This window comes from Ruegeria sp. CE12, assembly GCF_056537525.1.
Genome location: NZ_JBQFRS010000002.1, coordinates 227,438 through 456,516, shown reverse-complemented (window position 1 = coordinate 456,516; position 229,079 = coordinate 227,438). Strand labels below are relative to the sequence as shown.

Below are 229,079 nucleotides of genomic sequence, written 5' to 3'. Positions count from 1 at the left end.
CTGTCCCTGTCTCGCTTTCCAGCCGAAGATCGCCGCGAAAATGGAGCAACAGCTGTTGTCGGCGTGAACTGGGCGCGCAATACGCCGAACGGCTGGCAAGCGCTTGCAACCGTCGGTCAGGTGTTCCGCGCCGATGCCGATCCGGATTTCACCCTGACCTCGGGCCTGCAGGGCACCACATCCGACCTGCTGCTGGCCGGGCAGTTGAAAACCGCCAAAGGCCTTACTCTCGCGGCACGTGGCCTGCTGGATGATGACTTCAGCTTTGCCAAAGCCGAGTTCCGGGGCGTTTGGGCCAAAGACGACAACGCGCTGACGGGCAGCTATGTCTGGCAGGAACCCGACCCTGCAGAAAACAGTGACAAAATATCCGAGATTTGGCTAACGGGACGTTACAGAATCGATCAGAACTGGCTGACACAGGCACTGGCGCGATATGATCTGGCCGAATCTGAGCCAATCCGCTACGGGCTTGGAGTTACCTACGAAAATGAGTGCGTGCAGGTTAACATGACCGTCAGTCGGCGCTATACGTCCACATCAAGTATTGAGCCTTCGACAGAATTCGGCTTTACCGTTGCACTAACTGGATACGCCGTCGAAGGCGGGGGCAAGAAGTACAAAAGAAAATGCAGCTGATATCAGGTTTCTCCAAGTTTCTTCGTACCGGTTGGCAAAGACCGGCTTTGCCCGCACTCGCTGCGGCGCTTATCGCCTTTTCTTCGCCGCAGGCCATCGGGCAAAGCCTGTTCTCACCCGCGATCCGGATCAATCAGGATATCGTGACGTGGTATGAATTGCAGCAACGCCAGCAATTTCTCGAAGCGCTCGGCCTGCCGGGAAGTTCTGAAGATGAAGTGCGTGAGGCCCTGATCGATGCTCGCCTGCGCAAGCAGGCGATGCGGGATGCCGGAATTCAGGCGACACCAGAAGATGTACAGCTTGGTATCGACCAGTTTGCCGCTCGTGGTCAGCTTTCGACTGAAGATTTCTTGCGGCTGCTCAATGATGCCGGTGTAGATCCTGAAACAGTACGGGATTTTGTTGAAGATCAGCTTTCGTGGCGTGACTACGTCAGCACGAGGTTTATCTCTCAGGCGCGCCCCACAGAGGATGAAATTAACCGGGCAATGGGCCAGGGCGGCGGTGGCGGCCTCGAAGTTCTGTTGTCCGAGATTATCATTCCCGTAACACCCCAGACGCTCGCTCAGGCTGACGCGCTGGCGCAGGAAATTTCTCAGGTAGACGGTTATGACGCGTTTTCCTCCGCTGCCACACAATATTCGGCGGCAGCGACCCGCGAAAACGGAGGTCGACTGGATTGGCTGTCGCTCAATAATCTTCCGCCCGCGCTGCAGCCCGTCATCTTGGGCCTGCAGAACGGAGATATAACCGAGCCGTTGAGTCTTCCCAACGCCATAGCCCTGTTCCAGATGCGCGGCATTCGCGAGGTTTCGACAGGCGCACCACGCTATTCCAAGATCGACTATGCGATCTACTATATTCCAGGCGGTCGTAGCCCAGAGGCCCAGAAAACTGCGGCGGAGCTGAAGGAAAACATCGACACTTGTAACGACCTCTATGGTATCGCCAAAGATCAACCGCCAGAGGTTCTTGAGCGCGTGTCCGCCAGCCCCTCCGAAATCCCGCGCGACGTGGCGCTGGAACTTGCCAAGCTGGACCCCAACGAGATTTCAACAACGCTCACCCGCAACAACGGGCAGACGCTGATGTTCCTGATGCTGTGCACTCGCACCCGCGATCTGGGCGAAGATACGTCTCGTCAGGATGTTGCTAACGCTTTGACCCAGCAGCGCCTGCAGGCTTTTGCCGACAGCTTCATCGAACAAATGCGGGCAGACGCAACCATTATCGAGCAATGACCCGCCCGATCGCGCTTAGCTGTGGTGATCCGGCCGGTATCGGCCCCGAAATCGCAGCCAAGGCGTGGCAACAACTGCGCGGCACCTGCCCGTTCGTCTATATCGGCGACGCCGCGCATCTGCCAAACGACACTCCGGTTGCACGAATAAATGACCCGTCCGAAGCGGCCGGGGTCTGTGCGATGGCCCTACCAGTGCTTCAACTGGATTTCCCCGCGCCGAATGTGCCAGGCCATCCCGAGCCAAACAATGCTCCCTCTGTAATCGATGCAATTGAACGCGGTGTTTCTCTAGTACAATCGGGTGCGGCATCAGCGCTCTGCACGGCTCCGATCCACAAAAAGGCGCTGATTGACGGAGCGGGATTCGATTATCCCGGACATACAGAATTTCTGGCCGCTCTTGCCGGTAAAGATCGTGTCGTGATGATGCTGGCCAGCGATCAGCTGCGCGTGGTCCCAGCCACGATCCACATCGCACTCTCGCAAGTCCCCAGCGTCCTGACCCCAGAGCTGCTGCGCGAAACGATCGCAATCACTGCACAAGGTCTGCAGAACCAGTTTGGTATTCAAAATCCGCGCATCGCGATTGCGGGGCTGAACCCCCATGCCGGAGAAGGTGGCAAAATGGGTCGTGAGGAGCTGGACTGGATTGCCCCGCTGATCTCTGATCTCAATCCCGACGGCTACACGGTTACGGGCCCGCATCCGGCCGATACCATGTTCCACTCCGCCGCGCGCAGGCGGTACGATGCAGCCATCGCCATGTATCACGATCAGGCCCTGATCCCGATCAAGACACTGGATTTCGACCGCGGCGTGAATGTAACGCTGGGTTTGCCCTTCATCCGGACTTCACCCGATCATGGCACCGCGCTGGACATCGCCGGACAAGGCATCGCCAACCCGACCAGCCTGATTGAGGCCCTCAAACTCGCGCAGCAGATGGCGCAAGGGTCTTGAACCTGTACAACGCAGGCCATATCCCGGACCGAAGTGAAAAATTTCTGGCGCATGACACCCTATCCGCGCCACGGTGAACGGATCATGAGCGCTATCGACACCCTCCCCCCACTGCGCGAAGTCATCGCGACCCACCAGCTATCGGCCCGCAAATCGCTGGGGCAGAACTTTCTGCTGGACCTGAACCTGACCGCCAAGATTGCACGGCAGGCCGGTGATCTGACCGAATGCGATGTGCTCGAGATCGGACCCGGACCGGGTGGCCTGACCCGTGGTCTGCTGTCCGAGGGCGCGCGCAAAGTCGTTGCTTTGGAAAAAGACACCCGCTGTATCGCAGCGTTGAACGACATTGCCGAGGCCTATCCCGGCCGGCTTGAAGTCATTAACGGGGACGCGCTTGAAATCGACCCGCTGACGCATCTGACACCGCCGATCCGGATTGCGGCCAACCTGCCCTACAATGTCGGGACCGAACTTCTGGTCCGCTGGCTGACGCCACCGGAATGGCCGCCATTCTGGCAAAGCCTGACCCTGATGTTCCAGCGCGAAGTCGCCGAGCGCATTGTGGCCCAACCCGGCAGCAAAGCTTATGGCCGCCTTGCCATCCTCGCCCAATGGAGGGCCGAAGCACGTATCGCCATGTCTTTGCCCCCCGGAGCCTTCACCCCACCACCCAAAGTGTCCAGCGCCGTGGTCCACCTGACTGCCCTGCCCGAGCCGCGCTATCCGGCAGATGCAGCCACCCTCTCACGCGTCGTGGCAGCAGCCTTCAACCAGCGCCGCAAGATGCTTCGCGCCTCTCTGAAAGGTGTCGCACCCGATATCGAGGATCGCTTGCTGGCTGCCGGCATCAAACCAACGGAACGTGCGGAACAGGTTCCGCTAGAAGCGTTTTGTGCGCTGGCTCGTTCTGTCGCAGACACTCAAAAACCGTAGTTAAAGATCAATTTGCTGAACCTTAGCTCAATGTAGCTTCAATAGACTATAAGCATCAAAAATCCATATCGAGGGAAACAATTGAAACTACTTGCTCTGATCTCTACTGGTTTCCTACTTGGCATGACAGTCCCGGCCATCGCACTCGAGCTTGAATACGTGTGTAATTTTGAACCCGAGAGATCAGGTTTTATTCCACAAAGAATATCTTTCACATTCGACGAGAACTTTGAAAGCGTGGTTGTTTCAGACGACATTGTACGAAGCGTTCGCAAAGCGCCGATAAAGGTATTGGTAACATCTCGACACGGCCGGAAATATCAAGCGCGTTGGAGATTAGACTTACCAGTTTCAATCAACGAACATACGAGCAAACGAAAATGGGAAGCCAAATATCGAGCAACCTATGACGCTAGAATAGATTTAGAAGCTCTATCCGCGAAAATGAAAGTAAGTCTACGCAGCGGTCAATTCAGAACCCAAAATAGCGGAGTGTGCCACTCTAAAAAATAGCGTTCTCACACACACATCTTTTCAAATCAGCACAAACAGTACACCTCAATGCAAAAAACCCCGGCAATTTGACCGGGGTTTTTCAATTTCCTTGATCGCTTAGGTTACTCAGCCGCCTCTGGCGCGTCTCCGTTATCCGCTGCAGCCTGTTCAGGCTCGGCGGGTGCAGCCTTGGGCTTGCGTGCACGTGGACGGCGTGGTGGCTTTTCTTTCTTGGCAGGTGCCTCTTCGACTGGTTCAGCACCCTGGCTTTCCGGTGTCTCGACCAGACCAGATTCAGGTGCGGCAGGCTCGGACCCGAAATCCATCACGTCAGGTTGCGGCGCTTCGGCCGGATCTGCCTGACGTGCAGCTTCGCGTTCCTGACGCTCGGCGCGCTCACGGTCGCGTTCGGCCTGGCGCTCACGGTTCTGGCGTTCCTGCTCTTCACGGCGCGCTTCGATTTCGCGCTGCGCCTCGCTCAGCATACGCAGGTAATGTTCCGCGTGCTGCTGAAAGTTCTCGGCCGCGACGCGGTCATTCGACAGCTGGGCGTCACGCGCCAGCTGATTATATTTATCAATGATCTGCTGCGGGGTGCCGCGCACTTTGCCCTCTGGACCCGAGCTGTCAAAAACCCGGTTTACGACATTACCACCAGAAGGGCGATTGCGGTTGTTCTTGGCCCGCGAGCGGGATTTGGAAGATCTCATCTTACTTTACGTCAGCCTTGTCATTCACTGTCGATCAACCCGTACGTTGCACTGCTCTAAGGCCTTTTACCGTGACGTGCTGTCGACTTTTTGGGCTTGGCGTCAGGGGCGCGCTGAAACAGCGTCAACCTCGCCGACTACCCTGAGTAAGCATGTCCTGATCATGCAGACAAGAGGGTAATATGCATTTTCGCAGCTTTTTTACCTGAACCGGCGTTTTTTGGCCTCATTCACCCCATTCAACCCGGCATTCTGGCGCCAACAACACGGTCCCGGCCATCCAGATCCGGAACCACGCGGATATCGATCAGACCCGACGCGTCAAACAATGCCGCGACAGCCGCCGCCTGTGTCGGACCGATTTCGACCAGAATACGCCCACCCGGCATCAGAAAATCAGGGGCTGCAGCAGCAATACGCCGATAAGCGCCCAGCCCGTCCCCCTCATCCGTCAAAGCCATCCTCGGCTCGTGTTCCCGCACTTCTGGGGACAGCTGTGTCATCTCATCCAGCGAAATGTATGGCGGATTCGAGACGATCAGATCGAACTGCCCTTCTTCTATCCCCTCAAACCAATCGGACTGTATGATCTCGACCCGGCCCTGCACCTGATGCAGCACCGCATTGGCGCTGGCCTGAAGGCAGGCAGATTCGCTCAGATCAACGCCAATTCCGGATGCGCTTGTCCGCTCGGCCAGCAAAGTCACCAACACACAGCCTGACCCGACACCAAGGTCCAGAATGTGATCGAACGGTTCACTCAGCGCGGCCTCGATCAAGGCTTCGGTCTCGGGGCGTGGATCCAGAACATCCCGGCTCACCCGAAAGCGGCGGCCATAAAATTCGCGCTCTCCCAACAGGTGGGAAACCGGCACACGGATGGCACGCAGCGAGATCAGCTGATCATATCGCTCGGCTATCTCAGGCGACAATTCTTCGGGTGCGATCAACGTGACGCGACTGGCTTCGATACGTGCTGCATGGGCAAGCAGAACCCGCGCATCCCGGGCGGGATCTTCAACACCGGCAGCCCGCAGTCGCGCTGTTGCAGCAACCATGGCCTGTGCGGCCGTCTGCGCCCCGTTCATTGTGACATCTCAGCCAGTAGACGCGCCTGATCGTCTGCCGTCAGCGCATCGATCACCTCGTCCAGATCGCCCTGCATCACCTGATCCAGCTTATAAAGCGTCAGGTTAATGCGGTGATCGGTCATGCGGCCCTGCGGGAAGTTATAGGTTCTGATCCGCTCAGACCGGTCCCCAGATCCCACCTGGCTGGCGCGATCCGCCGAGCGTTCGCTGTCGATCCGCTGCCGCTCCATATCGTAGAGACGAGTCTTCAGCACCTGCATCGCGATCTCGCGGTTGCGGTGCTGGGACTTTTCGGAACTCGTGACTACGATCCCGCTGGGAATGTGGGTAATCCGTACAGCCGAATCTGTGGTGTTCACGTGCTGCCCACCCGCGCCGGAACTGCGCATCGTGTCGATACGAATATCGTTGGGTTCGATATGAATATCCACATCCTCGGCCTCGGGCAGAACCGCCACGGTAGCCGCCGAGGTATGGATACGCCCGCCGCTCTCGGTTTCGGGCACCCGCTGAACCCGGTGCACACCGGATTCGTATTTCATCCGAGCAAAGACATTGTCGCCCTTGATATGGGCAACCACCTCTTTGATCCCGCCCAGATCCGAGGATTGTTCCTCGATGATCTCGAACTGCCATCCCCGCGCCTCGGAATAGCGTTGATACATCCGCAGCAGATCACCCGCAAACAATGCGGCCTCATCACCTCCGGTTCCGGGCCGGATTTCCAACATTGCCGGACGCGCATCGGCTTTGTCTCTGGGCAACAACGCCAGTTGCAACGCATGCTCTGCCTCGGGAATGCGAGCCTGCAGCTCGGGGATTTCCTCCTCAGCCAGCTCTTTCATGTCCGGATCGGCCAGCATTACCTCGGCTTCGGCCAGATCGGCCACCAGTTGGCGCCATGTCTCGATCTGCTCAACCACAGGCTTTAAGTCCGAGTATTCCTTGGCAAGCGCCGCAATATCTCCGCCCGAGGCGCCATCAGCCATGGCAGCTTCGAGGTATTGGAATCGCTGGGTTATCTGTTCAAGGCGTTCTTCGGGGATCATCCCGGCGGTGTCTATCATCCGCGGGCTTTGGTCAAGGGCCTGCCTTGTGCTAAGCTCACATGCATGAAACGGATTATTCTTGCGCTTACCCTGTGCACGACCCCTGTCATGGCTGATGTAATTGGCCCCGGCGGCAAGGTTCAGGATTGCTATTGCACCGACAAAGCCGGAACCCGAGTCGAGCTGGGAGAGATGATCTGCCTGCAGGTCGATGGCCGCATGTTCATGGCCCAATGCCAGATGTCACTGAACGTTCCCATGTGGCGCGAGGTTCAGGAGGGGTGTTTGTCATCAGGGTTGGAGCAAACCCAGCCCCAACTCAGCAATTCTGCAACTATTCAAAGCTCGGGTTAATCACCTACAGATCTTCCCACTTGCTTAGCTTGTGCTTTCTGCGCGTCGTCCGGATATTGTGCTCCGCGCAAAGCGCCATGCTGACACCAAAGAGCAGAGAGCAAATAGCCAATCGTGGGACCATGCAAAGCGGAGGTGAGAGAAATACATATAAACCCAGCCCCCAAAGGCCTCCCATCACCAGTGGATCCCACGTCAATCGCGATACCTTGGTCCGATAGAGTTCCGGTTTCGGCCTGCATCCGGCACGTCTGAAAAAGCGAACATATGGGGTGGATTTTCCGGGCTCTTGCAGTCCCGCATCTTCCAATTCAGCGGTTGCCCTCTGAAACTTGGCTTCATAATCACTCATACCACCAATATGGGAATTAAGTTTTTATTTTCAACCTATTGAAGCTGCCCTAGCCAGCTTTCAACCCGCGCTTTATTCACTCCGAAATCCTTGCGCCCGAAACGCAGCCTTGCGTGGATACGCAGCGCGTCACCATCCTGCTGCGCGGTGGTATAATCCGGAAATCCCATCAACCGACTTCGGGTGATATAAGTCACCATTCCCTCGTCGACCGACCCGGCCAAAACACTGGTACGAGGGGACTGACGCGCAACCACATCCAGCCGTGCAAGCCCGTCCGGGCCGGTTTCAACGACCCGCACTACCGCGCCCATCATGTCCCTGCTGGTTTCGCCCACAGGTGCCACATGCCAACGGGAGGGATCGGAAGGGGCAAGACGGATGTAACCGGCCAGCAAAAGCCCCGCGCATACCAATACCCAAACTACAGTCATCTTCATCCCGCACCTGTTTCAACCGAACCTAGCCGGAACGCATCGGTGAACAAGATGTTCAACCAGCCCTTACCGCGACGTCACGCCTGGAAGAATGCACAGCATTTCGAACAACAAGTTCGCAGCCGTAAGCGCAGTATTGCCCGATGGATCATAGGGTGGAGAGACCTCGACCAGATCACAACCAACGACATTCATCCCCTGCAGTGCGTGGATCAGTTGCAGTGCCTGCGGTGTTGTCAGCCCGCCGATTTCAGGCGTGCCGGTCCCAGGCGCATAAGCCGGGTCCAGACTGTCGATATCATAGGTGATATAGACCGGATGTCCGTCGATCGTCTTGCGGATCAGAGACCCGATCTGGGTCAGGTTCTGCTGCCAGATATCCCACGCCGGATATTGACGGAATCCCCACCCCTGCGCTTCGGTGAAATCGCTGGCGGCATAGCCAGATCCCCGAATACCGATCTGAAAGGTCTTGTCCGGAACGATCAGATTTTCCTCATAGGCGCGGCGGAATACGGTGCCATGGGTCTCGCGCTCACCAAACATCTCGTCATTGACGTCGGCATGGGCATCAACATGCACCAGGGCAACCGGACCATGTTTGTCTGCTATTGCACGCAGAATTGGCAGGGTGATCGAATGATCGCCCCCCATCGCAACGGGAATGACATCCTGTGCCAGAATACCGTCATAGCTTTCCTTGATAATCTTCAGACTATCCGACAGCGAGAACGTGTTGATCGCCAGATCCCCGATATCGGCAATCTGCAGGTTATCGAATGGGGCAGCAAAGGTGGCCATGTTATACGGCCGGATCATCGCGCTTTCGCTACGGATCTGTTTTGGACCAAACCGCGTACCCGATCGCCAAGATGTGCCAATATCCATCGGGATCCCAAGAACAGCGACGTCCAGCCCATCCAGAGAGGACGCCTGCGGTAGCCGCATAAACGTATTCGGCCCCGAGAACCGCGCCAGATCATTGCCGCCAATCGGCTGGTTGAATTGGGTCATGTACTTTCTCCGATCCGGTTCTTCACCAAGCACTTACCGGGATTATGCCTAACCAAAGGTTAAGGCTTTACCAGCTTGTTCCACCCCAGCAGGCAGATGATCTGCGTTGCCACATGTGCCCCGGCAATCGCAGTGGCACCAGACGTGTCGAATGGAGGCGATACCTCAACCACATCCCCGCCCTTGATGTTGATCCCCGCGATATCCCGCAGGATGATCTGCGCCTGAATCGAGCTGAGGCCACCCCAAACAGGTGTCCCGGTTCCCGGTGCAAAGGCCGGATCCAACCCATCGATGTCGAAGCTCAGGTAAACCGGACTGTCGCCCAGAATCCCCTTGATCTTCTGGGCTACGGCGGCCGGTCCGGATTCATAAACCTCGCGTGCGTCGATGATGTTGACTCCCAATGTGTCCTCGTTGGTGGTGCGTATCCCCACCTGAACTGATCGCTTGGGGTCCACGATCCCGGACTTCACCGCCTTGTAGAACATGGTTCCATGATCCACTCGGGACATGTCGTCATCGGCCCATGTGTCCGTATGCGCATCAAACTGTAGCAGAGACATGGGCCCGTATTTTTCGGCATAGGCCTTCAGGATCGGAAAGCTGATGTAGTGATCTCCGCCCAGCGTCACCGAGGCGACATTCGCCTCCAGAATCGTGCGGATGTGATCGGTCAGAGTATCCGGAAAGGCTGGAATATTGGCATAGTCATATGCCATGTCCCCGTAGTCGATGATTGCCAGTTCGCTGAGCGCATCAAACGGCCAGCCATAGGGTGCGTCGGGTGACTGCAACGCGCTGGCCTCGCGAATGGCACGTGGTCCCAACCGGGTACCGGGACGGTTGGTTACCGCCTGATCGAACGGCACGCCGGTCACCGCGATGTCTGCGCCTTTCAGTTCCTTCGTATAAAGCCGACGCAGAAACGAGGTCGCGCCACCAAATGTGTTCTCAAAGGACAGGCCTTTGAGATCCGGGTTGGTGAACGCCTCGTCCACCTGAGTCTTTGCATCTTCCAATGCCATTTCGGGTTATCTTCCTCCCAAGGTTCCCGATGGGCTGGCGACGCGCGCTAACGTCAAGCCACAGGCAGCGCCTTTTCCACGATCTTCGCGAAAAAGGATGCACCCACCGGCGCGATTTCGTCGTTGAAGTTGTATTTTGGATGGTGCAGCCCCGCACCGTCCCCCTGCCCCAGAAACAGATAAGCTCCGGGCCGTTCCTGCAGCATGTATGAAAAATCCTCGGCCCCCATCTCGCGACCGGTGTTTTCGGTGACCCGCTCGGCCCCCGAAACCTCGCGCGCCACGTCAGCGGCAAAAGCGGCCTTTTCCGGGTCGTTGATCGTGGCGGGATAACTCACATCATATTCAAGCCGCGCCTCAACCCCGTACGACGTGGCCTGTCCCTGCACGATCTGCTCCATGCGTTCCATAACCATCTTCTGCACCGCCGGGTCGAAGGTCCGTACCGTGCCGTTGATATAGGCGGTGTCCGGGATCACGTTGTTCACCGTGCCGGTATGGATTTGCGTCACCGACACAACCAGATCGTCCAGAGCGTAGTGATTACGGCTGACGATGGTCTGAATCGCCTGCGCAATGCCACAGGCCGCCATGACCGGATCGCGCGTTTCATGCGGCATGGCCCCGTGTCCACCGACACCCTGAATGTGAACCTCGAACGTATCGACAGCAGCCATGATCGGACCCGGCGTTGTATAGAACGAGCCTTCCGCAAAGCCGGGCGCGTTATGCAGCGCGTAAACCTGCGCGATGTCGAACCGGTCCATAATTCCTTCTTGAACCATAACCCCGGCGCCGCCGCCCTCTTCCTCGGCAGGCTGAAAAATCAACGCAACCCGGCCGCGAAAGTTCCGGGTTTCGGCCAGATAACGTGCAGCCCCCAGCAACATCGTTGTGTGCCCGTCGTGGCCGCAGGCGTGCATCTTGCCTGGATTCTTCGAGGCATAGTCAACGCCGGTTTCTTCGGGAATCGGCAACGCGTCCATATCCGCCCGCAGGCCAATCGTCGGTCCTTCGCCCTGACCGTTGATTATCGCGACGATACCGGTCTTGGCGATCCCCTCATGCAGCTCATCCACGCCAAACTCGCGCAGACGCTCAGCAACAAATGCCGCTGTTTCGTAGCATTCGAATTCCAGCTCAGGGATTGTATGCAGGTGCTGGCGCCATGTGGCCATGTCGGTGGCAAAATCGGCAATTCGGTTGACGACGGGCATCTGGGGTGGACTCCTGATCCAAGCTGCGAGATGGATGCATCTGACACCGGAATAAGGGGCTTCGCAATGGCTGAAAATCCGCTGATCCATAACTCGGACGCAGGTATCGAACGTTTGTTGGAAATCATGCGTCGTCTGCGTGACCCGGAAACCGGTTGTCCGTGGGATATCGAGCAGGATTTCGGCACTATCGCGCCCTATACGATTGAAGAAGCCTATGAGGTCGCCGACGCCATCGAACGGCAGGCCTGGGATGAACTGAAGGGCGAATTGGGCGACCTTTTGTTCCAGTCCGTGTTCCACGCCCAAATGGCCGAAGAAGCCGGTCATTTCGCGTTTCAGGATGTGGTGCGGACCATGTCCGACAAGATGGTGGCCCGCCATCCGCATGTCTTTGGCGATGAATCCCGCGACAAATCGGCTGAACAGCAGACGAAGGACTGGGAAACGATCAAAGCCGCCGAACGCGCAGGCAAGGAACAGCAAGGTGCACTGGACGGTGTAGCTGCCAACCTGCCGGCCCTCCTGCGGGCGCACAAATTGCAAAAGCGTGCGGCTCGCGTGGGGTTTGACTGGCCCGATGCCAGCCACGTGCTGGCCAAAATCACCGAAGAAGCCGCCGAGCTGGAAGAGGCGCGCGAAAGTATGGACGCAGACGCGCTTGAGGATGAATTCGGCGATCTGCTCTTTGTGATGGTAAATCTGGGTCGTCATTTGGGTATCGAGCCCGAGGCCGCTCTGCGACGCACCAACGCCAAGTTCACCCGCCGGTTCGAGCAAGTCGAGGCACGGCTGGCTGATCGGGGTAAAACCCCGACGGACAGCACCCTCGAGGAAATGGATGCTCTTTGGGACGAGGTCAAAACCGAAGAACATCGCGCCAACGGCAAACTCCCGCCAGCAATGGCAAACACGGCCCGTGGAAGCGCGTAAATTTGCTAGACAACAGCGGCGACACTTGCCAGTGTCCGTCCTTCAATATCCCGGAGGCCACCCATGACTGCGCGCAAGATCATCATCGATACAGACCCCGGACAGGATGACGCCGTCGCGATCCTGCTGGCGCTGGCCAGTCCCGAAGAGATCGAGGTTCTGGGCATTACCGCAGTCGCAGGTAACGTGCCGCTGGATCTGACCGCCAAAAACGCGCGGATCGTTTGCGAATTGGCGGGCCATACCGATGTGCCGGTTTATGCCGGATGTGATCGACCGCTGAACCGCCCTCTGGTAACCGCTGAACATGTACACGGCAAAACTGGCCTCGACGGCCCTGATCTGCCCGACCCACAAATGGAACTGACCGAAGGCCATGCTGTCGATTTCATCATCGACAGCCTACGCACGCATGAGCCGGGTACCGTCACCCTCTGTCCGCTGGGCCCTCTGACCAACATCGCAGCCGCCTTTCAGAAAGCGCCTGACATCGTTGAACGCGTGCAGGAAATCATTCTGATGGGTGGCGCTTATTTCGAGGTTGGCAACATCACCCCCACGGCTGAATTCAACATTCACGTTGACCCGCAAGCCGCTGACATTGTGTTTAAATCTGGCGTTCCAATTGTTGTTATGCCTCTGGACGTGACGCACAAGGCGCTGGTTACAAAGCCCCGCAACGACGCCTTCCGTGCACTGGGAAGCAAGGTTGGTATTGCTGTTGCCGAGATGACCGATTTCTTCGAACGTTTCGACAAGGAAAAATATGGCAGCGCGGGTGCCCCACTTCATGATCCTTGCGTTACAGCCTATCTGATCAAGCCCGAGCTGTTTAAAGGTCGGCACGTGAACGTCGAAATTGAAACCCAGTCCGAACTGACTATGGGCATGACCGTCGCCGACTGGTGGGGCGTTACAGATCGCAAACCCAACGCCCTGTTTATCGGCGATGTGGATGCGGACGGGTTCTTTGACCTGCTCACCGAACGGCTGGCGCGGCTATGACTGCCGCACTGCGCCTCGCCCGCCCGGACGATCTTGACCGTCTGATGACCCTCGTCTCTGCCTTTCACGCCGAGGAAGGCATCGAACAGGATGCCGATCAACTGCGCGAAGCGCTGCTCCCCCTGCTCGAAGGCATCCCTCATGGCTGCATCTATCTCATCGGGCCGGGCCGCGCGCCACTGGGCTATATCATCCTGACATTCGGCTGGTCCGTCGAATTCGGCGGAATGGACGGTTTTGTGGATGAGATTTACATCCGCCCTGCAGTCCGAGGCCGTGGAATTGCCACAGAGGTTCTGCTTGAACTTCCCAAGGCGCTGGCTGGTGCAGGGCTGACCGCCCTGCATCTGGAAGTCGACCGCACGAACGAGTCAGCACAAAAGCTCTATCTTCGGACAGGCTTCAAGCTGCGCGACCGCTATGCGCTCATGAGCAAGAAGCTCTAGCGAGACTCCCCGCGGAAGATCACATTTGGATTGTACATTTCCTGAACCGGGTCATCCGACGACACCTTTTGACCGGTGATCGGATAGGTTCCCGGGCCTGCACAGGCAGCCATCAGTCCCAGAGAGAGGGCGGAAATTACCAGAAGGAATTTGGATACAGGCATCGTGTTCTCCTTTCTGCAATGCAAGCAACATAGGTCACGATGCGCCTGTCTCGTTAGGTACAGGTTCACACATAAGGATATTTATGTCGGCGAATATTTGCCTATAGCCCTACTTTTGGTACCCAGCAGGTCAAAATTTCAAAATGATATCTTAACCCTTAGTGTCCGACCCAGATTGATCCGGGCATAGTGACATTTCAAAGAACAGAAGATGGCCTTCGACAATCTCTGGCAGATCTGAATACGCGTCACGCAACTGAAAGCCTAAAGACAGGTACAATTGAGTCGCCGCCTCAAGAGGTTTTCCCGTGTCCATCCGAATGTATTCGAATCCATCGCTCCGACACTGTTCAATAAGACTTAGCATGATCGCACAGCCCGCGCCGGTGCCGCGTGCCTGCTCGTTGACATACACTCGCTTGATTTCTGCCACCCTGGGTTCAAGCGTGTGAAACATCCCGCACCCTATCGGCTGTCCATTTAACAACGCCAACCTCATCCCACCAGAGGGCGGCATGTGATCGGTTTCGATCGCCTCCAACACGCGGGTATACTTTTCCTGTGGATAGACAGCCTGCACGATTTGCACCGATCTTTCGTCCAGCGTCAGCAGAAAATCTCGATACTCCCAACACAAACGCCGAACCGCGTCTAGCTGGTCCGGCGTTTCTGGATTGATAATACTCAGCAAAATACGATCCCCGGGAAGTACCCAGGTATCAAGATAGCATCACAGTAGTTATTTGCGAAGGATCGACGCGCCTGCGTACTCGGCAACTTCGCCCAGCGATTCCTCGATCCGGATCAGCTGATTATACTTGGCCAACCGGTCCGATCGCGCAAGCGAGCCGGTTTTGATCTGACCGCAGTTGGTTGCAACCGCCAGATCAGCAATGGTTGCGTCCTCGGTCTCGCCCGAGCGGTGCGACATAACGTTGGTGTAACGTGCGCGGTGCGCCATATCGACGGCGCGCAGCGTTTCGGTCAGCGATCCGATCTGGTTCACCTTAACCAGCATCGAGTTCGCGCAGCCACGCTCGATCCCTTCGGCCAGACGTGCAGGGTTGGTCACGAACAGGTCGTCACCCACCAGTTGGACCTTGTCGCCGATGGCATCGGTCAGGGCTTTCCAGCCGTCCCAGTCATCTTCGGACATACCGTCTTCGATCGAGATGATCGGGTAGTCTTTGACCAGAGCCGCCAGATACTCAGCGTTTTCCTCAGAGGTCAGTGAGATGTTCTCGCCCGACAGGACGTATTTGCCGTCCTTGTAGTATTCGGTTGCTGCGCAATCCAGCGCCAGGTGGATTTCCTTGCCTGGCTTGTAACCTGCCTTTTCAATGGACTGCAGGATGAAATCCAGTGCTTCGCGGGTGGATGCGATGTTAGGGGCAAAACCGCCCTCGTCGCCAACACCGGTGGCAAGACCAGCCGCCGACAGCTCACGTTTCAACGTGTGAAAGACCTCAGAACCCATGCGCACGGCTTCGCGGATATTCGCGGCAGACGTCGGCATGATCATGAATTCCTGAATGTCGATTGGGTTATCAGCGTGTTCACCACCGTTGATGATATTCATCATCGGAACAGGCAGAACACGGGCCGAAGTGCCACCGACATAACGATACAGAGGCTGTGTGGTGAAATCCGCAGCAGCCTTGGCTGTCGCCAGCGAGACACCCAGAATGGCGTTGGCGCCCAGACGGCCCTTGTTCTCGGTCCCGTCCAGTTCGATCATCGCCTGATCGATGGCGACCTGCTCGGTCGCGTCAAAACCAACCAGTTCCTCCGCGATCTCGCCGTTCACTGCTGCCACGGCCTCTAGCACGCCCTTGCCCATATAACGGGACTTGTCACCATCGCGTTTTTCGACGGCTTCATAGGCACCGGTCGACGCGCCCGAAGGTACAGCGGCACGGCCCATGGTGCCGTCTTCCAGAATAACGTCCACCTCAACAGTGGGGTTACCCCGGCTGTCCAGGATTTCGCGTGCGTGGATGTCGATGATGGTGCTCATGATACCGGTCCCTAAAGATGACTTTGGTTGCATGCCTCATAACAGCACCGGGCAAAAAGTAAACCGGCTCCGTTATCGCTAACACGCCTATTTTCCGGCCTTTAGGGCTAACATTTTCCTGTTTGCGCCAACGTGCGACGATCCGTCAGGCTGCGACCGCCATTTCGCGCGCCAGCCTGCGTTCACGGATAAAGGTGTACATGCCCGACCCGATGATCAGCGATGCACCTGCGATCGTCATCGCATCGGGGCGTTCCCCAAACATCAGCATCCCGGCGGCGATCGAAAAGACCAAACGGGTATAGCGAAACGGCGTCAGGGCCGAGGCCTCTCCGATGCGCATGGCTGTTACAATGCCGTAATAGCCCAGAACTCCAAAGCCGATGGCACCCAGATAAGGACCAACCTGTACCGCCTGCAACGGCACGACCGGCTGTGCTGAAAACGCCATCAACGCAACCCCTGCCAGCGCGACAGCGATATAGGCCTGCAAAGCGACAACGGATGAAGGTACACGAACATCCAGTTTACGTGTCAGCAAGTCTCGCGCGGCGATAGCAATCACGGTGGCTACGACGAACAGCGACTCGGGCTCAAAACCCTCAAGCCCGGGACGAATGATCATCAGGACACCGACAAAGCCGATACCAATCGCGCTCCAGCGCCGCCATCCGACATGTTCACCCAGAAACAGCGCCGCGCCCATGGTTACGGCCAGCGGCATCGCCTGAAATACTGCAGCAACCGTGGACAACTCGACCAGCGATAGCGCGGTAACAAAGGTCAAAGCACCAACCGCTTCGGCCCCGGCTCGGGCCAATGGCAACGGTTGCCACGCCACGGGATCAAAGATGCGTTTACGGGTCGCCAGAGACATCAGTACAAAAACCAGCCCACAGAACAGACCCAACACGATCATGATCTGCCCCGTCGATACACTGATCGACAGATGCTTGATGAACATATCCTCAAGTGAGAAGGCCGCCATCGATCCGATGATAAGCAAAATGCCGTTTACGTTATTCATGCGCGTGTCCGTAGGGATGGGCTGACAAAAATCTGCGCCCTTACGTCAGCAAAAGCGTAACTTTTGCGACGTAGCAAGCCATATTACGACAGGTTTGATGAATTGCCGTGAGGCGACCAATCGCGTTTCGTGATGGATCAGTCCTGCTCCAGCGGGACGCCGTACAGCTCCAGCCGGTGACCTTTCAGCTTATACCCAAGCTTTGCGGCGATCTTTTCCTGCAATGCCTCGATATCGGGATCGACGAATTCGATCACCTCTCCGGACTGCATGTCGATCAGGTGGTCGTGATGGTCCCGTTCGGCGTCTTCGTATCGCGCGCGCCCGTCACCGAACTCCAGCCGCTCAAGAATGCCGGCTTCTTCAAACAGCTTCACGGTCCGATAGACCGTTGCAATCGAGATACCCGAATCTATCGCCGAGGCGCGGGCGTAAAGCTCCTCGACATCAGGATGATCCTCGCTTTGCTGAAGGACCTGGGCAATGGTCCGGCGCTGACCGGTCATGCGCAGCCCTTTGGCTTCGCAACGTGCGATGATCGTGTCCGACATGATACCCCTCAGACTTGTTCGGGTTTCTGTCTTAGTACGTCTGGCGCGCTTGCGCCACAGGGGAAATGCGCTTTACGGCAGGGCAATTCACGCAACCCGCTGAAGGTCTGCCCAGATCGGCAGATGGTCCGAGGCGATATGCGCAGGCCGCTCGCCGTGCACACCATGCGCCATGGCGCGCAGCCCATCACCCAATGCAATACGATCCAGTGCCCCCAACGGCTGCGCCGCGGGAAAGCTGGGCATTGGCGGCAGGAACCGCATATCCGGGGCCAGATTATCGAGCACGGGCTGCCGAGACCATTCGTTGAAATCCCCGGCCCAAACTGTTGGCATCTGATTCAGATCCGAGTCACATCTGCGAATATGGGTAATCTGCTGACGCCGCGACGCAGGCAACAGACCAAGGTGCATCCCCATCACACGCAACGGTCCGATGGGCGTATCAAACTCAACCCGCACGGCCCCGCGCGGCTCAAGCCCTGGCAGTTCATGATGACCGGTCTGCTGGACCGAGATCCCCTCCCCCCGCCAGATCACGGCATTCCCGTGCCAACCCAGGCTTCCAGCCCCGCCAAGATCAACAATCTGCCAACCTGCCTCATCCAGCATGAAATGCGGCAGCGCGGCTGGCCGTGGCGGCAGTCTCTTGTCAGCCTCCTGCAACACCACGATGTCGGCCTTCAACCGATCCAGCACCTGCATGATGCGTTGAGGCTGACGGCGGAAATCCAGCCCGACGCATTTTTGTATGTTGTAGCTGGCCAGCCGTAAGGTCGATGCTCGGGTCATGATGTCCTGAAATATCGTTCAGCCCTAAGATTGCCCTGCCTTCGACGCAGTGCAACCCCGAGTTTCAAAACATCCGCGCAAGTGTTGGCCCCACTTGCCTAAATGGCTATTGATGAAGCGTCTGAGACCACATCGGGATCGCATAAAATGGCAACACAGAACACAAGCAACACCAAACGTCTGGAAGGTCGTTCTCTGGTGATCGCAATGTGGGGCAATCTGTTCATGGCCGCAGCAGGGATCGTTGCTGGTGTGCTGTCCAATTCGAACGCGATCATGATGGACGGCCTGTTCTCGCTGATCGGGTTCGGATCGGCCTTTCTGGGGCGTCGGATCAGCCAGCGTGTCGATGCAGGTCCCGACAAACTGCGTCCCTTTGGCTATGCTGCGGACGAGGCGATCTTTTCGACCTTCAGGTCTCTGTCACTGCTGGGGCTTGTGCTGTTCGCGATCACGAATGCCGCCAAGAACATCTACAGCTATTTCAATGGCATGATGCCCGAGCCGCTGAACTTCGCACCGATGTTCGTCTATTTCGTTGTTATCGGACTAACCTGTTTGTTCCTCTGGGCATTCCATCATTTCACATGGCGCAAGACCGGTAAGGTCAGCTCGATCCTCAGGCTTGAATCCAAAGCGGCGCTGTTCGATGGGCTGATCACGGCCGCCGCCGGCATCGGGTTGGGAGCCATTTATATGTTCCGAGACGGACCACTGGCCCCGATCGCACCAATTGGCGACTCGATCATCGTACTGTTGCTCTGCCTGTTGGCCATAGGTTCCTATGTGCGCGACTTTCGCGGTGGTCTGGGAGAGCTGGCAAATGTCGTCGCCAGCCCCGAGCATCTGGCCACGGCCCGTCGTGCGCTGCGCGCAACGCTAACCGAAGACGGCGGCACCCTGCAGGACATGTCAGTCACCAAACAGGGCCGCTCTTTCCTCGTAACCGTTTATTACGATCCCGGCCGCCCCGTAACCGCCGAGCAGATCGACGACCTGAATCTTCGCCTGATCAGCGATGCGCGCAAGGCGATTGATGGATCGGATGTGTTTCTGATGATCACAAAACACCCACGACGCTGGCCAGATTCCATCAATCCTTATCAGACAAGCCAGTAAACTGGTTCAGGTCCCGCAGAACGTCGCATGTACCACTTCGCTCTCTGTTGGTGGGCGGGTCAAGTCTGCATTCTTCGGCTGATCGAGATATGGCGTTGCCAGTACCGAACCCAGCCTGTGGAAGGGCTCATAGTCGCCTTTCACAGCAGCCTGGATCATCTGTTCGACCCGGTGGTTGCGCGGGATAAAGGCGGGATTGGCTGCTTTCATGACCCTCTGCGGTGTCTCTTCACGCTGCAGTCGCACGCGCCAACCCTCGGCCCAATCGTCAAAGGCTGTAGGGTCGGTGAATTGATCCCGTGCCTTGTCGCTGCCCAGCGCACGGAAGGTGTTAGTGAAATCCGCATGGTTCTGCGCCATCCGGGTGAGGAGATCAGACAGCAAGTCCAGATCGCCCTCGTCCTCTGTTGCCAAACCGATCTTGGCACGGAATCTCATCATCCAGTTTTCCTGCAACTGTGCTGGCATCGCATGAACGATCTCGGTCGCTTCCTCAACAGTGGCTTCTTTGTCTTCCATCTGCTGGATCAGCGCCGTAGCCAGTTGTGCGACATTCCACACCGCGATTTCAGGCTGACTGGAATAGGCATAGCGCCCCATGCGGTCGATCGAGCTATAGACCGTGTTGGGATGATATGTGTCCATGAACGCGCAGGGACCATAGTCAATGGTCTCACCAGCGATCGAGCAATTGTCGGTATTCATAACCCCATGGATGAAACCCACGCTCATCCATTGCGCAATAAGGCTTGCCTGCGCATCCCTTACTGCGCGCAGCAATCCCATGGGCCCTTCCGCCTCGGGATAATGGCGGGCAATGGCGTATTCAGTAAGCCGCCGCAGACTGTCCAGCTGCCCTCGCGCGGCAAACACCTGAAATGTACCCACGCGCAGATGGCTCTGCGCCACGCGGGTCAGCACTGCACCGGGCATTGGTCCCTCACGCAGGACAACCTCGCCGGTTTCAACAGCCGCCAGCGCACGGGTGGTCGGGATGCCCAGCGCGTGCATCGCCTCGGACACGACGTATTCGCGCAACACAGGCCCCAGCCAGGCGCGTCCATCTCCTTGTCTGGAGTAAGGGGTACGGCCTGACCCCTTCAGCTGTATGTCCCGCCGGATACCATCGGTGCCTACCGTCTCTCCCAGCAATACGGCACGCCCATCCCCCAGCTGAGGGTTATAGTGCCCGAACTGATGCCCGGAATAGAGCTGCGCCAAAGGCTCTGCCCCATCAGGCACAGAGTTTCCTGCAAAGGCCTCGGCCATTTCTTTCACGTCTCCGGCCGAGATCCCCAGTATTCTGGCGAGATCTTCATTGAAGGCGATCAGATGCGGCGCACGTACAGGCTCGGGGGCCTGTCGGGAATAAAAGGTGTCCGGCAGCCGGGCGTAACTGTTGTCGAAGGGGATCGTCAGGGTCATGTCGCAAACATATGGCCTGTGCTGACGATTGCCATAGCGGATCGTCCTGTCCCGTGCATAATCGCGCGAAAATACAAGAGGATCCCAATGACAGCGCAAGACATCATCGACCACCTCGGCCTGCAACAACATCCCGAGGGTGGCTGGTTCAAGGAAACATGGAGAGCCGACAATGAAGGCCGTGCCACCGGCACATGTATTTATTTCCTGCTGCGGGAGGGAGAAAGCAGCCACTGGCACCGTGTCGATGCGACTGAGATCTGGCTGTATCACTCTGGCGCACCGCTGATCTTGTCTCTCAGTGAAACCGATCAGGGGCCGGCCACCGAACATCTGTTGTCTCCGGACCTGTCTCAGGGTGCCCCCCAATTGATTGTCCCCAAAGGACATTGGCAAGCCGCCCGCACCACCGGCGACTACACGCTGGTCAGCTGCACGGTGTCCCCCGGGTTCGAATTCGATGGTTTCGAACTGGCAGAGCCCGATTTCGACATCCCGCGCGGTTAGACCCTAGCGCCCGCGACAAGGGCTTGATCCATTTCACTGGACATCTAATGTCACGTTATGGATCACCGCGCCCTGATAGCCTCGCTGCCACCGGAAGCCAAAGACCAGCTGCAACAACGCTCGGATATAGCCGGGCTGAAGCATCTGGTGCTTTACTTCACTGCAATAGCGGTGATCAGCACTGGAATTCTGATGCAGGTCCCCCTTTGGCCTCTGCTCATCCTGCCGCAAGGCATCCTGTTGGTGTTTCTGTTCACGCTCAGCCACGAATGCACTCACAAGACGCCGTTTAAGTCGGGCTGGCTGAATGAGGCAGTCGGGCACCTTATCTCAGTTCCGATCGCCCTGCCCTTTGTGTGGTTCCGGTATTTCCACCTCGCGCACCACAAATGGACAAACGATCCAGAGCGCGACCCCGAGCTTGGTGGAAAACCGCGCCCCGACAGCTGGGGCTGTCTGTTGATCTACCTGAGCGGCTGGTTCTACTGGAGCGGAATGGCAAAAGTGTTGGTGATGAACGCACTGGGTCGTATCGACGCCCCCTATCTGCCAGCACGCCAGCATGGCGCGATGAAGACTGAAGCCCGCATTCTCCTCGGCATTTATGCGCTTGCCGCCCTGAGCCTGTTCTTTTCACCAGCACTTTTCTGGGTCTGGCTGTTGCCCGTTCTCGTCGCGCAACCGGTATTGCGCATCTATCTGTTGGCTGAACACGGGCTCTGCCCGCCAGTGGCAAATATGCTCGAAAACTCCCGAACTACTTTTACCAACCGGATCGTCCGTTTTCTGGCCTGGAACATGCCCTACCATGCCGAGCATCATTCCTTTCCGAACGTCCCGTTCCATCAGCTTCCGGTGTTCCATGAATGGACACAGAAACACCTGAAGTCGACATCAGACGGATATACTGAATTTTCTGCAGACTATGCGCGATCGATCACGCGTTAAGCACTGCTGACTGCTCCTCGCATCGGGGCAGAAACAACACCGCCCCCCACCAGCGCCTGCACACCCGTCGTTCCCGGGCAAGAGGTCGGCATCCCGCGCGCAACCCGGACGGCGAGATAGGCAAAGGCCTGCGCCTCCAGCATGTCACCATCCAGCCCGACGGCCTCAACAGGCTCAACCGGGCAATCCAACGAGACACGCAGCATCTCCATCAGAACCGGATTGTGTCGTCCGCCGCCCGTGACCAAAACCCGTGCGGGCGGTTTCGGGCAGTGTTCCATTCCCTGTGCAACGCCAGCCGCACACATCCCGGTCAGCGTCGCAACTGCATCCGCATCGCTGAGTTCCTTCACCAGACCAATCATTTCGGCAAAGTCATTGCGGTCCAGCGATTTCGGCGGCATCCGGGCAAAGAACGGTTCAGCCAGAAACAACTCCAGCGCTCCGGTCTCGACCGTGCCTCCGCGGGCAACAGCGCCATCCCGATCCATCGGTTTGCCCAAGCGTGCCTGCATCAGATCATCTACCGGCGCATTTGCAGGCCCGGTATCAAAGGCCAATAATGCCCCCGGCATTTCCGGACCATCAAAGGACGGGTCCACATAAGTCAGATTCCCGACACCACCCAGATTCAGAAAGCAGATTGGTGTGTCGGCACCGATCCATTTGGCACAGGCGAAGTGAAAAAACGGCGCCAGGGGTGCACCCTCGCCCCCCATGGCAACGTCATCACTACGGAAATCCCAAACCACCGGCAAACCCAGCGCCTGCGACAATCCGATGCCGTCACCTACCTGCAGCGTCCCCCGACCACGCGGCTCATGTGCCAGCGTCTGACCATGAAAGCCAATCAGGTCCACATCTTCGAATTCGGACAGAACATCTGCGTGAGCATGGGTGACCAATTCACTGGCCTTTTCCACCTCTGCCCCGTGCCACTGCCCAAGCGCGCCACGCAGCATTGTACGCTCCTCATCAGAATACGCCCGATACCGCGACTCTCCGAAGCCAAAGATGGACTGCCCGTCTGTTTCGACCACAGCGGCATCCACACCGTCCAGCGAGGTGCCTGACATCGCACCCAGAGCCTTGATCGCCCCAACCCGTTTGATGGCTTGCTTCACCACGTTCTCTCCTGCTTGGCTGCGTATGGCTCTTGCAATACGGCGTGTTCACCCTGCCCGCGATTGCAAATGCAAGGCAAGGCGCATGAATACCGGGGAATGTGTTTTTTGTGCGGAGAGGCCCAAGTCCAACACCTGAAAATGGGCCTGCGCTTCGGCACACCAAACTCGAAAACCCCGTGATCGTTGCAACAAGTTAATAAATCGGCAAGCATTCTGCTCACACAGATCGTTCAACTAAGTCATAGCTGGCCCGGAGCAGACGGTATCGTGCGGGCTTGGATCAAACGGTAGATGGCCCATTGATAAATGGCACAGACGCAAACGCCTAAGGTAAGCCCCCCGGCAGAGGGCAGAAACTATCAGCTGATCTTCTGGTCTGGTGCGCTGGCCACGATCGGTGGGCAACTGGTCAATCCGACACTCGTTCTGCCCTTTCTCTACCTTGCGCTGGGGGCGCCAACCTTCTTTGCCGGGCTCTTGCTTCCCTTTGTCACCGGGTCGCGATTGATCGCCGAAATCTTCATGTCGCCCTTCATCAACCGCGCCACCCGCGCAAAGCTGGCCGTCTATGTTCCCAACATCCTGACTGGCGCGGTACTGGCGATGGTCGCCCTTTTCGCGACCGATCTGCCCAATGTCATGATCGTTCTTTTGTTCCTGACAACAGCAGTGGTCATGGGGTTATGCCAGGGTATCACCAGCCTGGGCACCAGTCAGATCTATGGGATCTCGATCCCCGACGCCAAGCGCAACCGCATGGTGTTCGCCCAGGCCACCATCTCGGGAATTCTGGCCATCATTGTGGTCTGGATTACCAAAGATCTTTTGGTATCAGACCAACCGATGCAACGTCACATCGTCGTCATGTGGTGCGGCGTGACAGCAATGTTTGCTGCAGGCATCAGCTTTGCCGGCGTACGCATATTCGAGGAAGAGAGACTTCACCCTGCCCCCAAGGTGAAAAAACCGAAGCCGATGGCCGAGCTTGTCACCGGCTTCAAAACAGGCATGGCCTACAGATGGTATCGCAAATTCCTGTTCGCGCGCTTGCTGTTTGTCTCGGTTGAACTCGCCATGCCCTTCTACACGATCCACGCAGCAACTTTCCACGTGGGCACGAAACACTCGCTCAGCTATTTTGTAATCGGTGCCAGCGCGGGCGTTGTGATCGGATCGATTGTCTGGGGTTGGCTTAGTGGGCGTATCTCGGTCAAACCCGTGATGTGGCTGGGTTGTCTGATTTCTGCACTTTCGGCCATCATCGCACTGGGATTCACCTTCACCGGCTACGCCCAAAACGTCTGGCTGTATGCGCTGGTCATCATGCTTTTGTCGCTGGGCGGCAACGGTGTGATCTATGGCCGCTACCTCTACATCATCGAAAAGACCAACGAAAAGGAACGCCCCTATCTTGTTGCTCTGGGAGATGTCAGTGCCGGGGTTGTCGGCATGGTATTCGCCGCGATCCTTGGTGCGGTGGCGCATTTTCACGACCCGGTCACACCGCTCATTGTCCTTGCGGCTCTCAACCTGATCGCAATGTTTTATGCCTTTGGTCTACCGCCTACCAAAACTGCGGGTGCAACAACGCAGCAATAAGGTCATTTTTCATGGAAAAGGTGCCTTTTCCTTACCCACAGCGCCGCCTATACAGTGCCCCGCAACATTAACCCGAGGCACGACATGACCTACCACCCCAAATCGGATTTCATCGCCACGATGATCGAGCGCGGCTTTCTCGCCGACTGCACCGATTATCAGGGCCTTGATGAGGCACTGATCAGCGGGGTGCAAACAGCCTATATCGGGTATGACGCCACGGCGCAGTCACTGCACGTGGGTCACCTGATGAACATCATGGTCCTGCGCTGGTTGCAGAAGACCGGCCACAAACCGATCACCCTGATGGGCGGTGGCACCACTAAGGTGGGAGACCCCTCGTTCCGCTCTGATGAACGCCCACTGCTGGGCCCTGAACAGATCGACGCCAATATTGCAGGCATGAAGCAGGTCTTCGCCAAGTACCTGTCCTATGACGACAGTGAAACCGGCGCTCTGATGCTGAATAATGCCGAATGGCTGGACAGCTTGAACTACCTGGATTTTCTGCGCGACATCGGGCGGCATTTCTCGGTCAACCGGATGCTGAGCTTTGAATCCGTGAAATCGCGGCTGGATCGTGAACAATCGCTGAGCTTTCTCGAGTTCAACTACATGATCCTGCAGGCCTATGACTTCCTCGAGCTGAACCGCCGCTATGGCTGCGTTCTGCAGATGGGCGGTTCAGACCAGTGGGGCAATATCGTCAACGGCATCGACCTGACCCGCCGGGTGCTGGATCACGAGATCTATGGCCTGACCACGCCCCTTCTGACCACCAGCGACGGCCGCAAGATGGGCAAATCGCAGGGCGGCGCGGTATGGCTGAACGGCGATATGCTGTCGGCCTACGAGTTCTGGCAGTTCTGGCGCAACACCACCGATGCGGATGTGGGCCGGTTCCTGAAGATCTTCACCGAACTGCCTGTCGAAGAATGCGACCGGATGGGCGCTCTGGCCGGGTCCGAGATCAACGAGGCCAAAATCCGCCTCGCAAACGAAGTCACCACCCTGCTGCACGGAGCCGAAGCCGCTGCGACTGCCGAAGCGACAGCGCGCGAAGTATTTGAAAAAGGTGGTGTCGGAGGCGATCTGCCCACACTGACCCTCAGCGCGGATGAACTGGGTGACGGCATGTCGATCGTGCAGATCATCGTGAAGTCCGGTCTGGCCAAATCCGGCAAGGAGGCCAAGCGCCTGATCGCCGAAAACGGCGCCAAGCTGGACGACGCGCCCCTGACCGATACCGGTCTAATGATTGATGCCGACGCGCTGTCCTCACCCATCAAGCTAAGCGCGGGTAAAAAGCGCCACGCATTGGTTCAGTTGGGGTAAACAGCCCCAGTCAGAGCGTCGAAATAGACGGCCACCCATCGGGGTGGCCGTTTTCAATTGAGGGCTCGACCCATTTGGATGCGTTGAATGCTCAGTTTGCAAACACAGCGGCCATTCGTTGCGTATTCCGCACTGCGCCAGACGAAGGCTGGCGATGCGAAGAAATCGGACTTTGCAGAATATCGTGGATTGAACACAGCCGCCGACCAACACCGGCAGATTGCTTTTACAGATCTTCGAGGTTGTAGATGGCGAAATCACTGAAGTAGCGCGACAACACCCCAAGCGCTGAAAAAAGGCTGCTTCCGATCCTGGAGCAAACTAGTCATGCCCGTCTCGGGTTAATGGTGGCAGGGTCGCCAAAACCAAACCCTAAACATAATAGAATCAGATACATGCGAAAATACATTAACCCCCAAGCGTGTTTTTGTAGATAACACCATCCTTCATAATAATTAGAAAGTTTGTCTCCGGGTCGACCAGCAAGTTGATGTCCTCAACTGGGTCACCGTCCACCAATATCAAATCCGCGTATGCTCCCGCTTCAATCACACCTAGTGGTCCCTGCTGGTAGGGATTTCGCGGTCCCGACATCTCCAATAGCTTTGCAGTGTTGAAAGTGGCCTGTTGCAATACTTCTGCACCTGACCACCAGCGGCCTCGGCGTTCGAACTCAAGGTTCTGCATCGCCATAAGCTCAGGGGCTCCAAACAAGTCAACACCGAACGCAATCGGAAGGTCGTACTTTTTGATCAACGCAACATAGTTTTCGACATTGTCGCGCAGTGGCGCGCCCTTCTCGATGGTCGCGGGATCGCCTGCGGCCAACATATTCTCGTCCGGCGTGAAGATTAGAAACTGCGGATTGAGTATGGCCCCGGCATCGCGAATGGCACGGATGGTCTCTTCCTCAAAAATCATGTTGCCATGATCGATGCTCTTTACCCCGCCCTTGAGCGCCCGGATGACAGACTCATCAGTGTAGGCATGAACTATGACATAGGTGTTCCAGTCCTCAGCGGCCTCAACCGCAGCGCGGATTTCTTCGGGGCTGTAGTGGGTTGTGTCCAATGGATCATAGGGAGTGGAGTTGCCTCCACCCAGGCTGATTTTGATCTGAGTGGCCCCGAGGCGCAGCACCTCTCGGGTGGCTGCCCGCACCTCAGATACGCCGTCAGCGATGAACGACCATTCGCGCTCAAAGGCAGTTCGCTCAGTGCGCTGACGGTGATGGGTGTCATTGTACAGACGAAAGTCAAAGTGACCGGATGTCTGGCCGATCCAGTGACCTGAACTAAAGATTCGTGGCCCGGGAACGATACCTTCGTCAATCGCCTTCGCGATACCGTAGGACGGGCCACCCGCGTCCCGCAATGTCGTGAAGCCCCGCATCAACATGCGTTCCGCTTCTCGCGTGACCAGGGCGCCCGTGTATGACCAGTGAAGGTTATACGCCAAGGCCAAGGGAGAGGTCGGCAGCATGATGTGGTTGTGGCCGTCTATCAGACCGGGGATCAAAGTCCGCCCTTGGCCGTCTATGACAACAGCACCATTCGGCTCGATTGGATCGGTCGACACCTTGGCAATCAAATTGCCCTCGACAAGGACATTGGCGTTCTCAATGACCGCCGCGTTTACACTGTCAAAAACGTCTACATCGACAAACAGCGTTCGCGGCAGTTCGTCTTGCGCCGCCACTCCGAAAGCCAAAAGGAACGACAGTGTAGCGGATAGAATTGCGCGTACTACAACGACGGTCATTGCTTAAACCCATTCGAATATGTGCGATCACGATCCAGAATTGCGTGCAAGGTAGTCTAAGTCAACGCAACCACGCGTTTCAGAGCGTCAGTTCGCGGCCACGCAGTCGACTTCTAAAGCGGAAACTACTTGGGACAGGGCTCAATCTCCGCAAGCTGCTTAACCCACTTGTCGAAATAACCCATTGAGAAAGTTGGCAACAACCTCACCGGCATGTTTGGATAACCAACAGATCAGCCTAGAAAAACACATTCGTTTTGTGTGATACTTCAGTCAAAGTCAAAGTGGGCGATGCATCTGGATGACATCTTTCCTGCTGACGAGCCAAAACGGAACTGGAGATTGCAGTGAGTGGTGATGAAAGCAAGCCCATCCCAGCGCATGTGGAACTAGACCCTGATCATGAAGATGCCATCGTTCGATGGTGTAACCGCATGATCCGCCACGGGGTCAGAGCTTTGTCCGTTCTCATGCTCGGCATCATTCTACTAGCCATCATTGATGCCGGTTTCACAACATTTCTGAAGTTGATGGAACCGCCTGTATATATCCTAGAGGTCAGTGACCTTCTCGCGGTTTTCAGTGCTGTGTTGGTCGTACTCATTGCGATAGAGATTTATACAAATATCACTCTCTATCTGACCGCCGACGTCATCCACATCAAGCTAGTTGTCGCGACAGCCTTGATGGCGGTAGCTCGAAAGATCATCACGCTCGATGACAAAAATTTGGAACCTCAGTACTTTCTTGGTTACGCAGCAATCGGCCTTGCATTGGGCATAACGTATTGGCTTATCGCTAGAAAACCGTAAGTCGAAACTTCCAGTGTCCACAATTCTGGGCACCGTCGTCTTTCACATAGCGACATTGAATCTTCAGTCCGCGCGCTCGGCAACTTGCTGTGTGAGCAAGACAATAGTGGATGTTGAAGTCTCACTAAGGGCTGAGAACAGGCATTCCATGACTTCCCCCTTCACCAGATGACTGGACAGCAACAGGCTCTTCCGATTATTTGAACACATGTTCATATTACGGGAAGAGGAGCCCGCCATGCAATTGTCCACCACTGCCGCCATTATCACAGGCGGCGCGTCGGGTTTGGGAGAAGCCACCGCCCGTTACTTTGCCGAAAATGGTGCGCAGGTCACGATCCTGGACCGTGATGCCGAGCGTGGCGCGCAGGTTGCGGCTGAGATTGGTGGGCATTTTGCACAGACGGACGTAACCGACGAGGCGTCCGTTGCTGCAGCCATCGCTCTGGCAGTCGAAAAAATGGGCAAGATTACTGCGGCAGTAAACTGCGCCGGCATCGCCTATGGCATCAAAACCGTTGGCAAGGATGGCCCCCACCCTTTGGACGCTTTCCAGCGCACAATCGACATCAATCTTGTCGGTACGTTCAACGTATCCCGCCTTGCCTCGGCCGAAATGGCCAAGAACGACCCGGAGTCAGACGGCGCGCGCGGTGTGATCATCAACACGGCGTCGATTGCAGCCTTTGACGGCCAAAAGGGTCAGGCCGCTTATGCCGCGTCCAAAGGCGGTGTAGTCGGTATGACCCTGCCCATGTCGCGTGACCTTGCCTCCAGCGGTATCAGGGTGATGACCATTGCGCCGGGTATCTTCATGACCCCGATGCTGGCCGGTCTGCCGGAAGAGGTGCAGCAGCAACTGGCGGCTGATGTGCCCAATCCGCCTCGTCTGGGTGATCCGCGCGAATACGGGCGGCTGGCAGGGTTCATTGTCGAGATGGGATATCTGAACGGCGAGGTCATCCGCATCGACGGCGCGCTGCGGATGCGCTAGGTCTGCCTCATGAGCGAGCGGCAGAAAATGCAGTCCGGCCATTGGTACAATTGCATGGACCCCGAATTAGAAGACCTGCGCATGCAGGCCCGACGCGCGGTCCATGCCCATAATCACACCGTACCGGATTTGCGCGGTCCGCTTGCACCTGAGTTAAAGTCCCTGTTTGCCGAAACTGGTGAAGGCTGTTTGCTCGAAGCCCCGTTTCACTGCGCCTACGGCCTGAACATTCACTTGGGTGAGCGGGTGTATTTCAACGCTGGGTGCACCATTCTCGACACCGCGCCTGTTCGGATCGGCAGTGACACAATGTTCGGCCCCGGCGTCCAGATCTACTGTGCCCAACATGCGCAGGATCCGATTGAACGCGCACAAGGTCTTGAGATCGCCCTACCCGTAACCATCGGTCAAAGTGTCTGGATCGGCGGAGGTGCGATCATTCTTCCCGGAGTGACGATTGGCGACAATACCACGATCGGTGCAGGCAGTGTTGTGACCAAAGACATCGCCGACGGCGTCACCGTCGTCGGCAATCCGGCGCGCCCGATCACCTGAACGCTCTCATTTGGCTTGAGCCGAGGATTGTACAAACCGGATAAGGTGGCGTTCGGACCTTGTACAAATCCTAAGATCCTGCCTCGGCTTTTTCTTCCAGCAACAGCCATTCTTCCTCTGCAGCAGACAGTTTTTCCTGCCGTTCGACCAGCGCATCTGTGGCCTTCTGGAACTTGATCGGTTCCCGCGAAAACAACTCGGGGTCCGACATCAGCTCTTCCAGTTTGGCGATCTCTGCTTCAAGCCTTGAAATCTCGGACGGCAGTTTTTCCAATCGGTGCTTTTCGGAAAAGGACAACCCGGATTTCGGCTTTGCCTCCTGCTTGACCTTAGGCTTGTTGATCTTTGTTTTTTCTTCCTTTTTGGCAGTAACATCGCCACGTTGGGCGATATAGTCTGACCATCCACCTGCATAAACGGTGGCCTGACCGTTTCCTTCCATCGCAATCGTTGTCGTCGCGACTCGGTCCAGGAAATCCCGGTCGTGGCTCACCAGCAGAACTGTCCCGTCAAAATCGTCCAGCAATTCCTGCAGCAGGTCCAGTGTTTCAACGTCCAGATCGTTTGTCGGTTCGTCCAGCACCAGCAGATTCGATGATTTCGCCATCAGTTTGGCAAGCAGCAATCGCGCTTTTTCCCCACCAGACAAGGACTTAACAGCCGCTCTTGCCTGCTGATCATCGAACAGGAATTCCTTGAGATACCCCACAACGTGCTTGGGCTGACCGCGAACCATCACCTGATCGGCCTTACCTGACACCCGCATTTCGGGGTCTCCGGTCAGACTGTCCCAAAGGCTCATCTCGGGATCCAGTTGAGCGCGGGTCTGATCAAAGACAGCGACTTCAAGATTGGTACCCAATGTCACCGTCCCTTCATCAGGATCGGTCTGGCCCAGCAGCATTTTCAGCAGCGTAGTTTTTCCAACTCCGTTCGGACCGACAAAGGCCACGCGATCACCGCGTTGCACCAACAAATCAAAGTTTCGGACAACCGGCTTGCCATCAAATGACTTGGATAACCCTTTGGCTTCGATGACCTTTTTACCGGATTTCGGGCCAGATTCCAAAGACATCGCTGCCGAACCCTGCCGCTTGATCTGCGATGCGCGCTCTGCGCGCAAGGCCTGAAGGGCACGAACACGGCCTTGATTACGTTTGCGGCGAGCGCTGATACCTTCGACCGCCCAACGCGCTTCGGATTTTATCAGGCGATTCAGCTTGTGCCGCTTCTGATCTTCTTCTTCCCAGATCTTATCGCGCCATGCTTCGAACGACTCAAATCCCTGTTCCTGACGACGCACTTCACCGCGATCGACCCACAAAGTCGCCCGGGTCAATGCCCGCAGAAACGCCCGGTCGTGAGAAATCAGCACAAAGGCCGCACGTGTCGCGCCAAGTTCCCGCTCCAACCACGCAATCGCCTCGATATCCAGATGGTTGGTGGGCTCGTCCAGCAGCATCAGGTCAGGTGCTTCGGCCATCAGCTTAGCCAGCGCCGCGCGCCGGCGTTCACCACCCGAGGCGGTCTCAACAGCGCGGGACGGATCAAATTTCAGGCCCTCACCCGCGCGTTCGACCTTATAAAGTTCACCTGGCTCCAACCCGCTTGAAGCGTAGTCACCCAGTGTGGCGAACCCCTCCATCCCCGGGTCCTGCTCCATGTATCCAACGGATTTCCCCGGAGGAATCACGATATCGCCCTGATCCGGCTCGACCAGACCGGCCATCACTTTCATCAGGGTGGACTTGCCTGATCCGTTTCGCCCGACCAGCGCAACACGGTCACCGGGTTGGACCACCAGATCGACATCCGAAAATACCGGATCACCCCCGAAAGTCAGGGAAATGCCGGACATCTGCAACAAAGGAATTCTCGCCATGCCAGCCAGCTAAACCGGCATGATCAGGGCGTCAACGCCCCTGCCCGACCTTTTTCGGATTACACCGCCATTGCACGCAGCAACCTTTTGCGTGCCGGGGGAATGGCCCCAATCTCGAGCCCGGTAAACACATGCAGCGTATTCATGTGCCGATCCACGACCGCATGGTCGCTGACCCACCCACCCATCAGCAAGTAGGTACGCAACAAGGGCGGCATACGCAGCATCGCCTTTTTCGCATCGGGTCGGCGACGAAGCCGGGAAGCAAAACGAAATACATCCGGTGCTTTCACGCGAGGCAACCATCGCTTTGGTGCAAGATGCCGATGTTTGAGCATAGCGAAAGCATCAAGGTACTCCTCGGTCTCAGTCCCGGCAAAAGACGAGCAGCCGAACAGCATCTTGACCCCGTTTCGGTCCACAAAGGCCGTCATCGCACCCCACGCAACACGCAGGATATCCGGATCGGACCAATCTGGGTGAATGCAGAATCGGCCCATCTCGACCATGCGACCGCTGAATTCCCCTAATGCTGATAAATCATAGTATTGGGATGAGTAGCTTCGACCAATCTCGCTCCCATTTTCCATCGTCAACATGCGAAAACAGCAGACCAGTTGACCACCGCACCGCATATCCTCAATCAGAACATGGGCACAGATGTTGTCAAAGTCGTCCCAATCGGTCTGCTCGGTGGCAAAGGCCAGCGTTCGCAACGCTTGCGCAGCCGTCACGTCCGGCGCCGACTGCGCCAACCGGGCACGATAGCGCCCTTTGTTCAGCAACACTGCACTGGCCATGGTCGCATCCTCCGCGGTTGCATACCCTTAGGTCTTCGCCGCCCTCCTATCACAAATTTTGTGACTGTCCCGTGAAGGAACAAGAGCCAGGAGTGAATTAGTTGTTAGCCCCCGGGATGTTTGCCGGATTAAAGTTACCGATGTTGCCCAGCAGCTGACGCAGGAAGCCTTTGTCCTGAACGCTGGAATCGGTCACGCGGCGGTCGAGAACGATGACATACCCGTCTTCGAGACCAAATCGCTCAATGTTGCTGACAACACCACGCTGATCAAAGCTCACGGCGACCAGTTCTCTCGAGATGACCTTTGGTCGCTTGGGGCCAAAATGGCGAACCTCAGAAGACACATAGTAGAAGCCGGAATCACGCAATACGCCGGCGGCACTTGGCGCGCCAATCGCTTCGAGAACAGTATCCCGGGTATCCACCCCCACCTTCACTTCAGCCAGTTCGTGAGGGGTCGGAACGTAGCCGTGATGCTTAATGACAGGGGAGCAGGCCAAGAGCCCGGACAAAACAACGCCGCATGCTAGCGCTTTGGACGCTGGTTTCAGCTTGTTCATTACCTTCGACATCTTCACCCTCTTGCCTTGGCACCTTGCGGCTTCTATCCGATTACAGAAACCGGTGCTACGGTTCAACACAGGAAAGAGTCAGAATGACGAACCAATCATCCTTACGGGTAGCTGATCTGCCTCAGAACACGCCCACCCCGTTCGAATTGCGCCCCAGTTCGCCTGAATTGGATGCGATCAAGCAGGAACTGGGCCTGTTGGGGCTACGCAAGGTCAGCTTTGTAGGTTCAGTTCAAGCGCAGGGAAAGCGCGATTGGCTTCTGACCGCAAAACTGGGTGCCACGGTTATCCAGCCCTGTGTCATCACGCTGGATCCTGTAACGACTCGTATCGATGTACCTGTACGACGGTTGTTTCTGGCGGAATGGTCCGAACCCGACGAACCCGAATTTGAAATGCCAGAGGATGATGAAACCGAAGCACTCGGCCCGGAAATCGACCCGGCGCAGGTCATGATCGAGGCCTTATCGCTGGCCCTGCCCCAGTATCCGCGCAAAGATGGTGCGCATCTGGGTGAGGCAAACTATACCGAACCCGGAAAACAAGCGATTACGGACGAAGATGTTAAACCCTTTGCCGGATTGGCGGGTTTGCGTGATGCCCTGAAAAAAGACGAGTGACACAAGATTGATTTCCTGTCATAGCAGGCGGTCAGAAAAATCGCTTGAACATGTCGAGAATCGCAGTATTTTCGCGCGCTCATCGGAATTTGGGTTGGACAACGTGGGGCATGTACCCTAAACGCGCGTCGAACCACGAGAAAACGAAGTATGAAACCCGGTCGGCGGCGAATCTGCTGACCCTTTAGTAGACAAAGGTTGAGACCATGGCCGTCCAACAGAACAAAGTTTCCAAGTCGCGTCGCAACAACCGCCGCGCACACGACGCTCTGGTTGCTGCAAACCCGAACGAATGCCCGAACTGCGGCGAGCTGAAGCGTCCGCACCACGTTTGCGCATCCTGCGGCCACTATGACGATCGCGAAGTCGTCGCGCAGGCCGATGAAATCGACCTGGACGAAGACGCGGCCTAAGCCTGATTAAACGCAGGTTCTGGCATGACGGCGCAGCCCACGCAAACCGGACGGATCGTTATCTCGGTTGATGCAATGGGCGGGGATTCAGGTCCCGCGGTTGTAGTGGCTGGAATTGCGAAATCGGCAAAGAAGAATCCCGAAATCGGGTTTCTTCTCCATGGCCCCGAAGATGTGCTGCGCAAGCTTGTAGCCAAACGGCGTGTCCTTGAAGGACGCGTCGTTTTTCGTGATTGCCCGGATGTAGTCACGATGGAAGACAAGCCCAGTCAGGTTGTCCGAAACGGCAAACAAACCTCGATGTGGTCCGCTTTGGAGGCAGTCCGTCAGGGTGAAGCGCATGGTGCGGTGTCTTGCGGGAACACCGGTGCACTGATGGCATTGTCGATGATGCGCCTGCGCAGACTGCCTGGTGTCAACCGGCCCGCAATCGCCATTCTGTGGCCATCGCGCAACCCTCAGGGATTCAACGTGATGCTGGACGTGGGCGCGGATGTACGGGCCGACGCTAAGGATTTGCTGCAATACGCGCTGATGGGCGCGTCTTACGCGCGCAATGGTATGGCACTGAACCGGCCCCGCATCGGCTTGCTGAACGTTGGCACCGAAGAGCACAAGGGCCGCGCCGAGCTCAAAGAAGCACACTCCATGATCGCCGATTTCGCCGACCGGGCGAATTTCGATTTCGTGGGCTTTGTCGAGGGCAGTGACATCCCCGGCGACAAGGCAGATGTGATTGTAACAGATGGATTTACCGGAAATGTCGCCATCAAGACAGGCGAAGGTACTGCCAGCCTGATCGGCGAACTGCTGCGTGAAGCGTTTAAATACACCCCCCTTTCACGACTGGCTTCGGTTCTTGCGATCACATCGCTTCAGCGTTTGAAAAAGCGCATTGATCCGCGCCGCGTGAACGGCGGGGTCTTTCTGGGCCTGAATGGTACAGTCATCAAATCACATGGCGGCGCTGATTCGACCGGCGTGTCTGCGGCTGTGAAACTGGCCTTTACGCTGGCCCAATCCGGGTTTTCCGAAAAATTGGCGGCACGGGTTGCATCAACAGCCGAGCTTGCACAAGATGCCGCGCATGCTGCGCCGCAGACGAAAAAATAACAAAGAAGGCAGTAACCCAAAATGGCAGGCCGTTCAGTTGTTGTAGGTGTTGGGCATTATTTGCCAGAGCGCGTCGTTCCAAATGCTGAGTTTGAACAGACGCTGGACACATCGGATGAATGGATTCGCACTCGTTCAGGGATCGAGCGCCGGCACTTTGCGGCAGATGACGAAACCACCTCGGATCTTGCGACCAAAGCTGCCGAAGCAGCCCTGAAGGATGCCGGACTCGAGGCGAGTGATATCGACGCGATCGTTTTGGCAACCTCTACCGCTGATCTGACCTTCCCTTCTGCGGCAACCATGGTTCAGGCCCGGTTGGGCATGACAAACGGGTTCGCCTTTGATGTTCAGGCAGTTTGCGCCGGTTTCGTTTTTGCGCTGAGCAACGCCAATGCCTTGATCCTGTCCGGGCAGGCCAAGCGCGTTCTGGTCATCGGAGCAGAGACCTTTTCACGAATCATGGATTGGAGCGACCGCTCAACCTGTGTGCTGTTCGGCGATGGCGCGGGTGCGCTGGTGCTTGAAGCACAGGACGGTAACGGATCATCGGATGATCGCGGAATTCTCTCTACAGATCTGAACTCGGATGGACGCTACAAAGATCTGCTTTACGTAGATGGCGGCGTGTCGACGCAATCGACCGGTCATCTGCGGATGCAGGGCAATCAGGTTTTCCGGCATGCTGTTGAGAAACTTGCAAAAACTGCCGAGACTGCGTTGGGTCGCGCCGGGCTAACCAGTGGCGACGTTGACTGGATCGTTCCACATCAGGCCAACATCCGCATTATCCAGGGCACAGCCAAGAAAATGGGGCTGCCGATGGAGAATGTCGTGGTGACTGTTCAGGATCACGGCAACACATCTGCTGCATCGATTCCCCTTGCCCTTTCGGTGGGCAAGGAACGCGGACAGATCAAGCCTGGTGATCTGATCGTGACCGAAGCTATTGGCGGCGGTTTGGCCTGGGGTGCGGTGGTTCTGCGCTGGTAACTGGCACAAACCGGCTTACACAGCCGCCTGCAATTCATTGATATTGACAGCGAATTTCCCCTAACCATATGCTTTAATATAAACAGGGGAAAATAGCATGGGCGATAAAACACTGACTCGCATGGATCTGAGCGAGGCCGTCTTTCGTGAAGTTGGCCTTTCACGCAACGAAAGCGCGCAACTGGTCGAAAGCGTTCTGAACCACATGTCCGACGCCTTGGTGCGTGGCGAGCAAGTCAAGATTTCGTCTTTTGGCACGTTCAGTGTCCGGGACAAAACCGCCCGGATCGGCCGCAACCCCAAAACCGGTGAAGAGGTTCCGATTCAGCCGCGCCGCGTGCTGACCTTCCGTCCTTCGCATCTGATGAAGGATCGTGTTGCTGCCGGGAATCGTAAGTAAATCTGAGGTCGCGCAGGTATGAGCAAGTCTCCCGACGCATTTCGCACAATCAGTGAAGTTGCGGATTGGCTCGGTGTTCAGGCACATGTCCTGCGTTTCTGGGAAAGCCGGTTTAGTCAGGTAAAACCAGTCAAACGTGCAGGCGGGCGCCGTTACTATCGCCCGAATGACATGCGGCTGCTTGGCGGCATCAAAAAACTGCTGCACGAGGATGGGATTACGATAAAGGGCGTTCAGCGTATTCTGCGCGAGCAAGGCGTTGGCTATGTGTCATCGCTGTCGCAGAGCCTTGATGAAAACTCGGCACCTGCACCTGCAGATGAGACCGTCGTCCCCTTTGCCCCCAAGCCTACACCTCCAAACGCGCAAATCGACATGGACTTGCAGGTAGGGTCTGACCAAAAGGTCAATGGTGCTGGCTCAAAAGGTGAAGCTGACGAGAAACCTACTGAGGCACCGTCAGAACTGGGTGAGGTCAGCACAGCGCCTTTGTTTGGTGGTATCGCTTCACAAGCATGGCAGACAACGGATTTCGACGATGAGGTTTTGCGCAAGATAGAACCGATTGCCAAGGACTTGCGAGCTTGGCTAAACCGGGTCGAAGATCGATCGGCAGGATAAACAAAAAGGCGATGATTTCCTCTTGCCCCTGCCGGGAAAGTCTTTATGAACACCTCAACGTCGGGCTATGGCGCAGCCTGGTAGCGCGTCCGTCTGGGGGACGGAAGGTCGCAGGTTCGAGTCCTGCTAGCCCGACCAAATCACACCGACGTTTATGGCACAAAGGCCAGATCCCGCTCTGGCACAAGGGGGGATCGAGATGACAGGTGTTTGCCCAAACCAGCAAATCGAGGCGATGATTACGCGCGGTGAACTCACCGCCAGCCCTGATATTCTGCCTGCACAGATTCAACCCGCGAGCCTTGATTTACGTTTAGGGACAGTGGCTTACCGTGTTCGAGCCTCTTTTCTTGCCGGTGAAGGCCGAACCGTTTCCGATCGTCTGTCCGAGTTTGAAATGCACCGGATAGATATCAGCGAGGGCGCTGTTCTTGAGAAGGGCTGCGTCTATCTTGTGCCACTCATGGAATCTTTGGCACTGCCAGCGGACACCAGCGCCGTTGCCAATGCCAAAAGCTCAACCGGACGTCTTGATCTTTTGACCCGCACGATCACCGATGGCGGCACCGAGTTTGACCGTGTTCCGGCTGGCTACTCCGGCCCGCTTTATGCCGAGATTTGCCCCCGCTCATTCTCGGTTCTGGTGCGCCCCGGAATGCGCTTGAACCAGATCCGTTTTCGGAAGGGACAAGCGGTTCTGACTGACGCTGAACTGACAAGCCTGCACGCAGAATCGCCACTGGTAGATGGTCCTGCCGTGATTCAGGATGGTCTTGGTTTCTCAGTCGATCTGAAACTGCCCGAAACAGATTTGGTCGGCTATCGCGCCAAACCACATACCGGTGTGATCGATCTGGACCGCATCGGTGGCTACGACCCGCAGGACTATTGGGAAGAAGTGCGGACGCGTGATGGCCGGATCATTCTTGACCCGGGTGCATTCTACATTCTGGTAAGCCGCGAGGCCGTTCATATCCCTCCGATGTATGCGGCCGAAATGGCACCCTACCTCGCCATGGTGGGCGAATTTCGTGTGCACTATGCTGGGTTCTTTGACCCCGGATTCGGTCATGCTGCTGCAGGCGGGGCTGGTTCTCGGGGCGTGCTGGAAGTTCGCTGCCACGAAGCGCCATTTGTGCTGGAACACGGTCAGGTCGTGGGGCGATTGGTTTATGAACGCATGGCCGAGATGCCAACCCAACTGTACGGGGCAGGAATTGCCTCGAACTATCAGGGACAGGGCCTGAAACTATCCAAGCACTTCAAGGCAGTCAGCTAATCAGAACTTCATGAACCGGCGCATTTGGCGTGTCATTCGCTGCGCCTGCTTCAAGGTTTGTTTCTGCTGGTTGGAGCTTTGTTGCATTCTACGCGCGGTTTCAGGATCGCGCGGCGGAGCGGATTTCTCACCCGGTTTGCGCGACATTCGATCGGCCAGATCAAATCCCTTGTCCACCCCACGGCTGACAAGGCGGCGCATTACCTGCCGCACAATCATATCTATGATCCGGTTCGCGTTCATGGCTTCCTCCGCTTTCTGCGTAAGAACATATGCTCTTGTGGCGACGACAAAAGGGCGAGTTGATCACTCTTCCTCGAAGAGTTCCGTCTGATCCTCTTCGCTCTCATCATCATCACGCCCTTCACCCAGCGGCATGGCACCCGGAGGCGGTCGATTTTCCAGCAAACCAGCGGCACGCAGTTCCTTGAGACCCGGCAAGTCGCGTGCATTCTCCAAACCAAAATGATCCAGAAACTCGGGTGTTACCACGAAGGTGACAGGACGACCCGGTGTCATACGCCGTCGGCCCAGCCTGATCCATTCCATCTCAAGCAATTGATCGATAGTCCCGCGCGAAACCGACACGCCCCGGATTTCTTCGATCTCAGCCCGCGTGCACGGTTGGTGATAGGCAACGATGGCCAGAGTTTCGATGGCCGCGCGGCTCAGCTTGCGGGTTTCAACGGTTTCCTTCTGCATGAGGAACCCCAGATCGGGTGCGGTACGGATGGCCCAGGCCTCACCAACTTTTACAACCCGAACACCCCGCCCTTCATACCGTTTCTGAAGCATTTCGATCGCTTGAGCAGCATTGCTGCCATGGGGCATGCGTGCCTCAAGATCCGCAACGGTCACCGGTTCCGGGCTCGCGAACAGAACAGCCTCGACCATACGTTCCTGCTCGGCCAAAGGGGGCGCTTCGAACAGGGTGCCTGTGCCATCATCTTTAGGAGCGTCAGTCACGTTTATCGGTCCTCTTACGCAAATGGATGGGGGCAAAGGTGTCGCTTTGCTTGATCTCCATATGTCCTTCTTTAACCAGTTCCAGCGAAGCCGCAAATGTCGCTGCCGTGGCCGACCGCCTGCGCACTGGATCAGCGTCCCATCCGTCTGGAAGATAGGTTTCCATATCGGTCCATGTTCCAGCGAACCCAATCAGCGGACGCATACGCTCCAGCGCCTGCTCCATTGTAAAGACCGCGTCGCGATCCATGACAAAGGGCCGAAACTCGTCACGCGTGCGGATACGCGCGTAACCCTGCATCAGGTCCAGCAAGGTTGCCGAGTATGTCACGGTACGGATGCGAGTGATATCTTCGCCCTGCCCGCGTTTGAAGAAATCGCGCCCAAGCTGGTCGCGCGCCATCAGACGCGCGGCGGCATCCCGCATGGCTTGCAACCGTTCCAACTGAAAGGCCAGATGTGCGGCCAGTTCCTCACCGGTCGGCCCCTCTTCGTCAGGATCGGGTGGCAGTAGAAGGCGGGATTTCAGAAAGGCCAGCCATGCGGCCATAACCAGATAGTCTGCCGCAAGTTCGATCCGTAGCGCACGCGCCTTCTCAACAAAGGCGAGATATTGCTGCGCCAAAGCCAGAACTGAGATTTTCCGAAGATCAACCTTCTGCGTCCGCGACAGGGTCAGCAGAACATCCAGCGGGCCTTCGAACCCGTCCACATCAACGATAAGAGCCTCGGCCGCAAGGCGATCAGCAACCGAGATTGGGTCTTCGCTGAAAAGGTTATCCGTCATACACCTGCCCGTTCATCAAACGGGATAGTTCCGCCTCAGCAGCCTCGATGTCAAGTTCTGCCGGGGTTTTACGCATCGCAAGCGCATGTTCCGCCCGACGTTGAGCATCGTCTGACATTTCACCGACCGCTTCCAGCACTTCAGCACGGTCCGCAAATGAGCCATTGCAATGCAGGGTAATATCACAGCCTGCCTGAAGCGCCTTGAGCGACAACTCAGCCGCAGATCCGCTTAGCGCTTTCATCGAGATATCGTCAGTCATGATCAGCCCGTCAAAGCCGATATTCTGACGGATGACCTTAATCATCTTTGCCGAGATCGTAGCAGGCTGCGCGTCGATCTTCTCAAAAACCAGATGCGCGGTCATTCCCATGGGCAAATCGTTCAGTGCACGGAATGGGGCAAAATCACTCTGCTCCAGTTCTTCGAGCGACAGGTCGACATGGGGTAAATCAAAATGAGTGTCCAGTGTGGAACGACCATGTCCCGGCATATGCTTCATGACGGGCAGAACGCCACCATCCAGATGACCCTGCGCTACTGCACGCCCAATCCGTGCAACGTGGTTGGCATCATGACCGTAGCAACGGTTCTTCAGAAAGGCATGCGTCCCTTCCCGGGCTATGTCGAGCATTGGTGCACAATTGCTGTCGATGCCATAGGAGCAGAGCTCATGGGCAATCAGACGGTAACGCAGGTACATGGCCCGCTCTGCTGCCTCACCCGCCCGTTCGGCGTGATCAAGCGGCGGCAACCATTCACGAGCCAAAGGTGCGCGCAGACGCTGAACGCGCCCGCCCTCCTGATCAACCGTAATCGGGCAATCCCGGCCTACAGCTTCTCGAAAGTCATCGCAAAGGGCACGGACCTGATCGGCTGTGTCTATGTTTCTGGCAAACAAAATGAACCCAAACGGGTTCATTTTACGAAACAGTGCTTTTTCTTCGGGTGTCAGACGCAATCCTTCGGCGTCAGTGATTGCGGCTCCGAACTTCACCGGACAGCGACCGGGATACAGTCTGCGCCTTGCGCAACCAGAGCAGCGCAGAATTGACGCGAGTCGCTCAGGTCCTCAAAACCCAACACCCGCAGACGATAGAAAGTGCGCCCACCACTTGATGTTTTTTGTATAACACGCTGTTTTCCAACCATATACTCTGAGAAACGCCCGTTCACCCGATCCCATTCGGCCTGCGCAACTTCGACGCTTTCATAAGCGCCCAGCTGCGCCAGACGAGTTCCTTTGCTCAGCGAATCCGGGCTCACATCCAATCCAACCGCAGCTTTGACAGCAGCGTTGATGGCATCCTCGGTATTGCTGTCTGCGCTAATCCCACTGGGCGTCGCCCGCGCCGGACGCGTGGGTGGACGCAGAGAGCGTCGCACACCCGGCAGCGCGGCAATGGCGGGGTCAGGCAATTGTGCCGCAAGATCTGCGGGATCAATCGCTGGCTCTTCTTCAGGTGTGGACAGCGATGCAAGCTGGATCCCCGGCTCCTGGGCCTGCGCGGGGTTGGCAGCCTCGCCTGCCAATTCCGCAACCAGTGCATCAACAGCGCCCTGACGCAACTCGGCGGCTTCCTGATTGGTAATTTCTTCCTCGACCACATGTACCGCTGGTGTCGGCTGCAGAGTGCCCATAGGAGCATCTTCGTCAGTCAGAGACACCGGACGAGGTGCAAGGATCAGGCGATCTGCCGGAGGTGCTGCCGAACCTTCAGCAGCAACTGTGTTGACGGCAAGCCCTTGGTGATCAGCTGGGGTGCCGCCAGGATTTTCAGGTTGAATACGCATCGGGCCTTCGGCTGCGCGCACGACAGGCACTCCGCTGACATCGCGCATGACAAGCTTGTAACCCCAGACACCAACGCCTGCGACCAGTGCCAGAGAGGCGACCGCACCAAGGACATTGACCATGCGGCCCAGCCCGCCTGCGCCACGCGGAGCTTCGTCATAACCCTGCATTTCGTCGGAATAGTCATACGCATCCTCAGGATGCGGCTGATTCGTGTAATGCATGTGCTCGGGGCCTGTTTGCCCCGAGTAATCGTAACTCGCCATTTCCGCCTCACCGCCCGAATGCGCCTGAAAACATGGCGCGCGGGTCATTTCTTGTCTGCCTCGATCCGGCGGTTTGGGCGGTATTGGTTACCGCATCTCCTGCGCCGGAGTGACGCCAAGAATACCCAAGCCCGCTGAAATCACAACAGAAACGGCCCGGGCCAATGCGATTTTTGATTGGCTTGTGGCAACATCGCCATCCTGGATGAAACGCAGAGAAAGCTCTTCATTGCCCTTATTCCAGAGCGCGTGGAAGTCACCAGCCAGCTCATACAAGTAGAAAGCGACCCGATGCGGTTCATTGGTACGGGCGGCGATCTCGACCAAGCGGGGCCATTCCGCCAGCTTTTTGGCAACCGTCAGTTCCGAGGCATGGTCGATCTTACCTAGATCAGCGCCTTTTAAGGTCGCATCGTCTGCGGCAATCTCGGCCTCGGCGGCGCGGCGCAGCACGCTCATGACACGGGCATGGGCGTATTGCACGTAGAACACCGGGTTCTCGCGGCTTTGCTCCAGAACCTTGTCGAAATCAAAGTCCAGCGGCGCGTCGTTCTTGCGGGTCAGCATCACGAACCGGGTGACATCCGGACCAACCTGATCGACCACATCTCGCAGGGTGACAAAGTTCCCTGCCCGCTTGGACATCTTGAATGGCTCGCCGTTTTTCCACAGCTTCACCAGCTGTGTCAGCTTGATGTCCAGCGGCACTTTGCCATCGGACAGCGCCGACACGGCCGCCTTCATCCGTTTGACATAGCCGCCATGATCCGCGCCGAACACATCGATCAGCGCGTCAAATCCGCGGGTCACCTTGTCATAGTGATAGGCGATATCCGGGGCGAAATAGGTCCAGCTGCCGTCTGACTTCTTGACTGGACGGTCGACGTCATCGCCATGCTCGGTGGACTTGAACAGGGTCTGCTCGCGCGGCTCCCAATCCTCGGGCTTTTTGCCCTTCGGTGGTTCCAGCACGCCTTCGTAGATCAGGCCCTTGTCGGTCAGCGACTGCAGCGCAGCTTCGATCTTGCCGGTGCCGTAGAGCGATTTCTCCGAGAAGAACACGTCCATCTCAACACCCAGCGCCTTCAGGTCAGCCCGGATCAGGTCCATCATAGCATCGGTCGAGAACTCGCGCAGATCTTCCAGCCATTCGCTTTCCGGCTTGTCGATTAGGCTGTCGCCATACTTCTCTTTCAGCGCCTCACCGATCGGGATCAGATAGTCACCCGGGTATAGCCCCTCGGCGATCTCTGGGCTCAGACCATTCGCCTCCCGGTACCGCTCGTACGCCGACCGCGCCAGCACATCCACCTGCGCACCACCGTCGTTGATGTAATACTCACGGGTCACATCGTGGCCGGAATATGCGAGCAGGCTCGCCAGAGCATCCCCGAAAACAGCGCCCCGCGTATGACCAACATGCAGCGGACCGGTGGGGTTCGCAGACACGTATTCCACGTTAACCTTCTGGCCATGACCCATGGTCGAGCGGCCATAATCGGTGCCCTGCTCCAACACAGCCGACAGAACACCCTGCCACACCGACGGCGCCAACCGCAGGTTCAGGAAGCCCGGACCGGCCACTTCGGCGCTGGTGATCCGGTCATCCGCCGCCAGCTTTCCGGCAAGCGCGTCGGCGATATCACGCGGCTTCATCTTGGCTGGTTTCGCCAACACCATCGCAGCGTTTGTCGCCATGTCGCCATGTGCGGCATCGCGCGGCGGTTCAACGGCCACGTTGTCAAAGCTCAACCCCTCGGGCAGAGCGCCTTCGGACTGCATCTGTGCCAGCGCGTCCAGTACGAGGCCGCGGATCTCGGAAAACAGGTTCATTTCGGATGTCCTTTTACTTGCCCGGCGGTTTACCACGCAGCACGGTAAGGTCAATGGAAGCGATCAGTTGGGACTTGGTTTACCGACAAAGCCCGCTACTGTCAGCGTAAATTCAGGAAACGGAGACCGATCCATGCGCTTAGCCCTACTCTTTGCCGTTCTATTATCGACTTCCATGCCGGCCTGGGCCGAGATGCCCGCTCCGCAAGGGCACGTGTTGTTGACGCTGGGTGGTGCGATCACAGAGACCAACTTGCCCGCGCGTGGTGAAGATGATGGTGGGTTGCTCGGGTATCTCGAGGTTCAGCACGATGGGGCGGCAGGTTTTGATGCAGCCATGTTGGACGGAATGGATCAGACCGAAATCACCATTTCCTACGGCCCTGAAGGAAACAAACGTGATATAGCCTTTTCCGGGCCGCGCTTGTCGGACGTCATGATCATGGCCGGTGCAGAAGGCAAAGCAGCAACTCCGGTTGCCATGGACGGGTATCAGTCCCAAATCCCGTGGGACAGTATCGCTGCGCACCAACCAATCGTTGCGACGCACGCTGACGGCGTCCCCATGGGCATTGGTGGCTATGGCCCTACCATGATCGTCTTTCCACCTACGGACGATGCTGATCTGGCGCAGGAGCAATCCGGGCAACAGGTCTGGGCGATCGCCTATATCGGAATTGAGTGATCAGTTGCCGGTAAGCCTTGCATGATCCTGCAACGCAAATCGGTCTGTCATCCCTGCGATGTAGTCTGAGACAATGCGCGCAAGTGCCGTCTCGGTCCTAGCTGCTTCGATATCATCGTGCCAACGTTGAGGCATCTGCTTGGGATCATTCAGATATATCGGGAACAGGTCCTCAACGACTTTGCTGACCTCTTCCCGCACCTGCATGACTGTTGGTGCTCGGTACATGCGCGCGAACAAGAACGCCCTGATTTCTTTGAGTTGTGACCAAAGCCCGTCGGAAAACTGGATCACCGGGTAACCCAGGTGCCGTATATCTTCCACCGTCTTTGCGCCCGACTGGGATATCAGCTCCCGGGAGGTTTCGATCACGTCGGAAACCATCACCCCAAAAACGCGCCGCAGCGCTTCGTGCCGGCGGCGATAGCGGTCTAAGCCGGGATATTTCTGATCAACTTCAGCATAACAATCGCCGACAATCGGTAACTGCTGAATCTCTTCGTCAGTGAACAACCCCGCCCGTAATCCATCCAGCAGATCGTGGTTGTTATAGGCAATGTCGTCAGACAGCGCTGCCACCTGTGCCTCGGCACTGGCGTGAGTGTGCAGTTCCAGATCAAAACCTTCGTTGCATTCTGCCAGTGCCCACGGCAACTCCCCCGTGACCGGTCCGTTGTGCTTAGCAATCCCTTCGAGACATTCCCACGTCAGGTTGCACCCGTCGAATTCCGCATAGTGACGCTCGAGTTTCGTAACGATCCGAATGGCTTGGGCGTTGTGATCAAACCCGCCATAGGGTTCCATCAACGCATGCAAAGCATCCTCGCCGGTATGACCGAACGGCGTATGGCCAAGATCATGGGCAAGTGCGACCGCCTCGGTCAGCTCGCCATTCAGACCCAAAGCCCCGGCAATCGTGCGCGCAACCTGAGCGACTTCAATCGAATGCGTTAGCCGGGTGCGATAACTGTCACCCTCATGCTCAACAAACACCTGCGTCTTGTGCTTGAGCCGCCGAAACGCGCTGGCGTGTATGATCCGGTCTCGGTCACGCTGAAAGCATGACCGGAAACTGCTCTCCTCCTCTGGCACAAGCCGCCCTCTTGCGCGGCCTGGGTCTGAGGCAAAACCCGCTATGTCCAAAGGTCTTGTCCTTGTCGCCTGTCCTTGCAATTTCTATATTGTAAGGCGTAAAGGAAATAAACCTTTGGAGTTTGGCATGAATCTGCCCCCCACAGTCACTGAACGCGCTTTTGAGCGTCTCGCCGAAATCGGCGCAGCAGATCAGGGTCAGGCCCTGCGCGTCGCTGTGGAAGGCGGCGGATGTTCCGGTTTTCAATACGAAATCGCGCTGGACGAGCCCAAAGAGGATGACCTTGTGCTGGAAGGCAAGGGTGAAAAAGTAATCGTCGACTCGATTTCGCTACCGTTTCTGGAAAACGCGGTGATCGATTTCACACAGGAACTGATCGGTGCGCGGTTTGTGATCGAAAACCCGAACGCAACCTCATCCTGCGGCTGCGGCACTTCATTTTCAATGTGACCTTGCCCTGCCCGCGCGGTTGAGGGATAGATCAACCGGCAGCCAGCCGGAGGATCGCGCATGAAAATCGCCACGTTCAACATCAACGGCATCAAAGCGCGGGCCGAAGCCCTGCCCCGATGGCTGGATGATGCGCAGCCCGATGTCGTTCTCCTGCAAGAGATCAAATCGATCGACGAGAATTTCCCCCGCGAGCTGTTCGAGGAACGCGGCTATAACGTCGAAACCCATGGACAAAAAAGCTTCAACGGTGTGGCGATCCTGTCCAAGCTGCCACTTGAGGACGTGACCCGCGGCCTGCCCGGCGATGATGAAGATGAACAAGCGCGCTGGATCGAGGCGACTGTCATCGGCAAAAAAGCGCTTCGCATCTGCGGCCTTTACCTTCCGAACGGAAATCCCGTGCCTGGCCCCAAATACGAGTATAAGCTGGCTTGGATGGAGCGTCTTTATGATCGGGCGCGCGACCTGTTGTCGACGGAAGAACCCGCTCTGATGGCTGGTGACTACAACATCATTCCCCAGGCCGAGGATGCCAAACGCCCGGATGCGTGGCGCGAGGATGCACTGTTCCGTCCGGAAAGCCGCGCGGCGTTTCGCAAGATATTAAATTTGGGTTTCACCGAGGCGTTTCGCGCCGTGTCTCAAGGGCCCGAACACTATTCATTCTGGGACTATCAGGCCGGGGCTTGGAACAGGAACGATGGTATTCGGATCGACCATTTCCTGCTGACGCCGCAGGCTGCTGATCTGATGCGCGATTGCAAGATCGACGCCGAAGTGCGCGGGCACGAAAAACCGTCGGACCACGTTCCCGTCTGGGTCGATCTCGATCTGTAACCGCTTACGCCGTAGGGTCGTAATCGTATATCCAGTCGTAACGCCGCCCCATCCTTGGACCCAAAGCTGTCAGAGCCATTTGGGCAGCGATCCTCATGGGACCACGCAGATGGAAATTGCGCGCGTTTGATGAAGCTGCATCGACAACCCTGCGCGCACGTGGGGCACGCTTGGTTTCATAAGCCTCCAAAGAGCTGGTGACGTCGCCCTGATCGAAGGACTTCGCCAGTATCCACGCATCTTCCAGCGCAAGACAAGCACCCTGCGCCATAAATGGCAGCGTTGGATGCGCCGCATCACCCAAAAGGGCAATTCGTCCGTTCTGCCATTTGCGGGCGACGGGACGCAGGAAAAGAGCCCATAGATGCGTTTCTTGCACCTCTTGCAGGACCTCGTGCACCTTGCCGCCGAAATCGGCAAAGCGGGCGCGGAGATCGTCGGGATCACCCTTGAGGCGCCAGCCCTCCTCCTGCCAGTCAGAACGCTCCTCGATTGCAACGATGTTCATGAGGCTTTGGTTGCGCAATGGATAGGTTACAACGTGACGGCCCGGCCCCATCGTCAGATGCGCCTTTGGGGCTGTCAGATTACGATCCCAGGGAATTGTTGCACGCCAGGCAACCTGATGCGTGAAACCAAGTAGCTCTTCGCCGTTCAAAGCAGCGCGAATACTGCTTCGCCCTCCGTCGGCAGCTACTATGCAATCGGCACCAATTTCTTCGCCATTACCCAAAACTACGCCCACATCATCTGGGGCATCATGGATTTGCTCCACCTTGGCGTTCAGCTGGATGTTCACTCCAGTGGCGACAGCCGCGCGGTGCAGCAAGTCGATCAGGTCGGCTCGGTGATAGTAATACGTCGGTCCGGCTGCTGGCGCGGGAATGCGACTTATGAACCGTCCACCGCGGTAATCCCTCAGCACTGTGCCATAGGATTTCTGGCCAGCTTCCGGCACGTCACCAACCACGCCAAGTGCACGTAAGACGCGCGTGCCATTGGCACTGATCTGTAGACCGGCACCTACCTCAGCTATTTCTGCGGCTTGTTCGAGTACAAGAACCTCAGCACCACGTTGACGCAAAGCGATGGCTGCGGCCAACCCGCCAATACCAGCGCCAATAACGCAAAACTTGAGACCCTCGATATTCATGTCCCGGGCTTAGCGCAAAAAAAACGCCGGAGCTACAGGCCCCGGCGTTCATGTGTTGTTATATTCCAGCGATCAATCGTCGCGGTGGACTTTTTCGCGGCGCTCGTGACGCTCCTGCGCCTCAAGCGTCATAGTTGCAATTGGACGTGCATCCAGACGTTTGAGTGAAATCGGATCACCCGTCATTTCACAATATCCGTATTCGCCTTCGTCGATCCGGCGCAGGGCCGAGTCGATCTTGGCCACCAGCTTGCGCTGACGATCCCGGGTGCGCAGCTCTAGCGCACGATCGGTTTCCTCACTCGCGCGGTCGGCGACATCGGGAATATTTCGGGTATTGTCCTGCAGGCCTTCGATAGTATCGCGGCTGCCCGCCAAAAGTTCGTTCTTCCAATCCAGCAGCTTGCGGCGGAAATACTCAAGCTGAAGGTCATTCATGAAAGGTTCATCTTCGGCCGGACGATAATCCTCCGGCAGAAAAACTTCCTGCTTCATATTGGCTCCCTCGGTATGGCCAGAAACGTCGGTCGCGGTAGTTTCACCTGACATTTGGCACCCCCTTCTGCGGAGCGTTTATCCGACAGGGCACAGAATGTCACTACACAAACTTCTGCACAGTTTACCGTCACGCTCACCAGTCTAAATATGAGACTTTAAACAACAAAACCTTGTTTTTCTGTGAAAATTGCCGGGCTATTCCAAGGCATTTTTCAACCACCGGCTTACCCGAATGCGTGCGAATCAAGCAAAACGGATTGAAGTCGCAGAGAAATTCATCGTGACGCGACGTAGCGGCCATGCTTGTAAAAATATCCTCCTCTCTGTAACCCGGGCAACACAATCTATGCCCGCACCGCGCGCAAACTGATCATGAGGGCCCAATGACCGCACGTTTCCAAGGCACAGCCGAGTATGTCGCCACCGACGACCTGACGATAGCAGTAAACGCTGCCGTCACACTCGAGCGTCCTCTGCTGGTCAAGGGCGAGCCGGGAACCGGCAAGACCGAGTTGGCGAAACAGGTCGCCGGTGCGCTGGGTCTGAAGATGATCGAGTGGAACGTGAAATCCACCACCCGTGCGCAGCAGGGCCTGTATGAATATGACGCCGTAAGCCGCTTACGCGACAGTCAATTGGGCGAAGAGCGCGTTCATGACGTGTCGAACTATATTCGCAAAGGTAAGCTTTGGCAGGCATTCGATGCGGACGAAAAGGTTGTTCTGCTGATCGACGAGATCGACAAGGCCGATATCGAATTTCCCAACGATCTGCTGCAGGAACTCGACAAGATGGAGTTCCATGTCTACGAGACAGGCGAAACGATCCGCGCCAAGAACCGCCCGATCGTGATCATTACGTCGAACAACGAAAAAGAACTGCCTGACGCGTTTCTGCGCCGCTGTTTCTTCCACTATATCCGTTTCCCGGATGAGGCCACGATGCGCCGGATCGTTGAGGTACATCATCCTGGCATCAAAGACTCTCTGCTGACCACTGCCCTTACCCAGTTCTACGAAATTCGCGAGACGCAGGGGCTGAAGAAAAAACCATCGACCTCCGAAGTGCTGGACTGGCTAAAGCTTCTTCTTGCCGAGGATCTGACTGCCGAAGACCTCAAGCGCGGAGGAGCGGACGCGCTGCCCAAACTTCATGGTGCGTTGCTGAAGAATGAACAGGATGTGCACCTGTTTGAACGGCTCGCCTTTATGGCGCGCAGCAAGCGCTGATCAGCCGGGACATGAACATCCGGTGATCACGGCTTGCCATATGGCAGGTTGGCTGCCAGCATCGGCCAAACATGCACGCGGCCCCTCACTGGGTCGCGCTTTCATGCCAAACACAGGATAGCCATTTGACCCAAGCTCCGATCATCAGACCCCTGAAAGCCGCTGACCGTCCGGAATGGTCGGTTTTGTGGCGCGACTACTTGGCGTTTTACGAAACCGAAGTAGCGGATGAAATCTATGAGACGACTTTTGAACGGTTACTAGGAGATGATCCGCATGATTTCTCATGCTTCGTCGCTGAGGTTGATGGACGACTTGTTGGCCTGACCCATTTTCTGTTTCATCGCCATGCTTGGAAGGTTGAAAGCGTCTGCTACCTGCAAGATTTGTTTGCTAGTCCCGAAGCACGTGGAACCGGTATCGGCCGGGCGTTGATCGAAGCAGTGTATGCTGAGGCCGACAACAAAGGTGCACCCAGCGTGTATTGGCTGACGCAGGATTTCAATCATACTGCGCGTAAGCTCTATGACCGAATAGGCAAGCTTACCCCATTCATCAGGTACCAGCGCCCGTGAAGCTTTGGAGCTTTGTTCTAGTTGGCGCCATCATGGCTGGATGCACTACGGTTGAATCGATTGAACTTCCGAGTGAGGTCAAAACCGTAGAAATCGTACTGCCACCGGCAAAGTCGTTTAGCAGGTCCCAGCCTCTGCCGCCTGTGCGATCGAACAAAAACATGGCCGAAGATTTTCTGGATCTTCACTTCGAGCTCGAAAGCGGCGCCGAGCTTCCTGTTTTTACACGTTTCGAGATGCCCGTCACCGTGCGGTTAACGGGGACGCCGCCGGCCACCATGCGAACTGATCTCACTCGCCTGTTGTCCCGTCTTCGCAGAGAGGCCGGGATCGACATCCAAGAGATCACTGATGGTCAGGCCAACATCACGATCGAAGCAGTCAGCCAAAAGCAGATCCAGCGTATACTACCGCAAGCAGCCTGTTTCGTGGTTCCAAACGCATCCAGTTTCGAAGAGTATCGCAGCGACCGTCGAAAACCGAAAAGCAACTGGTCCAAACTGCGCAGTCGCGAGCGGCTTGGAATCTTTATTCCCTATGACGTTAGTCCGCAGGAAATCCGGGATTGTCTGCATGAAGAGCTGGCGCAGGCTCTGGGTCCGCTAAACGACCTGTATCGTTTGCCGGATTCAGTCTTTAACGATGATAATTTCCACACCGTGCTGACTGGTTTCGACATGTTGATGCTGCGTGCGGCCTATTTGCCTGAACTGCAAAGCGGCATGACGCGCGAACAGGCTGCTGCGGTCATCCCTGGTGTTCTTAGTCGACTGAACCCGCGCGGCGACAACCTGCCCGCACAACAAATCTCGGAAACCCCACGGGAATGGATCAAGGCGATCCACAAATCCGTTGGGTCCCGTTCATCCTCTGCCAATCGGCTCCGATCCGCTCAAAGGGCAGCACAAATCGGGCAACAACAAGGGTGGACTGATCACCGCAGGGCATTTCCACATTATCTGATGGGGCGGATGGGGCAATTCGACAACCCAGAGGAAGCGCAGCGCCAATATGCAATCGCACAGCAATATCTGGCGAACACACCCGGCACCGAGTTACATCGTGCGTATATCACCACGCAAACCGCGGCTTATGCACTGGCACGTCGAAAAGGACCAAGCGTCCTGCCTGAAATCGACAATGCAATCGCAGTCATGACACGCGCCGAAAACGCATCCATGCTGGCCACGCTTATGTTGCTGAAATCCGAAGCTCTGAAACAGTCCGGAAGATACGAACAGGCACGCGCCGTCAGGCTGGACAGTCTGGGGTGGGCGCGATACGGCTTTGGCTCGGAAGTTGTGGTTCGCTCGCTGATGCAGGACATCGCATTGCGCAACCCGCAGAACATCGAAGACGGATGATACGCGCATGGTAGTGGTTCTGGGAATGGCTTTGTTGGGTGCGATTCTGGGTGCCCTGACGGCTCGGAAACGTAACGGCAGTGGCGCTGACATGGCGCAATACGCGGCCGGTTACGGCATCGCCTTTGCATTGGTTGGACTAATCCTGTCGCTGATCCTTGTCCGTCTGGTAGCGTAGATCCATGTTTCTACCCTTTTTCGAAAATCTCAGAAAAGCCGGCATTCCCGTTTCGTTGCGGGAATATCTGACTTTTCTTGAAGGTATGAAAAAGGGATTAGCGACCTACGACGTCGAGGCATTCTACTACCTCGCCCGCGTGTCGATGGTGAAGGATGAGCGCAATATCGACAAGTTCGACCGAGCCTTTGCCGCCAGCTTTGAAGGACTGGATGAGATTTCGTTTGAACAGGTGCTCGAAGCTGTCGACATCCCGGCCGACTGGCTGGCCAAGATGGCGGAAAAACATCTGTCGGACGAGGAGAAAGCCGAGATCGAAGCCTTGGGTGGTTTCGATAAGCTTATGGAAACGCTGCGTGAACGTCTGAGCGAGCAGCAGGGTCGCCATCAGGGCGGCAACAAATGGATCGGCACCGCAGGCACCTCTCCGTTTGGCGCATATGGCTACAACCCCGAAGGTGTTCGTATCGGGCAGAAAGAAAGCCGCCATCAACGTGCGGTGAAAGTCTGGGACAAGCGTGAGTTCAAGAACCTCGACGACACGGTTGAGCTTGGCACCCGCAACATTAAGGTCGCACTGAAACGCCTGCGCCGTTGGGCGCGTGAAGGCGCCGCCGAAGAGCTGGATTTGGATGGTACGATCCGAGCGACTGCTGAACACGGTTACCTAGACGTCAAAACCCGACCAGAACGCCACAATGCGGTGAAGGTTTTGCTGTTCCTCGATGTAGGCGGCTCGATGGACCCGCATATCAAGGTGGTCGAAGAGCTGTTCTCGGCCGCCCGGACCGAGTTCAAGCATCTGGAATACTACTACTTCCACAACTGCCTGTACGAAGGTGTCTGGCGTGACAACCGTCGTCGGTGGGACCAGCAAACCCCAACACACGAAGTCCTTCGTACCTATGGCGGAGACTACAAGTGCATCTTTGTCGGCGACGCATCGATGAGCCCTTACGAGATCGCCTATCCCGGTGGTGCAAACGAACACTGGAACCCGGAATCCGGGCAGGTCTGGCTACAACGTGCTCGCGAGCAATGGACTTCGAATCTTTGGATCAACCCGGTGCCTGAAAAATACTGGGAGTATACGCATTCGATTGGCATGATCCGCGAGATCTTTGAAGATCGCATGGTCCCCATGACCTTGGCCGGACTTGAACAGGGAATGCGGGAACTTACGCGCTAATTAACTTCTGCATACCCTTCAGGTCCAAACGTGTTGCAGCCCAGTTGCGCGATGCACTGTGACCGGGCTGCTTAGCACTGACAGGCGAAAGTCGCTTTGTTGAAAGCGTTACACCCGCTCTTTGAATTTTTTGGCAAGGCTAATCGCTGCTCGTCCAGCCGCTGTGCGTTTCATGGAATTGAGCGTTGAAGAAGTGGCCGCCATATGCGCCCGAATGTCCAGATCTTCAAACTCGACCTTCGGCAACATAGGATCGACTTTGTACCAGAGATTTCCGTAAAACTGGGTCCGCTGCGTCTTCAGATGATCATAATTCGCCTTCACTGCGTGCATAGTGTCCTCTGAGGGCGCAAAAAACACGATGCTGTTGTTGTTGCGCTGCTGCTTCTGGGTTTCGCACCAATCCCACGGCACCCAACACCGATCGACATCCTGATTGCCTTGCCAGAAGCTTGAAATAAACGCCCACTCTGGCTTGAATGTCATATAGTGCGTGTGGATATCGGCATTTTCGCTATCCGAGCCAGGATTGGCATTGAACATCCACGTTAGCGCTTTGCGCCGGGTGTCGGGATGAGGGCTGATTTCGTAGCCATGCAGGTATTTCTGTATTCCGGCATCCACCACAAGCTCTCCCTGAAGCTCGAACTTGTTGGCCAGCGCCTCTTTCATCTCGTCGGATTTCAGAAAGGCATCAAGTGCTTCCAGAATGCTGCCATTTGGGGGCGTGAGGCGCAGGACCATTCCAAATCCCTCGGTCGCCTTATGAACGCTCTTCTGAGACTCACCCTCGAGCCACTTCAGGTACTCGGCCTTCGAAGTGACACAACCCGGAAAAGAGATGGCTCTGTAACCAACGCTTTCCAGCTGGTCTAGAAGTTGCCCTGGCGTGTTTGCAGCGGTCGTATCGATCTCACGTGCGCCTACAACCGCCTCAAAATGTTCGTCGGACAAAAAACTCTCGATATGAAGATGCTTGAACGGCTTGCTCTCAAACTCCGCGTTGCGGATTTTTTCAATCAAGTAGTCAAACTCATGGCCCATGACGAATGCTCCCTCAAATTTTCAGTTGTTATATCTATCAGAAACCGACCTTGCCGCGCATGCTCATTTCTTGAACCTTGTCATCTTTTTGCTGATCCAAAATGGCGGAAATAGGGCATCAGATATCTAGTTTCTGGGGTGTGCTTTATAGATCAACGACCTGCGAACCAAGGCATCATCTGTTGCTTCAGGCGAAACGCACAATCTTTTACAAGGCAAAGTCAAAATAGTATTTGCCCCACCGATAACGCGGTCCCATATCTAGAACATGCTCCGTCTAACTCCCATTTTGCTGGCCATCGCTTATGCCTTTGTCATGTACCGGATTTCCGTCTGGCGCACGCATCGGGAGTTGGATGCAAAGTCTACTGAACTGGCTGATCCGGCACTTAAACGTATGACGGACAGGCTTGCGTCGGCATTGGATGTCGCGCGTGTGCCGGTTTATATCTATGAAATCGATCCGGTTAACGGCCTAGCCGCCCCGGATGGGCGCATATTCATAACGCGCGGATTCTATCGAAAGTTCCGCAATGGCGAAGTGTCCGCAGAAGAGATGGCAAGCGTAATCGCGCATGAACTCGGCCATGTGGCGCTTGGGCATGCGCGTCGCCGGATGATCGACTTTTCGGGTCAGAATGCGATGCGGGCTGCGCTGATGATGATCCTGAACAGGTTCATCCCGTTTATCGGCGCATGGATTGCCAATGCCCTGACCGCCCTGCTCGCCTCACGCCTGTCGCGTGCGGATGAGTACGAGGCAGACGAATATGCGGCTGCGTTGTTGACCAAAGCGGGTATCGGGATCGGTCCGCAAAAATCTCTGTTCCACAAGCTTGAGGATCTGACACAGCAGCGGGCCGGTGTGGTACCGGCCTGGCTGATGAGCCACCCCAAGACGGACGAGCGCATTGCGGCGCTTGAGGCACTGGAACACCGCTGGGGCTCGAATGGCTAAGGTCTTGCCCTAAGTCGCCAGAGCTTTGCCCAAGCGCGGCAGCCGGGCTTTCTTCATCAGCGCACGTAATGTCCACTGATCGCCTGACAGACGGTTGGCTTCAGCCAGGACTTCTGCGGAAACAGCTTCGATACCCTGAGGATCCCCAATCCAAAACTGATGCAGCAGTGCATCCGGATCAATCCGCTCAAGCCCCTCTTCCGCCAGTATATTTCTGGGAAAATCCTTGGCGTTCACGGTAACGATTGCATCCGCCGAGGCACTGACGGCCGTCGCCAAGACGTGAACATCTGCAATGTCCGGCAGCCAGAGCCGCTGCTCGATACCCGGAGCGGCTGGGCGTTCGGCATCGGACCATTTGGATTGTGCCAATGCGATCTCGGCGCGTGCCTGCGCTTCGCCCTGAGGTCCGAGCTTGCGGGCAGCTCGAGCCCATTCCTCGAGGATGCGCGCCGACCAGATCGGAGTGAAATGCCCTATGGCCGCGGCACCCAGCAACATCTCCCGCATCACGGTGGGGTAGATGACGCAAGTATCCAGAACTGCCTTCACAACCGGTAGAACACGGCTTTGAGATAACCGCTCTCGGCCAGTTGCGGCAGTTGCGGATGATCAGGCCCGGCAAATCCCGTGTGGATCATTTGTGCCTGCCGGCCTGCCCGGCCAATGCCACGCGAGGATGCATCACGGAACCGCCCTAAATCCGCCGCGTGAGAGCACGAGCAAAGACCCAGATAGCCACCCGGCTTGACCAGGGGCGCAGCGAGCCGTGCAATTCGTTCATAGGCACGCAGCCCGGCATCGAGCGCTTGTTTGGACGGTGCGAATGCAGGTGGATCACAGATGACAACGTCGAATTCAGCGCCTTCTTCGCCAAGTTTCGTCAAGACATCAAAGGCATCCCCCTGACGCGTTTCAAACCGGTCGACGAAACCCGAGGCATCGGCACCTTTTGTGGCAAGTTCCAACGCAGCGGCAGAGCCATCGACCGACAAAGCCTGTGCCGCACCGCCTGCCAGCATTGCCAGCCCGAACCCACCGACATGGCTGAACACATCGAGCACGCGTGCTCCCGGCTGGACCAATCTGGCTGCAAAGGCATGGTTTGGGCGCTGATCGTAGAACAGCCCTGTTTTCTGCCCGCCGGTAAGGTCTGCCATATAAGTCGCGCCATTCATCGGCACCGGCAAAGGGGCGTCAGGTGCGTCGCCCCGCAAGGTCAGATTGACATCGTCCAGACCTTCCAATCCACGGGTCCGACCTGATGCGTTCTTGAGTATGGTGCTGACGCCGGTCACCTTGATCAGAGCTTCTGTCAGCAGTTCAAGGTACAGCTCAGCCCAGGCCGCGTTCGGCTGAACAACACATGCGTCACCAAACCGGTCAATGATCACTCCCGGAAAGCCATCCGCCTCGGCATGGACCAGACGGTAGTAGGGCTTGTCGAACAGGCGTTCTCGCATCTCCAGCGCGCGTTGCAGTCGTGCCTCGAACCAATTGGCATTGAGCTCAGCAGCGGGATCGCGATCCAGAATGCGGCACATGATCTTTGATGCGGGATTGACCGCAACCAAAGCCATCGATTGACGCTTGTCATCTTCAAGAACCGCCAGCGCTCCGGCTTCGATCTTGCGGGTGCGCCGGTCGGTGACAATGTCATTGGCGTACACCCAAGGAAATCCGTGACGCACACCACGAGCGTTGGCTTTGGGTTTCAGACGGATTCGTGGGCGGTCGGAAGAGGAAGTCTGGGTCATGACGCCCTCATAGTCCCGAACATGCGCGTGTAAAAGCCCTTTAGCGCGGGCGCGAGCGCCAGCCGCCGCGCCGTTTAGGCGTTTGTGCGGCCTGCAACCCCTCGCTCAGCACCTGAGTCATCGGGTGTTCGGCATCCTGACCAGAATACACTGTGTGCAGGTCGGACAAAGCCTGCTGCTGGTCACGGTCATCAGGCAGGCTAAGCGCCCAGTCCAGAAAGATGCTTCGACACTCAGGCAAAGCGATGCCTTCGATGCGATAAGCCTCTCGGATAAGGCCCTTTGGATCATTCGGATCATCACTGCGTGCCATTTTCGTCCCCCTCAACCACGGCTCCGATCAATGCGGCAGCGGTGTCATAACTTTCCTGCAGCGCAGCCTGCAACTGTTCGACCTGTTCAAAGCCGGTAGCACGGCACAGAAAGGCCGTGCCGCCCTCGCCAATCTTGTCAGCTTCGATCACCTTGCCAGACAACAGCCGTGCCGCGCATTGTACGGACCAGCATAAATCGTAACAGTCTTTAAGCGTTTGCGCCTGCGCGACATCCAGTAATTCGGCAGCGACTGCGCCATCCAATCCCGAATGTACATCACGTTTGGTTGTCCCCGACAGCAAAGCTCCGGTTTCGGCAATCAGTTCGATATCCATCAGGCGGCCTGCGCCGTTTTTCGCATCCCAGATCCCGGCCGGAGACTTGGCCGCCGCAAGACGTCCACGCATCTCGGAAACTTCGCGCAGAATTTTGCCGTGGTCCCGTGGTCGTGACAAAAACTCCGAACGGAACGCTTCGATGTCTTCTGCCAACTCATCATCACCAGCCACCACATGCGCCCGCGTCAGGGCAAGATGCTCCCAAACCCAGGCTTCGTTCTGCTGGTAATTAGTGAAACTATGCCAACTGGTTGCCACCGGCCCCTGATTACCAGAGGGGCGCAAGCGCATGTCGACTTCATACAGCCGACCCTGCGCCATCGGAGCAGCAAGGGCCGTAATCAATGCTTGGGTAAAACGAGCATAGTAAGTGCGCGTGGCAAGCGGTCGGGGACCGTCTGACATATCCTGATCCTGCGGATCATATATCACAATCATGTCCAGATCGGATTGCGAGTTGATCCGCCCTGCCCCCAAAGACCCCATCCCCAGAACAGCAGCACCGCGCCCGGGTGCCGGGCCGTGTTTTCGCGCAAAATTCTCGATGACAAAGGGAAGTATGGCGGCGATCACCGCTTGCGCCAGCTCGGCATATTGCTGCCCTGCCTGTGCACCATCGATCAGTCCCCGCAAATGATGAACGCCAACCCGGAAATGCCATTCCTTGCACCAACGGCGAGCGAGATCGAGCTGAGATTCATAGTCGGCTTCGGCAGAAAGGAGCTGCGACAGCTCTGCCTGCAAATCGGCTTGTCCGGGCCAATCGGTAAAGAAGCTACCCCCGATTACAGCATCGAACACCGATGCATTGCGTGACAGATGGGTGGCCAGCGCGTGAGAGGTGCCCACAATGTCAATCAACAGATCAATCAGATGCGGATTAGCCTCGAACAGGGAAAACAGCTGAACACCTGCAGGCAACCCGGAAAGAAACCCGTCCAGTGCGACCAGTGCTTCCTCTGGCTGGGCGGTCTTTGCCAACCGCGACATCAGCTCGGGCTTCAGCCGTTCGAATATCCGTGCACCCCGTTGCGAGCGCAGGGCCGGATATGTGGGCCATCGTGCTAATACACCTTTGTCGAACTCGACAGGCTGTGCAGCCACAGGCGCGGCACCGGGCCCCGGAGCAAAAAAACCTTCGGTTAGTTCATGTACTTCGGTCAGGCGGCGGGTCAGGTCCGATGTCAGTTCTTCGCTGCTGAGCCCCATCAGACATGCCACCCGTTCTATGCCGTCTTCGGATTGTGGCACTTTGTGCGTCTGGGCATCGTGCACCATCTGGATGCGATGCTCGACTTCGCGATGGGCACGATAATGATCAGTCAGCTTGTCAGCCACATCCTGCGGCACCCATCCCTTGGACGACAGGGCTGCCAAACCTTCAACAGTTCCACGAACCCGCAAATCCGGATCGCGCCCGCCTGCAATCAACTGTCGGGTTTGCGTGAAAAACTCGATTTCGCGAATTCCACCTTGTCCCAGTTTCATGTCGTGCCCCGGAATGGACAGGGCACCACCAGTACCTTTGTTTTCCCGAATCCGCAGGCGCATATCATGGGCGTCCTGTATCGCGGCAAAATCCAGATGTCGCCGCCAGACAAACGGGCGCAGTGCTTCCAGAAACTTTGTTCCCGCCGACAGATCACCGGCACACGGTCGTGCCTTGATGTAAGCTGCACGCTCCCAAGTCCGACCAAGGCTCTCGTAATAGCGCTCAGCCGCTTCCATCGCCAGACAGACGGGCGTGACCGCTGGATCGGGCCGCAGCCTCAGATCGGTGCGAAAAACATAGCCGTCTGCTGTTTTGTCGCTAATCGTTGCACAGAAATTCCGCGTCGCGCGCACCATGCTCTGACGCGCCTCATAAAAGTCATCAGGATCAAATCGGGTCTCGTCGAATAACACGATCAGATCGATGTCAGAGCTGTAATTCAGCTCATACGCGCCCATCTTGCCCATCGCCAGGATCACCATCCCAGCAGCGGTTTCGAGGTCATCATCCGTCATACCCGGCAGCTTGCCGCGACGGATCAGGTTTGCGATCTCGGCCTTTGCCGCCACATCTGCAGCAAGTGCACCAAAATCAGTCAGCGCCGCGGTTACTTTTTCCAATGGCCATGCACCTGCCAGATCCGCAAGCGCTGTCAACAGCGCCATGCGACGCTTGGCCTGACGCAGACCCGGCTTAAGTTGGTCGGGGGGAAGATCACGCGCAGCCGTCATCACTTCGGCCAATGCCTGATCCGGGTGTTGTATGGCTTGCGGCAGCCACTCCCTCTCGCGCTCGATCAGCCCCTTGAGATATGGGCTGGACCCTGCTGTCCCCGCGATCAACTCGGATTGCTCGGGTGTCAAATCCGGAACAAGCGAACGCGCCTCCTCACCAAGTGACGGATCGAAGGGGCGCGGAACACGGTTGATGGCAAGAACATCTTTCATAGAGGCAAATTGCGCAGCCCTATCGCACGGCGTCAATGGGACAAACCTATCACTTGGCCTCTGTCGGAGTATCCTGACTGAAACTGTTGATCCAAACGCCGAGGCGACGCTCCCAAAGTGAAGAGATCAGCATCGCCTCCCACTCGGCCGCATCCGGCCTTTGATAATCTGCGCGGTAGGAAAGCAACACGATATCAGGTGACAGCACCCTTAGCTTGGTCTCGCTGAGTTCAAATCTGGCCATAGTCGGCGCATCAGCAAATTGACCCACATGATCGTCTCGGTTTGCAAACCCTGTCGGGTAAACCCCCAGAAAGTCCGGGCTTAGCAATGCACGGTCTGCCTCTGCATTCCCTTCAACCAACGCTGTCCACACCTTCTTCTCGAGTGTCAGGATCTCATCAAGCGTAGGAGCGGTCTTGTTTTCTGTATTTTCCATAGTCGGAATGTAGTTTGACATTTGTTTTTAAAGATACCCAGAAGAGCCCGGAGCGATCCGGATAAATGCGGATGAGCGGTTAAGAAAGGTGTTCACAAAAAGCTCCGGCAGAATAAGTTCATGTAACCCTAGTGCTTTTCAAACAGCGTTAAAACAAGGTTTCATCTGCAAATCTTGATTTCATTGACACACAAGCCTGCAAATGAACCAGCATCGCAAACGCGCCATACAATAAAGGCCATCCTTGCACTATGGCTCGAACATAAGACGTGAGGCAGCACGATCATAGGATACTTTGAAGGCTATTGAGTTACTCAAGAACTCGCCATGACACCCGATAACTTCAAAACGGTTTTTTCACCGGTGGGTATATTTGCCCGACATACCTTCAAAACTTCATTTGAATCGACCTCTGTTTAACCAGCTTAAACACTTAAACCGCCTCATTCCCCAGAATTGCAAACAAGCCTGTCAGGTCGGACAAGCAATTTAGGGGATGGGGACCTTGATACGACGGATCGAGAGCTGATCCAGACGACAATGATGTACAACAACGTCGCCCCGACATTTTAAGTACTTTATTTTGCCGTTTACTTGTTCCAATTACCCAATCCGCCTAACCTTCTCCTATGTGTGGAAAATTTGCAGCCGGCCATCTGACACAGCGACAAATGCTGGCGATTATGGAGGCCCTTCTTTATGGGAAAGTCTCCCCTGACCTTCCAGAGCGATTGCCATCAGGAGGTTTCAACATATCGCCAACCGACCAGGTCAGCATGATCCGCTGGGATGGTGATTGTGCGGAAATTACATCGGCGCGTTGGCAAATCAAGGATCCCCGCAGTCGGAAGCCCCTGATCAATTCAAAAATCGAAAACGTCAGTTTCTGGAAGGACTATTGGGACAACGGGCGCTGTCTCGTACCAGCCCTTGGCTACTATGAATGGCCAAAGGGCCAGGGTCACGATTGTCCCGTGTTTATCTCTGTTAAAAGCAACTCACCCACGATGTTCTTTGCGGGCTTCTACCGGACAGAAGATGGACGCCACAGTTGCAGCATAATGACCCGCAAGCCCAGCTCTCAGATCGCACATATCCATAATCGAATGCCAGTCATTCTGACGCCTGAAGAAATTGAAGACTGGCTAACAGGCGTCATCACTCCGCAGGACGCACAAGTGACACTTGGTACGAAATACGAAGGTCGATTTGAGCATCATACCGTAAAGCCAATCAAGCCGGGCGCAAACGGTGAAGAACTAATATCCCCCTACGCCCCCCCCATCCAAACCGGCTTCGACTTCTAGATTTCTCAAAACTGTCTTGCTGCAAACACTGGTGTCAGAGTTTGAGAGAACCTGTTTCGAGCTAAACGGAAAATTCGGCACATCCTGCCTTTTCGCCAGCCGATCAAACATCTTGCATTCGGCCAAATGTAAATCTTTTTCACATACACCCCTTGCAACCAGTCCAAGGCTTCCCATCTAGACAATGTGAAAGGAATTTACATCAACCTGGAGAACCCCAATGACCGCATTGTCCGAACACACCGTCCCAGAAAATCCGGGATGGCTTCACCGTTGTGAAGCCTGGCTAGACAGCAAGGGCAAAGGCGCCTGGATTGCCGCCATGGTCCTTGGCTTTATCTTCTTCTGGCCTATCGGCCTGGCCTTTCTTGCCTATATGATCTGGAGCAAACGTATGTTCAGCAAATCCTGCAGCCACCGCAAATCCTGGCAGAGCCACATGAGCGCCATGAAGCCGTCAGGCAACAGCGCGTTTGATGCCTATAAGGCCGACACTTTGGCACGGTTGGAGCGTGAACAGCAGGAGTTCGAATCCTTCCTGCGTCGTCTGCGCGAAGCTAAAGACAAAGCCGAATTCGACCAATTCATGGACGAACGCGCCCGCGACAACCAGAATGAGGCCGAGTCGGGCAATCCTGCCTGACCTGCCCAAGACAACTTTGCCCTGCCCCGCATTCCCGGGTCAGGGCCTTTGACACCCATCACCTGGACTTCATGAAATGAACCATTTGCCTGACCCTGATCGCCAACCAGAGTTTTATCAATCTGTGGCGATCAAACGCTTTATTGCCTGGTTGTTTGATATCGCCTTTATCTCACTACTTTGCACAGTCGCCATTGTGCTTACCTTTGGGCTCGGGTTCTTTATCCTCGCGCTGATCTATATGGTCGTCAGCTTTGTGTATCGCGTTGTGACAATCGCGAACGGGTCAGCCACGCTGGGCATGCGTTTCATGGGAATCGAGTTGCGCGATGCGTTTGGCGCGCGAATGGATACCGGTAAAGCTGTTGCACATACGGCCGGGTATTTTGTCAGCATGGCCTTCCCCGTTATCCAGATCATTTCAGTGATCATGATGCTGACCAGCGCCCGTTGTCAGGGCCTTACAGACGCCTTCCTTGGCACTGTGATGATCAATCAGCGCGCATAAGCCAGTCTTGAAGTGAATCACTTGGCGCGTCCCGGAACGGTTGCTATCATCCGTTCCGAGGAAACACGGGACCTTCATGCGACACACGCTGCCAATAGCGCCACAGTTCTATGTGACGGCTCCACAACCCTGCCCTTACCTTGAGGGCCGGATGGAGCGTAAGCTATTTACCGCCTTGCAGGGTGAAGGCGCAGATCAGCTGAACAATTCGCTGTCGCAACAAGGGTTTCGTCGGTCCCAGAATGTACTTTACCGCCCGTCCTGCACCGATTGTGCCGCCTGTTTATCGGCGCGCATCGACGTCTCGGCCTTCCGCCCAACCAAAAGCCAGAAACGCGCAGCCAAGCGCAATTCGTATCTGGAGCGGCGCGCCACATCGCCCTGGGCGACAGACGACCAATATGAACTGTTCCGACGTTATCTGGACGCCCGGCACGCCGATGGCGGCATGGCAGATATGGACGTGTTTGAGTTCGCTGCGATGATCGAAGAGACGCCGATCCGCAGCCGTGTTGTAGAATATGCAGATCCTGAAACCGGAAACCTGATTGCGGTCAGCCTGACCGATGTTCTGGATGACGGGCTGAGCATGGTCTACTCATTTTATGACCCGCAGCAGCCGCAAAGCTCGCTGGGTACCTACATGATCCTTGATCACATCGATATCGCGCGCGAGGCAGGCCTGCCCTACATCTATCTCGGCTACTGGGTGCCGGGGAGCCCGAAAATGGGCTACAAAGCCAAGTTCTCGGGCCTCGAAGCCTATGTGCAGGGTGAGTGGCAAAGCATCAAAGACCCGGATGAGTTTGCCGAAACGGCTCAGCATCCGCTGTCCTCCCCTCCGATTGCCGAGCAGGTTGCCAATATTCAACTTCCGGATCGGCATCCGACCAAAGGATAAATTACCATGCAGCAGAACCTTCATGCGGTCACCCTCGTGGTGCCGGATTACGATGACGCCATCGCATTTTACACCCAAACGCTGAGCTTTGAGCTTACACAGGACATCGATCTGGGTGGTGGCAAACGATGGGTTCGGGTGAGCCCAAAGGGATCAGGCGGGGCGTCGCTGCTGATCGCCAAGGCAGATGGAGAAGAACAGCAATCCGCCATCGGCAATCAAACCGGTGGCCGCGTCGGTTTCTTCCTCGAAACGGATGATTTTCAGCGGGATCACGCCGCCATGGTTGCAAATGGCGTTCACTTTGAGGAACAGCCCAGACACGAGCCATATGGCACTGTGGCAGTTTGGCGCGATCCATTTGGAAACCGTTGGGATCTGATCCAGTTCGCGTAACTGGCAACCACTTGTAAAAAAACACATATTCACGCCTTCACAGCAGGCGCCGATCATTAGCTTAAGTTGAAACCAGGCGCTTGTTTTTGGTGATCGCGCTCAGCGGAGAGTTGAAAACTGACGCTGGGTCACCAGATATCGCTGACCTCGTGCACTGTTGCACCGAGCGGGAATTCAGCGGCCACAGCCGTTTGACATCATTGAATTATCGATTGCAGCAACGGGTCCCCGGCCCGTCGCTTTGGTTTTATTTGGGGGAAAGCAAATGATGTACGCCATGCGTAAACTGCTTGCGGCAAACCTGACGACACAAATCCTGGTTGCCTTGGTTGTGGGAACCGTTCTTGGATTGATCCTGAACTATTGGGGCAATCCGTTTCTAGAGAACAATCTGGTAAATGGTTTGTTCGGCATGATCGGCCAGATGTTTCTGAATGCGCTTCAGATGCTGGTAGTGCCTCTGGTCGTCTTCTCTCTGCTTTGCGGCGTCATCGGTATCGGTGACATCAGGGTATTAGGGCGCGTAGGTGGGCTGACGTTCGTTACCTATCTGGCAACAACTGCGTTGGCCGTAACCACCGCATTGGTGTTTGCCAGCCTGATTGGTCCCGGCACCGGATTTTCCGGAATGCACCTTGCTGATCAGAATGTCGCTGTGGCGTCTCAACAAACCGCGTGGGACATACTTGCAAACATCATTCCCAAGAACCCGGTGCATGCACTGGCGAACGGTGAGATGCTGCAGATCATCTTTTATGTCGTCGTGGTCGGAGTTGCCGTCCTGATGATCGGCAGCAAAGCCAAAGCGTTTGTTCAAGGATGTGAATTCATGAACGAACTGGCGATGAAGATTGTCGAAATCGTCATGGCCTTTGCGCCGATCGGTGTCTTCTGCCTGATCGCCAGAACCTTTGCCCTTGAAGGATTCAGCCTGTTCGCACCGGTCATCGGTTATCTGACAACAATCAGCCTGACGCTGGTCTTCCACCTTTGTGTAACGCTGATGGTGCTGCTTTATGCATTTACAGGACTGAACCCACGCATGTTCATGCGCAAGATGCGCTCAGCTCAGGTCTTCGCGTTTTCAACCTCCAGCTCGAACGCAACGATCCCGGCCAGCATGCAATGCGTGACACAGCGCGTTGGTGTTGACTGTTCGGTCGCGTCTTTCGGTATTCCGCTGGGGGCAACGATCAACATGGATGGAACCGCCATCATGCATGGTGTCGCGACAGTGTTTCTGGCCAATGTCTACGGCATCGATTTAGGTCTGGGCGGATATCTGACGGTGATCTCTATCTCGGTTCTGGCGTCCATTGGTACGGCTGGGGTGCCGGGCGTCGGCATGGTCATGCTGGCCATGGTGTTGAACCAGCTTGGGATGCCACTTGAAGGGATCGCCATCATTCTGGCGGTTGACCGGATCGTAGACATGATGCGGACTGTCGTGAATGTCACCGGAGACGCGGTAGTTACCACGATCGTCGCGCAAAGGGTCGGTAAGATGGACCATTCTGTCTTCAACGACCCGAACGCAGGCACACTGGATGTCACCCATCTGGAGATCGATCACGGTGCAGAGCGTGAGTTCGCCAAACTAACCCACGCAAAAACCGACGTCTGAAACGAAAAACCGGAGGCCATTTGGCCTCCGGTTGTGTCTTGTTGCTATGCGATCTCTTAATTCGGGATCAGATCCGGAACGATCGTTACGATCGTTGGGAAGAACCAAAGGATCGCAATACCGACCACCTGAATGATCACGAACGGAATGATACCTCTGTAGATGTGGCCCGTCGTGACCTCTTTGGGTGCCACCCCGCGCAAGTAGAACAGGGCAAACCCGAACGGTGGCGTGAGGAACGATGTCTGCAGGTTCACTGCAACCATGATGGTGACCCACTTCGGATCGAACGACCCGCCATAGATCACCGGACCAACAATCGGGATCACGATGTAGATGATCTCGAGGAAGTCCAGCACAAAGCCCAGAATGAACAGCACCAGCATCACGATCAGGAAGACCGTGAACTCGTTGTCAAAGCTCTTCAGGAACTGCTGGATGTAATGCTCACCACCGAACGAAATCACCACAAGGTTCAGAAGCTGTGACCCGATCAGGATGGTGAACACCATCGATGTCACCTTGGCCGTCTCGCGTACCACGGGTGTTAGGACACCACTGGCAAACAGGATCCAGCAACCGAACAGCAAGCCGAACAGCGCATAGAGATAGGCAGCATAGGCAAGAACGAATGCCACCCAGGTCTCGAACGTAACGCCACCCTGATTGATGCGCAGATCAAAGTTCACACCCAACAGCAGACAGATGATGACTGCGAAGGTCGACCAGATGATCACTTTGCCGGAACGTCCCTCATCCTGCAGCTTGCGATAGGCGGCCAGCATGATCGCACCACCCGCACCCAGCGCAGCGGCCGGTGTCGGGTTGGTGATACCACCAAGGATCGAGCCCAAGACCGCGATGATCAGAACCAGTGGCGGGAAGACCACCCGGATCAGATCATTTGTGGCGCATCGCGCCGCAGCCTCTTTGCACCCGTACAGCGCAATCGCAAACGGTATCGCCAGTAACAGGAACGTCACACCCGAAGATGTTGTTGGCGCGACAAGCAAGGTATCGACAAGCAAGACAAGCAACAGGCCAATAGCACCAAGGATCAAAGGCTGCATCGGGCGCGAGGGTGCGATACCCCGACCCAGAACCAGCGTCAGAGCCAGCAGTACAACTGTCACGGCCACGCCAGTACCAATCGGAGCAGCTGCCGCGATCTTGGCCTCACGTTCAGCCGCGATCTCCTCTTCGCTCAGACGCTGAGCCTGTGACACACCGCCTGCCTCGTCAATCGCTTCCTGCTCGGCCACGGCCTGATCCCAGGCAGACTGACCATGCAGTTCGATCATCGAAGCCTGACACTCAGCCGAGACATTGGTGCGAAGCGACGCGCCCTGCCCGACATCGGAAAAGCCCGATACTGCGATGTTCTGACTACCGATCACACCGACACTGCCCAGCAGGAAGGCACCAGCAATCAGAGCAACCGGTGCACCCAGCAGCCAAGTCAGACCTTCGGCGCGGGTAATCGGTTCACCCGTGCCACCCGACATTGCAACCGCAGGCGCCTTGTCCGGGTTCAGCAGTGCATAGCCAAACGCATAAAGCGCATAGAGCAACGCGAGCATGATCCCTGGCAGCAGAGCCGCCTGGAACAATGTTCCAACCGAAACCACCGCAGGCTCACCCAGATAGGTCAGCGCGTCGGTACACCCTGCCTCAACCGCGCGGGTTTCCTGTGCGGTCGAATAGAGGTCACCGGCAAGCGTACCCAGCAGAACGATAACAATGGACGGTGGAATGATCTGACCCAACGTGCCCGATGCCGCGATGACACCCGTCGCCAGTTCAGGCGAGTAGTTGTTGCGCAGCATGGTCGGCAGCGCGAGCAAGCCCATGGTTACAACGGTGGCACCCACGATCCCGGTCGAGGCTGCAAGAAATGCACCCACGACCACGATTGACACGGCCAAACCACCCGGCAGCGGGCCAAAGACGCGCGCCATTGTAGTCAGCAGATCGTTTGCGATCTTCGAGCGCTCCAGCGTGATGCCCATCAGAACAAACATCAACACCGCCAGCAGGGTCTCAATCGACTGGCCCGCCAGAACACGTTCGTTCATACGGTTAACGATGAACGACACGTTGCGGTCCAGAGCGGTTTCCCAACCTGATGCAAAAACCGGCTCGGCGATCCTTGGCAAATCCGGGTATCGGAACACGGATATCGTGTCGGGTTTGATGCCCGAGTTCACAACATCCCTGTAGGCTTGCGAACCGGTATCGATCGCCTGATGGATCAACAATCCGGCGCTGTCCAACGCCGCGATGATCCCGAACGAGATAATCCCTGCCCCACCAATGGCAAAGGCCACCGGAAAGCCGGATAGGATGCCCCCGAAGAGGCAGAAAAATACGATAATGAGGCCTATCTCGACGCCATCAAGTCCGAATAACATTGTCTGGGTCTCCGTCCCTAATGTGCGCCTTCGTAGGCTTCTTCACCCTCGCCAAGGCTGTCCTTGTCGAGGTATTTTCCAACGCTTTCGGGTCCTTCTACGTATTCCAGATAGGATCGGTACAGGAATGCGATTGCGTGAAGGAAAACCATCGCCGCAAATGCAACCAGCAGGATCTTGAACAGGAAATAGCCGTTAAAGCCGTTGGGGCTGAAACCGATGGTTTCGACGTTCCAGCGCAAGGCGCGGGATTTCATCACCAACCGATCCAGTGTGTCGCTTGCCGAAGGCTTTGGCACGATCAGGTGCCGCCACATGAAGTACCAGCCGTACATCCAGGTCAGCACTGCCATTGGCATCATGAACAGTACCGAACCCAGCATATCCACCACACGCTTGGCCTTGTGGCTGATACCTGCATAGATCAGGTCAACACGAACATGCCCGCCCTGTACGAATGTGTAGGTACAGCAAAGGCAAACGACCATTGCGTTATAGAGCTTCAGTTCCTCAGCGTACCAGCTGATGTCCATCTGGACCGGAATGCCCAGCCCGAACGACATGTCGGGGCGCGCGAATACGCGCTGCATGAATACGATGACGATCTGCTGAATCACCATCAGCAAACCTGCCCAGGCAAAGAAACGCCCGGTCGTGTTCGCGAACGCCTCAAGGCCCCGCACCATGCCCCACATGAAGTTCCGGTAATAGAGGCCAATGGCCGTCAGAACCAGAAACAGTGTGAAGATCACGAAGAAAAACTCGACCGATCCGCCATAATAGACAAAGCGCATGATGGCTTCTTTGTCCGACCAGTTCAGCCAGAGCTGCGGATGCGTGATGGCGTATCCGAAATTATAGAATGCTTCGGCGATGTTCTGAACGAACCAGACCAGTCCGTTCCACAGGGCGCCGAAGAAGGAGATACCGTTATCGTCCTGCATGTTGTCCCCAGGTCGCATCAGTTGCAATGCTGATTATAGCGGTTTTGTCCAATCCGCGCATTTGCAATAGGAAAGGTTCCCCCGCACAGGCGGGGAAACCAATTGATCGTATTGAATGTGATTAGCCGCGTACGCGGTTACGCTGGGCCGTGTAGATGCCCGAAGACTGGTCCAGCCAGCCTGCCGACGACGCCGACGACGCCATGTGGCTGTCGTGGATTTTCTTGAACAGCTCATCGCCCATGTTCTCGTCCAGAACTTCCTGGCTGGCTGCGCCGAACGCATCCCAGACGCTGTCAGGGAATTCCATGACCTTGACGCCACCCGACTGCAGACGCTGCAGGGCCGCACCGTTGTTAGCCAGGAATTGAGCCAGGTTCCACTGGTGACATTCAGCCGCCGCGATCTCAATGATCTTCTGCTGAGCAGGTGTCAGGCTTTCGAAGACGTCGCGGTTGGTTGCCAGCGACAGACCTGCGTTCGGCTCGTGGAAACCAGCGGTGTAGTACACTTTGGTGATTTCCTGGAAGCCGGCTTTCTCGTCGGCCCACGGACCGATCCACTCGGTTCCGTCGATCGCGCCGGACGACAGCGCCTGATACACTTCCGAACCCGGGATGTTCTGAACAGATGCGCCCAGTTTACCCAGAGCTTTACCGCCCAGACCCGGCATACGGAACTTCAGACCGTTGAAGTCTTCCGGGCTGTTGATCTCTTTCGAGTACCAGCCACCTGCCTGCGCGCCGGTGTTACCTGCCAGGAACGATTTCAGACCAAAAATCTGGCCCAGCTCGTCATGCAGCTCCATGCCGCCGTCCTGGTAGTACCAGTTGACCATTTCCTGAGCGGTCATACCGAACGGAACAGCAGTAAAGAAGGCATAGCCCGGGTGCTGACCAACAAAGTAGTAGTCAGCCGCATGATACATGTCCGCCTGGCCCGATGATACGGCGTCGAATACTTCGAACGCGCCAACCAGCTCACCAGCTGCCTTGATGTCAACGGTCAGGCTGCCATCCGACATAGCATTGATGCTGTCGGCGCAACGCTGCGCGCTGTCAAATACCCCAGCCAGGCCACGGCCCCACGAGGTAACCATAGTCAGCGTGCGGTTACCCTGCGCGTATGCCGGTGCCGCCAGAGCGGTCGCCGCCGCGGCTGAGCCGCCCAGTGCTGACGTTTTCAGAAACTTACGACGATCCATATGAGTGATCCTCCCCTACATATTCAGTACCCGGACTCCTCCGGGCTTAATCGTTTCAGTGCGCGCCAGCCTAATGACGAGGATGTGAATGTGAATACCTAGTACTGCGTAGAGGACGGGCTTTTTTTCAGCTTTCCGGATAATTATTAGCCTCAATTTCAAGCCTGAACCCGAATTCTCAAGGCTTTACCGCACTAAAATGCCCATTCTTTTTGCAATTACCCCTCGGCTTGCGTATCGATTCGACCATGAGGGGATTCCGAAATCTGGTCTCACTGACCTACGCACAGAAGCTGTCACTGGTGGCCGCCCTACCGCTGGTCGTGGCTGTGGCGGCAATTGCACTGTTGGTGACATATGAATCTCGGGCCACAGCCGAGCGTGAGATTCAGGCCCTGGAGCGTCGTCTGATCGAGGCCAAGAAAGAAGAGTTGCGCAACTACGTTACTCAGGCACGCAACGGTTTCGCCTATATCTATGGTCGCGCCGCCCCAAATGATGAGATCGCGCAGAACCTCGTGAAACAAATCCTCTCGGCAATGATCTATGGCAAGGATGGTTTTTTCTTTGTCTATGACTATGAGGGAAATAATCTGGTCAGCCCGCGCCAGACCGAGTTCATCAACCGCAACTGGGAAGGCTTGACTGACAGCGATGGCACGCCCGTCGTAAACGAATTCATTCGTCTCGCCCGTCAGGGTGCCGGTTGGCACAGCTTCATGTGGCAAAAGCCCTCGACCGGGGAAGAGGCGCAGATGATTGCATATGTCGTGGGACTGCAGGACTGGCGCTGGGTGGTCGGGACAGGTGTCTTTATCGACGACATTGTGGCCACCGTTGCCAATGCCCGGGCCGAGGTTGAGGCGCGCGTACAGCGTACTTTCATGTATATTGGCGGGATTGTTTTGGCGGCGGTTCTGATCGTCTTTACCTCGGGTATGTTACTGAACATCCGCGAACGCCGCCTGGCGGATGCCAAACTCAAGGAACTGACCCAGCGTGTCTTCGATGCGCAGGAGGAAGAGCGTGGTCGCGTGGCCCGCGAGTTGCACGATGGGATCAGCCAGATACTGGTTGGTGTCCGTTATGCGCTGGATAACACTCGCCGCCGCTTGTCCCGCGGCGACGATGATGGCGCACGTGATCCGTTGGACAAAGGGATCGAGCATCTGGGCACCGCCATTACCGAGGTTCGCCGTATCAGCCGAGACCTGCGCCCTGGTGTTCTGGATGATCTGGGTCTTGGCCCCGCCCTCAAGGCGCTGACCGATGATTTCAGGGAACGCACCGGAATTGAAACTGAATTCACCACCGTTGTTTTCCGCAACCGTCTGGATCAGGACAGCAAGATCGCTCTTTACCGTATCGCGCAGGAGGCACTGACGAATATCGAACGCCATTCCGGCGCAACTCGTGTTACCATTGACCTGCGCGGCCACAAGAAAGGTGCAACCATGCGGATCACGGACAATGGCCGCGGATTGCGCACCGGACCAAACCGATCAGGCAGCGGCATTGGGCTTCGCAACATGCAGGAGCGCATCGAACAGCTTGACGGCTCCCTGCGCATTCTGTCATCACGCGGCGCGCAAAGTGGCACCGTGATCGAGGCCAGTTTGCCGCTTAGCCACTTGCTGCCACCGCAGGAAGACGCAACACCGAAACGAAAGGCCGGTTCATGAGTTCCAATACGATCCGTGTCCTGATCGTCGACGACCACCCCATGGTTGCCGAAGGCATTCAGTCAATCCTGGAAAGCTATGACGAAATCGAAGTCGTCGGTACGCTCAGTAACGGTCAGGAAGCAGTAGATCAGGCGAACCTCCTACAGCCGGATGTCATTTTAATGGATCTGAACATGCCCGGACTGGGTGGTCTGAGCGCGACCGAGCTCATCCTCGAACGGCTGCCGGACACCCGTGTTCTGATACTGTCCATGCATGACAGCCCGGAGTACATTTCTACGGCTCTGAGCCACGGTGCGAGAGGTTACATTCTGAAGGACGTTCAGACCGAGGAAATCAAACAGGCGATCGACGCCGTGATGCAGGGTGAGCGTTACCTTTGCACTGGCGCCAGTGGCTCACTTGAACCCAAAGGCGACAGCGCGCGCGAGGCCCTTACGGGGCGTGAACAAACCATTCTTTTGGAGCTTGCACAGGGTAAATCCAACAAAGAGGTCGCTCTGGCCCTGGATATTTCAGTGCGAACCGTTGAGACCCATCGCAAGAACATCAAACGCAAACTTGGCATTTCCTCGACCGCAGGCCTGACACGATACGCCATGGAACACGGCATGCTGCAGGGCACTGGTGTCGGCTTTTAGTTCGGCCTCAACGTGGCCGAATATCTTCGCCAAAGAATATAAGCGTGCCATCTTCGTCGAGCACGTGGAACTCGCGTTGCAGATAGGGTTGGTCAAACGGTGCGCGTACGCGACCTTCGGGCAGATCGTCCAACCCCGAACGTAGTTGTTCGTACAACTCATCGATCCCTTCTACATCAATGTAAAAGGAATGCTCAGCCCCAAGGGGTCGGCCATCCGCACGCGGCGGACACTCAAGCAAGCGAATGGCAACCGATCCCAAAGATAGGAAAGCATAGTTGTCCTGCGTGAAACCACAGTTGAAGCCCAATCGATCGCAGTAAAAGTCGATCTGCTTCTTCAAAGATGAGCACAAAACAAAAGGTGTGAGCTGCAATATCTGTGACACGCTGAATCTCCTGTTTGAAACAGCGCTATCTTACAGGTCAAAGCCGTTCAATCCAGCAACTGGTCTTTCCTCAGCCCCTCACGTTCATAATGATGAGGCAGCACTCGCCCATATAGTTGTCTGGTCCGCTCCACCCCGCCACACATGCCCTCTGCTTCAACGAATGAAAAAATGCCGACATATCGTCTGCGGTCACCTTTGACCGGCGCGACACGATGTAGAGAATATCGTCCCCTGAAAATCTGCAGATCACCGGGCTGCAGTTCTAACTGCCTGACACGTGCCATGTTCCCGTCAAGGATCGAGGCGACCGCATCAAAATTCTCGTCTTCAGTGCTGCGTAGATTGGGTGCATATTCAAACGCCCCACCCTCTTCGCCATTCTGAATCGCAAGTGTCACGGTGTAGTTGTTTGTGTCGAAGTGCCAGGGGAAGCCCTGCCCTTCCTCGACCACGTTGATAATCACATCAGCCAGCGGATCATCGTATCTAAAGAACCGATCCTCATCCTCTCCCAATGCTTCGCGAATGAAAGGCAGAAAGCCTTCAAACTCATAGATCCTGCGCAGCGGACCGGAATCTGGAAAATTGTCAGCGGGCACAAACGCGTTTGAACGGTCGTAAAAGCGGCGGATCGGATGGGCGATCCCAAAACGCGGATCGTCTTTGGTGAAATAGGCATTGGTGCGGTTGAAAGACCGGTGCGCTTTGGGCGCGACAGTGTCAGCCTCCTGCAACAACAGCTCGATACCGGTTTCATGAACAAAGCCGGGCAGAACCGCGCATCCGTCCTGATCCAACTCGCGCTTCAAATCTTCGATCATCCTGTCGTAGGCCGGTGAGTCCGGCCGATCGATCGGATACCGCCCAAGATCTACCAGATCGTGTAACATGTTCCGCCTCCCTTGTTTGGGCTCTCAGGTTCAGCGTGACGCAGACAGGGGCGCCGATCATGCCCGTTTCGGACATCGGCCTGACGCATTCTGACAAGTCAATTCAGTGCCATGAGCACCAAATGCACGATCAAATTCGCGGAAATTCCCGACATGCGTCAATCTGCGCAATAAAATGTCGCAAAATACCGCCCTCAAGATAGAAAATTGGTGCGATTGCCTGTTGACGCCCCTTCCCCCCGCTCATAATGTCCCCTGCAAGCAAAGAGGAGCCTCTGGCGATGAGAACGCTAGTCGTAATCGTAGGAACCACGCGCATGGGCCGGTAACGGTAAACCATAATCGAACCCATGCGCCTCCGAAAATCTCGGGGGCTTTTTTTTGTCAAACGCAAGACACATGTCGCGAACGGAGCAAAGCAGATGACACGTGAGATGACCGGCGCAAAGATGGTTGTTCAAGCCCTCAAGGATCAGGGCGTGGACACAGTATTCGGATACCCCGGCGGCGCCGTGCTACCGATCTATGATGAGATTTTTCTGCAGAACGACATTCGCCACATTCTGGTGCGGCACGAGCAAGGCGCTATCCACGCCGCCGAAGGTTATGCCCGCTCGACCGGAAAGCCCGGCGTTGCGCTTGTTACATCCGGCCCCGGTGCCACCAACGCGGTGACCGGCCTGACGGATGCGTTGCTGGATTCGATCCCGATCGTGGTTCTGACCGGCCAGGTGCCGACTTTTATGATCGGCTCTGATGCATTTCAGGAGGCTGACACAGTTGGCATTACCCGCCCCTGCACCAAGCACAACTGGCTGGTGAAGGATACGGATTCCCTGGCATCTACGCTGCATGAAGCATTTCATGTCGCAACCGCTGGCCGCCCCGGCCCGGTTCTGATCGACATCCCCAAGGATGTGCAGTTCGCCAGCGGTGAATACACGCCACCAAAACCGTCGACTTCGCATTATCAGCCAGCATTGAAAGGCGATCTGGAAGAGATCACCGAGCTTGTTGCCGCTATTGAAACCGCCAAAAAGCCAGTGTTTTACACGGGCGGTGGGGTTATCAACTCGGGTCCCGCCGCAAGCCAGTTGCTGCGCGAACTGGTGGATGCGACTGGGTTCCCAATTACATCGACCCTGATGGGGCTGGGTGCTTATCCTGCGTCGGGTGAAAACTGGTTGGGAATGCTGGGTATGCACGGCCTCTACGAGGCCAACATGGCGATGCATGACTGTGATCTGATGATCAATATCGGCGCGCGGTTCGATGACCGGATCACCGGACGCATCGATGCATTCTCGCCGAACTCGAAAAAGGCGCATATCGACATCGACCCGTCATCGATCAACAAGGTGATCCGGGTGGACATCCCGATTGTTGGCGACGTTGCCCATGTTCTGGAAGATATCCTGAAGGTTTGGAAAGCGCGCGGACGCAAGACAGACGCTGCAAATGTCAAACAGTGGCAAAGTCAGATCGCAGACTGGCGCAAGATCAACTGCCTCGCCTATTCGGAGAACAAAAAGTCGATCAAGCCGCAATACGCGCTGCAAAGGCTTGAGGAACTGACGAAAAAGCATGATCGCTACATCACGACCGAAGTTGGTCAGCACCAGATGTGGGCAGCGCAATACCTGGGCTTTGAAGATCCGAACCGTTGGATGACGTCGGGCGGCCTCGGCACCATGGGGTATGGCTTCCCTGCCTCCATCGGCGTTCAGATGGCTCATCCTGAAGCGCTGGTCATCAACGTGGCCGGTGAAGCATCTTGGCTGATGAACATGCAGGAGATGGGCACCGCAGTACAATACCGTCTGCCGGTGAAACAGTTCATCTTGAACAACGAACGTCTGGGCATGGTGCGTCAGTGGCAGGAACTGCTGCACGGCGAGCGGTATTCGCATTCCTGGTCCGAGGCCCTGCCTGATTTCGTCAAACTCGCCGAAGCGTTCGGTGCCAAAGGTATCATGGTCAGCGACCCCGCCGATCTGGATGACGCGATCATGGAGATGATCAACTATGACGGTCCGGTGATCTTTGACTGTCTGGTTGAAAAGCACGAAAACTGCTTCCCCATGATCCCGTCGGGCAAGGCGCATAACGAAATGCTGCTGGGCGAAGCCGAGACGCAGGGCGTGATCGACTCCAAAGGTTCGGTTCTGGTTTAACAACATTCGTCGGAATTTACCGGGCGTTCGGCGTCCGGCTTTCGCAAGATGATGAAAGGGACGTAAATGTCTGCCCTACATATCAAAAAAGGCTCTACTCGCCATTCCGCCTACAACCTACGGCCCACCTTTTCGGACGTGCAAGAACGCCACACGATCGCCGTTCTCGTTGAAAACGAACCCGGCGTCTTGGCGCGGGTGATCGGTCTGTTCTCGGGCCGAGGTTACAACATCGAAAGCCTGACTGTGGCCGAGGTGGATCATACAGGCCATCTCAGCCGTATCACGATTGTCACCACGGGTACGCCGCAGGTGATCGAGCAGATCAAGGCGCAGCTGGGACGTATCGTTCCGGTTCATGATGTGCATGACCTGACTGTCGAAGGCCCCTCGGTTGAGCGCGAGCTTGCCATCATAAAAGTAGTGGGTGAAGGAGACAAAAGGGTCGAAGCACTACGTCTGGCCGATATCTTTCGCGCCAACGTAGTGGACAGTACGCTCAACTCTTTCATCTTTGAAATCACCGGCGCGCCGGACAAGATCGACGCTTTTGCCGATCTGATGCGCCCGCTAGGTCTGGCCGAAGTTGCCAGAACTGGCGTTGCCGCGCTTTTGCGCGGAGACTAAACGACCAACTGCCCCGGTCTGAAATCTGCAATTTGGACCGGGGTTGGCCTGCTTATAAACAGCAGGCACCCGGACAGGCGAAACTGCACCGGTCTCTATCAGTCATAATTGACTGAGCGCATGAAAAAGATCATGCAAAATAACATAAAGCCTATTGCCTTTACTGCCCGGCACGTTAGCTTCGGGCGCGCAATGCGTCGTTTGGCGTGTTCGCTGGGGTCATCTTTACGATTTTTGACTGAAATGCGGCCTTCGGGACCGCATCGGTCCTGTTTTCCCTTAAATGGCGGTAAAAACCTGAGACATACATGATCAAAGACACCCGAAGCCCAGAAGAATTGCGCAAAATGTTCGGCGCAAATCTGAGGCGGCTTGCAAACAGATACCCTTCTGTCTCGGAACTCTGCCGCCAGCTCGGGATAAACCGTACGCAGTTCAATCGATATCTGGCTGGTGAGAGCTTTCCGCGTCCGGATGTACTGGACCGGATCTGTCGGTTCTTTAACGTCGATGCCCGCATCCTGCTCAAACCTCTGGACGAAATATCGACACCCCGGGGATACTCCGCCGGAGCAGCTTTGGCACAGTTTCTGGGTTCCGGACCTACCGCCTTGACAGAAGCAGAGTTTCCGAACGGGTTTTATCACGCTGTTGAAACCGCCCAGTCTGAATCCGAAGCCGCGATCCACAGCCTGTATTACGCGTACCGCGTTCAACAGTGCACTCTTTTGCGCAGCTATCTATCCCGAGCAAAAGGCCCCGCCCTACTGCCCGGAGATCGTGAAATACGTGGCTTCGTCGCCTGTGCAGGCCCCAAGCTCTACGCTCTGGCCTCTCGCTATGGCGCCGCTGACTGCCGCATGTTCCTGCTGTCAAAGTCATCCGATGAACCAGAGGATCGATGGTTGGGTTTTGTTGCCGATCTATCTGAAACAGCCGTAGAATTGGCGGCTGCCCGGAATGTTGAATTTCGCCACTTGGGTCGAGATTTCCCTGCCGCATTGGCAGTCGCCAGAATGGCGTCCAACCCCGGTTGATTAAGAAAAGTCTTAAAATGCTCAGCGTTTGATTTTCTCAATAAACACTCATGAGTGTCGTTGTGAGAAAAGCTGAGGTCGCAGAAATATTAGCGACCGAGCTCCCTTCGTGCATAGGCTGGCAGAGTATTGAGGAGACCCACATGGCCAGCACACCCACCGATTTGTCGGCAGTTCGCAAGCCCATAGCAAACGCTCTTGGATTGCCGAACGGCCACTACACCGACCCTGCGTTGCACGCAGAAGAGAGTCAGGCCCTGCTACAGGAGGGCTGGTCAGGCCTGGCCGTAACAGCAGACGTCCCCGAACCGGGAGATGCAGTACCCTTGGAATTTATGGGTATTCCATTGCTGCTGCTTCGCGATCGTTCTGGTGTTGTCCGCGTTTTCCAGAACATATGCCGGCACCGTGGCATGATACTGGTCGAGGAGCCTCGTAAAATCGAAGGGGCCATCCGCTGCCCCTATCACAGCTGGTGTTACTCGACCGAGGGTCGGCTGGTCGCAACGCCGCATGTCGGCGGGCCCGGGCAGAATGCGCATGAAAATGTAAAACGCTCTGAACTGGGCCTTATCGAGGTGCGCAGTCACATCTGGCGCGAGATTGTCTGGATCAATGTCTCTGGTACAGCGCCCGAATTCGAAGACGCCAACGCCAAGCTGATCGAACGTTGGTCTGAGTTCGAGAAACCCTTGTATCACGGGGGTGCAGACAGCGCGTTCCGGCTGGACGTGAATTGCAACTGGAAGCTGGCGGTCGAGAACTATTGCGAAAGCTATCACTTGCCTTGGATTCACCCGGGCCTGAACAGCTACTCCCGACTGGAAGATCACTACAATATCGAAGAGACCGGCCTGTATTCGGGCCAGGGCACGCTCGTTTACCGACAATTGAAGGGCGACAATGGAGATGTGTTTGCCGATTTCGAGGGGTTGAGCGACAAATGGGACAAGGCAGCGGAATACATCGCGGTCTTTCCCAACGTGCTGTTGGGCGTTCACAGAGATCATGCCTTTGCGATTATCCTAAGGCCTGAGGCACAGGACAAGACCTCGGAGCATATACATCTGTTCTACGCCACGCCCGATACTGACAAAGACCTTCGTGCGCGAAACACCGAACAGTGGAAAGTCGTGTTCGAAGAAGATGTATTTGTAGTCGAGGGTATGCAGCGCGGCCGTGCGGCACCGGGTTTCGATGGCGGTCATTTCTCGCCCGCCATGGATGGTCCGACGCATCTGTTTCATGACTGGGTCGCGTTGCGGCTTGAGGCGCACCGGACCGATCTGGCAGCGGAATGACCAATCTGAACACACGCCTGCTGCAAGCCCACGCAGCAGGCGACACTAAGTCGATCTCAGCACTTTACGAAGAAGCAGCCGACGCAGCGACCGACGATGATGCTGCCGGTTTCTTCCTGACCCATGCCTATGTGCATGCTTTGGAAGCAGGTTTGCCAAGCGTCGAGCAACTGCGGGATCGGTTGATCAAAATGGGTCGAGACGTGCCGCAAGGCTAGGCACGGCCCAACCGCACTATTTAAGAAACTCGCCTCTGGTAGGGCCTAGCGCCGCGCGGCTGGCGACCGCGCAGCGAGGTAGCGCCTGTTCTCAGGTCGTTACTCCAGCTTCCGCGTCAGGCACATCACGGCTGCCTTCTGTGATCTGACGATAAAGATGCCAACTGGCGTGACCTAACAATGGCAGCACGATCAACAGCCCTAAAAACCACGGCACCATGGCCACAAATGTCAGGATCGCAATAAAGACACCCCAGCCGAACATGATCCTCTTATTGGTGCTGACATAGGCATAGCTTGAGATCATGGCAGTCACGAAATCCAGCTCGCGATCCAGCAACATGGGGATCGACAGCACCGTCAGCATGTAAAGAAGTATCGCAAACACCGCACCGACGGCCGAGCCGACGGCCAGCATCGTCAGACCATTTGGCGTCAGAAAAACCTCAAGCGAAGATGATACATTGGTCATCGTGGCAAGCCCCATGAAAAGCGCAAAGATCATGTGGCCAAGAAAGAACCAGAACAGGAACATCACCACGATAATCGCGCAGATCGACGGAAGCTGACGGCGGCTCTGCTGGATGACCACGCCGAAAATCGCTCCGAAGCTCAATGGTTCGCCCTGTTCCAAGCGGTGTGAAACTTCGTAAAGCCCGACAGCTGCGAAAGGACCGATCAGCGGAAAGCCGATAGCTGCCAGAACCAGCCAATACGTTGTCCCGGTCTGGAGAGTTACCCACGTCATCAGCCAGCCCGCCAGGACATAAAACCCTGCAAAAAGAAGGCCAAAGACAGGTGCCCGCCGAAAATCCTGCCATGCGCATCTCAGCGACTCGCGTAGCATTTCGGTCGTGACAGGTTTCATCTTGGGAACACCAAAGGGCCTATCCATGATCTGTCTCTCCTCTGCTCTTATTCTTGCATCACATTGCTGGTCGCTTCTGCGGCCATTCAGTCGCCTGATGGTAAGCTGCACCAATCGAAATCAGCTTTGCATCTGCGTTCTTCGGGCCAAATAACTGCAGGCCCATTGGCAAACCTGCAGAACCAAACCCGGCGGGAATAGACAGGCACGGCAGCCCCAACAGGCTGACCGGCGTTACCACCTGCATCCATCGATGGTAGGTGTCCATCGAAACGCCGCCAATCTCAGTCGGGTACGGCTGTTCGATCTCAAACGGCCAAACCTGCGCAGCGGGCAGAACCAGCGCATCATAATCTGCAAACAAGTCAACAGAGCGACGGAACCAGTCAGTTCGGAGCACGCTTGCACGATGAATATCCATTGCGCTGAACGACAGTCCCCGATTAAGTTCCCATTGCGCCGTATCCTTCAGAGCGGCCTTTTGAGCGATTAGTGGTTCCAACCCGGTGGCAACGCTCCATGATCTCAGTGTAATCCAGCTCTCCCAGATCTTATCCGCGTCGAATGGAGGGGGCACGACCTCAACCGCAGCTCCGAGTTCTTCGAAGACGTTAAGAGCGTCCGCACCAAGATCGAGAATACCCTGCTCCGTGGGAAATGCCCCACCCCAGTCACCGAGCCAACCAATTCGCATCCCTCTGAGATCAGCGACCTGAACGGGTGAAACGGGATCGCTTTGCCCAGCTAGCGGATGTCGCGCGTCGGGACCGGAAATAACATCAAGCAGAATGCCTATATCTTCCGGACTACGCGCCATGGGACCGAGGGTAGACAACTGATGCAGATACCCGTCCCCTACCGGTTCCGACGGGACGCGGCCCCATGTTGGGCGGAACCCGTAAACGTTGTTCCAAGCTGCCGGGTTGCGAAGGCTACCCATCATGTCAGACCCATCCGCCAGCGCGACCATGCCTGTAGCCAGTGCCACAGCAGCACCCCCGGATGAACCTCCGCAGGTGCGCGAAGGGTTATAAGGATTGCTGGTCGCACCGTAGACCGGGTTGAAGGTGTGTGAGCCCAAGCCAAACTCTGGCGTGTTGGTCTTGCCAATCAGGATTGCCCCTGCATCGCGCAACCGCTTGGCGATCAGATCATCGGATTTGGGAACGTGGTCCTTGTAGATCGGTGATCCTTGCGTCGAAGGAATACCCGCCACATTCACCAGATCCTTGATTGCAATGGGTAAGCCGTGCAGGGCACCGCGGTTCGGCCCATCATCCGCCGCCTGCGCTTCGGACATCAAATCATCCTCATCCCGCAATGCGACGATGGCGTTGACCTGACCGTTGACCTGCGCGATCCGGTCCAGAGTGCTGCGCATCAATTCTGTAGCTGACAGGCGACGATCAGACAGATCGCTCAGAAGGTCCTTGGCAGATGCCTTGGTCAGATCCATGGGTAGGTGTCCTTTGGCTGCTCGCGGGCAGCCTAGCGACGCGCTTGGATCATTTAAAGCCACTGTTTAGATGTATCTTTTCCTGTTCGACAGAGACCGCTATCGAATCTTGAGATCGAACCTGAGATTGCTTTCCCGGCCAAGCAGGTTCTTCAGACAAAAATAGATCGCGACAACACTGATCAACAGCCACAGCCCGCCCCACATCATTGTGGTTCCACCAAACTGTTCTGCCAGCATATAGGCATCAGACCGAACCCCCGGACGACGGATCGTGTCATCGAAAATGTCGTATGGTACGTAAATCATGCTGGTGAGCCCGATGATCCGCAGAACCATATCACAGGCCTTACGTTCAAGAAATCGGGCCATTGCCAGCATCGCCAGCCCGACACCTGCACAGAACGCCATTGGAAACGGATCGCGGATGTAAAGCAGCGTCACCAACAGCATCACACCACCAAACAAACCCAACACGAACCGGTCTGCATGAGAACGCAAAGCAACTGTCAACAACAACATCCCCAGCAGCAAAGACCCAAGATAACCTGCCGTCAGGATGAGGAACGGGTTGCCACCTCGGATTAGGGCATAGCCACCCTGATGGATCGACAATGAAATACGCTCAATGGAACCGCCTGTCAGGATGCCTGCAATGCCATGGGATAGCTCATGCAGAAACACCACCAGAATTTTGAGCGGCAGAATAACAAACGTGTTCCAAAACACGAACACCAGCACCGTGATCAGGATCAGCTGCCAGTGCCCTTTAAGAAGCGTCATGAACATGCTGCCCCGACGCCTCTCGTCAATCTTCGCCCTGCGCCTCGGATCGGCTTTTGCCCGCAACGTTCAGAGCCAGCGTAGCTGCCATGAACCCGTCAAGATCGCCGTCCAGAACGCCCTTGGTGTCGGACGTTTCGAAATTTGTCCGCAGGTCTTTGACCATTTGATAGGGCTGCAGAACGTATGACCGAATTTGGTTGCCCCATCCTGCGTCACCTTTGGCCTCGTGCGCCGCATTGATTTCAGCGTTCCGGCGATCAAGTTCCTGCTGATAAAGGCGGGATTTCAGGGCTTTCATCGCAATATCGCGGTTCTGGTGCTGCGATTTTTCCGAGCTTGTAACCACGATACCCGTGGGAATGTGCGTGATCCGCACGGCCGAGTCGGTTGTGTTAACGTGCTGACCACCAGCGCCCGACGAACGATACGTATCAACCCGGATATCAGCCGGGTTCACTTCGATTTCGATATTGTCATCGACCACGGGATAGACCCAGACCGAGCTGAAGGATGTGTGCCGTTTCGCCGCCGAGTCAAAGGGAGAAATACGCACGAGGCGATGCACGCCGCTTTCCGATTTCAGCCAGCCATATGCGTTATGTCCTGAGATCTTGTACGCCGCAGACTTAATACCGGCCTCTTCCCCCGCGGTCTCTGACTGCAGCTCGACCGTGTATCCCTTTTTCTCAGCCCACCGCACGTACATGCGCGCCAGCATCGAGGCCCAGTCGCAGCTTTCGGTTCCACCCGCGCCCGAGTTGATCTCGAGGAAGGTATCATTTCCGTCGGCCTCACCGTCCAGCAGTGCTTCGAGCTCTTTCTTGGCAGCTTTTGCCCCAAGTTTCTTGATCGCTTCCTCGGCGTCCTGGACGACCTCCTCGTCCTCTTCCATCTCACCGAGTTCAATAAGTTCGATATTGTCGTTCAAATCGGTTTTGATCGTCTCGTATGTCTCGATCGCATCGACCAGCATCTGACGCTCGCGCATCAGTTTTTGCGCGTTCTCGGGGTTGTCCCAAAGGTTGGGGTCCTCAACACGCGCGTTGAATTCTTCCAACCGGTGCGGCGCGGTCTCATAGTCCATACGCTGCTCCAGCAGCTCCAGCGACTTTTGGATTTCCGCCACGATGTTCTGGGTTTCGGCGCGCATGGTCTGGTCCCAACTTGCTCAATCAGGCCTGCGTGATAGCAAGAGGTGCGTGCCACCACAAGACAAGTGAGATGCGAATGAAGGATACACCGGACAAGTTGTTGGACCGATGGGGCCTGACCATCCTTTCAATGGTGGCAGATACCGGCCATGCGCGAATCTGGAAGGTTGAAACGGCTGACGCGGTTGCGGCGCTCAAGGTGTATCGCCGGTCAGATCGCGGCAACGAAGGCCCGGGGTCGCGGCTTTTGTCTGCTTGGCAGGATCGCGGTGCGGTTCGAATACTTGAAGAGGCGAACAACGCAGTTCTGATGGAGTGGTTGGATGGTCCGTCACTGGGGGATGTGGCGCGCGACGGTGACCCAGAAACTGCTGTGAATTTATTGGCTGAAGCTGCATCAGATCTGCATTGCTCGCCCCCGGTGGAGATTTCCGGTCTCAGAACACTAAACGATGTTTTCGCCCCTCTATTTCGCTGTGAATTTACAGACACTTGTGACCCTAACCTAACGAGCGACATGCAGCAGTCTGCAGCATTGGCCAGAGAACTACTGGATAGTCAGCAGACACTGGTTCCGCTGCATGGCGATCTGCACACCGACAATGTCATACTGACCAAGGCTGGTCCAAAGGTGATCGATGCCAAGGGTTATCTCGGCGATCCCGCGTTCGAGCTTGCCAACGCCTTGCGACATCCCAAAGGGATGCCGGATCTTGTGCGAGATTCCGTACAGATCGCGAAATGCCTACAGCTATATTCAGAGGCGATGGCGATTACGCCCGAACGCCTTGCCAAATGGGCAGCCGCAAAATGTGCATTGTCAATCTACTGGCGTTCGCACCAACAGGTTTCGGAAGACATAGAAGCAGACCTGTTACGCCTGTTCTTGCAAGCGGCGGCTTAGTAAAGCCCGCCCCCCTGCAGATCACCCTGGCTTGCGTTTGGTCCTACTGTGATGGTGTTACCCGTCGACGTGGTTACCTGACGACCCGAGCTGGCTTCTTCGAACAGAGGCAAGTCGGATCCCATGGCAAAACCACCGTCATAGATACGATCGATAAAGCCATCGACGCCGTCACGGAAATACTCGGCAACGACGTAATCGCCTGAGGCGTTATCCGGCAGGCGTGCGCCGCTGAACCGGTCGATCTTGATGAAATGCCCACCCGGAGGCACTTCGAACGGACCACCACCGTATTTCTCGACTGCTTTTTCCATAAAGCTCTGGAAAACCGGACCGCAGAGAGTACCACCATAGGCCCCCCGCCCCATTGGACGCGGACGGTCATAGCCAATGTAGCAGCCTGCAACGATGTTCGACGTAAAGCCAATGAACCATGCATCTTTGGATTCGTTGGTCGTACCGGTTTTGCCAGCTGTCGGCACCGGCAGATTCACAACGCGGGATGCCGTTCCACGATCCACCACACCTTTCATCATGGACGTCAGCTGATAGGCCGTAACCGCATCCATGACCTGTTCACGGTCGGTGACGATGGTTGGTGACTCATCCGGTTCTAACCAGCTGGAGTTGCAATCCAGACATTGACGGTCGTCGTGGCGATAGATGGTTTTGCCGAACCGGTCCTGAATACGGTCAACCAGCGTGGGTTCTACGCGTTCACCACCATTGGCAAACATCGCATAAGCTGCAACCATTTTGTAAAGCGTGGTTTCTTCGGCCCCCAATGAGTTGGCCAAAAATGCGCCCATCCGGTCATAGACACCAAACCGTTCGGCGTACCCGGCGACAACCGGCATCGTGACCTCTTGCGCGAGACGAATGGTCATCAGGTTCCGGGACATCTCGATCCCTGTACGCAGTGGTGTCGGGCCGTAGAACTTATTTGTCGAGTTCTTGGGACGCCACAGCCCCTGAGGGGTGTTCACCTCAATCGGGGCGTCCACAACGATAGTGGCCGGGCTGTAGCCACTGTCCAAAGCTGCGGCGTAGACGAAGGGCTTAAAGCTTGAACCCGGCTGTCGCTGCGCCTGTGTCGCGCGGTTGAAGACCGTGTCCTGATACGAAAAGCCGCCCTGCATCGACAATACGCGGCCCGAATTCACGTCCATCGCCATAAACGCGCCCTGCACTTCAGGCACCTGACGTGCAGACCACTGACCTTCCTCGCCAGCAACCACCAGAATGACGTCGCCGCGTTTGAAATTGGCTGCGAAATCGCCCTGCATCCATTTGATGTCTGAACGCGGAATAACACCGTTGGCAGGGCCATCTTCGATACCAACAGTCAATTGCTGGTCAGCGACATCCATAACAACAGCGGGATACCACTGCGTCGGCAGCACAACGTCGCGCGGAATCTCAAGAATCGCCAGGGCTTCGCGCCACTGCGCCTCATCACCCAGCTTTTCTTCTGCGATCACCTCACCCGTGCCGCGCCATTTGCCGCGGGAACGGTCATATTTCTGTAGGGCTTCCCGCAGCGCGCGGGCCGCTTCGACCTGCATTTCTTCATCCACCGAAGCGCGAACCGTAAAGCCGCCGGTAAAGAACTCTCCCTCACCAAAGTCCTCGCTCAGCTGGCGACGAATTTCATCGGTGAAGTAGTCGCGAGGTGGCAAAGCAGTACGGAAGCTTTCGAAATCCCCGTTCTGAACGGAACGCAACGGCATCTCCACTTCGGTCTCATACGTTGCCTGATCGATATAGCCGTTTTGTTGCATTTCACGCAGCACGTAGTTGCGGCGAGCCAGCAGACGCTCTTTCTGGCGGACAGGGTGATAATCCGAAGGCGCTTTGGGCATGGCGGCAAGCATTGCAGCCTCATGTGGCGCCAGTTCCTGCAGCGTCTTGTTGAAATAGGTCTGTGCAGCAGCGGTCACGCCGTAGGAGTTCTGACCAAGAAAGATCTCGTTCATGTAGAGTTCGAGGATCTGTTCCTTGTCGAGCGTATCCTCAAGCCGGGTGGCGAGGATAATTTCCTTGATCTTGCGTTCTGCGCGGCGGTCACCTGACAGCAGAAAGTTCTTCATCACCTGCTGCGTGATGGTCGAAGCACCGCGAACGTTTTCACCCTTGGACTTCACCGCCTCAACCCCGGCAGCAACGATACCGCGCGGATCATAGCCCTGGTGGGTGTAAAAGTTCTTGTCTTCGGCCGAGATGAACGCCTGCTTCACCAAGTCGGGAATTTCTTCGGACGGAGTGAACAGTCGGCGCTCCTGCGCGAATTCGTCGATCAGCTGGCCTTTGCCCGAGTAGATTCGGCTGATGGTCGGCGGCTTGTATTGTGCAAGGGATTCATGGCTGGGCAGATCGCGCCCATACATCCAGAAGACCGCACCAACAACCAGCGCGGCCATAAAAATACCCAAAGTCACGAGGCTGAAAATCGCCCCGAAAATCGAAAGAATGAACCGGATCACGTTGCTGCCTTTTATTCGCGGTGCCGTCTATATAGTGACGCTCAGCCCAAGGGTCAAAACACCTTGGCGCATTCTAGCCAGTTTGCGTCGTCAGGTCACTGTCCAATCAGTGACCGTTTGATCACGTCTTCTTGCCGCCACTTCTCAAGCCCTTTGTAAATGCCTTGCGCCATCGATGCGCGCCATTCAGGATTCCTGATGTTTTTCAAATCTCTGGGGCTGGACAGAAACCCAAGCTCTACCAGAACCGAAGGGATATCAGCTGCCTTTAGGACAGAGAACGAAGCGGTGCGGATCGGGCGACGATTCATCGGGCCGCCCTGCTGTGCCATCCCGTTGGCAATCGCCCGTGCCAGCGCGCCTGTGCGCGGTTTCGTTTCCTGCCGCGCCATGTCCAGCAACACGTCTGCGACCTGATCATCCGACCCACTGAGGTCGATGCCTGAAATCAGGTCGCCCCGATCATGGCGCTCTGCCAGTTTCAGGCTGGCAACGTCCGATGCATCTTCGGACAATGTATAGACTGCCGCGCCATGGGCCTGCCCTTCGGACAGCGAATCTGCATGCAGCGAGATAAACACATGCGCCCCCGCCCGATGCGCCAGCGCAATGCGTCGTTCCAACGAGACAAACTGATCATCAACACGGGTCATGACCACCTCGTACCCGCCAGCCCGCAGCAACAGCTCGCGCAGTTCACGCGCAAAGGTCAGCATCAGCGTTTTTTCATCGGTTCCGGACACTTCGGCACCCGGATCAAGTCCACCATGTCCGGGGTCCAACATGACGCGCAGAGGCTGATCACCCTTGCGAGGTTCAGCCTCTTCCGTGATCGCGGGCTCGGGCAAATCCCAGCCGGGGTTGCGTGGGGCACCAGCACCTTCCGCGAATGTATCAAAGTCGGTTCCACGCAGATTGAGCGTCAGCAGCGCTGCCCCCGTTGCTGCGTCAACGCGCATATCAGCCGTATCCACAGCCAGCGGCGCACCAAGTTCCATCACAAGGCGGGACCAACCAGGGACGTACGCCCCAAACTGTACACCGGTGATCCGGTTGCTTTTCAGAAACGCCTTGCGGTCAAGGCCAGTCCAGTCGACCTCCTGAAAATCCAGCACCATCCGGTACGGATCCTGCAACGTGAAAACGCGATATGGCACCCCCTGGGTCAGACCAATACGCAGACGAACACCCGAAGCGCCATTGTCCGTGATCTGGCTTTGATCGGGAATAACCCGGGCAAGCGCACTGAAATCCTGCGCAAGCGCATTGCCGGTCAGCGCCCATAACAGCGCGAGAACATAGAAAATCCTGCTCATGGCCTCAAGTTTTCCCGAGATCGTTCGGCGCAAAGCCTATAGCACCGACATGGTTTTGTGAACGCTTTTGGCGTCAAGCGTTACTCAGTGCAACGTTACCGCGTTCAGCCATGAAAACGCGCAGACGTTCCAGGCCTTCCTCGATATCGGCAGTTGAACGTGCGTAGGAGAAGCGCAGCGTTTCATGTCCACGCTCGGGATCGAAATCCAGACCCGGTGTCACTGCAACGCCTGCCATCTCCAAAATCTCGGCGGCAAAGGCGCGGCTGTCATTGGTCAGATCCGAGACATCCGCATAAACATAGAATGCCCCATCCGGCGGCGCGATATTGGTAAATCCGGCTTGGGGCAAACCCTTGAGCATCAATTCACGATTCCGGCGATAGACATCCAGATTGCCCTGCAGTTCTTCGTCGCAATCCATCGCGGCCAGTGCCGCGACCTGACTGGCGTGTGGGGCACAGATAAACATGTTCTGGGCAATACGTTCTACCACGCGCACCTGATCTTCGGGAACGACCATCCAACCGACACGCCATCCGGTCATCGAGAAGTACTTTGAGAACGAGTTGATCACATAACATTCGTCCGTCAGTTCCAACGCGGTGACCGCTTTGGCCTCGTATTCCAGACCGTGATAAATCTCGTCGCTGATAAACGATGCTCCCTGCCCTTGCGCCGCTTCGATCAGCGCACTCATCGCGGCATGGTCCAGCATAGTGCCAGTTGGATTGGCTGGCGAAGCGACCATGAGCCCTTGCAGATCGAGACCAGCAAAATCTGCTGGCACTGGCTGCAGCCGATTTTCAGGTGCGGTGGGCAGATCGACAGGCACCAGCCCCAGCGCTTTGAGAATCTGGCGATAAGACGGATAGCCGGGCGCGCCGATGCCTACGCAATCACCGCTATCGAACAACGCTGTAAATGCCAGCAGAAAGCCGCCAGAAGACCCCGGTGTGATAACAACACGCTCAGGGTTCAGATCGACATTGTACCAATCGCCATACATCCGGGCGATCCGCTGTCTCAATGCAGGCAGACCCAACGCTACTGTATAGCCCAGCGGTCCTTGCTCCATTTCCTTGGCCAGCGCCTGCACCGCCCCTTTGGGTGCGCCTGTTCCTGGCTGACCAACCTCCATATGAATGATGTGGCGCCCGTCCTCTTCTGCTTTTCGTGCAGCCTCCATCACGTCCATCACGATGAAGGGATCGACCCCGGACCGGGTTGAGTTTCTCATGCCCATCTCCCATGTTGCAGCCATGGCTTTTGAACGCGTATCCAGGCTGGCGTCAATCCCGGCTCTGATACTGGCTGTTGGCATGTGGATGGCAACGGCGGCTCAAAGCTATGCGCAAAGCCTGATACGCGATCCGGATATTGAACATGGCTTACGAGAACTCGCCTTTCCAATCCTTCGCGCGGCTGGGCTGAACACCAACCGGGTACAGGTCCTTGTCGTAAACGACAGTACTTTCAACGCCTTCGTCATCGACTACAACACGATCTATGTGAACTACGGCCTCATTCTGGCGGTTGACAGCCCCGAGATGCTGCAGGCCGTTATTGCCCACGAAGCCGCCCATATCGCCAACGGTCATCTGGCCCGGCGCGCCGAGAACCTTAGAGCAGCTCAGCGAAATGCCCAACTGGGTCTGGCACTCGCTCTGGTCGCTGCAGCTGCAGGTGGTGGCGAAGCCGCAGCGGGTATCGCAGCTGGAACCTCGTCCTCTGCATTACGCAGCTTTCTGGGCCATACACGGGCCGAAGAATCTTCAGCTGACCGAAGCGCTGCCAGCTATCTGCGATGGGCAGAGATTTCACCGATCGGCATGGTCGAGCTGCATCGGAAATTCGCGGGTCAGGAGTTGTTGAGTACGATAAATCAGGACCCGTACATGCGATCGCATCCGACCAGTCGCGAGCGTTTGCGTGCCGCCGAAGCCTTTTTGGAAGAGTTTTCTGATAGGGCCAAGTCCAACCCGAATGCCGACTACTGGTTTGCCCGTGTGAAAGGCAAACTATCAGCATTTCTGCGCAGCCCCGGATGGACATTGCGGCGCTCCAAAGAAGAAACAGCGCAAGATATCCGCCTGATGCGCGAAGCAGCTGCACATCACCAGAACCGAAATCTGGCGAGTGCACGTGCTGCGATTGATGGCGCCCTCGAGGTTCGTCCTGACGATCCGTTCTATTACGAGCTCAAAGGCCAGATCTTGCTGGAAAACCGTCGGGTTAAAGAAGCTGTTGACGCCTATGGTAAAGCAGTAGAGCTTGCGCCCAATGACCCGCTCATTCTGGCTGGCTATGGTCGCGCGCTGCTGAGCGATGGCCAGACGAAGAACGCCCTGCAAGCCCTTGAAAAGGCTCGTGCAAGAGACTATCGAAACGCGCGACTAATGCAGGATCTGGGTTCTGCCTATTCTAAGGTGGGCAATAACGGGATGGCATCGACCGTCACCGCAGAACGATATGCTTTGCAAGGTCGGTTGGCCGATGCAGGCATCCATGCAAAACGTGCTGTCGGGCAATTGCCCGTGGGCTCTCCGGGTTGGCAAAGGGCGCAAGATGTGTTGATTGCCTCGGAACGAGCAAAGAAAGAGAAAAGGAAACGGAAATGATCCTCAGACATGCTGCACCGGCCCTTCTGGGGCTTTCCCTGATCTCCAGCCCTGCGGCGGCGCTGGATCTCAACTCGATGAGCGATGCGGAGAAAGCTGCTTTTGGCGAACAGGTCCGCGAGTATCTGCTGGAAAACCCCAGCGTTATCGTCGAAGCGATCACCATTCTCGAACAACAGCAGGCTGCCGCCGAAGCCGTCGCCGACAAGGAACTGGTCGCAGCGAATGCGGATGAACTGTTCAATGATGGATATAGCTGGGTAGGCGGCAATCCTGATGGTGATATCACTCTCGTCGAGTTCATGGATTATCGCTGCGGCTATTGTCGCCGAGCGGTACCAGAAGTCTCGAGCCTGTTGTCAGAGGACGGCAACATCCGTCTGGTAATAAAGGAATTCCCGATCCTTGGCGAAGCGTCCCTGCTGTCCTCGCAGTTTGCCGTGGCCACCAAGAACGTTGCTGGCGATGATGCATACAAACAGGTGCACGATGCGTTGATGGAATTCGGTGGCGATGTTTCCGAGGTTACTCTGCGTCGTATTTCGGATGGTCTGGGGCTGGACAGCGATGCGATCATTGCCGCCATGGACAGTGACGAAGTAAACAACGAAATCGCTCAAACCCGCGCACTGGCGCAAAAGATGAAAATTTCAGGCACGCCCTCTTTTGTTCTCGGAACCGAAATGTTGCGCGGTTATCTGACTGCAGATCAGATGCAGCAAATCGCCGACGGCGTTCGCGCTGATCAAAGCTGATTGAGAGGGGGCGGACACCCCGCCCCTTATCCATCGCGAGAACTTACCAGGCCTGGATGGTGTATATGCAGCCAGCCCGCTGGATTGCACAAACAAATCTGTTGATCTTGAGAGGCAGATAGCGATGAACAGAAGAGAAATGTTGCTTGCCAGCGGAGCATTCGGCCTCATGACACGCCCAGGTATCCTCAGCGCAAACCCTGTCACCGGCTATTTCGTTCCGCCTGAGGAAGCCCCGCATCAGCGTACATTCATGCAGTGGCCGGCGAACCGCAGGGTGCACTCTGACAGGGTTTTCCGGAAAATGGCGCAGCAGACGATCGCTGATATCGCGAATGCGATATCCGATTTTGAACCCGTCACTCTGCTTGCTGCGAAGGAAGATCATTCATCGGCACGCAAAAAGCTCTCTGCCAGCGTTGAGCTTTGGGACATTCCTACCGACGACCTCTGGTGCCGCGATTCTGGACCGATTTTCGTAGTTAATGAAAACGGTGATCTCGCCATCACAAATATCCAGTTCAACGGCTGGGGCGAGAGGCAGATCAACACGAATGACTCGAAAGTCGCCCGACGTGTTTCCGAACACCTGGGCCTGCCCTTCCTCAAATCCGGTCTGATCGGTGAAGGGGGTGGCATTGAACAAGACGGCCACGGCCTGCTCATGGCGCATGAGAGCTCTTGGGTACACAACAACCGTAACCCGGGGATGTCGCGCAATGAAATTGAAGCGCTACTGCTGAAGGCATACGGGGCCGATCGCATGATCTGGTCCGAAGGCGTTTGGGACGAGGATATTACTGATTACCACATCGACAGTCTGGCGAGGTTTACCGGCCCTGGGCGTGTCCTGATCAACCTGCCGGATGATCCGGATCCTGCCGACCCGTTCCATATGGCGGCTCTGGACACTCATGATGTACTTGTGGCTGCCGGGCTACAAGTAGATGTCATCCCCGAACCTGTTGAGCGCCGCATCGATGATGAGGAATTTGTCGCATCCTATGCAAACTACTACGTTTGCAATGGCGCGGTAATCGTTGCCGAATTCGGTGATCGTGAAACCGACCAGATCGCGCAGGACGCGATTTCCCGGCACTACCCTGGCCGCGAAATCATCACACTTAACGTCGACACGTTGGGTGAGATGGGAGGTGGCATTCACTGCGCAACGCAACAGATGCCAGCAGTCACTTGATCTGCATCGCGGGTCGCGGGCGACGCCCTGAATAAGCTGTGCTTTACTCGGCTGCCTCTTTGGCAGCATCGAGTTCTGCCGCCTTTTTCTCGACCTCTTCAACGATGTGGTCGATCATCTGATCGTTCGACATCTTGTGGCTGGCCTTACCGGCCAGATAGACCATACCAGACCCTGCCCCACCGCCGGTGAAGCCAACATCGGTCATCAGCGCCTCACCCGGACCATTCACCACACAACCGATGATCGACAGGCTCATGGGTGTCTTGATGTGCTCAAGGCGCTTTTCCAGCTCTTCAACGGTTTTGATGACGTTAAAGCCCTGACGCGCGCAGGACGGGCAAGAGATGATGTTGACGCCGCGGTGACGCAGACCCAGAGATTTGAGAATCTCGAAACCCACCTTGACCTCTTCGACAGGATCGGCCGACAGGCTGACACGGATCGTGTCCCCGATGCCCATCCAAAGCAAGTTGCCTAGCCCGATGGCAGATTTGATCGTACCACTGACCAGTCCCCCTGCCTCGGTAATCCCCAGATGTATCGGTGCATCTGTCGCCTCAGCAATACCCTGATAAGCCGCCGCTGACAGGAATACGTCGCTGGCTTTCACACTGATCTTGAACTCATGGAAATCGTTGTCCTGAAGAATGCGGATGTGTTCCAGCCCGCTTTCGACCATCGCCTCAGGGCACGGTTCGCCATATTTTTCCAGCAGATGTTTTTCCAGACTGCCCGCGTTCACGCCGATGCGGATCGAGCAGTTGTGGTCTCGTGCAGCCTTGATGACTTCTTTCACACGCTTTTCGTCACCGATATTACCCGGGTTGATGCGAAGGCAGGCAGCGCCGGCTTCAGCAGCCTCGATACCACGACGATAGTGGAAATGAATATCAGCGACGATCGGAACGGGGCTTTCGCGCACGATCTCTTTTAGTGCTTTTGACGACGCCTCATCCGGCACCGAAATCCGCACGATATCCGCGCCTGCCTCAGCTGCTGCCTGAACCTGTGCGATGGTTCCGGCCACGTCTGTCGTCAGCGTGTTGGTCATGGTCTGAACAGCAATGGGCGCATCACCCCCAACCGGGACGTTCCCAACCATGATCTGGCGGGATTTGCGGCGATAGATATCGCGCCAGGGACGTACGTGATTGAGAGACATGAAAACCGGTCCGCGTCTGCCTAGGTTGCGCCTTAGATAGTTCGGCGACCGGGGTACCGCAATGGTTAGATCACTCGGCGGGCGCTTCTGTCGCCTGAGTTTGCAATTCGGCGACCAATTGCTTGAGCGCACTGTTCTGGTCTGCTTCGAGATCGGCCACGATGAACTGCTCGGACACCGAGTCTTTGGACAACACAACGCCCTTAGCTACTGTGCCGGGCGCGCCGACAGGCCCATAGTGTTTGCCATTTACTTGGAAATAAACCGAACCTGCAGCACCAGCGCGCAATTGAGGTGGCTCTTCTGTCAAAGGCACCTCAAAGGTGTTGCCATGCTCAACAGTTCCAAGAGTTCCCTCAAAAATCACACTACCATCTGCCGCTCGAACACGCATCCAAGCTGGATCAACAGCAACAATCCGCAGTGCAGTATCAAGTTTCTCTACAACCTGCGGCAACGCAGGGCGTTCGACCGTGTGAACATCGGCAATCTGCGTTTCAGGAATCTCTGGAGGTCTGAAGGTGCCTACCGTACGCGGATCAAGCGTCGATATCGGCGCATCACGGGCAACAAGAACGGGTACGTCCAACGCCTGCGGTCGATAGAGGCGGTCAAGCGCTTCTGCACTCGGGCTTTCCAACCCGGCTATCTCTGGCTCCTGCGAACGGCTTTGCGCTTCGTGCAACGGATCAAGATCCGACAGCACGACCGGGGCCTGTTCAACTGGCGCCACCTGTACCTGTTGAATCTTGTTCAGCACTGACCAACCGCCGTATCCAATCCCACCGATCAGCGCCAGAAGGACGAGAGACGACCCGATTGCGCGAGGCTCAATATGGCTGAAAACCGATTCATTGCCGGGCAGGTATGGTGTGTTGGGAGAGATGAACGGATCGCGCCCCATAGGACCGCGGTTTGGCAGATCGCCAGTTGCCTTTTTTACAACCGAAGCCTCTGCCGACATGCCATGCGCGACCTCAAATCCACTTTCCTGACAGAAGGCAGCAAAGGTATCATCCGGGTTCATCCCCAGATAGCGGGCGTAAGAACGAACATACCCGGCAATGAAGCCGGGTGTGTCAAATGCATCAGGATCAGCATTTTCGATGGCAGCGATGTAGTTGGCTTTGATCCGCAGTTCGCGCTGAACATCCAGTAGCGACTTGCCCATGGTTGCCCGCTCGCCGCGCATCATGTCACCAAGCCGTACTTCGAAGTCGTCGAAACCCTTTGGTCTGACGTCTACGTCTTCCTCGGAATCGCGCTGTGTCCTGCGCCCAATCATCCCTGCTGCCCCATTTTGCCTGCCGCGTGCTTAGCGCGAACAGCGAATCGTCCCCATAACGATTCGTCTGTTTGTTTGTTAGCGTAAGCTTAACACGCGGCAAACGTGTTGCACACTTTGGCGTGAGGTTAACCGGCAAGTTCGGCGCGATTTAGCGCACAATGTGACCAAAGTTCGTCCATCGCCTGGATCAAACGGTTCATCTCGCCGGGCCCGTGTACAGGTGACGGCGTAAAGCGCAGGCGTTCAGTCCCGCGAGGAACGGTCGGGAAATTGATCGGCTGAACGTAAATTCCATGATCATCCAGCAGCCTGTCACTGAGGATTTTGGTGTGTACCGGGTTGCCGACAATCACCGGAACGATGTGACTGCCGTGGTCAATCAACGGCAAGCCCATCCCTTTCAGACGCAGCTTGAGCACCTTGGCCTGCGTCTGATGCTGTTCCCGCAGTTCCGATGCACCTTTGAGATAGGCAACGGAGGCAGCAGCACCCGCAGCAACCGAGGGCGGAAGAGACGTGGTGAAGATGAAGCCCGGCGCGTAAGAGCGTACAGCGTCGCACATCTTTTCGCTGGCGGCGATATAGCCACCCATCACGCCGTATGCTTTAGCCAGCGTTCCGTTGATAATGTCGATACGATGCGCCAGCCGGTCACGCTCGGTTACACCACCGCCGCGCGGGCCATACATGCCGACCGCGTGCACTTCGTCGATATAGGTCAGCGCGCCGAATTCGTCTGCCAGATCGCAAATTTCTTCGATCGGACCAAAGTCACCATCCATCGAATAGACAGATTCAAAAGCGATCAGCTTGGGCACTGCAGGATCGTCGGCCTCAAGTAGTTCACGCAGATGCGCGACATCATTGTGGCGGAAGATTCGCTTATCGCCACCATTGCGACGCACACCTTCGATCATCGAGGCGTGGTTCAGCGCGTCGGAATAGATGATCAGGCCCGGGAACAGCTTAGGTAGCGTGCTCAGCGTCGCATCGTTTGCGATATAGGCACTGGTGAAAAGAAGCGCAGCCTCTTTACCATGCAGATCCGCGAGCTCAGCTTCCAACCTCTTGTGATAGACAGTTGTGCCAGAAATGTTGCGTGTGCCGCCCGACCCTGCACCCGCGGCATCAACGGCCTCGTGCATTGCGTTCAGGACGACGGGATGCTGCCCCATGCCCAGATAGTCGTTGCCGCACCATACGGTAATATTCTGCTGCGAACCGTCTGGACGGGTCCGAACGGCGTGAGGGAAATGGCCGTTGCGACGTTCGATATCGATGAAGGTCCGGTAACGTCCTTCTTCATGCAGCCTGGCAATCGCTGAATCGAGCTGAGCAGTGTAGTCCAACGGACCCTCCTTCGATGTCCGGATTGTTTTGACCACAACCGGACCACTTTGTTCGTCGTATCTCCTGGCCTAGACCATTAGTACGACTTTGCGTTCCTCTGTATCAACTACCTACTGCTGATCAGTGGGACCTAACTTTGATTTGCATCAATTATCCCTTAACACGCCCCCGGACAAGTAAAGTTACGGCTATAAGACGCGAGGAAACGACGCAGGTAGTTCTACGGCGCTTTCCTTATTTCCGACAGTATACCCCAATTCCCGCCGATACACACTGGACGACACCGCCAGCGCTGCTAGGCTCCGCGCAAATTCACATCCATTCAGGAGAAGCCTATGTCGCTTGACGCTGTTCTGAGCAGGATCGACACCGATCTGACCACTTCCATCGACCGGTTGATGGAGTTTCTGCGCATACCGTCCATCTCAACTGATCCAGCCTTCAAGGAGAACGTTGATCAGGCAGCAGACTGGCTGGTCGCAGATTTGCAAAGCATTGGCATTAAGGCGGAAAAGCGTGAAACCCCCGGCCACCCCATGGTGGTTGGGCACGTCGGTGATGATGGCGATGGGCCACATGTGCTGTTCTATGGCCACTACGACGTACAACCGGTTGATCCGCTAAATCTGTGGAACCGTGATCCGTTTGACCCTGCGTTGGAAGATACCGAACACGGGCAAGTCATTCGCGGCCGCGGCTCGTCGGATGACAAGGGCCAGTTGATGACCTTTGTCGAGGCTTGCCGCGCCTGGAGGGCAGTTCACGGTAAACTGCCCTGCCGGATCACATTCTTCTTTGAGGGAGAAGAAGAATCGGGCTCTCCGTCGCTGGTGCCGTTCCTCGAAGCCAACAAGGAAGAACTGCAAGCTGATCTGGCCCTCGTCTGCGATACTTCGATGGTCTCGCGCGGCGTTCCTTCGATCGCCTCGCAACTGCGCGGCATGCTGAAGGATGAGTTCACAATCATCGGCCCCCGTATCGACCTGCACTCCGGCCACTACGGTGGGCCGGGCCTGAACCCCCTTCGTGAGCTATCCAAGATTGTCGCTTCTTTCTATGACGACGAAACCGGACGCGTTGCGGTCGAAGGGTTCTACGAAGGTGTTCACGAAGTTCCAGCCGAGCAGCTGCGCCAATGGGAAGGTTGCGGATTTGACGAAGCTGAATACCTGAACTCGGTGGGGTATACCCAACCCCACGGCGAAAAAGGCTACTCCACACTTGAACAGCAATGGGCGCGCCCAACGCTGGAAGTGAACGGCCTTTGGGGTGGCTACAATGGTGCCGGATCCAAAACGGTGATCCCGTCAGAAGCGCACTGCAAGATCACCTGCCGACTGGTCGGTGACATGGACCCGGATGCCCTGCGCGATAAGATCCGCAAACACGTGGAAGAGCGGCTGTCCCCCGACGCGAAGGTTGTTTGGGACAATGACCTCGAAGGCTCCCCTGCTTCTGTCATGAACCTTGACCGCCCCGAATTCGAAGCCGCGCGCGGCGCACTGTCCGACGAGTGGGATCGCGAGGCTGTATTCACCGGCATGGGCGGCTCGATCCCCGTAGTCGGCTACTTCGATACGGTTCTGGGACTGGATTCGATGTTGGTCGGCTATGCCAACGACGATGACGCTATCCACTCACCGAACGAAAAGTATGACGTAAAGAGCTTCCACAAGGGTATCCGCTCGTGGGCGCGCATTCTGGATGCTTTGAATAAGTAAACAAAAAAGGCACCGCCGATGTGGCGGTGCCTTTTCCCTTGGGATCATCCCAAACTTACATGTGAATCACACGGCCGTAGGCGTCCAGCACACTTTCGTGCATCATCTCGGACAAGGTCGGGTGTGGGAAGACGGTGTTCATCAGGTCTTCTTCGGTGGTCTCAAGCTGGCGACCAACCACATAGCCCTGTATCAACTCTGTGACTTCTGCGCCAATCATGTGCGCGCCCAGCAATTCACCGGTTTTGGCATCAAATACGGTTTTGATCAGGCCCTCGGGCTCACCCAGAGCGATGGCCTTGCCGTTACCGATGAAGGGGAAACGGCCAACCTTGATCTCGTAGCCCAGTTCTTTGGCCTTAGCTTCCGAGTAACCGACCGAGGCGACCTGCGGCTGGCAATATGTGCAGCCTGCGATGCTTTCCGGTTTGACCGGGTGTGCGTGTTTGCCTGCAATCAATTCGGCAACCATGACCCCTTCGTGGCTGGCCTTGTGTGCCAGCCAAGGCCCACCAGCGATATCACCGATGGCATAAAGACCCTCGACACCGGTGCGACAGAACTCATCTGTCACAACGTGAGTGCGGTCGATTTTGACACCAAGCGCCTCGAGGCCGAGATTTTCGACATTACCAACGATTCCAACTGCAGAAATCACGGTGTCAAAGTCGTGTTTCTCGACCTTGCCATTGACCTCGATATGCGCTGTGACTTTGCCTTTGCCACGATCCAGCTGCTTGACCATTGCCTTTTCTTTGATGGTCATGCCCTGCTTGGTAAAAGACTTTTTGGCGAATGCGCTGATCTCGGCATCTTCGACGGGAAGGATGCGGTCCATCACCTCGACCACGGTCGTGTCAGCACCCAAGGTGTGGTAGAAGCTTGCAAACTCGATACCGATTGCACCTGAGCCGATGACCAACAATTTCTTGGGCATGCGCGGTGGCTGCAGAGCGTGCTTGTAGGTCCAGACCAGATCACCGTCAGCCTCAAGCCCGGGCAGTTCGCGGGCACGGGCGCCGGTTGCAAGAATGATGTTCTTTGCCGTCAGTTCTTCGGTACCCTTATCGGTTTTGACACTGACCTTGCCTTTGGCTGGGATTGTTGCCTCCCCCATCACAACAGTGACTTTGTTCTTTTTGAGCAGATGTCCAACGCCACTGGTCAACTGTTTGGCGACCCCACGCGAACGTTTGACCACAGCGTCGAGATCATAACCAATCTTGTCAGCACTCAGACCAAAATCCTTGGCACGCTCCATGAGGTGAAACACCTCTGCAGATCGCAGCAACGCCTTTGTTGGGATGCACCCCCAGTTGAGACAAATCCCACCCAGATGCTCGCGTTCGACCACGGCTGTCTTCAGTCCCAGCTGGGCCGCGCGGATAGCAGCAACATAGCCACCGGGCCCTGCCCCGATTACGATCAGATCAAAGGATTGTGCAGCCATGTGTACCTCTCGGCGCAGGTCGATTGAAAACTAGTTTACCGTTAAACTATTTTTTCAAACTCATCAATGTCCGTTCCCGCGACATATATGACGCGGGGTCAGCGTGTCTGAATTACACAGATTTGAGCCTATACCCGAGATGCACCAATAGCTAGAACAGAGGTGCCCGGACCACCGGGTATTTCATTCTCTTAGATTTCCGAAAGGCGTATCATGGCCAAAACGCTCAAAGATCTAGTGCTCGCCCTTTTGAACGCAACTTTGATCCTTGTGGCCTTGTGCCTGTTTCTGGGACTGAAACTTAGCCAATCGATCGAGAGTATCCGGGATGGGTTTGCTGAGAACCTGCAACTGGTGGCGCCTCTGCGGGAGCAGGCGCAGAGTATTCGGGGAGAGCTTGCAGCCGTGCGCAACGATTTGGCGGCTATTCGCGCACAGGATGGTACACTGGACAGTGTAGTCAGTCAGAAACTGAATGCCACATTGCAGCGGCTGAATGATCTGGAAACCAAACTGGAGACTACCCAGTCGCAGCTTGCGGGTTTAGCAGAAAAACCCGAAGAACTTATCGATCACGCCATTAGCACTTCGGCTGATGTCGTGACCGATCGAATTCTTGTTATTCGAGGCTGTGAGCCCGCGACCTAGGTCGCGGCCCCCTGCAACTCGCGAACAGTTGAGCCGTAACCACCGCTGCTGACATATGCCGCCTCGTGTTCGGTTGTCGGACGCTCCAGCGCCTCGTTCCGATATGGAAACCGACCGAACTTGCGGATCACTTCGCGGTGGGCTCGTGCATGCAATAGGTTGCCTGCGCCGTTTTCCGGCATCCGCTCACACATGAGCCGCACGCAGCGTTCCTGATCACACAGGTTTTCCGAGTGCATCATCGGCAGGTAAAAGAACTGCCGTGCCGGCTCGTCAATCTTCAGATCCCAGCCTTTGTCGACCGCACATTTCGCGGCTGTCAAAGCTGCCCTGTCAGACGAGAACGCCTTTCCACTACCCCGAAACATATTGCGCGGGAACTGGTCCATCAGAATGATGTACGCCAGTGAGCCGCTGGGATATGTCAGCCAGAGCGAGAACCTGCCCTCGCACGCCGCTTCCCATGTTTCGAGGAACCGTTCACGGATTTGCGCATCAAGCGTTTCATCCTGCAGATACCACCCCTCGGGGCCAACTTCATCTAACCAAAAACTCAATACTTCTTCAGGACCTACCATGCCCTTGACTCCGTAATTGCCCTCCCCAGGGACGTAAGGTCATTTAAGTCCGTTTTACAGAATTGTTACAGTAACATATTGCAACATTTGCGACACAAATCCGGCGCTCAGGCAGGTTCTTGCGCATCCGGTTCATCCTGCGCAGCTTCGATTGCAACCTCCTGCGCCACTTCAAGTGCAACTGGTGACGAAGTAGGCAGAATGGAAGCAATCGAACTGGTCTCATCAACAGGTACGTAGGCACGCTGTGTCATACGGTAGAGCGCATAAACCGCCATGATAAACATGAGGGTCGCAATAAACAGGAAGAAGCCTGCAGGTCCCACGATGCCTTCACCCATCAACCAACCCGTAATGAGCGGGCCTGCAATCGCACCAAGCCCGTTGATGAAGATCAGGCCGCCAGAGGCTGCGGACATATCGTCATACTCAAGATAGTCATTGGTATAGGCAATCAGCAGCGAATAGAGCGGGCTGGTCATGCCACCGATCAGGAATGCGCCTGCCAACAGGATCGTGAAAGTGGCACCGAAGAACATGCCGATCAAAGCTCCACAGCCCCCTACGACAGCGACAAGCAGGATCAGGATGCGTCGATCCATACGGTCGGAAATCCAGCCAATCGGATATTGCAGCAACACTGCGCCCACATAGAACGAGGCTACAAACGTCGAGATTTCGACAAGCGACAAACCAGCCTGAGCGCCGTAAACCGAGCTCATCCCGAACTGGGCCGAGAAAATGCCGCCCAACAGGAACATGCCAACGCAACCCAACGGAGATGTCTCCATCAGCTTGCGCAAGGTCATGGGTTTAGTCGTGTCAAATGCAGGGGTTGGTGAAATCGACAACAGAATTGGTGCAAAAGAAACCGAGACAAGGATCGATGCGATCACGAATGTCTCATAACCTGCGGGATCGCCTATCAACAAAAGTGCCTGCGCGCTGACGATACCCGTCATCTGAACGATCATGTACAGCGACAGCGCTTGCCCACGGTTTTCATTGCTTGCGGCATTGTTCAACCAGCTTTCAGCTGTCACATACACGCCGGAAAAGCAGAACCCGATCACAACGCGCCCAAGTGACCAGGCAATCGGGTCGGTCAGCATCGGATACATGATCATCACGGCAGAGATGAAAGACGCCAGTGCCGCAAACACGCGTACATGCCCTACGCGCCGGATCATCTCAGGCGCAAGGCGCGATCCGCCAAGGAAACCGACAAAGTAAGCCGACATCACGAATGACATCTGCAGAGTCGAGAAACCCTCGATCTCACCCCGCACACCCAGCAGCGTACCCTGAAGGCCGTTGCCGACCATCAGCAATCCCATACCAAGAAGAAGCGCCCAAGCGCTGGAAAGAACCTGAAGCATGCTGCCACCCGGAATTGCCGACGTGTTGTACGTCTTGAGATCAAAAAACCCTTTGGTCGCGCTTGTCTACGACATTCTAAAGGCGCGATCCGGAAAACACGGCTTTCAAGGCATCAAAAGCGACGCATCTCCATAAGAGAAGAAACGATATTTCCTAGCGATGGCATGCGTGTAGATGTCGTTGACCCGATCCTGCCCCATCAGCGCCGACACCAGCATCAGCAACGTCGATTTCGGCAGGTGGAAGTTGGTCATCAGCGCGTCTGTCACATGAAACTCGAAACCCGGATAGATAAAGATATCGGTTTCGCCTTCCCACGGCTGAATACTGCCGCTGCGGGCCGCGCTCTCGATCAGACGCAGTGCAGTCGTACCTACGGGAATAACCCGTCCACCGGCGGCTTTGGTCGCGCGTATTTCCTCGGCGGCCTGTTCGCTGACGCGCCCCCATTCGGCATGCATCTTGTGTGTGGTGACGTCCTCGACCTTGACCGGGAGGAACGTCCCTGCTCCTACATGCAAGGTAACATGTGTAAAAGTCACCCCGCGTTCGCCCAGCACATGCAACAGCGCCTCATCAAAATGTAGCGATGCGGTTGGGGCTGCGACCGCTCCGGAATTCTGCGCCCAAACAGTTTGATAGTCTGTCTTGTCCTGCTCATCCGCAGGTCGTTTGGCCGCGATGTAAGGCGGTAAAGGCATTGCGCCTGCTTGTTCAAGCGCTTCGTCGAAATCATCGCCTTGCAGATTGAAACGCAAACAGGCTTGTCCGTCCTCGACCCGTTCCAGCGTCGCACTCAGCCGTTCCGAGAAAACGATCTCTTCGCCAAGCTTCACTTTCTTAAGCGGTTTGATCAGTGCCGCCCATGTGCCATCAGATTGCGGATCAAGCAAAGTCGCCTCAATGGCTGCCGAGACAGGCCCTTGCGCGCTATTGCGATGGCGACGCCCATTCAGTCGCGCAGGAATCACCCGTGTATCGTTCAGGACAAGACGGTCACCCGGGCGCAGCCAATTGGGCAAATCCAAAACCTGCTGATCCGTGATCTCACCCCCATTTGCCACCAGCAGGCGCGCAGAGGAGCGCGGGCTGGCAGGCCGCGTCGCGATCAAGTCTTCGGGCAGGTCGAAATCAAAGTCACTCAGTTGCATGGCGGCGCATTACAGGGCTCTGACAGATTCGGCCACAGCCTGACTTACCGATCCTCACCGCGAGTTCCCTGAGTGGGTTGAGTTCCATCTGGACTCTGCGGCTGAGCGTTAGGCCCGTCAGAAACCGTGGGTCGTGGTCCGCGCATCAGATCGCGAAGAAACAGTGGGGCGAGTCCGGATAGTGGGTTTACCGAAACCTGAGGGGAGCCAATCGGCCCCGTTAATGTATAGTTGAATGCAAATATCCCTTCACCCTTTCGCGTCAGAACACTGCCAATCGCGTTGACCAGGTATATCGGTGATATCGCCCCGCGCAGGTTCAGCGTCTGCCTGACCGTATCCACAGTGCCATCAAAGGATAGGCCCATTGACGGGCCTACCGCACTGCCACTCAATATTTTCACTTCGGTCGGTGTAATCCGCATCTTGCTGTCGATGGACGAAAAATAGATGCCCTGCCCCGCCATCTCGGTCAGCAAGCCAACCAGGCTGATGGCATTAAGCAAAGCAGCCATCGCCGGGGCGTCCTTGATACGGGTATCGGTGATCTTTAGGTCGACATCATAGTTCCCGGCTTCGGCAATCGGATCCAATTGTACGCGCAGGTTACCTTCTCTTGCCTGCGTCAAAAGCCCGGCAGAACTCAGAACCGCACCTGCATCATTCGAGGTAAGGGTCACCGCACTTCGACCGCCACGAGGGGATACCTGACCGTTGATCGCTGCTTTTCCATTCACCCGCGCTGAGAATGGCCCCCGAAGACCACCTGTGGTTTCAAACGCACCCCGCATCCCTGTTAGGGCAACCTCTTCGGTGACCTGCAGCCGATCCAGTGCAACCTCAAGCTTTGGTCCCGGCCCAGAGCTGCCTCCGCCACCCGTTCCATTTCCAAAGGTCGCCTTTCCCAGATCCATGACGCCACCGAGAACACGAATATCCGGCAACGCGGCTCCTCGCCCAATCAGCTCTGCCGGTACGGCCAGCCATTCACCCAGCTCAAACGAACTGAACTGAACACGATCCAACTCATCACCATCCCGGAACGATATCGACGCGACCGTTCTGAGGCCAGCTGCATCAAGCCTGAGCGAATCCACACGCAACTGGTCACCCAATGTGGCCTCTGCCGTTAGGCTGCCACTACTGTTTGCCCCTTTCCGCCAGCCGAGCTCAGGGATGGCCAGCGCCACTCCGACCAAATCGGATTCCGCGGACAACTTTGGCGGCTCGCCCGCGCCAATCCCCAATCGGAGTGCTGCCGTACCCTGCCCGGTTAACATCCCCTTGGGCAGCCCTGCTCTGAGTTCATCCATTAACCGAGGTGATAACTCGATCTGTCCTGTCAGTTCGCTGCGCTGAGGCTCTTCGCCTCCGATCGGTTGTTGCCAACGAGCCTGAATCGGCACCACCCCAAAGAAGCCATTCCCCTGAATGCTGACCTGCGTCTGGTCTCCGCTCAATTGCAGAGTTTCTGCGCTGACGCTGACGTCGGGAACCAGCTTATCGCTCGCCAGGTCATCGAGACTTCCTGTGAAGTGAAATTCCGCTTCTTCAAATTTCAGCTTCTTTTTCAGCGGTAGAGACAGTGTGCCTACCAAGCCAACCCGGCCACTGGCCAAATCAACTGGCAAACCGGCTTTGGTCATCACTTCGAGAGGAGCCCGGTTCAACAACGAAAGCGCCGCTGTAACGCTACCGTTTGCAACAATCCGGGCGATACCGGGTGTCGTTTTCTTGATACTCACATCCGGGATGATGAAGGACGTGCCGGATGCATCAACTGATCCGCCCTCGTCTGCGATAACGACGCCCTTTTGAGCCGTCACCGTAAAGCGGTCATTAATCAGGCTTGCCTGACCCTGAGCATCCTCCACAGGAGGCAATGTCTTGGCAAACCGAACGCGAGCTTTATCGAAATCGAAATCCAGATAAATGTCGGGTTCAGATTGTGGTCGCAACCTGAGTGCAAAATCCATGTCAGATACTTCACCCTGATACAGATTTTCAGTCACCCAAATACGCGGTTTGGGTGCAAGCCGTGGCGGCCAATATTGCAAAACCTGTTCAGATGGCATCTGGTCAATATTCGCATTCAGATCCACGCTCCAGCCTTCGGTCAGACCGACCAAGTTTCCCGAAGCGCGCAATCGATGCGCACCATCCTCGATCGTGACCTGTCCCAACTGCACCCGAAACGGATTTAGCTTCATCTGAAAATCCAGATCAGCGCGTCTCAGTTCCAGGGTCTCAGTGAACAGATTTGCCGGATTCACACGAATACCGATCAGACGAAATTGTGCCGCCATGCTCTCTAGCAAGCCGCTATCAACGCCTTGCAGAAAAGCCTTGCCTTCAGCCTGCACAGACCCCCAGGCTGAATCGATCGAGACCTCGTTGAAATCCAGAACCTGACCGACCGGATCATAGGTGAAATACGTGCGCGCGGATTCAAAAGGCACAGGCTTAATTTCGGGGTTCGGTTGCACTGCACCAGCGCCCAGATTCAGGGTCGCAAAGACCGGACCCAAAGCCGCTTGCGCATCAATGCTGCCTCGTAATGCCCCGGAAATTGGCGTGTTGAGCACCTGCAACCATGCCAAAGCCGGGGTCTGCCCGGCAATATCTTCGGCAGGCAAGTCGGTGATTGATACGCCAAACCGGGCCGCGGGTGAGCCCAGTGTGCTCGTATAATTGGCTTCGATTGAACTGACATAGTCGCGCCCTGCCAGTACCGAGAAACCCGTTGCCAAACGTACTTCGTTGTCATTGCGGTTGGCTTGAATATGCCCACCATCCAGAAGCCACGACCGACCCAGTCGCAAATCCTTGTAATCAAGAGTGATTGCATCAAGTTCGACCGAAGTCAGGGCCGACAATGCCGGGGATTGGAATATCCTGTCCGAGCCTTCCAGTAGCTGTGCAAAATTCGGTGCCTCCTGCAAAGGCGTGCTTCCAGATCCGACGGTCAGCGACAGCGCGCCATCGGGACCGCGCGTCAATGCAATCAGCGCTCCGTTCAGGATGATGCGCTTGGGGCGCACCTGGCCGCGCAACAGCGGCCTCATCGCCAGACTTGCACGTACATCTGCGACCTGAGCGATTTGCTGTCCCGCCGCATCGCTCACGGTCACATCCGTGAGTCGCAATCGGGGTCGCCAGCCTTCGTGAATGATAAAGCTGACGTCACCGAACCTGATCTGCAAACCACCTAAGGCCCGCTCAAGACGCGCTTCGACGCGATCGCTGAGCCACTCAGGTGCATGCAGCCGCTGACCAACCACCATAAATCCCGTGAACAGCGCGAGAAACAACAACAGGACAACGCCGCGCAAAGTCCACAGACCAGCCCTGCGCCGACGGGATCGGCGGCGCGGCTGTTGTTCTGCCTGCGCAGCACCTTCCTGATCTTGCTGGATCAATTTGCTATCCACGCCTTTCAAACCGACTACGCCGCCCTATGATGTCGAGCATCAATTAAAAACCTTTGCCGGAGTTTCCAATGCCCGACGTTTCAGACACCGCCCCCGATTTCACTTTGCCCCGCGATGGCGGCGGAGAAGTGACCTTGTCGAATCTGCGCGGCGGTACCGTCGTTTTGTTTTTCTATCCCCGCGATGATACGCCGGGCTGCACCAAGGAATCCATCGGTTTCTCGGAACAACTTCAATCCTTTGCCGACGCGGGTGCTCAGGTTTTTGGCATCTCGCGTGACAGCGTCGCAAAGCATGACAAGTTCGTCGCCAAGCATAGCCTGACGACGCCCTTGCTGTCAGACGAGCGATCATCTGTTTGCGAAGATTACGGCGTCTGGGTGGAAAAGAAGATGTATGGCAGAACCTCCATGGGGATCGAACGTTCGACCTTCATCATCGATGCAGAGGGGAAGATCGCCCGCGTCTGGCGCAAGGTCAAAGTACCCGGCCATGTCGAGGAAGTGCTGGAAGCTGTTCAGGCGCTTTAACGGTCAAGTTCACAGTCCTCTCGACCCTTGGCTTGATCCGGTTTATCACCCGCCACGAACAGCGATTGGCGGAGGAAACCCGTGCCAAAAACACTGACTCAGATGGCGACCGAGGTTCTGACCACCGCGGACGGCAGGGCGAAAACCGCCCTGTCAAAGAAATATGCGGCTGCGTGGTTCGAATCCAGAAAAGGCGATTCTGAGCCGATCGAAGTCGGAACGGCAACTCCTCCGCTTAATCCGGCGCGGCCTGATCGTCCCGAGCTGTTGTCGCCCCGCGATGTTCCAAGACGCCGCCCCGGGAGTGAAGCGGGCAGGATCGCTCTGCTGCATGCAGTTGCACATATCGAGTTAAATGCTGTGGATTTGCACTGGGACATCATCGCCCGGTTCGGGCATGTGCCCATGCCTATCGGGTTTTATGACGACTGGGTGAAGTGCGCCGAAGAGGAATCGCGCCATTTTGAAATGGTGTGCGACTGTCTGGAACAAATGGGCAGCCACTATGGCGCCCTTCCCGCCCATGCCGGCATGTGGCGCGCAGCTGAAGACACCGCAGAAGACCTGATGGGTCGGCTGGCAGTTGTGCCGATGGTGCTTGAGGCGCGTGGGCTGGATGTAACCCCCGGCATGATCGACATATTCCGCAAAGCTGATGCAAAACAGGCGATTGAAGCGCTGGAAATCATCTATGCCGAAGAGGTTGGCCACGTAGCATATGGATCAAAGTGGTTCCATTTTTTGTGCGGTCGGGAAAACGCCGACCCGAAAGATGTGTTTCATCAGCTCGTACGTCGCTATTTTCACGGGGCGCTCAAACCGCCCTTTAATGAAGAGAAACGCGCCGAGGCCGGATTGCCTCCGGATTTCTACTGGCCACTGGCGGATGATATGCCACCACCTGGGGTTGTGAAGGACTGATATTCCTCCCTCAGATCGGCAATTTCCTGCCGATGCCGTGCGGTAATTCTCTGTCCGGGCGGACCTGATTGTTAACAAACTTGCCCAAACGCGACTTGGCCTTTATGCAATCGGCCCAAGGGACGGCTACCCACTCATGACCGGTCCCGAACAGGGGATGAGAGGTAAAGACGCGTGCGAACACGTCTGGCAATCAAACTACACTCACTGCTCGAGCGGCACTTTCCGGAACGCCGGGTATTTTTAAAGTCCGATAATGACACGCGGTTCATCCGTCTGAGTTCGGAAACTCAGATCGCAGCTGTTGCTGGCGTTGCCGTTATGGTGGGCTGGACCGCTGTCTCAACGGCAATATTGCTTATGGACAGTATCGGATCTGGGAATTTCCGCGATCAGGCCAAGCGCGACCAGGCGACCTATCAGGAACGTCTCAACATACTGTCCGCAGAACGCGACGCGCGCGCCGAAGAGGCACTGGCTGCGCATGATCGGTTCAACGCGGCACTGGAGCAAATCTCGGCAATGCAATCCGAGTTGCTCAAGTCGGAAAACCGGCGTCGCGAACTGGAAACCGGGATCGAAGTTATTCAAACCACCCTCCGCGCGACTATGAAGCAGCGTGAAGAGGCACGGGTTGAACTCGCCGAGCTCCAGCAGGAAACAGACAGCGACGAGATGTACATGGTGGCTTCGGCCAATCCTGCGCAGATGGCGTTCATGACAGATGCGCTGGCACGCACTGCACTTGAACGCGACGAGATCGCCGCGAACGCCCAGGATGCGTTGGAGCAGCGCGATGAGCTTGAGCTTGAAATCCGGCTGATGCAGGAGCGCAGCGACGAGATTTTCCGTCAGCTGGAAGAAGCTATGGTGATCTCGGTCGAGCCGCTGGATAAGATGTTCCGGCAGGCTGGCATGCCAACAGATCGCATCATCGAAGAGGTCCGGCGCGGATATAGCGGTATGGGCGGTCCGCTGACCCCTTTATCCTTCAGCACGCGCGGTGAAGAGGCAGAGCTTTCTGCCGACGAAGTGCGTGCGAATACTCTGCTACAGCAAATGGATCAGTTGAACCTGTACAGGATCGCTGCAGAAAAGGCCCCCTTTGCAAGTCCGGTGCGTGCGGCCGTGCGCTTTACCAGTGGCTTCGGCACCCGACGCGACCCTAAGACGGGGGGCCGCCGAATGCACAATGGCGCTGATTTCGCTGGTGCAACCGGCACCGACATCTTTGCGACAGCAGATGGCGTTGTAACCCATGCAGGCTGGCAATCCGGTTTCGGCAGGCTGGTTAAGATCAAGCACGCCTTCGGGATTGAGACTCTTTACGCTCATAACACCAAGATCCGTGTAAAGGTCGGTCAAAGGGTCTCGCGCGGCGATCATATTGCTGATATGGGTAGCACCGGACGGTCGACCGGCACGCACCTGCACTACGAAGTACGCGTGAATGGTAAACCTGTAAATCCAATGACTTACATCAAGGCTGCGAGAAATGTTTTCTAAGAGCAAAATGAACGAGCCCGCACCCAAGGCTTCTGAGGCGGCCAAACCCGCCGCTCCGGCAACTCCGGCAACCCCTGCCCCTGCTGAGACAAAGGCAAGCACTGCGCCCAAGCCAAAGCCACCGGCGTCGGTACTGTCTTCTGACCTGCATATCACAGGTAATATCAAGACCACCGGAGACATTCAGGTTGAAGGCACTGTCGAAGGCGACATCCGTGCGCACCTGTTGACCATCGGTGAAACCGCGACCATCAAGGGTGAAGTTACCGCTGATGACGTCGTAATCAACGGTCGTATCGTTGGCCGCGTGCGTGGATTGAAAGTACGCCTGACTTCGACAGCACGCGTCGAAGGCGACATCATCCACAAGACCATCGCCATCGAAAGCGGCGCACATTTCGAAGGTTCGGTTCAGCGTCAGGACGACCCCCTGAATCCGGGCCGCAGCGGCAAGTCGGGCGCAAACCCGGCAGCCGAAGTCAGCCAGTAATCCAGCTGACATCCCAATCGTTTCAAACACCGCAGAGAAATCTGCGGTGTTTTTTTGTTCGATACAGATGCATCGGAGCTTGCTCGAAAATTACTGCAGTTCCGATTTAGATGTGTAACCGTCAGAGGCAATCACTCCGAATCCGGAACAGAGTGTTGCAGGAGGCACAGTGGGCAAACTTCAAGCTGATGATCGGATCGAGGTCTCCCCCGAACAAGCCACTCTGACAGCAAAGGCGCTTTTCATAGCAGCTGGCACCACGCCCGAGGTTGCGGAAGAAGTGGCAAAGCACCTTGTGGAAGCTGATCGATGCGGGGTCGAATCCCATGGTATCGTACGTGTGCTGCAATACACCCGAGAGATGTTGGACGGTACGCTGAACACCGGTGCGAAACCTGAGATCAAGAAGAGCGATAGTGGCCGCCTTACCGTCGATGCGCGTGGCAGTATCGGCATCCCCGCAATGCGAATGGCGCACCAGCTGGCAGCAGAGACCGCGATCGACAGGGGCATTTCAACTGTTGCGGTTCTCGGTGCCGGACACACGGGACGGCTCGGAGCGTTTGGTGAAATAGCAGCCGGAAAAGGTTGCCTCTCCATCGCAATTGGCGGAGGCAATCGCAAACGCTGGCGTATGGTAGCCCCTTATGGAGGGCGCACAGCGCTGCTTCCAACCAACCCCTACTGCATCGCAATGCCAGGCGGAGAACAGGGCCCGGTTGTGATCGACATCGCAACCTCACAAGCTGCTGGCGGCTGGATTTATGCCGCACGTGCTGCGGGTGTAGAACTCCCTGACGGTTTGATCGTGAACCGCGATGGTGAACCAACGCGAAATCCCGAAGACTATTTTGATGGCGGAGCGATCCTACCCAAAGGTGGCCCGCTGGGATATGGCTTGGCGTTGATTGCGGAATTGATCGGCGAAGCGATGCTTGGCCCGGTACTGGAGGGTGAGATCAACTGGTTGGTACTGGCTCTCGATTGTCGTCGGTACAACACGTCCCCATCGATGCAGATCGCTGCCGAAGAGATACTATCTGAAATTCGCAGCTCGGCACCGGCAAAGGGGCACGACGTTGTTGAAGTGCCGGGGGAACGCGAACGAAACCTGTTTGCGGCTTCGCAAAACCAACCTTTACGGATACCGCGCAGGATATGGGATGCGATCGAAGATTTGGCCTGCGAACTAGGCGTGAATACGCACTAATAATCTAGTGACGTCGGCATAAAGTCTATCTGTCAATCAGCTCCGCCAAGACATGCAACCACCCGCAAATATGCTTGATGCAGGTTTCGTACAAAGGCTCAGAACACCGTTCTGAGCAACACAATTTACGCAATTGACGACAACGCGCAAAAACTCCCCATCAGGCACAGTTTCACAAAAAGTGTTTTTTGAATTAACCTTAACTCCATTGTTTTGTGGAGGACTTTCAATGTCATCAAAACTTCTGGCTGAATTTTTCGGCACTTTCTGGCTGGTTCTTGGCGGCTGCGGCAGTGCGGTTCTGGCGGCAGGTGTCGCTGATGTTGGTATCGGTTGGCTGGGCGTCGCGTTTGCCTTCGGCCTAACGGTTCTGACCATGGCTTTCGCCGTCGGACATATCTCGGGCGGACATTTCAACCCTGCTGTCAGTCTTGGTCTGATGATCGGTGGACGGTTTCCGGCGAAAGATCTTCTGCCTTACTGGATCGCTCAGGTCATCGGTGCAATCGCTGCTGCAGCAGTCTTGTATCTGATCGTCAGCGGCGCACCGGGTTTTGAGGGTGTCGGCAGCTTTGCGACAAACGGGTATGGCGAGGCCTCACCAGAGGGCTATTCGATGATGTCGGCTCTGGTGATCGAAATTGTCCTGACCGCATTTTTCATTCTGATCATTCTCGGTGCAACATCTGATCGGGCTCCCGCCGGTTTTGCTCCGATAGCCATCGGTCTGGCCCTGACACTGATACATCTAATCTCAATCCCGGTGACGAATACATCCGTAAATCCCGCACGTTCGACAGGTGTGGCGCTGTTTGCAGATGGCCCGGCTATGGCACAGCTTTGGCTGTTCTGGGTCGCTCCGTTGATCGGCGGCGCCGTTGGCGCGCTAATCTGGAAGGTGATGGCATCTGACGAGTAGCAAAGTCTCTGACCGATAAATCCACGAAGACGTTGCCGAATTGGCAGCGTCTTTTTTTTTGGAAATTCGGCAAACTCTGGTCCACCCAAACGGACAGCTTCTTTGACTTCACCAAGTCACACCCGAGACAAGAATTGGACCTTCGCGCTCTGGTGTGTTGAAATCCGGAATTAAGCCGCGAAAATCCATTCGCATGTGCAAGAGAGCAAGTTCATGAGTTCCCGCCCCGGCTTTAAACGCCCCGCATCGGCGATCCCGGCTACAACCGGTGTGATCGCCATTACCGCAATTCCAATCCTGCATTACCTATGGCCTGACATGCCAGGGGTATCGGATCGGGATCAGACAGTGCTGTTTGCCCTGTCGATATTTGGTTTGCTCGCCCTGTCCGAGATATTCATCGCAAAGATCCACCGCCAGCCGGGCAGCGGTCTGGTTTACAGGCCCAAGAACTTCTCAGATCCGCAGTACATTCTGGACTTTCAGATCAAGCTTGTCGGACTGGCCGCCAGTTTTGGACTTCTGGCGCTGTTTTATCTGACTGCGGATATCTATCGAAGGGATTGGTATCAGCCGTTCTTTTCCCTGCTCGCGGACTATTGGGGCCTGATCTTGGCTGTTGTCCTGCTGACAGTAACTGCGGTTCATTTTTCCATGCGGCATCCGCGTGACGGGCTTTGGCACCTGGGACGCGTGGTCCTGACCTTTGGTCGTCAGTCGACTGATGCCCCCGGGCTGAAGGTTCATCTACTGGGCCTCGGGATCAAAGGGTACTTTCTGCCGTTGATGTTCTGCTATCTCGTCTACGACTGGTCTTTCCTGCAGACCCGTTCCCTTTGGGATTCAACAAGTTTCGCTGAAGCCTATCGCTATCTCTACCGATTTGCCTTCTTTTTAGATCTGACGATCGTTGTGATCGGCTATGCCACGGCAACACGCCTGCTGATCTCTCAAATCCGCTGGACTGAGGCCACGGTAAGCGGATGGCTGGTCTGCATCATCTGCTACGCTCCGTTCTGGCAACTTTTATCGCGCAACTACTTCAACTATGTCGAAGAAGGGTTCGCCTGGGGCAATTGGCTGTGGGACTATCCGGTGCTCTATGTCTTATGGGGCAGTACGATCCTCTTCTTCCTGGCGATTTACTGCCTGACTGCCGCGCGTATGGGGATCAGGTTCTCAAATCTTACCTATCGCGGGCTGGCATGTGACTTTCCCTACAACATCAGCAAGCACCCGTCTTATATAAGCAAAAACATCACTTGGTGGCTTATTTCGATCCCTTTTATCGCGGTTGATTTCTGGACCGGTATCGCGAATTGCACTGCTCTGCTCGGGGTAAATGGGATCTACTATTTTCGGGCATGGCATGAAGAAAGATGCTTGTCGCGAGCCCCATCCTATCGCGCCTACAAGAGCCATATCAATGAACATGGAATGCTGGCGCGCGTAAGGCGCAGTCTATCCGGGCAGGCGCGTCAACGTCCCAAGCAAACAAGTTAAGGGTTCTTGAAACTCTGCGGGCTTACCCCTCTCAGGGATCAATCATCCACGTCCCGTTGGGCCAGAATGCATGGAAGGCAAAGGCGAACATCACGTCGTGGACAACATCGCGCCCGTTACCGTCCCGCACCCGGATTGACCCGACATCCCGCCCCTTTCCAATGCGGCTGGTATCCAGAGCCGAAGACTGCCCCGGCGCCCAACTGATTGTCACACCCGCCTCGCTCACTTCTCCTTCGCGACTGAGACGTGTCAACGGCCAGGCTCGATTGCCCACGCGCACCACCCGTTCCAACGGATCAATGCCATGCGGAGGCATTTCGCCGGAATAAAGGAATGGTCGGCGTGAAGTATCGTAACCACGATAAGGGTTGCGCCCGTAGTCGCGATTGAAGTCCGGCTCAGCCATGACAAGCCCGCTCGGGTTACGCTCTTGAAAATCTGCCCAGCTTTCCATCCAAGCAGGCAGCGCCTTGAGTTGAGTTCCTGTCAAGCGTCCGACAATCGCTTCACCGGTGGCTTGTTGCCACCAGCTCTGGGTTTCGCGGTCATACATGATCATGTCCGAGTTACGCAGTTTCCCACTGACCCCGAAACTAAGCACACCGCGGGGAGTACGACGATCGAACACGATGCCGGAATTGCAGAGCGGGCAATAGGTCACCGCGATCGGCTTTCCGCCAACCCGGTCATTCACGATCTCATGCCACATCAGGTATCGAATGGGATAAGCGCGTGGGCTTTGGCCTGACAGTTCGACAGTAATGACAGGTTCTGACGCTGCGAGACCTGATTTGCCCGATGCGCGCACAAATGCCGGATCACTTAGCGCCGGAATCCCATCCTTGGGTGGACCGCCCGATTGAACCTCAGACCAACTCCCGATGTTAGTCTTTCCAAAATTGGTATCAGGCCACTCGCCACGCCATTGATCCGGGTTTGCTTGCGCCGTGGCTGCAAACAGGATCATCAGTAAGAAGGTAAAGATGCGCATCTCGTTACCTCGCCATTTGTCTCATCTTAGACAGACGAAATAACGCAAACAGCCTGCAACACGTAGACGTGAGGGATTGTGCAGGAAATGAGATGAGAGAGAATACCGGCACCAGGGTTGGTGCCGGTCGATAGCGTCACTCGACGACGGTGACCTTTTTCATGACGTCTGGCTGGCCAACGACGGCACCGTTCTGGCCGGCGCCGCGCTTGATGGCATCAACCACGTCCATACCGCCGGTTACTTTCCCGACGACCGTATACTGGCCGTCGAGGAACGGACCAGGCTCAAACATGATGAAGAACTGCGAATTGGCGCTGTTGGGATCCTGAGCCCGCGCCATTCCGACGACACCGCGATCAAACGAAATATCCGAGAATTCAGCAGGCAGATCGGGACGCTCAGAACCTCCACGGCCTGCCGCGCTGACGTTGAAGTTGTCAGAGTTCATGTTGCCGTATTCGACATCACCTGTCTGCGCCATGAATCCGTCGATCACGCGGTGGAATACCACGCCGTCATACTTGCCTTCACCAGCCAGAGCAGTGATCTGCTCGACATGCTTCGGTGCGACGTCCTCGAGCAGATCGACGGTGATCGTCCCGTTGGCGCCCTCTCCTTCGACCTCAATTTCCAGGCCGGTGGCCAGCGCAGGGCTGGCCAGCAGGGCAAATGCAGCTGCCAGCTTATACATCGGCGGCCACCTTGACGCTGATCATGCGGTCAGGGCTCATTGGCGGCTCACCGCGAACAATCGCATCCACGTGCTCCATCCCGTCGATAACGCGGCCATAGACCGTGTACTGACCGTTCAGGAAGTGGTTGTCCTTGAAGTTGATAAAGAACTGCGAGTTGGCCGAGTCCGGATTCTGCGAGCGTGCCGCACCCAGTGTGCCACGATCATGAGGCAGCTTGGAGAACTCAGCCGGAACATTCGGCAGCGACGAACCACCGGTCCCCGCCATACGCAGGTTGAACCCGTCTTCCATGTCACCGTGCTGTACATCGCCGGTCTGCGCCATGAAGCCGTCGATCACACGGTGGAAGGCCACGTTGTCATATTCGCCAGCCCGGGCCAGTTCTTTCATCCGCGCGCTGTGCTGCGGTGCCACATCAGGCAGCAGCTCGATGACGACATTGCCGTCTTTGAGTTCGACGATGATTGTGTTTTCGGGATCCTTGATCTCGGCCATCTGGCCCTCCTGTCGATTGGTCTTGCGCAAATACCTATGCGCCGGGCGCGCGAATGCCAAGTCACGCATTGACCTGAGGGCAAAATGCAGGAAAAGAACCGCCTAATTCTGTTGCAATGGTCGAGGTATGCACAATGGGCTGGAAATCACTGGACGACATGGACCTGAACGGCAAGCGAGTATTGGTGCGCGTGGACATCAACGTACCTGTCGCCGACGGTCAGGTCACCGACGACACCCGCATCCAGCGGATTGTACCGACTGTGCAGGATATCCTGAAGGCAGGCGGCAAACCAATCCTGCTGGCCCATTTCGGACGCCCGGGTGGTGAACCCCGTCCAAACCTATCGCTCAAACAGCTGGTTCCGGCTTTGGAAGCGGCCTTTGGCACAACAGTTCGATTTGCAGATGACTGCGTCGGCTATGAGGCCGAAAAAGCAGCGGCTGCACTGGGCACAGGTGAAGTCCTTTTGCTCGAAAACACCCGATTTCATGCAGAAGAGACCAAAAACAGCATCGATCTTGCGAAGGGCATGGCCAAGATGGGCGATGTCTACTGCAATGACGCATTCTCCGCCGCGCACCGCGCGCATAGCTCGACCGAAGCATTGGCCCGTCTGCTACCTGCATGTGCCGGACGCCTGATGCAGCAGGAACTCAGCGCTTTGGAAAACGCGCTGGGGTCACCTAAGCGCCCAGTTACAGCTGTTGTTGGTGGTGCCAAGGTTTCAACCAAACTGGATCTTCTGGGCAACCTGATCGAGAAAGTGGATTATCTGGTGATCGGCGGGGGTATGGCGAACACCTTCCTGCTGGCGCAAGGCCTGAACGTCGGGAAATCTCTGGCCGAGCATGGTATGACCGAAACCGCGTCAGATATCATGGCCAAAGCTGAAAGCACCGGATGCAAGATCATCCTGCCGCGCGATATTGTTGTCGCTGAGAAATTTGAGGCCAATGCCCCGCATCAAACACTGCCAGTGGATCAGTGTCCTAACGAAGGCATGATCCTGGATGCCGGTCCTGAAAGCGTTGCGGCAATTGTCGATGTGTTCGAACAAAGTCAGACGCTGATCTGGAACGGCCCTTTGGGGGCCTTTGAAATCGAACCCTTCAATGCGGCAACAGATGCAGCAGCTTTGAAAGCCGCTGAACTAACCCGCGCAGGCAAGCTGATTTCGGTTGCCGGAGGTGGCGACACAGTGGCGGCACTCAACGCGTCTGGCGCGGCGAAAGACTTTTCTTACATCTCAACAGCGGGTGGGGCCTTCCTTGAATGGATGGAAGGAAAGACCTTGCCGGGTGTTGCTGCACTGGATCAGTGACTGGAAGATTAAGACGCCTCAACCGAGGCGCCTTTTTCATTTTCGACTCAGGTCGCAACTTTTTGTGCATTCGGGGATTCACAACCCGAATCACCTATGACATAGTGCCGGGAGATGCCCGAAAAGGGCACGTTATTGAGGCAGTATTCATACGGCGGTAAACAGAGTGTCCCGTTCCCATCGGCCCGGTTTGGGCGCAGTTGTCTTCTTTTCGGTGGCTTTCATGCTGGGTGTTTATTTCACCTTCGCTGCCGTGCAGGGCGACTATGGTCTTTTCCGCAGGGTTGAGATCGCAGCGGAACGGGACGCCCTGTCACGCGATTTAGCTGCCCTGAATTCCGAAATCACCGAAATGGAAAACCTGACGCGCCGTCTGTCCGATACCTATCTGGATCTGGATTTGCTGGATCAACAGGCACGCTCGGTCCTTGGCATGATCCGTGCGGATGAAATTGTGATCCGCTAAGTCCGCTCTGCCATTCAAGGTCTTCTGTTTCCCTTACTTGGACAGAACAATGGACCACGTAAAAATCCAAAAATGGGTCAGACCCGTCTGCCCGGGCGACAGAACGCGCTGGGAAAGCATGTTTGAAGCATACGCGCGTGTCGGACGGCAAGATCAGACTGCTGAAATGCGCGCACGTGTCTGGGATTGGGTCCAAAACCCCGACAGGCAGGTATTTTGCAACATCGCGGGTACCGATGAGGCCGGTTCTGTAGGCTTCATTCACTTTCGCGCATACGAAAGACCCCTACCCGCCACCATCGGTTGCTATATCGATGACATGTTCGTCTGCCCATCTGCCCGCGGTCTCGGTCTGGCTGAACTATTGATCGAAAGTGTCTGTGACTCGGCATCTCAAAATGGCTGGGACGTCGTGCGCTGGATGACGTCTGAAACCAATTATAGGGCCAGAGCACTTTATGATCGAATAGGCTTTAAAACAAAGTGGATCACCTATCAGGCTGGCGAGAACTCAACTGATCTGACAGGCGAAAAATCGCAACGATAAAGCCCTGGCAACGTCGCGTCACATTTCCCCTCGCCAGATCGCGCCAAATGCTTTATGAGATAGTTTAACGCTAAACTATCTTGCCGTAAGGGGGAGATCGCCACGATGGCCGCGCGAAAAACCACAAAGAAACCAAACGTTTCGGCGGATGAGCTGAAACTCTACTACCGTGAAATGTTGCTGATCCGTCGATTCGAAGAGAAAGCCGGTCAGCTTTATGGAATGGGTCTGATCGGGGGGTTCTGCCACCTTTACATCGGACAAGAGGCTGTTGTGGTAGGCCTCGAAGCTGCCGCCGAAGAAGGCGACAAGCGCATCACCTCTTACCGCGATCACGGCCATATGCTCGCCTGCGGAATGGATCCGGGTGGCGTTATGGCCGAGCTGACCGGGCGCGAGGGCGGCCTTTCAAAAGGTAAAGGCGGCTCAATGCACATGTTCTCGAAAGAGAAGCATTTCTACGGCGGCCATGGCATCGTCGGCGCGCAGGTGCCGTTGGGTGCGGGTCTCGCCTTTGCGGACAAATACAAAGGAAATGGCCGTGTCACCTTTACCTATTTTGGTGATGGCGCTGCAAACCAGGGCCAGGTTTATGAAACCTTCAACATGGCGGCGCTCTGGGATCTTCCGGTCGTTTTTGTGATCGAAAACAACCAATACGCTATGGGCACAGCTCAGGCGCGTTCGACCTCGACCAAAGACATCTATCACCGCGGCGAAGCCTTCGGTATCCCAGGTGAGATCGTGAACGGCATGGACGTGCTGGCGGTTAAGGAAGCCGGTGAAAAGGCCGTTGCACATTGCCGCGCGGGCAAAGGCCCGTACATTCTGGAAATCAAAACTTATCGCTACCGCGGCCACTCGATGTCCGACCCGGCCAAATACCGCACGCGCGAAGAGGTTCAGAAAGTCCGCGAGCAAAGCGACCCGATCGAACACGTGCGTGAGCTGCTGCTGTCCGGCAAGCACGCGACCGAGGATGACCTGAAGGCGATCGACAAAGAGATCAAAGAGATCGTGAACCAGGCCGCCGAATTCTCGAAAGAAAGCCCTGAGCCTTCGGTCGAAGAGCTCTGGACTGATATCTACGCCTGAGAGGACGAATAAGACATGGCAACCGAAATTCTCATGCCCGCCCTTTCGCCCACGATGGAAGAGGGCACATTGGCCAAGTGGCTGGTCAAGGAAGGCGACACCGTATCATCCGGCGACATTATGGCCGAGATCGAAACAGACAAAGCGACCATGGAATTCGAAGCTGTCGATGAAGGCATCGTTGGCAAGATCCTGATTGCGGAAGGCACCGAAGGGGTCAAAGTGAACACCCCCATCGCGGTTCTGATCGAAGATGGCGAAGACATCTCCGCTCTGCCTGCTGCTGCGCCCGCAGCCGCTGCAGTGGCCGAAGCTGCCCCAGTGGCGGTTGAGGTCCCTGCTCCTGCTGCAGCAGCCCCTGCCGCGCCCGTCGTGGACTTGTCCCCCGACTGGCCTGCAGATGCCGAGATGAAATCTGAAACCGTCCGCGAGGCCCTGCGTGATGCGATGGCCGAGGAAATGCGCGGCGACGAAGACGTCTACCTGATGGGTGAAGAAGTCGCCGAATATCAGGGCGCTTACAAAATCTCGCAAGGTCTGCTGGATGAGTTCGGCAGCAAGCGGGTGATCGACACACCGATTACCGAACATGGCTTTGCGGGTATCGCGGTTGGTTCGGCCTTTGGTGGCCTGAAACCGATTGTCGAGTTCATGACCTTCAACTTCGCCATGCAGGCGATTGACCAGATCATCAACTCTGCCGCTAAAACGCTTTACATGTCCGGCGGTCAGATGGGTTGTCCCATCGTCTTCCGGGGACCTAACGGCGCAGCGGCCCGCGTGGCGGCGCAGCACTCTCAGGATTACGCTGCATGGTACATGCAGATCCCTGGTTTGAAGGTGGTGATGCCGTATTCGGCAGCCGACGCCAAGGGGCTGCTGAAATCAGCGATCCGCGATCCCAACCCCGTGGTGTTTCTGGAAAACGAAATCCTCTACGGTCGGTCGTTCGACGTTCCGCAGGTTGATGATCTGACTATACCGCTCGGCAAAGCCCGCATCTGGCGCGAAGGTTCCGATGTAACCATCGTCAGCTTCGGCATCGGCATGCAGTTCGCTCTGGAAGCTGCCGACAAGCTGGCCGAGGAAGGCATCCATGCCGAGGTGATTGACCTGCGCACCATCCGCCCGATGGATACCGGCTCGATCATCAATTCGGTGATGAAGACCAACCGTCTGGTGACCGTCGAAGAAGGCTGGCCGCAAGGGTCCGTTGGTAGCTACATATCCTCTGTGGTGATGCAAGAGGCGTTCGACTATCTCGACGCACCGGTCATCAACTGCACAGGCAAAGATGTACCGATGCCTTATGCCGCCAACCTCGAAAAACTGGCGCTGGTGACCACGGATGAGGTGATCGCAGCCGTCAAACAAGTGACCTACCGGTAAGGAGCGACGCAGATGCCTACAGAAATTCTGATGCCCGCCCTTTCACCGACAATGGAGGAAGGCACGCTTGCCAAATGGCTGGTCAAGGAAGGCGACACCGTCTCCTCCGGCGACCTGCTGGCCGAGATCGAAACCGACAAGGCCACGATGGAGTTCGAGGCCGTGGACGAGGGCGTAGTCGGCAAAATCCTGATCCCCGAAGGCACCGAAGGGGTCAAGGTTAACACGGCTATTGCTGTGCTGTTGGAAGATGGCGAAAGCGCGGATGATATCGCGTCCACATTGACCAAAGCGCCGGAAGCGGCGCCAGCCGCCGCGGGCAACGAGGCTGCCGCCACAGCGGCACCCGAGGCGCCCGCCCCTGCTCCGGCTGCTGCGGTCAAAGCGGATGGGAGTCGTATCTTCGCTTCGCCGTTGGCCCGTCGGATTGCCGCTCAGAAAGGTCTCAATCTGGCGCAGATCGCCGGCTCGGGCCCGCATGGTCGTATCGTCAAGGCTGATGTCGAAGGCGCAACAGCAACTGCTGTCGCTCCGGCTGCAGCTCCTGCACCTGCGGCGGCGGCCCCCGCTGCGGCAGTACCGGCTGGTCCTTCCGCCGATGCTGTTGCACGGATGTACGAAGGTCGTGAATACGAAGAGATTACCCTCGACGGCATGCGCAAGACCATTGCTGCGCGCCTGTCCGAGGCCAAGCAAACGATCCCACATTTCTACCTGCGTCGCGATATCAAGCTGGACGCGTTGTTGAAGTTCCGCAGCCAGTTGAACAAGCAACTGGAAGGCCGGGGTATTAAGCTCAGCGTCAACGACTTCATCATCAAGGCAGTCGCGAATGCATTGCAGCAGGTCCCTGAGTGCAATGCTGTATGGGCAGGTGATCGGGTGTTGCAACTGAAACCATCGGACGTGGCAGTCGCCGTTGCGATTGAAGGTGGTCTGTTCACCCCAGTTCTGCAGGATGCCGACACCAAATCGCTGTCTGCCCTGTCGACCGAGATGAAGGATCTCGCAGCCCGGGCACGGGAACGCAAGCTGGCCCCGCACGAGTATCAGGGTGGCACCTTTGCGGTTTCAAATCTTGGCATGTTCGGCATCGACAATTTCGATGCGATCGTGAACCCGCCCCATGCCGGCATCCTGGCCGTCGGCACAGGCCTGAAAAAACCTGTTGTCGGCGACGACGGCGAGCTGACCGTCGCGACCGTGATGTCGGTGACGATGTCCGTCGACCATCGGGTTATTGATGGTGCTCTGGGGGCTCAGCTCTTGCAGGCCATCGTCGACAATCTGGAAAACCCGATGGTCATGCTGGCCTAGCCCGCAATTCAAACATCAAAAAAAGCCGCCCCGAAGATCGAGGCGGCTTTTTTAGTTAATTGACTAGAGCTTACTGGTCTTTACCCAGCATATGATCCATCGAAATCGACGGCTGGTCGCATCCAGCCTCTCCTACGATCTTGGCGGGGATACCCGCCACGGTCTTACAAGCAGGAACTTCCTGAAGAACCACAGAACCTGCGGCGATGCGGCTGCAGTGGCCGACCTCGATATTGCCGAGCACTTTGGCCCCGGCACCGATGAGTACACCATCTCCGATCTTGGGATGGCGCTGCTCCTCTTCCTTGCCGGTTCCACCCAGTGTTACCGAATGCAGCATCGATACATTGTCGCCCACTACCGCAGTCTCGCCGATCACGATGGAATGGGCATGATCGATCATGATCCCCTTACCGATCTTCGCAGCCGGGTGAATATCGATCCCGAAAATCTCAGAGGAGCGCATCTGGAAGAAATAGGCCAGATCGTGACGACCCTTGCGCCACAACCAATGTGCCACGCGATAGGCCTGCATCGCCTGATACCCTTTGAAGTATAGGATCGGCTGCAGCAACCGATGACATGCCGGGTCACGTTCATAGACCGCCATGAGATCCGCGCGTGCAGCCTCAAGCAAGCTTTTGTCGTCGGCATAGGCTTCGTCAACGATTTCACGCAAAACCATCATCGACATCTCATTCGAACACAGCTTGGCAGCCACGCGATAGGATAGAGCGCGCTCGAGGCTGCGATGATGCAGAATACAGGCATGCACCAGCCCGCCCATCAATGGCTCTTTTTCAACCGCTGCCTGGGCCTCTGACGTGATACGATCCCAAACAGGGTCCACTGGGGTCACATGAGTGCGCGTTTCGAACATGGCTTTTCATCCTTTGCTGCGCCTAGAATAGCCATCTAGGCTCAAAAAGGCCAAACGCAAACCCTTGATGTGCGACACAACAAAAAATGAACGAGACCGATCTGCAGCATTTCAAAACGCTTATTCTTGCTCGGCTGGCCGAACTGGAACAAAATTCCGTCGCCGGACAAGATGCCCAGTCAGTTGTGGAACTGGACCAGCAAGCAATCGGCAGGCTCAGCAGAATGGACGCGTTGCAGAATCAGGCGATGGCCAAGGCACAGCAGACACGGCGGGACATGGAATCTCATCGCTTAAACGCAGCACTCGCCCGCATTGAAGAGGACGAGTTCGGGTATTGCGAAGACTGCGGAGATGAGATTCCACGCGGGCGACTGGAGCTTGATCTGGCAGCAAGCAAATGCGTCAGCTGTGCCTCTGGCTGATGTGAAACCGGACCAATTGGCGCAATACCAATTCGAAACACAGGCAATACTCCACATCATCGAAGGCTGGTTCATCAGCTAGTGTTCGGGTCCGTGCTGCAGCCATCAACGATCCGTTTCCATACGCCGGATGCAACTTCCCCGTTTGCGCAACATGCTGATCAGCAAGTTCCGCCTCGGTGATCATCTCTATGCAAATCCGGTCTCGCTCCGACTGCGGCAGGGCCAGCAGCGCCCGTGCCGCAGCACTGACATCTCCTTGGAGAAGTGGGCGCATAGAATTGTCTATCCGATGGACAGATGGGCAAATGCCCCTGTTCCGAAATTTGCGGATACCTGTGCCACCTCAAAATCATAGGCGCCTGCTAGCCCATCGTCTGTTTTCATGGCGCTGGTATATTGCCAATTTGGTGAACTCGTTACTGCTTCGCGCAGAACGGCGCCGTTGGATCGCACCCGCACCAGATAGGATTCGCTTTCTTCGCCCAGCGGCACGTCCAGGCCGCTCCAGTCATCTCCATTGATGCGCGTACGTCGTATCCAGTCAATTACATCTCCAGAGTTCGATCTTTTCACTTTCAGATGTGCTGGCGCATAGGGGCGCAGTCCGTTGCCCTGAAAAGTTTCGACCTGATGTACATAAGCCGGGTCTTCGTAGCCCCGCGTGGCCGGACCGATCCGATAGTGCTTTGCAATACGTCTCTCGGTTGGAAGAAGCCCAGTCTGATAGACCCGTTCATCGAGCAATACGAACATCGAACCTTCGGGCCACACATCAGGCATCGTGGTGTCTGTACCCAACTGCCCCCGCAATCGCCCGGACAGCGCGTAAACTCCGGTCTCTTTCAATTCTGCATCCGCAAACTGGAACAGCTCCCAGTTTCCTGTCGTGCCATCTCCTATGGCGGCCAGATTGGCACCGTTCAGCAATGCTGACCGAGGGCGCGATTCCAAAACACCGTCGATCAGGTTCACACGCAGCGGACTACCCTGATCCCATAGCCCCGTAGAAGCCTTGAACAGCGGGGTTTCAGTAAAGCCGATAACTGCCTGACCCGAGATCAGTTCGTGTAGCACATAGTCCTCGTCGCTCGCGGCTGCGTAAACTGCTACATTACCGGGCCACGGATCAGCGGTCACAGCCAGATATGGCGCATGCGGGACTTCGGCCCCTGTGATCAATGGCAGATCCATGAATACGGGCAGCACTGGTACCGGGGCGTTGTAGGGTTTGGCTTTTACCTGGTCATCTGGCAGGTCAGAGGGGGCATAGACACCCGGCTCGATCCGAACGGCGTCCGCCAGTTGCATCTCGGCCTGTTCCAATCGGTCGATACGGTAGAGCGCCCCCTTACCCTGATCCGTCCCTGCCAACCGAACCACATCGCCCGCACCCAAGTGCAACAAAGACGGCGGCAAGGCAAACCGGGCTGTTTCGCGCGATGTTCGCGCTTCGCTCAGCCAACGCTCGGCTGTTTGACGCCCTTCAGCTCGTGTCATCGACAACGGCATCTCATTCACGGACACGGCATGGGTTTTGTCGTCGGGCAGAATTGCCTCTTCTGCCACTACATCATGGTCCGAATCCGATTGCACGAACCTCAGGCGCACACGACCGCTCATTTCCGCCTCGGCCTCTCGCCGGTATTCAACCGTGCCTTCAATTTCCGAGCTCATTGCCATTTTGTCCGGGGTGATCTCCTGTACCCCCAACCCGCCCCGCGTTCGGAAATGAAGAATTCCATCACGCTCGATGGCGTCGAATCCATAGCGAAGCATCAACGGCTGCAACGCAGCACGCGCATCCATCACATCCTCAACCGCATACCCGCGGACAACACCATACAGGCGGGAAACATCGATTTGCGTGACACCGGCATGATGGCAAATTTCCGTTACAACCGAAGCCAATGAGCGCGAGCCTGATCGTCCGTTCAGCCAATGCCCACGGGCATAGTTGACCCCGTCGCTCCATTGTGAGCCAAGGTTGGGAAAGGTCGGGTACGGTCGCGCATCCCACGCCCAGACATAGGCATTCGACATATCAACCATCCTGCCACCATAGTGATGCGACACCGGGTTGTTCTGAGGTGCATTCCAATAGCCCAATACGGCCTTCAGATACTGAATCTGCATAAAGTCGTCACGCATTCCATTGGAATAGCGCGGCAAACTTGATTCCGACGATTTGGGATCCAGAAACTTGTTCGGCTGGTTTGTGCCCTTGTCGATGGCCGCACACCCCAGCTCGGTAAACCAGATCGGCTTTGATCCTGGCACCCAACTCGTCGGCGTCGCCTGTCTGACGCCTCCGATCCGCTCGTGATGCGGTTTGGACCACCAGTTGCTCAGATCCTTGTAACGCCAGATCCAGGGCTCGTCGTGTTCGTCATCTTTGATTGGAGTTCTGATCTGGGCTTTGGCTTCTTCTGGCGATGCATAGAACCAATCGTAGCCTTCCCCGCCTTCGACATTACTGCGCAGATAGTCCAGATCATAGATTGAATGGACACCGGCCTTTGCATCCACGTGCGTATCGCCGTCCCGCCAATCTGAGATTGGCATGTAGTTGTCGATTCCAACGAAATCGATATTTGCATCTGCCCACAAAGGATCGAGGTGAAAATACCTGTCGTCACTGGCATCCTCGGGTTGGTATCCGAAGTATTCGGACCAGTCCGCCGCATAGCCGATCTTGGTATTGGGCCCAAGAAGCTGACGAACCTCATTTGCCAGCGCGCGCAACTGAACAACCGCTGGAAACCCTGACGCCCCCCGGATTTGTGTCAGCCCGCGCATTTCCGAACTGATACAAAACGACTCGACCCCGCCTGCCGCCTTGCACAAAGCGGCATTGTGCAGGATGAAACGTCGTAAACCCCAGTCCTGCGGACCGTGATACGAGACCTTGCCATTTGCGACTCCAAAGTCGCTGGCTCGGGCGCCGCCAAAGAATGCAGCCACTTGTGCATCGGCTGTTGCTGTCTTGTCAGGCGATCCCGCGCGTCCCGGAGCCACACTCAAAGATATGCGCCCACGCCAGGGCAAATGCGGCTGCTCTCCTGACTCTGACCAGGGATTGGGCAGACCATTCCCTTTCAACTGGTCCATCAGAATGAACGGGTAGAACATGACACGCTGACCAGACTGTCGCAGATGCTGAATAGCCTGCACCACAGCGTCATCCGCCGGAGTACCGCCATAAACCGGACGATCATTCTCGTGCTTGACGACCTGAGCAGATTGACGGGTCAGGCCCGCAACCTTCCACGGCATGTTTTCGCCGTCTACATCTCCGCGCACTACCTTGGGGGTGATCTGGCACTGACCGCAGCGCAGATCGCTACCGAACCAGGATACGATCAATGACGTCGCTCGGCACTCGCGCAATTCATGCCGCAATGCCCTGACGGACGTCACCAGATCAGGACGCCCAGAGCGCGAGTTTACATTGGCAGCCCAGCTGCGACCCTGGCCTTTGGTGTAGTTCACCTGAGTGCTGGCAAGCGCATACTCGCCCGTGCCCGGCATCAATGCCACGCCCTTGATGATCTGACACAGCGCGTCGGTAAAGCGGGGCATGGTGCCTTGTTCCTGCCGCACGACCTCGAACGAGAACTGCGGTACCCGGTTCCCGTACGAGCCCAGCTGCAGATCTTCTATCACCACATATGCAGTGCCGCGATAAGCTGGAACCTGACCCGTGCCCTCGATGGATTCAATTAAAGGATCTGGTAGCTGATCCGGACCACCATGATAGACTCTCATGTTAAGAGAAGATCTCTCAACTTCTTCTCCATCCGCCCAGATCCGCGCCACATCCGAGATTATGCCGGCGCCAACCGCAATCGCCAGTGATACCGAATAGCTGTAGGTATGTGTGGTGGTGGTCGTCGTCACCTGTGGCTGTTTCGGCTTACCTTTGCCGCCACCGCCCGTCGTTTGGGTTTGGGTCGACGTGCTCTTGGTCTCCAGAAAGTCCGAGGCCCAGATCACCTGCCCACCAACGCGCATCCGACCAAACGTTGTGGATACCGGTGCGCCTTCGCCGGTCTCGGTCAGACGAAAACGATCGAGGCGGCCAGTCTCGACAACTTCGCTGCCTCCGCCCATAACCGATTGACTCATCAACCGCTGATCAATGACGCGGCCCAGAGTTGCGCCAATGGCGCGACCGATGACTGCCGTTGAAAGACCCGCGACCGTCCCCCCAATGGATCCCCCGATTGCAGCGCCTGCTGCAGACAAAACGATAGTAGCCATCAGCCATTCTCCAGCGGGAATTCAAAACAAGCGACGACCCGGCGTCGCCAAGGATCGCTTAATGTGTTCTCGACAACGCCATGCCCGGAATATGCGTGGATGAAGCGCGGCACTGCACCATCAGCGCTTACGATGCCCAGATGCTTGGCCACACTCTGGTCGCGCATCCTAAACAAAAGGACATCGCCGACCCGCATTTCGGCCGCACTCTTTTCAACAAGGTGTCTTTGTGCGGCAGCCCACATGCGCTCTTCACCCTGCGGTTCGGACCAATCCATGCTGTAGACAGGTACTGCCTCTGGCTCGTGTCCCATGACGGAGCGCCACACACCACGCAAGAGGCCCAGGCAATCCGCCCCAGCCCCCCGAACCGAGGCCTGGTGGACATAGGGCGTTCCGAGCCAACGCCTGGCCTCGGCGACGATGGTTTGCTGTGACACGCTCATCTCCTGCTACCCCCTTTGTTGGGCTTGCCGGATTTGGGCACGGCCATCACCCAATCTTCTTCGGGAAGATCCGGGAAACCCTGAAAATTCAGAAGATTGTTGAACTTTAACCGGCAGGTATTCATGGCCTTGTCACATCCAGCCAACAAACGAACCCGGTCACCCGCCGCCACAGGCGCATTGATGCCAGACCACAAAGTCACCTCGCGTCCACCCTCAATCCGCCGGTCCAGTTTGATAGAAGCCCACAACCCTTTGGCCTGACCGGACAGGACATCCAACCTTCCCCTCTTGAACCAATCGTCCAAGGGCTCAATTCCGCCGCGCAGCACCAAAAGAGTTCCGCTTTCGGCTTTGGCCACCTCTGCCTCGGCTGAATAACCCGGCTTATTCAAATCGATCTGGCACGAGGTATCCCCAAGAACGGCGGTGCAAGGTTTTTGATAGATGCGCCCCATGGGTCGGTTCAATAGATCAGTCAGCCCGCGCAGCTCGGCATGAAATGCCCCACCGCCACGCCGCAGCTCACCAATCGTACCTCTGAACTGCAGCACACGTTGCTCGGGCGCGGTCCAATTGACCAACCACGCCCGCACTTCGGCCCCGTCAAAGCGGCCAGCCTCGATGTCCTCTTCGCGAACGGCGGCATCCGACAGAGCGCCCATGGCCTCGGAATTGTCGATCGACAATCCGGTTGCCTGCTCAATCGCGGCAGCGGTCAAACCGCTACTTGCCCGAAAGGCCACCCCCTCAAAGCTCAGTTCCATGTCATGGTCGGTAAAGCCAAAAACCTCTCCGTCGGTGCGTTTGATCGCCCAGCACCGGCAGGTCGTCGTCAACCCGCTTTCCAAATGGGTCTGCAATCCCTGTTTGTCACCACTCATCAGACCCGCACCTCCACCACAGGGACATTCGGAACGTCTCCTGCCTGAAAGCTCGCAACGCTGGTTTGAATCTTGTCGGTGTCAAATCGCACGGGCACATCGAATTCAAACCCGGCCGTAATCTCAACCTCATCAGGTGGCGCATTCTCGAAGGTAACCACGCCATTAGCGAGATTAATCTCAAAGTCCGTCCCCTCGCGCATTTCATCTTGCTCGAGGCCAAGCTTCACCGTTCCAAGTACCGGCTTCACGATCGGGCGCACATAGCTGAACCCGCCCGAACTGTAAGTCTTGATCAACTGAAACTCAGTTTGTTTCCCATCACCCCGTGCGATGATCTGATCGGCTTTGTCCACATCGGCCGAAGACGCGCCCGATTTGTAGTCAGACCAGTCTTTCCAACGGAATCCATACATCTGGCCCTGCCGCGCTTCGAAAAACGAAATCAGGGTTTCGATGTCATCCAGTGACCGCATTCCCAACCCCGCATCATAGCGGCGACGGGAATGCGCCCAGGGCGTGTTCCGCTCCTCAAAACCATTTGCAAGCGTCACGATGTCGGTCCGCCGTTCGGGCCCACCGACTGAGCCGAAACTCAGACTTGCGGGAAATCTTACCTCGTGAAAATTCATGACCTGTTCCCCTGATTATCTGTTGCGATTGCCGCGCCCCAGAGCACGGCTCATTTGTGCTGCAATCTGGCTTTGGCTACGGCGGAAACCCTGTACGTCAGGCGTGGTGATATTCATGACCACACTCACTGCGCGACCGCCGCCAGAGTTACGGACACCCAATTTTCCATCAGGACCACGGGCCAGCGGCATGATCGCTTCTGGACCGGCCTCACCCATTAGGCCGGTGCCACCCCGCATCGGAAAGGTGGTCGGCCCGCTGACCACCCCTCCATTTGCAAAGGGCATCACCCTGCCTTGTGAAAAGCTGCCGCCATCTGCAAAAGGCAGAATGCCCTGCACCAATCCGCCCACGGTGTTGGCCAAAATTCCACCGAAGTGGTCCGTCACAGGCTTGATCGCTGCTGAATACGCAGTGCGGATCATCGAGTTTTTAAGCACATCCAGCGCATCCGACAGGTTCATCCCATCCAGCACGACCCCATCAAAGGCTTTGCGCAACCCGCTGGACATGCCGCGTTCCAGCGTGGCAACGTCCTTACCCGTTTCCTCAAAAGCGGCGCTGATCCGTTTCATCTGCCCATCAAAGGCTGCCGCCATGGTAGCCGCATCGCCCAGCGAGTCGCCCAGCGCCTCACCACGCTCCTGCAGATCCTCCAACCCATCACGATCCGTCATCATGCTCTCCTTGTTCCTTGTCCGGATAAGCCGACAGCAGCGCATCCAGGCCCGCCCGGTTCATCGCGGGCATCCCCGCGCCTTGCCCCAACATCAGCCGCAGCTCAGCCGGGGTCAGACGCCAGAACTGGTCTGGCGTCAGACGCAGGCCAACAAACCCAGCCCGCATCAGGACGGGCCAGTCGAACCCGCTCATACTTGCTCGGGGACCATGAAGGCCCGCGCCAACAACTCAGCCGCCGCGCGCGCGCCCGCCAGCGGACCGCCTTCGATTTCGGCGCTCAGCAAATCGGATCGGGTAACCTTGGCCCCACCACCCCTCAGCCCGGCCACAATCAATGCCAGCACGTCACCGCTGGAATAGGCTCCACCTTCGAACCGTTGCACCAGTTCAACCAGTGATCCCGCCCCCAGCTCTTTTTCCAATTCCGCCAAGGCACCCAAAGTCAGCTTGAGCACATGCCGCTCTTCATCGATGGTCAGTGCCACCTCACCCGTCCAAGGATTGGCCATTGGTCAAAGCGCCGTGAATGTCAGAGCGCCTGCGCTCGCCATGCTCATCTCGTAGGTGGCCTCGCCATTGTGCGAGCCCGCATATTCGATGCCGGTCACCTGAAACGGCCCCTCTACGATACCGAAATCAGGGATGATTACCTGAAAGCCTGGCGTCTCTCCGTCAAAGAACAGCTGGCGCGCCCGTTCATCTGTCCCTGCGTCCTTGAACACACCCGAACCCGAAATAGCTGCGGACTTGACACCGGCCCCCGACAGCAGTTCTCGCCATCCGCCCTGACTTTCCAGAGATGTCACATCCACACTTTCGGCGTTGAAACTGATCCGCGTGGCGCGCAGCCCCGCGATTGTCTCGAACAGACCCGATCCGTTCATGTCTACTTTGACCAGTAGGTCCTTACCGTTCTGGGCACCCATATGCTCTCTCCAATGATTGCTTAGTTGTCTTCCACGCGCGCGCGAAATCTCAGATCGATCTGACGAATTGCGCCGCCGGTGCCGGTACGCCTGGCCGAAGCACGCTCGAACCACAGCCCTACAAGCCGGCCACGATCCAAGGTCAAAGGCGCATCCTCGAGCGCATCACAGACCGCGCCAGCCAGTATTTTGGCCGCGCCAAACCCGGCTGCTTCGGATACCACCGAAACCGTGAACCGATGCACCGCGCCCGCGCCGGACCGGTCCGAGGCTTCACGAACCTCTTCCGGACCCAGCGACACGTAAGTCTGGGGAACTGTCCCAGTGGGCACGGCGTCATAGATTGCACCGCCAGATTGCGCGCTGACCTGCGCGTCGTCCGAAAGCTGTTGAAACACTGCCGCTTGCAAAGCAGCTGAAACGCCATAGCTCATGCCGCCACCTCTTCATCAGCAAAGCAGGTCAGGTAGTGACCTCGCGCGTCCCGATCCGCGACAGCGCGAATTACGAAACGGCGCTCACCCTCGCGAAATCGCTGATCTGGTGCAGGCCGCATCGTCGATCCCTGGGGGGCATTCCGCACCACGATGCGATAGCTAACCCGCGAAACAGGCACTCCGGCGATTGATCGCTCTGCACCAGTACGGGCAGTGATCTCGGCCCAATGCTCTCCCAAAGCCTCCCAGGTCTCGGTGTATCCACCCGCTCCGTCAGCAGTTCTCACCGGTGACTCCAGCACCAGCTTCCGGTTCAAATGCGGTGCTTTCATCGCGCCACCCCTGCCCCAAAGCGCACCATGCGGTAGCGCTGGATCAGACTGGTCACACCAAAGGGCATGCACCCATCACCCAGTGCGGTTTCATCCCGATATTCATAGTAATGCGCCGCCAGCAGAAGTACCGCCTGACCAAGATCAGCCGGCAGGCCACCCCAATCTGTTGCCATGCCTGCAACAAAGGCAATGTTGACGGAACCTCCGATCGAGACCGCAGGCAGACTCGCACCTTTGGGGCGCAATCTGGGCCGCTGACTATCCCGCTCCAACCGATAGGCATCAGTCGCCACGGCGGTTTCAGATCCTGCCGCATCCGACATCGTCACCACAGATATCTCCGTCACCGGGGCAACAGGTAAAACCTCAACTACTTGGTCGCGCCATTTGTTCAGGCTCCACGAGAACTCGCGCTCGATCAAAATCTTGCCCGTGCGTGCCTCAATCGCTGCGATTGCTGCACGCAAGAACCCCTTCAACACTTCGTCCTGCACGGTGGCTTCGGTGAAACCCGTTCCCAGCCGCAGGTGTGCTTTGAACTGATCTACCGGCAGCGCCGCATCCGCGATGGCGGTTTCTTCGATCAACATCATCCATTCACTCCGCAATCTCGGACCCCTCCGGGGCCGCTTCTTGGAAAATGACGGGCACGCGCCGCCCCACGTTGCTCGGACGGAGGGGAGCAGCTAGACAACGCAGGGGATTCACCCCGGCTCGCGCCCGCCGTCCGAGGGGCACCAGACCCCTCGGATCCGTCACCGCTTAGGCGGTGCCGAATTTCACCAGCTTGATCGCGGCAAAATCGCTCACGTCGCCGCCCACGCGCTTGGTCGCGTAAAATAGAACGTGCGGCTTGGCGCTGAACGGATCGCGCAGCACACGCAGATCAGGTCGCTCGGCAATGGTGTAGCCAGAGTGAAAGTCACCAAAGGCGATCGAGAAACTGTCGGTCGCCGCATCCGGCATGTCTTCCGCGATCAGCACCGGATAGCCCATAAGACGTGCAGGCTCTCCCGCGGCCAGACCATCCGACCACAGGAAGCGGCCATCACTGTCCTTCAGTTTACGGATCACACCTGCGGTTTTCGAGTTCATCACAAAGGTGCCATTGACCCGATACTGTGCACCCAGCGCATAGACCACATCGACAATATTGTCCGCATCAACACCACCATCAATGCCGGAAGCCACATAACCCAGACGCCCCCAGGACCAGCTGTCCTCGGCCATCGTGCCGTGGTTCAGGATACCCTTGGGCTTATCCACGCCATCCCCATTGATGAACGCCGCTGCCTCGGCTCGCGCGAACTTGTCTGCGATACGCGCCGCCAGCCAGCCTTCGACGTCAAAGGCACTGTCATCCAACAGGCGCTGCGACGCCTTGGGCAAAGCGCTGAGCTCGTGCAATGGGATCGAGATGCGGTCAATCGTCGGTGTCGAAGTCTCGGTTGTGGCCGAGCTCTCGTCGGCCCAGCCCGCGCCGACATCAGTATGGTCGATCAGTACATCGAACGAATTCGCCTCTACATTCACCACAGACGCAATGGAACGGATCGAAGCGGTGGAATTCAAAACGGATTTGATAGTTTCAGCCGTTTGTGGGTCGATCAGATAGCCGCCCTCACTGTTGACCGCGCTGGACAGCGACTTGGCCTCCATCTCAAGCCCGCGCAGCCCGTCATCTTCACCTGATCGCACATAGGCATCAAAGGCCTTCTGATGCGGGGCTCCGTCCTCAAGCGAAGCCGCAAGATGCGGGCGCGCCGCGATGGTTGATTTACGATCCAGCATAGTCAGTCGCTCTTCTGTCTGTTGCAGTTTGGTTTTAACTTCAGCCTTCAGGCCCTTGAATTCATTCACGAAGCCAGCCATCGCCTGCTTCACCTCCTGAACCAGGGGCGCACCCTCTCCGGTCAAGGCCGGGGTCTCGGTCTTGCTCATCAGCATGTCCTGTTTTTGGGTGGGTATTGAGGCGCGCTAGGTCCGCGCCAGCTCCTGCCGGGCGTCGTTGAACACCTCAGCAATACTGCGCCAGGTATTCTCAACATCAGGCTCAATGCCCTTCGCTGCCACCCGCGCACTGGGCAACATCGGGAAGGTCACCAGCGACACCTCCCAAAGCTCCAGTTCGGTCAGGACCCGCTGGCCCTTGTCATTCTTCACAGCCCGCTTGGTGCGATAGCCAATGGACAGCCCGTCAATGGCCCCGGCACGGATCAACTCCGCTGCCTCGCGACCTTTTTGAGTGCTCTCCAACAGACGGCCCTTGACCCACAGGCCACGCGCATCCTCGCGCACCTCGTTCCAGACTCCGATGGGTTGGGCCGGGTCGTGTTGCCACAGCATTTTTACCCGCTGGCCAGCGGCCTTAAGCCCCTCGAGCGAGCCCCGATACGCCCCACGCTGCACAACATCGCTGCCCTGATCGACCTGATCGAACAGGCTGGCATAGCCCTCGATCACCGCATCTTCCGTCACCGAAAGACCGTCTCCGAACCGCGCAAATTTACGTTCTAAATCCATGAACTTCTCCATGTAACTCACTGAACTCATGGCGTTACCACCAAGATCGACTGAAGCGCCTGCGCCAGAATGACAGCGACCACGCCGTAGACCGTCAGCCACAACCGTCGCTCTAGCCGCTCCATCATCTCTTCGATCTGATCCAGCCGTCGGCACAGATGCGCATGCTGGATCTCGGCCACCCGCTCGTGCGCGGCCAGACGCAGGCCCGGCGCGCATTCGAACGGAGGATACCCTTCAGACATCCGCACGCTCCGGCAGCCCCAGCAACGCGCGCTTCTCGGCATCGCTCAGGAACTCGGCCCCGCTGACCCGCGCCCATTGCGCATCGCGTTCCGCCGACAGCGCGGGCACCTGATCCAGATCAGGTTTCAGCAACAGATCCTCGCCGGTAAAGCCCGCCAGCCACTCCGACACCGCCGCCGCCACCCGCGTCACCAGGGGCAGCACGGTCAGGCGGTAAAACGCCCGGTTGGCCTCCTGATAGTTCGAATAGGTCGCGTCGCCCTGAATCCCCAGCAGCATCGGCGGGACCCCAAAGGCCAGCGCGATCTCGCGGGCGGCGGCTTCCTTGGTCTTTTGAAACTCCATGTCGGACGGAGAGAAGCCCATCGGCTTCCAGTCCAGCCCCCCTTCCAGAACCATCGGCCGTCCGGCGTTCCGCGCCCCGCGATAGTTCTGCTCGATCTCATCTGACAGTCGGCGGAACTGATCTTCTGCCATCACCCCATGGCCATCGCCGCCCTTCCAAACCAGCGCCCCCGAAGGCCGAGCCGCGTTATCCAACAGCGATTTTGACCACCGAGACGCGCTGTTGTGCACATCAATCGCCATCGCCGCCGCCTGCATCGGCGAGAACCCATAATGATCATCCTGCGGGTGGAACGACTTGATATGGCAGATATTTTCCGCCGCAAACCGGTGCTTTTTACCGCCGACCGCGTAGTCATACGCCTTGGGCCAACCATCTACGCCTGGCACCACGCTCATTCGGTCGGATCGCAGCACATGTAGTTCAACCGGCAACCCCTCGTCGGCCTGTACCGCCTCGACATAGGCATTGCCTGACAGCAGCAACTGCCCGAACAGAGCTTCCATCAACTCCGCCCGCCCCTGCGCCGCATTCGGACGGCGCATCAGCGACAGGATCGGATGCACATCAAACCGCTGCGCCTGATCCTGCAGCACCAGTGGCAAAGCCGCCGCCGCCTCAGCAATCAGCTTGACCGAGCGAAACCCCACCGGGTTCCCCGAAAACCCCGTCCGAGTCAGCGACACCGCGTCCCGAGGGCTCCACGCCACGCGCCCGCCCGTCTGCCACGCCACCACAGGCCCCGCCGCGCTCGCCTTCGCCTCCGGCGCGCCTTCAGCCGATCTACGACGCAAGAAATCGAATACCATCTGTGCTCCTTTCTACCGCCGCTCTGCCCGGCTCGTTGAAAGGAGTTATGAGGGAAAGAAGTTTAAGGCTTGGGAACGGGGCGTACGGGGGATGAGCAACGGGTATTCTGCGCAATTGCCCGCCGCAAAATAGTTGGTTAGCCTAACAACGTACCAATCTTTGAACGGAACAAAGCTTCCAAAACAAAATAGACGAAAAGGGCAGCTGCAAGATGAGAATACTGGCGGTCCTTTTATTGTTGATATGTAACAGCGCCAACGCGTTGAGCTTCAAGGAGTATGAATCTATTCCTATAGGCTCGAGTGAAATCGAGTTAATAAATTCCAACCGTTTGGTCCCAATTGAAGTCATAGTACGAAACACCGATCGCAAATACCTGCTCGCCTGCGCAATCTACGACGCGGATGGTAGGCTGATAGACGGTAAAACGGATTTTGCTGACTACGATCAAACGAGGTTCTTTTTCATCAGAAAGCCCGGCGATCGAGATCCTAAAACAGCTAAATGCATCCGTACCCAGATTTTGTATCCCTCGGAAGACGACTAGCTTGGGCCTTCACTAAATCCCAGCCAAGCTTATGTGTCTCGATAATCTTCTCGAATTCTGTTGCCCGCCGAACTGACATCTCAGCTAACTCACGCGACACTGTATGAGTAATGTTACCGTCCAATCTCTCACAAAATCCGCACCCTAGGTCGCCGATACGCACCCGCAGGCCCCACGATCAACTCATGTAGCGCCCAGACCAGCGCGTCGACTCTGTCGGGTGAACCCTGTCCCTCGAACCCCCGCGCAGTCATCTGGTACATCTGCTCCTCTAGCGCGACCAACCCCGCTACATGACGAACCCGCCCCTGCTCGTACAACGCCGCCACAGGCTCGGCCCGTGCGACCTTACCGCGTGACGCCCGCACCGCCCGGAACGGGACCAGAGGGTCCACCTGCCGCACGACCTCTTCCACCAACTGCCCGCCCTGATTGACCTCGGCCACCAGCCGTTCGGCCCCGAATTCATCCATCGCATCAATCGCCGCCTGCGCCCAGCCTGCCGGACCGACGCCCTGCACCGTCCGGTCGGCCAGCACATAGGCGCGCCAGTCTTCGGGCGATCCCTGCACCCGAGCCCCCACGACCACGATCCCGCAAGCATCCGCATCTGCCCCCGCCGTCACCGCCGGGTCCAGCGCCACGACGATCCGATCCAACGCAGGCACATGCGCGCACCGCGCCGCCTCCAGCATCGATCCGGTCCACAACGCCCCCTCGGCATCCGACAACAGCACCCCGTCCAGCTCCTGCCTCCCCAGCCGCGTGCCTGCATAGCGCGCGCACACCTCATCTAAGAAGGAATCCGCCAGATTGGCCCGGTTCGCCTCGGTCGGCGCATGGGTCTGCACGGTCGAGGGCGACGCCAGCAACTCCTTCAAAACCTTCACATTCCGCGGTGTGGTCGTCACACAGGCCCGAGGCCGATCCCCCAACCGCAGCGCAAACTGCAACATGTCCCAAGTCTCACCAGCTTTCTTCCACTTGGCCAGCTCATCCACCCAGGCCGCATCGAACTGAGGTCCCCTCAGCCCCTCCGGATCATGCGCAGAAAATACCTGCGCCTCGGCCCCGTTGGGCCAGATCAGTTTCCGTTCCGATGCCTTCCAGGTGGGTCGGCGATCCGGCGGAGAACACTGCAATATCCCGCTATCACCAAAGATCATCACATCGCGCACCTGGTCAAAGGTCTCACCAACCAACGCCACCCGACTGGCCTCACCTCTGTCCAAAGGCTTTGCTCCTTCGACCATCGACCGCACCCATTCTGACCCGGCTCGCGTTTTACCCGCACCGCGCCCACCCATAATGACCCATGACCGCCAGTCTCCCTCGGGTGGCAACTGATGCGGCAACGCCCAGAACTCGAACAGGAAAGGAAGGGCACAAAGCCCTCCCTCCCGGATCTCACTCAGAAATCTGTCCTGCAGCGCAACAGGTGCGGAGGCGAGCCAACCGGCACCCGACCTCAAATCGAGCTCGGTTAAGGTCGAGCGCGTATCCCCCTTGGGCAATTCCGGCTTGTCTGTGATGTTGTTCGACAAAGCTTGTCTCCACTTTCTGACAACTTCGGATCAGCCCCTCTAACTGCCCGAGTTGCTTGGCTGAACCAGCAAGATCTGCATCCTCCCCGGTTCCGATTTGCCTGCGCAGTTCTTCCGCTGCCTGGCGCAAACCGCGAATGGATGCCTCAAGCGACTGCAAAAGTTCTGCCGTCTGGGACATCCGCTCTTCCGGGGTAATCAAAGTCATGTTTGCCTGTGACCTCATGCGTGAGTTTTCTCCGCACGAGAGAAACGAAAAACGACCACCGGGTCGCCCCGAGGCCGTTGTTCACTTCTTCTAGCATGACACAAGGTGTATACGATTAAGCGCGCAAAGTCAATGGGTTATGCAACATGGACGCAACACGGTGCGTACGGAAACCGAACGAAACATTAAGACAGAGCTCAACAATCGCTCACCTGGGTTTACCAAAAACAATTCCCGTAAAGGCGGTGCGACGCATTACGGAACCATCGTTGCAAGAAACGACAACGCCGGGGAATCCTTGCGCTCATAGGCAAGTTTGATCGCTTCCCCAACCCTACCTTGCGCTATCATCAATCGCTCAAGCGCGAAATTTCGGTCATCAAAGACAGAACGCCCATTTGAGTTGGGGTGCAAACGCCAAAGGTCCTCATACGTGTCCAGAGCACCTTCTATATCCCCTTGCTGCACCTGCAAATACCCAAGAACACCCAATCCTTCGCGTTGATATTCTGCAGGAATACTTAGACCCAACAGCGACAAGTCATTGTAACCGGATTGCAGATAAGCACGCCCCACAGTCCACAACCGTCGCTCGTAGTCAAAGCAATCCTCTGCATCCTGCAAATATAGTAATATCTCGCCGTTGTTCCCGCTAGATGCCGCATGAACGGCTCTGATCCCATCGACTGTGACGCTCGAAAACACATGAGAATTTTCAATGGACCAAATCAGCAACTCCATTTGTTTCGTATCGCCCGCAACCGCATGGACAAGGGCAAAGTCATCGGTGCTCGAATCGTAGCGATCCAGATTTTGCTGCTTCATGAACTCAAGCAGTTCCAGAGCCCCATCTACCTCGCCGTCCATCGCCATGGTCAAGGCTATATTTGACAGATGCAAAGCGCGATTTTCAGCATCCAGCAGATGATCTGCAAGAACTTGCGCATTCTGATATTCTTTCTTCTTCACACGAGTATCAATGCTGTCAGCCTTCAGAAATAACCGCTCCTTGGGCACCCCAACTGTCTCGATAAGTTGCAGCGCCTCCGAATAACGCCCTTGCAGAATCAGAACATTGACCACTTCGCGCTCAAGCAAGGCCTGCTCTTCGGTAGTTGCCGCCTCAAGCAGCGCTTCAACCTTTGCTCGATCTCCTGCAAACATCAGGAAATAGCCCGCCGCGGCCTTTGCGTGTTTTTGCCTCTTGGTCTCAAGCTCCGGCATGAGATCGAGAATATACGTCGCGAAATCCGCCGCCGTTTCCGGCGCTTCGTTCATCAACGGTCCAATCAAAACGTCTGAATGAAACCTCAACAGTGCGCCTTGCCGTGCCACATCGGGCCATTTTTCTGCAAAATGGGCAAGAAACGCTGCCCGCGTTTCTGCGTGATCAGGCGCACCCGAACGCTCCTGATGAACCAAAATCCTAAGGGTGCTCCGCATCCAATAGCCAGGATCGTACTCGGCCTCGGCAGCTTCGGTCGCGAGACCAAACACGCAATCGCGCGTCGGCTCGGTCAGACATGTATCAACCTCGGCAGAAACCGGATCGCTGGCCACTAGAAGGCCCGCAAAAACAATCGATCCAATAGTTTTCAAGGTCAAAGCTCCAACGAATGGCTTTCGGATATTCTGAGTACACATCCCTGCGTCGCTAATCCAGCGCCAGATCAACCCGGATTGGAGGCAAAACTTGACATTTCCCCCAATACCCCGCATGAGCGACCACAACACCGCGCTGCCGCGTGAGCACGTGGGCCCTGAACAGCCCCCACAGCGCCCGACTTTCACCAGTTCCCATTCACGCAGGGTTCTTGACGCGACGACCGGATGATGCAGGGTGCGCTTGCACTTCTGAGGTCTCGCACAACCCCTGTCGGTCGCGGATGCGGCCCGTCATGACTTGTCCATGAGTCATCCTCATGGGCGCAAAAGGATAGTTAATTGTTCGACTTCGACATGCTTGGCCTTGCGCCAGCGCTTAACGATGCGCTCAAAAGCGCCAATTTCACTCAACCCACTCCAATTCAGAACCAGGCAATCCCGCTGGCGCTGAACGGGCATGATATTCTTGGGCTGGCGCAGACCGGTACCGGCAAAACGTTGGCCTTTGGCTTGCCACTGATCGACCATCTGCTTGCCCAGCCCGGAAAGCCGGACCCCAAAACTGCCAAGGCGTTGATCCTTGCCCCCACCCGCGAGCTGGTGAACCAGATCGCTGACAGCCTGCGCAACCTCACAAAGAAAACCAAACTGCGTGTGGCGACAGTAGTTGGCGGCCAGTCGATCAATAAACAGATCATGTTTCTGGCACGAGGCACGGATATTCTCGTCGCGACCCCCGGGCGCCTGATCGATCTAATGGAGCGTCGTGCCGTTGACCTCAGCTCGGTACGGCACCTTGTTCTCGATGAAGCTGATCAGATGCTGGATCTCGGCTTCATTCACGCGCTCCGCAAGATTGCTCCACAGCTGGGCACACCGCGCCAGACAATGTTGTTCTCGGCCACCATGCCCAAGCAGATGGAAGAACTCAGCCGCGCTTACCTGACCAACCCACAAAGGGTTCAGGTCTCGCCTCCGGGCAAGGCAGCAGACAAGATCACCCAATCGATCCACTTCGTCAGCAAACCCGGAAAACCATCAAAGCTGCGCGAAATCCTGTCCCAGGATACCGACGCTCTCACGCTGGTCTTTTCCCGCACCAAACACGGTGCTGAGAAATTGATGAAGGGCCTGGTGGCGGATGGTTACAACGCTGCGTCGATTCACGGCAACAAAAGCCAGGGACAGCGCGATCGTGCCATCAAGGCCTTTCGCGCGGGTGAGATTAACGTACTTGTAGCAACCGATGTTGCAGCGCGCGGTATCGACATCCCGGGCGTTGCCTATGTGATCAACTACGACCTGCCCGAAGTTCCTGACAACTATGTCCACCGCATCGGTCGTACAGCCCGCGCAGGCCGCGAGGGCGAAGCAATTGCGTTCTGTTCGGCGGAAGAAGTCGATCTGCTGCGTCAGATCCAGAAACTGATGAAGATCGAAATCCCGGTGGCCAGTGGCACCATGCCCGAAGCTGTGGAGCCCAAGAAACCAGCAGGACGCCGCGGCAATGGCCCCCGCCGGGGACGAGGACCACAGTTCAAGCCTGAAGGTGCATCAAAGCCCGCCAACAAAAAACGGCGTCCGCGTCGCCGCCCGGCTGCATAACCAAAACTCGAGGATCAGAGTGGCTTGTGCCCTTTGATCCTCGTGACTGCCAGTCGCATATAGCTGAAAACTTCGGTTGGTCTGCGCCCCAGTTGTGCTGTCCGGCAAGTTCCATTGATATGGGCCAAGATCTCTCGAATCTCGGCATTTGGAAGCGAAACTTCAAAAGTCCGCATTTTCGATTGAGGCCTTAGAAATTCAGGGTTCGTCGCGAACCACGAATTATCCAAGAACACCTTCTTTCACCGAACAAGAAAGCCATCCGCGCCAAGACGCGGATGGCTTCGAACTTTTGTTAACAGGGTCAGTTACCCGAATTCCGCTCGGCTTCGATTTCGCGCCATTTGGCAACGTTCCGATTGTGCTCCTGCAGTGTCTCGGCAAAGGCATGCCCACCCGTACCATCAGCCACAAAGAACACGTAGTTCGTTTGATCAGGCGATACCGCTGCCTCAAGGCTTGCGAGACCCGGGTTTGCGATCGGTGTCGGCGGCAATCCATCAATCTGATAGGTATTCCAAGGGGTTGGTCTGTTCAGTTCACTCCGCCGCAAACCGCGACCCAGAGTACCCTGACCCTTTGTAACACCGTAGATCACCGTGGGGTCCGTCTGCAGCTTCATGCCTTGGTTCAGTCGGTTTACAAAGACGCTGGCCACCTGTCCGCGCTCTTCCGGAACGCCGGTTTCCTTTTCGATGATCGAGGCAAGGATCAGCATCTCTTCGGGGCTTTCCAGCGGAAGGCCCTCCTGACGCGCTTCCCAAGCGGCGTTAATTCTTAGCTGCTGTTTGTCCTGCATTTCCTGCAGAACTGCATTCCGATCTTCGCCCGGCGTTACTTCATAACTATCCGGTGCCAACATGCCCTCGGCAGGTATCTCTGCCACTTCTCCGGTCAGCATGTCGACCGATTTCAGAGCTTCGACAACCTGCCAGCTTGTCACCCCTTCAGCCAGTGAGATGCGATAGCGCGTATCCGCCTCATTCCGCTTCTCACCATACACTGCAGGAACTTCATCCTCGCCGACTTCGAACGAAGCGATTTCGACAAAGTTCAGTGTCGCAGGGTCCAGTTCGCGCACGCGCGTCTGAGTGCGGGTCACACCGATACGGTATTCAATCTCGGTTCCGCAGGTGCTGGCGCCACTACGCGTGATCTCATCGACGATCTCTTCCATCGATGCGCCTTCACGCACCAGAAAGCTGCCTGCCTTCAACTGCTGAGACTTGTCAGCGTAGTCGGCTGCCATCCGGAATATCGTGGCGCTGCTGATCGCTCCCTGATCCTCAAGCTCGCGGCTGACCCTGGTCATGTTCGACCCGGGCTTCACCTGCAGGCACATGGCGGTTTCAAGCGGGCCCTCGGCCTTGTATTGCGACTGCCCCCACAGGATCAGACCACCCATCAGAAACAGGCCGACCACCAGGATGGTCAGCATGTTCGACGCCAGAGCCCGCCACATTTAACTGACCTTTCCGAAGATCACGCTGGCGTTGGTGCCGCCAAATCCAAACGAGTTCGACAGTGCAACGTTGATTTCCCGCTCGCGCTTGGCGTTAGGAGCCAGATCAATCGGAGTTTCAACTGCCGGATTGTCCAGGTTAATCGTCGGCGGCGCGACCTGATCGCGAATAGCAAGGATTGAGAAAATCGCCTCGATTGCACCCGCTGCTCCCAACAGGTGGCCTGTAGCCGATTTCGTTGAAGTCATGGTCGCCTTACTCGCGTGCTCGCCCAACAGACGCTCAACTGCACCCAGTTCAATGGTGTCGGCCATGGTCGAAGTACCATGCGCGTTGATGTAGTCTAGATCATTCGGTTCAAGTCCGGCGCTGCGCAGCGCGGCTTTCATCGAACGTTCCGCACCATCACCATCCTCAGACGGTGCAGTAATGTGATAAGCATCGCCCGACATGCCATAGCCCAGCACTTCGGCGTAAATCTTGGCACCGCGCGCTTTGGCGTGTTCATAGTCTTCGAGAACCACAATACCGGCACCCTCGCCCATAACGAACCCATCGCGGTCAATATCGTATGGGCGACTGGCTTTCTTCGGATCGTCGGCATATTTGGTGGACAGCGCTTTGCACGCGTTGAAACCGGCAATACCGATTTCGCAGATACAACCTTCGCCACCACCAGCGACCATAACATCTGCATCGCCCGCGCGGATGATCCGGCTTGCGTCTCCAATAGCATGAGCACCTGTTGAACAGGCCGTTACGACCGAGTGGTTAGGCCCTTTGAACCCGTGGCGGATCGACACCTGACCAGAGGCAAGGTTGATCAACGCACCCGGAATAAAGAACGGGGAAACCCGACGCGGGCCTTTGTCTCGGATCAGGTTTGCAGTATCGGCAATTGAACCCAGACCGCCAATGCCGGAACCGATCAGCACCCCTGTGCGCAGGCGCGATTCTTCGTCCTCGGGCAACCAGTCGGCATCTTTGCAGGCCATTTCGGCAGCTGCGATTGAATAGAGGATAAAGTCCTCGATCTTGCGCTGCTCTTTAGGCGGCATCCAGTCGTCAGGATTGAATGTGCCGTCTGTCCCGTCGCCGCGCGGAACCTCGCAGGCATAGGTGGTGGTTACACCACTTGCTTCGGCATCGAACTGAGTGATTGGGCCCGCGCCCGACTCTCCGTCCAGCAACCGTGACCACGTTTCCTCGACCCCGCTGGCCAAAGGAGTGACCAATCCCAGACCGGTTACAACGACTCTGCGCATGAAATGCCTCTTGCCTGCTTCCTGTTTGAGAACCGCTCATACCCCGGCCCGGGGTCCGGGGGCAAGAGCAACAGCATATTCCCTACCGGCATCATACCGCCAAAACGGGTAAGAACTGGCTTCTGAACCGGAGATTTCGAATTGAAATAACAAAATCCGCCCCTTCCAGAATTCAGAAGAAGCGGATCATCGTTTAATTCGGCAGCTTTATTGGAACTGTGCCACCGGTTCGTGTGCAGCTTTGGCAACGTCCAAAGCCTCGGTCAGATCCAGCGACTTGCGGAACAGCGCCCGACCGACCAGCGCGCCGGAAATGTTGTGAATGTAAGCCAGCCGGGAAATGTCATCAGCCGTGCGGACCACACCGCTGGCGATTACTGGCGTACGAGAATGAGCCGCCAACCCCGAGATCAAGCCTAGCTGCGCTTCTACATCTTCCATGTCGCTGTCGATATCCGTGACAAGGATCGCAGCGAAGGGCGTACCCTCGAACGCATCAATAAACGCTTCGGGCGTGAATGCACTTTGGCTACGCCAACCTTCGGTCATGACATATCCCTGCCAGACGTCCACCGCGAGAACGATCTGGTCCGGGTAGAATTTGGCAAGTTCCTTGACCAGATGCGGATCGCGCGCTGCGAGAGTGCCGATGACGATGCGACCGGCCCCCTTGTCGATCCAATGTTCGACCTGTTCACGGCTGCGCATACCACCCGCCAGTTGTACCGGCATTTCTGCTGTACGAATAATCTCCTCTACCAACTCAGCATTGGTATCACGGCCTTCGATCGCATCGAAGTCGGTCAGATGCATCCATTCTGCTCCGGCCGTAGACCATCCGCGCGCAGTTTCGGCGGGGTCGACATGCCAGATCATCGCTTCGTCCAGACGGCCTTTGTCCAATGTGACACAACGGCCATTCTGCAATTCCATGGTGGGGTAAATCATCATGAGCCCGCTCCTACGCTCTGGTAATCCAGAATAACATACAAGCGGCAATTGCGTGCACATTTTACAGTATCGGCAAACCGGGTTCTATTTGCGGCACTCATCCGGCCGGATATGTTTCAGATCCGTGCAGGCGGTCCGTCGCGGCGAAACAAATGAACTGGCGTATCGTTGTATACAGACTCGCGCAGTTTCACATATCCCAGTTTCCCGGCAAGGTTCTGCGAAGCAGTATTGGTCGCATCCACCAACGCCACAAGCGGCCCGGGAATGACCCTGTCGAACCAGTCATGTGCAGCCTGCGCAGCCTCGTAACCAAACCCCTGCCCCTGCGCCTCAGGAGCAAGCACCCAACCTGCTTCGGGGAAAGTATCAAAATCCTCACCGAGGCATCGATTGCCGTAGAAGAATCCAGCTTGCCCAATGAGTACGCGATTCGACTGCATGACCACGCCCCATTGACCAAATCCGGCCATCTGCCAGTGGCCTGCGTTTCGCAGAAAGGAATCCCAGGCTTCGCCACGGCTGCGGGGTTTGCCGCCGATATGTCGCACAACACAGGGATTACGCCAGATTTCGGCGAACCGATTGAAATCCTCTGGTCGCATCGCGCACAGCGTCAGACGCGCAGTATTTATCATCGGGGTGGATCTTATCATGCCCTTGCCCGCTCAGGTTTTGCCTCTGGTTCACAGTGCAAACCCGAGATTCACCACGCAAGCTCGAATTTCTTGCAGGCATAAAAAACGGCGCTTCCGTTGCCCGGAAGCGCCGCTTTTGATCAATTTCGAAACTCTTAGGAAGCTTCGCTGATGAATTTGACGGCGTCGCCAAAGGTCTGAATGGTCTCGGCTGCGTCATCAGGGATCTCGATGCCGAACTCTTCTTCGAAGGCCATAACCAGCTCAACGGTGTCCAGGCTGTCCGCGCCCAGATCGTCGATGAAGGAAGCGTTTTCTGTCACTTTGTCTTCTTCAACACCCAGGTGCTCAACAACGATCTTTTTAACGCGATCTGCGACGTCGCTCATGTCTATTCCTCATTCCATTTCAGGGCGCTTTGCCCGGTTCTGCCCTTGCCCGCTCGGGGTGGCTTTGTTTGCCCTTACCGGGCGGTTTGCGTCCCGGGTCACCGGGAAAGTTGAAGGCCGACCAAAATGACCGGCCTCTGCATTTATGCGCCGCCTAATAACACAGACTACGCAAGAGGCAAACGCTTTCGCACCTGCCTCCGACAGCGCCTACAACATGGCCATACCGCCATTCACATGCAAGGTGGTTCCGGTAACATATCCTGCTTCGGGGCTTGCAAGGTACAAAACTGCCGCAGCAATTTCAGACGGTTCGCCCATCCGACCTGCTGGCACCTGTCCCAGAATGCCCTCTTTCTGGTCATCTGTCAGTTTTGCAGTCATTGCAGTCGTAATGAAGCCAGGCGCCACTGCGTTGGCTGTGATTCCACGACTTGCGACCTCATAGGCCAGTGATTTGGTCATACCAACCATACCGGCTTTGGATGCTGCATAGTTTACCTGACCCGGATTACCGGTTGCACCGACGACGGATGAGATGTTTATGATCCGGCCCCAGCGCGCCTTCATCATGCCGCGCAGCACGCCCTTACACAGCTTTGCTGTTGCGGTCAGGTTCACGTCAATTACGCTCTGCCATTCGTCATCAGACATCCGCATGAAGATATTGTCGCGTGTAATACCGGCGTTGTTCACCAGAATATCTACCGAACCCATTGCATCGGCCGCTTGCTTCGGCAGCGCGGCCACAGCCTCCAGATCGCTCAGGTTGCACGGCAACACATGCGCGCGCTCACCCAGTTCATCGGCAAGTGCCTGCAAAGGCTCAACCCGGGTTCCAGAAAGTGCAACGGTCGCGCCCGCCGCATGCAGTGAGCGTGCAATGTCACCGCCAATCCCGCCCGAAGCTCCGGTGATCAGAGCATTCTTACCAGTCAAATCAAACATTCGGTTTCCCTCTTGGTTCGTCGAAAGTGACGAGAAATTATGATCAGGCGTCTGCCTGAATGGCTTTTTGAACATCTTCAGGCGTACCAACCGCCTGACATGCAATGGACCGCTCGATCTTGCGGATCATCCCGGACAGCGCTTTGCCAGCGCCAATTTCCCACGCACCGGTCACACCCTGAGCAGCCATATACTGAACACTCTCGCGCCAACGAACTGAACCTGTGACCTGCTCGACCAGCAGCTGGCGGACCAGATCCGGGTCAGTGACCGCTTCGGCGCGCACATTGGCAACCAACGGCACTGCAGGTGCCTTAATCTCAACCTTTGCCAGCGCCTCGGCCATCACATCCGCTGCAGGCTGCATCAATGCGCAGTGGAAAGGGGCACTGACCGGCAGCATAATCGCACGCTTTGCGCCCTTTTCCTTGGCAATCTCAGCAGCACGTTCAACGGCGGCCTTAGCCCCCGAGACCACGACCTGTGTCGGATCGTTATCATTTGCAGCCTGGCAAACCTCTCCCTGAGCAGCCTCTTCTGCGACTGCACGTACAGCATCCAGGTCCAAACCAAGAATTGCGGCCATCGCGCCCTCACCCACCGGCACGGCGCTCTGCATTGCTTGACCGCGCGTCCGCAGAAGACGAGCTGTATCGGCAACGGACAGCGCACCAGCAGCAGCCAATGCCGAGTATTCACCCAGTGAATGACCGGCTACGAAAGATGCCTTGCCGATCGAAACACCTTCAGCCTCAAGCGCACTCATCGCCGCCATCGACGTTGCCATCAATGCAGGCTGTGCGTTCTGTGTCAGAGTCAGCTCTTCGATGTCGCCTTCCCAGATCAGCGCACTGAGCTTTTCACCCAGTGCCTCATCCACTTCATCAAACACGGCTTGCGCGGCGGGATATGCGTCAGCCAGCGCCTTGCCCATTCCGATGGTCTGGGCACCCTGCCCGGGGAAAACGAACGCGATTGTCATTGCGACCTCTTGGATGACGTTAGGTTGCGGCGGGGTGTAAACCGAGTGACGCCGCCGCACAAGCTCTGCATTCTGACACTTATTCTGTGCGCACTACGCTATTGTGTGTTTGCACCAGCCAATTAGGGTGTCCGCAGCCAATCAATCGGAGCCTGCGACAGATGCCCCTGACTAACACCATATCCAGCTATGGCGGAGTGACCAAAGCCTTCCACTGGCTAACCGCCTTGCTGATTTTGACGGCCCTGCCCCTCGGCTGGGTCGCTGAAAGTATGGCCCATGCAATCTACGACCCAAGTATTGCGTCAACCGAAGAAGATATCGCGCGCGCGGCCCGTCTTTTTTCGTTGCACAAAACGATTGGGATCACGGTGTTTTTCGTCGCGCTTGCCCGCATTCTATGGGCCTTGACGCAAACAAAGCCCGGTCTTTTAAACGCAGAAAACAAGCCCGAAGCATTTGCCGCAGAAACCGTTCACTGGCTTCTATACGGATCGCTTGTGCTCGTCCCGCTCAGTGGCTGGGTTCACCACGCCGCTGCCGAAGGGTTTGCTCCGATCCTCTGGCCTTTTGGACAAAACCTGCCCTTGGTCCCCAAATCGGCTCATCTGGCCGAATTGACCGCAAACCTTCACTGGCTGTTCATGTGGACTTTGGTCGGGGCACTGGCTCTTCATATTATGGGCGCTTTGAAACACCATGTCGTGGACAAGGACAGCACTTTGCGCCGCATGCTGCCTGGACGCTCTGATGCGCCTCAACCTCCCGATCAGCATCGTTCGATGGTTCCTGCTCTAGCTGCTGCAGTTGTCTGGGTAGGCGTGTTGTCCGGTGGCTGGATGACCGGTACCTTCGATGATGACGCACATGGCGAAACTGACGCGACAGAACTGACCGAAGTGCAATCCGACTGGAAGGTGCAGGAAGGCAACTTGTCCATCACAATAACTCAGCTTGGCAGCCCGGTGACCGGGACATTTGCCGATTGGACGGCTGCAATCATCTTTGACGAGACCGATGATCCCGGGTTGGTCGGTTCAGTCGACGCTACGGTTGCAATTGGATCGCTCAGCCTTGGAACCGTCACCGATCAGGCGATGGGAGCTGATTTCTTCGACAATGCCCAGTTCCCGACGGCGCAGTTCTCGGCTGACCTTTACAAAACCGACGAGGGATACGAGGCCCGTGGCCCCTTGACGATCAGAGATAAAACACTGGATGTCGTTCTACCCTTCACATTGGATATCGAAGACGACACCGCGAACATGGCAGGAGAACTGGAACTGAACCGTCTTGATTTCGATGTCGGAAAGTCCATGCCTGCTGAAGACTCGCTTGCTTTTGCCGTCACCGTTTCGGTTGAGCTTACCGCAACCGAGTCCGAGTAGATGTGAGCAAACAAAAAAACCGCCGGAGCGATAGCCACCGGCGGTTTCTTTTTGTCTTACGACCGGATCTTTAGTCAGCTTTCTGAGCTTCGACCGAAATCCTGACTTCGACTTCATCGCTGACGAAGGGTGCGAACTGACCCAGATCGAAATCACTGCGTACAAGCGTTGTGGTCGCATCGAAACCTGCCCATGGCTTCTTTGCCATCGGATGCTCGGCAACCTGGTTCAGTTTTGCATCCAGAACCACAGATTTGGTTACGCCGTTCATAGTAAGATCGCCGGTGATGTTCGCAGTGCCTTCACCCGTGACCTCGATTCCGGTCGAGGTGAATGTGATCAGGTCACCTTCGGCAACGCCAAAGAAATCTTCAGTCATGAAGTGGTCTTCGCGCGGCTTCCAGCCGGTGATCATCTCAACGACAGGCATCGAGACGCTTACACTCGAAGCTGCGGGATCTTCCTGATCGAACATGATCTCGCCTTCGAAACCTGAGAACATGCCATAGGTCGTCGAAAACCCGAGGTGGTTATAGCTGAAGACGACCTGGCTATGGCTGGGGTCCAGAACATATTTTTCGGCGCTCGCAAACGCCGTTGTCGCTGATACGGCCAGTGCAGCAGCAAGGAGGGTGGATTTCATGACAATCTCCGCAATTTTGTGTTCGCAAACCTATTGGGTTGCTCAACAACGAAAATGTGCCGCCCAAGGGCGGCACACAACCTCTATTCTCTCACAAATTCTGTTCCTTAATGAACAGACGCGTTTTTAAGCGAAAATCGCGACACTTCCGCTAAGTTGGCCCTTCAGCGCTCGGCTGACATCCGCCGATTCCAGCGGCAACTTCATCAGAACACTGCCATCAACATCAAACAGTTCGACCTCATCATCTGCAAATCGTGCACCGCCCAATGAGTCGTAGCCGCGGCGCAGAACCGTCTGCGGACGTCCATTCTCGTTCTTTTGCAACACACGTACTTCGCGACGGATCGGATCGAAATAAGCGTCAGGGCGCGGATCCAGCACTTCGATTGTCAGCAGGCTTACCCCTGCAATCAGGAACACCATCGAAGCCACCAGCTTGATCGGCCAAACCTCTGCACCGGCCACCGAACCGGGCATCAGCCACATCGAAAACGCTGACACGATAAGAAATGCGCCGAGCACGCGGAAGAGGATCAGTCGCGCTTTCCAGTTCGGCGCGAAGGTGATCATCACCGGTACAGATTCATCATACGCCGAGTTCGGCGCCGCTTGTTGAAATGTGTTCGTATTCATCACGGCCATCGCTTTTGCCCTGTCTGTGTTTTCCGACCACCCGGGTAACTCCCGGCTTGCAAACAACTTTGAGCCGAAAAGCGTCAGGAATTGGGCACCCCAATGGAAATTGGACGACTTCACCAAGGCATATGTGGCGGGACTTGCCCCTGCCGTACAAACGTGTATATGGGGCCATCCTTCGCAATATACATGAATCGCGCAGCCTCTCGTGGCAGGGTCGCGAAGGACCAGATGGCCCCGCCTTTGAAATGCGCCTTGATAGAAACAGGAGTGCACATGCCACTGTATGAGCATGTAATGATCGCGCGTCAGGACCTGTCCAACGCGCAGGCAGAAAGCCTCGTCGAACATTTCGGCACCGTTCTGGCTGACAACGGCGGCAACGTCGTCGAAAGCGAGTACTGGGGCGTTAAGACGATGGCCTACAAGATCAACAAGAACCGCAAAGGCCACTATGCCTTCCTGAAGACCGACGCCCCTGCTGGCGCCGTTCAGGAAATGGAACGCCTGATGCGCCTGCATGACGACGTCATGCGCGTTCTGACCATCAAGGTCGACGAGCATGCCGAGGGCCCCTCGGTCCAGATGCAGAAGCGCGATGAGCGCGAAGGCCGCCGCGAGCGCCGCTGATCAAAGCCTGACGAAAGGACATATACCATGGCCGCAAAACCATTTTTCCGCCGCCGCAAGGTTTGCCCGTTCTCGGGCGACAACGCGCCGAAGATCGACTACAAAGACACTCGTCTGCTGCAGCGCTACATCTCTGAGCGTGGCAAGATCGTTCCTTCGCGCATCACCGCCGTTTCGGCGAAAAAGCAGCGTGAACTGGCCCGTGCTATCAAGCGCGCCCGCTTCCTCGCCCTGCTGCCCTACGCCGTGAAGTAAGGAGAGACTGACATGCAAGTTATCCTTCTGGAACGCGTTGCGAAACTGGGTCAAATGGGCGACGTCGTTGACGTCAAGCCTGGCTACGCCCGCAACTTCCTGCTGCCCCAAGGCAAAGCGCTGAGCGCGTCCGAGTCGAACATCGCCTCGTTCGAAGCCCAGAAAGCGCAGCTTGAGGCACGCAACCTGGAAACCAAGAAAGAAGCTGAAGCACTGGCTGAAAAGCTGGACGGCCAGCAGTTCATCGTGATTCGCTCGGCATCGGATGCCGGCGCCCTGTATGGCTCGGTCACCCCGCGTGACGCCGCAGACGCCGCAACCGACGCTGGTTTCACCGTCGACAAGAAACAGGTCATCCTGATCGCACCGATCAAGGAACTGGGCCTGCACTCGGTTGCAGTTAAGCTGCACCCCGAAGTCGAAGTTGAGATCAAGATGAATGTTGCCCGTTCGGAAGAAGAAGCCGAACTGCAGGCATCGGGCAAATCGATCCAGGAACTGGCAGCCGAAGAAGAAGCCGCTGCTGAATTCGAGATCGCTGAACTGTTCGACGACATCGGCTCGGCCGCCTCGGAAGACGAAGAGCTGGCTCCCGAAGCTGCTCCGGCTGAGGAAGACGAAGCCAAAGCCTAATCCTTTTGGACTTCAGATACGAAAGGCCGCGTATGATTGCGCGGCCTTTTTTCTTTGCGCCATACGAGCAAAATTTGGCCAGAATTCAGACCTAAGCTTGCAGTCTGATGATGGCACCATATCATCGGTCATCGCATCTCGGAGATTCCCCATGACTGACTACTTTCGCCGCAGCGTATTGGCCTTTGTTCTCTTTGCTCCGCTGGCCGCTTGCGGTGGCCCGGACACGCCGACGCAAGATACATTCAATCCCCCACTCTACCCCAATGAAACGCCCGAACTGCGTGAATCAATCAACAAATGGGCGGATCACTACGAGCTGCCGCGTGAATTGCTGCATAAACTTGCCATTCGCGAAAGCACCCACCGTCCCTGGGCCGTAAACCGCCCTTACTATGGCTTACTGCAAATCCTTCCCGCTACCGCGCGATCGATGGGCTACACCGGAAATGCTCAAGGGTTGCTGGATGCAGATACAAATCTCGAGTTTGCAGGAAAATACCTGCGCGGCGCATGGCTTCTGTCGGACGGTGATCAGCAACGAGCAATCTTTTTGTATGCCAAGGGCTACTATCCCGAGGCAAAAAAGCGTGGAATGTTGGTCGAGACCGGGTTGGTCAAAGAATAATGTCGTCTGATTTGCGAAAAACCCTCGGCCAAAGACCGTTTGGTGTGGATTACCCGCAATAAACTAACAGAATCGCGTTAATCTGTTGCCAATAGCACTCAATAAGCCCATGTGATATACACAAATGGCTTGCACAAGACCCTTTGGTTGACGCAACGTAGACTTCTATGGGGAAAGATATGGCAGTTTGTTGGGGAACGCTGCCGACGGTACAAAGGTTGGACAGTTGAAGCTCATCGACTTGGCCGCAATAGATCACGAGGAGAAGTCGGCTTACGACATCATTAACTCTGTATGTGATGAGCTTGGCTTCGACTACGCCTCTTATGCGACCACACACCCAGTTAAGGGCGACGTGCAGGGTTATGCAAATTACCCTGACGAGTGGAAGATTCATTATGGGAGCCAAGGCTTTCATAAGGTTGATCCAACACTCTATCAATCCGCGCTGAGTATTGCGCCCGTTGATTGGGGGCGTTTCAATCATGATGACAAGTTCAATGCCGTTTTCCGTGACGCCCATGATTTCGGAATTACCGACCGCGGGCTGACCGTACCGATCCGTGGGCCATATGGTGAATGTGGCTTGTTGAGCGTCACCAAGGATTGCTCTGACACCGAATGGAAAAAGCTGAAGAAACATGTCATGGGGGATCTTCAGCTGGCAGCTGTACAGGCGCATGATACCGTTATGCAGTCAGGATTGCTGGCCAAGGCGCTATATCTACCTGCCCTGTCATCGCGCGAAAAAGAGATCTTGCAATGGACAGCTGAAGGTAAATCTCAGCAGGATATCGGTGATATTCTTTGCATCTCTCACCGCACTGTTGAAGTTCATATGCGCTCTGGTCGCGAAAAATTGGGTGCTTTGACTACCCCACAAGCCATAGGAAGGGCAATAGGTCTGGGTTTAATCTACCCTGGGTAATCAAATTAGGCCCAAAATTACGGGAAATCCCCAATAGTCTTGTTTCGAAACTAAGTTAATCTCCTCTCTACGGTAACCAGACTGTAGGGGGATGGAATGATCATCGTAATTGATGGTATCAACCAGCATAAGTTCAATGATGTCTTGGATGACATGTATAAACTGCGGGCACGTGTGTTCGGGGATCGCCTTGGGTGGGATGTAAATATCCAAGACGGGCGTGAGAAGGACCAGTTCGACGACCTGCATCCTGCACACGTGGTCAGCATCAACGACGAGGGGGACGTCGTTGGGTGCATGCGCCTGTTGCAGACCACCGGGCCACACATGCTGGCCGATGTATTCAGCTCGATTATGGACGGCGAACCGCCCATTCGAAGCTCTCAGGTATGGGAAGCAACCCGCTTCTGTGTAGACACAAAGAAACTTGGACGAGGACGTGGTAAGAATTCCGTGTCTTACGTGACCAGCGAAGTCATGATCGGCTCATTCGAATACGCCCAGGAGGCGGGTGTTCTGGATGCGATCGCAGTCATTGACCCAGTCATGAATCGGGTGCTTCAGCGTTCGGGCAATGCGCCGTGCGATTATGTCGGATCGGCAAAACCGATGGGCAAGGTTGTTGCGATGGCGGCATTGATGGATTGCTCGGATGAGCGTATCTCAGCCATTCGCGAATATGCCGAAATTGATCACGACGTCTTCCTGACGGATGAGCAGGCACTCGAAAGGTTTGAAGCAGGCCGGATTTCGTTCCAGCAAGATGCCACAACCGCGAATTTAGACCACCAACCGCTCACTGAACTGGAAAAGTACTTTGTCGAGCAAATGCACTCGGCAACAACGAAAACCGAAGTCGAAGCTGTTCTCAGATTGATCGAGGCACTTTCGGATCGGTTCACCCCAGAGCAGAAGACTGCTCTGTTAAAGACCCCCCGTGCTTTTGCTCATGAGGCCTGACCCCCTCACCTCATAAGTCAAAGCCACCCATGCGGAGCCGTCTTATTTCAGACGGCTCCGCTTTATTTTGGCCCCTGATCAGGGGAAGGAAGAGGATTATTCCTCTTCCAGCGCCTCAACGGCTTTCTGAAGGTCATCTTTGCTGACTTCTTTGTCTGCAACCTGAGCCAGTTCGAAGACGTAGTCGATAACCTTGTCTTCAAAGATCGGTGCGCGCAGCTGCTGCTGCATCTGAGCGTTCTGCTGCACGAACTCAAAGAACTGACGTTCCTGTCCAGGGTACTGACGTGCCTGGTTCATGATTGCCTGAGTCATCTCGGCATCAGTAACTTCAACTTCGGCTTTCTGACCCAGTTCTGCCAGCAGCAGACCCAGACGCACGCGGCGTTCGGCCAGCTTGTTGTGCTCGTCGGTCGGCTCGATCTCGGCGTGGTCGTGACCTTCCACTTCCGGGTTTTCTTCGTGCCACAGCTGGTGTGCGATCTGCTTGGCTTCGGCATCAACCAGCGACGGCGGCAGGTCGAACGATACCTTTGTGTCCAGCGCGTCCAGCAGGGCACGCTTCATAACCGCGCGAGATGCACCGGCGTATTCTGCTTCCAGACGCTCGGCGATCTGAGCCTTCAGCGCAGCCAGATCTTCTGCACCGAATTTTGTAGCCAGTTCATCGTTGACCTCAGCAGCGACCGGCTCTTTCACCTCTTTGATGGTGCAGGTGAAAACAGCGTCTTTGCCAGCTAGGTGCTCGGCACCGTACTCTTCGGGGAAGGTTACGTTGACGTCCTTCTCCTCTTCGGCTTTTACACCAATCAGTTGCTCTTCGAAGCCGGGGATAAAGCTGTTCGAGCCCAGAACCAGCGGATAATCTTCTGCTGAACCGCCCTCGAACTCTTCGCCGTCAACTTTACCAACAAAGTCGAATACGATCTGGTCACCATCTTTGGCTTTGGAGCCTTTGCGACGCGCTTTGAAATCCTGCGCCGTCTCGGCCAGATTGTTCAGTGCTTCTTCGACAGCTGAGTCATCTGCTTTGACTACCAGCTTTTCCAGTTCGACCGACTTCAGGTCTACCTCAGGGATTTCAGGCAGCGCTTCATAGGACATTGCCACTTCGACGTCATCGCCTTCTTTCCAGTCCTCGTTGGTCATCTTGACCTCGGGCTGCAGGGCAGGACGTTCGCCGCTGTCTTCAAAATGCTTGTTCATCGCGCCGTCGATGGATTCCTGCATCGCTTCGCCCAGCAGGCGCTGGCCAAACTGCTTTTTCAGCAGCGCCATCGGCACCTTGCCTTTGCGGAAACCCTTCATTTCGATTTCCGGCTGCGCTTCGGTCAGCTTTTCGTTGACCTTTTCGTCCAGCTCGGCGGCGGTGACAGTGATGTTGTAACCGCGTTTCAGACCTTCGTTCAGCGTCTCGGTAACCTGCATTATGGTAGTCCCCATAGGATTCGGGGCGCGCAAAACGGCGCGCCGGGCAAATTTGACGCCTTCTATTTGCCCAGCCGCCCGCGTGCAAGGGGCAAGTGCCAGATCTGCCCTGTTTTACCGACCTAACAAACAAAAAAACGCCCCAGTGCGAGCCGAGGCGTTTTTAGATCACAAAGAGATCTGGTCAGAACCTCCAACGGGCGCCAAGCACCCATGCTTCGTTCTTGTCAAAAGACACACTGTCTTTGAAGTCATGGTTGCGATACTTCAGATAGGCATCCGTATTAATGCTGTCGATACGCTGAACAACGGCGATACCCCAGGCTCTTGTGCTGGATCCGTCATTCTCAAAATCAGCGCCGTCGTAGTAGTCGATACCGACCCCGGTTTTACCCCACGAAATCCAGTCATCCTCATATGCGATCTTGCCATACCAGTAGTTCGGATCAGACGCTCCGACCGCATCATTGCTTCGCGTACCACCTGCAACGGTAAAGCTCAGACCGTTTTGCAGCAGAACCGAGGCCGAACCGATGGTGTCCTTACGATCACCCGAGTTATCGTCTGCCTGACGAACTGCATAAGCGACACCCGCCGAGAACTCGACGCCACCGCTGAAGGTGTTGTTATAGAAAACACCTACGTCGTAGTAGTCGTCATCATCGCTGCTGGACAGAATGTTCTGACCATATGCAAAACCGGCAGAGAATCCGTTGAAGCTGGGTGTGTCATAACGAATGCGACCGCGGCGTGAGCCATCAAAGTTGCTGCTGGAGTCGCCGACGGTGATGTCACTCAGAATGCCGTCAGTGCCGCGATAAAAGAAGCCCGAGTTTTCATCATTGGTAAATGAGTAAAGCGCCGTACCTACATAGGACAGATCTACTTCGGCAGCACCATCCGATACCATGCTGCCCTGACCGGCTGAGAATTTACCCCAGTTGCCCTTTAGCGCAAAATCAACGTGGCGGATGTCTTCACGCGTCCAGCCGCTGAAGTTGGTACCAAGCTGGTTCCATTCGGACGAGTTTGGCAGGCCCAGTGCCGATTCAAACCGGAACGTGAACTCGTTTTGGCCAAACGGCTGCATCAGGCGCAGACCAACGCGGCTGTTTGACAGATCGTTGTCCAACACGCGGGTCTCAGTTTGCTGCCCATCATCTACCGAGATGAGTGCAGGGTTGAACTGTCCGTACAGCAGGACATATCCGCCACTGTTATTTTCGTATTTCAACTCGGCAGCGGCTGGAATTGCCGTCGTTGCGGCCAGTACTGCAGCTGCGGAAGAGAGTTTAAGATTAAGGGTCATTTCACTCACCATGAAAAGTTCCGGTTTCAGGTACTGCTCAAATGTTTACTGAACGCGATGGTTCCAGAGGCGCTCAGTCCATGCCGTATATTCATTGCAAATCCGTCACAGCCGACACAGCGATGAAAGACACATTCTTATTTCTTTTCAAAAGGCTACATTTACAAGCCCAGGTGGCAGCAAATTGCTCCCAAATAAATTCTGCCCTTCCGCTATGCGTCTGGCAAACACTCGCTATGCATTAACGCAGAATGAACCGGCATAAAGTCGCCAATCCTGCGCTCGGTAGGCCACTATTTGCGCAACGCAATCAAACATTCAGCTTTTTAAGAACTTTAGGTAGCTGTTCAGGCAGATCTTCTGCGATCAGGCCGGGACCAAACTGCCGCGCGCATTCCACGTGCAACCAGGCTCCGGTCTCGGCAGCTTGCATTGGACTAAATCCGCGAGCCAACAATCCGGTTATGAAGCCTGCCAGCACATCCCCTGCGCCTGCCGTTGCCAGCCATGGCGCTGCACGATCGTAATGCGCTGAGTTAATCGAACACCGCCCATTTGGTGCAGCAATTACCGTATCCGGCCCCTTTAACAATACCACGCACCCTGCCCGTTTGGCCGCATCGCGCGTTGCATCCACTTTGGAATAAGCTGGACCTTTGGTGGGCGTTACCGCCAGCTTTTCGTCAATATCCGGAAACAGCCGCGCAAATTCACCTCCGTGTGGGGTTAGTACGCAGTTTTCGTGCAGTCGAGAGAACAACAATGCAGGATCATCCGCAAAAGCCGTCAGCGCGTCAGCGTCCAAAACCGTTGCGCGCTTTGCCTCAAGGGCAGCGGGCACCAATTCCCGTGCGCGCTCTATGCCCAACCCAGGACCAAGACAGAGAGCGTTCAGCCGCTCGTCCTTCAGCACATCGGTCAGCCCCTCTGCCCCCTCAACCCGCTGTAGCATGATGGCTGTCACCTGCGCCGCGACTTCCATCTGAGCCGCTGGAGGCACACCCAGCGTCACCAATCCAGCCCCAATGCGCAAAGCCCCTCGGGCGGCTAGCCGCGCAGCGCTGGTCTTAGCCGGACCACCCGAGCAAATGAGGGCGTGGCCGTGGGTGAACTTGTGATGTTGTTTGAATTTGGGCAAGCGATAGAGCGGCAACCCACCCCATGTTCGCTCGTCCTTCACGCGGCCCGGTGCTTCGGCAAGGGTTAGAAATGCAGGGCGGCTCGCCCTACGAAAAGGTTTGGGGCCTAATGTGAACGCATCGTCATATGGTTCACCATTAAAACGGCAACGCTGAATTGAGATACCGATGTCTTTGACTACAAGCTTGCCACACAAATCCGGCCCTTGCGCCAGGAAATGCCCGGGCTTTGGGCTGTCGAAACAAACGGTCAACCACGCAAAACGGTCGCGCAAAGCACGCGCGCCGCCCGCTTGGGCAATCTTGTTCCGTATCTCTACAGGAAAACTGTCCAGCACCTCGCGAGACCATGGGTTCGAAGCCTCTTGATGCAACGCCCGCCCGCTGTCCAAACACAAGCCGGATGGCGCGTCGATGCTGATCATGCGGTCGGTGTAGTGGTCCCCATTCACACCAGAAAGATGCCGAACGACCTTGAACAGTTCACCGTCCAAACCGCGTTTCAACCCCGTCCCGAACAGTGCGTCAACGTAAAGATCGGCAAAACCACCCTTGCGCATATTCTGTTCGGTCAGCGGTACAACCTCTCCTAACTCCAGCCATCGATCATAATTCACTCTCGCATCTGCCGGCAGCTTTTCGGGATCGCCATAGAGAAACACCGCAACCTCCCAACCCCACTCCTTCAGCAGCCGCGCCACGACAAACCCGTCGCCGCCATTATTGCCGGGACCACACAAAACCACGGCTGTACCAGATGTCTTCGACAGCTCAGGCCACTCTTCAAAAATCGCCTCAACTACACTGCGTCCAGCCCGCTCCATGAGCTCCAGACCGGTCACCTCGCCAGACTCGATTGCTGCAAGTTCAATCGCCCGCATCTGTGCCGCTGTTAGCAATTCCGTCATCTCAAATCCCTCGGCGATTCAATTTTGATTACTTTTTGTGCAAGCCGATCAAAATTTGACCTGCCGCCTGTTTTCTCAGCGCCCAACCCGGACCATTTTCGCAATCACATTGCCGACCGAATTTAGACGTGGTCAGTGCCACAGTGACAAGAGTTAATAGGAGCCCGGGATGAAGAAGATCGAAGCGATCATCAAGCCGTTCAAACTCGATGAAGTAAAAGAAGCGCTGCAGGATGTCGGCGTCCAGGGACTCAGCGTGATCGAGGTTAAGGGCTTTGGCCGTCAGAAAGGACACACCGAGCTGTATCGCGGCGCGGAATATGTCGTCGACTTTCTGCCCAAAGTGAAGGTCGAGGTCGTACTGGACGACGATCAGGTCGATGCAGCGATCGAAGCGATCGTAGATGCAGCAAAAACCGACAAGATTGGCGACGGTAAGATCTTTGTCTCGCCCGTCGAACAAGCCATCCGCATCCGTACCGGCGAGACCGGTTCGGACGCTCTGTAAGCCAATTATCGAATTCTCAAACAGAGGACATGAGAGAATGAGCAAGGACGCAGTTCTTCAGCTGATCAAGGACGAAGGCGCCGAATACGTCGACGTTCGTTTCACCGACCCGCGCGGCAAACTTCAGCACGTGACCCTGATGGCCGATCAGGTTGACGAAGACTTTCTGGAAGAAGGCTTCATGTTTGACGGCTCGTCCATCGCGGGCTGGAAATCGATCGAAGCTTCGGACATGAAGCTGATGGTCGACACTGAAAGCGCTTATGTCGATCCGTTCTACGCAGAAAAGACAATCTGCGTGCACTGCTCGGTTGTTGAGCCCGACACCGGCGAGGCCTATGAGCGTGACCCGCGCGGCACCGCACAGAAAGCAGAAGCTTACCTGAAAGCATCGGGTATCGGCGACGTTGCCTACATGGGGCCCGAAGCTGAATTCTTCCTATTCGACGATGTCCGTTTCTCGAACAGCATCAACAAGGTATCCTACGAAGTTGATGCAACCGACGCGTCGTGGAACACCGACACCGAGTACGAGATGGGCAACATGGGCCACCGTCCGGGCGTCAAAGGCGGTTACTTCCCGGTCAACCCGATCGACGAAGCACAGGACCTGCGTTCCGAGATGCTGTCGACCATGAAGCGTCTGGGCATGAAGGTCGACAAACACCACCACGAGGTTGCGTCCTGCCAGCACGAGCTGGGCCTGATCTTCGACAGCCTGACCAAACAGGCCGACGAGCTGCAGAAGTACAAGTACGTCATCCACAACGTTGCGCACGCCTACGGCAAATCGGCCACTTTCATGCCCAAGCCGATCGCGGGTGACAACGGCACCGGCATGCACGTGAACATGTCGATCTGGAAAGACGGCAAGCCGCTGTTTGCTGGCGACAAGTATGCCGATCTGTCAGACGAAGCACTGTGGTTCATTGGCGGTGTTCTCAAGCACGCCAAAACCCTGAACGCCTTCACCAACCCTGCGACCAACAGCTACAAGCGTCTGATCCCAGGTTTTGAAGCTCCTGTTCTGCGCGCTTACTCGGCTCGTAACCGTTCGGGTTGTGTACGTATCCCATGGACCGAAAGCCCAAAAGCCAAGCGTGTCGAGGCTCGTTTCCCCGATCCGGCAGCGAACCCCTACCTGTGCTTCGCTGCCTTGCTGATGGCCGGTCTGGACGGCATCAAGAACAAGATCGATCCGGGCGAAGCCATGGACAAGAACCTGTACGATCTGCCTGCCGAAGAACTGGCCGACATCCCGACCGTTTGCGGCTCACTGCGTGAAGCTCTGGAAGCTCTGGCATCCGATCACGACTTCCTGCTGCAGGGCGACGTGTTCACCAAAGACCAGATCGACGGTTACATCGCACTGAAGATGGAAGAGGTCGAAACCTACGAACACACCCCGCACCCCGTTGAATACGGCATGTACTACAGCTGCTAATTCAACCCTTTGCGGTAAGATCAGGGGCGCCTTTCATGGGCGCCCTTTTTCGTTTCATGTCCCTTCGGCCGTGTTGATCTCATGCCTCTCAATCGCGATGTAGGCGTACATCAAAACCACAGCAGATATGGTTGCGGTTACCCAGAACACAGCAGCGAACGATCCCAGCATTGCATAGGTGCTGCTGCAGACCGCCATTCCCAACGTTCCTCCCAACAACTGGCTGCTCAGCACGATACCCCCGGCTTGTCCCTGCATTCCAGGCGGAACCGAGATCATTACGGCTCGCTGCGGAGGAACAAAGAGGAAGGAAATAGCCACGCCCGAAATCAACAGCCCGGCAAATACGAACACATTCTGATCCAGGCCCATACCGATCGCCATACAGACCAGTCCGATCAGGGTGCCCAAAACTCCGAACAATGAAGGAAGTCTGGTTCCATAAGCATCTGCAGCTTTGCCTGCATAGGTCGCGGTTAGCACAGGTGGCACCACGGCTGGCAGCAGTGCCACCCCAGCCATCAGCGGAGACAGACCAGAAGACTTCTGAAAATACAAAGCACCAAACACGAAGGTTGCGATTTTGACGAATTGGGCGAGCGACACGATCATGTTTGATGCTGCAAAGGTACCATTGGAAAACAGTCGCATCGCGATAAGCGGCGCAGTGGTGCGCAGTTCGACCCATACGAACAAAGCCAACATCACTATGCCGGTGATCAAAGGCCCGATGACATCAATCCGCTCCCAACCGCGCTCGGGCCCTTCCATGATGCCGAAAACGGTGAGGGTGAGACCTCCGACCAGAAGCAGCAAACCTGCCCAGTCGAATCCAGCCTCGGCTCGTCGGGGTGGATCGCGCCAGAATACCCAAGTGATGCAAGCTACAATCAGAACGATTGGCGGGTTGATCCAAAAGATCCAGCGCCATGACAGATAGTCGGTCAACAGACCTCCGACCACCGGGCCAAGTGCCAGAAAACTTGTCCCGATCGCGCCGTAGATGCCAAGGGCCATACCACGTTCACCCTCATCAAAAGACATCGAGACCAGAACAAGTGAAAGCGGAAAGATAATGGCAGCCCCAATACCTTGAACTGCACGTGCGACGACGATCCCTGAACCACTTTGTGAATATCCTGCGGCGAGTGACGCAATGCCGAAAACAAGTAGTCCGACGATGATCAGGTTCCGCGTACCGATGATGTCACCGTACCGCCCCGCAGCACCAGCAAGCGCTGCGAGCACAAGCAGATAAATGTTCACGACCCAATGTGCACTCAAACTGCTCAGGCCGAGATCTGATTGGATCGTTGGCAGTGCAACACCCACAACGGTTTCATCAAGAAGAATGACCCCAAGAATTGCGCCCATCGCGGTAAGAACCCACCAGCGACTGTTCGACGTCTTGCCCATTGGAACTCCGCCTCCCCCTGAGAAAGAAACCTGATTTCATACTCATAGAACATGGCAAGGCTGAGATCCGTCAAGGAGCCAGTCGCGGTCACTTGCAAGGGCGACGCGCCTCAGACAAAGTAGTTTTACGCCTGTTTTGGCGCAAATTGATCAATTTACTTCTTTGCGATAGCCGAGCCAGCTATCCTGAAATTCGGATTAGTCAGATCGAAAGAGTGCTGTTCATGAAGCTTCTCGTTGCTCCCGTTGCCGCCATTGCCATCTCTTTCGCCTCTGTTGGATTGGCTGCGTCATGCGGCAATACCAGCGCCGGTTTTGAATCCTGGAAACAGAGTTTCGCCAAACAGGCCCGCAAAGCAGGGGTGCGCAAAAAAGGACTGCAGGCGCTGGCGCAGACCCAATACGCCACGAGGACGATCGCAGCTGATCGCAACCAGAAAAGCTTCAAGTATTCCTTGGATAAATTCATGAGGGTTCGAGGCGCAGATACCATCGTATCTCAAGGGCGCAAGCGGAAGGCTCGCAACCCGCAATTCTATGCGGCTCTGGAACGACAATACGGTGTTCCCGCCGGTGTTCTGATCGCTATTCACGGCATGGAAACGGGCTTTGGGAATTTCATGGGCGACAGTCAGGTTGTTTCCGCAATAACAACACTGGCCTACGATTGTCGCCGGTCTGAGTTCTTTATTCCTCATGCCATCGGAGCGCTGAAATTGGTGGATCAGGGCAGCATCACCATGGCGACAAAAGGGGCAAAACATGGCGAGCTGGGCCATACGCAATTTCTGCCGGGCAACGCCATAACCTATGGCGTCGATGCCACCGGTGACGGCCGCGTGGATTTTTACAACATGACCGACGCTTTGGCCTCGACCGCAAATTTCTTGCGTCAAAAAGGGTGGAAACCCGGTCGGGGCTATCAACCCGGCGAGCCGAACTTTGCAGTTATCCAGCAGTGGAACGCAGCATCTGTTTATCAGCAATCCATCGCAATCATGGCCTTGCGAATCGACAGCTAGGACAAGTTTCGCCTTAGCTGGCCGCACCCAATTTTCGCCACATTATCGCCACATCTAACCAGTTGACCCGGCGTTTCATTGGTTTCCAAAGCGTAATCAATCCTGTGAAAAATTCATTTTTTTGCATTTTCGTCAAATTTTCCCCTACTTCTCTCGCTATGATTGTGTGTCAGAAATCATATGGCAGAGGACTGTGCTGTGACTGTAAAGCACAAATACCATGGTGGACTTCAGTTCAACGGCGACGCGGAAGGCGCGCTCCGGCGGTTCTGTCACACCGTTTCTGCGACACTTGAAGACTATGGCCATCTGGTCGAGCGCAAGACGCTGACCAGCAAGACCGAAGCTAGTATCGTGTCCAGCCACTATCTAGTTCGGCTGCATCTTGAAACGACGCATGATGAGGCGAACGACCGATACGGACGTCTGGATCGTGCGGCCGGGTTGAAGACCATGGCTCGACCTGCGGTATCGCGTCCCAAGCACAGGCTAGCGATTTCGATTACCCCGGTTTCCGAGTTATTGGACGACAGCGAGATTTCCGAGCTGATCCTAGTGGTAATGCTATATCGCATGGTCGATATCTGTTCGACTCAGCGAGTTGAATGGCTGTCGCCGAACACTGTTCTGACGATTGAACAGTTCCTGAGCACGTTCGATTCATTCACTCCTCGAAAACCTCGGGAGCGCAAACAAATCTTCGAATCCGTAACGGGTCAATTTGCTGGTGTCGACATCGCCGATCAGGAAGAATTCGATCTTGAATCCGCAGCAACAAGAACATCGGGCCGCCCGATCAAGCTGACTGACGATCAGTTGCTGAGCATCGCGTTCAGAACAGATAATGAGCCGGTGACCGAAGTTGACCAGCCAGAAGCCGAAGCACCAGATGATGAAAGACCCAGTGATATTCTGCGTCTTACCAGCTGGGGCATGACCGGGGCAGTCGCAAGTTTTTCTGCACCGATCGCATTATCAATGGCAGCAGTAAACCTGATCCGCGGTGAGGATTTTCGCCTGAATACACAGGTTCTGGTGTTCACCGTCGCGATTGTTTCACTGAATGCAAGTAACGCTTTTGCCGACGTTGCCAACGCGCTTGGCATGTAAACTTACTACCAACGACCCTCCTTGGAGACCCCGCTATCAGGCGGGGTTTTCCATTTCGGACATCACATGTGCCGGAAGAACGTAGGTGTGAATCGTGAACACGACCGCACGCGTCTCTGGCAGGCGCAACAGAGTCTGCCGTTCACTTCGCATGTATTGCGCCCTACCCCTGTCGCGTATCTCCCGCGGCTCATTTGCGCTGCGGGGCTGATGCAGTTCTGCATCCTCGTACCACAGAGCATTGAACCGCCAGAGCGGACGACCCGTCTGTATCCCGTCAAAGAGCCGCTGAACACGTCGCGCAACATTGGCATCATAGCTGGCAACAGGAATGTGGATATCGAGAAGCGGTCTCATGAACTTCTCAGACAGTCGCCAGCTTGCCGGAAAGCACAGGATTGCACCGGTCAGCACATGCTCATCTTCCATCTTTTGCAGGATGCAGAAATCCTCCTGCACCAATCTGCAGAGAGTATCGAGAGGTTGCGTTCGATCAATTGCGACCTGGACGCCATCTGGACGTACGACCACCTTCGATGCTGTTGGATAAACCTGCGCCAAAACCATATCCAAAAGTTCTTGTGCAGGAGCCATTGCTTGGGGATCCAGCGCCAGAACTTCGGATCTCCGCTCGCTCAGCAAAGATTCTCTTCGCTGCATCTGCTCGGCGAATGCATCATCCTGATGCAACCAGGTCTCCATGCTTGCCGGTTGGATGCCCGGCAATGGACGTTGAATCAGAGGGTTGTATGGAATTTCTTGCTGTAGAATTGCCGTCATGACCCTGAATTAGCATTCAATCCGTCTCATGTCGGTCAAAAAGCGACGGCCATATCGTCGCAATTCACCGCGACTCGGCGGATTTGTCTCTTCAAGCTTTACCTGCAAGCAGGGAGGCGAGCCGTGAACCACCACTACCGGGATACCCGCAAGATTGATCCGACCCGAGGCGCAACGCTGGGTGATGGAACCCCGAACGAGAACGACCGGATCGAAATCGGCCCAACACAACTGGCATTTGGTGAATGGGCCAACGCAGGGTTGGAGCTTCCAAACCTGGAAAGAATGCGGGAACACCGTTGGAAGCGCTTGACGCAAGCCATCGTAGACCGCGGTTATGGTGGTATGTTGATGTTCGATCCGTTGAACATTCGCTATGCCACCGACAGCACGAACATGCAGCTGTGGAACACGCACAACCCGTTCAGGGCCGTTCTTTTGTGCGCCGATGGCTATATGGTGATTTGGGACTACAAGAACTCACCCTTTCTCTCGACCTTCAATCCGCTGGTTCGCGAACAGCGATCCGGCGCCGACCTGTTCTACTTTGACCGTGGCGACAAAGTTGATGTTGCTGCAGACGTGTTTTCCAATGAAGTACGCGTACTGATCGAGGAGCACGGCGGAAACAACAAGCGGCTTGGCGTCGACAAGATCATGCTGCACGGCCTGCGCGCGCTTGAGGCGCAAGGTTTTGAGATCATGGAAGGCGAAGAGCTGACCGAAAAGACCCGTGCGATCAAAGGACCAGATGAAATCCTTGCCATGCGCTGTGCAAATCATGCCTGCGAAACGGCTGTGGCCGAAATGGAAAAATTTGCCCGGGCAAATGTCGGCGATGGCAAGACCTCCGAAGACGACATCTGGGCCGTCCTGCATGCCGAGAATATCCGGCGTGGTGGCGAATGGATCGAAACCCGTCTGCTGGCTTCGGGTCAGCGCACCAACCCCTGGTTTCAGGAGTGCGGCCCTCGGATCACCCAAAAGAATGAAATCATCGCTTTCGATACCGACCTGATTGGATCTTACGGTATCTGCATCGATATCTCACGAACCTGGTGGATTGGGGACGAGAAACCGCGTGCCGATATGATCTATGCCATGCAACATGCCCACGAACACATCATGACCAACATGGAAATGTTGAAGCCTGGCGTGATGATCCCTGAACTGACAGCCATGGCGCACAAGCTGGATGATAAATTCCAAGCCCAGAAATACGGCTGTCTGATGCATGGGGTCGGTCTGTGTGATGAATGGCCGCTGGTGGCCTATCCTGACAAGGCTGTCGAGGGTTCATACGACTATCCGCTCGAGCCCGGAATGGTCTTGTGTGTCGAAGCTTGCGTCGGTGAGGTTGGCGGAGATTTCTCGATCAAGCTGGAGGATCAGGTCCTGATCACCGAAGACGGCTACGAGAACCTGACCACTTACCCATTCGATCCTGCGCTGATGGGGCAGAACTAAAAGCAGTGCTCACTTTGTCCAATGTGAGCGCATAACGTTACCATGCCAGTCCTCTATCGGGGGCTGGTAACTTGAGTTGGCTCCTCCGAAGGTTGGTGAGTACTGACCAAGCGCAAATCCGATCGCGCCGCTCAAAGCAAGAGCAATCAGTAAACCCGGTTGTATCGGAAAATCGTGTGCACGGGGATTAGCATGTGCCATCTGTCTCTCCTTGCTCAAGGTGTCGGTACAATCGCAATGTGAGCGCTGATGGGACTTAATTAAATCGAATATTTGTTTGCCTTTACTTCACAGATTCTGATGAGATGCGCACAGCTGCCAATCCGACATCAGATTGCCGGCAGCACCACAACCTCACCCTGCATCGCCTATCAAGTTCTACTTCCGGATACTCACCTTCCCGTGACGCTTCTGACATAAGGGTTGTGACCCTTCCTGGATGTACACACTATTAGGCAAATCCCAACAACTCCGAGGAGCAGCTATGCCAACGGAACGCATTACTTTTTCCGGTCATGACGGCAGTCAGTTGGCCGCGCGCCTGGATCTGCCGGATGGTCCGGTTTTGGCAACGGCGCTATTTGCGCATTGCTTTACCTGTTCCAAAGATATCCCGGCAGCACGGCGTATTTCTGCACGACTGGCTGCGATGGGTATTGCCGTTTTGCGCTTTGATTTCACCGGGCTGGGCCATTCGGGGGGCGAGTTTGCGAATACAACCTTCACTTCGAACGTAGAAGACCTGATCGCGGCATCGCATTATCTGGCCGGGCGCAATATGGCCCCTGCTCTGCTGATTGGCCACTCGTTGGGTGGTGCAGCAGTCCTGCGCGCACGTGCCGGCATTCCGTCCGTCAAGGCTGTCGTCACCTTGGGTGCGCCAGCTGACCCGGGCCATGTCTCTCATCATTTCGAAGCCGCCCTGCCAGAGATCGCAGCAGAAGGCAGCGCCGAAGTCACGCTGGGTGGACGACCATTCCGGATCGGTAGAGCCTTCGTCGATGATATATCGGAATCTGCGCTGGCTCCTGCGATCGCAGAGCTGAAAGCGGCGTTGCTTATCCTACATGCACCGCGTGATGAAACCGTAAGCATCGACAACGCCAGCACAATTTTTCTGGCCGCAAAACATCCAAAGAGCTTTGTCACACTCGACGATGCTGATCATCTGATCACACGGGCTGCGGATGCGGATTATGCAGCAGATGTCATTGCGGCATGGGTCTCTCGCTACGTCAATCTCAGGCCACCTGCCCCACCTCCGGGCGCACCCGAAGGGGTTGTGCGCGTAACCGAGGCGGATCCATCCGGGTTCATGCAGGATATTCAGTCCGGACCGCGCCACCACGCAGTGGCAGACGAACCCACCTCCTATGGCGGCACAGACCGGGGAATGTCACCCTATGGTTTCGTGTCATCAGGCCTTGGTGCGTGTACATCGATGACCATCCGTATGTATGCCCGACGCAAAAAATGGCCCCTCACCGGCGTCAGCGTCGATGTGTGCCATGACAAAGTCCATGCACAGGACGCTGGTCTGGCAAGCGAAGGCAAAGTGGATCAGTTCCGCCGCAAAATCAGGCTGGAAGGACCACTGGATCAGGCGCAACGGGACAAGCTGATGGAAATCGCAGATAAATGCCCGGTCCACCGAACTCTGGAAGGTTCGGCACGCATCACGACCGAACTCCTTCCCTCAACCTGAGTATTCCGCCTCCGATCTGGTCGGAGGCGGTATCTCGCCTCAACGGCGGGGGCCGGGTCTGTGTATGGGTGGCCGCGCTACAGGTGGGCGTGCAACCGGTGGCCGTGGCCGCGCGGGCGGTTTGGCAATGGGCGGCTGAGGCCGCACCGGTGGCTTGCCATCAGGCGGTCTCGGGCGATCGGGATTGATTGGTCGATCCGGCCTGACAGGACGATTGACGTCAACATTTACGTTTACGTCATGATAATAGTCATTCCAGAGCATCGAGTCATAGAACGGATCATAACCATATCCGACGCCAACCGAGACACCGTCACATCCGGAAATTGAAAAACCGGCCGCGCCCAGTCCCAACGCTAGCAAGGTACGTTTCATAAGCTTATGTGCCATCTGATCCTCCTTACTGGGCTGAACGGAAAGATCCGAAAATATCGTTCAGATCATTCACATAAGCTGGATCAGCACCATCACGCAGGACTGCGACTGCGACTGCGATGCGGTTTCCCGGCAAATCAATGACGGTCGCAGTAAAGTTAATACCTCGCCCGTCGCGACGACCAGTTCCCCGGACCACTTGCGCGGGAAGGCCACCGATAGTTGCTTTGCTACTTCCTGTTACCTGCGGATCCTTGACCAGAAACTTGTCGATGTCCTGCAGATATCGAATACCCCCCTCGATCGAACTCACACCGGTTGGCGACACGAACCCAATCCAGACATTATCATCTGTAACCGGGCGCATTCCCATGACACGGGCAACACCACGTGCATCGCCGACGGCAGAGTCTTCGATCTCACGCGGCCCACCAACGCGAAGCGTCCAAAAATCGGGAACTTCGAATTGAAACAACGCCTTGCCACTATCTGTGTATGTGACGGGCGTGTCCGCCAACGTCGGAGTTGCCAGCCCCATCAAGGCCGCAATGCAAGGGGCAAGCATTGACCTCATATTAATACGCATATCTCAATAACCTGATCAGTTGTCCGCCATCAGACTGCACGTTGTCGACGACATTTGTCCAGTATGACATTGTTCAGAAAACAAAAAACCCGCGCCGAACCAAATCAGCGCGGGTCGGATTTCGGATACGACCACCAATCAGGTGCGCGCATCACCGATCAGTTTCCACAAGCTCGGGATCAGCAGAGCGGCCAGACCCAGCTTGATCGCGTCACCCAGCAGGAACGGTGTCAGACCCCATTCCAGGATCGGCTTATCCCAGCCGTAGAGTTGTCCGAGCCACAGCAGACCAGGCACGTAGATAACGACGTTTGCCAGAACCAGCGCCAAAGCCATTTTGCCGACCGAGCGATCCCAGCCTCGTGACGCCAGAACGCCCAGCAAGACAGTGGCCAGAAGGTAACCCACCAGATAGCCTCCGGTGCCGCCCATCATGTAGGTCAGGCCGAACTTTTCAGCCGAGGAACCCGCAAAGACGTCAAAGCCCAGCGCACCGATCAAAAGATAACCGAGCATGGTAACAAGACCCAGACGTGCACCATATGCAGTTCCGATGGTAAGTACGGCAAAAGTACCCATCGTGATCGGGACAGGCCACATCGGCACCTTGATCTTTGCAGCGACCGCCAGTGCGACAATACCCAGAACAACCAGAACGACTTGCTTGATACGCAGCGCGGTTCCTTCGCGCGGGCCGATTGCATCGGCCAATACGTTGGAATTCATCATGTCTTCTCCCACTTCAGACAGAAATTCTGAAATAGGAATGCCTATTTAGAACAGCCACTGCAAGTTTATTTCGCTAGTGCAGCATATTCTGTCTTCATTTCGTAGGATTTTCGGGGGCCGGAAACTGTCCAGCGCGCAGCCCAACGCGGCCACTTCGAAAAGTCATACACAACGTCATAGCTGTCGGGTGGACAATCATGATGGTCTGTCGCTTCGACTTCGCCCAACTTTAGTCGATGAAAAAACCTGCCGTCTTCGAACTGAATGTCAATCACGTCACCCGCGTCCTGCCAGAGGTATTTCCGCGTTCCCTTGATCGCGGGCTGGCCCGGTATCCGCAGGGTAACGGCCTCTTGGTAGGTTAGCCCGGTCTCAGAAGTCGCTAGGCACGCTGTCCCGTCAGCCTGCAACACCTGACCTGCTTGGGCATCGTGTATCACGCGCGTTAACTGCCACTTACCTGCGAAATCAGTAATCTCGCGCGGTCCCATCAATTTTCATATGTCCCATCTGTCAGATCGCCACTCTCACCGACAAAGCGGATTGTATCTCCGCTCTGCTGGACCGTATAGCATGCCCACAGATCCGATGGCGGCCATAGAGAGCAATACTGATCATCGCGCACGGCCCAATGACCCGCGCTTGGCCGACCCGAGAAGTACTGGGTCAGCATTGTATCATCGAATGTCTGCCAGGCCCCATTAGTGTAAACCAGCTTTTGCCCCGTCAGTGCGGTCAGTATTTCATCGCCGGTAAGCTGCCGGAACTCATCTGCAGCCAGAACCCCAGGCCAGATCGCTAAAATCAGGGCAAACCGTCTCATATCAGCACTCGCGCCTTGTTCCCTCGCCTACTCAGGTTTAAACCCCGCGGCATCGCCTCCTGCCAAATCACAAAAAGGTGCAGCTGCCAATGATTCCACGTTATTCCCGCCCCGATATGGTTGCCATCTGGTCGCCCGAAACCAAGTTCCGCATCTGGTACGAAATCGAGGCGCACGCATGTGATGCAATGGCAGAACTGGGTGTAATCCCGCGCGAGAATGCCGAGGCCGTCTGGAAAGCCAAGGACGTGGAATTTGACGTTGCTCGCATCGACGAGATCGAAGCGGTCACCAAGCACGACGTAATCGCATTCCTGACCCACCTGGCCGAGCATGTTGGCAGCGACGAGGCCCGTTTCGTGCATCAGGGTATGACATCTTCGGACGTGCTGGACACCTGCCTCAACGTCCAACTGACCCGCGCCGCTGATCTGCTGATCACCGACCTCGAAGGTCTTCTGGCCGCTCTGAAGCGCCGCGCGATCGAGCACAAAGATACCGTCCGCATCGGTCGAAGCCACGGTATCCACGCCGAGCCCATCACCATGGGCCTGACCTTCGCGCGTTTCTACGCCGAAATGGACCGCAACCTGTCGCGCATGCGCGATGCCCGTGCTGAAATCGCAACCGGAGCGATCAGCGGTGCGGTCGGCACCTTCGCCAATATCGACCCGCGTGTCGAAGAACATGTCTGCGACCAGCTGGGCTTGGTCCCCGAACCGATCAGCACGCAGGTCATCCCGCGCGACCGTCACGCTGCATTCTTTGCCACGCTAGGCGTCATCGCCAGCAGCATAGAAAACATTGCCATCGAAATCCGCCACATGCAGCGGACTGAGGTGCTGGAGGGGGCGGAGTTCTTCTCGATGGGCCAAAAGGGCTCATCGGCCATGCCGCATAAGAAAAACCCGGTCCTGACCGAGAACCTGACCGGCCTGGCTCGCATGGTGCGCGCTGCCGTGATCCCCGCGATGGAAAACGTGGCGCTCTGGCATGAGCGCGATATCTCGCATTCCTCGGTCGAACGGATGATCGGGCCCGATGCCACGATCACGCTGGACTTTGCGCTCGCCCGTCTGACTGGGGTGATCGACAAGATGCTGATCTTCCCCGAGAACATGATCGAGAACATGAACAAGTTCCCCGGCCTGGTGATGAGCCAGCGGGTGCTGCTGGCCCTGACACAGGCTGGTGTCAGCCGCGAAGATGCCTATGCCATGGTTCAGCGAAACGCGTTGAAGGTTTGGGAACACCGCACCGATTTCAAAGAGGAACTGCTGGCTGACCCAGATGTCACCGCTGCTCTGAGTCCTGAAGAAATCGAAGAAAAATTCGACCTTGGGTATCACACCAAACACGTCGACACGATCTTCGCCCGCGTTTTCGGCGAGTAATCACGATATCTATTTCGTCAAACGGGGGCCCGAAGCGCTTAATGCGGTTCGGGCCCTCTTCTTTTGCCAGACAAGACAAAATCGGCTATCCTGATCCCGCATTTTCCAGATCGGGAGAACCGCAATGATCCGAACCCTTCTATGCTCAATAGCGCTTGTCTGCGCTTCCTCGGCAGCGATGGCATGCAACGCGCATTCCAAGAAAACTCAATCCTGTGCACCGGGCACATATTGGGACAGCGAGAGCCAAAGCTGCGCGAAATCCGTCAACAGCTGAGATTTTTCTTTCCTACTTGTGAATAAAAGCGAAACATCAATTGTTAGCTTTTTTACAGATCACACTATGCTTGTTGAGAGCAGCCTTTAGAACGGAGTAGGAATATGCGCCTTGTTTTAGCTTCAGCTATTGCGTTTCAAGCTTTTGCCTTTGCGCCAGCAGTTCACGCTGCGGGCGGAGATAGCAGCCCGCCAAAGCCAACCAGTACGACCAAGAAATGCTTGTTTGGTCGCGTCTATGACGAAGCGGCTGGGCGTTGCGTCAAACCGAACAAAACCAATTTCACCGACGACCAGCTTTATGATGCGGTTCGCGAATTGGCTTATGATGGCCAATACGAACATGCTCAGGATGTTCTGCGTGTCATGAGCGATCAGAACGATGATCGCGTTCTAACATATTGGGGTTTCACATACCGCAAAATGGGAGAACTCGAGCTGGCGAACGTCTTCTATGAGAAAGCAATCGACACGAACCCGGACAACATTCTGGCCCGCAGCTATATGGGTCAGGGATTTGTTGCCGAAGGCAAAACTGATCTTGCAATCCAGCAGTGGCGCGAAATCAAAGCGCGTGGTGGCGAAGGTACATGGGCCGAGGCATCATTGCGCGAGGCTATCCGGACAGGGCTGACATACAGCTACTGAACTTCAGGGTTTCTTTACCCGACTCTCCGTAATCTGCCTGTGGAACAAAATATTGGCACCACAGGCAGATGCAGGACACTACCGCACTCATACAAATGGCTCCGGGCGCTTCTGCACCAGTTGCAGACAGTGAGGAGACCCAGGCGAGGCTGATCCCCCGCGCGCTGAACGGCCGGGAAAAGGCAGCAGTCGTTGTTCGGCTTTTGCTGAACGAAGGGGCCGATCTCGCGCTGGAAGAACTCCCAGATGATTTGCAAGAAAGGCTGACCCATCAATTGGGACGCATGGGACTGGTTGATCGTGTGACGTTGGCTGCTGTTGCCGGGGAATTCGCAGATGCGCTGGACAGCGTCGGGCTGGCCTTCCCGCATGGCTTGGCTGGAGCATTGGATGCCGTCAACGGTAAGATCGCACCCGCTACGGCGGCCCGCCTTCGTAAGGTTGCAGGCGTCCGGCAAATTGGCGATCCGTGGCAGCGCCTGCGCGAAGTGCCGCCAGAAGACCTTGCCGGAATTGCTCAGGCAGAAAGTACCGAGGTCGCTGCCGTGATGTTGTCTAAACTGGACACCCCGAAGGCTGCGCAACTACTTGGTCAATTGCCCGGTCCTGTGGCGCGCAGGATCACCTATGCCGTTTCCAAGACAGCCAATGTAACTCCCGAAGCCGTAGAGCGGATTGGCTGGTCGCTGGCTGCCCAATTGGATCAACGCCCCACCCCCGCATTTCAGGACGGACCGGACGAACGTGTGGGGGCGATTCTGAACCAATCCGCCGCCGCTACGCGCGACGGCTTGCTTACAGCGCTGGACGAAGAGGATGAGGATTTCGCCAATGCCGTGCGGCAATCGATCTTTACCTTTGCGCATATTGCCAACCGGATCATGCCGCGAGACGTCCCCGTGGTTCTGCGAGGGATCGAGCAGCCGGTTCTGGTAACTGCTCTTGCGGGGGCCAGCGGCGAGGATGAAAATGCCTCGGTCGATTTTCTGCTCTCTAACATGTCGACCCGAATGGCCGACAACCTTCGTGAGGAAATTACTGAGCGTGGGAAGGTCAAACAAACCGAAGCTGAAGAGGCGATGGCAAACATCGTCGGTGTGATCCGCGCGCTAACGGATGAGGGTGCGATAACTCTGATTGAAAGTGAAGACGAAACAGAGGACGGGAACTGAACCCCAGCTTGGCAAGCATAGCGTGTTCATTGTGTTCTGGAATTGCGAATACTTGTTAACGGCGGATCGGGGCTGTATGTCTGGCCGCCTAGAACGAAATTCTTGCGAGTCCCCTGAATGCCTGTCGAAAAGTCGGAACTAAGCCGATTTGAGCTTGGACAATACTATGTGACAAACCTGTGCCTTAAGGGGATCATCGGTGCCATGAGGCTGCTGCCCTATGAGCGTCGCATATCGGCGATGGGTGCAATCATGCGCACTTTGGCACCAGTGGTTGGGTTTCGCACGCGTGTTCGACGCAATCTCAAACTGACTTGCCCGGATTTACCCGAGGAAGAGGTTAAACGTATTTGCAGGGCAGTTCCTGACAATGCTGGCCGGGCCATCATGGAACACTTCTCACCCGAAGGGTTCACTGATCGCCAGAAAAACGCAAAAATCTCAGGCCCAGGGATCGAAGCCTTTGACGCCGCAGTCGCCGACGGGCGCCCGGTCATGATGATCACGGCACATTTCGGTCACTACCTTGCTGCCCGTATCGCGCTCCAAGCACGAAGCCAGAAACCGATTGGCTGTCTGTATCGCCGCATGGCAAACCCCTATTTCAACGACATGTACGTGGATGCATTCCACAAGACCGGAAAGCCCATGTTCGAACAAGGCCGCCGGGGTATGGTTGAAATGGTTCGCACGCTCAAAAGCGGTGGCATCATTGCAATCGTTTCGGATCTGCACGCACAAGGCGGCGAAGAGCTCACGTTCTTCGGCAAACCGGCTGTGACTTCGGTGCTGAACGCTGAACTTGCCATGAAATACAAGGCGGTTCTGATCCCCTGCTATGCCGTGCGCCAGCCCAACGGTATCGATTTTGAGATCGTGCTGCATAATCCAGTGCCGCACACGGATCCCAAAACGATGACCCAGTTTACCAATGACGATCTAGAGACCATGGTACGCCAGCATATGGGTCAGTGGTTCTGGATCCATCGCCGCTGGAAAGCGTGGAATGGCTTGGGCGTTCAGCCCGAAGATATGCCCTGATTACTTGGCCCGCGTGGCCGCTACGATTGGTCCATGCCCCTCCCGCTGCACCAGAACAACGGCGGGTAGATCCGATGACAGGGTTGCCGAAAACTGCTGTGGCGTTACCCCATCCCATTGCCCTGCCGTAAGCCAGGTCTCGACCACATTCGCATAATCAAGCTCGTGCCCGGCCAACTCTCCGCGCCGGATCGAGGCGTGACGCATGGGGGAATACTGCACTATCCGGATCACATAGGTCTCCTCCGCAGGCAGTTCGACAGGCGTCACTTCCACAGTCACATCATTGCCCGAGCGTACGGCTTTAACTGATGCTTCTGGTGCTGCCTTCAGATGTGCATTGATTATTCGGTCCAGCTCTCGCGATTTGGCACCGACCACATCATGCTGACCATTAATCACCATTTGCGGCGTATAAATCATCGTCCGCCCACCTTCGCGCGCATAGGCACGCTGCCGCACTGTATGGGCCGGGTCGGCATATTCGTCTTTCCAGCCAATGTAGTCCCAGTAGTCCACATGCAAGGCCAGTCCGATAACATCATCTCTCTTGGCCAGATCATGCATGATCTTGTCTGCCGGTGGACAAGATGAACACCCCTGTGACGTGAACAGCTCGACCACGACCGGATCGCTTTCAGCAGCTACAGAAGCTGCAAAGAATATGGAAACAAGAGCTGTCGCGGCGGCGGATCTGAACATTTTATCGTCTCGGTACGTTTGGCTGCCTAACCGGTTTAAACGGTTAACACATCAACCTCCAATCAAGGTTTCTTGAAACGTTTTACACCAAAGCTCCGCCAAAATGTGTACAATAGTATACAAAAATGACGCATCTTGTTCGTAAGGCCTTGAACCGTGGCTAAACGTGATACAGATAGCCCTCAGCGAATCCCAAAATCTAAGTCATTTGAGAGGGAGGCCACAGATGCCCATCAAAGTTGGACAGGATACCGCCAAAACACGTCGCAGCCTGAGCGTGAACGGCAAGTCCATTTCCTATTATTCGATTCCCGCCGCTCAAGAAGCCGGTCTGGGCGATTTTTCAAAGCTCCCCGCCGCATTGAAAGTTGTGCTGGAAAACATGTTGCGATTCGAGGACGACGGTTTCTCTGTATCGGTTGATGATATCAAAGCCTTCGGTGAATGGGGTGCCAATGGTGGCAAGAACCCTCGTGAGATCGCATACCGCCCTGCCCGTGTGCTGATGCAGGACTTCACCGGTGTTCCTGCTGTGGTTGACCTTGCTGCGATGCGTGACGGGATTAAGGCGCTGGGTGGCGACGCACAAAAGATCAACCCACTGAATCCGGTCGATCTGGTCATCGACCATTCGGTTATGATCGACGAATTCGGCAACCCGCGCGCCTTCCAGATGAATGTGGACCGCGAGTATGAGCGGAACATGGAGCGATACCAGTTCCTGAAATGGGGCCAAAACGCGTTCAATAACTTCCGTGTTGTTCCACCCGGCACAGGAATCTGCCACCAGGTAAACCTTGAGTATCTGGCACAAACCGTCTGGACCGATACCGACCAGAGCGGCGAAGAAGTTGCTTACCCTGACACGCTGGTTGGAACCGACAGCCACACCACCATGGTCAACGGCATGGCTGTTCTGGGCTGGGGTGTCGGCGGGATCGAAGCCGAAGCCGCAATGCTGGGCCAGCCGATTTCGATGCTGATCCCCGAAGTTGTGGGCTTTGAACTGACCGGTGCAATGGTCGAAGGCACTACTGGCACCGATCTGGTGCTGAAGGTAGTGGAGATGCTGCGCGAAAAGGGTGTGGTCGGAAAATTCGTCGAGTTCTATGGCGAAGGTCTGGATCGGCTGCCACTGGCCGACCGTGCAACCATCGCAAACATGGCGCCGGAATACGGTGCGACCTGTGGCTTCTTCCCCATCGATGGTGAAACGCTGCGCTACATGCGAAACACGGGCCGCGAAGAAGACCGTATTGCACTGGTCGAAGCTTACGCCAAAGAGAACGGATTCTGGCGTGATGAGAGCTACGCTCCGATCTACACCGACACGCTGTCACTGGACATGGGCACCATCGTTCCCGCGATCTCGGGACCGAAACGCCCACAGGACTATGTCGCGCTGACCGACGCCAAGGCTGCTTTCCACAAAGAAATGGAAGAAACCTTCAAGCGTCCCATGGGCAAAGAAGTTGCGGTTAAGGGCGAAGACTACACAATGGAATCGGGCAAGGTGGTCATCGCCTCGATCACATCCTGTACCAACACTTCGAACCCCTATGTCATGATCGGTGCCGGTCTGGTTGCGCGTAAGGCCGCCGCTTTGGGCCTGAACCGCAAACCTTGGGTCAAAACCTCTCTGGCGCCGGGATCGCAGGTGGTTTCCGCCTATCTCGAGGCCGCTGGACTTCAAGATGATCTGGACAAGATCGGCTTCAACCTTGTCGGTTATGGGTGCACCACCTGTATCGGAAACTCCGGTCCCATTCAGGCCGAACTGTCTGATGCGATTGCCGAGGGTGATCTGGTCGCTACCTCCGTTCTGTCGGGCAACCGGAACTTCGAAGGTCGTATTTCTCCTGATGTGCGCGCCAACTATTTGGCTTCGCCGCCACTGGTTGTGGTCTATGCGCTGGCCGGTACGCTGGACATCGACCTGACATCAGAGCCGATTGGCACCGACAAAGACGGCAACGACGTCTACATGAAGGACATCTGGCCGGATCAGAAAGAGATCGCTGATCTGGTTCAGCAGACCGTCACGCGTGAAGCGTTCCAGTCGAAATATGCTGACGTGTTCAAAGGTGATGAAAAGTGGCGCGAAGTCGAAGTTCCACAACAGGAAACTTATGACTGGCCCCCAACATCGACCTATATTCAGAACCCGCCCTATTTTCAGGGCATGGGGCCTGAGCCGGGCACGATCTCAAACATCGACAACGCCAAGGTTCTGTTGATCCTGGGTGATATGGTCACAACCGACCACATCTCACCAGCTGGTTCTTTTGCGTCTACCAGCCCGGCCGGAAAGTACCTGCTGGATCGTCAGGTTCAGCCGCGCGAGTTCAACTCCTACGGTTCTCGTCGTGGCAACCATGAGGTAATGATGCGCGGCACCTTCGCGAACATCCGCATCAAGAACGAGATGCTGGATGGCGTAGAAGGCGGTTACACCAAGGGTCCGGATGGTGAGCAGACTTCGGTCTTTGATGCCTCAATGGCGCATCAGGAAAACGGTACCCCGCTGGTCGTCTTTGGCGGCGAACAGTACGGCGCAGGTTCCTCGCGCGACTGGGCAGCCAAGGGTACAGCTCTGCTTGGCGTCAAAGCCGTGATTGCCGAAAGCTTTGAGCGTATTCACCGCTCGAACCTGGTTGGCATGGGCGTCATCCCGTTCGAATTCACTGGCGGCGACACTCGGAAAACGCTTGGCCTAATAGGCAATGAGACAGTTTCGATCCATGGCCTGGATACGGTTGAACCCCTGCAGGAAGTGCCCTGCACAATCGTTTATGGTGACGGATCCGAAAAGACCATCACGCTCAAGTGCCGTATCGATACAGCACCCGAGATCGAGTACATCGAGAACGGTGGTGTTCTGCAATATGTGCTGCGCAATCTTGCCAAGGCTGACTAATAATATACCTGTGATCAGACGTAAAGAGCGCCTTTTAAGGCGCTCTTTTCATTTGAATTAACTGCACCGACCACATCAATCTATTCGGATGTTGTCTTCGGGTACATTTCCGGATTTGGTGGCGGTAGGAGGATCGCATGGAAAAAGTAGCATTGGTTACCGGCGGTGCCCGAGGCATTGGCCGCGCAATCGTCGAAGACCTGGGCACGGATCACTCAGTCGCCTTTACCTGGCTTACATCCAAGCCTGCCGCAGCACTGTGCGCCGACACCAACCTCGCGATTCAATCTGACCTGAGAGAGCCCGATCAGGCATCTGAGGTCATCCGGCAGGTCATTGAGCATTATGGTCGGTTAGACGTAATCGTAAACAACGCCGGTCTTGTCAGGAGCACGCCCAAAGATCAGTTTGAGCACGAAGATCACCGTGCAATTCTTGATCTCAACCTGCTTGCACCCGCCGCATTGCTTTCTGCGGCCTTGCCCCATTTGAAACCGGGTGCAGCGATCGTGAACATATCATCGATGAACGCTACACTGCCCCCTCGGGATGCGGCGACCTATGGCGCAAGCAAAGCGGCCCTTAACCTCTGGACCCGTGCCATGGCCAAGGAACTGGGACCAGAGGGCATCCGTGTGAACGCAGTGGCCCCGGGCGCGATCAACATACCCGAAGCGCCGCGTTCAGATGAACTGACTGCGATTTTTGTGAAAGACACCGCATTGGGGCGCGCAGGAACACCAGAAGATATCGCCAAAGCGGTTCGCTTTCTTGCGTCGGACAATGCGTCCTTCGTCACCGGTGAAGTACTGCCGGTAACCGGTGGATATCGGCTTTAGCAGCATCTGGTTACTGCCGAAACGCCAGAAAGCAACGGTCGCTGAAGCTAAGTTTTGGCAACGACCCCAAAAACATTGCAATCTTTCTATACCTCACAGATGGACAGGTTCGAGGATGGCTAAACCGAATGCGTTGCTGATTTGCTCTCTCTGTGTGATTGCTGTGGTGGGGATATGGGGCGTCATCGATATCGACGGTTTGGTCGATTGGGCAAGCGGCTTGGTTCAACAGACCTTTCACAGCCGGGGCTGGTTTGTAATGCTTGCCGCCTCAGGTATGCTCATCGGCTGTCTGTTTCTGGCATTTTCATCCTACGGAAACATCAAGTTGGGGCGGGATGATGAGGAACCTGAATTCTCGACTGCTTCTTGGGTCGCGATGCTCTTTTCGGCGGGTATGGGGGTCGGGTTACTGTTTTGGGCTGTAGCCGAACCCCTAACGCATTATCGCTTCATATCCGGTATGGCCCCGGACTTCATCGCGGCGCAACAGGCCATGCTGGCTACTAATTTCCATTGGGGCCTGCATGCCTGGGCAATCTACGGCTCAACCGCGTTGACCATTGCGTATTTCAGCTTTCGCAGAGGTACCGGAATGCTGGTCAGTGCCCCTATTCAAAGCCTCTTTCCCGGCGAGAGATGGGCTGTCATCGTCGGTTGGTGGTCGGACTTCATGGCGATCATAGCTATCGCTATTGGGGTTGGTGGTTCTATGGCGATGGGCGTTTTTCAGGTCGCTGATGGCGTCGCGGTCATGATGAACCGCGAGGTAGCGGGAACGCTGCTTATCGGCGCGGTCTTTATCGCGATGGTCGCAGCGTACGTTCCCGCGCTGATGATTGACCTGGGCCAGGGCATGTCACGTCTTTCGAACGCCGCTATGCTTATCGCTATTGCGTTGGTCGCCTATACAATCGTCCTCGGGCCTACCGAGTACTTGCTGAATACGGTTGTGCAGGGCTTTGGTGACTATGCAACAAACGTAATATCGCGGGGTTTCCAAACCTATACATTCTTTGGCGATGACGTCGCCAAATGGTTCAGCGACTGGACCCTCACCTATATGGTCTGGTGGATCGCGTGGGGTCCGTTCGTCGGCGTATTCGTAGCTCGCATTTCAAGAGGACGTACCATTCGCGAATTCGTAATCGGCGTACTGTTTGCTCCAACCCTGTTTTCAATACTCTGGTTTGGCGCATTCGGAGGTATCGGATTGTTCGAGGCGTTGAATGGCGCGGGTGAATTGCTGAACATGACTCAAACGAACATTGAACGTGTTACTTTTGGGCTGCTCGAACGTTTGCCGTTCCCAGTGCTGACCACTCTTGCAACGGTCCTGGCTGCGTTCTTGTTTATTGTCACAAGTGTCGTCAGTGCAGCATTCGTTTTGGGGACGTTTTCAACAGCAGGTGATGCCAACCCTCCGCCCAAAATACGCCTGATCTGGGGCGCGCTACTTGGATTGCTAAGCGTGGCAATGATCCTTTCAGGATCAGTGGACTCGGTAAAAGTCCTGATATCGCTGGGCGCCCTGCCCTTTGTCTTCATTTCAGTTCTGTTGATGGTCTGCCTGTTCCGTGGCCTTCGTGAGGAAGGAGATTCCAGTGCTGATCGGTGATTTAACAGACACGTTGATGAATCTGGTCACGTTCGCCTTTATCGGCGCGATGCTATGGATCTGGCTACGGCGCTAGTCAGATTCTCCGGCCGCTTTCTCAAGCGCGGGTCGGATCGTGCTTTCGATGACGCGCTGTGTGATCGGCCCTGCAAAGCGCAGGATAATCGTGCCTTCTCCGTCGATCACATAGGTCTCTGGCACACCGTACACGCCCCAATCCAGCCCCATGCGCCCGTTCTCGTCACGTCCGATAGCACGGTACGGATCACCTAATTCGTCCAGAAATGACTCGGCATTTCCGACTTTATCTTTGTAGTTGATGCCGTAGACGGGGATGCCCTCTTGCGACAAAGTCTCAAGGTTCGGATGCTCGGCGCGACATGGGGCGCACCAGGATGCCCAATAGTTGACCAGCTTGACTTCGCCATCCCGCAGGGTCGCGTCATCAAAGAATGGCTTCCCCGGGAATTCGGTCATCACAACAGGAGGAGCAGGCTGCCCTTCACGCGCGGATGGTAGTGAATCCGGGTCGTCACGGAACATTCCGACGCCTGCCAGCAAGGCAAACGCACCAAAAATCAGAGGCGGAGCAAGCATCAAAGGCGATATCTTAGCCATTCCTGGACATCCTTTGTTCGACCTTCTCCATCTCGGCCCTGACCTTGCGACCACGAAGGACGCTGAAAACCACCAGCGCGATCAACAGCAGGATCGATGCCGCGTAGGCAGACAACACGGTGTCGGCGTATTTGCCCAGATCTGGGATCATCCGTTTATCCTTTCACGCGCCAGCAACGCATTGATCCGGCGCGCCCGGATTTCAGTGCCTGTGCGATATAGAACCAGCGCAACAAACAGCAGCACAAACCCCACGATGCAAACCAGTAGAGGATAGAAATAGATATTGCTGACTTTTTCTTCTGTATCTGCGCCCGTTACTGCACCCGCCCGCATAACGGATGCCCCCTGATGCAACCCTTGGTTCCAGAAGTTCACAGCATAGCGGCTGAGGATCGCAAACACGGAGCCAACCAGACACAGGACCGAGGTCAGATCTGCAGCAGTATCAGGGTCTTCGATCGCTTCCCACAGGGCCACATAGCCCAGGTAGAACAGAAACAGGATCAGGAACGAGGTCAGGCGCGGATCCCATGCCCACCACGTGCCCCACATGGGTTGCCCCCAGATGGCACCCGTCGCAAGCGCGATCAAAGTCATGACGATGCCGATCGGAGCGGCCGCGCGTGCGGCCAGCGCACTGACGTGATGACGACGTACCAGCCAGACCAATGAGGCCGCCAGCATCATGAGCCAGCAATTGATGGCCATAAGGGCTGCAGGCACGTGTAGGTAGATGATCTTAACGGTCGATCCCTGCTTGTAATCGTCAGGGGTGAAGAAGAACCCCCAGATCAACCCGACAAAAAGGCATACAGCCGACGTGATCCAGAAAAACGGCAGGACACGCTCGCTGGTCGCGAGGAACTTTCGCGGGTTGGCGTATTCCCAAAGGGCGTTGGCTTTTGTTGCGATCGACATGTGCCTTATCTAGTCCGAGTCGGAGCGGTTCTCAATTGACATCAATCAATGTTCCCCACTGTCACCTAAGATTGATACGCAGTACGGCAGCGCTGGCAAACGGCAATAGCGCCACGGTGGCTGCGGTGATCCCAGCCAGCATCAGCAGCGGGGTTTGTGTCTCCATACCTATGGCTCCACGTCGTGCTACTTCTGCCCCAAATATCAGTGTCGGGACATACAAAGGCAGGACCAGCAGCGAGAGCAGTAAACCACCGCGTTTAAGCCCCACGGTCAAAGCCGCACCAAATGTCCCTATAACACTCAGGGCCGGTGTGCCGATCAGCAGCGAGATAACAAGCCAGAGATACCCCGGAACCGGAAGATTCAGCAGCACACCCAGCACAGGTGCGGCCAATACCAAAGGCAGACCCGTGGTGATCCAATGTGCCAGCGCTTTGACGGTTACTACGCCCTCCAGCGGCAAGGGAGCCGTTGCCAACAGATCCAAAGATCCGTCCTCCCAATCCAGTGCCAGAAGCCGATCCAGTGACAGCAAGCACGCCAGAAGCGCACCCAGCCACAACACACCCGGCGCAATGGTAGACAGCAGCGAAGATTGCGGGCCAACGGAAAATGGCACTAGGACAGTCACGATCAGGAAAAAGGCCAGACCCAGCCCAAACCCTCCGCCGGCACGGAATGCAAGCTTCAGATCACGCAACAACAAGGCGATCACAGGAAACCTCCGTCAAAGTCTTCGATCGGTTTGGGCTTAGCCTTGTTGGCGCCGACGTCCAAAACTTCTCCCTCCAGACCGAGGTCAATATGGGTAGCGATCAGTGCTGACCCGCCCTGCCCCAGATGTGTGCGAACCGTGTCGGCGAACAGGGCCACGGCCTCGCGGTCCAATGACACTGTCGGCTCATCCAGCATCCAGATCGGACGCCCGGTGACCAGCATTCTGGCGAGGCCTAGTCGCCGTTTCTGACCGGCGGACAAGTTACCGGCGTGACGGTCGGACAGATCGTTCAGTTTGAAAGCGTCCAGCGCAGGTTGAATATCCTTTGTCCCGAAAACCGACGCCCAGAAATCGAGATTTTCAGTCACTGTCAGCGTTGGTTTCAAACCGTCTGAGTGCGACGCATAGGCAATCTGATCTTCGGCACCCTCAATGCGGCCCGATAACGATGGCTGCAAGCCAGCCAAAGTTCGCAACAAAGTGGTTTTTCCGATCCCGTTTGGTCCACGCAGGATCAGTGCCCGGCCCGGTTTCAGCACAAAGCTCAACCCTTCGAGCACAGGAATGCCCCCTCGGGCAATCGACAGATCGGTAACGGTCAGTGTCATTGCCTTCGCTTATCTCATTGTCGTGAAGGGCAAAAGGAGGGATTTGCCGCAGGTACTAGCCCGCGCCTTGTCCGAACAATCAGACCGGGATCAAGGCCAGAGCGATACGACGCCCTTCCGAGAGCAGCACATTGTAGGTTCGACAGGCGGCTGGCGAGTTCATGACCTCGACGCCAATCCCTGCGGCTTCGAGGGTCGACCGCAAATCACCGGGGATATGCGCCATCTCTTTGCCGGTGCCAATGAACAGAACATCTACTTCTTTTGAAAGATCAAGCAGCGGCTGAACATCAGTGTACTGCCCCCACGCCTTTGTTCCAGTTGGCCCGGTTAGCACCGCGCCCTCAAAAACCTCACCGCCGATACGAAAGAAGCCCGGACCATAGCCATCAACAGGCTTGGCATCCGTAAAAGTCACCTGATTGAGTCGCATTCCAAAACCCCTTCAGTCGAAGATCGGCAGGCCAGTTATAACCGCGAGCGCGATCACGGAGTAAGCCGCCACCCGGTAAAGCTTCTCCAGCGATGGATCAAACAGCGCCTTACCGATGAGTGTGGTTATTACATAAGGCACACTCAGCAACAGAACCACCCAAAGCGCGGATGTATCCGCGAGGCCGCCGATCATGATATTCGTGACGATGACGATATCCAGCAGAGCCAGAAAGATAATCGTATTCGCACGTACCTTGCGAACATTGGTCGAGCTTGCCAGATAGAAGACGATCACAACCGGTCCAGTCAGACCAGTCATTCCACCGACTGCGCCCGCACTGCTGCCGATGGCAAGCCGCCCCGGCAGCCCCAATCGTCCATTCCAACGCCAGCCAGTTGCCACCGCAAGCAAGGTTAACCCAACCACCGTGCATGCGATCCAGCGCAAGACCAGCGCATCGACTTGTACCATCACCCACAATCCAAGTGGCACCGTCACAGCAGCAGCCAGAGCAAGTGTCCCGACTTCGGACTTGTCGCATTCCTTCCACGCCTGCGGAGCCAGCGCGAGGGTTGAGACAATACCAGTCGCAGCCATCAGAAACACGACATCTGTTGCCGGCAGGAACTGAGTTCCGATCGGCACGAATATCATGGCTGTGCCAAAACCGGTGAAGCCGCGGACAAGACCCGCGGCTCCTATGGTGAAAATCAACCATCCGATACCCGGCAGAGCCAGGGCAGCTTGCAAACCCTCAGGCATCTATGTTGGCAAACTGATTGCCCGCAGTGTTCGAAGGCTTGGTCCAATCGCGCTTGACCCCCAGCCACAACAGGATGGTCGAGGCCACAAAGATGGATGAGTAAGTACCCACGATAACACCCCAGATCATCGCAAAGACGAACCCGCGGATCACGTCACCGCCCAGAACATAAAGCGAGATCAGCGCCAGCAGGGTCGTAACCGAGGTCATGACCGTCCGGCTGAGGGTCTCGTTAATGGACAGGTTCAGAACCTCTTTCAGGTCCTTCTTCTTGTACTTGCGCAGGTTCTCACGAACACGGTCGAATACGACCACGGTATCGTTCAGCGAGTAACCAACGATGGTCAAGAGCGCGGCGATGATCGCCAGATCAAACCGGATTTGCAGTTCCGAAAAGATACCAATGGTCAGGATCACATCGTGCACCAGCGCAGCAACGGCGCCGAGCGCAAACTGCCATTCGAACCGAAGCCAGATGTAGATAAGAACCGCTCCAATCGCGAGCACTACCGCTATGACCGCCGTTTGGATCAATTCGCCAGATACTTTGGGGCCAACAGATTCAACTGACACGAATTCAATGTCAGGCGCGGCACCGGTGAGTGCCTCTTCTACAGCCGTAATTGTTGCTGCGGTCACCGCTTCGGCATCATCCTGAGCCTGAATGCGGATCATGGCTACGTTTTCGTCCGGCCCGAATGTCGGATCAAAGATCTCGGTGATCGAAACATCACCCAGCTCCAACGGAGCGATCGCATCACGATAAGCGCCTACATCGATCTCCTGCGCGCTTTGGGTACGGATTGTCGTACCACCGCGGAAATCGATACCAAAGTTCAGGCCCTGCAGCATGAACGAGGTAAAAGCCACAACCATCATCAGGCCCGAAATACCCAGCCAGATTTTCCAGCGGCTGAAGAAATCGAACGAGGTTTCCTTGGGAACAAGTCTCAGTCGCATATCAAACCTCGATCATTTTCGGACGGCGGCGTTCGAACCAGATGACGATCATCAGACGCGTCACGAAGATCGCGGTGAAGACCGAGGTCAGAATGCCGAGGCCCAGAGTGATGGCAAAGCCGCGAACCGGGCCGCTACCCATCGCAAACAGGATTACAGCCGTGATGAACGTCGTTACGTTGGCGTCCAGAATGGCCGACAGCGCCTTTTCATAGCCTAGCTCAATTGCTCGGGCAGGCCCTTTGGCTGATTTGAGTTCTTCCCGGATACGTTCGAAAATCAGCACGTTGGCGTCAACGGCCATACCAACCGTCAGAACAATCCCCGCGATCCCCGGCAGGGTCAGCGTCGCCCCGATCAGCGACAGTAGGCCGAAGATAAGCCCCACGTTGATGATCAGCGCGACATTGGCAAAGAGACCAAACAAACCGTAGCTGAGCGCCATGAAGACCAGCACCGCGACAAATGCTACGATTGTAGCGACCTTGCCCGCGTCAATGCTGTCCTGACCCAGCTCCGGACCGATGGTGCGTTCTTCGAGGAATTCCAGACCGGCCGGCAATGCACCTGCTCGCAGCAGAACCGCCAGATTGGTACTTTCTTCAACGGTGAAGTTACCGGTGATGATGCCAGACCCGCCCGGGATATGGCTCTGGATCACAGGAGCGGAAATTACCTCGTCATCCAGAACAATGGCAAAGGGTGCGCCAATGTTTTCAAGCGTATAGTCACCGAACTTGCGGGCACCTGATGTGTTAAAGCGGAAGCTGACCGCCGGGCGCCCGTTCTGGTCAAACGAAGGCTGTGCATCCACGAGTTCTTCACCGGTCACAACCGGAGCAGACTCGATTGTGTAATACACCCCATCTTCATCGATGGAGGGTACAATTTCCTCACCAATCCCCGGAACAGCATCCGGGTCGGATCCACGCCTGACAACCGGATTGAAGGTCAACTGGGCCGTGGTGCCAATGATCTCTTTCAACTCAGATGCACTGCCGATACCTGGCACCTGAATCAGAATACGATCTGTTCCTTGCCGCTGAATCGTCGGTTCGCGTGTACCGACCTCATCAATACGGCGACGGATGATCTCCAGAGCCTGCCGAACAGTTCTGTCGTTCGAAGCCAGCTTTTCGGCCTCGGACAGTTGAACAATGATCGTATCGCCCTGGCTGCTGACCTCGATATCGTTGGCCCCAACACCTGTCAGGGTTTGAATTGGACGCGCCAGACCGCGAACAACTTCAAGCGCCCGGGTGATACCCTCGGGCTGACTGATACGAACGCGAATCTCATCAGGAGCAGAAGGTTGCTTACGGATCGTACCGACGGTTGCCCGTTCATCCCGCAATGCTTCGCGGACTTCGGGCCACATCGCTTCCATCCGAGCTTCGTAGACATCTTCGACCTGAACTTCGGCCAGAAGATGTGCACCACCCCTCAGGTCAAGGCCCAGATTGACTAGCGAAGACGGCAACCAATTCGGCCATTGCGCCGCCTCGGCCTGTAGTTCGGGAGTATCGATGCCAAGCTCGATCTCGGCTTTTGCATCGTTCGATTGTTCGACACGCGTATAGAACGCATTCGGCAGGGCCATGAGCAGGCCGATCACACAGACCGACCAGATCAGAACCCGCTTCCAGGTATCAATTTGCAGCATTACCCTGCCTTTTCAGAAGGTTGTGGAGCGCTCTTATTTCGCTGGTTCGGTTTTGTTCAGAACCTGCGCAATGGTCGACTTGACCACGCGAACCTTCACACCCTCGGCGATTTCGACTTCGATCTCGTTGTCGCCTTCCTTGACCTTGGAGACTTTGCCAATCAGGCCACCCTGGGTGACAACCTGATCGCCCCGGCGCACGGCTTCGACCATGGCCTGATGTTCCTTCATCTTCTTCTGCTGCGGACGGATCAGCAGGAAATACATGATCGCGAAGATCAGGATCAGCGGGAGAAACTGGGCGATTGCGCCACCTTCCATGGGATATTCCTTTGTTTTGGTCTTGCGGTCATGTACCGCAAATTTGGCGGGAACCTATTCATTGAAATGCGTGTTTGCAAGCAATGGCATTACCATGGGCTATTCTTTGAAACAGGCATTCCCCCACATGGATAGTTCACAAGCCCCCAGTGACAGATCCACACCTGTAAAAAGAATTGCTTACAAGCTGCAGTTCAGCCCTAGGAACATTAGCCGTCTCAGATATAGTTAGGTATCAGGAGGGCCAATGATTCAATTAATCCAATCCTTTGGCATATTTGCACGCCTTTGCATGGCAACCCTGTGTGTATGTGTGCTGGTGTCTCCGACATGGGCGCAAGAGGCCCCTACGCCTCCGCCAGCTTTGAGCGAGGAGCAATCCGATGTCTTCAAAGCTCCGGTAATTGTCGACGGCGATACGCTCTTCCATTTGCGTGGCTCAAGCGCTCTGCCCGCTACGGAACGGGCAGAAAGAGTTCAAGACAAGATCATCAAGGTCGCTGAGTCTTCCGACAAAACCGATATCGAAATCACCTATGAAGAGACCGAACTCGGTACACGTATTCTTGCGGATGGGATCTTCGTATCAGTTGTTACAGAGGCTGATGCCGAGCTGGATCAGATGGAGCTTAGCGTCCTCAGCCTTTTGCATGGCGATGCCATACACGAGGCAATCGTCGCCTACCGGGCTAACCGCACCGAACAGGCAAGGGTGTCTGGTGCGATCGAAGCCGGTGCATGGACCGTTGGATTTATTCTGTTCATTGTCGTCATCCTCTGGCTGCACCGCCGGATCAGACGACGTACTCTGGAAATAGTTCAGAGCTATTTGCAGGATGTCGAGACTGCCACCGCCAAACACGTTCAGGCAGAGGCCATTGCAGCCCTGATCCGGTATGGGCTGAACTTTGTTCTTTTGGTCATCTTCTTCCTCGGTTTTTATTACTACCTTTCATTCGTCCTGCTTTCGTTTGCGGAAACTCGGTACTTCGCTCAACTACTGCTGACCTATCTGACTGAGCCGGTCCTGCTGATCTTCAAGGGGATTATCAGTTATATCCCGAACCTGATCATGCTGGCCCTGATCTCGTGGGTCACCATGTACATCATTAAAGGCATGCGAGTGTTCTTTGATGCTGTCGAAGCCGGCACGTTTGATATGGGCGACTTTGAGAAGCACTGGGTTAACCCGACTTTCAACATTGCCCGCGTCGTGGTCATCCTCATCGCTCTGGTCTTTGCGGTGCCATATATTCCGGGCTCAGATTCCGCGGCGTTTCAGGGGCTGACCATTCTGGTCGGTGCGATGTTGTCCCTGGGTGCGAACTCAGTCGTCAGCAACATGCTTGCTGGCCTGTTCGTTATCTACCGTCGCTCGACCTCAATCGGTGATCGCATCCAGATTGGCGATCACATCGGTGATGTGGTCAAAATCAAACTGATGGAAACCCATCTGAAGTCTATCAAGAATGAACTGATCTCGATCCCGAACGCTCAGTTGATGAACTCTGATGTGGTCAATTTTTCAAAGAAAACAGATGGTAACGGCCTGCTTTTGCACACCACCGTCGGTATCGGCTACGAAGAGCCGCCTGAAAAGGTCGAGGCTATGCTGATTGAGGCAGCGCGGCGTACCAAGGGATTGAAATCCAAGCCCGAGCCCTTCGTTCTTTGGACTGCGCTTGCCGACTATGCCATCAACTATCAGGTCAATGCATATACGACGCGGGGCAGCACGATCCCAAAGATCAGGTCCGATCTGCATCGCAACATTGTTGCTGTATTTAACGAAAACAACGTGCAGATCATGACACCGTCTTACATGGCCGATCCGCCTGAACCCAAAATCCCAACCGAGCATTGGGATGGGCATCTGGCGCACGAATCCTCAGACGAGTCCAAGAAGTAAGCCTAAATCGCGCGGCGGGTGCTACACCCCGCCCGTCAGATGGTGCATAAGCGGCTGCAGTGATTCACTTATCAAGGATCTGAGATATGCACGACATCCGCGCCATTCGCGAAAACCCAGCCGCCTTCGACGCCGCTCTTGCGCGCCGTGGGGACGCGCCGGTGTCGTCAGATTTGCTGAGGCTGGACGAAAGCCGCCGCGCCAAGATTCTGGCAGCAGAAACAGCCCAGGCCGAGCAAAACAAAGCTTCCAAAGAAGTTGGTGCCGCCAAGGGACGCGGCGATGAAGCCGAGTTCGAGCGCCTGCGCGCGCTGGTGGCCGAGAAAAAGGCCGAGGTCGCACATATGCAGACCGAAGCCAAAGATCTGGACGCGCTGCTCACCGACCAACTGGCCCGCATCGCCAACCTGCCGGCTGACGATGTTCCGCAAGGCGAAGACGAAGACGATAATGTTGAAGTCAACCGTTGGGGCACCCCACGTGAGCTCGATTTTGCGCCCAAAGAGCACTACGAAATCCCAGCCGTTGCTGCGGCGATGGATTTCGAGACGGCCGCCAAAACCAGCGGCAGTCGCTTTGTGAACCTGTCGAAAGGCGTGGCACGCATTCACCGTGCGCTGGCCCAGTTCATGCTGGACACACATATCGATAAGAATGGTCTGACAGAAATGCAGACACCGGTTCTGGTGCGTGACGAAGCCATGTACGGAACAGACAAGCTGCCGAAATTCGGTGAGGACAGTTACCAGACCACAAACGGCTGGTGGCTGATCCCAACGTCCGAGGTCACTCTGACCTATTCAGTGTCGGGTGAGATCCTGGACGAAAGCGCCCTGCCCATCCGGATGACGGCACACACAGCCTGTTTCCGGTCCGAAGCTGGCAGCGCAGGCAAAGATACCGCAGGCATGTTGCGTCAGCACCAGTTTGAAAAGGTCGAGATGGTCTCGATCACACATCCCGACAATTCGGATGATGAACAGAAGCGCATGTTGCGCTGTGCTGAAGACCTATTGGAGCAGATGGGTATCCCCTACCGCACGGTGGTCCTGTGCACGGGTGACATGGGGTTCGGCGCACGCCGTACCTATGACATCGAGGCCTGGTTGCCCGGGCAGAACGCCTATCGCGAGATCAGTTCGGTATCGACCACCGGCGATTTTCAGGCCCGACGCATGAATGCGCGTTTCCGTCCCGAAGGGGGCGGCAAGCCGGAGTATGTGCATTCGCTGAACGGCTCGGGCCTTGCTGTGGGCCGCTGCCTGATTGCAGTCCTGGAGAATGGTCAGAATGCAGACGGCACAGTCACGTTGCCAGATGTACTTGCCCCCTATCTGGGCGGCAAACTCACGCTGCAACTGGATGGAACACTGGCTTAAAAAAACGGCAGCCAAATGGCTGCCGGTTTCCGGATCGAAGGCGGAGAAGTGATTACTTCTTCGCCTTTTTCTTATCCTTCGACTTGCTGTCTTTCTTTTTGCCGTCTTTTTTCTTTTCGTCTTTTTTCTTGTCGTTCTTTTTTGACTTTTTGTCCTTCTTGGATTTGGCCTTCACCTTCTCCTTGGCCTTGGAAATTGCGGCTTCCATCTCTTTCTTCTTTTTGGCCGCCTTTTCTGCCTTGGCTTTTGCCTTGGCCTTTTTCTTAGCCTTAGCTTCCGCTGCAGCCTTTTCGGCGGCTGCGGCTTCTTTCGCAGCCTTTTCAGCTGCGGCACGCTTTTCTGCCGCCTTGCGTTCGGCTTCGGCCTTCTTGGCTGTAGCTGAAGCCGTGGCCGATGTCTTTCTCACCGCAGCTCTGCTTGCTGCTTTGGTTGGCGGCGCAGACGCAGGTTTTTTGGCTACGGTTTTACGCGCGGCAGGCTTGCGGGTCGCAGGCTTTCGTGCTGGTGCCCGAGTTGCAGTGGTTTTTGCTGCAGTGGGTTTCGAAGAAACCGCAGCCTTAGCAGCTGCTATCAGGATCGGCGCACGGGCCGCGCCTATTCGAGGGACCTTAACCAGTTCTTTCGGGTTCGCCTTTGCCAGATCATCGGCGGTTTTATAGCCATTTTCGGCCAATGATTTTGCAAGCGCGTCTCCTACGCCCTTTACGCTGGTAACTGGTGTCATTCCGGGTCCTTTCTCTATCTCCTTGATCAAACGTATATACACAGCATATACATCGCTGCAAGTCACAGCCGGTGGCTGATCGCCCACATGTACCTAACTGCTATGCACCAGTTCGGTCGTTTTGCCTTTCTTGGGGAACGGAACGAGGCGTTTTTTGTCCTCGTCCCAAAGTTTGAGGTTAAGCGCCGCTACAGCCTCGGGGAATTTGATCCTGCGCGGCGTGTATTCAGGCGGCAGATTGTAATGACATGCGCGCAGTCGGTATGAAGGAATGCGGGCATTGAAATGGTGTATGTCGTGCAAGGTGATACAGGCGACGGCATTGTCAAACCACCAACCGAAATCGAGCGCGGATGATCCGTGAAGGGCCGCTATTTTGGGATCAAGCTCTGGGCGTCGATCCCAGTACGTATCTTCAAAGTTATGTTGCAAATAGACAAGGAACACTCCCAGCATTCCCCCCAGCAGTGAAAAGACCAGCCAAACCAGAATGCCGGTTGTTCCTGCGATCAGGTAGAGGAGACCCAAGAAGACTAAGATGGAGAGATTGTGTAGCAATACGCCTTTGACCCCAAAACGCATGGTATTCTTTGGCCAGCGGTAGCGGATGAAATAGGTGAACAGTGCGCCTACGGGCACAAGGATGAACGGATTGCGATAAAGCCGATAGAACAGGCGGGTTTTCCAGTCGGCGGCCTCCCACTCACGGAGGGTCATCGTATGGATTTCGCCGGTTTCTCGATGTTCTAGATTACCGATCCCCGAGTGGTGCAGATTGTGATTCTGCTTCATGACCTCGAACGGTGCAAACGTAAATGGTGACAGCCCGTGCCCTGCCCATTCATTCTGCTGTCGTGTTTCGAATAGTGAGTGATGGCCGCAATCGTGCTGCAATACATACAGGCGTACGGCCGCAAAGGCGAATATGATCCCTGCCGGTACCATAATGTACCAACGATCTACATACACGATCGCTAATGTCAGGGATGCAAAGTAGACTGCAAATGTCCCGAAATAGCTAAACGCGGCCAGCCTGTTGTCCTGTACCGCGTACTGCCTTGTGTATTCCCTCAGATCCATCAAGCCCGCTCCCAACGATGGTCCGGATTAATAACCTTTTCAAAACTATGTGCGGTTTGTCCGCAAACAAGCTGCGCGCACCAAAACAGATGCACGCTCATGAATGCTAGCGCGATGCCAAGGGCCTGTCACGCCCTTCGGTCAAAAATGCTGAAAATTGGCGCAGTTACGCCCTGCCCTTGAGATGTTTGGCCAATGCACCGGCGTTTTTCTTCCGCCGACCCTTGTAGGGGTTCTTATCGCCCTGGCCGCGCAGGGTTAGCCGAATGGGCGTACCCGGCATGTCAAAATCTTCACGCAGGCCATTGACCAGATACCTCGAATAGCTGTCCGGCATCTTGTCTGGGTGCGAGCACATGACAACAAAACCTGGCGGGCGTGTTTTTGCCTGTGTCATATAGCGCAACTTGATCCGGCGTCCCTGCGGCGCAGGAGGCGGGTGCTGTTCAAGCATTGCTGTCAGCCAGCGATTCAAGGCGGCGGTTGGCACGCGACGGTTCCAGACATCATGGGCACGCAGGATTGCTGCACGCAACCGTTCCAGACCACGGCCCGTTTTTGCAGACACTGTAATCAGTGGTGCTCCGCGTAGCTGTGGCAGCAGACGTTCGAAGGACTGTTTCAGATCACGCAGCTTTTCCTGCTTGTCCTCTTCGATGTCCCACTTGTTGACGGCAACGACGACCGCCCGACCTTCACGCTCGGCCAGATCAGCGATACGCAGGTCTTGCTGCTCAAACGGAATAGCCGCGTCGAGCAGGACCACGACCACTTCAGCAAACTTGACCGCACGCAGGCCGTCTGAGACCGACAGCTTTTCAAGCTTTTCCTGAACCTTCGCCTTTTTGCGCATGCCCGCTGTATCAAAGATACGCATCGGAGTGCTGTCGCCATCCGGATCGGCCCAATCAATGCGCAGGCTGATCGCATCGCGGGTAATTCCGGCCTCGGGCCCGGTCAGTAGACGATCTTCACCAATGATCTTGTTGATCAGCGTCGACTTGCCGGCATTGGGACGACCGACCACAGCCACTTGCAGAGGCTTCGCATCGGTGATGAGAGGTGTTTCGCCCTCTCCTTCCTCATCCAGCTCGATATCGGTTTGCGGGGTATCCTCAACATGCTGCTCTTCCATCGCGTCCGCGATAGGCATCAGCTGCGCGTATAGGTCTGTCATGCCCTCGCCATGCTCACCCGACAGACGAACAGGCTCACCCAGACCCAGATTATAGGCCTCCAGCACGCCTGCGTCAGCGGCTGAGCCTTCGGCTTTGTTGGCCGCCAGAATGACGTGTTTCGAACGCTTGCGCAGAATATCGGCAAACATCTCATCCGTCGGCGTCAGCCCTGTGCGTGCATCAATCATGAACAGGCAGACATCAGCCATATCGACTGCGCGCTCGGTCAGGCGCCGCATACGTCCCTGAAGGCTGTCATCGGTCGCGTCTTCAAGACCCGCGGTATCGATTACGGTAAAACGCAGATCACCCAGACGCCCTTCGCCTTCGCGCAGGTCACGCGTTACGCCGGGCTGGTCGTCGACCAAAGCCAGACGTTTGCCCACGAGGCGGTTGAACAGGGTGGATTTGCCCACATTCGGGCGCCCCACTATGGCGAGGGTCAGCGACATGATACTCAACTTTCAAGACTCAGACGCGCCCTTTAGCGCATCTTTTCGTCAACGGAAAGCGTGCAGTTGTCCCTTGGTGGATACGACATACAGCGTTTGGCCAGCCACAACCGGCGCTGTGGTTGCACCACCGGGGATTTCAGCCTGATGAACCAGAGTGCCGTCCGTAGGACTATAGAACCGCAGATATCCGTCATTCGAAGCAATTACGATGCGGTTACCAGCCAGGATCGGACCATAATGTGCGTAGATCGCGCCGCGACGACCCGGCTTGTCTTTGACAAAGCCCGGAAGGTCCTTGGCCCAAACGACCGACCCATCCGCTGCGTTCAATCGGATCAACTGGCTCCGGTCACTGATCAGAAAGATGCTGTTTCCAGCAGGCCAGACTGTATCGACTGCCCCTTCATCTGCTGTCCAGTTACGCTCGCCAGTGTTCGCGTCAAACGCCACCGTCCGTCCGGAATGGTTACCGATATAGATCGTATCACCCACAACCATGGGCCCACCTGTAACGTCAAAGATCTGCGCAGCAGCGCGACCGCGGCGCCCTCCGGCTACCGAAGCATTCCAGCGTCTGATCCCACCCCGACGGAAGGTCGCAGCGATATCACCCGAACCGAATGCAAACACAGCCAGATCCGAAGCGATGACAGGTGCTGGCGCCCCCAGCACATTCCCTACGCTTGGAGTACCCTCAATTTGCCAGGCAATACGACCGTCCTTGGTGTTTATGGTCCAACCGGTTTCATCCCCTGCGACCAGATACAACAAACCATCACTGACCAGAGGTGACCCGCTGCCTGTCGCATTCAGACGTTTTTGCCAACGCTTGGCACCTGTTTTGGCGTCCAGCGCGGTCAGACGTCCATAGCCGGATGAGATATAGAGCACACCATTGGAATAAGCCATTCCACCGCCCGTGGCGTCGGAATCACCATCTGTTGGCGGAATGAGGTTGGTGCTCCAAACCACCTGCCCCTGAGGTGACACTGCCGATACGGTTGCACCTGAGTCGAGGGTATAGATCAATCCTCCGGCGACAACCGGCTCGGCCGTAATTCGCTGTTTGCGAGAATCGCCATTGCCGATCGAGGTCGACCAGATCGGTCGAGGAGCGCTGCTGAGCGCGGCATTTGTGGTACGGAATGCAGATGTGCCCGGGCTTTGAGACCAGTTTGCGTTCCGGCTCTGGGCAGGCAAGCTGATCGGCTTTGAACCACGGGTCTCAACAGTTTCGGTATCCGCAGCAGGGCGAATGTCTTCGCGTTCACCGGGCAGAATAATCTCAGGTTCCTGACAGGCGCTCAGCGCCGTCAATGCGACCGTTGCCACCGACAAACCAAAGCGGGAGAAAAATCTTATTTCCATGAAGTTCCGAACTCGCCTGTCTATTCCGTTAAACCGCTGCCAAAGCTCAACCTTGCTGAGCTACCAACGGTTCCGGCTCTCCGCCCAGCGCCACGATCAGGTTCGTGGCCCGTTGTTGAATGTCCACACCTGCCTCAGCGTCCTGTCGCAACGCCTGTAGTCGGTCCACAGCTGCCTGAGTGTTTCCTTCGGCCACGTCGATCAGCGCCAACTGTTCCTCGGCCAGCAAGCGCAACGGGGCCCCAGGTGCCGCCAGCGCCTCGAATTGCAGTCGGCGATCGGCAGCAGGCAGGCTTTCTCCCTGCAACAGCAATGCTTTGAATGCCGCCATATCGCGATAGATCTGTGGCAATTCGCCCTGAACGGCAATGCTGTTCAGATTTGCGATGGCATCCTGCTCAGAACCCGTATCAACCTGTGCGGCAGCCAGCAGCATGTTCAGGATAGCATCACCACCTACAGACTGGGTTTCCACACTTTCCAGTTTCGCGGCCCGTTCAGCCGAACCGTTTTCGGCAAGAGCAGACAGAATCGAATCTCCCAGAGCCTCGGCCCTGCCTGTATCACGCGCTTTACGGTATTCATTGAACGCCGCACCGCCTACGATCAGAACAACCGCAGTTACGCCAACCCAGCCCCAACGGCGCAAAAGCAGATAGAGCCGGTCGCGGCGCACCTCTTCGGTGACCTCATCAATAAAACTGTCGACGTCGCTCATTCCTGCCCCCAGGCGTTGTATTCAGCTGTATAGCGCCATGTCATACCCCGGCACCATCGGCAAGCCAAGTGCCGGAATTTGCACATTTGCACCAGATGGGCCGCCTCTTGCGAAAAAAAGTAAACCGAACTATTCAGTTCAGTATGGACATGCAGCATGCCCAGCCCCATTTCATGGCATGCACACCGATTACGGTATTGCGAAGAACTCAAGGAGACGCACGGCATGCGGTTGATTTCATTCATCAACGCCCTTTTGGTTATTGTCGCGTTATATTTACTAGTTTTTGAGCGTGACGCTCTGTTTGCATTTGCAGGTCGCGGCGATGCCGAGACCGAAACCTTGTCAGAGACCGATTCTGAAGAAGTTAACACCTTGGCCTCAAAGGCCATCGGAGTGGTGGCGCTGCGTTCGACCGCTCGTGAAATTGACAGCGCTGTGCTGCTGAGAGGGCAGACCAAAGCCAACCGTCAGGTTGAAGTTCTGTCTGAAACTACTTCGACTGTCGTATCCGAGCCAAAGCGCAAGGGCGCCTTTGTCGAAGCGGGCGATCTTCTATGCGAACTTGATCCGGGTACACGCCACGCCAGCCTGACCGAGGCAAAAGCCGCTCAACTAGAAGCGCAAAGCCGGGTTCCCGAAGCTGAGGCACGTCTCGAAGAAGCCCATGCGCTGGTTGCCGAAGCAGAGATCAACCTGAAAGCGGCACGTAAACTGTCCGAGACCGGATTTGGTTCTGAAACCCGCCGTATCTCCAGCGAAGCTGCGATGAGCACAGCCCAGGCAGGCATCAAATCGGCCGAAGCCGGGCTGGAAGCCACACAGGCGGGCATCGAAGCCGCCTCTGCTGAGGTTGCTGCGGCTGAGCGTGAGCTTGAGCGTCTGACTATCGAAGCGCCTTTCCGTGGTCTGCTGGAAAGCGACACGGCCGAATTGGGCAGCCTGATGCAACCGGGCTCGCTTTGTGCGACTGTCATTCAGCTTGATCCGATCAAGCTGGTTGGTTTCGTTCCGGAAACCGAAGTGAACCGTGTGATCGTAGGCTCTCTTGCATCGGCTCAACTGGTAACAGGCCTTCAGGTCGAGGGCCGGGTGACATTTCTGAGCCGTTCGGCAGACGAAACCACTCGCACGTTCGAGGTCGAAATCACCGTTCCCAATCCCGAGTTGCTGATCCGCGACGGTCAAACCGCAAACATTCAGATCGCAGCCGAAGGGGTCAAGGCGCATTTGCTGCCTCAATCCGCGCTGACCCTGAACAATGACGGTCAACTCGGAGTTCGGACAGTCGGCGCAGAAAATGTCGTTGACTTTAAACCCGTCAGAATCCTGCGCGATACTTCCGAGGGCGTCTGGATCGGCGGGCTGCCGGAAACAACTGACATCATCGTTGTCGGGCAGGAATTCGTGACCCGAGGCGTCACGGTCGCACCAACATATCGGGAAGCTTCGCAATGACGGGTATTGTCAGTTGGGCCGCTGATCGAGCCCGAATGGTTCTGGCTTTCATTGCGATTTCGCTGATTATCGGCGGGTTTGCCTATGTGAACCTGCCCAAAGAAGGCGAACCGGACATTGATATTCCGATGCTGTTCGTATCGGTACAGTTCCCGGGCATTTCGGCCGAGGACAGCGAAAGCCTGCTGATCAAGCCGATGGAAACCGAGATGGCCGATCTCGACGGGCTGGACAAGATGACAGCCACCGCCGCCGAGGGCTACGCTGGTATCCTGATGGAATTCGAGTTCGGCTGGGATAAGTCCGCCACCATCGCTGATGTACGCGATGCGATGAATACAGCGCAGAGCAAATTCCCCGACGGAGCCGAGCAATACACGATCACCGAGGTCAATTTCTCGGAGTTCCCAATCGTCATCGTCAACCTGACCGGTGCGGTTCCCGAACGCACTATGGCGCGTATCGCCAAGGACCTTCAGGACGATCTCGAAGCGCTTGATTCAGTTCTTGAAGCGGGAATTGCGGGTGATCGCGACGAGATGCTTGAGGTCGTGATCGATCCTTTGCGTCTTGAAGCCTACAATGTCACCGCCAATGAGCTGATTAATGTTGTTCAGAATAACAACCAGCTAATTGCAGCTGGCGAGGTTGAAACCGAACAGGGCACATTCTCGGTCAAGATCCCTTCCTCGTTCAAAACGGCTCAGGATGTGTATGGCCTGCCCGTCAAGGTGAACGGTGACCGCGTCGTAACTTTGGGTGAGCTGGCCGAAATCAACTACACTTTCGAAGACCGTGCGGGCACCGCCCGTTTCAATGGCGAGTCGACCGTGGCGCTTCAGGTCGTCAAACGCAAAGGGTTCAACCTGATCGATACGGTTGCCGAGGTGAAAGCGAAAGTTGCCGAAGCACAATCAAAGTGGCCAGCTGAACTGCAGGCAGCGGTTGATGTCGGCACATCCAACGACCAGAGCCGTATCGTCGATTCGATGGTTCGCCAGCTGGAAGGCTCGGTTCTGACTGCAATCGCGCTGGTGATGATTGTCGTTCTGGCCTCGTTGGGGACCCGTGCCGCGTTGCTGGTGGGTTTTGCGATCCCAACCTCTTTCCTGCTGTGTTTTGCCCTGCTCGCGATGATGGGAGTCAGCATCTCCAACATGGTAATGTTCGGGCTGATCCTGGCCGTCGGCATGCTGGTCGATGGTGCGATCGTTGTTGTGGAATATGCGGACAAACGCATCAAGGAAGGCGTTGGCCCGATGCACGCCTATGTCGAGGCGGCTCAGCGGATGTTCTGGCCGATCGTATCCTCGACCGCCACGACTCTCTGCGCATTCCTGCCGATGCTGTTCTGGCCCGGCGTTCCGGGCGAGTTCATGAAGATGCTGCCAATCACGCTGATCTTCGTTCTGTCGGCCTCACTCGTCGTCGCGCTGATCTATCTGCCGGTTGTCGGTGGTGTTTCCGGACGTCTTAGCCGTGTCTTTGATCGCACCTCTGACTGGTTGCGCGCCACTACTCCTTGGTGGGTGCGTGCAGTTCTTGTTCCGCCAGTGCTCTACATGATGTTCCTGGGTGCGATGCAGATGGTAAACCCCGATTATCTGATGCCCGGGTCATCCTTTGGAGGCGTGATTTTTGGGGCGATCTTGCTGATGTTCGGCGCGTTCGGCGGATCCGTAGCGTTGAGCGCAGCCAAATTCGAACGCGCACCTGAAACCCGTGTGCATACTGCCAAAGAACACAGCATCTTCGGCTATGTCATGAAGTTTCTCGTTGGCAATCCCGTTATGCCCGTTGTTTCGATCTTGCTGATCGGGGCTGGCGTTTTTGCGGTCATGTTCGCTTTCGGCAGTAACAATCGTGGTGTCGAATTCTTTGTTGAGACCGAGCCGGAACAGGCAACGGCCTACGTCCGTGCACGTGGGAACCTTTCGCTTGATGAAAAAGACGACATGGTTCTGGCCGCCGAAGAAGTCATCGGCGCCCACCCTGCAGTGATCAATGTGTTCTCTTTTGCAGGCGAAGGTGGTCTCAACCAGAACAATGGCGGCGCCGAGGCCCCTGCTGATACAGTTGGTCGCGTCCAGTTTGAGATCCTGCCTTGGGAAGATCGCCCGAATATCTCAGAACCCATCCTAGGTGGATTGTTCGATCGGCAGGTCATTTCCCCTGAATACGACGGGGACTTTGTTCTAGAAGAACTGTCTGCAGAGCTGGCCTCAATTCCCGGCATAATTGTCGAGATCCAGCCGCTTGAGCAGGGTCCCGCATCGGCCAAGCCGGTACATCTGCGGATCAGGGGTGACAATTGGGAAGAGCTGACGAATTCGACCCTTGCAGCGCGAGAGGCGTTCGACAACACCCCCGGCCTGATCAAGACCGAGGACTCGCTGCCATTGCCTGGCATTGACTGGCAGATTGACGTCGATGTCGCCAAGGCGGGTCGTTTTGGCGCGGATGTTGCAACCGTCGGCGCCATGGTCCAGTTGGTCACGCGGGGCATCTTGTTGGGCGAAATGCGTCCCGACAGCACGGATGAGGAAATCGAAATCCGTGTCCGTCTGCCAGACGAAGATCGGGTTTTGTCCACTCTGGATACGCTGAAGGTTCGGACACCGGACGGTTTGGTCCCCTTGTCGAACTTCGTCACGCGGCAGCCAGTCAAGAAACTGGCGGAGATCAACCGGATCGATCAGGAACGGTATTACGACATCAAGGCAGATGTCGAAGCAGGCCTGAGTAAAGTGGTTGTTGATGGTCCTAATGGTACGGAACAACGACTGGCCGTTGTGCGGGAAATCGTTGAAGGTACGACACCCGCCGGTACCGTTATCACGAGTGGAGACGGCAGAGAGTTCGAGCTGGTGCAGCTTACCGGCGCCGAAAGCACGGGCGACCTGATCACAAGCATCGACAGCGGTGACGCCCGCTTTGCGCTGATCAATCCAAACGAGCGGATTGCAGTACTGACTGAGTGGCTGAGCAGCGACCCCTTCCCCAAAACAATCTCTTGGGAATGGACCGGTGATCAGGAAGAGCAGGCAGAATCCGGAGCGTTCCTCGTGAACGCCTTCATGGGTGCACTGGGTCTGATGTTCGTGATCCTGCTGGCGCAGTTCAACTCGTTCTACAATTCGGTGCTGGTTCTGTTGGCAGTTGTGCTGTCAACGACCGGCGTTCTGATCGGGATGATGGTGATGCAACAGCCGTTCTCAATCATCATGACAGGTACCGGTATTGTTGCATTGGCGGGGATCGTGGTGAACAACAACATTGTTCTGATCGATACCTATCAGGAATACAGCCGATACATGCCCAGAATCGATGCAATCGTACGTACAGCCGAAGCACGCATTCGTCCGGTTCTGCTGACGACGTTGACCACCATGGCTGGTCTGACACCTATGATGTTTGGTCTGTCTCTGGACTTCATAAACGGCGGCTACTCGATCGACAGTCCAACCGCTCTGTGGTGGAAACAGCTGGCGACTGCTGTGGTGTTCGGACTGGGTATCGCGACGGTGCTGACGCTGATTGTCACCCCATCACTCCTTGCTCTGCGGGTTTGGGTGACCACCTATGCTGTCTGGTTAGGCAAGTTGTTGGCCCGGTTGACGGCCGGCCGATCCAGCCAGATTGCACAGGACATGGCGATCGGGCGCTCAGCTCGGGACATGCAATCCACCGAAATCGTCTGGGAAGATGGCCGGACGCCGCGTGAGGTTACGTCGCCCAACGAAGACAGCGACCCGACGGAACATCCGCCAACCGCACCTATCAAAGCGGCAGAATGAACAAAGGCGAACCTTCGGGTTCGCCTTTTTCTTTTAGGTTCAAAACTTTAATCTGAGAAAGTATAGGCACCCAAATCACATAGATCGAGGCTATAGTCTTCGACCGTGTATCCATCCGAGAAAACTCCGCGAATGTCGTACACGCAAGTTTCAAGACCATCCGCAATCAGTACGCCGATTTCATAATCAGGCGCCAGGTATCCCCCCTGAAGCAGATTGCTTTCCCAATCATCGGAAGAAGCCGACGATACGTTGAATTCAACAAGATCTGCCGAGCTTTCATTTATCAGCAAAAATTCCAGATCTTCGGCAACTGCCGCAGTAGCAGACAATGCAACCGCGATCAGCGGCGCAACAAGACGAAACTTCATCGGTACTTCCCTATTGTTGTGAATGAACCCGGCCGGGTTCGCTTGGTGAAATGGTCCAGTTGATTTCAAGGTTGAACACTGACGCGTCAACCAAAACCGTCTTAATGAAGCAATTTTCATGCCGGGGTGATATTCGATCCCACCCTTACACGTGACGAGGGACTATTCTTTCAAACGGGTCCAGGTCTGATGTCCGCACACCACATGCTCGCACCCACGAACTGTCAGCGTATTACCCGATAGCGTCATCTGAGGTGCCACATCCACGTCAATCATTGGGATCCAGAACTCGCCCCCACCATATTTTCCACTTCCCTCGCTCGCCACGTCCCAGAATAGTTGCTTTCCGACATTCGGTGTCTGAACCTTCTTGCCCGAGGAATCATAAGCGGATTCAATCTTGCCGCAGAACTTGTCGCCACAGGCCGATATCTGAATGTGCGAAATCAGGTTCTTGCGGTCGGGCTCGGTTTTCCAAAGCCCAACGATAGGGTCAGCAAACGCAACTGCAGGTACTCCCAATGTAATGAACGCGACCAATATGTGTTTTTTCATACTGAGAGTTCCTTGTTTCCGAAGCACAATAGAGCCAACGATCTTAAGCTGCCTGCGTATCTGACTGCTGACGGCTCCATAGCTGCGCATAGCGTCCCTGACGCGCCAGCAGCTCATCGTGCGAGCCCTGCTCGATGATCTCACCTTGCTCCAACACAACGATCTGGTCAGCCTCGGCAATCGTGCTGAGGCGGTGCGCGATCGTTATCACCGTACGCCCCTCCCCCGCTCGCGCCAGAGCATCTTTGATGTCTTGCTCGGTATCTGTGTCCAACGCCGAGGTCGCCTCATCCAGCAACAAAATGGGCGGGTTCTTGAGCAGTGTCCGCGCGATGCCAACCCGCTGTTTCTCACCGCCCGAAAGCTTGAGGCCACGCTCTCCTACCTTCGTGTCATATCCTTCTGGCAAAGCGATGATGAAATCATGAATCTGCGCCGCTTTGGCCGCTGCTTCCACGTCGTCCTGACTTGCGCCTTCGCGACCGTAAGCGATGTTGTAGCGGATGGTATCATTGAACAGGACTGTATCCTGCGGAACCACACCAATGGCCGCGTGCAGACTGGTCTGGGTCACATCGCGAACGTCCTGCCCATCAATCCTGAGCGCACCACCAGTGACATCATAAAACCGGAAGAGCAGCCGCCCTATCGTCGACTTTCCCGATCCTGTAGCCCCGACAATCGCCACCGTTTGTCCCGCTTCGGCTGTCAGCGAAACGCCTTTCAGGATGTCCCGGTCCGCTTCATATCCAAAATGAACCTGGTCCAGTTCAACCTGCCCTCCGGAGACGACCAGATCTTTTGCGTCAGGTTTGTCCGTGACCTCTGCAGGTTGTTCCAGCAGTTGGAACATCTGCCCCATATCGACAAGCGACTGTCGGATTTCGCGATATACCGTACCAAGAAAATTCAAGGGGACGGTTATCTGGATCATATAGGCATTCACCATAACGAAATCACCGACGGTCAATGTGCCCTTTTGGACGCCAATAGCTGCCAGAACCATCACGCCAATCAGACCGCAGGTGATCAGAAGCGATTGACCAAAATTAAGGAACGCCAGCGAATATGCGGTTTTTAACGCGGCCTGCGCATATGCCTTCATCGAGACATCATAGCGTGCAGCTTCACGCTCTTCGGCATTGAAATATTTGACAGTTTCGAAATTCAGCAAGCTGTCGATGGCGCGCTGATTGGCCTCGGTATCCTGATCATTCATCTCGCGCCGCAGCTTCACCCGCCATTCGGTGACTGCAAAGGTGAACCAGATATAGAGCGCGATGGTGACAGCAACGACAACCAGATACCAAACGTCGAACAGCCACATGAGAATGATCGAGACCAGCAGTAGCTCAAGGATCAGCGGGCCGATGGAAAACAGCAAAAACCGCAGCAGGAACTCAACGCCTTTCACTCCCCGTTCGATAATCCGGCTCAGGCCGCCTGTGCGCCGCGTGATGTGATAGCGCATCGATAGCTGATGGATGTGTTGGAACGTCTCCAGCGCCAGCGCTCGCAACGCCCGTTGGCCGACCGGCGCAAACAGGGCATCACGCAGTTGCTGGAAACCAACCGTCATCAGACGCGCCATTCCATAGGCTACAGTGAGCCCCACCGCGCCCAATGCAAGCGGTGGCACGCCTTCGCCCGCCAAGCTGTCGACTGCGCCTTTGTAAAGGATCGGAGTATAAACAGCGATCAGCTTCGCCAGCACCAGCATGACCATCGCAAATATCACACGGCGTTTGACCCAGGGCTCATCCTCTGGCCACAGGTACGGTGCGACCTTACGAATGGTCAGCCAGCCTGAACGGCGCTCATCTATCTCTGGCAGGTTGTCAGAACTCATTGATCGGTCATCTCTTCACGTACCTTAGCTGCGGTCAGAGATAGGCCCCAGCCCCCCAAAGGACCAGAGCCAAGCTTTTATTCCGGGATAGTAAATATCTGCCCCGGGTAAATCAGATCTGGATCGCGGATCAGTTCACGGTTCGCGTCAAACAGCTTTACGTACAGAATACCGTCCCCAAAACGCTCACGTGAGATTGCCCACAATGTATCCCCCTTCTGCACGGTGACCGAGCGGATTGAAGGGGTTTCATCCGGCGCCTGATTTGGATCTGCTTCCTCGCTCGCCTGCAAAACCTCAACCGGTTCGCGTTTGAACGGCGTTTCGACGCGGCTCAGTACCGTTCCGTCGGTGTTGATCTCATCTACACGCAATGTGTAGACGCCGGGTTCGATCCCCTCGAGGTCGCCGCGCCATTTTCCGCTTTCATCGGGCGAAAGTTCAGCAACCAAGCGATTATCCAGGTACAGACGAACTGCCGAACCATCCTGAGCCCGACCGGTCAACTGAACATCGCCGGTATCAGAATAGCCGATTGTGTCCAATTCGATCTGTTTCGGAGCATCTGCAGGTGCAGTCGGCGATTGGACAAGTTCAACCCCCTCTTCACCCGAACGCAACACTGCAATCTGTTGATCGTCGGTCGCCTCTGCTTCAGGCTCTTCGGCCACCTGTTTATCGGTGTCATCCGTGGCTGTCTGCGTCTCTTCGGTATTTGCGGTGGTTACAGGTTCTTCGGTCGCCGTTGGCTCGGCGCTGGCGATCTGTTCTTCTTCAGCAACTTCGGGCTCCGGCTCGGGAAGAGCAGCAATCAGATAATCATCGGATCTCGCCGATTGCGTCCCATCAGAATGCTCCAAAACCAACCCGCGTGCATTTTCACTGAATGGGATCGCAACAAATTCAGCAAACTGTCCGCTGTTGTCGACCGTAAAGGAGTGCACAGGCTCGCCGTCCAGCAAGACGCGAATTTGGCTACCCGGCTCGGCATTTCCGGACAAAAGCGCGTTGCCATCCTTTTCAACAAAGATCTGATCCAACACAGGCGGAACTACTGCGGTCGGTGTATCTGCGCTTGCTTCCTGTTCGGTATCAGGTTCTTCAGCCTCTGCGGTGGCGTCTTGTGCCGGAGCTTCTTCTGTTGTCTGCTCCTCCTGCCCTTGATCAGCGGTTTGCTCACTAGGTGCTTCAGGTGCCGTCTCGTCGGTTTCCTGCGCTTCCGCAGTCTCGGCTGCCGCTGGTTCGTCGACTGACTGCGTGGTCTGTGTTTCCTCAGCCTCGGTGACCTGCTCTTCAGGTTCAGGCACGACTGCAGCCTCTTCCTGCGGTTGCTGATCTTTGTCTGCATCTCCACCGAGCATGCCTGTCAGGTACAAACCTCCTGCAATCAGCAATGCAACGATACCGGCGATCACCCCCCAGATGAATGTGCCTGAACTTCCGTTTCCCGACTTGGCGTCCATTTTTTTCCTTTCACCCCGCGACAAAAATGCTTTGAGTTAAAAGCATTCCGCCCGACAGTTGAGCCAACCTATCAATCCCGCTATCACGGGTCAAAACTTCTGACACAAGCCCGGAGCCCCCCATTCATGTCTCAGAAATCCGTCTGTGTGTACTGCGGGTCACGAAATGGCGAAAATACCGCCTATTCGGACGCTGCTCGCCAGTTTGGCCAGCTTTTGGCAAATGAAGGCTGGAGACTGGTTTATGGTGCCGGAGATGTCGGTCTTATGGGTGAGGTCGCACGCGCGGCTCAGACTGCGGGCGGCGAAACCTTTGGAGTGATCCCGGTACATCTGGTGCGCCGCGAGGTCGGTAAAACCGACCTGACCCACTTTGTCATCACCGAGACGATGCACGAACGAAAGAAGGTCATGATCATGAATGCCGATGCAGTTGTCGTACTGCCCGGCGGCCCCGGATCACTGGACGAACTTTTCGAGGCGCTGACATGGCGCCAGCTGGGTCTGCATGACAAACCCATTTTGGTCATGAATGTGGATGGGTACTGGGGCGCTTTGCGTGCCCTATTGGATCAGGTAATTGATCAGGGCTTTGCAGATGCATCGCTGTCCGATTTCATCACCTGGGTGGGGGATGCTGAAACAGCTATGACTGAACTGCGCAGATTGCTTGCGTGATCAGAGCGAATGTGGGCGGTGCAAACCGCCCACCTGCTTTGCTTATGCGCGCGCATTAGCTTTCAGACGACTGGTCAAAACCTGTTCGACCTTGTGCAAGGGATGGTTGGTCAGTGTTTTGTCGACTTCGGCCACCACTTTTGCCAGGACTTCGCTATGTAGGCGCCGCCGCAACAGCCCAAGAACGTGGGGGCTGGCGACCAGCACCAGTCGTTTGTAGGCCCCCTTGAGGCCCTTGCGGTTCAGCAAATTGGCCAGATCCTGCACAAACAGAGATTTCGCATGGGTCTTCCAGGTGCCCTCTTCGACCGCAGATTTCTGCTTGGGGCCACGATCATAGCGACGTCCGGCCCGATCCGAAGGTTTCAGGCGTGCCGTTTCCTGTTCCTGCTCTTCGACTGAGACGACGACCAGATTTGGGTCTTCGGCGTCTGTGATATTTTCCATAAACAGCGCCTTTTCTCCGTCGGCGACGATAACCCAAGTTCCCTGTGCAAGTTCGACCATAGTGATCTCCTGATACCGTTTTTGTGGCTATCCCTCGCCTGTCAGGCACAGTTCACCTGTGACGCGCCCTCGGTTTTTGGCGCGCTGCCCGATTACTTATCAATTGGTTGGCGGAACTCTCCCCTCCGCATCCTTTAGCTAGGAACTGCCAAGCACGGGTACAATAACTCTCAATTCGAAAGTTGACGTATAGGCAAGTTTCCACCTGTACCGGCGAGAGCGACCAGCGATAAGTGAGGCATCGCTCTGGGAACTTGGAAGAGGGCGAACGCATTTCGACAAGCGATATTAATAGTGTTGACTGAGATCAGTAATGCCACCGGTCAAAAACTTGTAAAACATGCCGGTGCTTTGGAGGCAAAGGACACGAAATAAACCTCGCGGCATTCCAATAAGCCGAAGAGTACTTTTTACGCCTAATGAAACTGTGTTTGCCCCGCGTTCAGTGAGATGGTTGTCCCTTTTTCACCTCGAACGGCTGCGGGAACATCTGCTAATGCACAGATAATTGCCCTACCTCCGGATGAACGTACAAAGTCCTGTGCCGCCTGCACTTTTGGTCCCATTGATCCCGCTGGGAAATCATACTCATCAAGAGCATCGGGTGTTATTGACCGAATACCCTTCTGATCAGGTTCGCCCCAATTCAGGAACACGGCCTCCGCATCCGTGGCGATGACAAAGAAATCCGCACCAAGGTTCTGTGCCAGCAGGCATGACGCGAAATCCTTATCGATGACGGCTTCGACCCCAACCAGTTTACGATCGGCGCCTTTCTCATACATTGTTGGAATGCCACCGCCGCCAGCCGCGATGACAGTGGCGCCTTTCTCCAAAATCCAACGGATCGGTTCGACCTGAAAGATGCGCTTTGGTCGGGGTGACGGAACAACCCTGCGCCAGTACTCGCCATCCGGTTTTACCGTCCAACCCTTGTCGGCAGCCTCTTTTTTTGCCTCCTCCTCAGTGTAGACCTGACCAATGAACTTGGTTGGGTTGTCAAAGGCTGGATCGTCAGGGTCCACCTCGATCATAGTCAGCAAAGTAGCGATGTGGTGTTCGAAAGGCAGGATGTTACCAAGCTCTTGTTCGATCATGTAACCGATCATGCCCATCGTCTCACCGACCAGAACGTCCAGCGGGTACTCCTTAACATCGGTGTACATGATTTCTTGCAGGGCCAGCATCCCGACCTGCGGGCCATTGCCATGGGTAATGACAGCCTCATGCGCTTCGCAAAGAGGGGCAAGGGCTTCGGCAGCAATCTTCGCATTCTTGCGCTGATTGTCTGCCGTCATCTCCTCACCCCGCTTGAGAAGCGCGTTGCCGCCCAATGCTACAACAACGCGTCCCATAGGTCAGGCTCCTAACGTAGCGACAAGGATCGCTTTGATTGTGTGCATCCGGTTTTCGGCCTGTTCAAAGGCGATGTTCATATCGCTTTCGAACACTTCTTCCGTCACCTCCATTTCGGTAATGCCGAACTGTTCGTGAATATCCTGACCGACCTTGGTGTCCAGATTGTGGAAGGCGGGCAAGCAGTGCATGAACTTGACCGCTGGATTGCCGGTCTTCTTCATTAGATCCATGTTGACCTGATAAGGGCTCAGCAGCTTGATCCGCTCAGCCCAGACCTCTTTTGGCTCACCCATCGACACCCAGACATCAGTATGAATGAAATCCGCGCCTTCTACTGCCGAGGTATCGTCCGTGATGGTCACACGTGCGCCCGTCTTTTCAGCCCGCTCCAATGCCAACTTCCGCACATCATCATGGGGTTGGGTTTCTTTCGGCGAAATCATCCGCACGTCGCAGCCCATGATCGCGCCCAGCATCAGCAGCGAGTTGCCCATGTTCGACCTGCAATCGCCTGAATAGGCGTAGACGATGTCTTTGCGCGGTTTGTCCGCATGCTCGATCATGGTTTGCATATCGGCGAGCATCTGGGTCGGATGCCAGTCGTCGGTCAGGCCGTTGTAGACCGGGACACCAGCATAGTCTGACAACGTCTCGACCATGTCCTGACCTGCGCCGCGGAATTCGATCCCGTCGAACATACGCCCTAATACGCGGGCCGTGTCTTTCATGGATTCCTTGTGACCGATCTGCGAGCCCGACGGATCCAGATAGGTGATGTTCGCACCCTGATCGTAAGCCGCAACTTCAAACGCGCAGCGGGTGCGGGTCGACGTTTTCTCGAAAATCAAACAGATGTTTTTGCCCTTTAACGACTGCTGTTCGGCACGTGCGTATTTTGCGCGTTTCAGGTCGCGGGCCAAATCCAGCAGATACAGCATTTCACGTTGGCTGAAGTCGGCAATTTTCAGATAACTGCGGCCTTTGAGATTGAATGCCATTTGGTCTCTCCTAACAAAAGTCTTTTGGCGCGGGGGGTTGCGCCCTTGGTAAATTCAATAGGCGGGATCGCGGTCGATCGGGCATGTCATGCAGTGGCCACCGCCTCGACCGCGCCCCAGTTCCTGGCCTGATATCTCGATTACCTCGACACCAGCTGCCCGCATCTTGCCGTTTGTGAACGTGTTGCGCGCATAGCCCACGACCACACCAGGCGAGAGGGCCACGACGTTGTTGCCATCATCCCATTGTTCGCGTTCGGCCTGGAACTCATTGCCGCCGGTTGAAATGACCTCCAGCGAATTCAGCCCCAGAGCCTCTTTGTAGACGTCGAACAGGTGCCCTTTCTCCACGTGGATATCCAAATCCCCACGGTCACCGGGACGGATCGAAATACAGGTGATCTGGTCTGCGACTTCCGAGAACGCAGTGACCTTATCGTGGTCTAGGCAGGTGAATACCGTATCCAGATGCATGGCCGCGCGGCTTTTGGGCATAGCGCAGGCGACAACACGCTCGGCGCCACCCTTTCTGAACAGCGCTTCGGCGACCTGTGCCACAGCCTGACGGGTCGTACGTTCGCCCATTCCAATGAAAACCGTTCCATTGCCAACCGGCTGAACATCACCGCCTTCGACCGAGGCTAGTCCGAAATCGTCATCACTATCGCCCCACCAAAATTCGAATTCGGCGTCTTTGAACAATTTATGATGCCGGTACACCGTGCGCATAATCAGGGTTTCCGGCTTACGTGCAGGCCAGAACATCGGGTTTGTCGTCACGCCGTCGAAAATCCAGCAGGAAGGGTCGCGCTGGAACTGCGCGTTGGGGATCGCCGGAAGGATGAAATCGCCCAATGAAACCAAATCACCAAACTGCTCGTCGATCATTCCCTTGGGAAGATCTGCAAAAATGATGCCACCCAGCATATGCCGGGCAAGAAGCTTGGCATCCATCTCATCCAGCCAGGCCCGCATTTCCACGGAAAACCCCAGCCCGACCATGTTGGGTGTGATCAGTCGATCAAGAAGGAAAGCACGTGCAGCAGGATCTGACCGGATCGCTTCGGCCAGCAGATCCTGGATATCATAAACCTCGACCCCGCGTTCACGCATCAACGAGCAGAACTCGGCGTGGTCCTTGCGGGCCTGTTCGACCCAGATCACGTCATCGAACAAAAGCTCTTCGCAATTTCGCGGTGTCAGGCGGTCGTGCGCCAGTGACGGGCGCGAGACAATCACCTTGTTGAGCTTTCCGATCTCGGAATGAACGCCGAGCTTCATGGCAACTCTCCTTTCGAAGTATCCGTTTTCTGAATGTCTTCAACGTCATTGGCCTGGTTCCAGCGGACCCAGACATGGATGGGCACGCCCGCAAGCAGCAGGACAGAACCAATCAAAACAGTTTCCGCACCGGACCCGATGAACGCCCAGACCGAGTAAGTGAACCCAAGCAGTCCCAGAACAGCTACTTTCGCCAGTTCCGCACCCCGCAGGACTTCGCCACCTTTCAGTCGGATCATGATCTCGGCGACTGAACAAATTGCGTATGGAAGCAGGCTGGCCATGACTGCCAGCAGGATCACAAAGTTGAATGCTGCAACCAGACCTTGCGCGAAGTTCAGGATAAGCAACAGGGATGCCAAAAGGTTGGACAGGATCAGCGCATTGGCCGGAGTTCCAAATTTCGACTGCTGCCCAAGGGCGGCCGGAAAGACCCGATCAAGGGCCGCGCCGTAAGGCACTTGCCCGCTCAGCAAGGTAAACCCGTTCAGGGTTCCAAATGTTGAGATCACCGCCCCGAACGCAACAAGAAGACCGCCGAATGTGCCAAACATAACCTCACCCACTGCGGCGAGCGGAGCAGCCGATGCCGCCAGTACATCGGGAGGAAGCACACCCATCGATACAGCAGTGACCGAGATATAGACGCAGGCTGCTATGATGACGCCGATCACGGTGGCGCGCGGGATCGTCTTTTCAGGTTCGATGACATCCCCTGAGGGCACAGTTGCCGATTCAAGACCAAGATAGGCCCACAATGTCAGCGCAGCCGAAGCAGAGATCGCAGAAATCGCTGTAGTGCCACTGTGATTGATCGGAAAATAGTTCTCGGTATTGACCCAGAATATCCCCAACGCGCCGATCAGGATCAGAGGGGCGAGTTTCAGGATCGTCGTAATAATCTGAACAAACCCGGCCCCTTCCACACCGCGAATATTGATCAGAGTTAGCGACCAGATCGCGATAAGCGCCGTTGCCAGCCCATACATGGGGACATCGACAATAATCGGAAACAGAAAGCCCAGATATCCGACCAATGCCACCGCCACGGCCGCATTTCCGGTCCAAAGGGCGATCCAGTAGCCCCACGCAATGATGAAACCGGCAAAGTCCCCGAACGCCTCTTGCGAGTAGGCATAAGGACCGCCCGGTTTGGTCACGACACGGGATAATCTTCCGAAGATAATCGCCAAAACGAGGGCCCCGGCCGATGTCAGAACCCAACCTCCGATTGCGATCGGCCCAAACGGAGCCAACGAGGCCGGAAGCAAAAACACCCCTGAACCTATCATGTTCCCCACAACCAGCGCGATACACGCAGTCAGCCCAAGAGCACCTGATGTTGGCTTAGCCTTTGATGGGGAATGTTCAGTCATCGCGTGGACTTAGTTCGAAGTTGCGTCTGAAGTCTCCGTCTGAGGCGCGTCGATCCCCGGATCTGTCATGGCCCCAATGGTGAGCGCGGCGCAAATGATGACGGCAAGGATAACCAGCAATGGGAATACGAACCGAAGCCATCGGTCGTAAGAAACCCGCCCAATGGCCAAACCGCCCATAACAACCGCGAACGTCGGGTTGAATAAGTTCACCCACCCGTTGGCGGATTGATAAGCAGTAACCACCAGATCGCGCCCGACACCTGCGAAATCAGCAAGGGGCGCCATGATCGGCATCGAAAGCGTCGCCAACCCCGATGACGATGGCACAAGGAATGACATCAGAATCTGAATGCCAAACATGGCGTTGATAAAGGCAAACTCGCTTAGGCCAGATACAAATCCCTCGGCCCCCGCCAGAATAGTGTCGGTGATCTTGCCCGCATCCATGATAACGACCACTCCGCGCGCCACTCCGATGATCAGCGCGACCCCCAACAGATCACGCGCACCGTCGACAAAGGTTTCGACAAAGGTCGCCTCATCCATTCGGGATCCTTCATCCAGCTTACCGACCCACCAGACAATGATCGACATGACAAGGAAGAGGCCTGACATTCGGGCCATCCACCAGCCCAATGCAACCACACCATAGATCATTACAGCGAACGTAATTCCGAACAGGATCAGGATGATAGACCGCGTACGCGTCAACTCCGGGAATGCGTCGCCGCTTTCCGAACCTTTCAGAAAATGAGCCCTGTTATCCTCGGCCTGATCCGCCACCACTGATAAGGATGGGTCAGCTTTTACCCGCCTTGCATATCGCATGACGAAGGCAATGCCTGCAGCCAGGCACAAGGCAAGAATGATGAACCTCAGGACAATCCCGTTCGTGAATGGAATACCTGCACCTTGCGACGCAACAACCGTCGCAAATGCGTTGAAGGTCGAACCCAAAGTGCCGATCCCCGCGCCCAGCATGATAACAGCGACACCAGTCAGCGAGTCGTATCCAGCCCTTATGAAAACAGGAATGATCAACGCATAGAACGCCAGCGATTCCTCGGCCATACCATAGCTGGTTCCGCCAAATGCGAATGCGATCATCAGGATCGGGATCATCAGGATTTCCCGCCCTGCCAACCTGTGCAGCAACCAGCCAATTCCGGCATCTATCGCACCGGTTTTTGTGACAACCATCAGAAAACCGCCAATGATCAGAACAAAAAACGCTACATCAATTGCGGCGCTGGACGAGCTTCCAAGTAGACCCGGGTCATACATACCGGCAATTGGCGCAAGTATGACCGATGCAAGACCCTGAGGGTTTGGTTCCACCTCATGATAGGTGCCCGGCACGGGCGCCTCGCTACCTAAAGCTTCGTTCATCTGGCGCTCATACTCGCCAGCGGGGATAACCCAAGTGAGAATTGCCACCACGGCAATTAGAACAAAGAGTATCGTGAAGGCGGTGGGAAATTTGAACTTAGACATACTAAACTCTCGAAAGATGAAGTTGAGTAGCGGAATAGTCAAACATTCGAATTTTTATTTTGCCACCTTAGTACTAACCTGACGACTTGTCACTTTCGTAAAACGTGAGGCAGTCAGACACTTGGACAATGTCTGCCTTGGACTAACACCGGCGAGTTTGGACGGGTCGCACAAGCCCTGAGCGGACGTTGATCGGATTTCGGCTTTTTGCTCACGCAGCAAGCCGTGTGCCGCAGAAAGCGGAAATCCAGACATCGCGTACCATTGGCGAGTTCGGACTCGAACCAGTCATTCGATGAAGAAAGAAAAACGCCGCAATGGCATTGGTAACAGCCACCCCAAAAAGAAAAAGCCTGCCAGCGTCACCGCCAGCAGGCCATTGATAAACCCATATCTGGTTAACAATTACATCCGCGATGCAACGTTTTCCCAGTTCACCAGGTTGTCGAGGAAGTTCGACAGGTAGGCCGGGCGCTTGTTGCGGAAGTCGATGTAGTACGAGTGCTCCCAAACGTCACAACCCAGCAGAGCGGTTTGGTTAAAGCACAGCGGGTTCACGCCGTTCTCGGTCTTGGTTACGGCCAGCGAACCGTCTGCGTTCTTGACCAGCCATGCCCAGCCCGAGCCGAACTGACCTGCGCCAGCTGCGCTGAACTGCGACTTGAATTCGTCAACCGAGCCGAAGCTTTCGGTCAGAGCTTTCTCCAGCTCACCGGGCATTGCGTTGCCGCCGGGGCCCATCATTTCCCAGAACTGGTTGTGGTTCCACAGCTGGCTGATGTTGTTGAAGATGCCGTTTTGCGCAACAGCGTTTGCGTCATAGGTGCCAACGATGATCTCTTCCAGCGACTTGCCGTCCCACTCGGTCCCGGCGATCAGCTTGTTGCCATTGTCGACATAGGCCTTGTGGTGCAGGTCGTGGTGATATTCCAACGTTTCCGCGGACATACCCTTGGCTGCCAGCGCGTCATGTGCATAAGGAAGATCAGGAAGTTCAAAAGCCATGTCGGCCCCCTGTTAAATATAAGTTGCGGTTCCCAAGGTTAAATGCTTTGGCCACGCGCGCAGGTCAAGAGCCGAGACGAGAAAACCCGGAGGCAGGCAATGCTTACACAGGCGCGCAAGATGTTCTACCGCGCCCGCGGATACTATGCGGGCAACCTGAATGGCGAGCCCTTCCGCCTTGACCCATATCATTCGAAATTCTGGCGCAAGGCATCATCCGGTGCGTGGGAACCTGAGACATTCGCGATACTCGACAAATACCTCTCGCCCGACCGTGACTATCTGGACATCGGCGCCTGGATTGGCCCGACGGTTCTATACGGTGCCCGTAAAGCTCGGCATGTCTGGTGTTTCGAGCCCGATCCAACAGCGTTCCGCCATCTGGCATGGAATCTGGACCTCAACGACATCGACAACGTCTCGGCGTTTGGTGTGGCCCTTTCAAACGAATTCGGCGTCGCTCGCATGGCCTCAGTTCGCGGAGAGCCCGGGGATTCAACCAGTTCTCTGTTACACGACGCTGAACATGGGAACGACGCACTTACGATCGCCTGGGATCAGTTCGAAACTGCAAACGATCTGTCGAAAATCTCACTTGTCAAAATGGATATCGAAGGGGCTGAATTCCTCGTACTACCAACTTTGTTGGAATGGCTGAAAAAGCAACGCCCCGCTTTATTGCTTTCCCTTCATTCACCATTGTTGGAAGCTGAGGAGCGGCACGAAAAAACTGCTGCTCTACTCAATGTCTTGTCCTTTTACTCTGATGCTTACGACGGGAACAACGCACCTCTGGATAGACTAAGCCTGCTATCCAGCGCTGGATTATCACGCTATCATACCGTCTTGTTCAAAGACTGAACAACGCCAGGACGAAGAATAAGAAAGCTCCCGGCGACAGCGAAGAAAGCGAGGATATCCCGCTTTCTCCAGCTTGGGTACATTCAATAAAGGCTTGGTTTACTTACCAATTTACAGACTCCGTCCCCCTTAGGCCTATTGGCTAAGCCATCCATGGGGAAATTCGCACGCATGTTCAGCTTGTTGGTTTCCGGATTTAGTTTCGCGGTATAGTTCACTCGAAATTGTCGGGTTGAATTTGAGGAAAGCGTAATCCGCCAGCTCACCTCGTATTCACCTTTGCGCGTAGATTTGAAGCGAGCGTCCACAGGCGTGTTTTCTTCCCGTCCTGCGAGCTCATTTGCGGAAATGATAGCCCCATCAAAGGCCCTTGCTCGCTTATTCTCAGGGTCGATGCTAAGTATCACGCGCGGTGGAATCCAACCTTGTGCTTCGATACTATGTACGGAACATTCGTAGTTCCGTACTTCCGCCTGAGCAGTTGCTGCAAAAAGCGCTAAGCTCGTCGCGATGATTACTTGTTTCATCGATACATTCCTTGTCTGGTTATTTTGGTGCAGCGATTGCGATGCAGCTTCCTTTCGCGAAGCCATCACGCCGGTTGTATGCGATGGAGGTCGCCGACTTTACCGTCGCCTTCATAGTATTTCGGTTTAGATTGATCGTGAATTCGAGATCGCGCAGGTCGATCGCGTCATACCGAGACTCGTTCGTCGCGTAAGGCCGTCCGCTCGCGGTATAGAGGTAGTTATCGCCAACCCACGCTATAACCAGTAACTTGTGAGTATCCCGCTTTATCCTGCCTGATCCGGTATCGGTGTCGAGCTTTGGAATTTCGACGTTGTGCAACAGTGCTGACCGTCCATATTCATCCACCGAGAACACGACCCGGCTCGGCGTTGGCCGATTTGCAAGGCCACGCCCAAACTCACACTCAAAAGTCTCTTTAAATGTTTCGGCAGCCACGGATGTACCAACCGTAGACAAACCCAGAAAAAGGGCAGCTATAGCAGTCTTCATTTTTTACTCATCTAGTTATTGGGAAAGGCTCTTAGAATGCATTGACCTTCGGCTTCGCCGTATTTGTAGCGAATGTCGCTGGACTGTGTCCGCGCAATAGCTTTCATCGTTCGGCGATCCAGAAAAATGGAAAACTCCTGCGTATTAAGGTCGATACTTTCGATACTTGTACTATGAGAATTTATCTTTCTGCCATCTTCTGAGAAGACGTACCGTTTTGCTGACCACGAGATTGAAAGTACCTTGTAACTATCTCTTTTAACGTCAGCTACACCGGGTGTTGTGTCGATACGTGGGATTTCTACTTCGTGTAAAAGTGCAGATCGCCCGTAGAGATCTACAGAAAACACTAAACGAGTTGGTGTGGGACGCTTTCCCATACCCCTCTCGAATGAGCACTCAAACGTCTCTTTGTATTCCTCAGAATTGGCCAAGCCGACAGATACAGCTGTCGCCAACGCGGCCAGAACGCCAGTTCTAAAAATCTTCATTACAATTTTACTATCTATGGCTTTCGTCTATGGCTCGTTTCAAAAAACAAGTTATGATTGCATCAGTGACTTACGAAACCGACATTTCCGATCAAACTGCGAAAGCACCGGCAAACACAAAAACTTAGACCTCATCAACTTATCAATGTCACTTTGTGAACTTCCAAACTCATAGCTGAAGACCAAATAGATATGCAATATCAAAACTAAATGTGCCATCCTGCAACAGCAGGATGGCACAATTTGTTCGCAGTTATCAAAAACTGTGAGGTCAGTAGACACCGACCTCACTGCCGGGCTGTGCTGCAACCTTGAGCAGTTTGAATACATAGTCTGCTGCCGAACGGAAACACACCACGCGGAAAGTCTCGGCGTCATCCATCCAGAACGCCCCAGCTACCTGAGCTAAACGTGAACGGCGGATCTGCCCGGGCTGGAAGGTTTCGGCCGACAGTTCGACCGGCGCCAGCTTGCCCAGAACCTCGCGCGCACTTCCACCCGAGATACGGAACACCGCACGCGCGTCTGAAACGTTGACCGCAAGTGCATGTGTCCCGCTAAGAGCATTGGTCATCGCTGCCAGTTTGGCCTCAACCTCGGCATATGGCACCAGCACAAGCAACTCATCGGTCGACATCCAGCAAACGCCGGTATCTCCATCCACGAAGACTTCGCGCTGACCGGGAACCTTCTGCCCTGTCGCATCTTTGACTGCCTTGATCAGAACCTTGTCTGAAAGATCACCACGCAAGGTGATCATACCCTGCAGGCCGCACTCCTCGACCTTGGCAATGCCATCATAGCTGGCGTGGTTCAATGCGCTGATGGGTTCAGACATTCTGCTTCTCCCCGTCCTTGTCAAAGAAGATCGGGTCTACGATCTTGGCTTTGTAGATTTTGTCGTCTGTACCCGGGAACTCGACGATTTCACCCATGCGATCCGGACCATGTTTGATCAGACCCATGGCAATTCCCTTGCCCAGATTGGCCGAGTAATAGGTCGAGGTTACACGCCCGATCATATTGCGCTGACCGTTGGCGTTTACCCCCTCACCCACTGCGTAGGCCCCATCAGGGATTACAGAACCATCCACAGTCTCGAGACCGACCAGTTTCCAGCGGTCGGGATCGATCATATGCTCGCGCTCTTGCGCACGCTTACCGAGGAAGTCCTCTTTCTTTTTCGAGATCGCCCAGTGCAGCCCCAGATCCTGCGGGATCACGGTGCCATCGGTTTCATCCCCGATCATGATAAAGCCCTTCTCGGCCCGCAGGATGTGCAGGCATTCGGTGCCGTAAGGCATCACACCGAATTCCTTGCCTGCGTCCATCAAGGCATCCCAGAACGCCTGACCCTGGCTGGCGGGGACGGCGATCTCATAAGAGAGCTCACCTGAGAACGAGATGCGGTAGGCGCGGCAATCAAACTCGCCAATCTTGCCGTCACGCCACTCCATGAACGGCAACGCCTCTTTGCTGACATCCATGCCGCCCAGCTTCTCCAACACCTTGCGGGCGTTGGGGCCGACAACGGCGACCTGCGCATATTGCTCGGTCACGTTGGCAACGTAGACTTTCCAGTCCCACCATTCGGTCTGCAGCCACTCTTCCATATGGCCATGGATACGTTCCGCTCCACCGGTGGTCGTGTGGCAAAGCCATGTATCCTCATCGATACGCGCAACAACGCCGTCGTCGATCAGGAAACCGTTTTCTGAACACATCAGGCCATAGCGGCATTTGCCAACCTTCAATGTGGACATCATGTTGGTGTACATCATGTCCAGGAACTTGCCGGCATCAGGGCCTTTGACGATCAGTTTACCAAGCGTCGAGGCGTCCAGCAGGCCAAGGTTGTCGCGGGTGTTCTTCACCTCACGGTTCACCGCGTCATGCACAGTCTCTCCGGGGCGCACATAGGCGTAGGTCCGGCGCCAGTGGCCGACCGGCTCCCAATCGGCGCCATTCTTGTCGTGCCAGTTGTGCATCGGTGTTTGACGGATCGGCTGGAAGACATCGCCACGAGCCTCACCGCCAATCGCACCCATCGAAATGGGGGTGTAAGGCGGACGGAAAGTGGTGGTTCCGACCTGAGGAATCTCAGAATTCAACGAGTCAGCCAGGATCGCCAGGCCGTTGATATTGCTGAGTTTACCCTGATCCGTTGCCATGCCCAGCGTTGTGTAGCGCTTGGTATGCTCAACGCTTTCATAACCTTCACGCGCAGCCAGTTGAACGTCGGACACTTTGACGTCGTTCTGGAAGTCGAGCCAGGACTTCATGCGCAGCTGAATTTCAGCATTCGCCGGCATCAGCCAGACTGCTTCCATCGCAGCCTCGTCTGTCGTCGCTCCCTCTGGTGCCTTGGTGTTTTTGGGTTTGAAGCCTGCAGCCTTGGCTGCCGCTTTACCAGCAGCATGCGCATCGGTCAGAACGTCGCCCAAGCCCAGCGGCCCGTTGGAGGTACCGGCCGCCAGAACAAACCCTTCTCCGTTGGCGCCCAGTGGCGGACGATCCGGATCAGGACGGAAATGCGCATTCGCTTCATCCCAGATCAGTTTGCCACCGCAGTGAGACCACATGTGAACGACCGGAGACCAGCCGCCCGACATGGCGACGGCATCACATTCGACCTCTTCCCGGGCACCACCGATGCCTTCCTGATTGCAGATCGCAACCTTCTTAACGCGCTTGCCACCTTTGACCTTGGCAATCGCCTTACCGGGATCAACACGAATGCCAAGCTGGCGTGCTTCCTCAGCCAATGGTCCTGCTGCAGCACGGGCATCAACGACACGCAGGACGTCAACACCGGCCTGTTTCAGGATGATTGCGGTACGATAGGCATCATCGTTGTTGGTGGCGACGATCACGCGGTCACCCGGGGTCACACCCCAGTTCACGACATAGTCGCGCATGGCCGAGGCCAGCATGACACCCGGCACGTCGTTACCAGCAAAGGACAGCGGGCGTTCAATTGCACCGGTCGCAGTCACGACCTGTTTGGCGCGGATGCGCCACAGGCGATGACGAGGACCTTGTGTACCCGGTTTATGATCCGTCAGACGCTCGTAACCCAGTACATAACCATGGTCATAGACTCCTGCCCCCATGCAGCGCGACCGCATGGTGACGTTTTCCATTGTTTCGAGTTCGGAAACCAATTGTTCCACGAACTTATCCACAGGTTCGCCGTTGATGGTTCCACCATCAACCGGGGCGCGACCACCCCAATGCGCGGTCTGCTCAATCAGCATGACCTTCGCGCCGGATTGCGCTGCAGACTTAGCCGCCTGAAGACCAGCGACACCGCCACCGATCACCAGAACATCGGTGAAGGCGTAGAAGTGCTCATAGGTGTCGGCATCGCGTGTCTCTTTGTCCGGTGCCTTGCCCAGACCGGCGGACTGACGAATGAACGGCTCATAGACGTGCTTCCAAAACGGTTTGGGGTGGATGAACGTCTTGTAGTAGAAACCAGCCGGCAGGAACCGGGCCAGCGCGGTGTTCACAGCGCCGATGTCGAATTCGAGGTTCGGCCAGTGGTTCTGTGAAATTGCGGTCAGGCCATTGAACAGTTCAGTGGTTGTGGCGCGCTGGTTCGGTTCGAACCGGCTGCCCTGCCCCAGACCAACCAAGGCGTTCGGCTCTTCCGCGCCGCTGGCGACAACGCCACGCGGACGGTGGTATTTGAACGACCGGCCCATCATCATCTGATCATTGGCCAGCAAGGCCGAGGCAAGCGTGTCGCCCTCATAGCCCTGCATTGAGGTGCCGTTGAAGGTAAAGGTGACCTGTTTCGACCGGTCAATCAGCCGGCCTTGTTTTGCGAGACGGGTGCTCATGTTGCGGACCTTTCGCAGGCGGAATTACAAATGGCGAAGCGGATCATTCAAAGTCTCTCCACTTCCAGCCGGGGCGCTTGGCCGAAATGGCTTCGCGAATTTCCTTTGGTGGCTCAGTAGTCTGAGCGGAATACGTTCCGAATACTTCAAGCGTGTTTGTGCAGCGCGCAGCGTGAAACCACTTGCCGCAGCCATTTGCATGGCGCCAGCGTTCAAAATGAACACCTTTCGGGTTTTCACGCATGAACAGGTAGTCGTGGAAATCACCATCCGACGACCCGGGGCCAAAGCGCTTCAGATGCGCTTCACCGCCAGCGGCCAGTTCCGACTCTTCAGCATCCACGCCGCAATACGGGCAATTGAGGATCAGCATATGTTCATCCTTTCGGCGGTAGGTCAGCGACAACGCCGACCTGAAATCTATCGTTTGACACAGTCAGGACCAGTTCAACCGGACCTTAGTGCGCCACCCCGGCTGCAACGCTTTCGTCGATAAAGCGACCTTCTTTGAAACGCTCCAGCGAGAAGGCTTCGGTCAGCGGCGAGTGGCCCGTAGCCATAAGCTGCGCCATACCCCAACCAGAGCCAGGGATCGACTTGAAGCCACCGGTACCCCAACCGCAGTTGATGAAGCAGCCACCCAAAGGCGTTTTCGACAGGATCGGAGACCGGTCACCGGTCATATCCACGATGCCACCCCACTGGCGCAGCATCTTCAGACGCGAGATCATCGGGAAAGTTTCGACCAGCGCTCGGACGGTCTCCTCGATGTGATGGAAAGACCCGCGCTGAGTGTAGTTGTTGAACCCGTCGGTACCGCCGCCGATCACCATCTCACCCTTGTCAGACTGCGACATGTAACCGTGCACGGTGTTGGCCATTACGACCACGTCCATGCAGGGTTTGATCGGTTCAGACACCAATGCCTGCAGAGCGAGAGACTCTACCGGCAGACGGAAGCCTGCCATCTCGGCCAACTGACCGGAATGGCCCGCAACCACGATGCCCAGCTTGTCACACTCGATCGCGCCTTTGGTGGTTTCGACACCTGTTACGCGTCCGTTTTCCTGACGGACGCCGGTAACTTCGCATTTCTGGATGATATCCATGCCCATGTTCGAGCAGGCACGTGCATAACCCCAGGCCACAGCATCGTGACGTGCGGTGCCACCACGTTCCTGCCACAGCGCTCCAAGAACGGGATAACGCGGACCGTGGATATTGATGATTGGCACCAGTTCCTTCACGCGCTCGGGACCGATCCATTCGGTCTTTACGCCCTGCAGCGCGTTGGCATGGGCCGTACGCTGATACCCGCGGATTTCGTGCTGGGTCTGGGCCAGCATCATAACGCCGCGCGGACTGAACATAACGTTGTAGTTCAGGTCCTGGCTCAGGTCTTCATATAGGCCACGCGCCTTTTCGTAGATCGCGGCGGATGGATCCTGAAGATAGTTCGAGCGGATAATGGTCGTGTTCCGACCAGTGTTACCACCGCCCAGCCATCCTTTTTCGATTACTGCAACATTCTGGATGCCATAGTTCTTGCCCAGGTAATACGCGGTCGCCAGACCGTGACCACCAGCGCCTACGATGATGACGTCATAGCGCTTTTTAGGCTCGGGCGAACGCCAGGCGCGTTCCCACCCGGTGTGATAACGCAGCGCCTCACGCGCTACAGCAAAGGCTGAATAGTGTCTCATGTGCGAATCCGTCAGGTCTCGTGATTGGGCGCAGATATGCATTGTGAGGGCAGAATACCCCTGCCGCACAACGCCGCAATATAGTGCTATTGCGACATGTGCACCATTCGCGGCCATTTGTCCCTTTTTTTGAGGGGCTCACAGGTCTAAGTCAGGGCAACGAATTCGGAGATAATATGCCATTCACGGTCCTGACTATTCTGGCCGCGCTGCTGATCGCAGCATTTTTGGGTTACACGATGCTTCGGGGACGTCGCAGCGATGAGCCAACTGCGGCCTATGACCTGCGCGTTTATCGCGAACAACTGGCAGGCGTGGACCGCGATCTGGCGCGCGGCGTCATCGGGCAGGCAGATGCAGAACGTGTTCGGACCGAAATTTCGCGCCGCATACTTGCCGCTGATGCACAGATGCGGGGTGAGAAGGCTCAGGCTGGCCCATCCAGCGTGACGTCCGCAGTTGCTGTGATCGCAGTTGCACTTGTTCTGATTGGTGGCGCATGGTTCATGTATCATCGCATCGGCGCAGCAGGTTTTCCCGATATGCCGCTCTCGGAACGGTTGGAATTGGCCGAGGAACTGCGCGTGAACCGCCCAAGCCAGGCCGCTGCCGAAGAGCAGACGACGCCGGTTCAGCCCCCCAAACTGGAAGAGAGCTATGCGCAACTCTTGCAAAAACTGCGCGACACGGTTGCCCAGCGCCCCGATGACCTGCAGGGGCATATCCTGCTGGCACAGCACGAGACCAACGCAGGCAACTTCAAGGCAGGATACGAAGCCCAACGTCGGGTGATAGAATTGTCCGGCCCCGAGGCGTCAGCCGAGGCCTATTCAAACCTGGCTGAAATGATGATTCTTGCAGCAGGCGGATATGTTTCGCCCGAGGCCGAGGAAGCCTTGCGCCAAGCGCTTGAGCGTAGCCCCGACCTTGGCCCTGCCCGATACTACTGGGGACAGATGCTGGCCCAGACGGGACGCCCCGATATAGCTTATCGCGTCTGGCTGGATACCTTGCGATCTGCCCCCGCCGGGGCGCCTTGGGCGGATGCGATCCGGTCTCAAATGGACGATCTCGCCTTCCGCGCTGGCGTCTTCAATCCACCTCAACTGCCTGTGGCTTCACCTGGCCCAACCCAAGAAGACATGGAGGCCGCGGCAGAACTGACAGCCGAAGAACGTCAGGACATGATCAGAGGTATGGTCAATCAGCTGTCCGATCGGCTTGCGACCGAAGGTGGGTCGCCTGAAGAATGGGCGCGTCTGATTGCTGCACTTGGTGTGCTAGGTGATAAGGAACGCGCAATCGGAATTCGGGATGAAGCGCTAAGCGTTTTCGCAGGAAACGACAACGCGCTGCAGATGATAGCTGCCGCTGCACAACAGGCCGGGATTGCCCAATGATTCACGATGCATTCGAAGATTTTGCTGCCGACCTGCAGCCGATGACGGCGCTGATGGGCCTGGATCTCGGTGAAAAGACCATTGGCGTCGCCGTATCGGACCGTATGCGTGGAGTCGCCAGTCCACTGGAAACAGTTCGGCGTAAGAAATTTACGCTGGATTCTGCACGCCTTATGGAAATCGTCACTGATCGCGAGATTGGAGGAATCCTGCTTGGCTTGCCCAAAAACATGGATGGAACCGAGGGCCCCCGCTGTCAGTCCACACGTGCTTTTGCGCGAAATCTGTCTCGTCTGACCGAATTGCCCATCGGTTTCTGGGACGAACGGCTCAGCACGGTTGCGGCAGAAAAGGCACTGCTTGAGGCGGATACGACACGAAAACGTCGCGGACAGGTTATCGATCATGTCGCGGCAGGTTATATCCTGCAGGGAGCCTTGGACAGGCTGCGCTTTCTGTAACGGGTCGGAGACCTCTGATGACTAATATGGTTTGGAAAAGGAACGAGGTTGAAAGCCCTTGTGTCCAGATCTGTGTCGTTCATCCGACCGAACGCATCTGCACCGGCTGCTATCGCACCATTGATGAAATCACACGATGGTCGAAAATGGACAGCAACGAACGCGCCGAAATCATGCAGGATCTGCCCGAACGTAAGCCCAGACTGGCAAAACGTCGTGGTGGCCGTGCAGCGCGGTTGGAGCGCAGTTAATCCGCCCCCGGATTGCACGAAACAACGGCACCTTAGTTATTCCCTCTCTGGGCCGCCTGCTGCTGGGTTTTCCAACTCGGCTTGGAAGATCTTTGAAATCTCCGAGCGATTGGTCGCTGGTTTCTCAGTGGCCCGCTGCAGTGTTTTTCGCACTCCGAGTGGAACAGGGGTGCTCATGTCTTTGATCAGAAATTTGTACTTCAATCTTTCGAGCAATCGCATCTGGGTGTTCCAATACCTGTGATACCTGTGCCGCTGCGGATCCGATCCGAACTCCGAGGGGGAGAGCTCGAGGACTTCAAGTGAGTGAGTGGAGACCCGCAGCGACGCGGTGCCAATACAAAAAAAGGATGCAGGGATTAGGGGGAAAATCCGGGTAATCTACATCATTTTTTTACCGAATGATAAAAAATCATTCGAAACTCAACATTTATTCGCAACCACATTGGCACCCGAGCGCGTTTACGACGCAACGTCACCGAGCGTTTAGTATCTCAAAGGCGTAGTTTCAGCTGTTCGCACGAGGTCTGACACCAAACCGTTTGAGCATCCCCATGCCTGCGCAGCACAACAATATATGGCGGAGGAAACCGATTCCTCCGCCAGCACACCTATCCTGCAGCCAACCAGGATTTGGCATTCTCATATTCATCTGAGGGGAAATACTGTGTCCGCGTGCCCAGTACGTGGCTTGCCAAACGCTGCGCCATATGTTGCCACGCTTTGTCTCCGACAATAGCTGCGCGGTCGAGTAGCCCGATATGTCCACGCGCCAGTCGGAAGTGCGCCGCCATCGCTGTCAGACCCTGCCAGCCGTCAAACTCACGCAAATCAATCAACAGCCTAAACCCGTCGCGATCGCGCAGCTTGTCATCCAGATCACGTTCGGCCTGCTTGTACTCTTCCGGGTCAAGCTTTCCCATCAGGCTGACCTGAACACAGGGGCCACCCAGATCAATGACATGGATCGCGCCAAGGGATTCACGAATCCAGCGCCGGGCGGTTTCGACTTCGGTCATTTCAAACACATGCACGGGACATGGCAAAATCGGTGCCGCCAGTCGAATACTGGTTTGCACCCACCCCTGATCTGCCACCACCGCGATCCGGTCAAAGCCGCGCCAATGGCTGAGGCCCAGCTTGGTGTCCGACCAAGCGGCACCCAGATCGTATCCCTTGAACTCGGGTGACACGATCGCCAACAGACGAACCGAGTCGTGTTCAGCTAGCGCCGCCTCAATGGCCGGAACCAGTGTGGTGGCATAATCTGCGCTTGTCACTTCCCCCGACAGCTCAACTTCGATCAGCGCGCCATCGGAATTCGTGTGGACCGTAATCATTGAACAAACCCTCCAAATCCTAAGAATGACAGGACGTTACGGGGATTCGATCCATTCCGCCACACCACCAGTGAACTCGGGCCGAAAATAGGCAATCATCCGTCCATCCGGTC

The 229,079-nt window shown here is 56.0% G+C and carries 227 protein-coding genes and 1 tRNA gene (2 of these 228 running past the window's edge); 96 read left to right on the top strand and 132 right to left on the bottom strand.

Annotated elements, in window-relative coordinates:
* The 4 genes from ACR0IO_RS07080 to rsmA all read left to right on the top strand — a co-directional run.
* Positions 1–639 carry the 3' end of an LPS-assembly protein LptD gene (locus tag ACR0IO_RS07080; RefSeq protein WP_480740383.1) on the top strand. It extends 1,524 nt beyond the left edge of the window, so only the last 639 of its 2,163 coding nucleotides appear in the window; its start codon lies off the left edge, out of view; the stop codon is at positions 637–639.
* Complete coding sequence (locus tag ACR0IO_RS07075; RefSeq protein WP_480740380.1) at positions 630–1,883, top strand: peptidylprolyl isomerase; 1,254 nt, start codon at positions 630–632, stop codon at positions 1,881–1,883. Before ACR0IO_RS07080 ends, ACR0IO_RS07075 begins: the two co-directional genes overlap by 10 nt.
* Positions 1,880–2,845 (top strand): 4-hydroxythreonine-4-phosphate dehydrogenase PdxA, encoded by a 966-nt coding sequence (gene pdxA / locus ACR0IO_RS07070; RefSeq protein WP_480740378.1) that lies wholly within the window; start codon positions 1,880–1,882, stop codon positions 2,843–2,845. Before ACR0IO_RS07075 ends, pdxA begins: the two co-directional genes overlap by 4 nt.
* An 84-nt stretch (positions 2,846–2,929) precedes the next feature.
* Positions 2,930–3,781: a 16S rRNA (adenine(1518)-N(6)/adenine(1519)-N(6))-dimethyltransferase RsmA gene (gene rsmA, locus ACR0IO_RS07065; RefSeq protein WP_480740858.1), complete on the top strand. Its 852-nt coding sequence runs from the start codon at positions 2,930–2,932 to the stop codon at positions 3,779–3,781.
* 617 nt (positions 3,782–4,398) lie between these two features.
* Here the strand turns inward: rsmA and ACR0IO_RS07060 are convergent.
* The 3 genes from ACR0IO_RS07060 to prfA form a co-directional block, all read right to left on the bottom strand.
* The gene (locus ACR0IO_RS07060) at positions 4,399–4,986 is read right to left on the bottom strand and encodes a DUF4167 domain-containing protein (RefSeq protein ID WP_155150746.1); all 588 of its coding nucleotides are present in this window, start codon (positions 4,984–4,986) and stop codon (positions 4,399–4,401) included.
* A gap of 239 nt (positions 4,987–5,225) precedes the next feature.
* Complete coding sequence (prmC, locus tag ACR0IO_RS07055) at positions 5,226–6,074, bottom strand: peptide chain release factor N(5)-glutamine methyltransferase (protein ID WP_155150751.1); 849 nt, start codon at positions 6,072–6,074, stop codon at positions 5,226–5,228.
* Positions 6,071–7,126: a peptide chain release factor 1 gene (gene prfA, locus ACR0IO_RS07050; protein WP_480740856.1), complete on the bottom strand. Its 1,056-nt coding sequence runs from the start codon at positions 7,124–7,126 to the stop codon at positions 6,071–6,073. The genes prmC and prfA overlap by 4 nt, the downstream gene beginning before the upstream one ends.
* A gap of 63 nt (positions 7,127–7,189) precedes the next feature.
* On the opposite strand from prfA, the gene ACR0IO_RS07045 reads away from it, so the two are divergent.
* Positions 7,190–7,480 carry a hypothetical protein gene (locus ACR0IO_RS07045; protein ID WP_170330767.1) on the top strand — a complete coding sequence of 97 codons (291 nt, stop codon included), beginning with the start codon at positions 7,190–7,192 and terminating at the stop codon, positions 7,478–7,480.
* 4 nt (positions 7,481–7,484) lie between these two features.
* On the opposite strand, the gene ACR0IO_RS07040 is transcribed toward ACR0IO_RS07045, so the two are convergent.
* The 5 genes from ACR0IO_RS07040 to ACR0IO_RS07020 form a co-directional block, all read right to left on the bottom strand.
* A complete protein-coding gene (locus ACR0IO_RS07040) occupies positions 7,485–7,832 on the bottom strand; it encodes a DUF6404 family protein (RefSeq protein WP_367646922.1) in 348 nt (115 codons plus the stop codon).
* A 35-nt stretch (positions 7,833–7,867) separates the two neighbouring features.
* The gene (locus ACR0IO_RS07035; RefSeq protein WP_480740376.1) at positions 7,868–8,272 is read right to left on the bottom strand and encodes a DUF1499 domain-containing protein; all 405 of its coding nucleotides are present in this window, start codon (positions 8,270–8,272) and stop codon (positions 7,868–7,870) included.
* Between the two features lie 63 nt (positions 8,273–8,335).
* Complete coding sequence (gene speB / locus ACR0IO_RS07030; RefSeq protein WP_480740374.1) at positions 8,336–9,283, bottom strand: agmatinase; 948 nt, start codon at positions 9,281–9,283, stop codon at positions 8,336–8,338.
* Between the two features lie 59 nt (positions 9,284–9,342).
* Positions 9,343–10,311 (bottom strand): agmatinase, encoded by a 969-nt coding sequence (speB, locus tag ACR0IO_RS07025; protein ID WP_155150765.1) that lies wholly within the window; start codon positions 10,309–10,311, stop codon positions 9,343–9,345.
* A 53-nt stretch (positions 10,312–10,364) separates the two neighbouring features.
* Complete coding sequence (locus tag ACR0IO_RS07020) at positions 10,365–11,528, bottom strand: M20 aminoacylase family protein (RefSeq protein ID WP_170330776.1); 1,164 nt, start codon at positions 11,526–11,528, stop codon at positions 10,365–10,367.
* A gap of 66 nt (positions 11,529–11,594) precedes the next feature.
* On the opposite strand from ACR0IO_RS07020, the gene mazG reads away from it, so the two are divergent.
* From mazG to ACR0IO_RS07005, 3 genes are all read left to right on the top strand, one after another.
* Entirely contained in the window at positions 11,595–12,461 is an 867-nt protein-coding gene (gene mazG / locus ACR0IO_RS07015; RefSeq protein WP_170330778.1) for a nucleoside triphosphate pyrophosphohydrolase, read from the top strand.
* A gap of 63 nt (positions 12,462–12,524) precedes the next feature.
* Entirely contained in the window at positions 12,525–13,466 is a 942-nt protein-coding gene (locus ACR0IO_RS07010) for a nucleoside hydrolase (RefSeq protein WP_170330780.1), read from the top strand.
* On the top strand, positions 13,463–13,912 hold the full coding sequence (locus ACR0IO_RS07005) for a GNAT family N-acetyltransferase (RefSeq protein WP_155150776.1): 450 nt from the start codon (positions 13,463–13,465) through the stop codon (positions 13,910–13,912). The genes ACR0IO_RS07010 and ACR0IO_RS07005 overlap by 4 nt, the downstream gene beginning before the upstream one ends.
* Here ACR0IO_RS07005 and ACR0IO_RS07000 read toward each other — a convergent pair.
* From ACR0IO_RS07000 to ACR0IO_RS06975, 6 genes are all read right to left on the bottom strand, one after another.
* The gene (locus ACR0IO_RS07000) at positions 13,909–14,076 is read right to left on the bottom strand and encodes a hypothetical protein (protein WP_170330782.1); all 168 of its coding nucleotides are present in this window, start codon (positions 14,074–14,076) and stop codon (positions 13,909–13,911) included. The genes ACR0IO_RS07005 and ACR0IO_RS07000 overlap by 4 nt on opposite strands.
* A gap of 151 nt (positions 14,077–14,227) precedes the next feature.
* Positions 14,228–14,767, bottom strand: coding sequence for a GNAT family N-acetyltransferase (locus ACR0IO_RS06995; protein WP_480740369.1), 540 nt, complete (start codon positions 14,765–14,767; stop codon positions 14,228–14,230).
* A 48-nt stretch (positions 14,768–14,815) separates the two neighbouring features.
* The gene (eno, locus tag ACR0IO_RS06990) at positions 14,816–16,093 is read right to left on the bottom strand and encodes a phosphopyruvate hydratase (protein WP_480740366.1); all 1,278 of its coding nucleotides are present in this window, start codon (positions 16,091–16,093) and stop codon (positions 14,816–14,818) included.
* A gap of 145 nt (positions 16,094–16,238) precedes the next feature.
* Positions 16,239–17,120, bottom strand: a complete 882-nt coding sequence (locus tag ACR0IO_RS06985; RefSeq protein ID WP_480740362.1) for a DMT family transporter — start codon at positions 17,118–17,120, stop codon at positions 16,239–16,241.
* Positions 17,121–17,257: 137 nt separating this feature from the next.
* On the bottom strand, positions 17,258–17,671 hold the full coding sequence (locus ACR0IO_RS06980; protein WP_480740360.1) for a Fur family transcriptional regulator: 414 nt from the start codon (positions 17,669–17,671) through the stop codon (positions 17,258–17,260).
* A gap of 87 nt (positions 17,672–17,758) precedes the next feature.
* Complete coding sequence (locus tag ACR0IO_RS06975) at positions 17,759–18,463, bottom strand: endonuclease/exonuclease/phosphatase family protein (protein ID WP_155150789.1); 705 nt, start codon at positions 18,461–18,463, stop codon at positions 17,759–17,761.
* Between the two features lie 147 nt (positions 18,464–18,610).
* Between ACR0IO_RS06975 and ACR0IO_RS06970 the strand changes: the two genes are divergently transcribed.
* Positions 18,611–19,582 carry a cation efflux transmembrane domain-containing protein gene (locus tag ACR0IO_RS06970; protein WP_480740357.1) on the top strand — a complete coding sequence of 324 codons (972 nt, stop codon included), beginning with the start codon at positions 18,611–18,613 and terminating at the stop codon, positions 19,580–19,582.
* Positions 19,583–19,588: 6 nt separating this feature from the next.
* Here the strand turns inward: ACR0IO_RS06970 and ACR0IO_RS06965 are convergent, their stop codons facing one another.
* Positions 19,589–21,007 (bottom strand): protein adenylyltransferase SelO, encoded by a 1,419-nt coding sequence (locus tag ACR0IO_RS06965; RefSeq protein ID WP_480740354.1) that lies wholly within the window; start codon positions 21,005–21,007, stop codon positions 19,589–19,591.
* Positions 21,008–21,094: 87 nt separating this feature from the next.
* Here ACR0IO_RS06965 and ACR0IO_RS06960 point away from each other — a divergent pair, with 87 nt between their 5' ends.
* Together ACR0IO_RS06960 and ACR0IO_RS06955 are read left to right on the top strand one after the other, a co-directional pair.
* The gene (locus ACR0IO_RS06960) at positions 21,095–21,514 is read left to right on the top strand and encodes a cupin domain-containing protein (RefSeq protein ID WP_480740352.1); all 420 of its coding nucleotides are present in this window, start codon (positions 21,095–21,097) and stop codon (positions 21,512–21,514) included.
* A 57-nt stretch (positions 21,515–21,571) separates the two neighbouring features.
* Positions 21,572–22,462 carry a fatty acid desaturase gene (locus tag ACR0IO_RS06955; protein WP_480740349.1) on the top strand — a complete coding sequence of 297 codons (891 nt, stop codon included), beginning with the start codon at positions 21,572–21,574 and terminating at the stop codon, positions 22,460–22,462.
* Here ACR0IO_RS06955 and ACR0IO_RS06950 read toward each other — a convergent pair.
* A complete protein-coding gene (locus ACR0IO_RS06950) occupies positions 22,459–23,538 on the bottom strand; it encodes an anhydro-N-acetylmuramic acid kinase (RefSeq protein WP_480740854.1) in 1,080 nt (359 codons plus the stop codon). The two genes, ACR0IO_RS06955 and ACR0IO_RS06950, sit on opposite strands and share 4 nt — an antisense overlap.
* A gap of 357 nt (positions 23,539–23,895) precedes the next feature.
* Here ACR0IO_RS06950 and ACR0IO_RS06945 point away from each other — a divergent pair, with 357 nt between their 5' ends.
* Positions 23,896–25,188, top strand: coding sequence for an MFS transporter (locus ACR0IO_RS06945; protein WP_480740346.1), 1,293 nt, complete (start codon positions 23,896–23,898; stop codon positions 25,186–25,188).
* Between the two features lie 84 nt (positions 25,189–25,272).
* Positions 25,273–26,523, top strand: a complete 1,251-nt coding sequence (gene tyrS, locus ACR0IO_RS06940; RefSeq protein WP_480740344.1) for a tyrosine--tRNA ligase — start codon at positions 25,273–25,275, stop codon at positions 26,521–26,523.
* A gap of 408 nt (positions 26,524–26,931) precedes the next feature.
* On the opposite strand, the gene ACR0IO_RS06935 is transcribed toward tyrS, so the two are convergent.
* A complete protein-coding gene (locus ACR0IO_RS06935) occupies positions 26,932–28,284 on the bottom strand; it encodes a metal-dependent hydrolase family protein (protein WP_480740341.1) in 1,353 nt (450 codons plus the stop codon).
* Between the two features lie 347 nt (positions 28,285–28,631).
* Between ACR0IO_RS06935 and ACR0IO_RS06930 the strand changes: the two genes are divergently transcribed.
* The 3 genes from ACR0IO_RS06930 to ACR0IO_RS06920 all read left to right on the top strand — a co-directional run bounded on the left by ACR0IO_RS06930 (position 28,632) and on the right by ACR0IO_RS06920 (position 30,645).
* Positions 28,632–29,096, top strand: a complete 465-nt coding sequence (locus tag ACR0IO_RS06930; protein ID WP_480740339.1) for a phosphate-starvation-inducible PsiE family protein — start codon at positions 28,632–28,634, stop codon at positions 29,094–29,096.
* A 238-nt stretch (positions 29,097–29,334) separates the two neighbouring features.
* A complete protein-coding gene (locus ACR0IO_RS06925; protein ID WP_480740337.1) occupies positions 29,335–30,090 on the top strand; it encodes a 3-hydroxyacyl-CoA dehydrogenase in 756 nt (251 codons plus the stop codon).
* Positions 30,091–30,099: 9 nt separating this feature from the next.
* Entirely contained in the window at positions 30,100–30,645 is a 546-nt protein-coding gene (locus ACR0IO_RS06920) for a sugar O-acetyltransferase (protein ID WP_480740335.1), read from the top strand.
* A gap of 70 nt (positions 30,646–30,715) precedes the next feature.
* Here ACR0IO_RS06920 and ACR0IO_RS06915 read toward each other — a convergent pair whose 3' ends face one another.
* The 3 genes from ACR0IO_RS06915 to ACR0IO_RS06905 all read right to left on the bottom strand — a co-directional run bounded on the left by ACR0IO_RS06915 (position 30,716) and on the right by ACR0IO_RS06905 (position 33,901).
* Positions 30,716–32,527, bottom strand: coding sequence for an ABC-F family ATP-binding cassette domain-containing protein (locus ACR0IO_RS06915; protein WP_480740333.1), 1,812 nt, complete (start codon positions 32,525–32,527; stop codon positions 30,716–30,718).
* A 59-nt stretch (positions 32,528–32,586) separates the two neighbouring features.
* On the bottom strand, positions 32,587–33,327 hold the full coding sequence (locus ACR0IO_RS06910) for a GNAT family N-acetyltransferase (protein WP_480740331.1): 741 nt from the start codon (positions 33,325–33,327) through the stop codon (positions 32,587–32,589).
* A gap of 97 nt (positions 33,328–33,424) precedes the next feature.
* On the bottom strand, positions 33,425–33,901 hold the full coding sequence (locus tag ACR0IO_RS06905; protein WP_155150825.1) for an outer membrane protein assembly factor BamE: 477 nt from the start codon (positions 33,899–33,901) through the stop codon (positions 33,425–33,427).
* Positions 33,902–33,984: 83 nt separating this feature from the next.
* Between ACR0IO_RS06905 and ACR0IO_RS06900 the strand changes: the two genes are divergently transcribed.
* The 8 genes from ACR0IO_RS06900 (at position 33,985) to ACR0IO_RS06865 (ending at position 39,340) form a co-directional block, all read left to right on the top strand.
* Positions 33,985–34,521: a YceD family protein gene (locus tag ACR0IO_RS06900; RefSeq protein ID WP_480740330.1), complete on the top strand. Its 537-nt coding sequence runs from the start codon at positions 33,985–33,987 to the stop codon at positions 34,519–34,521.
* 206 nt (positions 34,522–34,727) lie between these two features.
* Positions 34,728–34,934: a 50S ribosomal protein L32 gene (gene rpmF, locus ACR0IO_RS06895; protein WP_008756996.1), complete on the top strand. Its 207-nt coding sequence runs from the start codon at positions 34,728–34,730 to the stop codon at positions 34,932–34,934.
* Positions 34,935–34,958: 24 nt separating this feature from the next.
* Entirely contained in the window at positions 34,959–36,047 is a 1,089-nt protein-coding gene (gene plsX / locus ACR0IO_RS06890) for a phosphate acyltransferase PlsX (RefSeq protein WP_480740328.1), read from the top strand.
* Between the two features lie 21 nt (positions 36,048–36,068).
* Entirely contained in the window at positions 36,069–37,040 is a 972-nt protein-coding gene (locus ACR0IO_RS06885) for a beta-ketoacyl-ACP synthase III (protein WP_480740326.1), read from the top strand.
* Positions 37,041–37,137: 97 nt separating this feature from the next.
* Positions 37,138–37,440, top strand: a complete 303-nt coding sequence (gene ihfA / locus ACR0IO_RS06880; protein WP_008755922.1) for an integration host factor subunit alpha — start codon at positions 37,138–37,140, stop codon at positions 37,438–37,440.
* Positions 37,441–37,458: 18 nt separating this feature from the next.
* Complete coding sequence (locus ACR0IO_RS06875; protein ID WP_480740324.1) at positions 37,459–38,061, top strand: MerR family transcriptional regulator; 603 nt, start codon at positions 37,459–37,461, stop codon at positions 38,059–38,061.
* A 61-nt stretch (positions 38,062–38,122) separates the two neighbouring features.
* Positions 38,123–38,199 (top strand) — tRNA-Pro (locus ACR0IO_RS06870).
* A gap of 61 nt (positions 38,200–38,260) precedes the next feature.
* Complete coding sequence (locus ACR0IO_RS06865; protein WP_155150842.1) at positions 38,261–39,340, top strand: 2'-deoxycytidine 5'-triphosphate deaminase; 1,080 nt, start codon at positions 38,261–38,263, stop codon at positions 39,338–39,340.
* On the opposite strand, the gene ACR0IO_RS06860 is transcribed toward ACR0IO_RS06865, so the two are convergent.
* The 6 genes from ACR0IO_RS06860 to argS form a co-directional block, all read right to left on the bottom strand.
* Positions 39,341–39,583, bottom strand: coding sequence for a hypothetical protein (locus ACR0IO_RS06860; RefSeq protein ID WP_480740323.1), 243 nt, complete (start codon positions 39,581–39,583; stop codon positions 39,341–39,343).
* A 63-nt stretch (positions 39,584–39,646) separates the two neighbouring features.
* Positions 39,647–40,306 (bottom strand): SMC-Scp complex subunit ScpB, encoded by a 660-nt coding sequence (gene scpB, locus ACR0IO_RS06855; RefSeq protein ID WP_480740321.1) that lies wholly within the window; start codon positions 40,304–40,306, stop codon positions 39,647–39,649.
* Positions 40,299–41,093: a segregation and condensation protein A gene (locus tag ACR0IO_RS06850; protein WP_155150848.1), complete on the bottom strand. Its 795-nt coding sequence runs from the start codon at positions 41,091–41,093 to the stop codon at positions 40,299–40,301. The genes scpB and ACR0IO_RS06850 overlap by 8 nt, the downstream gene beginning before the upstream one ends.
* Positions 41,083–42,090, bottom strand: a complete 1,008-nt coding sequence (gene nagZ / locus ACR0IO_RS06845) for a beta-N-acetylhexosaminidase (RefSeq protein WP_480740320.1) — start codon at positions 42,088–42,090, stop codon at positions 41,083–41,085. The genes ACR0IO_RS06850 and nagZ overlap by 11 nt, the downstream gene beginning before the upstream one ends.
* On the bottom strand, positions 42,087–43,202 hold the full coding sequence (locus tag ACR0IO_RS06840) for an SPOR domain-containing protein (RefSeq protein WP_480740319.1): 1,116 nt from the start codon (positions 43,200–43,202) through the stop codon (positions 42,087–42,089). The genes nagZ and ACR0IO_RS06840 overlap by 4 nt, the downstream gene beginning before the upstream one ends.
* Positions 43,203–43,241: 39 nt before the next feature.
* Positions 43,242–44,987 carry an arginine--tRNA ligase gene (gene argS / locus ACR0IO_RS06835; RefSeq protein WP_480740317.1) on the bottom strand — a complete coding sequence of 582 codons (1,746 nt, stop codon included), beginning with the start codon at positions 44,985–44,987 and terminating at the stop codon, positions 43,242–43,244.
* Positions 44,988–45,162: 175 nt separating this feature from the next.
* On the opposite strand from argS, the gene ACR0IO_RS06830 reads away from it, so the two are divergent.
* Complete coding sequence (locus ACR0IO_RS06830) at positions 45,163–45,672, top strand: putative pterin-binding protein (RefSeq protein WP_480740314.1); 510 nt, start codon at positions 45,163–45,165, stop codon at positions 45,670–45,672.
* On the opposite strand, the gene ACR0IO_RS06825 is transcribed toward ACR0IO_RS06830, so the two are convergent.
* Positions 45,673–46,815 (bottom strand): deoxyguanosinetriphosphate triphosphohydrolase, encoded by a 1,143-nt coding sequence (locus ACR0IO_RS06825; RefSeq protein WP_480740313.1) that lies wholly within the window; start codon positions 46,813–46,815, stop codon positions 45,673–45,675. It lies immediately after the preceding gene.
* Positions 46,816–46,891: 76 nt separating this feature from the next.
* On the opposite strand from ACR0IO_RS06825, the gene ACR0IO_RS06820 reads away from it, so the two are divergent.
* Both ACR0IO_RS06820 and xth read left to right on the top strand, forming a co-directional pair.
* The gene (locus tag ACR0IO_RS06820) at positions 46,892–47,215 is read left to right on the top strand and encodes a HesB/IscA family protein (RefSeq protein ID WP_155150862.1); all 324 of its coding nucleotides are present in this window, start codon (positions 46,892–46,894) and stop codon (positions 47,213–47,215) included.
* A 60-nt stretch (positions 47,216–47,275) separates the two neighbouring features.
* Positions 47,276–48,055 (top strand): exodeoxyribonuclease III, encoded by a 780-nt coding sequence (gene xth, locus ACR0IO_RS06815; protein WP_480740311.1) that lies wholly within the window; start codon positions 47,276–47,278, stop codon positions 48,053–48,055.
* A gap of 4 nt (positions 48,056–48,059) precedes the next feature.
* On the opposite strand, the gene ACR0IO_RS06810 is transcribed toward xth, so the two are convergent.
* Both ACR0IO_RS06810 and dksA read right to left on the bottom strand, forming a co-directional pair.
* Entirely contained in the window at positions 48,060–49,208 is a 1,149-nt protein-coding gene (locus tag ACR0IO_RS06810) for an FAD-dependent monooxygenase (protein WP_480740310.1), read from the bottom strand.
* Positions 49,209–49,280: 72 nt separating this feature from the next.
* Positions 49,281–49,703: an RNA polymerase-binding protein DksA gene (gene dksA / locus ACR0IO_RS06805; protein WP_170331092.1), complete on the bottom strand. Its 423-nt coding sequence runs from the start codon at positions 49,701–49,703 to the stop codon at positions 49,281–49,283.
* Between the two features lie 386 nt (positions 49,704–50,089).
* On the opposite strand from dksA, the gene ACR0IO_RS06800 reads away from it, so the two are divergent.
* The 5 genes from ACR0IO_RS06800 to ACR0IO_RS06780 all read left to right on the top strand — a co-directional run bounded on the left by ACR0IO_RS06800 (position 50,090) and on the right by ACR0IO_RS06780 (position 54,241).
* Positions 50,090–50,935, top strand: a complete 846-nt coding sequence (locus tag ACR0IO_RS06800) for an AAA family ATPase (protein WP_155150871.1) — start codon at positions 50,090–50,092, stop codon at positions 50,933–50,935.
* 125 nt (positions 50,936–51,060) lie between these two features.
* The gene (locus ACR0IO_RS06795; RefSeq protein WP_480740309.1) at positions 51,061–51,510 is read left to right on the top strand and encodes an N-acetyltransferase family protein; all 450 of its coding nucleotides are present in this window, start codon (positions 51,061–51,063) and stop codon (positions 51,508–51,510) included.
* A 161-nt stretch (positions 51,511–51,671) separates the two neighbouring features.
* Entirely contained in the window at positions 51,672–52,874 is a 1,203-nt protein-coding gene (locus tag ACR0IO_RS06790; RefSeq protein ID WP_480740308.1) for a DUF2927 domain-containing protein, read from the top strand.
* Between the two features lie 7 nt (positions 52,875–52,881).
* Positions 52,882–53,052: a hypothetical protein gene (locus tag ACR0IO_RS06785; RefSeq protein ID WP_170330838.1), complete on the top strand. Its 171-nt coding sequence runs from the start codon at positions 52,882–52,884 to the stop codon at positions 53,050–53,052.
* 4 nt (positions 53,053–53,056) lie between these two features.
* Positions 53,057–54,241: a vWA domain-containing protein gene (locus ACR0IO_RS06780; RefSeq protein ID WP_480740307.1), complete on the top strand. Its 1,185-nt coding sequence runs from the start codon at positions 53,057–53,059 to the stop codon at positions 54,239–54,241.
* 108 nt (positions 54,242–54,349) lie between these two features.
* On the opposite strand, the gene ACR0IO_RS06775 is transcribed toward ACR0IO_RS06780, so the two are convergent.
* On the bottom strand, positions 54,350–55,285 hold the full coding sequence (locus tag ACR0IO_RS06775; RefSeq protein WP_480740306.1) for a hypothetical protein: 936 nt from the start codon (positions 55,283–55,285) through the stop codon (positions 54,350–54,352).
* A 268-nt stretch (positions 55,286–55,553) separates the two neighbouring features.
* Here ACR0IO_RS06775 and ACR0IO_RS06770 point away from each other — a divergent pair, with 268 nt between their 5' ends.
* On the top strand, positions 55,554–56,243 hold the full coding sequence (locus tag ACR0IO_RS06770) for a M48 family metallopeptidase (protein WP_480740304.1): 690 nt from the start codon (positions 55,554–55,556) through the stop codon (positions 56,241–56,243).
* A 9-nt stretch (positions 56,244–56,252) separates the two neighbouring features.
* Here the strand turns inward: ACR0IO_RS06770 and ACR0IO_RS06765 are convergent, their stop codons facing one another.
* The 5 genes from ACR0IO_RS06765 to ACR0IO_RS06745 are packed head-to-tail and all read right to left on the bottom strand — an operon-like array spanning position 56,253 to position 61,531.
* Positions 56,253–56,795 carry an RSP_2648 family PIN domain-containing protein gene (locus ACR0IO_RS06765; protein ID WP_480740301.1) on the bottom strand — a complete coding sequence of 181 codons (543 nt, stop codon included), beginning with the start codon at positions 56,793–56,795 and terminating at the stop codon, positions 56,253–56,255.
* Positions 56,792–58,000, bottom strand: a complete 1,209-nt coding sequence (locus tag ACR0IO_RS06760) for an RSP_2647 family RNA methyltransferase (protein ID WP_480740300.1) — start codon at positions 57,998–58,000, stop codon at positions 56,792–56,794. Before ACR0IO_RS06760 ends, ACR0IO_RS06765 begins: the two co-directional genes overlap by 4 nt.
* A 40-nt stretch (positions 58,001–58,040) precedes the next feature.
* On the bottom strand, positions 58,041–58,313 hold the full coding sequence (locus ACR0IO_RS06755; protein WP_155150893.1) for a hypothetical protein: 273 nt from the start codon (positions 58,311–58,313) through the stop codon (positions 58,041–58,043).
* Entirely contained in the window at positions 58,300–61,092 is a 2,793-nt protein-coding gene (locus ACR0IO_RS06750; protein ID WP_480740298.1) for a [protein-PII] uridylyltransferase family protein, read from the bottom strand. Before ACR0IO_RS06750 ends, ACR0IO_RS06755 begins: the two co-directional genes overlap by 14 nt.
* 49 nt (positions 61,093–61,141) lie before the next feature.
* Positions 61,142–61,531, bottom strand: a complete 390-nt coding sequence (locus tag ACR0IO_RS06745) for a nuclear transport factor 2 family protein (protein ID WP_254436718.1) — start codon at positions 61,529–61,531, stop codon at positions 61,142–61,144.
* A 629-nt stretch (positions 61,532–62,160) separates the two neighbouring features.
* On the opposite strand from ACR0IO_RS06745, the gene ACR0IO_RS06740 reads away from it, so the two are divergent.
* The 6 genes from ACR0IO_RS06740 to ACR0IO_RS06715 all read left to right on the top strand — a co-directional run bounded on the left by ACR0IO_RS06740 (position 62,161) and on the right by ACR0IO_RS06715 (position 66,910).
* Positions 62,161–62,838 carry an SOS response-associated peptidase gene (locus ACR0IO_RS06740; protein ID WP_480740296.1) on the top strand — a complete coding sequence of 226 codons (678 nt, stop codon included), beginning with the start codon at positions 62,161–62,163 and terminating at the stop codon, positions 62,836–62,838.
* A gap of 220 nt (positions 62,839–63,058) precedes the next feature.
* Positions 63,059–63,481, top strand: a complete 423-nt coding sequence (locus tag ACR0IO_RS06735) for a DUF2852 domain-containing protein (protein ID WP_170330854.1) — start codon at positions 63,059–63,061, stop codon at positions 63,479–63,481.
* A 76-nt stretch (positions 63,482–63,557) separates the two neighbouring features.
* Positions 63,558–63,989 carry an RDD family protein gene (locus ACR0IO_RS06730; protein WP_170330856.1) on the top strand — a complete coding sequence of 144 codons (432 nt, stop codon included), beginning with the start codon at positions 63,558–63,560 and terminating at the stop codon, positions 63,987–63,989.
* Between the two features lie 76 nt (positions 63,990–64,065).
* Positions 64,066–64,890 carry an arginyltransferase gene (locus ACR0IO_RS06725; RefSeq protein WP_155150909.1) on the top strand — a complete coding sequence of 275 codons (825 nt, stop codon included), beginning with the start codon at positions 64,066–64,068 and terminating at the stop codon, positions 64,888–64,890.
* A 6-nt stretch (positions 64,891–64,896) separates the two neighbouring features.
* Positions 64,897–65,286: a VOC family protein gene (locus tag ACR0IO_RS06720; protein WP_480740294.1), complete on the top strand. Its 390-nt coding sequence runs from the start codon at positions 64,897–64,899 to the stop codon at positions 65,284–65,286.
* A gap of 277 nt (positions 65,287–65,563) precedes the next feature.
* A complete protein-coding gene (locus ACR0IO_RS06715; protein WP_480740292.1) occupies positions 65,564–66,910 on the top strand; it encodes a dicarboxylate/amino acid:cation symporter in 1,347 nt (448 codons plus the stop codon).
* 56 nt (positions 66,911–66,966) lie between these two features.
* Here the strand turns inward: ACR0IO_RS06715 and ACR0IO_RS06710 are convergent, their stop codons facing one another.
* From ACR0IO_RS06710 to ACR0IO_RS06700, 3 genes are all read right to left on the bottom strand, one after another.
* The gene (locus ACR0IO_RS06710; protein WP_170330862.1) at positions 66,967–69,321 is read right to left on the bottom strand and encodes a TRAP transporter large permease subunit; all 2,355 of its coding nucleotides are present in this window, start codon (positions 69,319–69,321) and stop codon (positions 66,967–66,969) included.
* A gap of 17 nt (positions 69,322–69,338) precedes the next feature.
* Positions 69,339–70,265, bottom strand: a complete 927-nt coding sequence (locus ACR0IO_RS06705; RefSeq protein ID WP_170330863.1) for a TRAP transporter small permease subunit — start codon at positions 70,263–70,265, stop codon at positions 69,339–69,341.
* 121 nt (positions 70,266–70,386) lie between these two features.
* The gene (locus tag ACR0IO_RS06700; RefSeq protein ID WP_155150923.1) at positions 70,387–71,469 is read right to left on the bottom strand and encodes a TRAP transporter substrate-binding protein; all 1,083 of its coding nucleotides are present in this window, start codon (positions 71,467–71,469) and stop codon (positions 70,387–70,389) included.
* 248 nt (positions 71,470–71,717) lie between these two features.
* Here ACR0IO_RS06700 and ACR0IO_RS06695 point away from each other — a divergent pair, with 248 nt between their 5' ends.
* The gene (locus tag ACR0IO_RS06695; RefSeq protein WP_170330865.1) at positions 71,718–73,151 is read left to right on the top strand and encodes a cache domain-containing protein; all 1,434 of its coding nucleotides are present in this window, start codon (positions 71,718–71,720) and stop codon (positions 73,149–73,151) included.
* Positions 73,148–73,795: a response regulator transcription factor gene (locus ACR0IO_RS06690; protein ID WP_155150930.1), complete on the top strand. Its 648-nt coding sequence runs from the start codon at positions 73,148–73,150 to the stop codon at positions 73,793–73,795. The genes ACR0IO_RS06695 and ACR0IO_RS06690 overlap by 4 nt, the downstream gene beginning before the upstream one ends.
* Before the next feature lie 7 nt (positions 73,796–73,802).
* Here ACR0IO_RS06690 and ACR0IO_RS06685 read toward each other — a convergent pair whose 3' ends face one another.
* On the bottom strand, positions 73,803–74,183 hold the full coding sequence (locus ACR0IO_RS06685) for a bleomycin resistance protein (RefSeq protein ID WP_480740287.1): 381 nt from the start codon (positions 74,181–74,183) through the stop codon (positions 73,803–73,805).
* 47 nt (positions 74,184–74,230) lie between these two features.
* A complete protein-coding gene (locus tag ACR0IO_RS06680; protein WP_480740284.1) occupies positions 74,231–75,076 on the bottom strand; it encodes a HalD/BesD family halogenase in 846 nt (281 codons plus the stop codon).
* A gap of 422 nt (positions 75,077–75,498) precedes the next feature.
* Between ACR0IO_RS06680 and ACR0IO_RS06675 the strand changes: the two genes are divergently transcribed.
* The 5 genes from ACR0IO_RS06675 to ACR0IO_RS06655 all read left to right on the top strand — a co-directional run bounded on the left by ACR0IO_RS06675 (position 75,499) and on the right by ACR0IO_RS06655 (position 80,433).
* The gene (locus ACR0IO_RS06675; RefSeq protein ID WP_170330871.1) at positions 75,499–77,250 is read left to right on the top strand and encodes an acetolactate synthase 3 large subunit; all 1,752 of its coding nucleotides are present in this window, start codon (positions 75,499–75,501) and stop codon (positions 77,248–77,250) included.
* A 66-nt stretch (positions 77,251–77,316) separates the two neighbouring features.
* Positions 77,317–77,877 (top strand): acetolactate synthase small subunit, encoded by a 561-nt coding sequence (ilvN, locus tag ACR0IO_RS06670; RefSeq protein ID WP_155150935.1) that lies wholly within the window; start codon positions 77,317–77,319, stop codon positions 77,875–77,877.
* Between the two features lie 308 nt (positions 77,878–78,185).
* A complete protein-coding gene (locus ACR0IO_RS06665) occupies positions 78,186–78,914 on the top strand; it encodes a helix-turn-helix domain-containing protein (RefSeq protein ID WP_155150938.1) in 729 nt (242 codons plus the stop codon).
* Positions 78,915–79,057: 143 nt separating this feature from the next.
* Positions 79,058–80,215 (top strand): aromatic ring-hydroxylating oxygenase subunit alpha, encoded by a 1,158-nt coding sequence (locus tag ACR0IO_RS06660; protein WP_155150940.1) that lies wholly within the window; start codon positions 79,058–79,060, stop codon positions 80,213–80,215.
* Positions 80,212–80,433 carry a hypothetical protein gene (locus ACR0IO_RS06655; RefSeq protein WP_155150943.1) on the top strand — a complete coding sequence of 74 codons (222 nt, stop codon included), beginning with the start codon at positions 80,212–80,214 and terminating at the stop codon, positions 80,431–80,433. Before ACR0IO_RS06660 ends, ACR0IO_RS06655 begins: the two co-directional genes overlap by 4 nt.
* Positions 80,434–80,524: 91 nt before the next feature.
* Here ACR0IO_RS06655 and ACR0IO_RS06650 read toward each other — a convergent pair whose 3' ends face one another.
* The 4 genes from ACR0IO_RS06650 to prfB form a co-directional block, all read right to left on the bottom strand.
* Positions 80,525–81,328, bottom strand: coding sequence for a DUF2189 domain-containing protein (locus ACR0IO_RS06650; RefSeq protein ID WP_480740278.1), 804 nt, complete (start codon positions 81,326–81,328; stop codon positions 80,525–80,527).
* 31 nt (positions 81,329–81,359) lie between these two features.
* Entirely contained in the window at positions 81,360–82,757 is a 1,398-nt protein-coding gene (locus ACR0IO_RS06645; protein ID WP_480740276.1) for an amidase, read from the bottom strand.
* Positions 82,758–82,856: 99 nt separating this feature from the next.
* A complete protein-coding gene (locus tag ACR0IO_RS06640; protein ID WP_480740274.1) occupies positions 82,857–83,540 on the bottom strand; it encodes a M50 family metallopeptidase in 684 nt (227 codons plus the stop codon).
* Positions 83,541–83,565: 25 nt separating this feature from the next.
* On the bottom strand, positions 83,566–84,693 hold the full coding sequence (gene prfB, locus ACR0IO_RS06635) for a peptide chain release factor 2 (RefSeq protein ID WP_155150955.1): 1,128 nt from the start codon (positions 84,691–84,693) through the stop codon (positions 83,566–83,568).
* Between the two features lie 77 nt (positions 84,694–84,770).
* Between prfB and ACR0IO_RS06630 the strand changes: the two genes are divergently transcribed.
* Entirely contained in the window at positions 84,771–85,598 is an 828-nt protein-coding gene (locus ACR0IO_RS06630) for an aminoglycoside phosphotransferase family protein (protein WP_480740272.1), read from the top strand.
* On the opposite strand, the gene ACR0IO_RS06625 is transcribed toward ACR0IO_RS06630, so the two are convergent.
* From ACR0IO_RS06625 to ACR0IO_RS06615, 3 genes are all read right to left on the bottom strand, one after another.
* Entirely contained in the window at positions 85,595–88,081 is a 2,487-nt protein-coding gene (locus ACR0IO_RS06625; protein ID WP_170330885.1) for a penicillin-binding protein 1A, read from the bottom strand. The two genes, ACR0IO_RS06630 and ACR0IO_RS06625, sit on opposite strands and share 4 nt — an antisense overlap.
* Positions 88,082–88,176: 95 nt before the next feature.
* Positions 88,177–89,397, bottom strand: a complete 1,221-nt coding sequence (locus ACR0IO_RS06620) for an N-acetylmuramoyl-L-alanine amidase (RefSeq protein ID WP_480740269.1) — start codon at positions 89,395–89,397, stop codon at positions 88,177–88,179.
* A gap of 73 nt (positions 89,398–89,470) precedes the next feature.
* A complete protein-coding gene (locus tag ACR0IO_RS06615; RefSeq protein WP_480740267.1) occupies positions 89,471–90,637 on the bottom strand; it encodes a pyridoxal phosphate-dependent aminotransferase in 1,167 nt (388 codons plus the stop codon).
* Here ACR0IO_RS06615 and ACR0IO_RS06610 point away from each other — a divergent pair.
* The 3 genes from ACR0IO_RS06610 to ACR0IO_RS06600 all read left to right on the top strand — a co-directional run bounded on the left by ACR0IO_RS06610 (position 90,636) and on the right by ACR0IO_RS06600 (position 93,971).
* On the top strand, positions 90,636–92,018 hold the full coding sequence (locus ACR0IO_RS06610) for a M48 family metalloprotease (protein WP_480740265.1): 1,383 nt from the start codon (positions 90,636–90,638) through the stop codon (positions 92,016–92,018). The two genes, ACR0IO_RS06615 and ACR0IO_RS06610, sit on opposite strands and share 2 nt — an antisense overlap.
* Positions 92,015–92,773, top strand: coding sequence for a DsbA family protein (locus tag ACR0IO_RS06605; protein WP_480740263.1), 759 nt, complete (start codon positions 92,015–92,017; stop codon positions 92,771–92,773). The genes ACR0IO_RS06610 and ACR0IO_RS06605 overlap by 4 nt, the downstream gene beginning before the upstream one ends.
* A gap of 124 nt (positions 92,774–92,897) precedes the next feature.
* Positions 92,898–93,971 (top strand): agmatine deiminase family protein, encoded by a 1,074-nt coding sequence (locus ACR0IO_RS06600; RefSeq protein WP_480740261.1) that lies wholly within the window; start codon positions 92,898–92,900, stop codon positions 93,969–93,971.
* Positions 93,972–94,014: 43 nt separating this feature from the next.
* Here the strand turns inward: ACR0IO_RS06600 and ispG are convergent, their stop codons facing one another.
* The 3 genes from ispG to hemA all read right to left on the bottom strand — a co-directional run bounded on the left by ispG (position 94,015) and on the right by hemA (position 97,773).
* Complete coding sequence (gene ispG / locus ACR0IO_RS06595; RefSeq protein ID WP_480740259.1) at positions 94,015–95,136, bottom strand: flavodoxin-dependent (E)-4-hydroxy-3-methylbut-2-enyl-diphosphate synthase; 1,122 nt, start codon at positions 95,134–95,136, stop codon at positions 94,015–94,017.
* 70 nt (positions 95,137–95,206) lie between these two features.
* Positions 95,207–96,421, bottom strand: coding sequence for a helix-turn-helix domain-containing protein (locus ACR0IO_RS06590; RefSeq protein WP_480740258.1), 1,215 nt, complete (start codon positions 96,419–96,421; stop codon positions 95,207–95,209).
* Positions 96,422–96,549: 128 nt separating this feature from the next.
* Positions 96,550–97,773 carry a 5-aminolevulinate synthase gene (gene hemA, locus ACR0IO_RS06585; protein ID WP_155150981.1) on the bottom strand — a complete coding sequence of 408 codons (1,224 nt, stop codon included), beginning with the start codon at positions 97,771–97,773 and terminating at the stop codon, positions 96,550–96,552.
* 336 nt (positions 97,774–98,109) lie between these two features.
* Between hemA and ACR0IO_RS06580 the strand changes: the two genes are divergently transcribed.
* On the top strand, positions 98,110–99,495 hold the full coding sequence (locus ACR0IO_RS06580) for a dipeptidase (RefSeq protein WP_480740256.1): 1,386 nt from the start codon (positions 98,110–98,112) through the stop codon (positions 99,493–99,495).
* 55 nt (positions 99,496–99,550) lie between these two features.
* On the opposite strand, the gene lpdA is transcribed toward ACR0IO_RS06580, so the two are convergent.
* Positions 99,551–100,945, bottom strand: a complete 1,395-nt coding sequence (gene lpdA, locus ACR0IO_RS06575) for a dihydrolipoyl dehydrogenase (protein WP_480740254.1) — start codon at positions 100,943–100,945, stop codon at positions 99,551–99,553.
* 213 nt (positions 100,946–101,158) lie between these two features.
* On the opposite strand from lpdA, the gene ACR0IO_RS06570 reads away from it, so the two are divergent.
* Positions 101,159–101,593 (top strand): hypothetical protein, encoded by a 435-nt coding sequence (locus tag ACR0IO_RS06570; RefSeq protein WP_480740253.1) that lies wholly within the window; start codon positions 101,159–101,161, stop codon positions 101,591–101,593.
* Here the strand turns inward: ACR0IO_RS06570 and ACR0IO_RS06565 are convergent.
* The 4 genes from ACR0IO_RS06565 to ACR0IO_RS06550 form a co-directional block, all read right to left on the bottom strand.
* Positions 101,590–102,171 carry a DUF924 family protein gene (locus ACR0IO_RS06565; protein WP_480740251.1) on the bottom strand — a complete coding sequence of 194 codons (582 nt, stop codon included), beginning with the start codon at positions 102,169–102,171 and terminating at the stop codon, positions 101,590–101,592. The genes ACR0IO_RS06570 and ACR0IO_RS06565 overlap by 4 nt on opposite strands.
* A 107-nt stretch (positions 102,172–102,278) precedes the next feature.
* Complete coding sequence (locus tag ACR0IO_RS06560) at positions 102,279–103,550, bottom strand: MFS transporter (RefSeq protein ID WP_155150991.1); 1,272 nt, start codon at positions 103,548–103,550, stop codon at positions 102,279–102,281.
* Positions 103,551–103,655: 105 nt separating this feature from the next.
* Positions 103,656–104,702 (bottom strand): tRNA preQ1(34) S-adenosylmethionine ribosyltransferase-isomerase QueA, encoded by a 1,047-nt coding sequence (queA, locus tag ACR0IO_RS06555; RefSeq protein ID WP_480740248.1) that lies wholly within the window; start codon positions 104,700–104,702, stop codon positions 103,656–103,658.
* A gap of 44 nt (positions 104,703–104,746) precedes the next feature.
* The gene (locus ACR0IO_RS06550; protein ID WP_480740245.1) at positions 104,747–108,133 is read right to left on the bottom strand and encodes a YhdP family protein; all 3,387 of its coding nucleotides are present in this window, start codon (positions 108,131–108,133) and stop codon (positions 104,747–104,749) included.
* A 68-nt stretch (positions 108,134–108,201) separates the two neighbouring features.
* Between ACR0IO_RS06550 and ACR0IO_RS06545 the strand changes: the two genes are divergently transcribed.
* The 7 genes from ACR0IO_RS06545 (at position 108,202) to ACR0IO_RS06515 (ending at position 115,212) form a co-directional block, all read left to right on the top strand.
* Entirely contained in the window at positions 108,202–108,663 is a 462-nt protein-coding gene (locus tag ACR0IO_RS06545) for a peroxiredoxin (protein WP_480740243.1), read from the top strand.
* Between the two features lie 102 nt (positions 108,664–108,765).
* Positions 108,766–109,584: a ferritin-like domain-containing protein gene (locus tag ACR0IO_RS06540; protein ID WP_480740852.1), complete on the top strand. Its 819-nt coding sequence runs from the start codon at positions 108,766–108,768 to the stop codon at positions 109,582–109,584.
* A gap of 174 nt (positions 109,585–109,758) precedes the next feature.
* The gene (locus tag ACR0IO_RS06535; RefSeq protein ID WP_480740242.1) at positions 109,759–111,090 is read left to right on the top strand and encodes a DUF5930 domain-containing protein; all 1,332 of its coding nucleotides are present in this window, start codon (positions 109,759–109,761) and stop codon (positions 111,088–111,090) included.
* Complete coding sequence (locus ACR0IO_RS06530; protein WP_155150996.1) at positions 111,080–111,580, top strand: bactofilin family protein; 501 nt, start codon at positions 111,080–111,082, stop codon at positions 111,578–111,580. The genes ACR0IO_RS06535 and ACR0IO_RS06530 overlap by 11 nt, the downstream gene beginning before the upstream one ends.
* 169 nt (positions 111,581–111,749) lie before the next feature.
* Positions 111,750–112,790, top strand: coding sequence for an Ldh family oxidoreductase (locus ACR0IO_RS06525; protein ID WP_480740240.1), 1,041 nt, complete (start codon positions 111,750–111,752; stop codon positions 112,788–112,790).
* Between the two features lie 229 nt (positions 112,791–113,019).
* Entirely contained in the window at positions 113,020–113,709 is a 690-nt protein-coding gene (gene aqpZ, locus ACR0IO_RS06520) for an aquaporin Z (RefSeq protein WP_155150999.1), read from the top strand.
* Between the two features lie 213 nt (positions 113,710–113,922).
* Positions 113,923–115,212 (top strand): hypothetical protein, encoded by a 1,290-nt coding sequence (locus ACR0IO_RS06515; RefSeq protein ID WP_480740238.1) that lies wholly within the window; start codon positions 113,923–113,925, stop codon positions 115,210–115,212.
* A gap of 31 nt (positions 115,213–115,243) precedes the next feature.
* Here the strand turns inward: ACR0IO_RS06515 and ACR0IO_RS06510 are convergent, their stop codons facing one another.
* The 3 genes from ACR0IO_RS06510 to ACR0IO_RS06500 form a co-directional block, all read right to left on the bottom strand.
* On the bottom strand, positions 115,244–116,206 hold the full coding sequence (locus ACR0IO_RS06510) for a DUF3179 domain-containing protein (RefSeq protein ID WP_480740236.1): 963 nt from the start codon (positions 116,204–116,206) through the stop codon (positions 115,244–115,246).
* Positions 116,207–116,342: 136 nt separating this feature from the next.
* Positions 116,343–116,900, bottom strand: coding sequence for a peptidylprolyl isomerase (locus tag ACR0IO_RS06505; protein ID WP_155151007.1), 558 nt, complete (start codon positions 116,898–116,900; stop codon positions 116,343–116,345).
* The gene (locus ACR0IO_RS06500) at positions 116,893–117,399 is read right to left on the bottom strand and encodes a peptidylprolyl isomerase (protein WP_155151010.1); all 507 of its coding nucleotides are present in this window, start codon (positions 117,397–117,399) and stop codon (positions 116,893–116,895) included. The genes ACR0IO_RS06505 and ACR0IO_RS06500 overlap by 8 nt, the downstream gene beginning before the upstream one ends.
* 134 nt (positions 117,400–117,533) lie before the next feature.
* On the opposite strand from ACR0IO_RS06500, the gene ACR0IO_RS06495 reads away from it, so the two are divergent.
* The 6 genes from ACR0IO_RS06495 (at position 117,534) to ACR0IO_RS06470 (ending at position 123,538) form a co-directional block, all read left to right on the top strand.
* Positions 117,534–118,724, top strand: coding sequence for a phosphoglycerate kinase (locus ACR0IO_RS06495; RefSeq protein ID WP_480740233.1), 1,191 nt, complete (start codon positions 117,534–117,536; stop codon positions 118,722–118,724).
* Between the two features lie 166 nt (positions 118,725–118,890).
* On the top strand, positions 118,891–119,190 hold the full coding sequence (locus ACR0IO_RS06490; RefSeq protein WP_170330925.1) for an FtsB family cell division protein: 300 nt from the start codon (positions 118,891–118,893) through the stop codon (positions 119,188–119,190).
* A 118-nt stretch (positions 119,191–119,308) separates the two neighbouring features.
* Entirely contained in the window at positions 119,309–119,737 is a 429-nt protein-coding gene (locus ACR0IO_RS06485; RefSeq protein ID WP_480740231.1) for a GNAT family N-acetyltransferase, read from the top strand.
* 105 nt (positions 119,738–119,842) lie between these two features.
* Positions 119,843–120,832: a pyruvate dehydrogenase (acetyl-transferring) E1 component subunit alpha gene (pdhA, locus tag ACR0IO_RS06480; RefSeq protein WP_155151018.1), complete on the top strand. Its 990-nt coding sequence runs from the start codon at positions 119,843–119,845 to the stop codon at positions 120,830–120,832.
* Positions 120,833–120,847: 15 nt separating this feature from the next.
* Positions 120,848–122,221, top strand: a complete 1,374-nt coding sequence (locus ACR0IO_RS06475) for a pyruvate dehydrogenase complex E1 component subunit beta (RefSeq protein WP_480740230.1) — start codon at positions 120,848–120,850, stop codon at positions 122,219–122,221.
* Between the two features lie 12 nt (positions 122,222–122,233).
* Complete coding sequence (locus ACR0IO_RS06470; RefSeq protein ID WP_480740228.1) at positions 122,234–123,538, top strand: pyruvate dehydrogenase complex dihydrolipoamide acetyltransferase; 1,305 nt, start codon at positions 122,234–122,236, stop codon at positions 123,536–123,538.
* Between the two features lie 70 nt (positions 123,539–123,608).
* Here the strand turns inward: ACR0IO_RS06470 and cysE are convergent, their stop codons facing one another.
* Entirely contained in the window at positions 123,609–124,418 is an 810-nt protein-coding gene (gene cysE / locus ACR0IO_RS06465; RefSeq protein ID WP_155151026.1) for a serine O-acetyltransferase, read from the bottom strand.
* A gap of 86 nt (positions 124,419–124,504) precedes the next feature.
* Here cysE and ACR0IO_RS06460 point away from each other — a divergent pair, with 86 nt between their 5' ends.
* On the top strand, positions 124,505–124,843 hold the full coding sequence (locus ACR0IO_RS06460; protein WP_155151029.1) for a TraR/DksA family transcriptional regulator: 339 nt from the start codon (positions 124,505–124,507) through the stop codon (positions 124,841–124,843).
* Here ACR0IO_RS06460 and ACR0IO_RS06455 read toward each other — a convergent pair.
* From ACR0IO_RS06455 to ACR0IO_RS06370, 18 genes are all read right to left on the bottom strand, one after another.
* On the bottom strand, positions 124,824–125,120 hold the full coding sequence (locus ACR0IO_RS06455; protein WP_480740226.1) for a DUF7742 family protein: 297 nt from the start codon (positions 125,118–125,120) through the stop codon (positions 124,824–124,826). The genes ACR0IO_RS06460 and ACR0IO_RS06455 overlap by 20 nt on opposite strands.
* 8 nt (positions 125,121–125,128) lie before the next feature.
* Positions 125,129–129,106 (bottom strand): baseplate multidomain protein megatron, encoded by a 3,978-nt coding sequence (locus ACR0IO_RS06450; protein ID WP_480740223.1) that lies wholly within the window; start codon positions 129,104–129,106, stop codon positions 125,129–125,131.
* Positions 129,106–129,552 (bottom strand): NlpC/P60 family protein, encoded by a 447-nt coding sequence (locus ACR0IO_RS06445; RefSeq protein WP_480740221.1) that lies wholly within the window; start codon positions 129,550–129,552, stop codon positions 129,106–129,108. The genes ACR0IO_RS06450 and ACR0IO_RS06445 overlap by 1 nt, the downstream gene beginning before the upstream one ends.
* Complete coding sequence (locus tag ACR0IO_RS06440; protein WP_480740219.1) at positions 129,549–130,436, bottom strand: DUF2163 domain-containing protein; 888 nt, start codon at positions 130,434–130,436, stop codon at positions 129,549–129,551. The genes ACR0IO_RS06445 and ACR0IO_RS06440 overlap by 4 nt, the downstream gene beginning before the upstream one ends.
* Complete coding sequence (locus ACR0IO_RS06435) at positions 130,436–131,068, bottom strand: phage distal tail protein, Rcc01695 family (RefSeq protein ID WP_480740217.1); 633 nt, start codon at positions 131,066–131,068, stop codon at positions 130,436–130,438. Before ACR0IO_RS06435 ends, ACR0IO_RS06440 begins: the two co-directional genes overlap by 1 nt.
* 15 nt (positions 131,069–131,083) lie before the next feature.
* On the bottom strand, positions 131,084–131,746 hold the full coding sequence (locus ACR0IO_RS06430) for a phage tail tape measure protein (protein WP_155151048.1): 663 nt from the start codon (positions 131,744–131,746) through the stop codon (positions 131,084–131,086).
* Positions 131,733–131,942: a rcc01693 family protein gene (locus ACR0IO_RS06425; RefSeq protein WP_480740215.1), complete on the bottom strand. Its 210-nt coding sequence runs from the start codon at positions 131,940–131,942 to the stop codon at positions 131,733–131,735. The genes ACR0IO_RS06430 and ACR0IO_RS06425 overlap by 14 nt, the downstream gene beginning before the upstream one ends.
* On the bottom strand, positions 131,939–132,259 hold the full coding sequence (locus tag ACR0IO_RS06420; protein WP_170330955.1) for a gene transfer agent family protein: 321 nt from the start codon (positions 132,257–132,259) through the stop codon (positions 131,939–131,941). The genes ACR0IO_RS06425 and ACR0IO_RS06420 overlap by 4 nt, the downstream gene beginning before the upstream one ends.
* Positions 132,260–132,262: 3 nt before the next feature.
* Positions 132,263–132,676 carry a phage major tail protein, TP901-1 family gene (locus ACR0IO_RS06415; RefSeq protein ID WP_155151056.1) on the bottom strand — a complete coding sequence of 138 codons (414 nt, stop codon included), beginning with the start codon at positions 132,674–132,676 and terminating at the stop codon, positions 132,263–132,265.
* A gap of 20 nt (positions 132,677–132,696) precedes the next feature.
* Positions 132,697–133,110, bottom strand: coding sequence for a DUF3168 domain-containing protein (locus ACR0IO_RS06410; protein WP_480740212.1), 414 nt, complete (start codon positions 133,108–133,110; stop codon positions 132,697–132,699).
* Positions 133,107–133,445, bottom strand: a complete 339-nt coding sequence (locus ACR0IO_RS06405; protein WP_480740209.1) for a phage head closure protein — start codon at positions 133,443–133,445, stop codon at positions 133,107–133,109. Before ACR0IO_RS06405 ends, ACR0IO_RS06410 begins: the two co-directional genes overlap by 4 nt.
* The gene (locus ACR0IO_RS06400) at positions 133,442–134,041 is read right to left on the bottom strand and encodes a head-tail connector protein (protein ID WP_480740207.1); all 600 of its coding nucleotides are present in this window, start codon (positions 134,039–134,041) and stop codon (positions 133,442–133,444) included. Before ACR0IO_RS06400 ends, ACR0IO_RS06405 begins: the two co-directional genes overlap by 4 nt.
* Before the next feature lie 169 nt (positions 134,042–134,210).
* Entirely contained in the window at positions 134,211–135,389 is a 1,179-nt protein-coding gene (locus tag ACR0IO_RS06395) for a phage major capsid protein (protein WP_480740206.1), read from the bottom strand.
* A 36-nt stretch (positions 135,390–135,425) separates the two neighbouring features.
* The gene (locus ACR0IO_RS06390; protein ID WP_480740850.1) at positions 135,426–135,983 is read right to left on the bottom strand and encodes an HK97 family phage prohead protease; all 558 of its coding nucleotides are present in this window, start codon (positions 135,981–135,983) and stop codon (positions 135,426–135,428) included.
* A gap of 14 nt (positions 135,984–135,997) precedes the next feature.
* Positions 135,998–136,216, bottom strand: coding sequence for a GTA head formation protein, RCAP_rcc01685 family (locus ACR0IO_RS06385; protein ID WP_480740205.1), 219 nt, complete (start codon positions 136,214–136,216; stop codon positions 135,998–136,000).
* The gene (locus ACR0IO_RS06380; protein WP_480740203.1) at positions 136,209–137,372 is read right to left on the bottom strand and encodes a phage portal protein; all 1,164 of its coding nucleotides are present in this window, start codon (positions 137,370–137,372) and stop codon (positions 136,209–136,211) included. Before ACR0IO_RS06380 ends, ACR0IO_RS06385 begins: the two co-directional genes overlap by 8 nt.
* A gap of 676 nt (positions 137,373–138,048) precedes the next feature.
* The gene (locus ACR0IO_RS06375; protein ID WP_480740848.1) at positions 138,049–139,350 is read right to left on the bottom strand and encodes a DNA-packaging protein; all 1,302 of its coding nucleotides are present in this window, start codon (positions 139,348–139,350) and stop codon (positions 138,049–138,051) included.
* 577 nt (positions 139,351–139,927) lie between these two features.
* Positions 139,928–141,271 (bottom strand): hypothetical protein, encoded by a 1,344-nt coding sequence (locus tag ACR0IO_RS06370; RefSeq protein WP_480740201.1) that lies wholly within the window; start codon positions 141,269–141,271, stop codon positions 139,928–139,930.
* 345 nt (positions 141,272–141,616) lie between these two features.
* Here ACR0IO_RS06370 and ACR0IO_RS06365 point away from each other — a divergent pair, with 345 nt between their 5' ends.
* A complete protein-coding gene (locus ACR0IO_RS06365; RefSeq protein ID WP_155151078.1) occupies positions 141,617–142,882 on the top strand; it encodes a DEAD/DEAH box helicase in 1,266 nt (421 codons plus the stop codon).
* A gap of 304 nt (positions 142,883–143,186) precedes the next feature.
* Here ACR0IO_RS06365 and mltG read toward each other — a convergent pair whose 3' ends face one another.
* From mltG to fabD, 7 genes are all read right to left on the bottom strand, one after another.
* Positions 143,187–144,344, bottom strand: coding sequence for an endolytic transglycosylase MltG (gene mltG / locus ACR0IO_RS06360; RefSeq protein WP_480740199.1), 1,158 nt, complete (start codon positions 144,342–144,344; stop codon positions 143,187–143,189).
* Complete coding sequence (fabF, locus tag ACR0IO_RS06355; RefSeq protein WP_155151081.1) at positions 144,345–145,610, bottom strand: beta-ketoacyl-ACP synthase II; 1,266 nt, start codon at positions 145,608–145,610, stop codon at positions 144,345–144,347.
* A gap of 207 nt (positions 145,611–145,817) precedes the next feature.
* A complete protein-coding gene (locus ACR0IO_RS06350; RefSeq protein WP_480740196.1) occupies positions 145,818–146,561 on the bottom strand; it encodes a 1-(5-phosphoribosyl)-5-[(5-phosphoribosylamino)methylideneamino]imidazole-4-carboxamide isomerase in 744 nt (247 codons plus the stop codon).
* Positions 146,562–146,677: 116 nt separating this feature from the next.
* Positions 146,678–147,217, bottom strand: coding sequence for a GNAT family N-acetyltransferase (locus ACR0IO_RS06345; RefSeq protein ID WP_155151087.1), 540 nt, complete (start codon positions 147,215–147,217; stop codon positions 146,678–146,680).
* 137 nt (positions 147,218–147,354) lie between these two features.
* Positions 147,355–147,588 (bottom strand): acyl carrier protein, encoded by a 234-nt coding sequence (locus tag ACR0IO_RS06340; protein ID WP_005982462.1) that lies wholly within the window; start codon positions 147,586–147,588, stop codon positions 147,355–147,357.
* 210 nt (positions 147,589–147,798) lie between these two features.
* A complete protein-coding gene (fabG, locus tag ACR0IO_RS06335) occupies positions 147,799–148,536 on the bottom strand; it encodes a 3-oxoacyl-[acyl-carrier-protein] reductase (protein WP_170330981.1) in 738 nt (245 codons plus the stop codon).
* Between the two features lie 43 nt (positions 148,537–148,579).
* On the bottom strand, positions 148,580–149,518 hold the full coding sequence (gene fabD, locus ACR0IO_RS06330) for an ACP S-malonyltransferase (RefSeq protein WP_480740194.1): 939 nt from the start codon (positions 149,516–149,518) through the stop codon (positions 148,580–148,582).
* A 161-nt stretch (positions 149,519–149,679) separates the two neighbouring features.
* Here fabD and ACR0IO_RS06325 point away from each other — a divergent pair, with 161 nt between their 5' ends.
* Positions 149,680–150,906, top strand: coding sequence for a cytochrome b/b6 domain-containing protein (locus ACR0IO_RS06325; protein WP_480740192.1), 1,227 nt, complete (start codon positions 149,680–149,682; stop codon positions 150,904–150,906).
* A gap of 70 nt (positions 150,907–150,976) precedes the next feature.
* Here the strand turns inward: ACR0IO_RS06325 and ACR0IO_RS06320 are convergent, their stop codons facing one another.
* Both ACR0IO_RS06320 and ACR0IO_RS06315 read right to left on the bottom strand, forming a co-directional pair.
* Positions 150,977–151,549: a YceI family protein gene (locus ACR0IO_RS06320; RefSeq protein ID WP_155151097.1), complete on the bottom strand. Its 573-nt coding sequence runs from the start codon at positions 151,547–151,549 to the stop codon at positions 150,977–150,979.
* Positions 151,550–151,675: 126 nt separating this feature from the next.
* Positions 151,676–152,185, bottom strand: coding sequence for a hypothetical protein (locus tag ACR0IO_RS06315; protein ID WP_209016419.1), 510 nt, complete (start codon positions 152,183–152,185; stop codon positions 151,676–151,678).
* A gap of 279 nt (positions 152,186–152,464) precedes the next feature.
* Between ACR0IO_RS06315 and rpsF the strand changes: the two genes are divergently transcribed.
* The 6 genes from rpsF (at position 152,465) to ACR0IO_RS06285 (ending at position 156,222) form a co-directional block, all read left to right on the top strand.
* On the top strand, positions 152,465–152,818 hold the full coding sequence (gene rpsF, locus ACR0IO_RS06310) for a 30S ribosomal protein S6 (RefSeq protein WP_155151103.1): 354 nt from the start codon (positions 152,465–152,467) through the stop codon (positions 152,816–152,818).
* A gap of 27 nt (positions 152,819–152,845) precedes the next feature.
* Entirely contained in the window at positions 152,846–153,073 is a 228-nt protein-coding gene (gene rpsR, locus ACR0IO_RS06305) for a 30S ribosomal protein S18 (RefSeq protein ID WP_005982441.1), read from the top strand.
* Positions 153,074–153,085: 12 nt separating this feature from the next.
* The gene (gene rplI / locus ACR0IO_RS06300; RefSeq protein WP_170330987.1) at positions 153,086–153,706 is read left to right on the top strand and encodes a 50S ribosomal protein L9; all 621 of its coding nucleotides are present in this window, start codon (positions 153,086–153,088) and stop codon (positions 153,704–153,706) included.
* Positions 153,707–153,857: 151 nt separating this feature from the next.
* Positions 153,858–154,334, top strand: a complete 477-nt coding sequence (locus ACR0IO_RS06295) for a lytic transglycosylase domain-containing protein (RefSeq protein ID WP_155151877.1) — start codon at positions 153,858–153,860, stop codon at positions 154,332–154,334.
* A 226-nt stretch (positions 154,335–154,560) separates the two neighbouring features.
* Positions 154,561–155,262: a helix-turn-helix transcriptional regulator gene (locus ACR0IO_RS06290; protein ID WP_170330989.1), complete on the top strand. Its 702-nt coding sequence runs from the start codon at positions 154,561–154,563 to the stop codon at positions 155,260–155,262.
* A gap of 96 nt (positions 155,263–155,358) precedes the next feature.
* Positions 155,359–156,222 carry an acyl-homoserine-lactone synthase gene (locus ACR0IO_RS06285; protein WP_480740188.1) on the top strand — a complete coding sequence of 288 codons (864 nt, stop codon included), beginning with the start codon at positions 155,359–155,361 and terminating at the stop codon, positions 156,220–156,222.
* 96 nt (positions 156,223–156,318) lie between these two features.
* Here ACR0IO_RS06285 and tig read toward each other — a convergent pair whose 3' ends face one another.
* The 3 genes from tig to ACR0IO_RS06270 all read right to left on the bottom strand — a co-directional run bounded on the left by tig (position 156,319) and on the right by ACR0IO_RS06270 (position 161,006).
* Positions 156,319–157,650: a trigger factor gene (tig, locus tag ACR0IO_RS06280; RefSeq protein WP_480740846.1), complete on the bottom strand. Its 1,332-nt coding sequence runs from the start codon at positions 157,648–157,650 to the stop codon at positions 156,319–156,321.
* 184 nt (positions 157,651–157,834) lie between these two features.
* Entirely contained in the window at positions 157,835–158,959 is a 1,125-nt protein-coding gene (locus tag ACR0IO_RS06275; protein WP_170330993.1) for a porin, read from the bottom strand.
* Positions 158,960–159,269: 310 nt separating this feature from the next.
* A complete protein-coding gene (locus ACR0IO_RS06270) occupies positions 159,270–161,006 on the bottom strand; it encodes an NAD(P)H-hydrate dehydratase (RefSeq protein WP_480740185.1) in 1,737 nt (578 codons plus the stop codon).
* Positions 161,007–161,175: 169 nt separating this feature from the next.
* On the opposite strand from ACR0IO_RS06270, the gene ACR0IO_RS06265 reads away from it, so the two are divergent.
* Together ACR0IO_RS06265 and glnA are read left to right on the top strand one after the other, a co-directional pair.
* Positions 161,176–161,514, top strand: coding sequence for a P-II family nitrogen regulator (locus ACR0IO_RS06265; RefSeq protein WP_108800222.1), 339 nt, complete (start codon positions 161,176–161,178; stop codon positions 161,512–161,514).
* 37 nt (positions 161,515–161,551) lie between these two features.
* Positions 161,552–162,958, top strand: a complete 1,407-nt coding sequence (gene glnA / locus ACR0IO_RS06260) for a type I glutamate--ammonia ligase (RefSeq protein WP_155151118.1) — start codon at positions 161,552–161,554, stop codon at positions 162,956–162,958.
* A 54-nt stretch (positions 162,959–163,012) separates the two neighbouring features.
* On the opposite strand, the gene ACR0IO_RS06255 is transcribed toward glnA, so the two are convergent.
* A complete protein-coding gene (locus tag ACR0IO_RS06255; protein WP_480740182.1) occupies positions 163,013–164,374 on the bottom strand; it encodes an MFS transporter in 1,362 nt (453 codons plus the stop codon).
* A 224-nt stretch (positions 164,375–164,598) separates the two neighbouring features.
* Here ACR0IO_RS06255 and ACR0IO_RS06250 point away from each other — a divergent pair, with 224 nt between their 5' ends.
* The gene (locus ACR0IO_RS06250; protein WP_480740180.1) at positions 164,599–165,396 is read left to right on the top strand and encodes a lytic murein transglycosylase; all 798 of its coding nucleotides are present in this window, start codon (positions 164,599–164,601) and stop codon (positions 165,394–165,396) included.
* A 198-nt stretch (positions 165,397–165,594) separates the two neighbouring features.
* Positions 165,595–166,506: a hypothetical protein gene (locus ACR0IO_RS06245; protein WP_480740178.1), complete on the top strand. Its 912-nt coding sequence runs from the start codon at positions 165,595–165,597 to the stop codon at positions 166,504–166,506.
* Positions 166,507–166,542: 36 nt separating this feature from the next.
* Here the strand turns inward: ACR0IO_RS06245 and ACR0IO_RS06240 are convergent, their stop codons facing one another.
* The gene (locus tag ACR0IO_RS06240) at positions 166,543–167,286 is read right to left on the bottom strand and encodes a heme-dependent oxidative N-demethylase family protein (RefSeq protein ID WP_480740175.1); all 744 of its coding nucleotides are present in this window, start codon (positions 167,284–167,286) and stop codon (positions 166,543–166,545) included.
* 123 nt (positions 167,287–167,409) lie between these two features.
* Between ACR0IO_RS06240 and dddP the strand changes: the two genes are divergently transcribed.
* Both dddP and ACR0IO_RS06230 read left to right on the top strand, forming a co-directional pair.
* Positions 167,410–168,753 (top strand): dimethylsulfonioproprionate lyase DddP, encoded by a 1,344-nt coding sequence (gene dddP / locus ACR0IO_RS06235; RefSeq protein ID WP_170331004.1) that lies wholly within the window; start codon positions 167,410–167,412, stop codon positions 168,751–168,753.
* Positions 168,754–169,237: 484 nt separating this feature from the next.
* Complete coding sequence (locus ACR0IO_RS06230) at positions 169,238–170,458, top strand: bifunctional alpha/beta hydrolase/OsmC family protein (protein WP_170331006.1); 1,221 nt, start codon at positions 169,238–169,240, stop codon at positions 170,456–170,458.
* A gap of 39 nt (positions 170,459–170,497) precedes the next feature.
* Here the strand turns inward: ACR0IO_RS06230 and ACR0IO_RS06225 are convergent, their stop codons facing one another.
* From ACR0IO_RS06225 to ACR0IO_RS06205, 5 genes are all read right to left on the bottom strand, one after another.
* Positions 170,498–170,848: a hypothetical protein gene (locus tag ACR0IO_RS06225; RefSeq protein ID WP_480740171.1), complete on the bottom strand. Its 351-nt coding sequence runs from the start codon at positions 170,846–170,848 to the stop codon at positions 170,498–170,500.
* 10 nt (positions 170,849–170,858) lie between these two features.
* On the bottom strand, positions 170,859–171,398 hold the full coding sequence (locus ACR0IO_RS06220) for a hypothetical protein (RefSeq protein ID WP_480740170.1): 540 nt from the start codon (positions 171,396–171,398) through the stop codon (positions 170,859–170,861).
* A 159-nt stretch (positions 171,399–171,557) separates the two neighbouring features.
* On the bottom strand, positions 171,558–172,145 hold the full coding sequence (locus tag ACR0IO_RS06215) for a biotin transporter BioY (RefSeq protein WP_480740168.1): 588 nt from the start codon (positions 172,143–172,145) through the stop codon (positions 171,558–171,560).
* Positions 172,146–172,213: 68 nt separating this feature from the next.
* Complete coding sequence (locus tag ACR0IO_RS06210) at positions 172,214–172,639, bottom strand: DUF6314 family protein (protein WP_480740166.1); 426 nt, start codon at positions 172,637–172,639, stop codon at positions 172,214–172,216.
* A complete protein-coding gene (locus ACR0IO_RS06205) occupies positions 172,639–172,971 on the bottom strand; it encodes a hypothetical protein (RefSeq protein ID WP_480740164.1) in 333 nt (110 codons plus the stop codon). Before ACR0IO_RS06205 ends, ACR0IO_RS06210 begins: the two co-directional genes overlap by 1 nt.
* 89 nt (positions 172,972–173,060) lie before the next feature.
* On the opposite strand from ACR0IO_RS06205, the gene purB reads away from it, so the two are divergent.
* From purB to ACR0IO_RS06185, 4 genes are all read left to right on the top strand, one after another.
* Positions 173,061–174,365, top strand: coding sequence for an adenylosuccinate lyase (purB, locus tag ACR0IO_RS06200; RefSeq protein WP_480740163.1), 1,305 nt, complete (start codon positions 173,061–173,063; stop codon positions 174,363–174,365).
* A 381-nt stretch (positions 174,366–174,746) separates the two neighbouring features.
* Positions 174,747–175,289 (top strand): tetratricopeptide repeat protein, encoded by a 543-nt coding sequence (locus ACR0IO_RS06195; protein ID WP_170331018.1) that lies wholly within the window; start codon positions 174,747–174,749, stop codon positions 175,287–175,289.
* Positions 175,290–175,357: 68 nt separating this feature from the next.
* Positions 175,358–176,461, top strand: a complete 1,104-nt coding sequence (locus tag ACR0IO_RS06190; RefSeq protein WP_480740161.1) for a flagellar motor switch protein FliG — start codon at positions 175,358–175,360, stop codon at positions 176,459–176,461.
* A 117-nt stretch (positions 176,462–176,578) separates the two neighbouring features.
* Positions 176,579–177,502 carry a lysophospholipid acyltransferase family protein gene (locus ACR0IO_RS06185; RefSeq protein ID WP_480740159.1) on the top strand — a complete coding sequence of 308 codons (924 nt, stop codon included), beginning with the start codon at positions 176,579–176,581 and terminating at the stop codon, positions 177,500–177,502.
* Here ACR0IO_RS06185 and ACR0IO_RS06180 read toward each other — a convergent pair whose 3' ends face one another.
* On the bottom strand, positions 177,503–178,204 hold the full coding sequence (locus ACR0IO_RS06180) for a DUF1223 domain-containing protein (RefSeq protein ID WP_480740158.1): 702 nt from the start codon (positions 178,202–178,204) through the stop codon (positions 177,503–177,505).
* A gap of 226 nt (positions 178,205–178,430) precedes the next feature.
* Here ACR0IO_RS06180 and acnA point away from each other — a divergent pair, with 226 nt between their 5' ends.
* From acnA to ACR0IO_RS06165, 3 genes are all read left to right on the top strand, one after another.
* On the top strand, positions 178,431–181,121 hold the full coding sequence (gene acnA / locus ACR0IO_RS06175; protein ID WP_480740156.1) for an aconitate hydratase AcnA: 2,691 nt from the start codon (positions 178,431–178,433) through the stop codon (positions 181,119–181,121).
* 137 nt (positions 181,122–181,258) lie between these two features.
* Positions 181,259–181,960 (top strand): SDR family NAD(P)-dependent oxidoreductase, encoded by a 702-nt coding sequence (locus ACR0IO_RS06170; protein WP_480740155.1) that lies wholly within the window; start codon positions 181,259–181,261, stop codon positions 181,958–181,960.
* Between the two features lie 115 nt (positions 181,961–182,075).
* A complete protein-coding gene (locus ACR0IO_RS06165; RefSeq protein ID WP_480740153.1) occupies positions 182,076–183,578 on the top strand; it encodes a BCCT family transporter in 1,503 nt (500 codons plus the stop codon).
* Between the two features lie 72 nt (positions 183,579–183,650).
* Here the strand turns inward: ACR0IO_RS06165 and ACR0IO_RS06160 are convergent, their stop codons facing one another.
* The 10 genes from ACR0IO_RS06160 to yajC form a co-directional block, all read right to left on the bottom strand.
* Complete coding sequence (locus ACR0IO_RS06160) at positions 183,651–184,196, bottom strand: DsbE family thiol:disulfide interchange protein (protein ID WP_480740152.1); 546 nt, start codon at positions 184,194–184,196, stop codon at positions 183,651–183,653.
* On the bottom strand, positions 184,189–184,347 hold the full coding sequence (gene ccmD / locus ACR0IO_RS06155) for a heme exporter protein CcmD (protein WP_155151176.1): 159 nt from the start codon (positions 184,345–184,347) through the stop codon (positions 184,189–184,191). Before ccmD ends, ACR0IO_RS06160 begins: the two co-directional genes overlap by 8 nt.
* The gene (locus ACR0IO_RS06150; protein ID WP_480740150.1) at positions 184,344–185,117 is read right to left on the bottom strand and encodes a heme ABC transporter permease; all 774 of its coding nucleotides are present in this window, start codon (positions 185,115–185,117) and stop codon (positions 184,344–184,346) included. The genes ccmD and ACR0IO_RS06150 overlap by 4 nt, the downstream gene beginning before the upstream one ends.
* Positions 185,118–185,178: 61 nt before the next feature.
* The gene (gene ccmB / locus ACR0IO_RS06145) at positions 185,179–185,835 is read right to left on the bottom strand and encodes a heme exporter protein CcmB (RefSeq protein WP_480740148.1); all 657 of its coding nucleotides are present in this window, start codon (positions 185,833–185,835) and stop codon (positions 185,179–185,181) included.
* Complete coding sequence (gene ccmA, locus ACR0IO_RS06140; RefSeq protein WP_170331033.1) at positions 185,832–186,446, bottom strand: heme ABC exporter ATP-binding protein CcmA; 615 nt, start codon at positions 186,444–186,446, stop codon at positions 185,832–185,834. Before ccmA ends, ccmB begins: the two co-directional genes overlap by 4 nt.
* A gap of 79 nt (positions 186,447–186,525) precedes the next feature.
* Entirely contained in the window at positions 186,526–186,879 is a 354-nt protein-coding gene (locus ACR0IO_RS06135) for an Mth938-like domain-containing protein (protein WP_480740147.1), read from the bottom strand.
* A gap of 12 nt (positions 186,880–186,891) precedes the next feature.
* The gene (locus tag ACR0IO_RS06130; protein WP_480740145.1) at positions 186,892–187,644 is read right to left on the bottom strand and encodes a TSUP family transporter; all 753 of its coding nucleotides are present in this window, start codon (positions 187,642–187,644) and stop codon (positions 186,892–186,894) included.
* Positions 187,637–188,605, bottom strand: a complete 969-nt coding sequence (secF, locus tag ACR0IO_RS06125) for a protein translocase subunit SecF (RefSeq protein WP_155151188.1) — start codon at positions 188,603–188,605, stop codon at positions 187,637–187,639. The genes ACR0IO_RS06130 and secF overlap by 8 nt, the downstream gene beginning before the upstream one ends.
* 1 nt (position 188,606) lies before the next feature.
* Positions 188,607–190,268, bottom strand: a complete 1,662-nt coding sequence (secD, locus tag ACR0IO_RS06120; RefSeq protein WP_155151191.1) for a protein translocase subunit SecD — start codon at positions 190,266–190,268, stop codon at positions 188,607–188,609.
* A 33-nt stretch (positions 190,269–190,301) separates the two neighbouring features.
* Complete coding sequence (yajC, locus tag ACR0IO_RS06115) at positions 190,302–190,589, bottom strand: preprotein translocase subunit YajC (protein WP_155151194.1); 288 nt, start codon at positions 190,587–190,589, stop codon at positions 190,302–190,304.
* Positions 190,590–190,836: 247 nt separating this feature from the next.
* Between yajC and ACR0IO_RS06110 the strand changes: the two genes are divergently transcribed.
* Positions 190,837–192,498 carry a mechanosensitive ion channel family protein gene (locus tag ACR0IO_RS06110; protein WP_480740141.1) on the top strand — a complete coding sequence of 554 codons (1,662 nt, stop codon included), beginning with the start codon at positions 190,837–190,839 and terminating at the stop codon, positions 192,496–192,498.
* A gap of 86 nt (positions 192,499–192,584) precedes the next feature.
* Positions 192,585–193,877 (top strand): serine--tRNA ligase, encoded by a 1,293-nt coding sequence (gene serS / locus ACR0IO_RS06105; RefSeq protein ID WP_480740139.1) that lies wholly within the window; start codon positions 192,585–192,587, stop codon positions 193,875–193,877.
* Between the two features lie 52 nt (positions 193,878–193,929).
* Here the strand turns inward: serS and ACR0IO_RS06100 are convergent, their stop codons facing one another.
* The 5 genes from ACR0IO_RS06100 to ACR0IO_RS06080 form a co-directional block, all read right to left on the bottom strand.
* Positions 193,930–194,601, bottom strand: a complete 672-nt coding sequence (locus ACR0IO_RS06100) for a helix-hairpin-helix domain-containing protein (RefSeq protein WP_480740137.1) — start codon at positions 194,599–194,601, stop codon at positions 193,930–193,932.
* 93 nt (positions 194,602–194,694) lie between these two features.
* Positions 194,695–195,681 carry a fatty acid desaturase gene (locus ACR0IO_RS06095; RefSeq protein WP_480740135.1) on the bottom strand — a complete coding sequence of 329 codons (987 nt, stop codon included), beginning with the start codon at positions 195,679–195,681 and terminating at the stop codon, positions 194,695–194,697.
* Positions 195,682–195,847: 166 nt separating this feature from the next.
* Positions 195,848–197,311: a ribosome biogenesis GTPase Der gene (gene der / locus ACR0IO_RS06090; RefSeq protein ID WP_480740134.1), complete on the bottom strand. Its 1,464-nt coding sequence runs from the start codon at positions 197,309–197,311 to the stop codon at positions 195,848–195,850.
* Between the two features lie 48 nt (positions 197,312–197,359).
* Positions 197,360–198,682 carry a PQQ-like beta-propeller repeat protein gene (locus ACR0IO_RS06085; RefSeq protein WP_480740132.1) on the bottom strand — a complete coding sequence of 441 codons (1,323 nt, stop codon included), beginning with the start codon at positions 198,680–198,682 and terminating at the stop codon, positions 197,360–197,362.
* Between the two features lie 46 nt (positions 198,683–198,728).
* A complete protein-coding gene (locus tag ACR0IO_RS06080) occupies positions 198,729–199,400 on the bottom strand; it encodes a hypothetical protein (protein ID WP_480740131.1) in 672 nt (223 codons plus the stop codon).
* A gap of 225 nt (positions 199,401–199,625) precedes the next feature.
* Between ACR0IO_RS06080 and ACR0IO_RS06075 the strand changes: the two genes are divergently transcribed.
* The gene (locus ACR0IO_RS06075) at positions 199,626–200,858 is read left to right on the top strand and encodes an efflux RND transporter periplasmic adaptor subunit (RefSeq protein ID WP_170331047.1); all 1,233 of its coding nucleotides are present in this window, start codon (positions 199,626–199,628) and stop codon (positions 200,856–200,858) included.
* Positions 200,855–204,655: an efflux RND transporter permease subunit gene (locus ACR0IO_RS06070; protein WP_480740129.1), complete on the top strand. Its 3,801-nt coding sequence runs from the start codon at positions 200,855–200,857 to the stop codon at positions 204,653–204,655. Before ACR0IO_RS06075 ends, ACR0IO_RS06070 begins: the two co-directional genes overlap by 4 nt.
* Before the next feature lie 47 nt (positions 204,656–204,702).
* Here the strand turns inward: ACR0IO_RS06070 and ACR0IO_RS06065 are convergent, their stop codons facing one another.
* From ACR0IO_RS06065 to ACR0IO_RS06050, 4 genes are all read right to left on the bottom strand, one after another.
* Positions 204,703–205,026, bottom strand: coding sequence for a hypothetical protein (locus ACR0IO_RS06065; protein WP_480740126.1), 324 nt, complete (start codon positions 205,024–205,026; stop codon positions 204,703–204,705).
* Positions 205,027–205,188: 162 nt separating this feature from the next.
* Entirely contained in the window at positions 205,189–205,581 is a 393-nt protein-coding gene (locus ACR0IO_RS06060) for a DUF2147 domain-containing protein (protein ID WP_480740125.1), read from the bottom strand.
* Positions 205,582–205,624: 43 nt separating this feature from the next.
* Positions 205,625–207,430, bottom strand: a complete 1,806-nt coding sequence (locus tag ACR0IO_RS06055; RefSeq protein ID WP_480740123.1) for an ABCB family ABC transporter ATP-binding protein/permease — start codon at positions 207,428–207,430, stop codon at positions 205,625–205,627.
* A 77-nt stretch (positions 207,431–207,507) separates the two neighbouring features.
* Positions 207,508–208,893: a LysM peptidoglycan-binding domain-containing protein gene (locus ACR0IO_RS06050; protein WP_480740121.1), complete on the bottom strand. Its 1,386-nt coding sequence runs from the start codon at positions 208,891–208,893 to the stop codon at positions 207,508–207,510.
* Positions 208,894–209,019: 126 nt separating this feature from the next.
* Between ACR0IO_RS06050 and ACR0IO_RS06045 the strand changes: the two genes are divergently transcribed.
* Positions 209,020–209,571: an LOG family protein gene (locus ACR0IO_RS06045; RefSeq protein WP_480740119.1), complete on the top strand. Its 552-nt coding sequence runs from the start codon at positions 209,020–209,022 to the stop codon at positions 209,569–209,571.
* A 42-nt stretch (positions 209,572–209,613) separates the two neighbouring features.
* On the opposite strand, the gene ACR0IO_RS06040 is transcribed toward ACR0IO_RS06045, so the two are convergent.
* The 7 genes from ACR0IO_RS06040 to ACR0IO_RS06010 form a co-directional block, all read right to left on the bottom strand.
* A complete protein-coding gene (locus ACR0IO_RS06040) occupies positions 209,614–210,078 on the bottom strand; it encodes a host attachment family protein (protein WP_155151233.1) in 465 nt (154 codons plus the stop codon).
* 416 nt (positions 210,079–210,494) lie between these two features.
* Positions 210,495–211,433 (bottom strand): carbamate kinase, encoded by a 939-nt coding sequence (arcC, locus tag ACR0IO_RS06035; RefSeq protein ID WP_480740116.1) that lies wholly within the window; start codon positions 211,431–211,433, stop codon positions 210,495–210,497.
* A 3-nt stretch (positions 211,434–211,436) separates the two neighbouring features.
* A complete protein-coding gene (gene argF / locus ACR0IO_RS06030; RefSeq protein WP_480740115.1) occupies positions 211,437–212,435 on the bottom strand; it encodes an ornithine carbamoyltransferase in 999 nt (332 codons plus the stop codon).
* Positions 212,436–212,489: 54 nt separating this feature from the next.
* Positions 212,490–213,716, bottom strand: coding sequence for an arginine deiminase (locus tag ACR0IO_RS06025; protein ID WP_155151242.1), 1,227 nt, complete (start codon positions 213,714–213,716; stop codon positions 212,490–212,492).
* Positions 213,713–215,092 (bottom strand): amino acid permease, encoded by a 1,380-nt coding sequence (locus ACR0IO_RS06020; protein ID WP_480740112.1) that lies wholly within the window; start codon positions 215,090–215,092, stop codon positions 213,713–213,715. Before ACR0IO_RS06020 ends, ACR0IO_RS06025 begins: the two co-directional genes overlap by 4 nt.
* Before the next feature lie 9 nt (positions 215,093–215,101).
* The gene (locus tag ACR0IO_RS06015) at positions 215,102–216,589 is read right to left on the bottom strand and encodes a YfcC family protein (protein ID WP_480740110.1); all 1,488 of its coding nucleotides are present in this window, start codon (positions 216,587–216,589) and stop codon (positions 215,102–215,104) included.
* Positions 216,590–216,994: 405 nt separating this feature from the next.
* Positions 216,995–217,594, bottom strand: a complete 600-nt coding sequence (locus ACR0IO_RS06010) for a superoxide dismutase (RefSeq protein ID WP_170325347.1) — start codon at positions 217,592–217,594, stop codon at positions 216,995–216,997.
* A 99-nt stretch (positions 217,595–217,693) separates the two neighbouring features.
* Between ACR0IO_RS06010 and ACR0IO_RS06005 the strand changes: the two genes are divergently transcribed.
* Entirely contained in the window at positions 217,694–218,455 is a 762-nt protein-coding gene (locus ACR0IO_RS06005; protein ID WP_480740108.1) for an FkbM family methyltransferase, read from the top strand.
* An 83-nt stretch (positions 218,456–218,538) separates the two neighbouring features.
* Here the strand turns inward: ACR0IO_RS06005 and ACR0IO_RS06000 are convergent, their stop codons facing one another.
* The 7 genes from ACR0IO_RS06000 to ACR0IO_RS05970 all read right to left on the bottom strand — a co-directional run bounded on the left by ACR0IO_RS06000 (position 218,539) and on the right by ACR0IO_RS05970 (position 225,514).
* Complete coding sequence (locus tag ACR0IO_RS06000) at positions 218,539–218,982, bottom strand: hypothetical protein (RefSeq protein ID WP_170331059.1); 444 nt, start codon at positions 218,980–218,982, stop codon at positions 218,539–218,541.
* Positions 218,983–219,001: 19 nt separating this feature from the next.
* Positions 219,002–219,475, bottom strand: coding sequence for a hypothetical protein (locus tag ACR0IO_RS05995; RefSeq protein WP_480740106.1), 474 nt, complete (start codon positions 219,473–219,475; stop codon positions 219,002–219,004).
* An 11-nt stretch (positions 219,476–219,486) separates the two neighbouring features.
* A complete protein-coding gene (locus tag ACR0IO_RS05990) occupies positions 219,487–219,966 on the bottom strand; it encodes a hypothetical protein (RefSeq protein WP_480740104.1) in 480 nt (159 codons plus the stop codon).
* A 271-nt stretch (positions 219,967–220,237) separates the two neighbouring features.
* Positions 220,238–220,804 carry a sarcosine oxidase subunit gamma gene (locus tag ACR0IO_RS05985; RefSeq protein ID WP_480740102.1) on the bottom strand — a complete coding sequence of 189 codons (567 nt, stop codon included), beginning with the start codon at positions 220,802–220,804 and terminating at the stop codon, positions 220,238–220,240.
* Positions 220,797–223,811, bottom strand: a complete 3,015-nt coding sequence (locus ACR0IO_RS05980) for a sarcosine oxidase subunit alpha family protein (protein WP_480740100.1) — start codon at positions 223,809–223,811, stop codon at positions 220,797–220,799. The genes ACR0IO_RS05985 and ACR0IO_RS05980 overlap by 8 nt, the downstream gene beginning before the upstream one ends.
* Before the next feature lie 43 nt (positions 223,812–223,854).
* Entirely contained in the window at positions 223,855–224,184 is a 330-nt protein-coding gene (locus ACR0IO_RS05975; RefSeq protein WP_155151273.1) for a sarcosine oxidase subunit delta, read from the bottom strand.
* Positions 224,185–224,269: 85 nt separating this feature from the next.
* On the bottom strand, positions 224,270–225,514 hold the full coding sequence (locus tag ACR0IO_RS05970) for a sarcosine oxidase subunit beta family protein (protein ID WP_155151276.1): 1,245 nt from the start codon (positions 225,512–225,514) through the stop codon (positions 224,270–224,272).
* A 176-nt stretch (positions 225,515–225,690) separates the two neighbouring features.
* Here ACR0IO_RS05970 and ccmI point away from each other — a divergent pair, with 176 nt between their 5' ends.
* The 3 genes from ccmI to ACR0IO_RS05955 are packed head-to-tail and all read left to right on the top strand — an operon-like array spanning position 225,691 to position 227,626.
* A complete protein-coding gene (gene ccmI, locus ACR0IO_RS05965) occupies positions 225,691–226,914 on the top strand; it encodes a c-type cytochrome biogenesis protein CcmI (protein WP_480740096.1) in 1,224 nt (407 codons plus the stop codon).
* On the top strand, positions 226,911–227,375 hold the full coding sequence (ruvX, locus tag ACR0IO_RS05960; protein WP_155151282.1) for a Holliday junction resolvase RuvX: 465 nt from the start codon (positions 226,911–226,913) through the stop codon (positions 227,373–227,375). The genes ccmI and ruvX overlap by 4 nt, the downstream gene beginning before the upstream one ends.
* Before the next feature lie 17 nt (positions 227,376–227,392).
* The gene (locus tag ACR0IO_RS05955) at positions 227,393–227,626 is read left to right on the top strand and encodes a DUF1289 domain-containing protein (RefSeq protein WP_155151285.1); all 234 of its coding nucleotides are present in this window, start codon (positions 227,393–227,395) and stop codon (positions 227,624–227,626) included.
* A gap of 611 nt (positions 227,627–228,237) precedes the next feature.
* Here the strand turns inward: ACR0IO_RS05955 and ACR0IO_RS05950 are convergent.
* Positions 228,238–228,966, bottom strand: coding sequence for a SpoIIAA family protein (locus ACR0IO_RS05950; protein WP_155151288.1), 729 nt, complete (start codon positions 228,964–228,966; stop codon positions 228,238–228,240).
* A gap of 36 nt (positions 228,967–229,002) precedes the next feature.
* On the bottom strand, positions 229,003–229,079 hold the 3' end of the coding sequence (locus ACR0IO_RS05945) for a hypothetical protein (RefSeq protein ID WP_480740845.1). 709 nt of this gene lie beyond the right edge of the window; the window shows 77 of its 786 coding nt (coding positions 710–786); its start codon lies beyond the right edge, outside the window; the stop codon is at positions 229,003–229,005.

Coding starts and splice junctions, on each gene's coding strand:
- ACR0IO_RS06865 (WP_155150842.1), top strand. CDS start 38,261: ATGACAGGTGTTTGCCCAAACCAGCAAATCGAGGCGATGATTACGCGC.
- cysE (WP_155151026.1), bottom strand. CDS start 124,418: ATGTTCGAAACGCGCACTCATGTGACCCCAGTGGACCCTGTTTGGGAT.
- ACR0IO_RS06005 (WP_480740108.1), top strand. CDS start 217,694: ATGCTTACACAGGCGCGCAAGATGTTCTACCGCGCCCGCGGATACTAT.
- ACR0IO_RS06285 (WP_480740188.1), top strand. CDS start 155,359: ATGATCATCGTAATTGATGGTATCAACCAGCATAAGTTCAATGATGTC.
- ACR0IO_RS06025 (WP_155151242.1), bottom strand. CDS start 213,716: ATGAAGCTCGGCGTTCATTCCGAGATCGGAAAGCTCAACAAGGTGATT.
- ACR0IO_RS06170 (WP_480740155.1), top strand. CDS start 181,259: ATGGAAAAAGTAGCATTGGTTACCGGCGGTGCCCGAGGCATTGGCCGC.
- ACR0IO_RS06210 (WP_480740166.1), bottom strand. CDS start 172,639: ATGGGACCGCGCGAGATTACTGATTTCGCAGGTAAGTGGCAGTTAACG.
- ACR0IO_RS06225 (WP_480740171.1), bottom strand. CDS start 170,848: ATGGCACATAAGCTTATGAAACGTACCTTGCTAGCGTTGGGACTGGGC.
- fabF (WP_155151081.1), bottom strand. CDS start 145,610: ATGCGCAGAGTCGTTGTAACCGGTCTGGGATTGGTCACTCCTTTGGCC.
- queA (WP_480740248.1), bottom strand. CDS start 104,702: ATGCAACTGAGTGACTTTGATTTCGACCTGCCCGAAGACTTGATCGCG.
- ACR0IO_RS06945 (WP_480740346.1), top strand. CDS start 23,896: ATGGCACAGACGCAAACGCCTAAGGTAAGCCCCCCGGCAGAGGGCAGA.
- speB (WP_480740374.1), bottom strand. CDS start 9,283: ATGACCCAATTCAACCAGCCGATTGGCGGCAATGATCTGGCGCGGTTC.
- ACR0IO_RS06620 (WP_480740269.1), bottom strand. CDS start 89,397: ATGAGCAGGATTTTCTATGTTCTCGCGCTGTTATGGGCGCTGACCGGC.
- ACR0IO_RS06045 (WP_480740119.1), top strand. CDS start 209,020: ATGTCTCAGAAATCCGTCTGTGTGTACTGCGGGTCACGAAATGGCGAA.
- ACR0IO_RS06385 (WP_480740205.1), bottom strand. CDS start 136,216: ATGTCTGAAGGGTATCCTCCGTTCGAATGCGCGCCGGGCCTGCGTCTG.
- ACR0IO_RS06700 (WP_155150923.1), bottom strand. CDS start 71,469: ATGGATCGTCGTAAGTTTCTGAAAACGTCAGCACTGGGCGGCTCAGCC.
- glnA (WP_155151118.1), top strand. CDS start 161,552: ATGAGCAAGGACGCAGTTCTTCAGCTGATCAAGGACGAAGGCGCCGAA.
- yajC (WP_155151194.1), bottom strand. CDS start 190,589: ATGGAAGGTGGCGCAATCGCCCAGTTTCTCCCGCTGATCCTGATCTTC.
- serS (WP_480740139.1), top strand. CDS start 192,585: ATGCACGACATCCGCGCCATTCGCGAAAACCCAGCCGCCTTCGACGCC.
- ACR0IO_RS06080 (WP_480740131.1), bottom strand. CDS start 199,400: ATGAGCGACGTCGACAGTTTTATTGATGAGGTCACCGAAGAGGTGCGC.
- ACR0IO_RS06710 (WP_170330862.1), bottom strand. CDS start 69,321: ATGTTATTCGGACTTGATGGCGTCGAGATAGGCCTCATTATCGTATTT.
- ACR0IO_RS06775 (WP_480740306.1), bottom strand. CDS start 55,285: ATGGGCCATGAGTTTGACTACTTGATTGAAAAAATCCGCAACGCGGAG.
- ACR0IO_RS06070 (WP_480740129.1), top strand. CDS start 200,855: ATGACGGGTATTGTCAGTTGGGCCGCTGATCGAGCCCGAATGGTTCTG.
- ACR0IO_RS06505 (WP_155151007.1), bottom strand. CDS start 116,900: ATGTATAAGCTGGCAGCTGCATTTGCCCTGCTGGCCAGCCCTGCGCTG.
- ACR0IO_RS06715 (WP_480740292.1), top strand. CDS start 65,564: ATGCGTAAACTGCTTGCGGCAAACCTGACGACACAAATCCTGGTTGCC.
- ACR0IO_RS05995 (WP_480740106.1), bottom strand. CDS start 219,475: ATGAAGACTGCTATAGCTGCCCTTTTTCTGGGTTTGTCTACGGTTGGT.
- prfA (WP_480740856.1), bottom strand. CDS start 7,126: ATGATCCCCGAAGAACGCCTTGAACAGATAACCCAGCGATTCCAATAC.
- ACR0IO_RS06675 (WP_170330871.1), top strand. CDS start 75,499: ATGACACGTGAGATGACCGGCGCAAAGATGGTTGTTCAAGCCCTCAAG.
- speB (WP_155150765.1), bottom strand. CDS start 10,311: ATGGCATTGGAAGATGCAAAGACTCAGGTGGACGAGGCGTTCACCAAC.
- ccmI (WP_480740096.1), top strand. CDS start 225,691: ATGCCATTCACGGTCCTGACTATTCTGGCCGCGCTGCTGATCGCAGCA.
- ACR0IO_RS06215 (WP_480740168.1), bottom strand. CDS start 172,145: ATGAATTCCAACGTATTGGCCGATGCAATCGGCCCGCGCGAAGGAACC.
- ACR0IO_RS06275 (WP_170330993.1), bottom strand. CDS start 158,959: ATGACCCTTAATCTTAAACTCTCTTCCGCAGCTGCAGTACTGGCCGCA.
- ACR0IO_RS06860 (WP_480740323.1), bottom strand. CDS start 39,583: ATGAACGCGAACCGGATCATAGATATGATTGTGCGGCAGGTAATGCGC.
- ACR0IO_RS06965 (WP_480740354.1), bottom strand. CDS start 21,007: ATGACCCTGACGATCCCCTTCGACAACAGTTACGCCCGGCTGCCGGAC.
- ACR0IO_RS06950 (WP_480740854.1), bottom strand. CDS start 23,538: ATGTCAGGCACCTCGCTGGACGGTGTGGATGCCGCTGTGGTCGAAACA.
- ACR0IO_RS06785 (WP_170330838.1), top strand. CDS start 52,882: ATGGTAGTGGTTCTGGGAATGGCTTTGTTGGGTGCGATTCTGGGTGCC.
- ACR0IO_RS06040 (WP_155151233.1), bottom strand. CDS start 210,078: ATGGTCGAACTTGCACAGGGAACTTGGGTTATCGTCGCCGACGGAGAA.
- ACR0IO_RS06100 (WP_480740137.1), bottom strand. CDS start 194,601: ATGACACCAGTTACCAGCGTAAAGGGCGTAGGAGACGCGCTTGCAAAA.
- pdhA (WP_155151018.1), top strand. CDS start 119,843: ATGGCCGCGCGAAAAACCACAAAGAAACCAAACGTTTCGGCGGATGAG.
- ACR0IO_RS06270 (WP_480740185.1), bottom strand. CDS start 161,006: ATGACGGAATTGCTAACAGCGGCACAGATGCGGGCGATTGAACTTGCA.
- ruvX (WP_155151282.1), top strand. CDS start 226,911: ATGATTCACGATGCATTCGAAGATTTTGCTGCCGACCTGCAGCCGATG.
- ACR0IO_RS06325 (WP_480740192.1), top strand. CDS start 149,680: ATGCCCCTGACTAACACCATATCCAGCTATGGCGGAGTGACCAAAGCC.
- ACR0IO_RS06925 (WP_480740337.1), top strand. CDS start 29,335: ATGCAATTGTCCACCACTGCCGCCATTATCACAGGCGGCGCGTCGGGT.
- ACR0IO_RS06340 (WP_005982462.1), bottom strand. CDS start 147,588: ATGAGCGACGTCGCAGATCGCGTTAAAAAGATCGTTGTTGAGCACCTG.
- ACR0IO_RS06050 (WP_480740121.1), bottom strand. CDS start 208,893: ATGGACGCCAAGTCGGGAAACGGAAGTTCAGGCACATTCATCTGGGGG.
- ACR0IO_RS06885 (WP_480740326.1), top strand. CDS start 36,069: ATGGCAGGCCGTTCAGTTGTTGTAGGTGTTGGGCATTATTTGCCAGAG.
- ACR0IO_RS06440 (WP_480740219.1), bottom strand. CDS start 130,436: ATGAGTGGTGACAAACAGGGATTGCAGACCCATTTGGAAAGCGGGTTG.
- ispG (WP_480740259.1), bottom strand. CDS start 95,136: ATGTCTCTCAATCACGTACGTCCCTGGCGCGATATCTATCGCCGCAAA.
- prfB (WP_155150955.1), bottom strand. CDS start 84,693: ATGCGCGCCGAAACCCAGAACATCGTGGCGGAAATCCAAAAGTCGCTG.
- argS (WP_480740317.1), bottom strand. CDS start 44,987: ATGAACCTGTTTTCCGAGATCCGCGGCCTCGTACTGGACGCGCTGGCA.
- ACR0IO_RS06510 (WP_480740236.1), bottom strand. CDS start 116,206: ATGCGCATCTTTACCTTCTTACTGATGATCCTGTTTGCAGCCACGGCG.
- ACR0IO_RS06345 (WP_155151087.1), bottom strand. CDS start 147,217: ATGATAAGATCCACCCCGATGATAAATACTGCGCGTCTGACGCTGTGC.
- ACR0IO_RS06770 (WP_480740304.1), top strand. CDS start 55,554: ATGCTCCGTCTAACTCCCATTTTGCTGGCCATCGCTTATGCCTTTGTC.
- ACR0IO_RS06180 (WP_480740158.1), bottom strand. CDS start 178,204: ATGTTCAGATCCGCCGCCGCGACAGCTCTTGTTTCCATATTCTTTGCA.
- ACR0IO_RS06095 (WP_480740135.1), bottom strand. CDS start 195,681: ATGGATCTGAGGGAATACACAAGGCAGTACGCGGTACAGGACAACAGG.
- ACR0IO_RS05990 (WP_480740104.1), bottom strand. CDS start 219,966: ATGAAGATTTTTAGAACTGGCGTTCTGGCCGCGTTGGCGACAGCTGTA.
- ACR0IO_RS06110 (WP_480740141.1), top strand. CDS start 190,837: ATGATTCAATTAATCCAATCCTTTGGCATATTTGCACGCCTTTGCATG.
- acnA (WP_480740156.1), top strand. CDS start 178,431: ATGCCCATCAAAGTTGGACAGGATACCGCCAAAACACGTCGCAGCCTG.
- ACR0IO_RS06350 (WP_480740196.1), bottom strand. CDS start 146,561: ATGATGATTTACCCCACCATGGAATTGCAGAATGGCCGTTGTGTCACA.
- ACR0IO_RS06760 (WP_480740300.1), bottom strand. CDS start 58,000: ATGACCCAGACTTCCTCTTCCGACCGCCCACGAATCCGTCTGAAACCC.
- ACR0IO_RS06590 (WP_480740258.1), bottom strand. CDS start 96,421: ATGATTGGGCGCAGGACACAGCGCGATTCCGAGGAAGACGTAGACGTC.
- rpmF (WP_008756996.1), top strand. CDS start 34,728: ATGGCCGTCCAACAGAACAAAGTTTCCAAGTCGCGTCGCAACAACCGC.
- xth (WP_480740311.1), top strand. CDS start 47,276: ATGAAAATCGCCACGTTCAACATCAACGGCATCAAAGCGCGGGCCGAA.
- ACR0IO_RS06530 (WP_155150996.1), top strand. CDS start 111,080: ATGTTTTCTAAGAGCAAAATGAACGAGCCCGCACCCAAGGCTTCTGAG.
- ACR0IO_RS06660 (WP_155150940.1), top strand. CDS start 79,058: ATGGCCAGCACACCCACCGATTTGTCGGCAGTTCGCAAGCCCATAGCA.
- ACR0IO_RS06315 (WP_209016419.1), bottom strand. CDS start 152,185: ATGAATACGAACACATTTCAACAAGCGGCGCCGAACTCGGCGTATGAT.
- lpdA (WP_480740254.1), bottom strand. CDS start 100,945: ATGGCTGCACAATCCTTTGATCTGATCGTAATCGGGGCAGGGCCCGGT.
- ACR0IO_RS06645 (WP_480740276.1), bottom strand. CDS start 82,757: ATGGATCTGACCAAGGCATCTGCCAAGGACCTTCTGAGCGATCTGTCT.
- ACR0IO_RS06600 (WP_480740261.1), top strand. CDS start 92,898: ATGAACAGAAGAGAAATGTTGCTTGCCAGCGGAGCATTCGGCCTCATG.
- ACR0IO_RS06960 (WP_480740352.1), top strand. CDS start 21,095: ATGACAGCGCAAGACATCATCGACCACCTCGGCCTGCAACAACATCCC.
- ACR0IO_RS06655 (WP_155150943.1), top strand. CDS start 80,212: ATGACCAATCTGAACACACGCCTGCTGCAAGCCCACGCAGCAGGCGAC.
- ACR0IO_RS06185 (WP_480740159.1), top strand. CDS start 176,579: ATGCCTGTCGAAAAGTCGGAACTAAGCCGATTTGAGCTTGGACAATAC.
- der (WP_480740134.1), bottom strand. CDS start 197,311: ATGTCGCTGACCCTCGCCATAGTGGGGCGCCCGAATGTGGGCAAATCC.
- mazG (WP_170330778.1), top strand. CDS start 11,595: ATGGCTGAAAATCCGCTGATCCATAACTCGGACGCAGGTATCGAACGT.
- ACR0IO_RS06475 (WP_480740230.1), top strand. CDS start 120,848: ATGGCAACCGAAATTCTCATGCCCGCCCTTTCGCCCACGATGGAAGAG.
- ACR0IO_RS06470 (WP_480740228.1), top strand. CDS start 122,234: ATGCCTACAGAAATTCTGATGCCCGCCCTTTCACCGACAATGGAGGAA.
- ACR0IO_RS07040 (WP_367646922.1), bottom strand. CDS start 7,832: ATGAGTGATTATGAAGCCAAGTTTCAGAGGGCAACCGCTGAATTGGAA.
- ACR0IO_RS06615 (WP_480740267.1), bottom strand. CDS start 90,637: ATGAGAAACTCAACCCGGTCCGGGGTCGATCCCTTCATCGTGATGGAC.
- ACR0IO_RS06780 (WP_480740307.1), top strand. CDS start 53,057: ATGTTTCTACCCTTTTTCGAAAATCTCAGAAAAGCCGGCATTCCCGTT.
- ACR0IO_RS06450 (WP_480740223.1), bottom strand. CDS start 129,106: ATGGCTACTATCGTTTTGTCTGCAGCAGGCGCTGCAATCGGGGGATCC.
- ACR0IO_RS06900 (WP_480740330.1), top strand. CDS start 33,985: ATGACGAACCAATCATCCTTACGGGTAGCTGATCTGCCTCAGAACACG.
- ACR0IO_RS06265 (WP_108800222.1), top strand. CDS start 161,176: ATGAAGAAGATCGAAGCGATCATCAAGCCGTTCAAACTCGATGAAGTA.
- tig (WP_480740846.1), bottom strand. CDS start 157,650: ATGCAGGTTACCGAGACGCTGAACGAAGGTCTGAAACGCGGTTACAAC.
- ACR0IO_RS06985 (WP_480740362.1), bottom strand. CDS start 17,120: ATGAATAACGTAAACGGCATTTTGCTTATCATCGGATCGATGGCGGCC.
- ACR0IO_RS06755 (WP_155150893.1), bottom strand. CDS start 58,313: ATGGCACGCAGTGATGATCCGAATGATCCAAAGGGCCTTATCCGAGAG.
- ACR0IO_RS06380 (WP_480740203.1), bottom strand. CDS start 137,372: ATGGTATTCGATTTCTTGCGTCGTAGATCGGCTGAAGGCGCGCCGGAG.
- ACR0IO_RS06695 (WP_170330865.1), top strand. CDS start 71,718: ATGAGGGGATTCCGAAATCTGGTCTCACTGACCTACGCACAGAAGCTG.
- ACR0IO_RS06725 (WP_155150909.1), top strand. CDS start 64,066: ATGCGACACACGCTGCCAATAGCGCCACAGTTCTATGTGACGGCTCCA.
- ACR0IO_RS06295 (WP_155151877.1), top strand. CDS start 153,858: ATGACTGACTACTTTCGCCGCAGCGTATTGGCCTTTGTTCTCTTTGCT.
- ACR0IO_RS06055 (WP_480740123.1), bottom strand. CDS start 207,430: ATGAGTTCTGACAACCTGCCAGAGATAGATGAGCGCCGTTCAGGCTGG.
- ACR0IO_RS06060 (WP_480740125.1), bottom strand. CDS start 205,581: ATGAAAAAACACATATTGGTCGCGTTCATTACATTGGGAGTACCTGCA.
- ACR0IO_RS06195 (WP_170331018.1), top strand. CDS start 174,747: ATGCGCCTTGTTTTAGCTTCAGCTATTGCGTTTCAAGCTTTTGCCTTT.
- ilvN (WP_155150935.1), top strand. CDS start 77,317: ATGTCTGCCCTACATATCAAAAAAGGCTCTACTCGCCATTCCGCCTAC.
- ACR0IO_RS06160 (WP_480740152.1), bottom strand. CDS start 184,196: ATGGCTAAGATATCGCCTTTGATGCTTGCTCCGCCTCTGATTTTTGGT.
- ACR0IO_RS06065 (WP_480740126.1), bottom strand. CDS start 205,026: ATGAAGTTTCGTCTTGTTGCGCCGCTGATCGCGGTTGCATTGTCTGCT.
- tyrS (WP_480740344.1), top strand. CDS start 25,273: ATGACCTACCACCCCAAATCGGATTTCATCGCCACGATGATCGAGCGC.
- ACR0IO_RS06150 (WP_480740150.1), bottom strand. CDS start 185,117: ATGTCGATCGCAACAAAAGCCAACGCCCTTTGGGAATACGCCAACCCG.
- ACR0IO_RS06075 (WP_170331047.1), top strand. CDS start 199,626: ATGCGGTTGATTTCATTCATCAACGCCCTTTTGGTTATTGTCGCGTTA.
- ACR0IO_RS05975 (WP_155151273.1), bottom strand. CDS start 224,184: ATGCTGATCCTCAATTGCCCGTATTGCGGCGTGGATGCTGAAGAGTCG.
- ACR0IO_RS06390 (WP_480740850.1), bottom strand. CDS start 135,983: ATGGAGAAGTTCATGGATTTAGAACGTAAATTTGCGCGGTTCGGAGAC.
- fabG (WP_170330981.1), bottom strand. CDS start 148,536: ATGTTTGATTTGACTGGTAAGAATGCTCTGATCACCGGAGCTTCGGGC.
- ACR0IO_RS06540 (WP_480740852.1), top strand. CDS start 108,766: ATGGCGACCGAGGTTCTGACCACCGCGGACGGCAGGGCGAAAACCGCC.
- ACR0IO_RS06830 (WP_480740314.1), top strand. CDS start 45,163: ATGCCGGCCTGGGCCGAGATGCCCGCTCCGCAAGGGCACGTGTTGTTG.
- ACR0IO_RS06190 (WP_480740161.1), top strand. CDS start 175,358: ATGCAGGACACTACCGCACTCATACAAATGGCTCCGGGCGCTTCTGCA.
- pdxA (WP_480740378.1), top strand. CDS start 1,880: ATGACCCGCCCGATCGCGCTTAGCTGTGGTGATCCGGCCGGTATCGGC.
- ACR0IO_RS06435 (WP_480740217.1), bottom strand. CDS start 131,068: ATGAATTTTCACGAGGTAAGATTTCCCGCAAGTCTGAGTTTCGGCTCA.
- ACR0IO_RS05980 (WP_480740100.1), bottom strand. CDS start 223,811: ATGAGCACCCGTCTCGCAAAACAAGGCCGGCTGATTGACCGGTCGAAA.
- ACR0IO_RS06955 (WP_480740349.1), top strand. CDS start 21,572: ATGGATCACCGCGCCCTGATAGCCTCGCTGCCACCGGAAGCCAAAGAC.
- ACR0IO_RS06425 (WP_480740215.1), bottom strand. CDS start 131,942: ATGAGCGGGTTCGACTGGCCCGTCCTGATGCGGGCTGGGTTTGTTGGC.
- ACR0IO_RS06400 (WP_480740207.1), bottom strand. CDS start 134,041: ATGATGTTGATCGAAGAAACCGCCATCGCGGATGCGGCGCTGCCGGTA.
- rsmA (WP_480740858.1), top strand. CDS start 2,930: ATGAGCGCTATCGACACCCTCCCCCCACTGCGCGAAGTCATCGCGACC.
- ACR0IO_RS06500 (WP_155151010.1), bottom strand. CDS start 117,399: ATGGCCGAGATCAAGGATCCCGAAAACACAATCATCGTCGAACTCAAA.
- ACR0IO_RS06905 (WP_155150825.1), bottom strand. CDS start 33,901: ATGTCGAAGGTAATGAACAAGCTGAAACCAGCGTCCAAAGCGCTAGCA.
- ACR0IO_RS06250 (WP_480740180.1), top strand. CDS start 164,599: ATGAAGCTTCTCGTTGCTCCCGTTGCCGCCATTGCCATCTCTTTCGCC.
- ACR0IO_RS06745 (WP_254436718.1), bottom strand. CDS start 61,531: ATGGAAAATACAGAAAACAAGACCGCTCCTACGCTTGATGAGATCCTG.
- arcC (WP_480740116.1), bottom strand. CDS start 211,433: ATGGGACGCGTTGTTGTAGCATTGGGCGGCAACGCGCTTCTCAAGCGG.
- ACR0IO_RS06730 (WP_170330856.1), top strand. CDS start 63,558: ATGAACCATTTGCCTGACCCTGATCGCCAACCAGAGTTTTATCAATCT.
- ACR0IO_RS06430 (WP_155151048.1), bottom strand. CDS start 131,746: ATGACGGATCGTGATGGGTTGGAGGATCTGCAGGAGCGTGGTGAGGCG.
- ACR0IO_RS06545 (WP_480740243.1), top strand. CDS start 108,202: ATGCCCGACGTTTCAGACACCGCCCCCGATTTCACTTTGCCCCGCGAT.
- ACR0IO_RS06640 (WP_480740274.1), bottom strand. CDS start 83,540: ATGACGCTTCTTAAAGGGCACTGGCAGCTGATCCTGATCACGGTGCTG.
- secD (WP_155151191.1), bottom strand. CDS start 190,268: ATGCTGCAAATTGATACCTGGAAGCGGGTTCTGATCTGGTCGGTCTGT.
- ACR0IO_RS06135 (WP_480740147.1), bottom strand. CDS start 186,879: ATGCGACTCAATCAGGTGACTTTTACGGATGCCAAGCCTGTTGATGGC.
- ACR0IO_RS07045 (WP_170330767.1), top strand. CDS start 7,190: ATGAAACGGATTATTCTTGCGCTTACCCTGTGCACGACCCCTGTCATG.
- ACR0IO_RS06220 (WP_480740170.1), bottom strand. CDS start 171,398: ATGCTTGCCCCTTGCATTGCGGCCTTGATGGGGCTGGCAACTCCGACG.
- mltG (WP_480740199.1), bottom strand. CDS start 144,344: ATGTGGCGGGCTCTGGCGTCGAACATGCTGACCATCCTGGTGGTCGGC.
- ACR0IO_RS06720 (WP_480740294.1), top strand. CDS start 64,897: ATGCAGCAGAACCTTCATGCGGTCACCCTCGTGGTGCCGGATTACGAT.
- ACR0IO_RS06800 (WP_155150871.1), top strand. CDS start 50,090: ATGACCGCACGTTTCCAAGGCACAGCCGAGTATGTCGCCACCGACGAC.
- ACR0IO_RS06455 (WP_480740226.1), bottom strand. CDS start 125,120: ATGCGCCCACTTCTCCAAGGAGATGTCAGTGCTGCGGCACGGGCGCTG.
- ACR0IO_RS06735 (WP_170330854.1), top strand. CDS start 63,059: ATGACCGCATTGTCCGAACACACCGTCCCAGAAAATCCGGGATGGCTT.
- ACR0IO_RS06495 (WP_480740233.1), top strand. CDS start 117,534: ATGGGCTGGAAATCACTGGACGACATGGACCTGAACGGCAAGCGAGTA.
- ACR0IO_RS05955 (WP_155151285.1), top strand. CDS start 227,393: ATGACTAATATGGTTTGGAAAAGGAACGAGGTTGAAAGCCCTTGTGTC.
- prmC (WP_155150751.1), bottom strand. CDS start 6,074: ATGAACGGGGCGCAGACGGCCGCACAGGCCATGGTTGCTGCAACAGCG.
- ACR0IO_RS06650 (WP_480740278.1), bottom strand. CDS start 81,328: ATGGATAGGCCCTTTGGTGTTCCCAAGATGAAACCTGTCACGACCGAA.
- ACR0IO_RS05950 (WP_155151288.1), bottom strand. CDS start 228,966: ATGATTACGGTCCACACGAATTCCGATGGCGCGCTGATCGAAGTTGAG.
- ACR0IO_RS06410 (WP_480740212.1), bottom strand. CDS start 133,110: ATGAGCTATGGCGTTTCAGCTGCTTTGCAAGCGGCAGTGTTTCAACAG.
- ACR0IO_RS06130 (WP_480740145.1), bottom strand. CDS start 187,644: ATGCCTGAGGGTTTGCAAGCTGCCCTGGCTCTGCCGGGTATCGGATGG.
- aqpZ (WP_155150999.1), top strand. CDS start 113,020: ATGTCATCAAAACTTCTGGCTGAATTTTTCGGCACTTTCTGGCTGGTT.
- ACR0IO_RS06580 (WP_480740256.1), top strand. CDS start 98,110: ATGTCGCTTGACGCTGTTCTGAGCAGGATCGACACCGATCTGACCACT.
- ACR0IO_RS06165 (WP_480740153.1), top strand. CDS start 182,076: ATGGCTAAACCGAATGCGTTGCTGATTTGCTCTCTCTGTGTGATTGCT.
- ACR0IO_RS06515 (WP_480740238.1), top strand. CDS start 113,923: ATGAGTTCCCGCCCCGGCTTTAAACGCCCCGCATCGGCGATCCCGGCT.
- ACR0IO_RS07060 (WP_155150746.1), bottom strand. CDS start 4,986: ATGAGATCTTCCAAATCCCGCTCGCGGGCCAAGAACAACCGCAATCGC.
- ACR0IO_RS06840 (WP_480740319.1), bottom strand. CDS start 43,202: ATGACCCGCGCGCCATGTTTTCAGGCGCATTCGGGCGGTGAGGCGGAA.
- ACR0IO_RS06750 (WP_480740298.1), bottom strand. CDS start 61,092: ATGAAAGATGTTCTTGCCATCAACCGTGTTCCGCGCCCCTTCGATCCG.
- ACR0IO_RS05985 (WP_480740102.1), bottom strand. CDS start 220,804: ATGTCTGAACCCATCAGCGCATTGAACCACGCCAGCTATGATGGCATT.
- ACR0IO_RS06915 (WP_480740333.1), bottom strand. CDS start 32,527: ATGGCGAGAATTCCTTTGTTGCAGATGTCCGGCATTTCCCTGACTTTC.
- ACR0IO_RS06415 (WP_155151056.1), bottom strand. CDS start 132,676: ATGGGTGCCCAGAACGGTAAGGACCTACTGGTCAAAGTAGACATGAAC.
- ACR0IO_RS06850 (WP_155150848.1), bottom strand. CDS start 41,093: ATGACGGATAACCTTTTCAGCGAAGACCCAATCTCGGTTGCTGATCGC.
- fabD (WP_480740194.1), bottom strand. CDS start 149,518: ATGACAATCGCGTTCGTTTTCCCCGGGCAGGGTGCCCAGACCATCGGA.
- ACR0IO_RS07005 (WP_155150776.1), top strand. CDS start 13,463: ATGACTGCCGCACTGCGCCTCGCCCGCCCGGACGATCTTGACCGTCTG.
- ACR0IO_RS06875 (WP_480740324.1), top strand. CDS start 37,459: ATGAGCAAGTCTCCCGACGCATTTCGCACAATCAGTGAAGTTGCGGAT.
- ccmD (WP_155151176.1), bottom strand. CDS start 184,347: ATGATCCCAGATCTGGGCAAATACGCCGACACCGTGTTGTCTGCCTAC.
- ACR0IO_RS06920 (WP_480740335.1), top strand. CDS start 30,100: ATGAGCGAGCGGCAGAAAATGCAGTCCGGCCATTGGTACAATTGCATG.
- ACR0IO_RS06705 (WP_170330863.1), bottom strand. CDS start 70,265: ATGCAGGACGATAACGGTATCTCCTTCTTCGGCGCCCTGTGGAACGGA.
- ACR0IO_RS06665 (WP_155150938.1), top strand. CDS start 78,186: ATGATCAAAGACACCCGAAGCCCAGAAGAATTGCGCAAAATGTTCGGC.
- ACR0IO_RS06975 (WP_155150789.1), bottom strand. CDS start 18,463: ATGACCCGAGCATCGACCTTACGGCTGGCCAGCTACAACATACAAAAA.
- ACR0IO_RS06910 (WP_480740331.1), bottom strand. CDS start 33,327: ATGGCCAGTGCAGTGTTGCTGAACAAAGGGCGCTATCGTGCCCGGTTG.
- ihfA (WP_008755922.1), top strand. CDS start 37,138: ATGGGCGATAAAACACTGACTCGCATGGATCTGAGCGAGGCCGTCTTT.
- ACR0IO_RS07000 (WP_170330782.1), bottom strand. CDS start 14,076: ATGCCTGTATCCAAATTCCTTCTGGTAATTTCCGCCCTCTCTCTGGGA.
- ACR0IO_RS05970 (WP_155151276.1), bottom strand. CDS start 225,514: ATGAGACACTATTCAGCCTTTGCTGTAGCGCGTGAGGCGCTGCGTTAT.
- argF (WP_480740115.1), bottom strand. CDS start 212,435: ATGGCATTCAATCTCAAAGGCCGCAGTTATCTGAAAATTGCCGACTTC.
- ACR0IO_RS06680 (WP_480740284.1), bottom strand. CDS start 75,076: ATGTTACACGATCTGGTAGATCTTGGGCGGTATCCGATCGATCGGCCG.
- ACR0IO_RS06395 (WP_480740206.1), bottom strand. CDS start 135,389: ATGAGCAAGACCGAGACCCCGGCCTTGACCGGAGAGGGTGCGCCCCTG.
- ACR0IO_RS06485 (WP_480740231.1), top strand. CDS start 119,309: ATGTTTGAAGCATACGCGCGTGTCGGACGGCAAGATCAGACTGCTGAA.
- ACR0IO_RS06445 (WP_480740221.1), bottom strand. CDS start 129,552: ATGAGCGTGTCACAGCAAACCATCGTCGCCGAGGCCAGGCGTTGGCTC.
- ACR0IO_RS06560 (WP_155150991.1), bottom strand. CDS start 103,550: ATGCTTCAGGTTCTTTCCAGCGCTTGGGCGCTTCTTCTTGGTATGGGA.
- ccmA (WP_170331033.1), bottom strand. CDS start 186,446: ATGACACTGACCGTTACCGATCTGTCGATTGCCCGAGGGGGCATTCCT.
- ACR0IO_RS06565 (WP_480740251.1), bottom strand. CDS start 102,171: ATGGTAGGTCCTGAAGAAGTATTGAGTTTTTGGTTAGATGAAGTTGGC.
- ACR0IO_RS06020 (WP_480740112.1), bottom strand. CDS start 215,092: ATGACTGAACATTCCCCATCAAAGGCTAAGCCAACATCAGGTGCTCTT.
- dksA (WP_170331092.1), bottom strand. CDS start 49,703: ATGAAGCAGGAAGTTTTTCTGCCGGAGGATTATCGTCCGGCCGAAGAT.
- ACR0IO_RS06810 (WP_480740310.1), bottom strand. CDS start 49,208: ATGAATATCGAGGGTCTCAAGTTTTGCGTTATTGGCGCTGGTATTGGC.
- ACR0IO_RS06320 (WP_155151097.1), bottom strand. CDS start 151,549: ATGAAATCCACCCTCCTTGCTGCTGCACTGGCCGTATCAGCGACAACG.
- rpsR (WP_005982441.1), top strand. CDS start 152,846: ATGGCCGCAAAACCATTTTTCCGCCGCCGCAAGGTTTGCCCGTTCTCG.
- ACR0IO_RS06970 (WP_480740357.1), top strand. CDS start 18,611: ATGGCAACACAGAACACAAGCAACACCAAACGTCTGGAAGGTCGTTCT.
- ACR0IO_RS06820 (WP_155150862.1), top strand. CDS start 46,892: ATGAATCTGCCCCCCACAGTCACTGAACGCGCTTTTGAGCGTCTCGCC.
- ACR0IO_RS06605 (WP_480740263.1), top strand. CDS start 92,015: ATGATCCTCAGACATGCTGCACCGGCCCTTCTGGGGCTTTCCCTGATC.
- eno (WP_480740366.1), bottom strand. CDS start 16,093: ATGAGCACCATCATCGACATCCACGCACGCGAAATCCTGGACAGCCGG.
- ACR0IO_RS06420 (WP_170330955.1), bottom strand. CDS start 132,259: ATGGCCAATCCTTGGACGGGTGAGGTGGCACTGACCATCGATGAAGAG.
- plsX (WP_480740328.1), top strand. CDS start 34,959: ATGACGGCGCAGCCCACGCAAACCGGACGGATCGTTATCTCGGTTGAT.
- ACR0IO_RS06010 (WP_170325347.1), bottom strand. CDS start 217,594: ATGGCTTTTGAACTTCCTGATCTTCCTTATGCACATGACGCGCTGGCA.
- ACR0IO_RS06570 (WP_480740253.1), top strand. CDS start 101,159: ATGGCCAAAACGCTCAAAGATCTAGTGCTCGCCCTTTTGAACGCAACT.
- rpsF (WP_155151103.1), top strand. CDS start 152,465: ATGCCACTGTATGAGCATGTAATGATCGCGCGTCAGGACCTGTCCAAC.
- ACR0IO_RS06015 (WP_480740110.1), bottom strand. CDS start 216,589: ATGTCTAAGTTCAAATTTCCCACCGCCTTCACGATACTCTTTGTTCTA.
- ACR0IO_RS06230 (WP_170331006.1), top strand. CDS start 169,238: ATGCCAACGGAACGCATTACTTTTTCCGGTCATGACGGCAGTCAGTTG.
- ACR0IO_RS06790 (WP_480740308.1), top strand. CDS start 51,672: ATGGCCGAAGATTTTCTGGATCTTCACTTCGAGCTCGAAAGCGGCGCC.
- ACR0IO_RS06405 (WP_480740209.1), bottom strand. CDS start 133,445: ATGAAAGCACCGCATTTGAACCGGAAGCTGGTGCTGGAGTCACCGGTG.
- ACR0IO_RS06610 (WP_480740265.1), top strand. CDS start 90,636: ATGCCCATCTCCCATGTTGCAGCCATGGCTTTTGAACGCGTATCCAGG.
- ACR0IO_RS06980 (WP_480740360.1), bottom strand. CDS start 17,671: ATGTCGGACACGATCATCGCACGTTGCGAAGCCAAAGGGCTGCGCATG.
- ACR0IO_RS06460 (WP_155151029.1), top strand. CDS start 124,505: ATGAACGAGACCGATCTGCAGCATTTCAAAACGCTTATTCTTGCTCGG.
- secF (WP_155151188.1), bottom strand. CDS start 188,605: ATGCGACTGAGACTTGTTCCCAAGGAAACCTCGTTCGATTTCTTCAGC.
- ACR0IO_RS06205 (WP_480740164.1), bottom strand. CDS start 172,971: ATGAGACGGTTTGCCCTGATTTTAGCGATCTGGCCTGGGGTTCTGGCT.
- ACR0IO_RS06240 (WP_480740175.1), bottom strand. CDS start 167,286: ATGACGGCAATTCTACAGCAAGAAATTCCATACAACCCTCTGATTCAA.
- ACR0IO_RS07020 (WP_170330776.1), bottom strand. CDS start 11,528: ATGCCCGTCGTCAACCGAATTGCCGATTTTGCCACCGACATGGCCACA.
- ACR0IO_RS07035 (WP_480740376.1), bottom strand. CDS start 8,272: ATGAAGATGACTGTAGTTTGGGTATTGGTATGCGCGGGGCTTTTGCTG.
- ACR0IO_RS07010 (WP_170330780.1), top strand. CDS start 12,525: ATGACTGCGCGCAAGATCATCATCGATACAGACCCCGGACAGGATGAC.
- ACR0IO_RS07075 (WP_480740380.1), top strand. CDS start 630: ATGCAGCTGATATCAGGTTTCTCCAAGTTTCTTCGTACCGGTTGGCAA.
- ACR0IO_RS06740 (WP_480740296.1), top strand. CDS start 62,161: ATGTGTGGAAAATTTGCAGCCGGCCATCTGACACAGCGACAAATGCTG.
- ACR0IO_RS06935 (WP_480740341.1), bottom strand. CDS start 28,284: ATGACCGTCGTTGTAGTACGCGCAATTCTATCCGCTACACTGTCGTTC.
- ACR0IO_RS06255 (WP_480740182.1), bottom strand. CDS start 164,374: ATGGGCAAGACGTCGAACAGTCGCTGGTGGGTTCTTACCGCGATGGGC.
- ACR0IO_RS06630 (WP_480740272.1), top strand. CDS start 84,771: ATGAAGGATACACCGGACAAGTTGTTGGACCGATGGGGCCTGACCATC.
- purB (WP_480740163.1), top strand. CDS start 173,061: ATGATTCCACGTTATTCCCGCCCCGATATGGTTGCCATCTGGTCGCCC.
- rplI (WP_170330987.1), top strand. CDS start 153,086: ATGCAAGTTATCCTTCTGGAACGCGTTGCGAAACTGGGTCAAATGGGC.
- ACR0IO_RS06690 (WP_155150930.1), top strand. CDS start 73,148: ATGAGTTCCAATACGATCCGTGTCCTGATCGTCGACGACCACCCCATG.
- ACR0IO_RS06000 (WP_170331059.1), bottom strand. CDS start 218,982: ATGAAACAAGTAATCATCGCGACGAGCTTAGCGCTTTTTGCAGCAACT.
- ACR0IO_RS06085 (WP_480740132.1), bottom strand. CDS start 198,682: ATGGAAATAAGATTTTTCTCCCGCTTTGGTTTGTCGGTGGCAACGGTC.